This window comes from Rhizobium sp. BK661, assembly GCF_024808825.1.
In the GTDB taxonomy this organism is placed as follows: Bacteria; Pseudomonadota; Alphaproteobacteria; order Rhizobiales; family Rhizobiaceae; genus Rhizobium.
On sequence record NZ_JANTYT010000005.1, the window covers coordinates 1 to 225,962 of the forward strand.

Annotated in this window: 212 protein-coding genes, 1 tRNA gene and 1 pseudogene (1 of these 214 running past the window's edge); 114 read left to right on the plus strand and 100 right to left on the minus strand. The window is 60.7% G+C overall.

Going from position 1 to position 225,962, the window contains the following annotated elements; translation table 11 throughout:
* Positions 1 to 452 precede the first annotated feature (452 nt).
* The 5 genes from FHX16_RS12515 to FHX16_RS12535 all read right to left on the minus strand — a co-directional run bounded on the left by FHX16_RS12515 (position 453) and on the right by FHX16_RS12535 (position 6,686).
* Positions 453 to 1,604, minus strand: coding sequence for an ABC transporter permease (locus tag FHX16_RS12515; protein ID WP_183862527.1), 1,152 nt, complete (start codon positions 1,602 to 1,604; stop codon positions 453 to 455).
* Positions 1,601 to 2,818, minus strand: a complete 1,218-nt coding sequence (locus FHX16_RS12520; protein WP_183862525.1) for an ABC transporter permease — start codon at positions 2,816 to 2,818, stop codon at positions 1,601 to 1,603. The genes FHX16_RS12515 and FHX16_RS12520 overlap by 4 nt, the downstream gene beginning before the upstream one ends.
* 1 nt (position 2,819) lies before the next feature.
* The gene (locus tag FHX16_RS12525) at positions 2,820 to 3,800 is read right to left on the minus strand and encodes an HlyD family secretion protein (protein WP_183862523.1); all 981 of its coding nucleotides are present in this window, start codon (positions 3,798 to 3,800) and stop codon (positions 2,820 to 2,822) included.
* Positions 3,801 to 4,068: 268 nt separating this feature from the next.
* The gene (locus FHX16_RS12530) at positions 4,069 to 6,012 is read right to left on the minus strand and encodes an adenylate/guanylate cyclase domain-containing protein (RefSeq protein ID WP_183862522.1); all 1,944 of its coding nucleotides are present in this window, start codon (positions 6,010 to 6,012) and stop codon (positions 4,069 to 4,071) included.
* A gap of 2 nt (positions 6,013 to 6,014) precedes the next feature.
* Complete coding sequence (locus FHX16_RS12535; protein WP_183755955.1) at positions 6,015 to 6,686, minus strand: VIT1/CCC1 transporter family protein; 672 nt, start codon at positions 6,684 to 6,686, stop codon at positions 6,015 to 6,017.
* 105 nt (positions 6,687 to 6,791) lie between these two features.
* Here FHX16_RS12535 and FHX16_RS12540 point away from each other — a divergent pair, with 105 nt between their 5' ends.
* Complete coding sequence (locus tag FHX16_RS12540) at positions 6,792 to 7,049, plus strand: hypothetical protein (protein ID WP_183755954.1); 258 nt, start codon at positions 6,792 to 6,794, stop codon at positions 7,047 to 7,049.
* A gap of 140 nt (positions 7,050 to 7,189) precedes the next feature.
* Here the strand turns inward: FHX16_RS12540 and FHX16_RS12545 are convergent, their stop codons facing one another.
* Entirely contained in the window at positions 7,190 to 7,654 is a 465-nt protein-coding gene (locus FHX16_RS12545; protein ID WP_028758707.1) for a hypothetical protein, read from the minus strand.
* A gap of 192 nt (positions 7,655 to 7,846) precedes the next feature.
* Here FHX16_RS12545 and FHX16_RS12550 point away from each other — a divergent pair, with 192 nt between their 5' ends.
* The 11 genes from FHX16_RS12550 (at position 7,847) to FHX16_RS12600 (ending at position 18,022) form a co-directional block, all read left to right on the plus strand.
* On the plus strand, positions 7,847 to 8,857 hold the full coding sequence (locus FHX16_RS12550; protein WP_183862520.1) for a LacI family DNA-binding transcriptional regulator: 1,011 nt from the start codon (positions 7,847 to 7,849) through the stop codon (positions 8,855 to 8,857).
* 38 nt (positions 8,858 to 8,895) lie between these two features.
* Complete coding sequence (locus FHX16_RS12555; RefSeq protein WP_183862518.1) at positions 8,896 to 10,188, plus strand: sugar ABC transporter substrate-binding protein; 1,293 nt, start codon at positions 8,896 to 8,898, stop codon at positions 10,186 to 10,188.
* 71 nt (positions 10,189 to 10,259) lie between these two features.
* Positions 10,260 to 11,192: a carbohydrate ABC transporter permease gene (locus FHX16_RS12560; RefSeq protein WP_016556916.1), complete on the plus strand. Its 933-nt coding sequence runs from the start codon at positions 10,260 to 10,262 to the stop codon at positions 11,190 to 11,192.
* The gene (locus FHX16_RS12565) at positions 11,185 to 12,078 is read left to right on the plus strand and encodes a carbohydrate ABC transporter permease (RefSeq protein ID WP_183862514.1); all 894 of its coding nucleotides are present in this window, start codon (positions 11,185 to 11,187) and stop codon (positions 12,076 to 12,078) included. The genes FHX16_RS12560 and FHX16_RS12565 overlap by 8 nt, the downstream gene beginning before the upstream one ends.
* A gap of 3 nt (positions 12,079 to 12,081) precedes the next feature.
* Positions 12,082 to 13,794, plus strand: a complete 1,713-nt coding sequence (locus FHX16_RS12570) for a glycoside hydrolase family 32 protein (protein ID WP_259128583.1) — start codon at positions 12,082 to 12,084, stop codon at positions 13,792 to 13,794.
* Between the two features lie 18 nt (positions 13,795 to 13,812).
* Positions 13,813 to 14,859, plus strand: coding sequence for an ABC transporter ATP-binding protein (locus FHX16_RS12575; protein WP_183862510.1), 1,047 nt, complete (start codon positions 13,813 to 13,815; stop codon positions 14,857 to 14,859).
* Positions 14,860 to 14,966: 107 nt separating this feature from the next.
* Positions 14,967 to 15,164 carry a hypothetical protein gene (locus FHX16_RS12580; protein ID WP_016556920.1) on the plus strand — a complete coding sequence of 66 codons (198 nt, stop codon included), beginning with the start codon at positions 14,967 to 14,969 and terminating at the stop codon, positions 15,162 to 15,164.
* 60 nt (positions 15,165 to 15,224) lie between these two features.
* Positions 15,225 to 15,869: an alpha/beta family hydrolase gene (locus tag FHX16_RS12585; RefSeq protein ID WP_183862508.1), complete on the plus strand. Its 645-nt coding sequence runs from the start codon at positions 15,225 to 15,227 to the stop codon at positions 15,867 to 15,869.
* A 109-nt stretch (positions 15,870 to 15,978) separates the two neighbouring features.
* Positions 15,979 to 16,941 (plus strand): glycine betaine ABC transporter substrate-binding protein, encoded by a 963-nt coding sequence (locus FHX16_RS12590; protein WP_183862506.1) that lies wholly within the window; start codon positions 15,979 to 15,981, stop codon positions 16,939 to 16,941.
* Positions 16,938 to 17,636: a L,D-transpeptidase gene (locus FHX16_RS12595; protein ID WP_183862504.1), complete on the plus strand. Its 699-nt coding sequence runs from the start codon at positions 16,938 to 16,940 to the stop codon at positions 17,634 to 17,636. Before FHX16_RS12590 ends, FHX16_RS12595 begins: the two co-directional genes overlap by 4 nt.
* A 95-nt stretch (positions 17,637 to 17,731) precedes the next feature.
* Complete coding sequence (locus FHX16_RS12600) at positions 17,732 to 18,022, plus strand: hypothetical protein (protein WP_405049284.1); 291 nt, start codon at positions 17,732 to 17,734, stop codon at positions 18,020 to 18,022.
* A 38-nt stretch (positions 18,023 to 18,060) separates the two neighbouring features.
* Here the strand turns inward: FHX16_RS12600 and FHX16_RS12605 are convergent, their stop codons facing one another.
* The 4 genes from FHX16_RS12605 to FHX16_RS12620 all read right to left on the minus strand — a co-directional run bounded on the left by FHX16_RS12605 (position 18,061) and on the right by FHX16_RS12620 (position 23,561).
* Positions 18,061 to 20,304, minus strand: coding sequence for a glycoside hydrolase family 2 protein (locus FHX16_RS12605; protein WP_183862502.1), 2,244 nt, complete (start codon positions 20,302 to 20,304; stop codon positions 18,061 to 18,063).
* Positions 20,305 to 20,452: 148 nt separating this feature from the next.
* Positions 20,453 to 21,364: an SMP-30/gluconolactonase/LRE family protein gene (locus FHX16_RS12610; RefSeq protein ID WP_183862500.1), complete on the minus strand. Its 912-nt coding sequence runs from the start codon at positions 21,362 to 21,364 to the stop codon at positions 20,453 to 20,455.
* Between the two features lie 102 nt (positions 21,365 to 21,466).
* Positions 21,467 to 22,288 (minus strand): SDR family oxidoreductase, encoded by an 822-nt coding sequence (locus FHX16_RS12615; protein ID WP_183755941.1) that lies wholly within the window; start codon positions 22,286 to 22,288, stop codon positions 21,467 to 21,469.
* Between the two features lie 85 nt (positions 22,289 to 22,373).
* Complete coding sequence (locus tag FHX16_RS12620; protein ID WP_183862498.1) at positions 22,374 to 23,561, minus strand: phytanoyl-CoA dioxygenase family protein; 1,188 nt, start codon at positions 23,559 to 23,561, stop codon at positions 22,374 to 22,376.
* Between the two features lie 92 nt (positions 23,562 to 23,653).
* Between FHX16_RS12620 and FHX16_RS12625 the strand changes: the two genes are divergently transcribed.
* The 6 genes from FHX16_RS12625 (at position 23,654) to FHX16_RS12650 (ending at position 31,807) form a co-directional block, all read left to right on the plus strand.
* Positions 23,654 to 24,676, plus strand: a complete 1,023-nt coding sequence (locus FHX16_RS12625; protein WP_183862496.1) for a LacI family DNA-binding transcriptional regulator — start codon at positions 23,654 to 23,656, stop codon at positions 24,674 to 24,676.
* Between the two features lie 62 nt (positions 24,677 to 24,738).
* Positions 24,739 to 25,956, plus strand: a complete 1,218-nt coding sequence (locus tag FHX16_RS12630) for an adenylate/guanylate cyclase domain-containing protein (RefSeq protein ID WP_259128590.1) — start codon at positions 24,739 to 24,741, stop codon at positions 25,954 to 25,956.
* 152 nt (positions 25,957 to 26,108) lie between these two features.
* Positions 26,109 to 26,540, plus strand: a complete 432-nt coding sequence (locus tag FHX16_RS12635; RefSeq protein ID WP_114714333.1) for an OsmC family protein — start codon at positions 26,109 to 26,111, stop codon at positions 26,538 to 26,540.
* A gap of 287 nt (positions 26,541 to 26,827) precedes the next feature.
* The gene (locus FHX16_RS12640) at positions 26,828 to 27,445 is read left to right on the plus strand and encodes a TetR family transcriptional regulator (RefSeq protein ID WP_016556932.1); all 618 of its coding nucleotides are present in this window, start codon (positions 26,828 to 26,830) and stop codon (positions 27,443 to 27,445) included.
* A 52-nt stretch (positions 27,446 to 27,497) separates the two neighbouring features.
* Complete coding sequence (locus tag FHX16_RS12645) at positions 27,498 to 28,634, plus strand: efflux RND transporter periplasmic adaptor subunit (RefSeq protein ID WP_183862486.1); 1,137 nt, start codon at positions 27,498 to 27,500, stop codon at positions 28,632 to 28,634.
* 26 nt (positions 28,635 to 28,660) lie between these two features.
* Entirely contained in the window at positions 28,661 to 31,807 is a 3,147-nt protein-coding gene (locus FHX16_RS12650) for an efflux RND transporter permease subunit (RefSeq protein WP_259129102.1), read from the plus strand.
* 43 nt (positions 31,808 to 31,850) lie between these two features.
* Here FHX16_RS12650 and FHX16_RS12655 read toward each other — a convergent pair whose 3' ends face one another.
* The 3 genes from FHX16_RS12655 to FHX16_RS12665 form a co-directional block, all read right to left on the minus strand.
* On the minus strand, positions 31,851 to 32,774 hold the full coding sequence (locus FHX16_RS12655; protein ID WP_183862484.1) for an ROK family protein: 924 nt from the start codon (positions 32,772 to 32,774) through the stop codon (positions 31,851 to 31,853).
* A gap of 72 nt (positions 32,775 to 32,846) precedes the next feature.
* The gene (locus FHX16_RS12660; protein ID WP_183862482.1) at positions 32,847 to 34,181 is read right to left on the minus strand and encodes an ATP-binding protein; all 1,335 of its coding nucleotides are present in this window, start codon (positions 34,179 to 34,181) and stop codon (positions 32,847 to 32,849) included.
* Positions 34,182 to 34,183: 2 nt separating this feature from the next.
* A complete protein-coding gene (locus FHX16_RS12665; protein WP_016556937.1) occupies positions 34,184 to 34,837 on the minus strand; it encodes a response regulator in 654 nt (217 codons plus the stop codon).
* Between the two features lie 223 nt (positions 34,838 to 35,060).
* On the opposite strand from FHX16_RS12665, the gene FHX16_RS12670 reads away from it, so the two are divergent.
* The 8 genes from FHX16_RS12670 (at position 35,061) to FHX16_RS12705 (ending at position 44,272) form a co-directional block, all read left to right on the plus strand.
* Positions 35,061 to 36,014: a sugar-binding transcriptional regulator gene (locus FHX16_RS12670; protein WP_183862480.1), complete on the plus strand. Its 954-nt coding sequence runs from the start codon at positions 35,061 to 35,063 to the stop codon at positions 36,012 to 36,014.
* Between the two features lie 145 nt (positions 36,015 to 36,159).
* Entirely contained in the window at positions 36,160 to 37,470 is a 1,311-nt protein-coding gene (locus tag FHX16_RS12675) for a sugar ABC transporter substrate-binding protein (protein WP_016556939.1), read from the plus strand.
* 137 nt (positions 37,471 to 37,607) lie between these two features.
* Complete coding sequence (locus FHX16_RS12680; protein WP_016556940.1) at positions 37,608 to 38,480, plus strand: carbohydrate ABC transporter permease; 873 nt, start codon at positions 37,608 to 37,610, stop codon at positions 38,478 to 38,480.
* 1 nt (position 38,481) lies between these two features.
* Entirely contained in the window at positions 38,482 to 39,312 is an 831-nt protein-coding gene (locus FHX16_RS12685) for a carbohydrate ABC transporter permease (RefSeq protein WP_016556941.1), read from the plus strand.
* A gap of 18 nt (positions 39,313 to 39,330) precedes the next feature.
* Positions 39,331 to 40,329 (plus strand): ABC transporter ATP-binding protein, encoded by a 999-nt coding sequence (locus FHX16_RS12690; RefSeq protein WP_183862478.1) that lies wholly within the window; start codon positions 39,331 to 39,333, stop codon positions 40,327 to 40,329.
* A 105-nt stretch (positions 40,330 to 40,434) separates the two neighbouring features.
* The gene (locus tag FHX16_RS12695; RefSeq protein WP_183862476.1) at positions 40,435 to 41,916 is read left to right on the plus strand and encodes a mannitol dehydrogenase family protein; all 1,482 of its coding nucleotides are present in this window, start codon (positions 40,435 to 40,437) and stop codon (positions 41,914 to 41,916) included.
* 83 nt (positions 41,917 to 41,999) lie between these two features.
* Entirely contained in the window at positions 42,000 to 42,689 is a 690-nt protein-coding gene (locus FHX16_RS12700; RefSeq protein ID WP_183862474.1) for an HAD family phosphatase, read from the plus strand.
* Positions 42,689 to 44,272, plus strand: a complete 1,584-nt coding sequence (locus tag FHX16_RS12705) for an FGGY-family carbohydrate kinase (RefSeq protein WP_183862472.1) — start codon at positions 42,689 to 42,691, stop codon at positions 44,270 to 44,272. The genes FHX16_RS12700 and FHX16_RS12705 overlap by 1 nt, the downstream gene beginning before the upstream one ends.
* Before the next feature lie 50 nt (positions 44,273 to 44,322).
* Here FHX16_RS12705 and FHX16_RS12710 read toward each other — a convergent pair whose 3' ends face one another.
* Positions 44,323 to 45,177, minus strand: a complete 855-nt coding sequence (locus tag FHX16_RS12710; protein WP_183862470.1) for a MurR/RpiR family transcriptional regulator — start codon at positions 45,175 to 45,177, stop codon at positions 44,323 to 44,325.
* A gap of 227 nt (positions 45,178 to 45,404) precedes the next feature.
* On the opposite strand from FHX16_RS12710, the gene FHX16_RS12715 reads away from it, so the two are divergent.
* Complete coding sequence (locus tag FHX16_RS12715) at positions 45,405 to 46,118, plus strand: sulfate transporter family protein (protein WP_183755926.1); 714 nt, start codon at positions 45,405 to 45,407, stop codon at positions 46,116 to 46,118.
* Between the two features lies 1 nt (position 46,119).
* Here the strand turns inward: FHX16_RS12715 and FHX16_RS12720 are convergent, their stop codons facing one another.
* Positions 46,120 to 46,545: a VOC family protein gene (locus tag FHX16_RS12720; RefSeq protein WP_183862468.1), complete on the minus strand. Its 426-nt coding sequence runs from the start codon at positions 46,543 to 46,545 to the stop codon at positions 46,120 to 46,122.
* An 83-nt stretch (positions 46,546 to 46,628) separates the two neighbouring features.
* Between FHX16_RS12720 and FHX16_RS12725 the strand changes: the two genes are divergently transcribed.
* Complete coding sequence (locus FHX16_RS12725; RefSeq protein WP_183862466.1) at positions 46,629 to 47,207, plus strand: TetR/AcrR family transcriptional regulator; 579 nt, start codon at positions 46,629 to 46,631, stop codon at positions 47,205 to 47,207.
* Here the strand turns inward: FHX16_RS12725 and nth are convergent.
* Positions 47,172 to 47,954, minus strand: a complete 783-nt coding sequence (gene nth, locus FHX16_RS12730) for an endonuclease III (protein WP_183862465.1) — start codon at positions 47,952 to 47,954, stop codon at positions 47,172 to 47,174. The genes FHX16_RS12725 and nth overlap by 36 nt on opposite strands.
* A 22-nt stretch (positions 47,955 to 47,976) precedes the next feature.
* On the opposite strand from nth, the gene FHX16_RS12735 reads away from it, so the two are divergent.
* The 3 genes from FHX16_RS12735 (at position 47,977) to FHX16_RS12745 (ending at position 50,009) form a co-directional block, all read left to right on the plus strand.
* On the plus strand, positions 47,977 to 48,474 hold the full coding sequence (locus FHX16_RS12735) for a DUF2244 domain-containing protein (RefSeq protein WP_016556951.1): 498 nt from the start codon (positions 47,977 to 47,979) through the stop codon (positions 48,472 to 48,474).
* A 69-nt stretch (positions 48,475 to 48,543) separates the two neighbouring features.
* Positions 48,544 to 49,416, plus strand: coding sequence for a bifunctional helix-turn-helix domain-containing protein/methylated-DNA--[protein]-cysteine S-methyltransferase (locus FHX16_RS12740; protein WP_183862463.1), 873 nt, complete (start codon positions 48,544 to 48,546; stop codon positions 49,414 to 49,416).
* Between the two features lie 113 nt (positions 49,417 to 49,529).
* The gene (locus FHX16_RS12745; protein WP_183862461.1) at positions 49,530 to 50,009 is read left to right on the plus strand and encodes a hypothetical protein; all 480 of its coding nucleotides are present in this window, start codon (positions 49,530 to 49,532) and stop codon (positions 50,007 to 50,009) included.
* A gap of 19 nt (positions 50,010 to 50,028) precedes the next feature.
* Here the strand turns inward: FHX16_RS12745 and FHX16_RS12750 are convergent, their stop codons facing one another.
* A complete protein-coding gene (locus FHX16_RS12750; protein ID WP_183862460.1) occupies positions 50,029 to 51,012 on the minus strand; it encodes a sugar-binding transcriptional regulator in 984 nt (327 codons plus the stop codon).
* A gap of 325 nt (positions 51,013 to 51,337) precedes the next feature.
* On the opposite strand from FHX16_RS12750, the gene tal reads away from it, so the two are divergent.
* Positions 51,338 to 52,303 (plus strand): transaldolase, encoded by a 966-nt coding sequence (gene tal, locus FHX16_RS12755; protein ID WP_259128606.1) that lies wholly within the window; start codon positions 51,338 to 51,340, stop codon positions 52,301 to 52,303.
* Positions 52,304 to 52,359: 56 nt separating this feature from the next.
* On the opposite strand, the gene FHX16_RS12760 is transcribed toward tal, so the two are convergent.
* On the minus strand, positions 52,360 to 53,196 hold the full coding sequence (locus FHX16_RS12760) for an amidohydrolase (protein WP_183862458.1): 837 nt from the start codon (positions 53,194 to 53,196) through the stop codon (positions 52,360 to 52,362).
* A gap of 210 nt (positions 53,197 to 53,406) precedes the next feature.
* Here FHX16_RS12760 and FHX16_RS12765 point away from each other — a divergent pair, with 210 nt between their 5' ends.
* The 3 genes from FHX16_RS12765 (at position 53,407) to FHX16_RS12775 (ending at position 56,155) form a co-directional block, all read left to right on the plus strand.
* Positions 53,407 to 54,138, plus strand: a complete 732-nt coding sequence (locus FHX16_RS12765; protein WP_183862456.1) for an SDR family oxidoreductase — start codon at positions 53,407 to 53,409, stop codon at positions 54,136 to 54,138.
* Positions 54,139 to 54,236: 98 nt separating this feature from the next.
* Positions 54,237 to 54,875, plus strand: coding sequence for a DUF1345 domain-containing protein (locus FHX16_RS12770; protein ID WP_246712609.1), 639 nt, complete (start codon positions 54,237 to 54,239; stop codon positions 54,873 to 54,875).
* Positions 54,876 to 54,946: 71 nt separating this feature from the next.
* On the plus strand, positions 54,947 to 56,155 hold the full coding sequence (locus FHX16_RS12775) for an adenylate/guanylate cyclase domain-containing protein (RefSeq protein WP_183862454.1): 1,209 nt from the start codon (positions 54,947 to 54,949) through the stop codon (positions 56,153 to 56,155).
* Positions 56,156 to 56,157: 2 nt separating this feature from the next.
* Here FHX16_RS12775 and FHX16_RS12780 read toward each other — a convergent pair whose 3' ends face one another.
* The 8 genes from FHX16_RS12780 to FHX16_RS12815 form a co-directional block, all read right to left on the minus strand.
* Positions 56,158 to 56,331, minus strand: a complete 174-nt coding sequence (locus tag FHX16_RS12780; protein ID WP_183862452.1) for a DUF1328 domain-containing protein — start codon at positions 56,329 to 56,331, stop codon at positions 56,158 to 56,160.
* A 152-nt stretch (positions 56,332 to 56,483) separates the two neighbouring features.
* Complete coding sequence (locus FHX16_RS12785; RefSeq protein ID WP_183862450.1) at positions 56,484 to 56,978, minus strand: ester cyclase; 495 nt, start codon at positions 56,976 to 56,978, stop codon at positions 56,484 to 56,486.
* A 67-nt stretch (positions 56,979 to 57,045) separates the two neighbouring features.
* Complete coding sequence (locus tag FHX16_RS12790; protein ID WP_183862448.1) at positions 57,046 to 58,473, minus strand: gamma-aminobutyraldehyde dehydrogenase; 1,428 nt, start codon at positions 58,471 to 58,473, stop codon at positions 57,046 to 57,048.
* 52 nt (positions 58,474 to 58,525) lie between these two features.
* Entirely contained in the window at positions 58,526 to 59,341 is an 816-nt protein-coding gene (locus FHX16_RS12795; RefSeq protein ID WP_183862446.1) for an ABC transporter permease, read from the minus strand.
* Positions 59,331 to 60,305, minus strand: coding sequence for an ABC transporter permease (locus FHX16_RS12800; RefSeq protein ID WP_183862444.1), 975 nt, complete (start codon positions 60,303 to 60,305; stop codon positions 59,331 to 59,333). Before FHX16_RS12800 ends, FHX16_RS12795 begins: the two co-directional genes overlap by 11 nt.
* Complete coding sequence (locus tag FHX16_RS12805) at positions 60,302 to 61,288, minus strand: ABC transporter ATP-binding protein (RefSeq protein ID WP_183862443.1); 987 nt, start codon at positions 61,286 to 61,288, stop codon at positions 60,302 to 60,304. The genes FHX16_RS12800 and FHX16_RS12805 overlap by 4 nt, the downstream gene beginning before the upstream one ends.
* Before the next feature lie 201 nt (positions 61,289 to 61,489).
* Positions 61,490 to 62,650, minus strand: a complete 1,161-nt coding sequence (locus tag FHX16_RS12810) for an ABC transporter substrate-binding protein (RefSeq protein WP_183862441.1) — start codon at positions 62,648 to 62,650, stop codon at positions 61,490 to 61,492.
* A gap of 131 nt (positions 62,651 to 62,781) precedes the next feature.
* Positions 62,782 to 63,690 (minus strand): LysR family transcriptional regulator, encoded by a 909-nt coding sequence (locus FHX16_RS12815; protein ID WP_114714357.1) that lies wholly within the window; start codon positions 63,688 to 63,690, stop codon positions 62,782 to 62,784.
* A gap of 181 nt (positions 63,691 to 63,871) precedes the next feature.
* On the opposite strand from FHX16_RS12815, the pseudogene FHX16_RS12820 reads away from it, so the two are divergent.
* Positions 63,872 to 64,596: pseudogene (locus FHX16_RS12820) on the plus strand (hypothetical protein).
* A gap of 64 nt (positions 64,597 to 64,660) precedes the next feature.
* Here the strand turns inward: FHX16_RS12820 and lysS are convergent.
* From lysS to FHX16_RS12840, 4 genes are all read right to left on the minus strand, one after another.
* Positions 64,661 to 66,157, minus strand: coding sequence for a lysine--tRNA ligase (lysS, locus tag FHX16_RS12825; RefSeq protein WP_259128608.1), 1,497 nt, complete (start codon positions 66,155 to 66,157; stop codon positions 64,661 to 64,663).
* 16 nt (positions 66,158 to 66,173) lie between these two features.
* Positions 66,174 to 67,631 (minus strand): glutamate--tRNA ligase, encoded by a 1,458-nt coding sequence (gene gltX, locus FHX16_RS12830; protein ID WP_183862435.1) that lies wholly within the window; start codon positions 67,629 to 67,631, stop codon positions 66,174 to 66,176.
* A 192-nt stretch (positions 67,632 to 67,823) separates the two neighbouring features.
* On the minus strand, positions 67,824 to 69,593 hold the full coding sequence (locus FHX16_RS12835) for an SLC13 family permease (protein ID WP_183862433.1): 1,770 nt from the start codon (positions 69,591 to 69,593) through the stop codon (positions 67,824 to 67,826).
* 139 nt (positions 69,594 to 69,732) lie between these two features.
* On the minus strand, positions 69,733 to 70,284 hold the full coding sequence (locus FHX16_RS12840; RefSeq protein ID WP_183862431.1) for a TetR/AcrR family transcriptional regulator: 552 nt from the start codon (positions 70,282 to 70,284) through the stop codon (positions 69,733 to 69,735).
* A gap of 114 nt (positions 70,285 to 70,398) precedes the next feature.
* Between FHX16_RS12840 and FHX16_RS12845 the strand changes: the two genes are divergently transcribed.
* Complete coding sequence (locus FHX16_RS12845) at positions 70,399 to 71,433, plus strand: aldo/keto reductase (RefSeq protein ID WP_183862429.1); 1,035 nt, start codon at positions 70,399 to 70,401, stop codon at positions 71,431 to 71,433.
* A 52-nt stretch (positions 71,434 to 71,485) separates the two neighbouring features.
* Here FHX16_RS12845 and FHX16_RS12850 read toward each other — a convergent pair whose 3' ends face one another.
* Positions 71,486 to 72,247 carry a hypothetical protein gene (locus tag FHX16_RS12850; protein WP_183755904.1) on the minus strand — a complete coding sequence of 254 codons (762 nt, stop codon included), beginning with the start codon at positions 72,245 to 72,247 and terminating at the stop codon, positions 71,486 to 71,488.
* Between the two features lie 135 nt (positions 72,248 to 72,382).
* Between FHX16_RS12850 and FHX16_RS12855 the strand changes: the two genes are divergently transcribed.
* Positions 72,383 to 72,931 (plus strand): glutathione peroxidase, encoded by a 549-nt coding sequence (locus tag FHX16_RS12855; RefSeq protein ID WP_183755903.1) that lies wholly within the window; start codon positions 72,383 to 72,385, stop codon positions 72,929 to 72,931.
* A gap of 27 nt (positions 72,932 to 72,958) precedes the next feature.
* On the opposite strand, the gene FHX16_RS12860 is transcribed toward FHX16_RS12855, so the two are convergent.
* Positions 72,959 to 73,615 (minus strand): TetR/AcrR family transcriptional regulator, encoded by a 657-nt coding sequence (locus tag FHX16_RS12860; RefSeq protein WP_183862425.1) that lies wholly within the window; start codon positions 73,613 to 73,615, stop codon positions 72,959 to 72,961.
* Between the two features lie 122 nt (positions 73,616 to 73,737).
* On the opposite strand from FHX16_RS12860, the gene FHX16_RS12865 reads away from it, so the two are divergent.
* Positions 73,738 to 74,937, plus strand: a complete 1,200-nt coding sequence (locus FHX16_RS12865) for an HlyD family secretion protein (RefSeq protein ID WP_183862423.1) — start codon at positions 73,738 to 73,740, stop codon at positions 74,935 to 74,937.
* A 24-nt stretch (positions 74,938 to 74,961) separates the two neighbouring features.
* The gene (locus FHX16_RS12870) at positions 74,962 to 76,530 is read left to right on the plus strand and encodes a DHA2 family efflux MFS transporter permease subunit (protein WP_183862421.1); all 1,569 of its coding nucleotides are present in this window, start codon (positions 74,962 to 74,964) and stop codon (positions 76,528 to 76,530) included.
* 50 nt (positions 76,531 to 76,580) lie between these two features.
* Here FHX16_RS12870 and FHX16_RS12875 read toward each other — a convergent pair whose 3' ends face one another.
* The gene (locus FHX16_RS12875; protein ID WP_183862419.1) at positions 76,581 to 77,408 is read right to left on the minus strand and encodes an AraC family transcriptional regulator; all 828 of its coding nucleotides are present in this window, start codon (positions 77,406 to 77,408) and stop codon (positions 76,581 to 76,583) included.
* A 95-nt stretch (positions 77,409 to 77,503) separates the two neighbouring features.
* Here FHX16_RS12875 and FHX16_RS12880 point away from each other — a divergent pair, with 95 nt between their 5' ends.
* On the plus strand, positions 77,504 to 78,436 hold the full coding sequence (locus FHX16_RS12880) for a phytanoyl-CoA dioxygenase family protein (RefSeq protein WP_183862417.1): 933 nt from the start codon (positions 77,504 to 77,506) through the stop codon (positions 78,434 to 78,436).
* 31 nt (positions 78,437 to 78,467) lie between these two features.
* Here the strand turns inward: FHX16_RS12880 and FHX16_RS12885 are convergent, their stop codons facing one another.
* The 3 genes from FHX16_RS12885 to FHX16_RS12895 all read right to left on the minus strand — a co-directional run bounded on the left by FHX16_RS12885 (position 78,468) and on the right by FHX16_RS12895 (position 80,937).
* The gene (locus FHX16_RS12885) at positions 78,468 to 79,217 is read right to left on the minus strand and encodes a TerC family protein (protein ID WP_183755897.1); all 750 of its coding nucleotides are present in this window, start codon (positions 79,215 to 79,217) and stop codon (positions 78,468 to 78,470) included.
* A gap of 101 nt (positions 79,218 to 79,318) precedes the next feature.
* Positions 79,319 to 80,158 (minus strand): AraC family transcriptional regulator, encoded by an 840-nt coding sequence (locus FHX16_RS12890; protein WP_183862415.1) that lies wholly within the window; start codon positions 80,156 to 80,158, stop codon positions 79,319 to 79,321.
* A gap of 101 nt (positions 80,159 to 80,259) precedes the next feature.
* A complete protein-coding gene (locus tag FHX16_RS12895; protein ID WP_183755895.1) occupies positions 80,260 to 80,937 on the minus strand; it encodes a TetR/AcrR family transcriptional regulator in 678 nt (225 codons plus the stop codon).
* 155 nt (positions 80,938 to 81,092) lie between these two features.
* Here FHX16_RS12895 and FHX16_RS12900 point away from each other — a divergent pair, with 155 nt between their 5' ends.
* The 7 genes from FHX16_RS12900 (at position 81,093) to FHX16_RS12930 (ending at position 89,306) form a co-directional block, all read left to right on the plus strand.
* A complete protein-coding gene (locus FHX16_RS12900) occupies positions 81,093 to 82,289 on the plus strand; it encodes an HlyD family secretion protein (protein ID WP_183755894.1) in 1,197 nt (398 codons plus the stop codon).
* 20 nt (positions 82,290 to 82,309) lie between these two features.
* Complete coding sequence (locus tag FHX16_RS12905; protein ID WP_183862413.1) at positions 82,310 to 83,902, plus strand: DHA2 family efflux MFS transporter permease subunit; 1,593 nt, start codon at positions 82,310 to 82,312, stop codon at positions 83,900 to 83,902.
* 147 nt (positions 83,903 to 84,049) lie between these two features.
* On the plus strand, positions 84,050 to 85,075 hold the full coding sequence (locus FHX16_RS12910; protein WP_183862411.1) for a LacI family DNA-binding transcriptional regulator: 1,026 nt from the start codon (positions 84,050 to 84,052) through the stop codon (positions 85,073 to 85,075).
* Between the two features lie 18 nt (positions 85,076 to 85,093).
* Complete coding sequence (gene xylB / locus FHX16_RS12915) at positions 85,094 to 86,548, plus strand: xylulokinase (protein ID WP_259128616.1); 1,455 nt, start codon at positions 85,094 to 85,096, stop codon at positions 86,546 to 86,548.
* A 37-nt stretch (positions 86,549 to 86,585) separates the two neighbouring features.
* Positions 86,586 to 87,896, plus strand: coding sequence for a xylose isomerase (gene xylA / locus FHX16_RS12920; RefSeq protein ID WP_259128620.1), 1,311 nt, complete (start codon positions 86,586 to 86,588; stop codon positions 87,894 to 87,896).
* Positions 87,897 to 88,034: 138 nt separating this feature from the next.
* Entirely contained in the window at positions 88,035 to 88,808 is a 774-nt protein-coding gene (locus tag FHX16_RS12925) for a phosphodiester glycosidase family protein (protein WP_259128622.1), read from the plus strand.
* 108 nt (positions 88,809 to 88,916) lie between these two features.
* Positions 88,917 to 89,306 carry an ester cyclase gene (locus FHX16_RS12930; RefSeq protein WP_183862406.1) on the plus strand — a complete coding sequence of 130 codons (390 nt, stop codon included), beginning with the start codon at positions 88,917 to 88,919 and terminating at the stop codon, positions 89,304 to 89,306.
* A gap of 8 nt (positions 89,307 to 89,314) precedes the next feature.
* Here FHX16_RS12930 and FHX16_RS12935 read toward each other — a convergent pair whose 3' ends face one another.
* The 6 genes from FHX16_RS12935 to FHX16_RS12960 all read right to left on the minus strand — a co-directional run bounded on the left by FHX16_RS12935 (position 89,315) and on the right by FHX16_RS12960 (position 93,273).
* Complete coding sequence (locus FHX16_RS12935) at positions 89,315 to 90,250, minus strand: NAD(P)H-binding protein (RefSeq protein ID WP_259128624.1); 936 nt, start codon at positions 90,248 to 90,250, stop codon at positions 89,315 to 89,317.
* 41 nt (positions 90,251 to 90,291) lie between these two features.
* A complete protein-coding gene (locus FHX16_RS12940; RefSeq protein ID WP_183862402.1) occupies positions 90,292 to 91,287 on the minus strand; it encodes a nitrilase-related carbon-nitrogen hydrolase in 996 nt (331 codons plus the stop codon).
* A 94-nt stretch (positions 91,288 to 91,381) separates the two neighbouring features.
* Positions 91,382 to 91,828 (minus strand): MarR family winged helix-turn-helix transcriptional regulator, encoded by a 447-nt coding sequence (locus tag FHX16_RS12945; RefSeq protein WP_183862400.1) that lies wholly within the window; start codon positions 91,826 to 91,828, stop codon positions 91,382 to 91,384.
* A gap of 146 nt (positions 91,829 to 91,974) precedes the next feature.
* A complete protein-coding gene (locus FHX16_RS12950) occupies positions 91,975 to 92,136 on the minus strand; it encodes a putative quinol monooxygenase (protein ID WP_259128626.1) in 162 nt (53 codons plus the stop codon).
* 153 nt (positions 92,137 to 92,289) lie between these two features.
* Entirely contained in the window at positions 92,290 to 92,814 is a 525-nt protein-coding gene (locus FHX16_RS12955) for a hypothetical protein (RefSeq protein WP_183862398.1), read from the minus strand.
* 15 nt (positions 92,815 to 92,829) lie between these two features.
* Complete coding sequence (locus FHX16_RS12960) at positions 92,830 to 93,273, minus strand: Ohr family peroxiredoxin (RefSeq protein ID WP_405049279.1); 444 nt, start codon at positions 93,271 to 93,273, stop codon at positions 92,830 to 92,832.
* Between the two features lie 107 nt (positions 93,274 to 93,380).
* On the opposite strand from FHX16_RS12960, the gene FHX16_RS12965 reads away from it, so the two are divergent.
* The gene (locus FHX16_RS12965) at positions 93,381 to 93,878 is read left to right on the plus strand and encodes a helix-turn-helix domain-containing protein (RefSeq protein WP_183862394.1); all 498 of its coding nucleotides are present in this window, start codon (positions 93,381 to 93,383) and stop codon (positions 93,876 to 93,878) included.
* A 130-nt stretch (positions 93,879 to 94,008) separates the two neighbouring features.
* Complete coding sequence (locus FHX16_RS12970; RefSeq protein ID WP_183755883.1) at positions 94,009 to 94,227, plus strand: hypothetical protein; 219 nt, start codon at positions 94,009 to 94,011, stop codon at positions 94,225 to 94,227.
* A 21-nt stretch (positions 94,228 to 94,248) separates the two neighbouring features.
* Here the strand turns inward: FHX16_RS12970 and FHX16_RS12975 are convergent, their stop codons facing one another.
* Positions 94,249 to 95,280 (minus strand): LacI family DNA-binding transcriptional regulator, encoded by a 1,032-nt coding sequence (locus tag FHX16_RS12975; RefSeq protein WP_016556993.1) that lies wholly within the window; start codon positions 95,278 to 95,280, stop codon positions 94,249 to 94,251.
* Between the two features lie 169 nt (positions 95,281 to 95,449).
* On the opposite strand from FHX16_RS12975, the gene FHX16_RS12980 reads away from it, so the two are divergent.
* From FHX16_RS12980 to FHX16_RS12990, 3 genes are all read left to right on the plus strand, one after another.
* On the plus strand, positions 95,450 to 96,973 hold the full coding sequence (locus FHX16_RS12980) for a sugar ABC transporter ATP-binding protein (RefSeq protein WP_183862393.1): 1,524 nt from the start codon (positions 95,450 to 95,452) through the stop codon (positions 96,971 to 96,973).
* Between the two features lie 80 nt (positions 96,974 to 97,053).
* Complete coding sequence (locus FHX16_RS12985) at positions 97,054 to 98,058, plus strand: ABC transporter permease (RefSeq protein WP_016556995.1); 1,005 nt, start codon at positions 97,054 to 97,056, stop codon at positions 98,056 to 98,058.
* 88 nt (positions 98,059 to 98,146) lie between these two features.
* Positions 98,147 to 99,094 carry a substrate-binding domain-containing protein gene (locus tag FHX16_RS12990; RefSeq protein WP_016556996.1) on the plus strand — a complete coding sequence of 316 codons (948 nt, stop codon included), beginning with the start codon at positions 98,147 to 98,149 and terminating at the stop codon, positions 99,092 to 99,094.
* Between the two features lie 63 nt (positions 99,095 to 99,157).
* Here FHX16_RS12990 and FHX16_RS12995 read toward each other — a convergent pair whose 3' ends face one another.
* The gene (locus tag FHX16_RS12995) at positions 99,158 to 100,933 is read right to left on the minus strand and encodes a tetratricopeptide repeat protein (RefSeq protein WP_183862391.1); all 1,776 of its coding nucleotides are present in this window, start codon (positions 100,931 to 100,933) and stop codon (positions 99,158 to 99,160) included.
* A gap of 280 nt (positions 100,934 to 101,213) precedes the next feature.
* Between FHX16_RS12995 and FHX16_RS13000 the strand changes: the two genes are divergently transcribed.
* The 3 genes from FHX16_RS13000 to FHX16_RS13010 all read left to right on the plus strand — a co-directional run bounded on the left by FHX16_RS13000 (position 101,214) and on the right by FHX16_RS13010 (position 104,157).
* Complete coding sequence (locus tag FHX16_RS13000; protein WP_183862389.1) at positions 101,214 to 102,266, plus strand: sugar phosphate isomerase/epimerase; 1,053 nt, start codon at positions 101,214 to 101,216, stop codon at positions 102,264 to 102,266.
* Positions 102,267 to 102,461: 195 nt separating this feature from the next.
* A complete protein-coding gene (locus FHX16_RS13005) occupies positions 102,462 to 103,649 on the plus strand; it encodes a Gfo/Idh/MocA family protein (RefSeq protein ID WP_183862387.1) in 1,188 nt (395 codons plus the stop codon).
* A gap of 124 nt (positions 103,650 to 103,773) precedes the next feature.
* On the plus strand, positions 103,774 to 104,157 hold the full coding sequence (locus tag FHX16_RS13010; RefSeq protein ID WP_183755876.1) for a hypothetical protein: 384 nt from the start codon (positions 103,774 to 103,776) through the stop codon (positions 104,155 to 104,157).
* Positions 104,158 to 104,215: 58 nt separating this feature from the next.
* Here FHX16_RS13010 and FHX16_RS13015 read toward each other — a convergent pair whose 3' ends face one another.
* Entirely contained in the window at positions 104,216 to 104,617 is a 402-nt protein-coding gene (locus FHX16_RS13015; protein ID WP_183755875.1) for a DoxX family protein, read from the minus strand.
* 353 nt (positions 104,618 to 104,970) lie between these two features.
* Here FHX16_RS13015 and FHX16_RS13020 point away from each other — a divergent pair, with 353 nt between their 5' ends.
* The gene (locus FHX16_RS13020; RefSeq protein ID WP_259128647.1) at positions 104,971 to 106,572 is read left to right on the plus strand and encodes an ABC-F family ATP-binding cassette domain-containing protein; all 1,602 of its coding nucleotides are present in this window, start codon (positions 104,971 to 104,973) and stop codon (positions 106,570 to 106,572) included.
* Positions 106,573 to 106,588: 16 nt separating this feature from the next.
* Here FHX16_RS13020 and FHX16_RS13025 read toward each other — a convergent pair whose 3' ends face one another.
* Together FHX16_RS13025 and FHX16_RS13030 are read right to left on the minus strand one after the other, a co-directional pair.
* On the minus strand, positions 106,589 to 107,317 hold the full coding sequence (locus FHX16_RS13025) for an esterase family protein (RefSeq protein ID WP_183862382.1): 729 nt from the start codon (positions 107,315 to 107,317) through the stop codon (positions 106,589 to 106,591).
* Positions 107,314 to 108,279, minus strand: coding sequence for an acetylxylan esterase (locus tag FHX16_RS13030; RefSeq protein WP_183862380.1), 966 nt, complete (start codon positions 108,277 to 108,279; stop codon positions 107,314 to 107,316). The genes FHX16_RS13025 and FHX16_RS13030 overlap by 4 nt, the downstream gene beginning before the upstream one ends.
* Before the next feature lie 169 nt (positions 108,280 to 108,448).
* Between FHX16_RS13030 and FHX16_RS13035 the strand changes: the two genes are divergently transcribed.
* The 3 genes from FHX16_RS13035 (at position 108,449) to FHX16_RS13045 (ending at position 112,772) form a co-directional block, all read left to right on the plus strand.
* Positions 108,449 to 109,822, plus strand: coding sequence for a GH1 family beta-glucosidase (locus FHX16_RS13035; RefSeq protein ID WP_259128656.1), 1,374 nt, complete (start codon positions 108,449 to 108,451; stop codon positions 109,820 to 109,822).
* A gap of 43 nt (positions 109,823 to 109,865) precedes the next feature.
* Positions 109,866 to 110,414, plus strand: a complete 549-nt coding sequence (locus FHX16_RS13040) for an NADPH-dependent FMN reductase (RefSeq protein WP_183862376.1) — start codon at positions 109,866 to 109,868, stop codon at positions 110,412 to 110,414.
* 147 nt (positions 110,415 to 110,561) lie between these two features.
* Complete coding sequence (locus tag FHX16_RS13045; protein ID WP_183862374.1) at positions 110,562 to 112,772, plus strand: EAL domain-containing protein; 2,211 nt, start codon at positions 110,562 to 110,564, stop codon at positions 112,770 to 112,772.
* Between the two features lie 9 nt (positions 112,773 to 112,781).
* Here FHX16_RS13045 and FHX16_RS13050 read toward each other — a convergent pair whose 3' ends face one another.
* Genes FHX16_RS13050 through FHX16_RS13060 form a run of 3 tightly spaced genes read right to left on the minus strand, consistent with a single transcriptional unit; the run spans position 112,782 to position 115,144 of the window.
* Positions 112,782 to 113,723, minus strand: coding sequence for a rhodanese-related sulfurtransferase (locus FHX16_RS13050; RefSeq protein WP_183862372.1), 942 nt, complete (start codon positions 113,721 to 113,723; stop codon positions 112,782 to 112,784).
* A 46-nt stretch (positions 113,724 to 113,769) separates the two neighbouring features.
* On the minus strand, positions 113,770 to 114,678 hold the full coding sequence (locus FHX16_RS13055) for a CHAD domain-containing protein (RefSeq protein ID WP_183862369.1): 909 nt from the start codon (positions 114,676 to 114,678) through the stop codon (positions 113,770 to 113,772).
* Positions 114,656 to 115,144 carry a CYTH domain-containing protein gene (locus tag FHX16_RS13060; protein ID WP_183862367.1) on the minus strand — a complete coding sequence of 163 codons (489 nt, stop codon included), beginning with the start codon at positions 115,142 to 115,144 and terminating at the stop codon, positions 114,656 to 114,658. The genes FHX16_RS13055 and FHX16_RS13060 overlap by 23 nt, the downstream gene beginning before the upstream one ends.
* Before the next feature lie 155 nt (positions 115,145 to 115,299).
* Here FHX16_RS13060 and FHX16_RS13065 point away from each other — a divergent pair, with 155 nt between their 5' ends.
* The 4 genes from FHX16_RS13065 (at position 115,300) to FHX16_RS13080 (ending at position 117,731) form a co-directional block, all read left to right on the plus strand.
* A complete protein-coding gene (locus tag FHX16_RS13065; protein ID WP_183862365.1) occupies positions 115,300 to 115,938 on the plus strand; it encodes a 2-dehydro-3-deoxy-phosphogluconate aldolase in 639 nt (212 codons plus the stop codon).
* Between the two features lie 107 nt (positions 115,939 to 116,045).
* Positions 116,046 to 116,756, plus strand: coding sequence for a tellurite resistance TerB family protein (locus FHX16_RS13070; protein ID WP_183755866.1), 711 nt, complete (start codon positions 116,046 to 116,048; stop codon positions 116,754 to 116,756).
* 70 nt (positions 116,757 to 116,826) lie between these two features.
* A complete protein-coding gene (locus tag FHX16_RS13075; protein ID WP_183755865.1) occupies positions 116,827 to 117,519 on the plus strand; it encodes a GNAT family N-acetyltransferase in 693 nt (230 codons plus the stop codon).
* The gene (locus tag FHX16_RS13080; protein ID WP_183862363.1) at positions 117,516 to 117,731 is read left to right on the plus strand and encodes a hypothetical protein; all 216 of its coding nucleotides are present in this window, start codon (positions 117,516 to 117,518) and stop codon (positions 117,729 to 117,731) included. Before FHX16_RS13075 ends, FHX16_RS13080 begins: the two co-directional genes overlap by 4 nt.
* Positions 117,732 to 117,747: 16 nt before the next feature.
* Here the strand turns inward: FHX16_RS13080 and FHX16_RS13085 are convergent, their stop codons facing one another.
* From FHX16_RS13085 to FHX16_RS13095, 3 genes are all read right to left on the minus strand, one after another.
* Positions 117,748 to 118,767, minus strand: a complete 1,020-nt coding sequence (locus FHX16_RS13085) for a nickel/cobalt transporter (RefSeq protein WP_246712616.1) — start codon at positions 118,765 to 118,767, stop codon at positions 117,748 to 117,750.
* A gap of 53 nt (positions 118,768 to 118,820) precedes the next feature.
* Positions 118,821 to 119,462 carry a DUF1007 family protein gene (locus FHX16_RS13090; protein ID WP_183862359.1) on the minus strand — a complete coding sequence of 214 codons (642 nt, stop codon included), beginning with the start codon at positions 119,460 to 119,462 and terminating at the stop codon, positions 118,821 to 118,823.
* An 87-nt stretch (positions 119,463 to 119,549) separates the two neighbouring features.
* A complete protein-coding gene (locus FHX16_RS13095) occupies positions 119,550 to 120,443 on the minus strand; it encodes a LysR family transcriptional regulator (protein WP_183755861.1) in 894 nt (297 codons plus the stop codon).
* 568 nt (positions 120,444 to 121,011) lie between these two features.
* Here FHX16_RS13095 and odc2 point away from each other — a divergent pair.
* Together odc2 and FHX16_RS13105 are read left to right on the plus strand one after the other, a co-directional pair.
* Entirely contained in the window at positions 121,012 to 122,145 is a 1,134-nt protein-coding gene (gene odc2, locus FHX16_RS13100) for an ornithine/lysine decarboxylase (protein ID WP_065694722.1), read from the plus strand.
* Between the two features lie 139 nt (positions 122,146 to 122,284).
* Positions 122,285 to 122,875: a GNAT family N-acetyltransferase gene (locus tag FHX16_RS13105; protein WP_183862357.1), complete on the plus strand. Its 591-nt coding sequence runs from the start codon at positions 122,285 to 122,287 to the stop codon at positions 122,873 to 122,875.
* 135 nt (positions 122,876 to 123,010) lie between these two features.
* On the opposite strand, the gene FHX16_RS13110 is transcribed toward FHX16_RS13105, so the two are convergent.
* On the minus strand, positions 123,011 to 123,145 hold the full coding sequence (locus tag FHX16_RS13110; RefSeq protein WP_259128685.1) for a hypothetical protein: 135 nt from the start codon (positions 123,143 to 123,145) through the stop codon (positions 123,011 to 123,013).
* 638 nt (positions 123,146 to 123,783) lie between these two features.
* On the opposite strand from FHX16_RS13110, the gene FHX16_RS31425 reads away from it, so the two are divergent.
* Both FHX16_RS31425 and FHX16_RS13115 read left to right on the plus strand, forming a co-directional pair.
* Complete coding sequence (locus FHX16_RS31425; RefSeq protein ID WP_259185777.1) at positions 123,784 to 123,990, plus strand: DUF6719 family protein; 207 nt, start codon at positions 123,784 to 123,786, stop codon at positions 123,988 to 123,990.
* Between the two features lie 87 nt (positions 123,991 to 124,077).
* A complete protein-coding gene (locus FHX16_RS13115; RefSeq protein WP_183862355.1) occupies positions 124,078 to 125,088 on the plus strand; it encodes a serine hydrolase in 1,011 nt (336 codons plus the stop codon).
* Between the two features lie 21 nt (positions 125,089 to 125,109).
* Here FHX16_RS13115 and FHX16_RS13120 read toward each other — a convergent pair whose 3' ends face one another.
* The 4 genes from FHX16_RS13120 to FHX16_RS13135 form a co-directional block, all read right to left on the minus strand.
* Positions 125,110 to 125,607 (minus strand): GNAT family N-acetyltransferase, encoded by a 498-nt coding sequence (locus FHX16_RS13120; RefSeq protein WP_183862353.1) that lies wholly within the window; start codon positions 125,605 to 125,607, stop codon positions 125,110 to 125,112.
* Between the two features lie 5 nt (positions 125,608 to 125,612).
* Positions 125,613 to 126,602 carry a WD40 repeat domain-containing protein gene (locus FHX16_RS13125; protein WP_259128689.1) on the minus strand — a complete coding sequence of 330 codons (990 nt, stop codon included), beginning with the start codon at positions 126,600 to 126,602 and terminating at the stop codon, positions 125,613 to 125,615.
* On the minus strand, positions 126,602 to 127,723 hold the full coding sequence (locus tag FHX16_RS13130; RefSeq protein WP_183862349.1) for a GTP-binding protein: 1,122 nt from the start codon (positions 127,721 to 127,723) through the stop codon (positions 126,602 to 126,604). The genes FHX16_RS13125 and FHX16_RS13130 overlap by 1 nt, the downstream gene beginning before the upstream one ends.
* A gap of 125 nt (positions 127,724 to 127,848) precedes the next feature.
* Entirely contained in the window at positions 127,849 to 128,640 is a 792-nt protein-coding gene (locus FHX16_RS13135) for a creatininase family protein (protein ID WP_183862347.1), read from the minus strand.
* 172 nt (positions 128,641 to 128,812) lie between these two features.
* Between FHX16_RS13135 and FHX16_RS13140 the strand changes: the two genes are divergently transcribed.
* The 3 genes from FHX16_RS13140 (at position 128,813) to FHX16_RS13150 (ending at position 131,437) form a co-directional block, all read left to right on the plus strand.
* Complete coding sequence (locus FHX16_RS13140; RefSeq protein ID WP_405049280.1) at positions 128,813 to 129,325, plus strand: MarR family winged helix-turn-helix transcriptional regulator; 513 nt, start codon at positions 128,813 to 128,815, stop codon at positions 129,323 to 129,325.
* 121 nt (positions 129,326 to 129,446) lie between these two features.
* Entirely contained in the window at positions 129,447 to 130,469 is a 1,023-nt protein-coding gene (locus FHX16_RS13145) for a LacI family DNA-binding transcriptional regulator (protein ID WP_016557029.1), read from the plus strand.
* 20 nt (positions 130,470 to 130,489) lie between these two features.
* A complete protein-coding gene (locus FHX16_RS13150; protein WP_259128693.1) occupies positions 130,490 to 131,437 on the plus strand; it encodes a 2-hydroxyacid dehydrogenase in 948 nt (315 codons plus the stop codon).
* A gap of 47 nt (positions 131,438 to 131,484) precedes the next feature.
* Here the strand turns inward: FHX16_RS13150 and FHX16_RS13155 are convergent, their stop codons facing one another.
* Positions 131,485 to 131,856 carry a hypothetical protein gene (locus FHX16_RS13155; RefSeq protein WP_016557031.1) on the minus strand — a complete coding sequence of 124 codons (372 nt, stop codon included), beginning with the start codon at positions 131,854 to 131,856 and terminating at the stop codon, positions 131,485 to 131,487.
* Positions 131,857 to 132,099: 243 nt separating this feature from the next.
* On the opposite strand from FHX16_RS13155, the gene FHX16_RS13160 reads away from it, so the two are divergent.
* On the plus strand, positions 132,100 to 132,999 hold the full coding sequence (locus FHX16_RS13160; RefSeq protein WP_259128695.1) for an adenylate/guanylate cyclase domain-containing protein: 900 nt from the start codon (positions 132,100 to 132,102) through the stop codon (positions 132,997 to 132,999).
* 20 nt (positions 133,000 to 133,019) lie between these two features.
* On the opposite strand, the gene FHX16_RS13165 is transcribed toward FHX16_RS13160, so the two are convergent.
* Entirely contained in the window at positions 133,020 to 133,796 is a 777-nt protein-coding gene (locus FHX16_RS13165; protein WP_183755851.1) for a gamma-glutamyl-gamma-aminobutyrate hydrolase family protein, read from the minus strand.
* Positions 133,797 to 134,090: 294 nt separating this feature from the next.
* Here FHX16_RS13165 and FHX16_RS13170 point away from each other — a divergent pair, with 294 nt between their 5' ends.
* Entirely contained in the window at positions 134,091 to 135,200 is a 1,110-nt protein-coding gene (locus FHX16_RS13170) for a TRAP transporter substrate-binding protein (protein WP_183755850.1), read from the plus strand.
* A 58-nt stretch (positions 135,201 to 135,258) separates the two neighbouring features.
* Here FHX16_RS13170 and FHX16_RS13175 read toward each other — a convergent pair whose 3' ends face one another.
* Positions 135,259 to 136,797 carry a TRAP transporter large permease subunit gene (locus tag FHX16_RS13175; protein WP_183755849.1) on the minus strand — a complete coding sequence of 513 codons (1,539 nt, stop codon included), beginning with the start codon at positions 136,795 to 136,797 and terminating at the stop codon, positions 135,259 to 135,261.
* A 21-nt stretch (positions 136,798 to 136,818) separates the two neighbouring features.
* On the minus strand, positions 136,819 to 137,358 hold the full coding sequence (locus FHX16_RS13180) for a TRAP transporter small permease subunit (protein ID WP_016557036.1): 540 nt from the start codon (positions 137,356 to 137,358) through the stop codon (positions 136,819 to 136,821).
* Positions 137,359 to 137,688: 330 nt separating this feature from the next.
* Here FHX16_RS13180 and FHX16_RS13185 point away from each other — a divergent pair, with 330 nt between their 5' ends.
* From FHX16_RS13185 to FHX16_RS13215, 7 genes are all read left to right on the plus strand, one after another.
* Positions 137,689 to 139,992 (plus strand): bifunctional diguanylate cyclase/phosphodiesterase, encoded by a 2,304-nt coding sequence (locus FHX16_RS13185; protein ID WP_183755848.1) that lies wholly within the window; start codon positions 137,689 to 137,691, stop codon positions 139,990 to 139,992.
* A gap of 150 nt (positions 139,993 to 140,142) precedes the next feature.
* Positions 140,143 to 140,895 carry an N-acyl amino acid synthase FeeM domain-containing protein gene (locus FHX16_RS13190; protein ID WP_183862335.1) on the plus strand — a complete coding sequence of 251 codons (753 nt, stop codon included), beginning with the start codon at positions 140,143 to 140,145 and terminating at the stop codon, positions 140,893 to 140,895.
* 183 nt (positions 140,896 to 141,078) lie between these two features.
* Positions 141,079 to 141,303, plus strand: a complete 225-nt coding sequence (locus FHX16_RS13195; RefSeq protein WP_114714416.1) for an aa3-type cytochrome c oxidase subunit IV — start codon at positions 141,079 to 141,081, stop codon at positions 141,301 to 141,303.
* A gap of 101 nt (positions 141,304 to 141,404) precedes the next feature.
* On the plus strand, positions 141,405 to 142,553 hold the full coding sequence (locus tag FHX16_RS13200) for a Re/Si-specific NAD(P)(+) transhydrogenase subunit alpha (protein WP_183862333.1): 1,149 nt from the start codon (positions 141,405 to 141,407) through the stop codon (positions 142,551 to 142,553).
* Positions 142,553 to 142,951, plus strand: coding sequence for a proton-translocating transhydrogenase family protein (locus FHX16_RS13205; RefSeq protein WP_016557041.1), 399 nt, complete (start codon positions 142,553 to 142,555; stop codon positions 142,949 to 142,951). Before FHX16_RS13200 ends, FHX16_RS13205 begins: the two co-directional genes overlap by 1 nt.
* Before the next feature lie 7 nt (positions 142,952 to 142,958).
* Positions 142,959 to 144,353 (plus strand): NAD(P)(+) transhydrogenase (Re/Si-specific) subunit beta, encoded by a 1,395-nt coding sequence (locus tag FHX16_RS13210; RefSeq protein ID WP_259128727.1) that lies wholly within the window; start codon positions 142,959 to 142,961, stop codon positions 144,351 to 144,353.
* A gap of 81 nt (positions 144,354 to 144,434) precedes the next feature.
* A complete protein-coding gene (locus FHX16_RS13215; protein ID WP_183862329.1) occupies positions 144,435 to 145,058 on the plus strand; it encodes a LysE family translocator in 624 nt (207 codons plus the stop codon).
* Positions 145,059 to 145,109: 51 nt separating this feature from the next.
* On the opposite strand, the gene FHX16_RS13220 is transcribed toward FHX16_RS13215, so the two are convergent.
* From FHX16_RS13220 to rpsU (FHX16_RS13240), 5 genes are all read right to left on the minus strand, one after another.
* Positions 145,110 to 145,592, minus strand: coding sequence for a DUF992 domain-containing protein (locus FHX16_RS13220; protein WP_183755842.1), 483 nt, complete (start codon positions 145,590 to 145,592; stop codon positions 145,110 to 145,112).
* Positions 145,593 to 145,649: 57 nt separating this feature from the next.
* Positions 145,650 to 147,308: a sensor histidine kinase gene (locus FHX16_RS13225; RefSeq protein WP_259128730.1), complete on the minus strand. Its 1,659-nt coding sequence runs from the start codon at positions 147,306 to 147,308 to the stop codon at positions 145,650 to 145,652.
* Between the two features lie 222 nt (positions 147,309 to 147,530).
* The gene (locus FHX16_RS13230; RefSeq protein ID WP_259128738.1) at positions 147,531 to 148,595 is read right to left on the minus strand and encodes an FAD-binding oxidoreductase; all 1,065 of its coding nucleotides are present in this window, start codon (positions 148,593 to 148,595) and stop codon (positions 147,531 to 147,533) included.
* 24 nt (positions 148,596 to 148,619) lie between these two features.
* On the minus strand, positions 148,620 to 149,483 hold the full coding sequence (locus FHX16_RS13235) for a tetratricopeptide repeat protein (RefSeq protein WP_016557047.1): 864 nt from the start codon (positions 149,481 to 149,483) through the stop codon (positions 148,620 to 148,622).
* 136 nt (positions 149,484 to 149,619) lie between these two features.
* Positions 149,620 to 149,832: a 30S ribosomal protein S21 gene (rpsU, locus tag FHX16_RS13240; protein WP_003585885.1), complete on the minus strand. Its 213-nt coding sequence runs from the start codon at positions 149,830 to 149,832 to the stop codon at positions 149,620 to 149,622.
* A 447-nt stretch (positions 149,833 to 150,279) separates the two neighbouring features.
* Between rpsU (FHX16_RS13240) and FHX16_RS13245 the strand changes: the two genes are divergently transcribed.
* The 3 genes from FHX16_RS13245 to FHX16_RS13255 all read left to right on the plus strand — a co-directional run bounded on the left by FHX16_RS13245 (position 150,280) and on the right by FHX16_RS13255 (position 151,439).
* Complete coding sequence (locus tag FHX16_RS13245; RefSeq protein WP_016557048.1) at positions 150,280 to 150,489, plus strand: cold-shock protein; 210 nt, start codon at positions 150,280 to 150,282, stop codon at positions 150,487 to 150,489.
* A gap of 457 nt (positions 150,490 to 150,946) precedes the next feature.
* Positions 150,947 to 151,186 (plus strand): 30S ribosomal protein S21, encoded by a 240-nt coding sequence (rpsU, locus tag FHX16_RS13250; RefSeq protein ID WP_007527643.1) that lies wholly within the window; start codon positions 150,947 to 150,949, stop codon positions 151,184 to 151,186.
* 34 nt (positions 151,187 to 151,220) lie between these two features.
* A complete protein-coding gene (locus tag FHX16_RS13255; RefSeq protein ID WP_183862323.1) occupies positions 151,221 to 151,439 on the plus strand; it encodes a hypothetical protein in 219 nt (72 codons plus the stop codon).
* Between the two features lie 92 nt (positions 151,440 to 151,531).
* Here the strand turns inward: FHX16_RS13255 and FHX16_RS13260 are convergent, their stop codons facing one another.
* Entirely contained in the window at positions 151,532 to 152,968 is a 1,437-nt protein-coding gene (locus tag FHX16_RS13260; protein WP_183862321.1) for a DUF1254 domain-containing protein, read from the minus strand.
* Positions 152,969 to 153,390: 422 nt separating this feature from the next.
* Between FHX16_RS13260 and FHX16_RS13265 the strand changes: the two genes are divergently transcribed.
* The 5 genes from FHX16_RS13265 to FHX16_RS13285 all read left to right on the plus strand — a co-directional run bounded on the left by FHX16_RS13265 (position 153,391) and on the right by FHX16_RS13285 (position 159,076).
* Positions 153,391 to 154,644, plus strand: coding sequence for a sarcosine oxidase subunit beta family protein (locus FHX16_RS13265; protein WP_183862319.1), 1,254 nt, complete (start codon positions 153,391 to 153,393; stop codon positions 154,642 to 154,644).
* A gap of 12 nt (positions 154,645 to 154,656) precedes the next feature.
* Positions 154,657 to 154,998, plus strand: coding sequence for a sarcosine oxidase subunit delta (locus FHX16_RS13270; RefSeq protein ID WP_183862317.1), 342 nt, complete (start codon positions 154,657 to 154,659; stop codon positions 154,996 to 154,998).
* Complete coding sequence (locus FHX16_RS13275) at positions 154,995 to 157,988, plus strand: sarcosine oxidase subunit alpha (protein ID WP_183862315.1); 2,994 nt, start codon at positions 154,995 to 154,997, stop codon at positions 157,986 to 157,988. Before FHX16_RS13270 ends, FHX16_RS13275 begins: the two co-directional genes overlap by 4 nt.
* Positions 157,981 to 158,529, plus strand: coding sequence for a sarcosine oxidase subunit gamma (locus FHX16_RS13280; protein WP_183862314.1), 549 nt, complete (start codon positions 157,981 to 157,983; stop codon positions 158,527 to 158,529). Before FHX16_RS13275 ends, FHX16_RS13280 begins: the two co-directional genes overlap by 8 nt.
* 151 nt (positions 158,530 to 158,680) lie before the next feature.
* The gene (locus FHX16_RS13285; RefSeq protein ID WP_183862312.1) at positions 158,681 to 159,076 is read left to right on the plus strand and encodes a VOC family protein; all 396 of its coding nucleotides are present in this window, start codon (positions 158,681 to 158,683) and stop codon (positions 159,074 to 159,076) included.
* A gap of 36 nt (positions 159,077 to 159,112) precedes the next feature.
* Here the strand turns inward: FHX16_RS13285 and FHX16_RS13290 are convergent, their stop codons facing one another.
* The 14 genes from FHX16_RS13290 to FHX16_RS13355 form a co-directional block, all read right to left on the minus strand.
* Positions 159,113 to 159,598, minus strand: coding sequence for a MaoC family dehydratase (locus tag FHX16_RS13290; RefSeq protein WP_016557057.1), 486 nt, complete (start codon positions 159,596 to 159,598; stop codon positions 159,113 to 159,115).
* An 87-nt stretch (positions 159,599 to 159,685) separates the two neighbouring features.
* A complete protein-coding gene (gene glgX, locus FHX16_RS13295) occupies positions 159,686 to 161,653 on the minus strand; it encodes a glycogen debranching protein GlgX (protein WP_183862310.1) in 1,968 nt (655 codons plus the stop codon).
* Positions 161,654 to 161,660: 7 nt separating this feature from the next.
* A complete protein-coding gene (locus tag FHX16_RS13300) occupies positions 161,661 to 163,292 on the minus strand; it encodes an alpha-D-glucose phosphate-specific phosphoglucomutase (protein WP_183862308.1) in 1,632 nt (543 codons plus the stop codon).
* Positions 163,293 to 163,298: 6 nt separating this feature from the next.
* Complete coding sequence (gene glgA, locus FHX16_RS13305) at positions 163,299 to 164,741, minus strand: glycogen synthase GlgA (protein WP_183862306.1); 1,443 nt, start codon at positions 164,739 to 164,741, stop codon at positions 163,299 to 163,301.
* A gap of 3 nt (positions 164,742 to 164,744) precedes the next feature.
* Positions 164,745 to 166,007, minus strand: coding sequence for a glucose-1-phosphate adenylyltransferase (glgC, locus tag FHX16_RS13310; RefSeq protein WP_016557061.1), 1,263 nt, complete (start codon positions 166,005 to 166,007; stop codon positions 164,745 to 164,747).
* 20 nt (positions 166,008 to 166,027) lie between these two features.
* Entirely contained in the window at positions 166,028 to 168,235 is a 2,208-nt protein-coding gene (glgB, locus tag FHX16_RS13315) for a 1,4-alpha-glucan branching protein GlgB (RefSeq protein ID WP_183862304.1), read from the minus strand.
* Positions 168,232 to 170,694: a glycogen/starch/alpha-glucan phosphorylase gene (locus FHX16_RS13320; protein WP_183862302.1), complete on the minus strand. Its 2,463-nt coding sequence runs from the start codon at positions 170,692 to 170,694 to the stop codon at positions 168,232 to 168,234. Before FHX16_RS13320 ends, glgB begins: the two co-directional genes overlap by 4 nt.
* A 276-nt stretch (positions 170,695 to 170,970) precedes the next feature.
* On the minus strand, positions 170,971 to 172,158 hold the full coding sequence (locus tag FHX16_RS13325; RefSeq protein ID WP_405049281.1) for a vWA domain-containing protein: 1,188 nt from the start codon (positions 172,156 to 172,158) through the stop codon (positions 170,971 to 170,973).
* A gap of 174 nt (positions 172,159 to 172,332) precedes the next feature.
* Complete coding sequence (locus FHX16_RS13330) at positions 172,333 to 173,220, minus strand: transglutaminase family protein (protein ID WP_259128779.1); 888 nt, start codon at positions 173,218 to 173,220, stop codon at positions 172,333 to 172,335.
* Complete coding sequence (locus FHX16_RS13335; protein WP_183862297.1) at positions 173,217 to 175,634, minus strand: circularly permuted type 2 ATP-grasp protein; 2,418 nt, start codon at positions 175,632 to 175,634, stop codon at positions 173,217 to 173,219. The genes FHX16_RS13330 and FHX16_RS13335 overlap by 4 nt, the downstream gene beginning before the upstream one ends.
* A gap of 13 nt (positions 175,635 to 175,647) precedes the next feature.
* Positions 175,648 to 178,971, minus strand: a complete 3,324-nt coding sequence (locus FHX16_RS13340; protein WP_183862295.1) for a DUF2126 domain-containing protein — start codon at positions 178,969 to 178,971, stop codon at positions 175,648 to 175,650.
* Between the two features lie 109 nt (positions 178,972 to 179,080).
* On the minus strand, positions 179,081 to 180,463 hold the full coding sequence (locus FHX16_RS13345) for a sensor histidine kinase (protein ID WP_183862293.1): 1,383 nt from the start codon (positions 180,461 to 180,463) through the stop codon (positions 179,081 to 179,083).
* Entirely contained in the window at positions 180,460 to 181,137 is a 678-nt protein-coding gene (locus FHX16_RS13350) for a response regulator transcription factor (RefSeq protein ID WP_183862290.1), read from the minus strand. The genes FHX16_RS13345 and FHX16_RS13350 overlap by 4 nt, the downstream gene beginning before the upstream one ends.
* Positions 181,138 to 181,208: 71 nt before the next feature.
* Complete coding sequence (locus tag FHX16_RS13355) at positions 181,209 to 183,062, minus strand: TPR end-of-group domain-containing protein (RefSeq protein ID WP_183862288.1); 1,854 nt, start codon at positions 183,060 to 183,062, stop codon at positions 181,209 to 181,211.
* Between the two features lie 120 nt (positions 183,063 to 183,182).
* On the opposite strand from FHX16_RS13355, the gene FHX16_RS13360 reads away from it, so the two are divergent.
* On the plus strand, positions 183,183 to 184,250 hold the full coding sequence (locus tag FHX16_RS13360; RefSeq protein ID WP_183862286.1) for an ABC transporter substrate-binding protein: 1,068 nt from the start codon (positions 183,183 to 183,185) through the stop codon (positions 184,248 to 184,250).
* A 15-nt stretch (positions 184,251 to 184,265) separates the two neighbouring features.
* On the opposite strand, the gene FHX16_RS13365 is transcribed toward FHX16_RS13360, so the two are convergent.
* Entirely contained in the window at positions 184,266 to 184,454 is a 189-nt protein-coding gene (locus FHX16_RS13365; RefSeq protein ID WP_246712607.1) for a hypothetical protein, read from the minus strand.
* A 314-nt stretch (positions 184,455 to 184,768) separates the two neighbouring features.
* Here FHX16_RS13365 and FHX16_RS13370 point away from each other — a divergent pair, with 314 nt between their 5' ends.
* The 3 genes from FHX16_RS13370 to FHX16_RS13380 are packed head-to-tail and all read left to right on the plus strand — an operon-like array spanning position 184,769 to position 187,730.
* Positions 184,769 to 185,713 (plus strand): tripartite tricarboxylate transporter substrate binding protein, encoded by a 945-nt coding sequence (locus FHX16_RS13370; protein ID WP_183862284.1) that lies wholly within the window; start codon positions 184,769 to 184,771, stop codon positions 185,711 to 185,713.
* Entirely contained in the window at positions 185,710 to 186,201 is a 492-nt protein-coding gene (locus tag FHX16_RS13375; RefSeq protein ID WP_183862282.1) for a tripartite tricarboxylate transporter TctB family protein, read from the plus strand. The genes FHX16_RS13370 and FHX16_RS13375 overlap by 4 nt, the downstream gene beginning before the upstream one ends.
* Positions 186,202 to 186,212: 11 nt before the next feature.
* Positions 186,213 to 187,730 (plus strand): tripartite tricarboxylate transporter permease, encoded by a 1,518-nt coding sequence (locus tag FHX16_RS13380; RefSeq protein WP_183755818.1) that lies wholly within the window; start codon positions 186,213 to 186,215, stop codon positions 187,728 to 187,730.
* A 109-nt stretch (positions 187,731 to 187,839) separates the two neighbouring features.
* On the opposite strand, the gene FHX16_RS13385 is transcribed toward FHX16_RS13380, so the two are convergent.
* The 4 genes from FHX16_RS13385 to FHX16_RS13400 all read right to left on the minus strand — a co-directional run bounded on the left by FHX16_RS13385 (position 187,840) and on the right by FHX16_RS13400 (position 191,632).
* On the minus strand, positions 187,840 to 188,976 hold the full coding sequence (locus FHX16_RS13385) for a DoxX family membrane protein (RefSeq protein ID WP_183862280.1): 1,137 nt from the start codon (positions 188,974 to 188,976) through the stop codon (positions 187,840 to 187,842).
* A gap of 286 nt (positions 188,977 to 189,262) precedes the next feature.
* A complete protein-coding gene (locus tag FHX16_RS13390) occupies positions 189,263 to 189,622 on the minus strand; it encodes an NIPSNAP family protein (protein ID WP_183862278.1) in 360 nt (119 codons plus the stop codon).
* Positions 189,623 to 189,801: 179 nt separating this feature from the next.
* Positions 189,802 to 190,383 carry a dienelactone hydrolase family protein gene (locus FHX16_RS13395; RefSeq protein ID WP_183862276.1) on the minus strand — a complete coding sequence of 194 codons (582 nt, stop codon included), beginning with the start codon at positions 190,381 to 190,383 and terminating at the stop codon, positions 189,802 to 189,804.
* Positions 190,384 to 190,519: 136 nt separating this feature from the next.
* Positions 190,520 to 191,632 (minus strand): 2OG-Fe(II) oxygenase, encoded by a 1,113-nt coding sequence (locus FHX16_RS13400; protein WP_183862274.1) that lies wholly within the window; start codon positions 191,630 to 191,632, stop codon positions 190,520 to 190,522.
* A 197-nt stretch (positions 191,633 to 191,829) separates the two neighbouring features.
* On the opposite strand from FHX16_RS13400, the gene FHX16_RS13405 reads away from it, so the two are divergent.
* A complete protein-coding gene (locus FHX16_RS13405; RefSeq protein ID WP_183755812.1) occupies positions 191,830 to 191,997 on the plus strand; it encodes a hypothetical protein in 168 nt (55 codons plus the stop codon).
* Positions 191,998 to 192,124: 127 nt separating this feature from the next.
* Here FHX16_RS13405 and FHX16_RS13410 read toward each other — a convergent pair whose 3' ends face one another.
* Complete coding sequence (locus FHX16_RS13410) at positions 192,125 to 193,216, minus strand: DUF475 domain-containing protein (protein WP_183862272.1); 1,092 nt, start codon at positions 193,214 to 193,216, stop codon at positions 192,125 to 192,127.
* Between the two features lie 360 nt (positions 193,217 to 193,576).
* Here FHX16_RS13410 and FHX16_RS13415 point away from each other — a divergent pair, with 360 nt between their 5' ends.
* Positions 193,577 to 193,822, plus strand: coding sequence for a hypothetical protein (locus tag FHX16_RS13415; protein WP_183755810.1), 246 nt, complete (start codon positions 193,577 to 193,579; stop codon positions 193,820 to 193,822).
* A 381-nt stretch (positions 193,823 to 194,203) separates the two neighbouring features.
* Positions 194,204 to 194,905, plus strand: coding sequence for a hypothetical protein (locus tag FHX16_RS13420; protein WP_183862268.1), 702 nt, complete (start codon positions 194,204 to 194,206; stop codon positions 194,903 to 194,905).
* A 27-nt stretch (positions 194,906 to 194,932) separates the two neighbouring features.
* Here FHX16_RS13420 and FHX16_RS13425 read toward each other — a convergent pair whose 3' ends face one another.
* Positions 194,933 to 195,412 carry a hypothetical protein gene (locus FHX16_RS13425; protein WP_183755807.1) on the minus strand — a complete coding sequence of 160 codons (480 nt, stop codon included), beginning with the start codon at positions 195,410 to 195,412 and terminating at the stop codon, positions 194,933 to 194,935.
* Positions 195,413 to 195,623: 211 nt separating this feature from the next.
* On the opposite strand from FHX16_RS13425, the gene FHX16_RS13430 reads away from it, so the two are divergent.
* The 8 genes from FHX16_RS13430 (at position 195,624) to FHX16_RS13465 (ending at position 201,634) form a co-directional block, all read left to right on the plus strand.
* Complete coding sequence (locus FHX16_RS13430) at positions 195,624 to 195,845, plus strand: hypothetical protein (protein ID WP_114714454.1); 222 nt, start codon at positions 195,624 to 195,626, stop codon at positions 195,843 to 195,845.
* A gap of 188 nt (positions 195,846 to 196,033) precedes the next feature.
* Positions 196,034 to 196,351 (plus strand): hypothetical protein, encoded by a 318-nt coding sequence (locus FHX16_RS13435; protein WP_183862266.1) that lies wholly within the window; start codon positions 196,034 to 196,036, stop codon positions 196,349 to 196,351.
* A gap of 181 nt (positions 196,352 to 196,532) precedes the next feature.
* Positions 196,533 to 197,210 carry a c-type cytochrome gene (locus FHX16_RS13440; protein WP_244919843.1) on the plus strand — a complete coding sequence of 226 codons (678 nt, stop codon included), beginning with the start codon at positions 196,533 to 196,535 and terminating at the stop codon, positions 197,208 to 197,210.
* The gene (locus FHX16_RS13445) at positions 197,207 to 198,478 is read left to right on the plus strand and encodes a cytochrome c (RefSeq protein ID WP_183862262.1); all 1,272 of its coding nucleotides are present in this window, start codon (positions 197,207 to 197,209) and stop codon (positions 198,476 to 198,478) included. Before FHX16_RS13440 ends, FHX16_RS13445 begins: the two co-directional genes overlap by 4 nt.
* 7 nt (positions 198,479 to 198,485) lie before the next feature.
* A complete protein-coding gene (locus tag FHX16_RS13450; RefSeq protein WP_016557089.1) occupies positions 198,486 to 198,653 on the plus strand; it encodes a hypothetical protein in 168 nt (55 codons plus the stop codon).
* Positions 198,653 to 199,210: a cytochrome C oxidase subunit II gene (locus tag FHX16_RS13455; RefSeq protein ID WP_183755802.1), complete on the plus strand. Its 558-nt coding sequence runs from the start codon at positions 198,653 to 198,655 to the stop codon at positions 199,208 to 199,210. The genes FHX16_RS13450 and FHX16_RS13455 overlap by 1 nt, the downstream gene beginning before the upstream one ends.
* Positions 199,200 to 200,822, plus strand: coding sequence for a b(o/a)3-type cytochrome-c oxidase subunit 1 (locus FHX16_RS13460; RefSeq protein WP_183862260.1), 1,623 nt, complete (start codon positions 199,200 to 199,202; stop codon positions 200,820 to 200,822). Before FHX16_RS13455 ends, FHX16_RS13460 begins: the two co-directional genes overlap by 11 nt.
* Positions 200,822 to 201,634, plus strand: a complete 813-nt coding sequence (locus FHX16_RS13465) for a cytochrome c (protein WP_183862258.1) — start codon at positions 200,822 to 200,824, stop codon at positions 201,632 to 201,634. The genes FHX16_RS13460 and FHX16_RS13465 overlap by 1 nt, the downstream gene beginning before the upstream one ends.
* Positions 201,635 to 201,785: 151 nt before the next feature.
* Here FHX16_RS13465 and FHX16_RS13470 read toward each other — a convergent pair whose 3' ends face one another.
* Complete coding sequence (locus FHX16_RS13470) at positions 201,786 to 201,938, minus strand: hypothetical protein (protein WP_183862256.1); 153 nt, start codon at positions 201,936 to 201,938, stop codon at positions 201,786 to 201,788.
* Positions 201,939 to 202,183: 245 nt separating this feature from the next.
* On the opposite strand from FHX16_RS13470, the gene FHX16_RS13475 reads away from it, so the two are divergent.
* A complete protein-coding gene (locus FHX16_RS13475; protein ID WP_259128811.1) occupies positions 202,184 to 202,483 on the plus strand; it encodes a hypothetical protein in 300 nt (99 codons plus the stop codon).
* A 300-nt stretch (positions 202,484 to 202,783) separates the two neighbouring features.
* Here the strand turns inward: FHX16_RS13475 and FHX16_RS13480 are convergent.
* Positions 202,784 to 202,858: transfer RNA gene (locus FHX16_RS13480), tRNA-Val, on the minus strand.
* An 83-nt stretch (positions 202,859 to 202,941) separates the two neighbouring features.
* Positions 202,942 to 203,304, minus strand: a complete 363-nt coding sequence (gene cpdR1, locus FHX16_RS13485; protein ID WP_007527565.1) for a response regulator CpdR1 — start codon at positions 203,302 to 203,304, stop codon at positions 202,942 to 202,944.
* 187 nt (positions 203,305 to 203,491) lie between these two features.
* Here cpdR1 and FHX16_RS13490 point away from each other — a divergent pair, with 187 nt between their 5' ends.
* Positions 203,492 to 204,373, plus strand: coding sequence for an N-formylglutamate amidohydrolase (locus FHX16_RS13490; RefSeq protein WP_183862252.1), 882 nt, complete (start codon positions 203,492 to 203,494; stop codon positions 204,371 to 204,373).
* Between the two features lie 244 nt (positions 204,374 to 204,617).
* Complete coding sequence (gene hisN, locus FHX16_RS13495) at positions 204,618 to 205,391, plus strand: histidinol-phosphatase (protein WP_183862251.1); 774 nt, start codon at positions 204,618 to 204,620, stop codon at positions 205,389 to 205,391.
* 42 nt (positions 205,392 to 205,433) lie between these two features.
* On the opposite strand, the gene FHX16_RS13500 is transcribed toward hisN, so the two are convergent.
* On the minus strand, positions 205,434 to 206,408 hold the full coding sequence (locus tag FHX16_RS13500) for an alpha/beta fold hydrolase (RefSeq protein WP_183862249.1): 975 nt from the start codon (positions 206,406 to 206,408) through the stop codon (positions 205,434 to 205,436).
* Positions 206,409 to 206,665: 257 nt separating this feature from the next.
* Here FHX16_RS13500 and FHX16_RS13505 point away from each other — a divergent pair, with 257 nt between their 5' ends.
* Entirely contained in the window at positions 206,666 to 207,538 is an 873-nt protein-coding gene (locus FHX16_RS13505; protein ID WP_183862247.1) for a Hint domain-containing protein, read from the plus strand.
* Positions 207,539 to 207,907: 369 nt separating this feature from the next.
* Complete coding sequence (locus FHX16_RS13510; protein WP_183755794.1) at positions 207,908 to 208,375, plus strand: Hsp20 family protein; 468 nt, start codon at positions 207,908 to 207,910, stop codon at positions 208,373 to 208,375.
* A gap of 66 nt (positions 208,376 to 208,441) precedes the next feature.
* Here FHX16_RS13510 and FHX16_RS13515 read toward each other — a convergent pair whose 3' ends face one another.
* Complete coding sequence (locus FHX16_RS13515) at positions 208,442 to 209,446, minus strand: bile acid:sodium symporter family protein (RefSeq protein WP_016557099.1); 1,005 nt, start codon at positions 209,444 to 209,446, stop codon at positions 208,442 to 208,444.
* Positions 209,447 to 209,539: 93 nt separating this feature from the next.
* Between FHX16_RS13515 and FHX16_RS13520 the strand changes: the two genes are divergently transcribed.
* Positions 209,540 to 210,397: a LysR substrate-binding domain-containing protein gene (locus FHX16_RS13520; RefSeq protein ID WP_183862245.1), complete on the plus strand. Its 858-nt coding sequence runs from the start codon at positions 209,540 to 209,542 to the stop codon at positions 210,395 to 210,397.
* A 77-nt stretch (positions 210,398 to 210,474) separates the two neighbouring features.
* Here the strand turns inward: FHX16_RS13520 and FHX16_RS13525 are convergent, their stop codons facing one another.
* Positions 210,475 to 210,972 (minus strand): GNAT family N-acetyltransferase, encoded by a 498-nt coding sequence (locus FHX16_RS13525; RefSeq protein ID WP_183862243.1) that lies wholly within the window; start codon positions 210,970 to 210,972, stop codon positions 210,475 to 210,477.
* 260 nt (positions 210,973 to 211,232) lie between these two features.
* Between FHX16_RS13525 and FHX16_RS13530 the strand changes: the two genes are divergently transcribed.
* Complete coding sequence (locus tag FHX16_RS13530; RefSeq protein WP_259128832.1) at positions 211,233 to 211,361, plus strand: hypothetical protein; 129 nt, start codon at positions 211,233 to 211,235, stop codon at positions 211,359 to 211,361.
* 10 nt (positions 211,362 to 211,371) lie between these two features.
* On the opposite strand, the gene FHX16_RS13535 is transcribed toward FHX16_RS13530, so the two are convergent.
* On the minus strand, positions 211,372 to 212,421 hold the full coding sequence (locus tag FHX16_RS13535; protein WP_183862241.1) for a low specificity L-threonine aldolase: 1,050 nt from the start codon (positions 212,419 to 212,421) through the stop codon (positions 211,372 to 211,374).
* A gap of 544 nt (positions 212,422 to 212,965) precedes the next feature.
* On the opposite strand from FHX16_RS13535, the gene gltB reads away from it, so the two are divergent.
* On the plus strand, positions 212,966 to 217,687 hold the full coding sequence (gene gltB, locus FHX16_RS13540; protein WP_183862239.1) for a glutamate synthase large subunit: 4,722 nt from the start codon (positions 212,966 to 212,968) through the stop codon (positions 217,685 to 217,687).
* Between the two features lie 256 nt (positions 217,688 to 217,943).
* Positions 217,944 to 219,398 (plus strand): glutamate synthase subunit beta, encoded by a 1,455-nt coding sequence (locus FHX16_RS13545; RefSeq protein WP_183755789.1) that lies wholly within the window; start codon positions 217,944 to 217,946, stop codon positions 219,396 to 219,398.
* Positions 219,399 to 219,511: 113 nt separating this feature from the next.
* Here FHX16_RS13545 and FHX16_RS13550 read toward each other — a convergent pair whose 3' ends face one another.
* Complete coding sequence (locus FHX16_RS13550) at positions 219,512 to 220,720, minus strand: DUF459 domain-containing protein (protein WP_183862237.1); 1,209 nt, start codon at positions 220,718 to 220,720, stop codon at positions 219,512 to 219,514.
* Between the two features lie 87 nt (positions 220,721 to 220,807).
* The gene (locus FHX16_RS13555) at positions 220,808 to 222,031 is read right to left on the minus strand and encodes a lytic murein transglycosylase (RefSeq protein ID WP_183755787.1); all 1,224 of its coding nucleotides are present in this window, start codon (positions 222,029 to 222,031) and stop codon (positions 220,808 to 220,810) included.
* Positions 222,032 to 222,231: 200 nt separating this feature from the next.
* On the opposite strand from FHX16_RS13555, the gene galU reads away from it, so the two are divergent.
* Positions 222,232 to 223,119 (plus strand): UTP--glucose-1-phosphate uridylyltransferase GalU, encoded by an 888-nt coding sequence (gene galU / locus FHX16_RS13560; RefSeq protein ID WP_016557108.1) that lies wholly within the window; start codon positions 222,232 to 222,234, stop codon positions 223,117 to 223,119.
* Between the two features lie 65 nt (positions 223,120 to 223,184).
* On the opposite strand, the gene FHX16_RS13565 is transcribed toward galU, so the two are convergent.
* Positions 223,185 to 224,708 carry an outer membrane beta-barrel protein gene (locus FHX16_RS13565; protein ID WP_183862235.1) on the minus strand — a complete coding sequence of 508 codons (1,524 nt, stop codon included), beginning with the start codon at positions 224,706 to 224,708 and terminating at the stop codon, positions 223,185 to 223,187.
* A 125-nt stretch (positions 224,709 to 224,833) separates the two neighbouring features.
* Here FHX16_RS13565 and FHX16_RS13570 point away from each other — a divergent pair, with 125 nt between their 5' ends.
* Positions 224,834 to 225,829 (plus strand): SIS domain-containing protein, encoded by a 996-nt coding sequence (locus tag FHX16_RS13570; protein ID WP_183862233.1) that lies wholly within the window; start codon positions 224,834 to 224,836, stop codon positions 225,827 to 225,829.
* On the opposite strand, the gene FHX16_RS13575 is transcribed toward FHX16_RS13570, so the two are convergent.
* A protein-coding gene (locus tag FHX16_RS13575) for an NfeD family protein (RefSeq protein WP_183755784.1) crosses the window boundary here: on the minus strand, positions 225,830 to 225,962 show its 3' portion. The gene runs 323 nt beyond the window's last position; only the last 133 of its 456 coding nucleotides appear in the window; its start codon lies beyond the right edge, outside the window — the gene reads right to left on this strand; it ends in the stop codon at positions 225,830 to 225,832. It abuts the gene before it with no gap.

Consider the following 225,962-nt stretch of genomic DNA (forward strand, 5'->3'; position numbering starts at 1 on the left):
GCGGGGTGGAGCAGCCCGGTAGCTCGTCAGGCTCATAACCTGAAGGCCGCAGGTTCAAATCCTGCCCCCGCAACCAAACAAACTTGAATATTTGCTCATTCAAGGCGCCTGATACAAAGCTCCTCCGCTCAAGCGTCGAGGAGCTTTTTGCGTTTCTGCCAAGTGTCGAGCTCGACGGCACGAAGCCGCGCTGAAAGACGCTCTTGGGTAATTTCGACTTCCGTTCGCGGGGCACGCGGTGTCGCCGATGGGATGGATGGGGTGCGAGCCCGCTTCGGGCCATGGCTTGACCGAGGGCATCCGAAAGATCAATACCGACCGGCCCGCTCTTTCCTGTTCCTACAAGCTGGGAGCAATGGAGCGCATTGATGTTTTGTCATGTTGTCTCGGGCCGGTTGCAAGACAGTAGTATGCACACGCCGATCTGTTGCCTTGCTGCGGGAGAGGGTTCCTCATGACATGAACACAGTTCGCCTGCTCCTGCTTTCGAGCAGGATGGCAATGGCGATATAGACGGCCGCCAGTACCCAAAGCGTCAGGAAGGGCTCGCGAACATCCGGAATGGAAGCGCCCATCTGCGATACGGCAACCATACCGTTTATTGCAGAGGTGCTGGGCAGCAGCGTCGCCACGGCGTGCAGGAAGGGCGGTATTGCTTCTGTCGGCCAGGAAAAGCCGGCGAGAAACAGGAACGGTATCCCCAAGGCGGCCGACACCAGTTGCACGGTCAGCGGATCGCGAAACAGGCCGGCCAGAACCATTCCCAAGGCGCTGACCGCAAGCACGAAGGGCAGGGCGAAGGTGAATATCGAGAGCGGCGTTCCCAGGCGGGGGATACTGTAGAGATAGGGAAGCGCAATCAAGTAGAACGACATGATGACGGTTTCGAGGATCAAGTAAGCTAGCAGCTTCCCGCAGACAGCTGCGGCGGGACCTGCCGATGCGGCCAGTTCGCCGCTGAGTGCATCGTTTTTGTAAGTGCCGAGCAAGCCGACGCCAATCAGAAGCGTCTGCTGCAGGATCAGAACGAAGGCGGCGGGAAGGATGTAGGTCGCGTAGCCGCCCTGGGGGTTGAATAGCGTGACTGCCGTCAGCGGCATCGGGTCGGCGGCGGCGGCGGCAAGCGCAGGATCGACGTGGGCGGCAGTCAGCCTTGCCGTTTCTACCTCAGCTCCCATCGTTCGCGCGACAGAGGCAACGCCGCCGGACAAGCGCTGATAAACCAAAAAATAGCTGGAATCCGCATATAGCGCGATTGGCGACTGGCGATGGTGCAGCAATTCCCGTTCGAAATACTGAGGGATCACAAGCACTCCAAAGAGATTGCGCGCGTAGATGTCTCGCTGGGCGCTGGCTTGATCGGGAAAGACCCCGCCGACCGCGACATCGGCGGAGGCATCGACGCGCCTTGCCAACGCGCGGCTGCTATCGGTCCCGTCTAGGTCGACGACAGCAATCGGCACATCCCGCAACACTTCCGTGCGATAGGGCTGCGGGTAGAACGCGGCGTAGACGACGGATGCAAGAATGAGGACGGCGAAGGCCGGTTTCAGCGAGAAGATACGCACCAACTCGATCCGGCAGACTGTCAGGATGGCCTTCATTCCGGGGCTCCTTCGACAGTTGTTTGCGGGAGCGGCAGCGGCCGGCCGCGGGCGCGGATGATCTCGAGCCGCAGTGCGGTCAGGCTTGCTAAGAGCAGCACCATGAAAAGCAGGACGGTGATGGGCTTCCAGGAGAGGTTGACCGGCGTCCCCCTTATGGTCTGGTCGATGCGCGCCATCAGGTACCAGGTACCCGGGATCATCTGCCCCCAGTGATAGGCAAACGCGTTCATGCCGATCCGCGGGAAGCCGATGCCCATGAAACCAAAGGCAGGCGCCATCAGCAGGGTGCCGATGCTGATCGCGCTTGCCATCGGCCGCAGCAGCAGTGCAAGAAGTACTCCGATGAACTGGTCGGCAAGGATGAACAGAATGCCGGCAAGGATCAGCATATAGCGGTTGCCGCGCAAAGGCATGTCGAGCACACCGAACAGCACCCAATCGGAAATGCCAAGCACGACAAGAAAGAGCAGGGTGTAGGGCAGAATCTTCCCGGCCATCGCCGGCCACAATCCGCCGCCCAGGCGTCTCAGGACGCGAAGACGATGGGGCGTTTCGACATCAAGCCCGACGGCATAGGCCATTGTCGTGACAATGATGACTTGAAGGACGCTCGGAAGCAAAGCTGCGAGGAGAAAATGCGCATAGTTCAGCGTGGGGTTGAAGAGCGGATTGACCTGGACCGGGATCGGCGCCAGCGAGGCTTGCGCCGCTTCGAGCGGTTGTCCTTCCGCCGTTCGCAGCGACAGCCGAATGCCGGCCGCAACAGCAGGCACGGCGGCATTGATGCCACGCAGCGCGAGATTGCCCGATGTCATCGTCTGTGTGTTGTAGAAGAAGACGACTTCCGGCCGGCGTCCCCCATAGACGTCGCGTTCGAGATTGAGCGGCAACATCAGAAGACCGCGGACCTGACCCGACAGGATCAGCTGCCTGCCTTCCGCGAGATCACTGACGCGGCGCGCGACAGCTGTATCCGGTGTCGCATCCACGGTGCGAATGATCGTCCTTGACAGGTCGGTGCCGTCGAGATCGAGCACCGCAATCGGAAGCCGGGTCGCCAGGCCCGCGCTGAACACGATTGCCAGAGATCCCATCAGCAGCAGCGGCAGAACGGTCGTTAAAAACAGCAGAAGGCGTCGCCGAGAGAAGCGATCGAATTCCCTTCTGAAGACGACAAGGAGGCCGGGGCGGAGCCGCCCCTTCGCCATCATGTCAATGCCCCGCCAGCGGCCATGACGCGATGGCGCTCATGCCAGGGCGCAAGCCTTGGATCTGTTCGACGGGGTTTGCCCGTACCTCGAATGTCCGAAGATCGAAGTCGCCGGTCGCGCGCGTGGCTCGCCACGTCGCATATTGCCCCTGCGCGTTGATCGTCGTGACCTTCACCGGAATTCTGGCATTGTTCATCGCCGGTACGGTGACATCGAGGCTGTCTCCGATTTTCAGCCCTCTCAACAGATCCTCGCGCACGTTAAACGTGAACCATGGATTTTGCAGATCGATGAGCGAAAACAAGGGAGCGCCGGCGGAGAAATTCTCGCCGAGTTCAGCCACGCGTGTCGTCACCTGCCCAGAGATCGGGGAGTGAATAACCAATTCCGCAACGTCAGCCTGTTGCTGGTTCAGCGCCGACTTCGAGCGCTCGACTTGGGTCGCCGCGAGCGCCTTTTCTTCCTTGCTGGCGCCGGCGACCGCCAGTGCAAGATTGGCTTCGGCTGACTCGCGCTTGCGGATGGCCGCCTCCAGGTTGCGCGTTGTTTCGTCAACACGGGACTGCGTCGAGGCGCCCGTCGTGATCAGTTTTGCCTGGCGGGTGGAGTCCTCCTGATAAAGCGTAACGTCGGCGTCAGCGGCTGCCAATTCGGCCTTGCGCGCGGCGATTGTCTCGGGTCGGGTGCTGTTGACCCGAACGAGATCCGCTTCGGCGACAGCAAGTGCTGCTTCGGCCTGATGCAGCCCCGCGACAAGCTGCGGACTTTCCAACTCAGCGATCACCGCACCGGCTTCAACCGTATCGCCGACGTCGGCATTAAGCTTGGCAATTCTGCCCGAAACGCGCGGGCTGATGTCGACCCGGTTGGCTGAAACTTCGCCTTGAACGATAAGCGGTGGCGGTCTTGTCGCAAACCATAGAAGTGTCCCAAGACCGATAAGAACCGCGAAGCCAACCAGAACACGAACCAATCGCCACATTCAATTCGTTCTCCAAATAACAAGGCCAGTTTGGACACGCTTGCTGATGACAGAAAGGCCGCCACCCGTCTTGGATAATCGTGACATCACTATACGCAACAGACCAAAATCACAAAAGCACCATGGCGAAAATCACAGCGCGCCGCCCGTCACCGATGAGCGCTTTGTACGCCTGGCCAGGGGCTGAATAGGTTGCTTGGCGTATTGATAGGCGTAAATCCGCCGGTCAAGATGATATCGACACCCGATTTTCATAGTCCATGCCGCGTCACCCGCGAAGCTCGTAAAGCTCAGTTTGACCTCTACGGCCCCTGACGCTGACCGTGCCGATAAACGCGAAGCTGAAGCTTACTTCGACCGCGTCGCGGATCGCGTTGCTTACCAGGATTGAGGTTCCGTAGTCCCGGTTCAGGCCCTCCAGGCGCGAGGCGATGTTAACAGTATCGCCGATGGCGGTATATTGCCGGCGGCTCTCGGCACCGACGCTGCCAACGACGGCCGGGCCGGTGTGCAGGCCGAAGCGGGTGACTAGTTCGGGGCGACCATCGGCACGGTTGGACGCATTCATCGTGTCGATCGCCGCTTTCATCGCCAGGGCGCAGCGGCAGGCGTTTTCGACGTGCCGGCCGTCGCGGATGGGCGCATTCCACATCGCGAAAATGGAGTCGCCGATATATTGCACGATCGTGCCGCCGTGGTGCTCGACGATCACATTGAGTGCTTCGAAATAGCTGGAAAGCAAGGCAACGACGTCTTCAGGCGAATGTCGCTCGGAGATCGTCGTGAACTCGCGGATGTCGGTGAAGAGGACGGTGATCTCCTGCCTGGAGGCCGAGCCTATGGCTGATTGGCCGGCAATAACGATCCTGCGAACGAGCTCGCGCGGAACATAGAGCGCAAACGTCCGAATGGCATCACGTGCGGAGCCCAGCGCCGTTGCCAGGGCGTTGACCTCTGAGATCCAGGAGCGTGCGACGCGACTCTTTCTAAATTCCAGATTGCCCAATTGCCTTGCCTCGTCGGCCAATGCATAGAGTGATCGGCTGATCAATCGGGAGATGATGATCGCGGCGATCGCGCCAGCCGCCAGGAAGGCGGCCGCGGCAGCCAGGTTTCGTCTCAGCGTACGCTCGACCGGCCCGACGAGATCGTCGAGTGGCGCGGCGATGACGACCGTATAGTCTTTCAGCAAGCCGGCTACTTCGGCATGAAAACTCTGGGCGAGATATTCACGACCGTTCACGCCCAAGCGCACGACTTCGCCGTCCGCCACGCCACTGCCGTGCGCCATGTTCGTGACCGCTGGAATAGCGGGATCCATCGTTGCCACGTCCGTAGCCGTCAGCGTCCGGCCGCGTCGAAGCTGATCGCGCAGCTTTGTCATGACCGCACTGTCGGAATGCACGATCAGACGGCCCGTATCATCGAATACATAGGCGTGCGCCTGTTCCGAGACCGCACCGACATCGACGACTTCCCCGAGCGTCAGAAGCATTACATCGGCGCCGATCACGATGCGATCCCTGCCCGCCACAGGTTTGGCCAAGGTCAGGGTCAAATAATTGGTCGCGGCCGAAATGTAGGGGCCGACCGAGGTTGTTCGCCCCTCGGAAAGCGGGACGGTGTACCAGGGCCGAAAGCGTGGGTCGAAGACGTCGTCACGATCGGCGCGCCGAGTGATAAGGCGGGAGTCTTTGTCGAAAAAGGTCCATGTTGTCACCGGGATGCCGAGGACCTTGGTGATGGTGCGAATGGTGAATGCGGCGCCGGCCGGCGCATTCAACGTGTCGCGCCAGGCCGGATTTGCACCAATATCGATGGCCTGTATGTAGGTCCCGTCCGGATATCCGATGTGGACCGCGTCTATCCGGAAGGACGACTTCAGCAGTTGCAGCAGGAGGTTGCGCTTCGCTGGCAGGTCCCGGGGAGGCGGCGTAAGCATTTGCGGGACTGCCGAGGCCGTCTCGATGGCGGCATATCCGCTGCTGAAAACATTGCGATAATCCTCGATGGTACGAAGGCCGAGCTGACGCATTTGCGCTTCACCCGCGGACAGGGCGGTCACCTTGCCTTGCGTATAGGCCATCCAAACGAGCGGCAGTGCCGTACAGGCCAGCAGCCCGACAATGATGACGCTGAGATGCAAGCGCAGGGGAAATGCCCAGCCCAATGGCGTCCTCGCTTCCATCTCGGGCCTGTCGCGGTGTTCCATTCCTAACCCCCAAGAGCGATCGCGATGCCGACCAGCCCGAGGCCGAGGCACGTCATCGTTATGCCTGCGTTGAGCGGTCTCGCGTCCGAAAAATGCGCCCAGGCGTAGCCCGTCAGGAAGAGCAGGGCAATCAGCAGAAAATTGCTGGTTCTCAGGGCAAGGTCGGCGCTGCCGATCATGAAGAAAGGAATAACTGCGGGCAGTGAGGTCGCCGACACCAAGAGGAAGACAATCAAAGCAGCGAGAAGGTCGTCCCTCGACAGACGAAGCTTGGCGGGGCTTCCGCGTCGTGTGAGGTCGAGCATGGCTTTGTAGAGCGCCTCTTCATCCGCAGCCACAGAAACAAGCGGTTCGTCGTGGAGCGGAAATTCCTTCCTGAGCGCGGAGATCGCATCCTGCTCGCTTCTGGCGGACCTGATCTGTCGAAGGACGCGCCCGCGCCTGCTCTTGTAGAACACCGTGCCCAAGACAAACAGCACGGCGTCGATGATGCCCCATGCCACGTTGCAGCCGATTGTCCCGACGATCAGCTCCCGAACATCAAGGCCCTCCTGGCTGAAAATGAGCCGTGAGCCCACGGTAAAAGTAAGGGCCATAATCAGTCCGAAGAGGACTTCGCCGAGAGCATCGCCCGGGTCAATTACCTCCGTGATGTGGGGTCTGCCGAATTCCACCACTTGCCAGATCCTCCCGGTTGCTGGTTCCTCAAATGGAACGATCCGACCCCTCAATGATTACGTATGCAGACTCTAGAATGCGATAGGGACCGGAGGCAATCGATGAGCCGTGAGCGCGGGCGCAAGAAACTGATGCTGAGGATCCCCGAGATCCGCCATTTCCTCGCCTCCCCGGCAAGCGAGACACTGAGCGATCTCTTCGAATCGTACGATCTGGCAGCCGATTGCCTTGAACGCTTCCGTGCGGCAAGCCCGACGGATGAACGGCGGGTCCTCGAGTATGAGGGACTCTGTCGTGAGATCGAGGCGGAAGTGGTGGTGTACTGCGGCGAACGATACGGGAAGCAGATGCGTTCGTGACGTGCCACGATGACCCTCGTTGCCCGAACGGGGCTTACAATACAACATGTCCGACCGAAACGCCCGTCCCGAGGGCCAGGACTTTCGAGAAATCTGTCGATGCGCTATCCATCCCGTATCCCAGGACCCCACCCGCGCCGTTACTCGACAGGCGGCTCCCATGTCAGAAAGAAGCCGACGTCGCCGGGCATGCCTCCCGGGAAATTGATGATCGCCGCTTTCAGGCCGTAACCCTGTGGCTTTGCGACCTGTTCGAACAGATCGTAGAGTTCCTTGGCTTTGCCCTGCAGGGTATTCTGCCAGCCCGGAAGGTTGTTGTTGATGCCGCGACCGCTGTCCGAGCAGAGGCTGGACGGGAAGCTGTAAATCATTGCTTCGTATTTTCCGTCCGCGGCGGCCTTGGTCACCAGGCGCTTGATGATCGCACGCTCATTTTCGCCAACGTGCTTCTGGAAGAAGTCCTCGAGGAACTCTGAGTGTTTCTTCGCTTCGCGCGCCTTGATCTTTTCGTCGCGTTCCATCTCCGCGAGCTGAAGCTCAAGAGCACGCTTGCGCAGATCTTCAGCGCTGGTCATTGGTTGAGGGGTGGTCTCGCTTGCAGTCATCGCCATGTCCTCCAAGTTTTCCAAAGGATAAAATGAGTATGGGCGCTTAGGCAGTAAGATACGCGTCGCGTGCGGTAGTATACGGTATATTACGCGGCGGGCCACAGGTTCGCGATCACAGCGATCGATTCCAATGCCACCTTCATACTTGACAAAGCGGTGGGGTAGTCCTATTGGGTAAACGATAACCCAATGGAGGATGGGGTGACGGTATCGCTTTCAGACATAGCGGAACGGGCGGGAGTCTCGATCAAGACTGTCTCCGGCGCCCTGCATGGCGGTTCCGCCCGCATGTCGGAAGAGACGCGCTCGAGGATCAAGATGATCGCCGACGAACTCGGCTATGTCACCAATCTCGCTGCCAGAGGCATGCGGCAGGGTTGGCTGCCGTTGATCGGCGTCGTTGCCGACGAGCTCATTACGTCACCCTTTGCCACCGAGATCATCCGCGGCCTAGATGGTGCTGCTCGGACGGCGGAAATGGCCGTCTTTGCAATGAATCTCAACGGTACCCGCGACGTTGGTTCGGTTCTGGAGGAAGTTCGTCGCTTTCGCCCTCGAGCCATCGCCTATGCGGCGATGTACCACAAGACGGTGGCGCTGCCGGAAGAACTGGTCGGAAATGTCGGCATCATGATCAACTGCAGCGAAGCCAACGGCCGCGTGACCTCGCTGGTGCCTGACGAAGAGGGGGCTGCTGTGGAGATCACGCGTCACCTCGTCGCCGCCGGGCGTCGCCGCATTGCGTTTATCAATCTTCCGGGCCTTCTCGCCGGCGAATTGCGCGAGCGCGGCTTTCGCAGGGCACTCGATGAGGCAGGCCTTGCCCCGATCAGCGTGCTGCCGGCGGTTCGTCGCCCTGTCTATAGTGATCGCGCGCCCAGCCTGGTCGCAACACACGTTGCTGCACTCATGAGCGCGGGCGTGCGCCCGGACGCCATTCTCTGTGGTAACGATCGTGTCGCCATGGAGGTGTATTCCGCTCTGCGGCGCGCGGGTGCTCGCATTCCCGACGACGTCGCGGTGGGGAGTTTCGACAACCAGGTCGAGATCGCCACGCGGCTCGATCCGCCGCTGACGACGATGGCCCTTCCGCATCGCGCGATGGGTCGGCTAGCGGCGGAGATACTGCTCAGTGATGAGCCGGCGCCGCCGGACACCCGACGCCTGCCGTTCCAACTCATCAGCCGATCTTCCATTTGAAATTCAAGACAGCGTCCCACTCAAGGAGGAGAACTAAAATGGGTAAACGTTTACTTTCAGTGCTTCTGGCATCGGCTTCTCTTGCCGTCACAGCTGGTCTGGCGGAAGCCAAGACTGTCATTCACATGATGCACCAGGGCGATCCGGGTTGGGTAAAGACCTACGGCGATGTTGCGAAGCGGTTCGAGGAAGCGAATCCGGATGTCGACGTCGAGCTCATCTATGCCCCGCATGATGCCTACAATGAGAAGTTCAGCGCGGCTGTGATGGCCAAGCAGTTGCCAGACATCATGGAACTCGATGCGCCGTTTCTTGCCAACTATGTGTGGTCGGGATACCTGCAGCCGATCAAACCGTTGATCGAGAAGGATATTCTTGACGACATGACGCCGTCGAACGTCGCGCAGGGTACCTATCCGATCGACAAGGACCTCTATGCAGTCGGTCTGACCGACTCCTCGGTGGTGCTCTATGGCAACAAGAAGTACCTCGAGGCGATTGGCGCACGTATTCCGAAGTCCGTCGACGACGCCTGGACGAAGGCCGAATTCGAAGGGTACCTGGAAAAGCTCTCGAAGCTCGACGGTGTCAAATGGCCGATCGACACGTTCCGCGGCTATGGCATCAAGACGGAGTGGATCACCTATGCCTATGGGCCGCTTCTCGACTCGGCAGGTTGCGATCTGATCGACCGGACATCCTGGAAGGCGACGGGTACCCTCGACAGTGAGGCCTGTGTCAATGCGCTGACGATGATGCAGACGTGGGTCAAGAACGGATGGGTCGTTCCGGGTTCTTCAGGCACAAACCAGTTCTACGCCGATGGCAAACCGGCCGCATTGGCGCTCGGCGGTCACTGGTTCTACGCGGAGGCGGCCGCAGCGATGAAGGACGATATCGTCGTCATGCCGCTGCCCAAGCTCGGCGACAAAGGGGTCAGCCCGAACGGCACCTGGATCTGGGGCGTCACGAAGTCATCAGAGCATCCCGACGTTGCCGGCAAGTTCCTGAGCTTCCTTCTGAAGGACAAAGCCTACCGCGAGTTTGCCAAGGAGAATTCGGGCTTCCCTGGGCTGAAGAGCTTTGCCGCCGACTCGCCGGTCTATGCTCCGGGTGGACCAATGGCGGTTGCCTTCGAACAGGCATCGAAGACTGCTGTCGCTCGTCCTCCACATCCCGCTTATCCGACGATCACATCTGCCTTCATGCAGGCCGTCGACAAGATCTTCAATGGCGGTGACGCCAAGGAAGCGTTGTCGGAAGCCGCGCAGAAGATCGACGAGGACATCGAGGACAACGCCGGCTACCCGCCCTTCGACACACAGCAGTAAGCCCCTTGCCGCCAGGTCGTCCCTGTAGGCGGCCTGGCGGCAACGCCCTTAGTTTTCAGGAGGAGGAGATCATGACTTTGCAACAATCGCCCGTCGCCGGGCGGCTCCGCCCCGGCGGGCGGCGGGATCCGCGTCGGCTGGCACAGGAAGCGCTGATGATCGCACCTGCTGTCCTGCTTCTCGCCTTCTTCCTGATTGCGCCGTTCCTGTTGTCGTTCTGGACGTCCATGACGAACCAGCCGCTGGTGCCGCGGCCAACGCCGGTTCGGTTCGTCGGATTGCTGAACTTCCAGCGTATCTTCAAAGATCCGTTGTTTTGGACCTCGTTGTGGAATGTGTCGCGATTTACGTTCTGGGTCCTGCCGGTCCAGTGTGGCCTTGCTTTCGCAACAGCCCTGCTGCTGCACCAGAAGATACCTGGCCGCAATCTGTTGCGTGGCATGTTCTTCCTGCCAGCAATCACCTCAATGGTCGTCGTCTGCGTCATCTGGGGTACGCTGTTCCAGTATCCAAGTGGACCGTTCAACCAGATCATAGGCTTCCTGTCCGGAGGCCGGATCCAGCCGATCGACTGGTTGGGTGACCCAAATTGGGCGATGTTCTCGATCGTGCTGCTTTCCGCCTGGCAGGCCTACGGCTTCCAGATGATCGTCTATCTCGCAGGCCTCCAGGGAATACCGGACGAACTCTATGACGCCGCCAAGATCGACGGCGCGAACGCGCTGGGACGGTTCTGGCATGTGACGATGCCGGGCCTGCGGCCGACCCATGTCTTCGTGCTGGTCATTACCACCATTCAGGCGTTCAAACTCTATACTCAGGTCGCCATCCTCACCCAGGGCGGACCAAAGGGGAGCACCGAAACCGTCGTGCACTACATGGTACGAGCCGGATTCGAGGAGCAGAAGCTCGGCTATGCTTCGGCCGTCTCCGTCATCCTGTTCGTCATCGTACTCGTAATCGCGCTCATCCAGCGCAAACTCTTGAGGCGCTTCGATGTCTGATCTCGTCATGAGCCAAGCGACGCCGGTCGTGAAGCCTTGGGCTTCCAGCAAGGCGTCATTCCACCTCGTCCAGGCTATCTGCATCTTTATCATCGCGCTGGTGGTGATCTCGCCGTTGTTTATGCTGTTGATTGCCAGCCTGAAGGACGATCGCTTCCAGATTTTGGCGGATATGGGCAGCTTCCGCGCCTTTTGGGTCTCCGATCCGACTCTCGCCAACTTCAAGGAAGTCGCACACTTTTCGGGCGAACTGGCCTTCGGCCGCTACCTCCTGAATTCGCTGCTGATCCTTGCAGTCACCGTCGGCGGCGGCCTCGTCGTCAATTCCATGGCCGGCTTCGTGCTGGCCTGGGGCTCGCTGCGCGGCAAAGCCGTGTTGCTCGCCTTAGTCGTTGCTCTCTACGTCATTCCGCAGGAGAGCATCATCATGCCGCTGGTCGTGATGGTTTCGCGCGCCGGCATGACAGATACGTTCGCCGTGCAGATTCTTCCCTGGGTCGCGAGCCCTCTTTACATCTTCCTTTTCTACCAGTTTTTCGCTCAGCTTCCCAAGGAACTCTACGAGGCGGCAGAGATCGATGGCGCTTCGGTTTTCCGTATCTATCGCTCGATCTATATGCCGCTCAGCCTGCCGGCGCTGGCCACCGTCTCGATCCTCATGGGGATCGAGAGTTGGAATCAATATCTTTGGCCGACCCTTGTGACGCAAACCGACTATGCACGACCGATATCGGTGGCCATCGCCACCTTCTTTGGCCAGGACAGCATTTATTGGGACCGTGCCATGGCTGCCTCCGTTCTTATGATGATCCCGATCCTTGCTCTCTACCTCGCTTTCCAGCGCTGGTTCGTGAGTTCGTTCGTCGGCTCTGCCGTGAAAGGTTGATTGATGACAATCCAAACAGGAACTCTCTCGCTGTCTCGGGAGAATGTGAGTGCCGACCTATGCGCAGGCGACGTGATCCATGTCTGGTTGAGGGCGCTCATTGCGGATACTGCGGCTTCTGTCTCGGTCACCGTTGAGGGCGTCGAGCTCGCCGCAGTGGCTTCCACGAGGACAGAAGAGTTTGAGTTCCAGCCCATCGTTCTGCCAGCAGGCGGCAGAGTTGTACTGAGCTATGAGCCGTCGATCACGGCTGTCTCAGTGATCTACAGCTTCGATCCAGCGAGTGTGCTGGAAGAGGGCATTCGCGTGCTACACTTCGCAGCGGCGAATGCGCCGCCTCAACTCCCCGCCGGGTATCATTTCCGTCCACCCTTCGGCTGGATGAACGACCCCAATGGTTTAGGCCGCTTCGGCGGAAAGGCACACCTTTTCTACCAGCACTACCCGCATCGCTCGCGGTGGAATACCATGCATTGGGGGCATGCGGTCTCGCAGGACTACCTGCACTGGACGCACCTTCCGGTCTTCCTATTCCCGGCAGCCGAACTTTCGATGCGTGATGATGGCCGCGGAGGCGCGTTCTCCGGGTCGGCCATCCCGATCGCGACAGACGGCGGAGAGCAGATCCGCGTCTTTTTCACCGAACAGGTGCGAGATCGGAAGCCGGAAGAGCAGATACAGCTTTCGGCCACCAGTGCGGATCAGGTTTCTGCGGGTAATCCCTCGATTGCCCTGCCGGAGCGCCCCGAAGGACTGGGGCTGACTTTGGATTTTCGCGATCCCTATGTGTTCAAGGGACCCGACGGTCTCTGGAAGATGTTGGTCGGCAGCCGTGACAGGTCCGGCGGCGTGATCCTCCTCTATGAAACATCTAATGAAGACGCCGCTGGCGGATGGACCTTTGTCGGCGTCCTGCATCGCGAGGATCGCTTTGGCATGACAGCCGCCGAATGCCCGTGCATGCTCCCGCTGGGCAATGTCGCAAGCGATGAGACACGTTGGGCTCTGATTTTCGGCCTGCTGACCAGTCGCGATCCGGCGACCGGACGCCGCAACATGTCGTCCGTCACCGTCGGTCGGTTCGATGGTCGCGAATTCCAACCGGAATTTGAGCAGGAACTCGACTTCGGATCGGACGCCTACGCCTTCCAGGCCTTCGTCGACCATGATGGACCTGTCGGCCTGGCCTGGCTGGCGAATTGGACGGACGTCTCCAAGATCGTCGATTTTCCGACCGCCATGACGTTGCCGCGTCGCGTTCTCCTTGATGGACGCGCGGTCCTGACACCGCCCCTGGAGGCCGTCGATGGCCTGCGGCACCAGCTTCTTGATGATGCCAGGTTGCTGGCCGGCGCGACCGTGGAGTTTGTGGACGGAGCCGCCGAAATTCTGCTCGATCTGACGCAAGCCGGGGCACCCTTCGAGCTCAGTTTCGACCACCCCGAGATCGGCCTTGGCGTGCGCCTCGACGACGAAGGGCTAGCGATCCTCTTCGATACAGGAACGGGCAAGCCGTCTCCGCGCTATCTGGCTGCCGGCGCGAGGCCGGCGCAGGTGCGGATCTTCATCGATACCGGCTCAATCGAAGTCTTCGCGGATAAAGGCCGATGGGTCGGAACGAAGCGTATTCCGAGCTTTGCGGGAGTACGATCCGCAACGATGAAGGCCGCCACCGACAGCGTCGCGGCTGCTCGCGTCTGGCAAATCAAGCTCTGAACGTAGGGAGGAAGTAGCATGGCATCCGTCGCGATCGAACAGGTTCGCAAGCAATATGGCGCCATCCCCGTGATCCATGGCGTGTCCGTGGATATAGAGGATGGTGAGTTCGTCACGCTGGTCGGACCATCCGGCTGCGGCAAGTCGACCTTGTTGCGCATGCTTGCCGGACTGGAGGACATTAGCGGCGGAGAGATCCGCATCGGCGGGCGTGTCGTCAATGATGTGGCGCCGAAGGAACGCGATATCGCGATGGTCTTCCAGAGCTACGCTCTGTACCCGCACATGACGGTGGCGGAGAACATGGGCTTTGCGCTCAAGCTACAGGGGCAGGACAAGGCGGCGATCGGCCGGCGCGTACAGGAGGCTGCGGACATTCTGGCACTTGAGCCGCTGCTCGACCGCCTGCCGAAGCAATTGTCCGGCGGCCAGCGGCAACGCGTGGCGATGGGACGTGCGATCGTACGCCACCCGAAAGTCTTCCTGTTTGACGAACCTCTGTCGAACCTCGACGCCAAATTGCGGGTGACGATGCGCGCCGAGATCAAGGAACTGCACCAGCGGCTGAAAACGACAACTGTCTACGTCACCCACGATCAGATCGAGGCAATGACGATGGCTGACAAGATCGTCGTCATGCGCGCCGGGCAGATCGAGCAGGTCGGCAGACCACTCGAACTCTACGATCGGCCAATCAACACCTTCGTTGCGACATTCATCGGCTCGCCGGCGATGAACCTGTTTGAAGGCAGCGTCGTGAATCAGGAATTTTGTCTGGACCAGGGTGTTAGGCTTCCCATGCCGCGTTGCGAGATGCCGGCTGACGTTCACACCTACGGCATCCGACCGGAACACCTCACCATTGCCGCGGAGGGCGTCTTGGCGACCGTTGTGGTGGTGGAGCCGACGGGAGCAGAAACACATGTAATCATGGAGATCGGAACGCAGACGGCAGCGATGGTGCTGCATGACCGGGTCGCGTTGCAGCCGGGCGAACGGATAAAGGTGGCGCCCGACTTGTCCAAGGCGCATCTCTTTTCGGTCGAGGGAAACCGGCTCAACTGAGCACGATTTCGACCGGACCGCATCGTGCTGCGCCGAGGGACGTTGATGGGTGACGTTGGAACATTTAGCGCTGTCGCAGGTTGCTTCTGGAAATTAGGAGCGAAGCGATGCTGATCCTTGAAGAAATTCTCCTCGTTTCTGCCGATCGGGTGGCCTGCTGCCGTGGTCAGCTCGAGTTGGATCTCGACCAGATGATCCTGCAACTCGAGCGGTCGGGATTCTCCCGCAAGGAAATTCTGGTCGCGATGAGCGAAATGATCAGCGAAGAATTCTCGGCACTTCCCGACATGCCGAAATTCCACTGACAGCGTCTGTTTCTTTCCACCAAGATGGTGGTGCCTCGCTCATTGCGCTATGACATCGCAATGAGCGAAAACTTCCTGATCACTGGCCCGGACAATCCTGCAGCGACGATCCTGCTTGCACATGGCGCCGGTGCGCCTATGGACTCCAAATCCATGGCCGCCGCCGCCGAAGCTCTTGCCGCAGTCGGGTTCCGGATTGCGCGCTTCGAATTCGCCTACATGGCCGCTCGCCGGACGTTCGATGCTCGAAGGCCACCGCCGAAAGCGGAAACCTTGATTCCGGAATACAGGGACGCGGTAAGGGCGCTTGCGAGCTCCGGGCCGCTTATTATTGGCGGCAAGTCCATGGGTGGGCGAGTGGCGAGCATGGTAGCCGACGACCTGCACGCGGAGGGCGCGATCTGTGGATTGTTGTGCCTCGGCTATCCTTTTCATCCGCCCGGCAAGCCGCAGCAACTGCGCACGGCGCACCTCAAAAATCTGCGCACGCCAACGCTCATTTGCCAAGGGACGCGCGACGAATTCGGGACTCGTGAAGAGGTTTCGACCTATCCGCTTTCCCCGGCAATATCAGTCCTTTGGCTTGAAGACGGCGATCACGATCTTGCGCCGAGGAAGAAAATTTCCGGCTTCTCCGTCGCCGATCACCTCACGACCATGGCCGTCCGCACCAGCGCTTGGGCACGCGAAAACTGCCTTCGGTAGGGCCAAACGTGAACGTCAACTCGACTTGACGGATGTAAGCGCTTTATGCATGTTCGCCTGCAAGATGTGACGTGCATTTCTACCTTTCTCGCATATTTGGGGGGCAGGCATGACGAAGTGCGTAGCATGTTCAGGGCTCTTTTCATCCGTTTTTGCCGCAGCGCTCGCAGTGAGCAGTGCGGCCTTTGGCGCCGATCTGGTGATCGCGATGCCGAACTGGCCCTCGGGGCAGGCGACGGCAAATATCCTCAAGGTCAGTATTGCTAAGGAGTTCGGGCTTAATGCCGATGTGCAGGAGCTTGGGACGCTGCTCGCCTTCAACGGCATGGAGAAAGGCACTGTCGACATCCAGCCGGAGGTCTGGCAGCCCAATCTTGAAAACGTCATCAAGACCTTCGTCACCGAGAAGGGCGTCGTGGTTCTCGCCAAGCATGGCGTGCCGGCATGGCAGGGCATCTGCGCGACGCCCGCTGCCGCCGAAAAGGGCCTGAAGTCGATCACCGACCTCAGCGATCCGGAAAAGACGAAGATTCTCGATACTGACGGTGATGGCAAGGGCGAGATGTGGCTTGGCGCACCGGCATGGGCCTCGACGGGGATCGAACGTGTCAGAGCGAACACCTACGGCTATGCCAAGGACCTGACGTTGGTCGAATCGGAAGAGGAAGTCGCGCTGGCGGGACTGGACATCGCCATCGCCACGAACCAGCCGCTGGTCTTTGCCTGCTACGCACCCCACTTCATCTTTGACCTGCATAAGATCGTGCGCCTCGCGGAGCCGCCGCACGATGCCAGCAAGTGGCAGCTGGTCGGTGCCAACGATCCGCTTTGGATCACCAAGTCGACGGCATCGACAGCTTGGGACACCGCCAATTTCCGCATTGGCTACGCGGCTGCTTTTGCAAAGAAACACCCGGACATCGCCTCGTTCCTGGAAAAGATCGATTTCACGCCGGAAGAGGCGACGGCGATGAGCTATGCGCTCGAAGTCGAGCGCGTCCCGCCGCTCGACTACGCGACAAAATGGGTCGCCGACAACGCAAAGCGTGTGGATGGGTGGGCTAGCAAATGATGGCACGCGACGAACTTCCGGCGAAGGCGAAAAAGACTCGGCGCACACGCAAGTTGACGGCGGCTCTGATTGCAGCGGGCGTGTGTATTGGCCCGCTCGCCGCTTGGGCGCAGACACAAATCTATGATTCCAAAACGCATACCTGGGTGAACTACGACAAGAAGAAGGCGCGCCAGTACTATGCACGCAACAACCAGGCGCCAGAAGCATTCCGAATGCAGACGGTGACGTTCCGAACGGCGGAGCCGCCGGGAACGATCATCATCGATGGCAACCAGCATTTTCTTTACCTTGTCCAGCCGGGCGGGCAGGCAATCCGGTATGGTATCGGTGTGGGGCGCGAAGGCTTCGGCTGGGCTGGGATCGTGCGCGTTGGTCGGATGGCGGAGTGGCCTACCTGGACGCCGCCGGCCGAAATGGTGGCGCGCGACCCAAATGCGGCCAAATGGGCGGCCGGAATGCCTGGCGGACCGGAAAATCCACTGGGTGCCAGGGCCCTCTATCTCTACGAAGGCGATCAGGACACGATCTACCGCATCCATGGTACCGCTGAGCCCTGGACGATCGGCCTTGATGTGTCGTCAGGCTGCATCCGCATGAATAACAATGACATCACTGATCTTGCATCGCGGATCAAGATCGGCGCCAAGGTCATCGTGTTGATGCAGGGGGCGGCGCTCTACAAGGGCGTCTGAGAATGGGGACGGCGTCGCGCCGGAAACAGACAATCTAGTCGGGGGACAGGATTTTGCTGCAGAACACTGCGAAGGGAATTTCGATCGGTCGGCTGATGGCCGCAATGACGAGTGCGGCGCTGCTTGGCGCTTGCACACCGACGCCACCGGCGCCTGAAAGCATGGCCCGCACCACGCTGCAGACGGCTCCGGCGGATCTGCAGCTGCTCTGCGCCAATTCTGCTGCCGGGGTTGACGGTCCGAACGCCAAGGTATTGCCCACCGCATCTCGGCAATTACCCGACGGCACCTTCGCCGTCGATCTCGACGCCGGCGGCAAGAAGTTCTCATGCGTCGTCGATAACAACGGGACCGTCCGGTCGGTGCAGCCGGCGCAGTCCGGCTGATGGCACGCCCCGCCATATCGGGCGTGCCGACTATCTGCTCAAACGGCCGCCAGTTCGATCTTGACCGCGGGGAAACGGCTGCAATTTGCCTGTAGGCTGATCGTACCGGTCAATCCGGTCGCCTCCAACCAGAAGCCGACAGTGCCGCCCTGTAGCGGTACCGATGCCGGCCCAACGATTTTTGCCGGCCCATCGACCTGCACCGTGACATTGTCATTCATGAAAGGCAGGCGCTGTCCCATCTGATCAAGCGCTCGGATGATAACGCGGGTCGTGTCGCGTTCGCGCGCCTTCAGCGTCGTGCTGTCGGCGGCGACCTGCAGCGTTGTTGGCAGCGGATCGGCTGCAAGGGTCAAACTGGCGACGGGTTCGCCGGCGATGTAGCCGGTGAATTCGCCATCGATCCATTCAAGCCCCCACGTGCCAAGCTCATCAGGCGTGAAGTGACGATGGTCAAGAACGACAGGCGGGTGTGGCAGATGCGGGTAGTTCTCGCGGTCCGGCCCAATCCGCTTCGTCAGCGAGCCGTATCGCAATTCGATCTCGTCGCAGTTGGTCAGAATGATCAACGGCAGAACGCCTCCGATATTGCGCTCACCGCGCGCCCAGAAAGTGACGGGCTTCATGACGATCTCGTCAGACGGATCGCATTGGCTGGCATAGACATAGGCGGCAAACTTCGGTTCGCGGAACATGTCCATGACGCCGTGGTAGCAGATCCGGTCGCCGGAGCCGAAGTCCTTGTGGGTGTTGTAGTCGAACATGCACCAGCCGATCGCGCCCGCGATATCAGGATCGCCATAGGCTGCATTCAGCACTTCGAGATGCCGGCGAACATGTTCGGCTTGCCTGGCTTCTTGGTCGTAGATCTTGGTGGGATACATGTGGCCACCGAACTCGGTGATCATGTAGGGCACCTTATACGACAGGCCGGTGGATTCCTGCTGCGGGCGGAGCGCTGTGCGCGGGCGGTTATTGCCGGGCAGCTCCTCGTTGCCGAGGATGAAGTCGTTCATCGTGTAGACGTCTTCGAGCAGTTCGCTGTCCGTTATGTAGCGGACGCCGCCGGTCTGTCGCGTATGGTCGAGCGCCCGGGCAAGCCGGTTCGTCTCGACATAGAAGTCGTGACTGTCCTGTGACTCGTTGATGCGAACGCCCCAGATGATGATCGAGGGATGGTTCCAGTCGCGTTCGATCATGCGACGGACGTTGCGGATCGATTCCCGTTGCCACTCCTCGTCGCCGATATGCTGCCAGCCCGGAATTTCCTCGAAGACCAGAAGGCCAATGCGATCGCACCGATCGAGGAACCATTTCGATTGCGGATAGTGCGAGGTGCGGACGATGTTGCACTTCAGCACCGATTTCATGATGTCGGCGTCGCGCTCCTGGGCTGATCTGCCCGCGGCATAGCCGACATAGGGGAAAGCCTGGTGACGATTGAGACCGCGAAGCTTCATCGGCCGGCCGTTGAGAAGAAAACCTCCGGTCGTGAACTCGGCGGTGCGGAAGCCGAAGTTCGAGGAGACCCGGTCGGAACCGTGGCTTGTCTTCAATTCGACGGTAATTTCGTAGAGTGCCGGGTCGTCGATATCCCAGAGCGACATGCCGGTCAGGCTATCGAAAACGAGCGTAGGATTTTCGCCGGTCGTTTCTGCGGACACGGTGGCGAGCACGCGCCCATCTTCATCCTTCAGCGACGCCGATACTGAGCCCAGGAAGGTGAGCTGTTGCGGATTGGCAAGATCGATACGCACGCTGGCCGACTTTTCCTCAGCCAGCACGTTGTGGGTTTCGATCTTCAGGTTGGCAACCGAGATAGGGTCCGTGACCTTCAGCCAGACGTCCCGATAGATGCCCGCATAGGTGAGGTAGTCGATACGACCGCCGAAGGGCGGAATCGCGGGGTTTTCGCTCCCGTCGATCTTTACAGTGACCAGATTGTCGCCGATGACCAGCCTGCCGGTGAGGCGGGCCTCGAACGGCGTGTAGCCATCATTGTGGGCGATGATTTCTTCGCCGTTGAGATAAACGACGGCATCGGCCATGGCGGCGTCGAAGACCAGCGAGACCTCACGACCCTCGAACTCGGGCATCCAGCGCAGGATCTTTTGATAGGTGAATGCCCGCTGGTAGCTCTTCTCGTCGAAGTAGTTGAAAGGCAATTCAACGGCCGTATGCGGCAAGCTAACGGTCGCCGCGCCGTCGAAGCCCTCGAGCAGACGCTGGCCGAAGCCCTCACGGAAACTCCAACTCTCGTTGAAAGAAACAACGGAACGCATCTCAGGCTCCCATGGAAAAAGCGGTGCGAACGGATTGGCGCCGTTGAAGGGCGCAGGAAAATTCAAGCATCGGTGGGTCTTTCCGGGTGGAGATGCCTAGCTTGCTAGGCAGCGCTGACGTTCTGGTTCGATGGCGCGTGGTGCTATCCTATGGATACTGGGCGCCGTTGGTGGTGGTGTAAATCGAATAGAGCGATTGGGTGGCGGTGATGAAGAGGCGGTTCTTTTTCACGCCGCCGAAGGCGATGTTTGAGACCGTCTGCGGCACCTTGATCTTGCCGAGCAGTGTGCCGTCGGGCGCGAAGCAATGAACGCCGTCGGCAGCGCTGGTCCAGAGGTTACCGCTGACGTCGAAGCGGAAGCCATCCGGCACGCCGCTGTCAATCGAGCAGAAATACCGGCTGTTCGCGAGCTTTTTGCCGTCGACGATGTCGAAAACGCGGATGTGGCGGGGGACCTCATGGTTACGCGAGCCGGAATCGGCAATGTAGAGCTGCTTTTCATCAGGCGAAAAGGCAAGGCCATTGGGCTGGATGAAATCGGTGGCGACAGCTTCGATCTCTCCCGTCGGAGCGTCGATGCGGTAGACGTTGCGGGTTTCCTGTTCAGGCTCGGCCTTGTGGCCTTCATAGTCGGACATGATGCCGTAGCTCGGATCGGTGAACCAGATCGAACCGTCCGACTTGACGACGACGTCGTTCGGAGAGTTCAGTCGCTTGCCTTTGTAGCTGTCGGCCAGCACCGTGATGCGGCCGTCGAATTCAGTACGGGTGACGCGCCGGCCGCCATGCTCGCAGGAGATCAGCCGGCCCTGGCGGTCGCGGGTGTTGCCGTTGACGTAATTGGACGGTGAGCGGAAAACCGAGACACTGCCGTCGGGCACCCAACGCATCATCCGCTCATTGGGGATGTCGCTCCAAATCAGGCAATTCAGGTCCGAGAACCAGACGGGGCCTTCTGCCCAGCGGCAACCGCTATAGAGCTCCTCCAGCCGGGCGCTGCCTGCAATCAAGCCAGTGAAGCGATCGTCACGGATGTCATAGAGCGCATCTTCCAACACAGGCCAGCTCCTCCCAAGCGATGTGATGACGCTCTTCGTAAACGTAAACGGTGATGTGTTCCAGAGCCGGGCGCCGGCAAAGGCGTCCGGCTTCGCATTTTTTCAGAGGGCTGTGTCCGGATGCGGCGAACCGTCATAGGCGCCCCAGATCGATTGGTCGAAGCAGATCATCGATCCGGTCATGAGGCCGGATTCCGCCGAGGAAAGATAGGCGCAGGCGCGTGCCACTTCCTCCGGATCGACGAGGCGGCCGAACGGCTGGCTGGCCGCCGCTTTTTCGAGCCAGTCGGCCGGTGCTCCGTGGAATTCCCGCTGAATGCGATCCTCACCCTCGGATGCCATCCAGCCGATGTTGAGGCCGTTGACACGGATGCGGTTGCGAAGCAGCGCGTAGGCGGTGTTCTTCGTGAGGGTTTCCAAGGCACCCTTGGAGGCGCAATAGGCGGCGATGAACGGCTGCCCTGCCTTGGCCGACATGGAGCCGATATTGACGATGGTGCCCTCGATCTTCTCGCGCCGCATTACCTTCACCGTTTCCTGCATCAGAAAGAACGGCGCGCGGACGTTGATGGCGAACATGGCGTCGAAGAGTTCCGGGCTGGTATCGAGGATGGTGCCGCGGTCGGTGATGGCCGCCGCGTTCACCAGCGCATCGACGCGGCCAAACGTCTGGTCGCAGACATGAACGACGTTTTTCGCATCCTCGACCTGACCGAGATCGGCCTTCACGTAAACGACCTTGACTCCGGTGGCGGCGGCGATCTCGTCGGCTTTCGCCTTGCCCTTCTGCTCGTTGCGCCCGCAAATGACGAGGCCTTTGGCCCCGCGCTCGGCGAAGAGGCGGGCGATTGTCGCGCCAAGCCCTTGCGTACCGCCCGTTACGATCGCGATTTTGCCGTCGAGGCGGCTGTGGTCTGTTGTCATGCACTCCTCCTTTGAATGATGGTCAATATGCCGAAAGCTCCCGACACGGTGGGCGCCGGGAGCTAATTTTGTTGACGCGGATGCGTCAGCTCAGTCGTCGCTCGCTCTGTTGCGCCAGTGCCGACGTGAACCGCGCATCGTCCCAATCTTCCTGCAGGGCCTCGTGCATCAGTTGCGCCTGCGTCTTCGGGGCAAGGCCCCCGATTGGCGGGTCGCGGTCGAGGTTGGTCGGGAAGGAGTAGCCCTCGGCGCAGGCGGCAACCGCGTTGCCGATTTCGGTTTCGGACAGTTTTCCTCTCAGAGACTTCAATGCCGGGAACAGTTTTGCGCTCATGCGCTCGCGGTTCACGGATTCCATGGCGCGACCGAATGCGGAGGAAACCTGCAGCAGATTGGCGACGCGCTTGATGTCGGTCGAGCGGTTTGTGCCGGCTGCGTGGAACAGGGCCGGATTGAAGAACACCACGTCGCCCTTTTTGAGCGGCAGCTGGACATGATGCGTTTCGAAGTAATCCTTGAATTCCTGGCGCTTGAGCGCGAGGTAGCCCGGCTCATAGGTCTGACTGTGCGGCAGAAAGAGGGTGGGTCCGCTTTCGAGCGGCATGTCGCAATGAGCGACGGCGCCCTGCAGCGTCAGCACCGGCGAGAGCCTATGCACATGCGCCGGGAACTGCTCGATCACCTTGGAAGACTGGAAACCGAGATGGTAGTCGCGGTGCGCGGACTGCGCCGCGCCGCCCGGATTGACCCGGTTGACCTGCGCCGTCATCTGGTAGCTCGGGCCGAGCCAGGCCTCGCTTGCGATCGCGACGATCGGATTTGCATAGTATTCTGCGAAATTCTCCGGATCGGCAAGGCAGTGTTTTTCCAGCGAGTTCCAGATGCGGTCATTGGCGCCTGGCTTGGCAAAGTGATCGCCGCCGCCGGTTGCGGTCCGATGTTGCTCCTCGATGATCTCGTCGAATATTGCGCTGGCACGGTCGATGATACCGGTATCCCTGTAGGCGCGCTTGAAGACGATGACGCCCGGGCCCTCGCCGAAGGCCTCGCAGATCTCGGCGAGCACCGCTTTGCGGCCTTCGGGGCTGGCGATCGCTGCAATGACCTTGGCGCTGTCATAGATCAGAATGTTCTTTTCCACGGCGTCAGCCGTCGGATAGTCGGCCAGAGCCGTTGTCTTCTCGGCAAGCTTGCGGAAGTCGGCGAGATCGCAGGAATCCTCGGTCAGCCAGACGCGATCGGCCCGCAGTTTCTGTAGGTTGTCGGTTTTCATGGTGCTCCTCCCGTTCCGATGAGGGCACTATACGCCGCCGACGGGTCTGTTATAGATCAGGAATCCATCAAAAAACCATCAGGATAGACTGCATGGCACATCGGTTTCTCGTCAAGGATATCGCCTTTCAGGCCGGGCTGAGCACTGCGACGGTGGATCGCGTTCTCAATGGCAGGAGCGGTGTCAGGCATCAGACGATGATGCGGGTGCGAGCTGCGATCGCGGAGCTGGAGAAACAGCAGATTGGTGGCGAAGTCAGCGGGCGCAAGCTCGCGATCGATGTCGTCATGGAAACACCGGAACGCTTCAGCACTGCCGTTCGCGACGCTTTCGAAGCGGAGGTCGCGACGTTCTTGCCAACGGTATTTCGGTGCCGCTTCCATTTTGCCGAGGTGATGAAGCAAGCTGAACTGGTGCAACTGCTCGACCGGATCCGGCTGCGCGGCACCAACGGCATCGTCTTGAAGGCCCCGGATGTTCCTGAGGTCGCCGCTGCCGTTTCCAGGGCGACTGATGCGGGAATTCCGGTGGTCACGCTGGTGACGGACCTGCCAAATTCGTCGCGCAGCGCTTACGCCGGGGCCGACAACCGCGCAGCCGGAGAGACGGCTGCTTATCTCATCGGCGAGCATTTTGGCAAAGCGCCGGGGCGCGTCCTCGTCACGCTATCCAGCGGGCGGTTTCGCGGCGAGGAAGAGCGGGAGATCGGTTTTCGTCGTGTTCTGCGTGAACGCTATCCGCTCATCTCGGTAACCGAAATCAGCGAAGGGCATGGCACGGACGCGGCGACGGGCACGCTGGCGGCTCGGGCAATTGCGGCGGATGCGGCGATCAACGCTGTCTATTCCATCGGCGGCGGAAACCGAGCCGTGCTTGCAGCCTTCGAGGCGGCGCAGCGTTCGATTCGCGTCTTCGTTGCGCATGATCTAGACGCCGACAATCGCGCACTGCTCACAGGTCGCAAGATCAGCTTCGTGCTACACCATGATCTGCGCACGGATGCCCGCTCGGCCTTTCGCGCCGTGATGAGCCGCTCGGCGAGCGGTGGAATCGCGGCTCCGGCATTGTCGTCGGTGGAAATTGTCACACCTTACAACATGCCTGCTGCGGGCTGAGGTTTGCCTTTCCCTTGTCGGCGAAATCGCGATACAGCTTTCGCATGAGCGAGGGAAACGGCATGGAATACAGTGATGTAGGGACCGTTGCGGCCTGGTTGACCGAGCAGGGGCTGAAGGGCGCCTCGGAAGCCGAACTCCTGATCGGGTTTTGTGAAGCCTGTCGTGAGCGCGGCCTTCCACTTGATCGCGGCATGGCCCTGATGGACACGCTTCATCCCGTGCACGAAGGCAGGGCGTTTCGCTGGGATAGCCGCGAGGAGATCGAAGCCGAATTCGAATATGGCCCCTCCAGCGATGGCGCGGCGCTGGAGAGTTGGCAGCGATCCGCCTTCTACTATCTTTGGGCCGGCAAAGAAAACGAGGTCAGACGGCGCATCGGCTTTGGCGATCCGACCGACTTCGTCATGCTCGAATCGATGCTCCAGCAGGGCCTCACCGACTTCGTCGCGATGGTCCATCGGTTCGAGAAGGCGGGCACGATCGGCGAGATGGACTGCTTCTTTTCTCACTTCGCCACGCGCAGTCCCGAGGGGTTCTCAGACCACGACCTCATCATCCTGCGAAAGCTGGTGCCGGTCCTGGCGCTTGCGATCAAATGCATTGCGCTTGCGCGGATCGCACGGACGATTGCCGAGGTATATCTCGGCGACGATGCCGCGCGGCAAGTGCTGGAAGGCAAGATCACGCGCGGTAAGTCGGAGCGAATCTCCGCGGCCCTGTGGTTCTCGGATCTTCTGAACTACACCAAGATATCTGACAGCGCGCCGCCTGAAGAGATTCTGCCGATGCTGAATGCCTACAGCGATGTGGTCATTTCCGCGATACACGAGGCAGGCGGCGATGTGTTGAAGCTGATCGGCGATGGGGTGCTGGCGATCTTCAAGGCCGACCAGGCCGACGAGGCCTGCGCCGCGTCGCTGCAAGCAGAGCGATTGCTGCGGCAGAAGCTGAAGGCGTTGAACGAGGAGCGGGCGGAGGAAGGGCGCCCGACGACGGAGGTCTATATCGGCCTGCACATCGGCGATGTTTTCTACGGAAACATCGGCAGTCGCGAGCGGCTCGACTTCACCGTCATCGGACCCGCTGTGAACGAAGTCAGCCGGATTGCCTCGATGTGCCGATCGGTCGATCTCAACGTGCTGATGTCGTCGGAGTTTGCAGCAACGATCCCTGAGAAAGAACGGGGCGCGCTTGCCTGCATCGGTCGCTATGCGCTCCGCGGTGTCAAACGCGCGCAGGAGCTTTATACGCTCGACACAGCGCGGATCGAGATCTGACAGCTTCCTGCCTGCTTGTCGCTCGAAGAAATTTCACGGCGTTGTCGCCTTCCGCCGATAGAGGATTATATCGCGTCGAAGAGGCAGGTTGCCTCTTTCGGCTGGCGAAGCGGCGATAGCCCGCTTCCTCTGAATCCAAACAGGAGGACGGCATGCAGATCAATCGTACAGGTTCAGCGCAGTGGTCCGGTGGACTGAAGGACGGCAAGGGACAAATTTCCACACAGAGCGGCGCGCTGAAGCACTATCCCTATGGCTTCTCAAGCCGATTTGAAGGCATTCCGGGTACCAATCCGGAAGAACTGATCGGCGCGGCCCATGCCGGATGCTTCACGATGGCTCTCTCGCTCATCCTCGAGGAAGCCGGTCTCAAGGCGACCGACATGGAGACGACAGCGAAGGTGACGCTCGAAAGCGTCGAAGGCGGCTTCGCCATCACGGCGATCCACCTTACGCTGACGGGAACGGTTCCGAACACCGACGAGCGGACGTTCATCGAACTCGCCAACAAAGCCAAGGCCGGATGCCCGGTATCGAAGGCACTCTCGGCGGTCCCGATCTCTCTTGAAGTCAAGCTCGCCTGAGCTATGACCTAAGGCCGAGTGCCGCGCATCAGCGTCGGCACTTTGTCAGCCGCATGGTTCTTTCGGCCCCATGCATCTGAAGGCAATTGCGCCGTGACTTAGCCAGCGGGCGATACCGCTTGCCTACGGCATCCTGCATACATCGCCCACTCGAACACAGTGACTTCCCTAGCTTGGACGTTGACGGCATCGGATTGGTTGTCCCGTTCCCAAGAAAACGTTGACATATTACGATTGTTATTTTACGACTGACGAAATTCAAAAATCGTCAGTCGTAAATGAGGTGCATGAAGTTGGTTGCCGATGCAGCGGAAAACACCATCGAATTGGCTCGCCAGGAGAATGTGACGCGCATTCTTGACGCTGGCGAGCGCCTTTTCCGTCACTATGGGTACTCCAAAACCACCGTTGCCGACATTGCGCGCGATCTCGGCATGTCGCCGGCGAATGTCTACCGCTTCTTTGCCTCGAAGGTGGAAATCCATCAGGCGATCTGCGGCCGCATGCTCGCTGCCAGCTACCAGATGGCCTACGATGCCTGCCACCTGCAGATCAGCGCCTCCGATCGGCTGCGCAGGTTCGTGCAGGGCCAATACCAGATGACGGTCGACACCATGCTCGACCAGGAAAAGGTGCACGAGATGGTCGTCGTCGCCATCGAGCGTGACTGGCACGTCATCGAAAAGCATGTCGACAGTATTCATGAATTGCTCGCTGACGTGATCCGCGAAGGGATCGCTGCCGGCGAATTTGCCGAGCAGGATGCGGATGTCGCCTCACGCTGCTTCGGGGCGGCCACCGTCACCCTCTGCCATCCGCAGATGGTGGCGCAATGTCTTGCCAAGACCAACCGCGCCACTGTTGACGAACTGGTCGAGTTCTCGATCCGGGCGCTGAAAAAATAACGAGCGGTAAAAGCCGCAGATCAACCGATAAACGATTTCAGGAGTGCGAAAGATGATTTCGCTGAAGACAGTGCAGTTGCCGTCGTTTGCCACTTTCGCGCTCCTCGGCGCCGTTACGCTTGCCATATCTGGCTGCAGCGAGGAGAAGAAGGCCGAAACGAAAGAGATCATCCGCCCGGTCAAGGTGGTGGAAATTGCCGAGGCTCGCGGTACGCGTGCGCTGGACTATTCCGGTGCCGTGAAGGCCCGCGTCGAGATGAATCTCGGCTTCCGCGTCGCCGGCAAGATCACCGACCGTCGTGTCAACATTGGCGATCGCGTCAAGCCTGGTGATCTGCTCGCCGAAATCGATCCGACCGACTACGAGCTGGCGGTCAGAACCGCCGAAGCAAACCTTGCCGCCGCCGAAAAGGGTGTGGCGACCGCCGACCTTGCCAACAAGCGCGCTCAGCAGCTGTTCGATAAGAGCGTCACGGCAAAATCGCAGATGGAACAGGCGGCTCTCAGCTACGATCAGGCAGTCTCAACGCGCGATGCTGCTGCTTCGTCGCTCGACCAGGCAAAAAACCAGGTTGTCTATACCGAGCTGAAGGCTGACCGGAATGGTATCGTGACATCGATCAGTGCCGACACCGGCGCCGTTGTTGCTGCCGGGACGCCTGTAGCCGTGGTCGCGCTGGACGGCGAGAAGGAAGTGCAGATCGCCGTTCCCGAGAACGACATTGCACAGTTCAAGCCAGGCAAGACTGTGAAAGCCACCTTCTGGTCCGACAGCAAACTGGTGCTCGACGGCAAGGTACGCGAGGTTTCCGGCAGCGCCGATCCCCAGTCGCGCACCTTTTCCGTTCGTGTCAGCCTCCCGACAGATGATCGGGTGCTGCTTGGCATGACGGCGACGATCGAAGCCGCTGTTGGCAATGCTGAGACCGACGTCGCTATTCCGCTAAGCGCGCTCGCCGAACGTGAAGGCAAGAAGATCGTCTGGGTCGTCGATCGCAACGCCTCGACGGTTCACGCCCGCGAAATCAAGGTGGCGGACTTCACCGGTGGCGGCGTCCATGTCGCCGACGGGTTGAAAAGCGGCGATCTCGTCGTCGCGGCTGGCACGCAGTTCATGGCCGAGAACCTCAAGGTCAAGCTGCCGGAGCAGCAGTCGGCGCAAGCCGAAACCGGCGACGTCATTCGCTGAGACCTGGTCAGGAGAGGATTATGACCATGGACAACTCCAACGCCGAAAAACGCCCATTTAACCTATCACGCTGGGCAATCGGCCATCCGAGCATCGCACGCTTCCTGTTCGGCCTGATCCTGATCACCGGCGTCCTTGGCCTGATGCGCATGGGCCAGAAGGAAGATCCCGACTTTACGTTCCGCGTCATGGTCGTGCAGGCCATCTGGCCGGGTGCCTCCATCCAGGAAATGGAAGACCAGGTCGTCAACAAGATCGAGCGAAAGCTGCAGGAAACCCCGCATATCGATTGGGTCAAGTCCTATACGCGGGCCGGCAGCGCCATCATCACGCTGCAGGTCAAGGGCGACACCAATAGCGAACAGGTGGCTGACGCCTTCTACCAGGTGCGCAAGAAGGTCGGCGATATCTCCAATGAGCTGCCGGAAGGGTTGCTCGGCCCCTATTTCAACGACGAATTTGGCGATACCTACATCACGCTGCATTCGATCAGCGGAGATGGCTACAGTTATCCCGAGCTGAAGAAGTTCGCGATCCAGGCGCGTGACATGCTGCTGACGACGCCGGGCGTCGAAAAGGCGGTCATCATCGGCGACCAACCGGAGAAGATCTACGTCGACGTCTCCTCGAAGGCGCTGGCCGAGCGGGGGCTGACCGTGCTCGACCTGCAGAACGCTATCAAGGGCCAGAACAACGTCGATCCCGCCGGGTCCGTCGATACCGGCACGCGTTCGGTGCGTATTTCCGTCGAAGGCGACGTGACGAAAGCCGAGGACATCCGCGAACTGCGGCTGAAGGCCGGCAATCAGGTCACGCGTCTTGGCGATATAGCCACCGTCTATTCCGGCCTCGAAGATCCGTATCAGCGCAAATATCGCTTCAACGGTCACGAGAGCGTCCAGGTCGGCGTCGTCATGGCAAAGGGCTTCAAGGTGACCGATGTCGGCAAGGATGTCGAAGCCACTTACGAGCGCTTCGAGGGATCACTACCTTACGGCGTTGCCGTCGACCAGATCTCCAATCAGCCCGACGTCGTCACCGACGCGATTAGCGAGTTCATGCATGCGCTCGGCGAGGCGTTGATCATCGTGTTGATCGTCTCCTTCCTGTCGATCGGCTGGCGTTCCGGTCTCGTCATCGCGATCGCCATCCCGCTGGTGCTCGCCGCGACTTTCGCCATCATGTACGAACTCGGGATCGACCTGCAGCGCATCTCGCTCGGGGCGCTGATCATTGCGCTCGGCCTGCTCGTCGACGACGCAATGATCGTCGTCGAGTTGATGGAGCGAAAGCTAGAGGAAGGCCTTGTGAAGATCGAAGCGGCAAGCTTCGCCTATTCCTCGACCGCCTTCCCGATGCTGACCGGTACGCTGATCACCACCGCCGGCTTCATTCCGGTTGGCTTTGCGGCGTCAACCGCCGGCGAGTATGTGCGCACGCTGTTCTATGTGGTCGGCATTGCACTCGTCGTCTCATGGTTCGTGGCTGTCTATTTCACGCCGTGGCTCGGCTACATGATCCTGAAGCAGCGCCATCACGCGGGCGAACACCACGATGCCTTCGATACCAGCTTCTATCGACGCCTTCGGGCGACGGTTGGCTGGGCCGTGCGTCATCGCATCATCGTGGTGGCGATGACACTGGTGACCTTTGCGACCAGTCTTTGGGCGTTCCAGTTCATCCCGCAGAATTTCTTCCCGCAGTCCTCGCGCCCGGAAATCCTGGTCGATCTGTGGCTGCCTGAAGGCACCAGCATCAAGGAAGTCGAGACGCAGGCAAAGGCGCTCGAAGCCAAAATCATGGGCGACAAGGACAAGAAATTCGTTGCCACCTATATCGGCGAGGGTGCCCCGCGCTTCTTCCTCCCGCTCGACCAGCAGCTTCGCAATCCGAACTTCGCGCAGCTTCTCGTCATGGCAAACGACGAGCCGGCGCGTGAACGCCTAATCGTGAAGCTACGGATGATTCTTGCCGAAGACTTCCCCGATATCCGCGGCAAGGTGGATCGTCTGTTCCTTGGCCCGCCGACGGGCTGGCCTGTGCAGATGCGCATCATGGGGCCGGACCGTCAGGAAGTCCGCAAGATAGCCGATGAGGTGAAGGCGAAGTTCCAGGCTAATCCGCAACTCGGTGCGATCCATGACGACTGGTTGGAGCCAGTGCCGGCGATGAAGCTGGTGATCGATCAGGACCGTGCCCGTGCGCTCGGTGTCACCTCACAGCGAGTACGCCAGATGCTGCAGACAGCAGTCTCCGGTGCGCCGCTCGATGACTTCCGCGACGGCGAGGAGACGGTGTCGATCGTTGCCCGCGAACCGGAAGCCAATCGTTCGCTGCTGTCGGCCGTCAATTCGGTCTACGTGCCGACGGATTTCGGCGGCTTCGTCCCGGTCTCCCAGGTTGCCAAGGTGGTGCCGGTTCTGGAGCAGGGGATCGAATGGCGGCGCGACCGTCTGCCGACCATCACCGTCCGGGCGACATTGCCTGACGACGTTCAGTCCAACGATGTCGTCATGAAGATGTATGCCGACATGCAGCCGCTGCGCGACAGCCTGCCGGCCGGCTACAAGATCGAGATCCAGGGTGGCGCGGAAGATTCCGCCGAAAGCCAGGCTTCGATTGCCGCGAAGGCGCCGATCATGCTCGTCGTCATCGTTCTCCTGCTGATGGCGCAGCTGCAGCACTTCGGCAAGGCGATGCTCGTGCTTGCGACCGGACCGCTCGGGATCATCGGTGCGGCTGCGGCCCTCCTGATATCGGGTGCGCCGTTCGGCTTCGTTGCCATCCTCGGCGTCATCGCACTGCTCGGGATCATCATCCGCAACTCGATCATTCTCGTCGATCAGATCGACCAGGACATCAAGGCGGGAATGCATCGACAGGAAGCGATCGTTGGTGCTGCGGTACGACGGTTCCGCCCGATCATGCTGACGGCGCTGACGGCGGTTCTGGCGCTAATCCCGATCTCACGTGGCGTTTTCTGGGGGCCGCTGGCATACGCCATGATGGGCGGCATTCTGGTTGCCACGGTATTGACGATCCTAGTGCTGCCTGCGGCCTATGCGCTGTTCTTCGGCAAGGAGCCGAAGACGGCGGCGGCGCAGGGTGCAGCGAACGGCAATGCAGCGGAAGAGGCGGAGGCGATGCACCCGCCGGCCCTCGCGGCGGAATGACGGGAACGATGGCGCGGTGAGAACCGCGCCATTTTCTTTTGGCTCAAGCTGCGAGGTGGGCGGCTTCCGCTTTCAGGCCGAGCAGCGCGGCGCCGATCAGGCCGGGCTCGACGCGGCATTCACTGCGGACCACGAGCGGTCGATCGAATTTGCGCAGGATGCGCTGCCGAACTGCCTTGTCCAGCTCCGCAAGCAGCTCTTCGACATTGGAAAGCCCGCCGCCGACTGGAACGATGGTCGCGCCGGTGATGTTGATTGTTAGCGCGAGCGGCGAGGCGACAAGATCGATGAAGACATCGATGGTGCGCGCCGCTTGGGACTCGCCCTTCAACCAATCATCGATGATCTCCTGACTGGAGAGATCGATGTCATGCAGCGTCTTATGCAAGCGCTCGAGACCACGAGCGCCGCCGACGGTATCGACGCACCCCTTCTGGCCACAGCCGCAGGGGTAGGCTGGAATCGCGACGGGCGGATTGCCGGCATGAGACGCCAGGGCCGGACCATGTCCCCATTCACCGGCAAAGCCGCCCGCGGCATTGATCAGTCGTCCATCCGCAACCACACCGCCGCCGACGCCGGTTCCGAGAATGGCGCCCAGAACGATGCGGTGGCCGCGCCCGGCGCCGAGATCGGCCTCCGCCATGGCGAAGCAGTCGGCATCATTCGCAATTACGACCGGCAGGCCGAGTTCAGCTTCGAGGTCGGCGGCGAGATCGCGGCCGTGAATACAGGGAATGTTGGCGCAGGTCAGCCTTTGCGTGTCCGGGTCGACGACGCCTGCGATGGAGAAGGCAAGGCGTGTCGGCTTCTCGCCGGTTTCGGCGATGATGGCACGCAGCGTCTCGACGAAGGCGGCAAAATCGTCCTTGGGGGTCGGGCGCCGGCCAAGTGGCGTGATGTCGGCTTCGGAGTGCGCCACTCCGCCCTTGATGGCGGAGCCGCCGATGTCAAAAGAAATGATCATTTGGGTTCTGCTGTTTGGATGGCCTCTGCGTCTGCTCGCACCCTTCGGCAGGTTTTGCAAGCCGAAACCGGGCTAGGCCGGTAGGGTCATTTTTGCTTCAAAGCCGGCTTTCGCTCCCGTCGCCGGTGATAGCAGTTCCAGTGTCCCGCCCATCTGGCAGACGATACGGTCGGCGATAGCGAGCCCGAGGCCGGAGCCGGACGCACTCGTCTTGCCGCGGCTGAAGCGCTTTTTCAGTCCAGCCATCTCAGCCTCTCGGATCAATGGCCCGCCGTTCACAACGCGCACGATGCCGCCGCTTTCGAGACTGACATTGACGGGGAGGTCCGGATCGCCGTGGAGCAGGGCATTCTCGATCAGGTTTCGCGTGACAATGCCGAAGGCATCCATGTCGGCAGTGCGGACGAGCTTTGCGTCCGGCGCCGCGGAGTATTGAAGCCTTCCATTCGTGCGGCTGTCGCGCTGGAAATCGGTGACCACCATGTCGAGGACCGGGCGCAGGTCGACTGCACTTGCGCTTCCGCCGATGCCGGCTTCCGCGCGGGAAAGCTGCAGCAGTTTCTCTGCCAGACGGCCGAGATTGACCAGCGAAGCCTCAACCTGCCGGACGCGGTCCTGCGTTGCGCCGGACGGCAGTTCCTCGATAAGCCGCTGCGTCTGTGCAAGCGCTCCGGCGATCGGCGTTCTCAACTCGTGAGCACTGTTGGCGGTGAATTCGCGCTCTGCTTCGAGGGCGGCACGCAGGCGTCCGAGGAGAAGGTTGACCGATCTTGCGATCGGCCTCAGTTCGACCGGCAGACCCCGATCGTCGACCTCAGCCATGTTGCCACTGTCTTTCGTCCCGATATCTCGCCGAAGTTCCTCGATCGGCCGAAGCGCCCGCCCGACGATGAACCAGATCGCAAAGATGCTGGCGGGAATAAGGGCGACCAATGGGATGAGCAAGGTGACGGAACTTTCGCGAACGGCTTCGCGGCGGTTCTTGAACCGGTCGGCCACCTGCAGAAAAAGGGAGCCGTCAGCCGTCATCTCGGTGTAGATTCGTGCTGTCGTCGTGTCATAGAAGCCCGTGCGAAGCGGTGCATCGAAAGGCTCTGCCGGAGCATCATTCGAACGCAGTGCTACCTTGCCGCTGGCGTCGCGGACCTGATAAGTCAGATATTCTCGACTGGCGGCAGTGTTGAGCATGGCGACGCTGCGCGGATCGACGTCCGCACGCTGGTTCAAATCGTCAAGGATCAAAGCCAGGAGACGCTCGGTGGTCTCCTGCTGCGCGCTATCGAAAATCTCATCGAACTCGTGCTGCATCACGCGGACGCTGAGGCCGATCGCGGCAAGCCAGAAGACGACCATGACGGTCGTCAGGGCGAGAATGAGCGGGCCAGTGATGCTGCGTTCGCGCTTCATCTTCATCCGAGTGTGTAGCCGATGCCGCGGGCAGTGCGGATCCTGTCCTTGCCGATCTTCTTGCGCAGACGGCTCACATAGACCTCGACGGTGTTGCTTTCGATTTCCGAACCGAATGCGTAGAGCGCTTCCTCGATCCGATCTTTGGGGACGATCGCGCCTGGGCGAGCCGTCAACAGATCGAGTACCGCCCATTCACGGCTCGTCAGGATGATCGTTTCGCCGGCGACCGAGATCTGATGCAGGGGCCGGTTGATTTCAATGTCCGAGATGCGGACGACCGGATGCGGGTTGGCATCATAGCGGCGAGCGACCGCCATGATACGCGCTTCCAACTCGTCAAGGTTGAACGGCTTCACCAGGTAGTCGTCGGCTCCCGCATTCAGTCCGTCGATGCGGTCCGAGATCTGATCTCGTGCAGTCAGAATGATGACGGGTGTCTTCAGCCCGCGTTCTCGAAGGCCGCGTAGAAACGCGACGCCACTGCCATCCGGGAGTTGGAGATCGAGAAGAATGAGCCCGTAATCGACAGGTCCCGCGGCTGCGTCGGCGTCACCCAGATTTTGCACCCAGTCGACGGCATGATTGGCCGCAGCGACGTGATCCCTCACCGCGCCACCAATCATTCTGTCATCCTCAACCAGCAGAATTCGCACAGCTTTTTTCCTCGATGCCAGTTAGCTTGCAGTTCAATCCTCGGTCAAGCAAGGTTGATCGACAAAGATGACAAGCCGATGGCATGCGGCCCTCGCCAGGCATGTCAAAATAGGCTGTGCAATTTCTCAATGCACTCGACATTTGCCCGAATTCTGGTTTGATCTGCCGCAATATGCATATCCGCGTCGGCTGTGGCCGATCTTTTCAGCATGGTAGAGACTGATGGTAAGAAAATCCGAGACTTCGGGGCGGCTAGACGACGCGGCGCGCGCGGGATGGCTCTACTATGTGGCAGGGCGGACGCAGGATGAGATTGCTTCTTCCATGGGGATTTCACGGCAATCGGCACAGCGCCTTGTCTCGCTCGCGGTTGCCGAACGGCTGATAAAAGTGCGGCTCGACCATCCAATCGCCGCCTGTCTCGAACTCGCCAATGCCGTGCGCAAGAAGTTCAACCTGAAGCATGTCGAGGTCGTGCCAAGCGACCCGGGCTCCAGTTCGACGACGGTCGGCATCGCGGAGGCCGCCGCAGCGGAAATCGAGCGCTGGCTCAAGCGCCCTGACCCTATCGTGCTCGCAGTTGGAACAGGACGAACCTTGAAGGCGGCCGTCGACCAACTTCCCGCCATCGAATGTCCCAGTCACCGCATCGTATCGCTGACCGGCAATATTGCGCCCGATGGCTCCGCTGCTTACTACAACGTCATCTTCAGCATGGCTGACGCGGTGAAGGCTCGACACTTTCCGATGCCGCTGCCGGTTCTGGTCACCTCGGCGGATGAGAGGGAAACCCTGCACGGCCAGCAGCTCGTTCGCTCGACGCTAGAGATCAGCGCACAGGCAGACGTGACGTTTGTCGGCATCGGAGAGCTCGGCATCGACGGGCCGCTTTGTATCGACGGTTTTCTCGAGAAGGACGAGATGATGGAGCTGATGCGCAACGGTGCCGTCGGCGAGATCTGTGGCTGGGTGTTTGATAGCGAGGGGAAGCTCCTCGACAATCCGATCAACGAGCGGGTGGCCTCCGCGTCGATCCCCTCACGTGAGTCGTCGACCGTTATCGGAATCGCCAAGGGCAAGCGCAAATTCAAGGCGATCAGGGCTGCCGTAACAGGCCATCAGATCAACGCGCTGATCACGGATGAGGACACGGCCGAATATTTGCTCAAGACATGAGCAAATATTTAATTCTTTAAATTCAACAAGATAACATCGTTCTTCGCTCATGCAGCAACGAATGGTGATTGACATTTCTTTCCCTTGAGCGAGTAATTGCCCATGAGCAAAGCGAATGCTCGCACTCATCTTCTGGGAGGAAGATATGACATTGAGAACTCTCCTGCTGGGCGCCTGCTCAGCACTGGCGTTTGCCGGCATGGCTTCGGCCGAGACGCTGACAATCGCGACCGTCAACAACGGCGATATGATCCGGATGCAAAAGCTGACGGACGACTTCAAGAAAAAGAACCCCGATATTGATCTCGAGTGGGTAACCCTCGAAGAGAACGTCCTGCGCCAGAAGGTTACGACCGACATCGCGACCAAGGGCGGTCAGTACGACGTTCTGACGATCGGCACTTACGAAGTTCCGATCTGGGCAAAACAGGGCTGGCTGCTGCCGCTCGACAATCTCGGCAAGGACTACGATGCCGACGACCTGCTGCCGGCTATCCGCAGTGGTCTGACCGCCGACGGCAAGCTCTATGCCGCACCGTTCTACGGCGAAAGCTCGATGGTCATGTACCGCAAGGACCTGTTCGATGCCGCTGGCCTGAAGATGCCCGACGCGCCGACCTGGGATTTCATTGCGGATGCCGCGAAGAAGATCACCAACAAGGACAAGGAAATCTACGGCATCTGCCTGCGCGGCAAGGCCGGCTGGGGCGAAAACATGGCCTTCCTGACGGCCATGTCGAACTCCTTCGGCGCACGCTGGTTCGATGAGCAGTGGAAGCCGCAGTTCGATCAGGCCGAGTGGAAGGACACGCTGAACTTCTACGTCAACTTGATGAAGGAAGCTGGCCCTCCAGGCGCGTCCTCGAACGGCTTCAACGAGAACCTTGCGCTCTTCCAGACCGGCAAGTGCGGCATGTGGATCGACGCGACCGTTGCTGCCTCCTTCGTCAGCAACCCGAAGGAATCCACCGTCGCCGACAAGGTCGGCTTCGCTCTGGCTCCGGACAAGGGCCTCGGCAAGCGCGGCAACTGGCTCTGGGCCTGGAACCTCGCCATCCCTGCAGGCTCGCAGAAGGTCGAAGCAGCTGAAAAGTTCGTCGCCTGGGCAACCAGCAAGGACTACACCAACTTGGTCGCCGAGAAGGAAGGCTGGTTGAATGCACCTCCGGGGACGCGCTCTTCGCTCTATGCCAACGCCGACTATCAGAAAGCAGCACCGTTCGCGAAGATGACGCTCGACAGCATCAATGCAGCTGACCCGACAAAGCCGACCGTCAAGCCGGTGCCCTATGTCGGTGTCCAGTTCGTCGCTATCCCTGAATTCCAGGGGATCGGCACCGCCGTCGGCCAGCAGTTCTCGGCAGCTCTTGCCGGCCAGGTCTCGGTCGATCAGGCACTGCAGAGCGCCCAGCAGTTGACGACCCGCGAAATGACCAAGGCTGGTTACATCAAATAACTAACCTCCTGAGAAGGCGGGGAAGTTGACATCCCCGCCCGTCTGGGTCGCCGAATTGCCCAAACTGCGTCGGCGACCCCCTTTTTTCTCAGCTGCCCTGCAGCCGGCTACCCATTTGAACAGGATCGGTCATCGCCATGGCAACGTTACATACCCGCTCCGCAGCGCGAATGATGATCGCACCGTCTGTTGTGCTCCTCTTCCTGTGGATGATCGTCCCCCTTGTGATGACGATCTATTTCTCGACGCTGAACTACAATCTGCTCAGCCCGGGGATGGAAACCTTCGTCGGCTTCCTCAATTACAAATACTTCCTGACCGATCCGGCCTTTTTCTCCGCGCTCATCAATACCCTGCTGCTAGTGCTCGGCGTGCTCCTGATCACCGTCGTGGGCGGCATCGCGTTCGCGCTGCTTCTAAATCAGGATATCTACGGGCAGGGCATCGTTCGCATCCTGGTGATTGCTCCCTTCTTCGTCATGCCGACAGTTGCCGCGCTGGTGTGGAAGAACATGTTCATGAACCCGGTCAACGGGCTCTTCGCGCATCTCGCCAAGGCGCTTGGAATGCAGCCCTATGACTGGCTTGCCAATGCACCACTCTTTTCGATCATTCTAATCGTCGCCTGGCAATGGCTGCCGTTTGCCACGCTTATCATGCTGACCGCCCTGCAATCGCTGGACGAAGAGCAGCAGGAAGCCGCCGAGATGGATGGCGCCGGCGTCGTTTCGAAGTTCATCTACATCATCCTGCCGCACATGGCCCGCGCGATCACGGTCGTCATCCTAATCCAGACGATCTTCCTGCTCTCGGTGTTCGCCGAAATCCTGGTCACCACCAATGGCGGGCCGGGCACGCAGAGCACGAACCTCACCTATCTGGTCTATGTGCAGGCGCTCCTGCAATTCGATATCGGCGGCGCTTCGGCGGGCGGTATCGTGGCGGTCATCCTCGCCAATATCGTTGCGATCTTCCTCGTACGCCTCGTCGGCAAGAATCTGGAGGCTTGAGATGGCTAGAAAAGTCACAACCCAGCGCAAGGTCGTCATGACCGCCATCGCCTGGACGCTCGGCATCCTGATATTCTTCCCGATCCTCTGGACGTTCCTGACGAGCTTCAAGACGGAAGCTGATGCTATCGCCTCGCCACCGCAGTTCCTGTTCTTCCACTGGACGACGGAGAGCTATTCGGAAGTACAGAGCCGCTCCAACTATCTCAGCCACTTCATGAATTCGGTGATCATCTCCTTTGGCTCGACGCTGATCGGCCTGATCATCGCCATTCCGGCTGCCTGGGCGATGGCGTTCTCGCCGACGAAGCGGACCAAGGACGTCCTGATGTGGATGTTGTCGACGAAGATGATGCCGCCGGTCGGCGCCCTCATCCCGATCTATCTGATGTTCCGCAATTCCGGACTCCTCGATAGCCGCACCGGCCTTGTCATCATCCTCACACTGATCAATCTGCCGATCATCGTCTGGATGCTTTACACCTACTTCAAGGAAATTCCCGGCGAGATCCTCGAAGCTGCCCGCATGGACGGCGCCTCGCTTGCCAAGGAGATCATCTACGTGCTGACGCCGATGGCAGTGCCCGGCATCGCCTCGACACTGCTCCTGAACATCATCCTGGCCTGGAACGAAGCCTTCTGGACATTGAACCTCAGTGCCTCGAAAGCGGCGCCGTTGACGGCGTTCATCGCTTCCTACTCCAGCCCCGAAGGCTTGTTCTATGCCAAGCTTTCGGCAGCTTCGACCATGGCGATCGCCCCGATCCTGATCCTCGGCTGGTTCTCGCAAAAACAACTCGTCCGCGGCCTGACCTTCGGCGCGGTGAAATAAGATATCAGGGAGAGAAACATGGGCAGCATTACCCTTCAGAAAGTCTCGAAGGTCTTCGGCGAAGCCAAGGTCATCCCGTCGATCGACCTCGACATCAAGGACGGTGAGTTCGTCGTCTTCGTCGGTCCCTCGGGCTGCGGCAAGTCCACGCTTCTCCGCCTCATTGCAGGTCTTGAAGACGTGTCTGACGGCAAGATCGTCATCGACGGCAAGGATGCAACCGAGAAAGCTCCGTCGGAGCGTGGGCTGGCAATGGTGTTCCAATCCTATGCGCTTTATCCGCATATGAGCGTGCGCAACAACATCGCGTTTCCGCTGAAGATGGCCAACGTCGACAAGGCGGAAATTGACCGAAAGGTCGCTGATGCCGCACGGGTCTTGAATCTGACGGACTATCTCGAACGCAAGCCGCGCCAGCTCTCGGGCGGTCAGCGCCAGCGCGTAGCAATCGGTCGTGCGATCGTGCGCCAGCCGTCGGCCTTCCTCTTTGACGAGCCGCTGTCGAACCTCGATGCGGCGTTGCGCGTCAACATGCGCCTTGAGATCAGCGAACTGCATCAGCAGCTCAAGACGACGATGATCTACGTCACTCACGACCAGGTCGAGGCCATGACCATGGCCGACAAGATCGTGGTGCTGAACCGCGGCAACATCGAACAGGTCGGTTCGCCACTGGAGCTCTATCACAAGCCGCGAAACCTCTTCGTCGCGGGCTTCATCGGCTCGCCGAAGATGAACATCGTCAAAGGCCAGTATGCCGCGCAGCTTGGCGCGAACACGATCGGCGTGCGGCCCGAGCACGTGCTGCTGTCGATGGAGACTGGCGACTGGAAGGGCAAGGTCATGGTTGCCGAGCATCTCGGCGCCGACACCTTCCTGCATGTCGATGTCGAGGGTATCGGCCACGTCACAGCGCGCGGCGGTGGCGATTTCCCGGCCAAGGCTGGGGACATCGTTTATCTGACGCCCGACAAGACGCGGATCCACAAATTCAACGAAGGTGGCCTCACCATCTGAGAGTATTGGTGCCGGGTTGGGGAAAAGAGCGCGCGCCGGACAAATGCCCGGCATGCCGATATCGGGATCGCAGCCGATCCCGAAGACCTTCAAGAGGACTGAAACATGACGTGCAAACTATCGCTGGCAACGCTTTCCGAGGCGGCAAAGACGGCCGCCGTACCGACCTATGAGCGGGCGTCGCTGAAAGCGGGCATCGTGCACTTCGGCGTGGGCAACTTCCACCGCGCTCACCAGGCGATCTACCTCGACGACCTCTTCAATCAGGGCCAGGATCACGATTGGGCGATCATCGGCGCGGGTATTCTTCCTTCCGACGCGGCAATGCGCGAAAAGCTCGCCGCCCAGGACTTCCTGACGACCGTCGTCGAGCAGGACAACAACAAGACGGCCGCGCGCGTTACCGCTCCAATGATCGACATTCTGCCTGTTGGCGATGCCAAGACGATCATCGCCAAGCTCGCCGATCCAACGATCCGTATCGTTTCGATGACGATCACCGAAGGCGGCTATTTCATCGACGCGTCCGGCAAGTTCAATCCGGGTCATCCGGCAATCGCTGCGGACGGCCAGAACCCTTCCGAGCCGAAGACCGTCTTCGGTCTTGTTGTCGCGGGCCTCAAGGCGCGCAAGGAAAAGGGCATCGTGCCTTTCACCGTCATGTCCTGCGACAACATTCCGCATAACGGCGTCGTCACGTCGAATGCCGTCGTTGGTACAGCACGCCTGTCAGATCCTGCCTTTGCCGACTGGATCAAGGCGAACGTCGCATTCCCGAATGCCATGGTGGACCGCATCACGCCGGCGACAGGCCAGCGTGAAATCGATTTGTTGAAGGATGTCTTCAGCATCGAGGATAACTGGCCGGTCTATTGCGAAGAGTTCAAGCAGTGGGTGCTGGAAGACAAGTTCACCGCCGGACGACCGGCGCTGGAGAAGGTCGGTGTGACCTTTGTTCCCGATGTGACGCCCTATGAACATATGAAGATCCGCATCCTCAATGGCGGCCACGCAGCGATTGCCTATCCGGCAGCGCTGATGGACATCCACTTCGTCCACGACTCGATGGAGGATTCGCTGATTCGGGCATTCCTGGCCAAGCTCGAGAAGGACGAGATTATCCCGATCGTTCCGCCGGTCCCGAATACCTCGCTGACCGACTATTTTGCGCTGATCGAGCATCGCCTTCTCAATCCGAAGATCGCCGACACCATCCCGCGCCTGGCGCAGGATGGATCAAACCGGCAGCCAAAGTTCATTTTGCCGTCCACGCTCGACAACCTCAACCAGGGCCGGGATGTCGTCGGGCTGGCGCTCGTGTCGGCGCTGTGGTGCCGCTATTTCGCGGGCAAGACCGACAGCGGCAAGGACATCGTCTTCAACGACGCCAGCGCCGATCGCCTGCATGCGGCCGCACTGAAAGCCAAGAGCGATCCAATGGCCTTCCTCGCCTTCGACGACATCTTCGGCGAGGTGTCGAAATCAGAACTGTTCCGCAAGCGTTTTGCCCACGCGCTGAAAACGCTGTGGGAAAAAGGCACGCGCGAAACCCTGCAGCTTTATCTCGACAACAAGCTTGCTGTGTAAGGTCTAGTGGCGGCATTCTTGCCGCCGCGTCCGCCAAGTCCGGCGGCTGGAACTTTCCTGCACCAATTGCGAATGGGTCTGCCATGGCAGAGGCTGAAACACGGCTGGTCATCTTCGATTGCGACGGCGTTCTCGTCGATAGCGAACCGATATCGGTCAGCGTTCTTGTCAAGGCGATGAACGATCTCAACATCCCGATCACCGAGGAAGAGGTCTACGGCCGCTTCCTCGGACGCAGTCTGGCGACGGTGATCGAGACGATGAAGACCGAATACAACGTCCACCCGGGCCAGGAATTCCTCGAGCAGATTCGCACAGATCTCTACGCCCGCTTTCGCAAGGAGCTGAAACCGATGGACGGGATCGCCGAGACGATCGACACTCTCGGTATTCCGTGCTGCGTCGCCTCTTCCAGCCAGGTCGAGCGCATCCGTCTGTCGCTGACGGTCACCGGTTTGATCGATCGGTTGCCGAATATCTTCAGTGCAACGATGGTCAAGAACGGCAAACCGGCCCCGGACCTGTTCCTGCATGCGGCGCGTGAAATGAATGTCGATCCGGCAGGTTGCGTCGTGGTCGAAGACAGCCCCGCCGGGATAGAGGCGGCCAAGGCCGCAGGCATGAGGGTGTTTGCCTTCACCGGTGGTTCACACGCCAATTTTTCCGGCTATCGCGCTGAACTTGACCGGCTTTCGCCCGAAGCCGTGTTTGACGCGATGCCGGAATTGATACACCTTGTCCGCAAACATAAGCAGGACGGGATGCACCTTTAATGCCTCAGCATGTGGTTGCGGTCGATATCGGCACGGGCAGTGCGCGCGCCGGCGTCTTCGACGCTCGCGGCGCGCTACTGGGCAAGGCCGAACACCCGATCATCATGAACCGACCGCGTGAAAACCACGCCGAGCACGATTCCGAAGACATCTGGTCGGCAGTCTGCATTGCTGTGCGCAAGGCAATGGAGCAATCGGGGGCTGCGCCGGCATCGGTCGGCGCTATTGGCTTCGACGCCACCTGCTCGCTCGTCGTGCGCGATGTCGACGGCAATCAGATCAGTGTTTCGACCGGCGGCGAACGGCGTTTCGACACCATCGTCTGGCTCGACCACCGGGCACTGAGGGAGGCCGATTTCTGCACGGCGACGCAGCATCCGGTGCTGGAGCACTCAGGCCATTTCATGTCCCCGGAAATGGAAATGCCGAAGCTGATGTGGCTGAAGAAGAAGTTGCCCGGCACTTGGATGAACACCGGCTATCTCTTCGATCTGGCGGATTTCATGACCTGGAAGGCGACAGGTGCTTTGGCCCGCTCGCGTTGCACGTTGACAGCCAAATGGAACTACCTGGCGCATCTCAACAAAGGTTGGCAGAAGGACTTTCTCGAGCAGATCGGGCTCGACGACCTGCTGGAACGCGGACGGCTGCCGGAGGAAACGGTGGCGGTTGGCAAGAGTGTCGGGACCCTGACGCAGGAGGCCGCCTCGGCGCTGGGATTGACGACGGCGTGCCACGTTTCCTCGGGCATGATCGATGCCTATGCCGGAGCACTCGGCACACTCGGCGGCGAGGCGCGCGATGCCCGCGGGCTAGAGCGCCAGCTGGCCCTGATCGCTGGCACGTCGAGTTGCATCGTCTCGTTCTCGCGCGAGCGCAAGCCAAGCCACGGCATGTGGGGCCCGTACTACGAAGCAGTCTTTCCAGAAACCTGGCTGGTCGAAGCAGGGCAATCGGCGACGGGCGCGCTGCTCGACCATATCGTACGGATGCACGCGGCCGGCGGCGAGCCGAGCGCGGCATTGCACCAGAAGATCGTCCTTAGGATCGCGCAGCTCCGCGCCGACGAGGGGGACGAATTCGGTGCGCGGATCTTCGTCCTGCCGGATTTTCACGGCAACCGCTCGCCGCTCGCTGACCCGCATGCCGTCGGCGCGGTAAGCGGCCTGACCTTGGACACCTCCTTCGACGGGCTCTGCGCGCTGTATTGGCGTACCGCAGTGGGGATAGCGCTCGGGATACGCCACATCCTGGAGCGGATGAAAGAGTACGGCTATGTGCCGGACACCCTGCATGTCGCCGGCGGCCATGTGAAAAATTCGGTGCTGATGGAGCTCTATTCGGATGCCACCGGTTGCAAGGTCGTGGTGCCTAAGATGAACGAGGCGGTGCTCCTTGGCACGGCGATGGCGGCTTCCGTGGCGTGTGGCCTCTATGCTGATCTCGCAGAAGCGGGAGCGGCGATGTATCCCGGCGGCGAAGAGCGGCTGCCGGATGCAGCAAAGCAGGCGCTTTACGACCGCGATTATCGCAGGTTACTTGCCATGTATCGTCACCGCGCCGAGCTGGAGGCGATGGAGTAGGGCCAATCGGTCGCCTCGGTCTGACCGGACAACCCTATCGGAGGCCCGATCTAGCGGTTTCCGCTTTCGCCCAGCATGCTGCCAAATTCCACCATGCGGCGGGTGCGGGCGCTCGCTTCGTCGCCTGCGGCAGCAATGACGGTTTCCGACAAGCAGTCGAGCAAGGCCATCAATGGCGGCAGGTTGTCGGCGTCCTCGGAGCGGGCGGGCGGAAGGGCCAGCACGAGATTGGCCTGATCTGGTATCCAGTTGGCTCCTTGTGCGGTAACCAGAATGACCTTGTATCCGTAGCGCCGTGCCGTGCGGGCGAGCAGGCGGGCCTTGCCGAAACGGCGGCTATCAATCACCACGAGCAGGGCATCATTGCCATCGAGCCGTGCGAAGAGCTCGGCGAAGCGGCTGCCCGTACCATCAAGCGCATGCACGCCATCGCGTGCATATGTCAATCGCTGGGCGAAGTGTGATGCGAAACCGGACAGGCGCGCATGCGAAGCGATAAAGACCTCATGAGCGGCTGAGATCATCGAAACAGCTTCGGTCCACTGCGGCTGGCCGGTCAGGTGGTAGATGTGGTGCAATGCCTGAATCTGTTCGGAGACGAGTACGGCGAGCGGCTTGCCGGCGGTAGCATCGGTTTGCAGCTCAGTGAGAGATGCCTGCATCTGCGTCGGCGAGATGGCCGTTGTCTCACGGATGTGGACCTTGACGCTGTCGAGTCCCTGATAGCCGAGCGCGCGCAGAAAGCGGCCCACTGTCATTGGGCTGAGATCCAGGCGATCGGCAACCGAAGCGGCTGTTTCGAACGGCAGATCGTTCAGGTGTTCGGAGAAGTACTTCGCGATTCGTCGCTCGGCCGGGGTGCCGGACTTGGCATATTGGCGGAGCTTTTGAACAAAATCTTCCACGTCAGCCGTCCAGATCTTCCGAAGCAATTCCCGGATAAGCAGGGCAACCCCCGTCGCTTGCAACTATTCCGAAAGCTGCGTCTCAGGATAAAGCAATCTTAGATGATAAATTACTATATATTAACATAGGTTTCCCGACAAGTTTTGGGGCGATCGGCCGGATTTATTTCAGCCTTGCCGTTCAAACTTCAGATTCCTACATGGTTATTGCAACCGGAGACCCCAGGATGATCTTAGAGGCCGCTCGACTATCCCTTGTCAATCTTTTTGCAGCGGAGACACGTTCAGTCTTTTGGAAGGTCCTGGGTTTGACTCTTTTGGTGCTCGTAGGGCTTTGGCTAGCATTGCGAAGTGCTTTTATGTCATTCGTTTTCCCGTGGGTTGCGAGCTTCTTTCCGGCCATGCCAGATTGGGCCGGGTGGCTGGGCTTCGTGTTTGCGATCGCAGCCGGGATTGGACTGGCGCTCGGGTTGGCCCTGTTGCTATCCCCGGTAACGGCGCTGATTGCCGGGCTGTTTCTCGACGACGTAGCCGAGGTTATCGAAAAGCGGGACTATCCCTCGGACCCGGCCGGCACCGCGATGCCGCTCGGTCCGGCTCTCGCAAGTTCCATCAAGTTTCTCGGCATTGTCATCGTCGGCAATGTCGTCGCGCTTTTTCTGCTGTTTGTGCCGGGCGTCAACCTGATTGCCTTCTTTCTCGTCAATGGTTACCTGCTCGGCCGCGAATTCTTCGAGTTTGCGGCGATGCGGTTCCGCTCACCGCAGGAGGCGCGGTCGTTCCGGGCGAAGCATGCGGCGACGGTGTTTCTCGCGGGGCTCGTCATTGCGGCGTTCCTTGCCATCCCGATCGTCAATCTGCTGACGCCGCTGTTCGCTGCCGGACTAATGGTGCACCTGCATAAGCTGATCTCCCGCGAGGATGCGGGCTTTCGCGGCTAGGTCAGGTTGGCAGGGCTGAGGCGTCGTACATTGCAGCGTATTCGGCACTCGGCGGTATCGGCTTGATGATGTCGATCAGAACCCCGTTCGGGTCGGCCGTGATAAAGTGTCTCTGTCCGAAATCCTCGTCGCAGATCGGCTTCAGGATCGGCAACTTCGCCTCTCCGCAGGCCGCATAGATAGCGTCGATATCGTCTACTTCGAAATTGAGAAGCAGTCCGGAGACCTTGCCGCGTGCGATCTCCGGGATCGTCTCATGGCTGCCGTCGAGGATTGCGAGGATGACGTGCTCGTCGTCCATCGACTGCAGGTGAATGTACCAATCGCTTTCGAAAAGCGCCTTGAAGCGGAAATGGCCGATGTAGAAGCGAGCTGTCTCGTGGACCCGGTCAGTCATGATTACGGGATAGTAGCTGGTCGATTTCATCTCTTTTCCCTCTGCTCGTTTTTTCATACAATCTGCATGTTTTGTAATTAACATACGTGCAGATTGTATGTAAAGAGATTCCTATGAGCAGAAGCAATCGCGAGCGCACTGAACAGACGAAACAGGCTTTGCTCGACGCCGCGCGCCGCTTGTTCGTGGAGAAAGGTTATGGCGATACGGCGACGCCAGATATCGTCGCCGCCGCGGGGGTGACGCGCGGCGCGCTCTATCATCACTTCGAGGACAAGAAGGCACTGTTTCGAGCGGTGGTCGAACGGGAAGCCGCAGCGGTTGCTGAGGCGATCGAAGCGCGCACCTCCGGTGATCTGACGCCCCGTCAGGCATTGCTCGAGGGCGGCTCTGCATATTTCGATGCATTGGCGGACGAAGGGCGAACGAAACTGCTCCTGCTGGAGGCACCCGCCGTCCTTGGCCTTCGCGATGCAGGCGTCATCGACGAGGAGAACGCTGAAGCCACGCTCCAACGGGGCCTCGAAGCATATCTTCCAGGCGGAGGCCCCGTGCTGCAGCCGATCGCGCGGCTTCTTTCGGCCGCCTTCGACCGCGCCGCGATCGCAATCGCAGCCGGTGAGGAACGCAGCGAGTATGAGCAGGCGATTGCCGCCTTACTCGACGGCCTCTCCTATAACCTGTCGCGGTAACTCGACCAACGCCGCCGGCACATCGCACGTCTTCTCGGGCGACTTGCAGATGTCGGCAATCACGCAACGTTCACATTCCGGCTTGCGCGCCTTGCAGGTATAGCGGCCGTGCAAGATCAGCCAGTGGTGGGCATGATAGAGGTAGTGCTTCGGCACCACCTTCATCAGGCGTTCCTCTACCTCGTCAGGCGTCTTGCCCGGTGCCAGCTTGATGCGGTTGGCGATCCGAAAGATGTGGGTGTCCACCGCCATCGTTGCCTGGCCGAAGGCCATGGAGAGCACGACATTGGCGGTCTTGCGACCGACGCCAGGTAGTGTCATCAGTTCGTCGCGCGTTTGCGGCACGACGCCGCCGAATTTGTCGACCAGCAGTTGCGATAGAGCGATGACGTTCTTCGCCTTGTTGCGGTAGAGCCCGATCGTCTTGATGTAATCGCGTACTCTTTCCTCCCCGAGCGCCAGCATTTTTTCAGGCGTGTCAGCGATCTTGAACAGGGCGCGCGTCGCCTTGTTGACGCCCGCATCTGTCGCCTGGGCGGAGAGGGCCACGGCAACGACCAGCGTGAAGGGATTGGTGTGCTCCAGTTCGCCCTTCGGCTCCGGCCGCTGGATGGAGAAGCGGCGGAAGATCTCCTCGCGCTCAGCCTCGGAATAGGCCGAACGGACCGTGGCCGGCTTCTTGCGGCGAATGATCACTTTTGAGTTCTGCGGCGATGTGGCTGATGATTTGAGTTTCGGAGTTGGCATGTAAAATCTATACTTGCCAGCCATGATGGAAAGCAACGCCGATAGGGCCAACGAACAACCTGTTTTTGCTGCCGAGCTTTTTCCGTACCGGTCGCTCGGTCGCAAAGGCTTCAAAGTGTTGCTGCTTTTGACCGGCGCCGTGTGCTTGATGTACGGCATGTTCTTCGTCGCGACTGGCGCTTGGCCGATCGGCTTCTTTTTTGGGCTGGATTTCCTGCTGCTCTACGGCGCCTTCTGGCTGAACTACCGTGCCGGCCGTGCGCGGGAGGAAGTGACGGTGTCGCGGAGCGATATCTCGGTGCGCAAGTTCGCGCCCTCCGGGCGGATGGTCGAACATCATTTCAATCCCTTCTGGACGCGCTTCTTCGTTCGCCGGCATCAGGAAATCGGCATCCTTTCCATGCATATAACAGGCGAGGGAAAGGGCACGGATATCGGTTCTTTCCTGAACCCTGACGACCGCGAGAGCTTTGCCAAGGCCTTCAAAGGCGCGCTTGCCACCGTCAAGCAACGGATTTGATCGACGCGCAAGAAACGGGTGGTTTGCGGGCGGCCACTTGACTATCTCCTTGGTGTAAGGAGAAAGATCATGAACATGGTAGCCAAGCTGAACACCGATATCACCCCTGACGGTTCCGACTACGAGACGGTACGCCGGGTGATCGAACTCATCACCGAGGACTACCGCGATCAGCCGTCCCTCGAAACGATGGCGGCGCGGCTCAACCAATCGCCGACGCAGCTGCAAAAGACGTTTACCCGCTGGGCCGGTCTGTCTCCAAAGGCTTTCCTGCAGGCGGTCACGCTCGACCATGCGAAGCGGCTGCTCCGCGAGGAAGCAATGCCTCTGCTGGAGACCTCTATCGAAGTCGGGCTTTCCGGCCCAAGCCGCCTGCATGATCTCTTCGTCACGCATGAGGCGATGTCGCCCGGAGAGTGGAAGGCGAAAGGCGGCGGGTTGACGATCCGCTATGGCTTCCATGCGTCGCCATTCGGCGTTGCGCTTGTGATGGCAACCGACCGGGGTCTCGCGGGACTTGCCTTCAGCGATCTCGGAGACGAGGCGGCCTGCCTTGACGACATGACGTGCCGTTGGCCGAACGCTAGTTATGTCGAGGATACAGAGGCAACGGCGCCTTATGCAGAGCGAATATTCGAGCCGGGCCGCTGGACCTGCGATCAGCCGTTGCGAGTCGTCCTGATCGGCACCGATTTCCAGGTGCAGGTTTGGGAAAGCTTGCTGAAGATCCCCTTCGGCAGAGCCGTGACCTACAGTGATATCGCCAATGACATCGGCCGGCCGAAGGCAATGCGCGCCGTCGGCGCAGCGGTTGGCGCAAACCCGATTTCCTTCGTGGTTCCCTGCCACCGCGCACTCGGCAAGAGCGGGGCTTTGACGGGGTATCACTGGGGCCTCACGCGCAAGCGGGCGATGCTGGGCTGGGAGGCGGCGCACGCGTGACCGCAGTCACGCATCCATCCAAGCTGTGGATACGTTACCTCCCCTGAGAGTCCCGCCATCAAAAACTCAGGAATTACCGGTTTGATTCCGAGCTGGGGCTCGAGGAGGCGGAAATGAACTCTGGAGAAAAGCCATGCAAGATCGCGGGCATTGCCGTTGGCCTGCTCGCGCTATCGCTCGTTCCAGCCTGGGCGGGCTGCAAGTCGGCGATGAGTAGTCCGCAATGGCCGGAGGTCGCGCGAGCGATATCGACCGCGCAGCTATGCGAGCAGCTTCCCGTGGGGCCCAATCGAACCAGCGGCTTCAAGGTTGTGTCCGCAGATGTCTGTTCGACGGGAGCCAATCTCGCATCCGTGAAGGCAACGGCGCTTTTGACCTGCGAGACCGGTAACAATGCGCTCTTTCAGATGGCACCGGTGGAGGGCAAGGTCGTCGCCACGGTCTCGCTCGATGTGGGAGCGTGCAAGATCACGGACACCCACATAGAGATCGATGGCGAGATCGGAAGCCTCCTGTCGGAGCTACCGGACACCCAGGATTTTGCGCGGAACTGGGCGCAATCGCAATTGTCGCGTCTCTGCCAGTTGCAATAACGGCCTGCTCTGGAAGCCGCTAAGATGCTTCCGCCAGGGCCAACAGCGCCTTGGCGGCGCTCTCGTCCGTGATGAGGGTATTGCAGCCGATGCGTTTGATCGTCGCCCGGATAGCCACGGCGCGATGCGCACCGCCCGATGACAGCACGATGTGCTTGGCCTTCTTCAAAGTATCGAGGTCCACAGACATGACGCGGCTGTTGATCGAGTGATCGATCGTGTTGCCGCCCTGGTCGAGGAAGTTGAACATCGTATCGCAGACGCAGCCGGCGTCGATGAGTTGTTGCAGCTCCGCTTTGGAGATCCAGCCTTCCGATAGAGAGGTGGAATGCGGGCCGATATCGCCGCAGCTGACGATCGCGAGATCAAGCGTTTCGGCCAGACGATAGATCGTATCGAGCCCGCATTTCTCGATGAGGTTCCGCTTGGTCTCCGTCGAATCCACCAGCAGCGGGGCGAGGAACATGTAGCACTCCGCCCCGAGCTGGCTTGCCAGCCGCCAGGTGTAGTCGATCGGGTTCGTCTGGTGGACAGCGACGACTCCGCCGAGCAGCGAGACGACCTTGCAATTGTCGCGGCGGGGCGGCCGGAAGCTGGAGAGCGAGGCTGTCATCGTGCGCCCCCAGCCGACGCCAATCGTGTAATTGTCAGGAATGGCTTCGGAGAGGAACTGGCCGAGCGCCAAGCCGACGCTCTTTGCCATTGAATTGGCGTCAGGGCTTGCCGGCGCCGGCACAACAATCGCCTCATCGAGACCATAGGTACGTTCGAGCTTGACGGACAATTCGACGCAGTCGCCGATCGAGTCGTTGATCCAGATCTGAACTTCGCTGCGCTTCATCGCCTCGTCGAGCAGGCGGATCACCGTCGTGCGGCTGATGCCGAGTTGTTCGGCGACATCCTTCTGGGTCAGGCCCTGGTTGTAATAGAGCCAGGCCGCACGCAGCCTGAGAGAGGAGGCCTCGGAATAGGCAGTGTGCGTGCCGCGTTTGAGCTTGACCACATCTCCTCCGGAGCGAAATGCGCCCTAGATCTACCATTAAGCCAGGACAGGTTCGGTGTTGCGCCTGATAATGACGGGTGTGACACTTATGTCAATTGAAATGCACAAATGTCCTTGACATATCTAGGTGGTAGTAGCGATAGTCGCCGCGAAGAAGTCGCCCTTATGCGTCCGAGGAGGTAAGGTGCAACTGTCCCTCACGTTGCAGTTCGTTTGAGCAAGACGAGCGCAGCCCGATGTGCAGCATACTGACCGCTTGTTCGTAGATTATTTTGCCGGTCGAATAGGCGCCGGCTCGCAGCTCAAGTCAAAAGGACCAGTAACCATGACATCCAAGCTTGACCAACTCCGCGAAATGACCACCGTCGTTGCCGATTCCGGTGACATCGAAGCTGTTGCCCGTCTGAAGCCGGTTGATTGCACGACGAACCCAAGCATCGTCCTCAAAGCACTGGGCACGCCGATGTTTGCAGACACGGTCAAGGAAGCCGTTGCCTGGGGCAAGAAGCAGGGCGGCAATCCAGAGGCCGTTTCCGCAGCCGTTGCCGATCGTCTCGCGATCTCCGTCGGTGCTGCGCTCGTCAAACTCGTTCCGGGTCGCGTCTCGACTGAAGTCGATGCGGACCTTTCCTTCGATACCGAAGCATCGCTTGCCAAGGCACGTTCGATCATCGCTGCCTACAAGGAACGCGGTATCGAGCGTGACCGCATCCTCATCAAGTTGGCTTCGACTTGGGAAGGCATTCGTGCGGCCGAGATCCTGCAGAAAGAAGGCATCGACTGCAACTTGACGCTTCTCTTCTCGAAGGCCCAGGCGATCGCCTGCGCCGACGCCAAGGTGTTCCTGATCTCGCCGTTCGTCGGCCGTATCCTCGACTGGTACAAGAAGTCGACCGGCAAGGAGTTCACGCCCGAGGAAGATCCGGGCGTCATTTCCGTTCGCGACATCTACAACTACTACAAGGACAACGACATCAAGACGATCGTCATGGGCGCGTCGTTCCGCAGCGCCGGCGAAATCGAAGCCTTGGCCGGTTGCGATCGCTTGACGATTGCGCCGAACCTCCTCGACGAACTCTCCAAGGACCAGGGTAAGCTCGAGCGTAAGCTCTCGCCTGACGTGACGAAGCCTGCTCCCAAGATCACCGTCGACGAAAAGACCTTCCGCTGGATGATGAACGAAGACGCGATGGCGACCGAAAAGCTTGCTGAAGGCATCCGTGCCTTCGCCAAAGACCTCGGTACGCTGCGTGGTAATGTTCAGAAGGAACTGCAGCTCGCAGCCGCTTAAGGTTGTCGGGCGAACTAAACTGAAAGGGCGGCGCCGATGGCGCCGCCCTTTTTGTTTCATATCGACCAGATGCGCTTGGCATTGGCCTGATAGAACTTATCGCGCTCCTCCGGGCTGCAGCCTGCAGTCAGAGCATGGGTGGCCGCGACCCAGGGTGTCAGCCCGCCACCCAGCGTGCAGACCGGCCAGTCGCTTCCCCAGACGACACGATCCCAGCCAAAGCTTCCGATCGTATGCTCGACATAGGGGCGCAGGCTGTCGACCGACCATTTTTCAAGATCACCATACGCGACGACGCCGGAGACCTTTGCGGTTACGTTCGGGCGCCGGGAAAAATCCGTGACACCCTTGCGCCAGACTTCGTTCATGCCCTCCTTGATCGGCGGATTGGCACAATGGTCGAGAATGAAGCGAACGTCCGGGCAATGATCGACAAGTGCGAGGATGGTTTCGAATTGATGCGGGAAGACGCAGAGGTCGAACGTCATGCGGGTGCCGGAGAGGCGCCGGACGTTCTCGCGAAACAGCGGTCGGGCGGCCGTATCGTCGGGTGCTACATGCAGGACGCGGCGGAACCCCTTGATGAAGGGATCGGCGAGCGATCGCTCGAGATACGCCTCGAACCCGTCTTCCTCCGGTCGGCATGCGGCGATGACGCCGCGCACGAGGCTACCTGGACGACGGCTGACCTCATTGACGTAGCTCGTCTCATCATCGATGCGGGTGGGTGCGACATCCACCTCCATGTGCAGGACGTTGGAGATCCCACATCGCATCGCATCGCGTGCATAGTCTTCGTAGAGACTATCTCGATTGAGATCTCCGGCGCTCGAAAGCCAGGGATAGTCAAGCGCCTGCCGATCGACGATGTGCAGGTGTGTGTCGAAAAGCATGCTGTTCCTCCCACTGCATGATAACTGCCGCAGACATAAGCATATCGGTCGGGCGGCGTTCCGCGACCAGATTTGTCATGCCCGGCGACATGAGATTGATTAGGCTTCCTCCGGCGTGCAACTCTGCTCCACCCAGGTTGACGCCAATCTGAATATATTGTTTGCATATGAATGAACGCGTCGCAAGCGCTGGATTCTTTGGGAGGACGTATGAGCCACGGTCTGGAAGGCAAGAAGGTCGTCATCACGGCGGCAGGGCAGGGCATTGGTCGAGCGAGCGCAGAGCGTTTCCTGTCGCTCGGCGCGCATGTCTATGCGACTGATATCAACGAGAAGACGCTGTCCACGCTTGAGGGCGCCGAGAAGCACATTCTTAACGTACTCGATGGCGACGCTGTCCGAGCCTTCGCGACCGAGATTGGCCCGGTTGACGTTCTCTTCAATTGCGCCGGCTTCGTTCATGCCGGCACAATCCTGGATTGCGAGGAAAAGGACTGGGATTTCTCCTTCAACCTCAATGCCAAGGCGATGTATACGACCTGCCGTACTTTTCTTCCGGGCATGCTGGAGAAAGGCAAAGGGTCGATCGTCAACATGGCTTCGGTTGCTTCCAGCGTGAAGGGTGTTCCCAATCGCTTCGCCTACAGTGCATCGAAGGCTGCCGTCATCGGGCTCACGAAGTCGATCGCTTCGGATTTTGTGGCGAAGGGCATTCGCGCCAACGCCATCTGCCCCGGCACGGTGGATAGCCCGTCGCTGCACGATCGCTTGCGTGCCACGGGCGATTACGACAAGGCACTGAAGGATTTCATCGCTCGCCAGCCGATGGGACGCATTGCGACACCGGAAGAGATCGCTGCCCTTGTGACCTATCTTTCTGGCGACGAGGCAGGCTTTACGACCGGTCAGATCCATGTCGTCGATGGGGGCTGGACTGGCTGAGGCCATATTGCTCGCGCTGCCATCAAGCTGATATCAAAGGCAATCTTGCAGTACGCGCGCTCGCCTAAGAAGACGTGTGCGACCGGGGAAGTCACGGAATGGGGCAGGTTCGCAAACACATGGTCTTTGTCGTCGCCGTGGCCGCCGGGCTGGTGACGTTTCTGCTTTTGACCAGCCGGGAGGTCAATCCGCAAAACCTGATCGTCGCCTGGAACGTCAGTGCCATCGTTTTTACCGCGCTGACCTGGCGGCGAATGTTGCGCGCGAGTGTCGCGAGCATCCGCAAACGCGCTGAGGACCTCGATATTTCGGACGTCGTCCTGCTGGCGTTGTCAATTTTGGCTGCCGTCGCCAGTATCGCCGGCATCGCGCTCGAGTTGCACTTCGCCAAGGAAGCGGGACCGAGCGAAGCGTTGGCCCGGGCGCTGGTGGCGATCGTCACCATCCTGAATTCCTGGTTCTTCCTGCACACGCTCTTCACCGTTCACTACGCGCACCGCTACTATGGCGGTTCCCACAAAGGCGATGGACTGAAGTTTCCGGAGAGCACGAAAGAGCCGATCTATTGGGATTTTCTCTATTATTCCTTCACGATCGGCGTTGCCTCGCAGACGGCGGATGTCGCGACGACATCGGTGACGATGCGGAAGCTGACGCTGCTGCATTCCATACTGTCGTTTCTGTTCAACACGACGATCCTGGCGCTAGCCATCAATGTTGGGGCGAGTCTGCTCTAACCCCTTTGGCTGCGTGGAGGGGCGCACGGATTTGGGGTAGAAAGCAATCTCCTTCCCCAAAGGTTGCCGTCATGGAAGCGTTGCCGCGTCAGAGATTGTTGGTGCTTGCCGGCTGCGACGACGCTCGGCTTGACGATCTCGAGCAACGGCAGATCATCGGTCCCGGCGTGCATGGATACTCACTCAGCGATGTCAGTAGGCTCCGCCTGATCCTTGCTCTGCAGGACGCGGGCATCGGCCCTGACATTCTGGCGGAAGGGCTAAGAAGAAAAATCTTCTCGTTCGAATTCGCCAGTCAAGTGATGTTCGAACCGGTAAGCATGACGAGCGCATCGGTAGCAGACGAAGTGGCGGCTGGAACCGTCGACCTCGATACGTTGAACGGTCTCAGGGCCAGCGCAAGCTTGCCGCCGTTGTCGGCGGAGCGCTCACTTCGCGAGGACGATTTGGAGTTCGTCCGGCTTATCGCCGAATGCATGCAGCTTGGCGCCTCGGCTGCGGGAATGGAGCGTGTCTTGCGCGTCTTTGGGCATTCGGTCCGGCGCTGCGTCGAGACGATGCGCGACCTCTTCCGGGCCGAAGTCGAAGAGCCAATGCTGAATGCCGGCCTGAGTTACCATCACCTTCTGGAGATCTCCGCGGCCAAGCGTCTTGCTCTTCAGCGGATCGGCTTTCGGGTGCTCTTCCTGTTGCAACGACGAATGCTTGAAGAGGCTGTCTTCGACAATATCGTTGGCAGGCTCCAGGATGCATTGCGCGAACATGGTCTGGAGCCGGAGGACGAAGACAGCTTGCCAGCAGTCGCTTTTGCCGATCTGTCGGGGTTCACCGGATTGACGCATGAGATCGGTGATGCACCCGCCGCCGAGAAGGCCGCTCGTTTCGAGGCGATCGCGCAACGGCTTTCTTGCTCATTCGATGGACGGATCGTCAAGCCTTTGGGCGATGGAGTCATGATGCTCTTCCCCGACGCGGCTTCGGCAGTCGAGGCATCGCTATCCTTGGTGGAGCAAAGCCGTGAATGCGATCTTCCGCCTGTGCGGGTCGGTGTCGCGACGGGCCAGGTGGTACCGCGCGATGGCGATATTTTCGGGAGGACGGTCAATCTCGCGGCACGCGTTTCCGCAGTTGCCGGGCCGTCTCAAACTCTTGTCTGCCTGAATACGCGTACTGCCGCCGAAGCGGCAGTACGCGGTCTCGCCTTCCAGGGTCTGGGAGCTGTGTCCCTGAAAGGCTTCAAGGACTCTGTGCCTCTGTTTGCTGCCCAACGCAGAACGTGAGGCTAAAGCACAGCATTGCCGGCCATCAGCGCCAGAACCAGGAAGATCAGGAAGATCACCAGCGCGATGCCGAAAAGAACGCGCGCAATTGTCGCCGTCGCGGCCGATATGCCGGAGAAGCCGAAGAAACCGGCAATCAGCGAAATAACGAAGAATATAAGAGCCCATTTAAGCATGGATTTTTTCCTCTTTGTTCATCGCTTAGATGACGCAGCGCGAGGAAATTTGTTCCATACGCTCTTTTCCGCAATCCGCGGGTGCAGGTTGCGGATGCAGCGGAGGGCTTGTGGCGACGCCCTCGAGGAGCGTCGCCATTCCGTATGGGTCGTTACATCAGGCCCAATTGCTTGTAGAAACCAAGGGCATCGTAATAATCCGACTGCTGCTTGATCGCGTTGTTCTCGATGACGAAGACGGAGGCGCCGTCGAAGGAGAAGGACTTGTCAGTCGCCTTGGTCCCATCCGCCCAGGCGCCGCTGTTCTTTCCTGAAAAGGTCCACTCGAAGGAGACCTTGTTTCCGCTGACGATCGGGTCGCCACGCATCACCCATTTCAAGTCTGGTACCGCCGCCATGAAGCTGTCGATCACGGCAGCCTTGGCTTCTGCTTTGCCGACTGTCGGTTTGCCGACGGATGCGTCGTAGTAGCTGACCTTCTCATCGAAGTAGGAAGCGGCCTTGGTGGCATCATGCGCGTTCCATGCGGCGAGATACTGTTGGACGACCTCAAGCGGCGTCTGCTCGGCGGCATAGACCGGTGCGCCGCCAAACGTCGAGGCGAGGCATATGCCGCCAAAGGCGGCAAGAATGGTACGGCGTTTCATGTGGACTCCCCTTTGTACATTGTTCTGTTTTTGAATTGCGGCCGGACCGTCTGCCCAGCCGCGCGGATCAACCGTGGTTGATCATGACGTGGCGGACGGCCGTGTAGTCTTCCAACGCGTAGACCGACATGTCCTTGCCATAGCCGGACTGCTTTAAGCCGCCATGCGGCATCTCGTTGGTGAGCATGAAGTGAGTGTTGATCCAGGTGCAGCCATATTGCAGGCGGGCTGCCATCTTCATGCCGCGGCTGATGTCCTTGGTCCAGACCGACGAAGCGAGGCCGTAGTCGCTGTCGTTGGCCCAGGTGACGGCATCCTCGACTTCGGTGAAGCGGGTAACCGAGACGACGGGGCCGAAGACCTCGCGGCGAACAATTTCATCGTCCTGCGTGGCGCCGGCGATAACGGTCGGCGTGTAGAAGAAACCCTTGTCGCCGGAGGTCTTGCCGCCGGTGGTGATTTCCATGTGCTTGTGCTCGGATGCACGGGCAACGAAACTTTCGACGCGGTCACGCTGGCGTTTGGAGATCAGCGGGCCGATCTCGTTTTCAGTGTCATCAGCCTGGTTGAACTTGATCGAGGAGACGGCCGAGGAGAGGTCGGCGACGAACTTGTCGTAGACCTTCGCGTCGGCATAGATGCGGCAGGCGGCGGTGCAATCCTGGCCGGCATTGTAGTAGCCGAAGGTGCGGATGCCTGCGACCACGGCATCGATATCGGCGTCGGCGAAGACGATGACTGGGGCCTTGCCGCCGAGTTCCAGGTGGGTGCGCTTCACGGTTTTGGCGGCTGCCTGAAGCACCTTCTTACCGGTTGCGACGTCGCCCGTGATCGAGACCATCGAGATCTTCGGGTGGTTGATCAGCGCGTTGCCGACGCTTTCGCCGCGGCCGAGGATGACGTTGACGACGCCCTCCGGCAGGATTTCGGAGAGCAGCTTCGCCATCTTCAGCGCCGTCAGCGGCGTCTGCTCCGAAGGCTTGAAGACGACGGTGTTGCCACCGGCGATCGCCGGCGCCAGCTTCCAGGCCATCATCATCAGCGGGTAGTTCCAGGGCGCGATCGACCCGACGATGCCGACGGCATCGCGGCGGATCATCGAGGTGTGGCCGGGCAGGTACTCGCCGGCGACCGGGCCGTGCAGGTTGCGCACCGCGCCGGCGAAGAAGCGATAACAATCGACGATCGCGGGGATTTCGTCATTGAGCACGGCATTGATCGGCTTGCCACAGTTCAGTGCTTCGAGGGCTGCGAAGCCTGCGGCGTCCTTCTCGATCGCATCGGCGATCTTTAGGAGGTAGTTGGAGCGTTCGCCCGGCGTCGTCTGCGACCATTGCTTGAACGCGGCTTCCGCCGCGTCCACGGCGGCGTCGATCTGGCCAAGCGAGGCTTCCGGCAGGTCAAGCACTGTTTCACCCGTCTTCGGGTTCAGGATGTGCTCTTCCGTTTCCGTACCCGCTTCGAAGCGGGACCCAATCAGCATCGCGGTGTCCATTTTGTTCTCCCTTGTCTTTGAGGGGCGGGATGGGGGTTATCCCGCTTCCTGTTTATTTGCCGGCTCCGGCGACCTGGTCGCCGTCGCGAGTGAGGTAGTAGGCTGCCAGGATCGGCAGGAAGGTGACGAGCACGACGACCATCGCGACCACGTTGGTAACAGGGCGCTGGCGCGGGCGGATGAGTTCCTCGAGCATCCAGATCGGCAGCGTCGATTGCTGGCCGCCGGTGAAGGTGGTGACGATGACCTCGTCGAAGGACAGCGCGAAGGCGAGCATACCGCCGGCCAGAAGCGCCGTGCCAATGTTCGGAAGGATGACGTGCCGGAAGGTCTGGAAGCCATCGGCACCAAGATCCATCGACGCTTCGATCAGGGATCCCGAGGTGCGGCGGAAGCGGGCGACGGCGTTGTTGTAGACGACGACGACGCAGAAGGTCGCGTGGCCAAGCACGATCGTCCAGACCGAGAACGGGATGTCGAACAGGCTGAAGGCGGAGCGCAGCGCAATGCCGGTGATGATACCGGGGAGCGCGATCGGCAGGATGACCAGCAGCGAGATCGCTTCACGGCCAAAGAACTTCGTCTGGCTGACAGCGGCGGCGCAAAGCGTGCCGAGCACCAGCGCGATCGATGTGGCGATCACCGCGACCTGCACCGACAGTCCGAGCGCTGCCCAGACATCCGGGCGGTTCCAGGCGATCCCGAACCACTGCGTCGTCAGGCCCGGTGGCGGCCATTGATAGCTCTTCTCTTCTGTCGTGAAGGCGTAGACGAAGATCAGGAGGATCGGCAGGTGCAGGAAGAGCAGGCCGCCGCCGGCGGCGATCTTCAGGAGCAGCGGCGAACGCTGTGAGCGGTCAGAGCGCATCGAAGGCCCCCTGTTTCTTGGCTAGCCAGAGATAGATGGCCATGATGACGATTGGGACGACGGAGAAGGCGGCGGCGAGCGGGACGTTGCCAGCCGTGCCTTGTTGCGCATAGACCGCCTGGCCGATGAAGAGACGCGACGAGCCGATGATCTGCGGAATGATGTAGTCGCCTAGTGTCAGCGAGAAGGTGAAGATCGAGCCGGCGACGATGCCGGGCAACGCCAGCGGGAACAGCACCGTGCGGAAGGTCTGGCTCGGGGTGGCGCCGAGATCGGACGAGGCCTCGATGAGGTTGCCGGGCACGCGTTCGAGTGCAGCCTGTGTCGGCAGGATCATGTAGGGCAGCCAGACATAGACGAAGACGAGAAATGTGCCGAGATAGCTGACCGACAGCGAATTGCCGCCGACCACAGGAAGGTTGAGGACGCCGTCGAGCAGCCAGGACAGATACAGCTTGTCGAAGATCCAGGTCAGGATGCCTTCCTTCGCGAGGATGAGTTTCCAGGCGTAGATCTTCACGAGATAGCTGGACCAGAGCGGCAGCATCACACCGAGATAGAACAGCGCCTTCCATTTGCCCTGCGCATAGCGGGCTGCATAATAGGCGATCGGAAAGGCGACGACGGCTGAGGCCAGCGTCACCAGCGCCGCCATGATGATCGTGCGGATGATGATGTCGAAATTCGTCGGGCTGAGGAGCTGCGCGTAAGTCGCCAGCGTGAACTCATAGTTCACCAGGCCGGAGAAATCGTCGATCGAGAAGAAGCTCTGCAGGAGCAGCGCAATCAGCGAGCCGATATAGATGATGCCGAGCCACAGCAGGGGCGGCGTGAGCATCAAGAAAAGCAGCAGCTTCGGGTGCCGCCAGAAGGCGTCGGACAGCCCGCCGAAGAAACCGCCGCGACCGGGTAGGATCGAGGTTTCGCGCAGTTCGGCCGGCTTCGTCAGTGCAATGGCGGTCATGCTGCGTTATCCATGTAGTGCACGTCGACCCGCTGCCAGGCGAGGCGGACGTTCGCGCCGACATCAGGCACGTTGGCGCCGGCGGGCAGCATCACGTGCAGGCGCGTGCCTTTGGCGGCGACCGTCAGACGGGTTGCGGCCCCCAGGAAGCTTGCATTTTCGACGCGCGCCTCGACACCTTCGTCCGCGACATGGATCGCTTCGGGACGGAGGCTCGCCCAGCGTTTTTCGCCGCCGAGCGCGGTCATCAGGTCGGGCGCAATGACATTGGAGGAGCCGACAAAATCGGCGACGAAACGAGTTTTCGGGCGGCGATAGATATCGTGCGGCGTGCCCTCCTGGACGATGCCTCCATTGTTAAAGACGGCGACGCGGTCGGCCATCGACAGCGCCTCACCCTGATCGTGGGTGACGAAGATGAAGGTGATGCCGAGCGCACGCTGCAGGCTCTTCAGCTCCTCCTGCATCTGCTCGCGCAGCTTCAGGTCGAGCGCGCCTAGCGGTTCGTCGAGGAGGAGCACCTTCGGCTTGTTGACAAGAGCGCGGGCGAGCGCAACGCGTTGCCGCTGGCCACCGGACAGTTGACCGGGCTTGCGTGCGCCATAGCCGGGAAGCTTCACCAGCTCCAGCGCCTGTTCGGCGGCTTTGGTGCGTTCGGCCTTACCGACGCCCTTGACCATCAGGCCGTAGGCGACATTGTCGAGGATATTGAGGTGCGGGAACAGCGCGTAGTCCTGGAAGACGGTGTTGACGTTGCGGCGATAGGGCGGAATGCCCTCGGCCGTTTCGCCAAAGATTTCGATGTGGCCGCCCGTCGGCTGTTCGAAGCCGGCGATCAGGCGCAGGCAAGTGGTTTTGCCGGAACCGGATGGGCCAAGCATGGCGAAGAATTCGCCCGGCGCAATTTCGAGATCGACGCCATCGACGGCGCGGACCTGGCCAAAATGGCGCGAGACCTTTTGGAAACGGACGGCGGGGGTCATGGTAAGCTCCGGAATGTCGTGTTTGTTTTGACTTCTTCGCAGTGGGAAGAAGGTGGCCCAAAAGGCTCTAACGAGGGGGCAACCCGGCGTTCCGTCATCGCGCCCCCGCGCTGACGTCCGCTCTTTTGTTCGGTTGTCCCCTCGTCTGCCCTCGCAGGGCGTCTCTCCCCGAGTGAGGAGAAGACGAGGTTGCGGATGAAGTTATCGTCCGCCGATTACGCCGATGTAGTCAGAGACCCAACGGTGATAGGGTACGCACTCATTCTGCGTCGTGCACTTCGCAGTCGGCGTTCTCCAGAACTTGATCTTGTCGAAGTGGTCGTAGCCGTTGGTTGCGCAACCTTCGTCGGTCAGCAGTTCGTTGCCCTTGCAGGCGGCGGGAACCGACGGCACGGCGCCGAACCAGGCAGCGGCGTCGCCCTGGACCTTGGCCTGCAGCGAATGCTCCATCCACATGTAGGCGCAGTTCGGATGCTCGCTGTCGACGTGCAGCATGGTCGTGTCAGCCCAGCCGGTCGCCCCTTCTTCCGGGAAAGTCGAGGCGATCTTCTGCTTGTCGGCCTGCATCAGGTTGACCTGGAACGGCCAGGAGCCGGAGGCGACGACGCCTTCGTTCTTGAAGTCGTCGATCTGGATCATCGCGTCGTGCCAGTAGCGCGAAACGAGCTTGCGCTGGCCGCGCAACAGCTCGATCGCAGCCTTGTACTGATCTTCGTTCAGCTCGTAGGGATCTTTGATGCCGAGTTCAGGCTTGTGGGCCATCAGGTAAAGGGCGGCATCGGCGATATAGATCGGGCCGTCATAGGCCTGGATGCGCCCCTTGTTGGATTTGCCGTCCGGAAGCGTTTCTTCCTCGAACACGACCTTCCAGCTGGTCGGTGCCTTACCCTTGAAGGCGTCGGTGTTGTACATCAGCACGTTCGGTCCCCAGAGATAGGGAACGCCGTAGTGGACGTCCTTGACGGTGTACCAAGGGCCCTTCTGCAGGCGGGGGTCGACGTTCTTGAAGCTCGGGATCAGATCGGTGTTGATCGGCTGGACCCGCTTGCCGGCGATCAGCCGAAGCGATGCATCGCCGGAGGCGGTGACGAGGTCGAACCCGCCTTCGTTCATCAGCGAGACCATTTCGTCCGAGGTCGCGGCCGTCTTGACGGAGACCTTGCAGCCGGTTTCCTTCTCGAAGCTGGTGACCCAGTCGTAGCTCTTGTCGCTTTCGCCGCGTTCTATGTAGCCCGCCCAAGCGACGATGCTGACCGCACCTTCGCCCTTGCCCAGTGCCTTCAGCGGTTCGGCGGCCGCGACCTGCGTCACGAAGCTCAGGCTCGCGACGGCAGCCGTGCACGATTTCAGAAGATATTTCATCTGATGTCTCCCGGTTTTGCCACTTTTCGTGGCGTTATGTTCCCGGTTAGAAAAGTGCGCCGAATTCTCCGGTTTCGCAAATTCATTTATCAGAAAGCCGATATCGGAATTTCCGATATCGCGACCAATCGTCAACGCGGCCGACCGGACCGCAGCGCTTCGGCTATGCCGACGAAATCGCGCGCCGCTTGCGGCAGGCTCGACCCCTTGCGCCAGACCATGCCGACCTGCACGACTGGCAGCGAGCCGGACACGTCGCGGCTCTCGATTCGATCGCCTTCGAGCGACCAGGGGCGATAGACGAGATCAGGCAACAGTGCCACCCCGGCGCCCGTCGCGACCAGGCTGCGAACTGCTTCCACCGAGCGCGTGCGGAAGGCAACATGCGGACGGGCACCGAGCGCCGACAGCAGTTTGCCGGTGTTTTCCTCGATTTCGTCGACGGTCAGCATAATCAGCGGTTCGCGGGCAATGTCGGCGACGGAAATGATGTCCGCGGAAACGAGAGGATGGCCCATGGGCAGCCACAACCGATAAGGCGACGTTTCCAGGATTTCGGCCTGCAGGGCCATGCGGTCACGCAGGTTGGAAATGACCATGACAGCCACATCGAGCTCGCCGCCGACCAGCAGATGTTCGAGATAGCCGCCATTGTCCTCGATGGCGCTGACTTCGACGCCCGGGCAGGCGCGGCGATAGCGGGCCAACAGGTCTGAGAGCACGTAGCCGGCAACGAGCGAAGTGACGCCGATGTTGAGCGTGCCTGAAAGCTCGTTCTGCTTGCCAGAGAAGCTGGTGCGCGCATCAGAGACGCTTGCGAGGATCTTGGTCGCATGCCGCAGGAACTGATGGCCGTTGTGAGTGATCGTCAGGCCGCGCGGATGGCGCTCGAAGAGCTCGACCCCAAGGTCGGTTTCCAGTTCCTTCAACGCCTCCGTAACCGAGGATTGCGAGATCGAAAGGTTCTGCGCGGCACGCGTTACGGAGCCTTGTTCGGCGACGGCGACGAAATACTGGATCTGGCGAAGCGTGAAGGCCATGCGCCGTTAGAGCATGGCCGCGAGGACGTTGGCAAGCATCGGGAAAGCTTGGACCTTTTTTGGTACTAATCCCATACTGACGCAAACTTGGAGGTCGCGTTTAAGTATTCGGAAACGTCATTTCTCTAGCGTCGAAGCCACTCGTATTGCGTTGGAGCTTGTTAATGGCGGAGCAGTTGGCGTGAGGGCCTTACTGCGCATCTTCCGGCCTTCCCGGAAATTGGTGTTTATCATCGCTGGCGTCGCTCTCCTTGGGGGCGTCTCCGGCGGTGCCGCTGTTTATATCGGCAAGGACAATATCCTCGGTCCCTCCGTCGAAGCAAGCATGGGCTGACCTGCACCGACGTCAATCTCGTTACCATCAAGAAGCAGAACCGCGTCTGGATCCGCAAGTATATCAAGACCGAACCGACCGACGGCATGATGCGGGTCAAGACTGCGCTTCGCGTGGCAAAAGCGATTTACGATGCGCAGAAACCCGATCTCGTGCAGGTCGTGGTTCTCGATACTAACGGACCGACGTTGCGCTCGGACATTCGCGGTCGGGCGATCGGCGCCGACGTCGTCTATATCCCGCATCCCGATTCCGTGCTCGAAAGCGCGGACGCCAAGACCTATACCGCGCGCTACTACGATGGAAAGGCTGCCGCGAATGGACTCTTCTTCGGCGAGCGCGTCGATCTGCCGGAGGACGAGATCACCGCGATGAATGCGTCCTTCAGGGACTATACGGACTGTATCGATCCGATCGCCGTTGCTGCCACGAAGGGCGGGGAAGGCGAGGGCAAGAAGGGCGGAAAAAACGGCGAGGCGAAGGAAGAGAAACCGGCGGAAGGCGGTGAGCATGGTTCCGCGCCGGCCGAAGAACCCGCCGCGGCGGAAGCCGCGCCTGCTGCCGGCCACTAACAGACTTCAACAAAAAGGCGGCAAGCCCGGGGCTGCCGCCTTTGTCTATTCCGCATAAACCGGCTCAGTCAGCCTTGCTGCGGCGAGCCGGGAAGAGGATGACGTCGCGAATCGACGGGGCGTTGGTGAGCAGCATGATCAGGCGGTCAACGCCGATGCCGAGGCCACCTGCGGGCGGCATGCCCTGGTCGATCGCATCGAGGAATTCGTCGTCCAGCTGCTTTTCCTTTTCGCCGCGGGCATGCGCCTGCTCCAGCTGCTCGACCATGCGGCGGCGCTGTTCTTCCGGATCGTTGAGCTCCGAGAAGGCGTTGCCGAGTTCCCAGGCGTTGCAATAGGTCTCGAAGCGCTCGACGAGGCGCGGCTCGCCCGGTACTTCCTTGGCGAAGGGCGAGATGTCCTTCGGGAAATGGGTGACGTGGCTCGGCTGGATGAGCGTCGCTTCGACCTTCTCTTCGAAGATGAAGGCAAGGCATTCGCCCCAGGTCCAGTCCTTCTCGACCGCGAAGCCGGCAGCCTTGGCGGCTGAACGGGCTTCCTCATCCGTCTTCATGGCGAGGAAGTCGAGACCGGTCACTTCCTTGACGGCATCGGGCATCGGCACGCGCTTGAACGGACCCTTGAAGGAGATCGTCTTGTCGCCGAAGGGGAAGTCCGTCGTGCCGTGGATCGACAGCGCGATGCTTTCGAACATCCGCTCCACGAGGTCCATGATGTCCTCGTAGTCGGCATAGGCCCAATAGCACTCCATCATCGTGAATTCAGGATTGTGCCGTGTCGAGACGCCTTCGTTGCGGAAGTTGCGGTTGATCTCGAACACCTTGTCGGTGAGGCCGGAGACCAGCGTGCGCTTCAGGAACAATTCCGGAGCGATGCGCAGATACATATCCTGCTTCAGCGTGTTGTGGTGCGTCTTGAATGGGTCTGCCGTGGCGCCGCCGTAGACCGAATGCAGCATTGGCGTTTCGACTTCCATGAAGCCGTCGTTTTCCATGAAGCGGCGGATGCCGGAAACGATCTTCGAACGCTGCTGGAAGCGGAGCTTCGATTCCTCGTTGGTCATGATGTCGAGGTGACGCTTGCGATAGCGGATCTCGATGTCGGAAACGCCATGCCACTTCTCCGGCATGGGGAGCAGCGACTTGGTCAGCATGGTGATTTCGCGGGCGTTGATCGACAGCTCGCCGCGCTTGGTGCGACGCACGGTGCCTGTTACACCAATGATGTCGCCGATATCGATCATGCCGAGCATGTTGCGGGCTTCTTCCGGCGTCACGTCCTTGTGGCTGAAGATCTGGATCTTGCCGCCGGCGTCATGGATATCCATGAACATGCCTGAATTGCGCGAGGAATAGACGCGACCGGCAACGGTCACGACATCCTGCGTTTCAACGTCAGCTTCGAGATCCTTGTACTTCTCCGCCAGTTCGGCATTCGTGATCGTCCGGTGGAAATGCGCCGGATAGACGTCGCCGATCTGTTCGCGCAGCAGCTTCAGCTTCTGGGCGCGGACTTCTGTTGCGTCGGAGGACAGGGTCGCTGTTTCAGTCTTTTCGGTCATGATGCAAACGTCCGGTTCAGTTCTTCGGGCCGACGAGGGAGGCGACTGCCTGAGAGGCCAGTTTCAGCCTCTGGCGCACGACGGAGCGACCGAGGATCGCCATGGAGTCGAACAGCGGCAGCGAGCGCGACGAGCCTGATACGGCAACGAAGAGCGGGGCCACGATGACCTTCAGCTTCTTGCCCATGCGATCGGCAATCGCGCGCAGTTCGGCTTCGATTGTTTCGACGTTCCATTCCAGGATCTTTTCGAGATCCGGCTGCACGGTGTTGAGGATCTCGAGGATCTCTTCCGGCGGCGACTTGATCTTGGCGAAAGCCGAGGGGTCGACACCGAGATCGGACTTCAGCAGGAAGCCCGCGAGATCAGGCAGTTCGCCAAGCTTGGAGATACGCGACTGCGACAGGCGCAGGCCGGCCTTCAGACGATCGTTCTCCATCGCCCAGTCGAGCACGCGGGCCTGGAATTCTTCTTCCGACAGTTTCTCGCGGATCCAACGACCGTTCAGCCAGTCGAGCTTCTGGATGTCGAAGATCGCGCCGGCCTTGGAAAGGTTCTCAGGATCGAACTTCTCGGAGAGCTCGTCCATATCAAGCAGTTCTTCGCCTTCGGCGATCTGCACGAAGAACAGGCCGAGGAAGTTCATCAGCGCTTCCGGAATGTAGCCGAGAGCGGAGTAATAGGAGATCGACGTCGGGTTCTTGCGCTTCGAGAGCTTCGACTTGTCGGCATTGCGCATCAGAGAAAGATGCATGAACACCGGCTGTTCCCAACCGAAATAGCGGTAAAGCAGGATGTGCTTCGGTACCGAAGCCAACCACTCTTCGCCGCGGGCGACATGGGTGATCTTCATCAGATGGTCGTCGATGACATTCGCCATGTGATAGGTCGGCATGCCGTCGCCCTTGATCAGGACCTGCATGTCGACCGAATCCCACGGAATGCTGACATCGCCATAGACGCCGTCGGTGAAGTCGCAGGAGCCCTCGGTCGGGATCTTCATGCGGATGACCGAGCCCTCGCCAGCGGCCATCTTGGCGCTGACCTCTTCGGCGGAGTATTTCAGGCAAAGACCGTCATACTTCGGCGCCTTGCCGGCGGCGCGCTGCTCTTCGCGCATCTTTTCAAGACGCTCGGGCGTGCAGAAACAGCGGAAGGCATGGCCCTTGTCGAGCAGTTCCTGGCCGTAGGGCGTGTAGATGTCCTTGCGGTCGGACTGACGGTAGGGGCCGTAGGGGCCGCCGATGTCGGGACCTTCCTTCCATTCAAGGCCGCACCATTTCAGCGCGTCCAACACTTTCGTCTCGAATTCCGGTGTCGAGCGCGTAGCATCGGTGTCTTCGATGCGCAGGATGAACTCGCCGCCGTTCTTCTTGGCGAAAAGATAGTTGAAGAGTGCGATGTAAGCAGTGCCAACATGCGGCTCGCCGGTCGGCGAGGGAGCAATGCGGACGCGGACGCCGGAAGCTGTCATTTTTATGTGCCCGTCAAATGAATGCCGGACGGCTTTTCCTGAGAAAGCGACGTTCGGCCGGAAAGAATGCAGATAACTGGATCAGGAAACCGGCCGGAAAAGGGCACTGCCCCCGTTCATCCGCCGATTGCCCATTTGGCTGGCCTTAAGGCCATATTCGACCGCGCGCGTCAAGGAAAATGGGCAGTTGGGTCAACGAACCGGCCAGACGTACAGAAGAACCGGTACGCTGACGAGGACGATGATGAAGGACAGCGGCAGGCCGAGGCGGGGGTAGTCGCTGAAACGATAGCCGCCGGGACCGAAGACCAGCGTGTTGCATTGGTGGCCGATCGGCGTCAGGAAATCGCAGCCGGCCCCGATGGCGACCCCCATCAGGAAGGCTTCCGGTCTATAGCCGAGGGTGTGGGCAAAGCTCGCCGCTATCGGCGCCATGACCAGGACAGTTGCGGCGTTGTTGAGGAACGGGGTCACCGCCATGGCGGTAATGACGATCAGCGCCAATGCGCCGAAGGGCGGCATCTGGGCCGCAAAATGGCCAAGCCACCCGGCAATCAGATCACTGCCGCCGGTCGTTCGCAATGTGTCGGAGACGGGGATCAGGGCGGCAAGCATGATGAGGATCGGGCCGTCCACCGCCTTGTAGACCTCGGCGAGAGGGACTGCCCGGAAAACCACCATCGCCAGCGCCGCGCAGAAGAAGGCGACCGAAACCGGAACCATTCCGGCCGCCGTCACTGCCATGGCAATCCCGAGGATCAGCAGCGGCACGTAGGCCCTGCGTGGCGTCCCAAGCATGATCTCGCGCTGCGCCAACGGAAGACAGGAGAATTCCTGCAGGAAGGCCGGCAGGTTTCGACGGCTGCCCTGCAACACAAGAACGTCGCCGGCGCGCAGCGTGACTTCGCTCAGCCGTTCCGTCAGCCGGTGGCCGTGTCGGCTGACCGCAAGCAGGTTGATGCGCCGGCGGTTCCAGAGCGAGAGCTGGCGCGCGGACCAGCCGATCAGCATGGACTCGGAGGAGACCACTGCTTCGATCGAAGTCACGTCACCTTCCGTCTTTGCCTCGGGGATCGGCTTGCCTGAAAGCTTGAGCTTGGCGTTGGAAACGACGCGGTCCAAGGCTTCAGGACGCCCCTCCAGCAGGATCGTGTCGCCTGGCTTCAGGAGAATATCGGGGAATGGCGAGAGGCGCGAATGCCCGCGAAGGATCGCGGTTGCGACCACTTCGCCATCTCCGAGCTGCAGGATTTCGTTAAGCTTCTTGCCTTCGAAGCCGGAGCCTTCGACCACCGTTGCTTCGGAGAAATAGTTCTTCAAATCCAACGCTTCCTCAAGCGATGGGTTCTCGTTCTGTCGCTCGGGAACGAGCCAGTGGCAAAAGATCAAGAAGACGATACCGACCAGAGCAAGCGTCGCGCCGACGGGTGTGAAGTCAAACATCGTGAAGGGTGTTCCGGTGATTTCGCCGCGAAGTCGCGAGACCACGATGTTCGGTGAGGTGCCGATCTGCGTCATCAACCCGCCGAGAAGCGCGGCAAAGCTCATCGGCATCAGGTAGAGCGACGGCGACCTCCCGCTCTTTCGGGCAAACTGGAAGGCGACCGGGATCATGATCGCCAGCGCGCCGATATTCTTGATGAAGGCCGATAGAACCGCAACGACGATGAGCAGCAAGGCGAGCTGCGCGTGTGGCTTGGTCAGGTTGGGGAACAAGCGCTTGATCGTGCTGTCGACGATGCCCGAACGCGCCACACCGGCACTGACCACGAGCGCACTGCCGACGATGATGACAATATCGTCGCTGAAGCCGGAAAATGCCTTGTCGAAAGGCACAATGCCGACACAGATGGCCAGCACCAAAGCGCAACATGCAACCAGATCATAGCGAAACCGGTCCCAGATGAAGACCGCCATCATCAGGCCGATGACGCCGAAGGCGAGTATCTGTTGGGTCGTCATGCTCTTCCGAAAACTGAAACTCGGCAGCAGAGAACCTCCTGCCGTGAAGTCATAACTGTACCGCGCCGTCGGCTATTCAATCCCCGGCGGTGCGCAAAAGCTCGGACAGACGTCAGCGATCGGGATGGGGATAACGATCTCAGCCGTTACCGACGATGCGGATGGTTTCCGCGAGAATTTCGTTAGAGAGAGCCTCGTCATCGACCGCGCGCGCCATGACAAGGGCGCCTACGAGACTTGCAAGATCGGCAATCGCTTTGCCGCGATCGGCTTGGTCGCCGGTCTTTTCCTGCAATGTCTCCATCTGATCTATGCGCTTCCTAACATAACTGGCGATCACGCCACGCTTTCCGCTTGGCAGACGCGCAAGTTCCGGGCCGAGGGAGGCCACTGTGCAGCCATTTTCGGCTTCGTCTCGATGCGCTTTGGAGAGGTAGGTCTCGGCCAACGCCGCGACCGAGGGAAAATCCTCCTCCGATCTCAGGCTTTCATCCATGGCGTAGCTCAAAGCTTCGGCCGCGAGGTCGCCCTTCGATTTGAAATGACCATAAAAGCCGCCATGCGTAAGTCCGGCGCTTTTCATAACCTCATCGACGCCGACCGCATGGATTCCCTTTTCGCGAAACAGCCTTCCGGCCGCGTCGATGATCCGCTTGCGGTTTTGGTCTGCCTGTTCCTTGGTTGGGCGCATTTTTTGGCCTCTCCTGATTTGCTCTTGACAAATTATATGACGTTCGTCATTTCATTGCAAATGAATGACGACCGTAATTTAAAAAGTGATGACCAACGAAAGAGGACGATGACAATGCGATACAGGATCTTCGGCCGGACCGGCCTTCGCGTCTCCAGCCTGGCACTCGGCACGGGCAACTTCGGAACCGGCTGGGGCTACGGCTCGAGCCGTGAGGAGGCTAAAGTCGTGTTTGATGGCTACCGCAATGCGGGTGGCAACTTTGTCGATACGGCAGATCAGTATCAATTCGGCCAGTCTGAGACGATGCTAGGCGAATTCATCGCCAGCGACCGGGATGACATCGTCGTCGCGACGAAGTTCTCGCTCGGGGATCGTCATGGCGCCGGCCTGCAGGCTACCGGGAACAGCCGCAAGGCGATGGTGCAATCAGTCGAAGCGAGCCTGAAGCGGCTCGGCACCGATCGCATCGATCTCCTCTGGGCCCATATGCCTGATGCGGTGACGCCGATCGACGAAATCATGCGCGGCTTCGACGATCTCGTCCGCTCGGGCAAGATCCTCTACGCTGGCCTCTCCGACTTTCCGGCCTGGCGCGTGGCGACGGGTGCGACGCTTGCGGAGCTGCGCGGTTGGGCGCCGTTGTCGGCCTTGCAACTGGAATACAGCCTTGTCGAGCGTACGTCCGAGCGCGAGCTTCTGCCGATGGCGGCCGCCTTTGGTCTGGGTACTGTCGGCTGGTCGCCGCTCGGCGGCGGGCTGCTGACCGGCAAGTACCGCAAGGGCGAAACCGGCCGGAAGCAGGGACTTGGCGTCGTTATTCATGCCGAAAGCGATGCCCGCAAGACCGCAGCAGTCGACGCGGTGCTTGCCATTGCCGAGGAGACCGGCGTCTCCGCCGGCCAGGTTGCCATCGCCTGGGTGTTGCACAAAGGCACGCTGCCAATCATCGGACCGCGTACGGCGGCGCAGCTGTCGGACAACCTCGCAGCGCTTGATGTAAAGCTAACCGATGAACAGGTCCGGCGCCTCGACGAAGCGAGCGCCATACCGCTCGGTTTCCCGCATGACGTGGTCTCCCGCAGCCGCGATACGCTTGCCGGGGCCAAGGCCGATTTCATTGACTGGCCAACGGTTGCCGTTCGCTGACGCCGAAGGCGAGTCGTGCCGTCTCGTGGCGGCGGCACGGGATTCGGAGCCGCTATTGTTGCAGCTCGGCCAGCGCCCTGCGCAGAGGCGTGTCGGAGATCTGAATCCAGCCTGAGAATGGGATATCCATATCGAGCACGACGAAGATCGACAGCGATATCAGCAGCGCCGAGATCGAGAACATCAGCACGACGATGATGTTTCTCGGCGCTCGATAGCCAAAGCTCGCAAAGATCAACGTCAGCCATGCTGTCAGCATGCTAATGAGGGGCCTCGGAATGACGCCTTCCGACTGTTCGACGATGACCCATCGCTGCTCCACGATCCTCTGGTACTGCTGGCGGGCGTCGTTCCACAGCGCAACGTGTCCGGGGTCGGACGGCCTGATCAGCGAAAGACCGTCGCCGACGGCATTGAGGGCAAATTCGGTCGTCCGGTCACTCTTGACCAATGGATCCGGCGCCGTACGTGCAGGATTGGTGAGGGCTTTCTCGACGTAATTCTGCAGCCGCTTGCGGGTTTCGGTGGCTTCGAGGCCGTAGGTGCGCAAGGTCCTGTCGAGAAGAATGATCTGCGTCGCGAAGGCGTGAACGTTCTTGTCGATCTCGCCGAAGGTATTCTTTGACGAGTTGATCATCAGGCCAAAGACGAGCGATGTCATCACGACGAAGATGTTGGCGACGAGCCGGACGACCGTATTGGTCTCGTCCTGGCGGTGATGAACCGGCAACTTCGAGTAGGTCAGCATCGTTCCGATCGAGGCTGTCATGAGCAAAGCGAAAACAGCGGCCGCCACCAGCAATTCCAGCCCCATCTTTCGTCGCGCCCTCCTCTGCTCTTGGGGCAAACTAGCTGTTTTGTTTGATTTTGCCAGTGGACGCTATCGGACGGCTGGACAAATGCACCGGTGGGTATAGCTTCCGCCGCGGAATTCATGCTGGAGATAGCAATGACGGATCTTTTGAACATACCGGTGAAGCTGGCTGACGGTCGCGAGACGACCCTGAACGATCACCGCGGCAAGGTGATCCTGGTCGTCAATGTCGCTTCCAAATGTGGCCTGACGGTCCAGTACGAAGGACTTGAGAAGCTCTATGAGGACAAGCGCGAGCGCGGCTTCGTGATCGCCGCCTTTCCAGCGAACAATTTCAAGGGGCAGGAACCGGGCACGGATGCCGAGATCGTTGAGTTCTGCACCCTCACATATGACGTTAAGTTTCCGATCTTCTCAAAGATCTCGGTCAAGGGCGATGACAAGCACCCGCTCTATCAATTGCTGACAACTTCCGCCGGCACCGCGGTCGGGGACGGCCCGATGCGGGAGCGCTTGCGTACTCACGGGATCGAGACCGGCGACAAGAGCGATATCCTCTGGAACTTTGAAAAGTTTCTAATTGGTCGCAATGGCAAGGTCGTGGCGCGGTTTGCGCCTGATATCACGGCGGAAGATCAGCGACTGGTCTTGGCGATCGACAAGGAACTGGCAGCGTCGGCCTGACGCTGTAGCGAACAGCAAGCGCGGCCGTCATGCATGGACGACGGCCGCCCCGTTCAGAAACAGATCAGCGCACATCTTTGCCCGGTTGGCGATCTCTTCGATCCCAGGCGCGGGCCGCTGGCGCAGCATTGTCGCGCGCTGCGGCTCCATGGTCATCATCCCGCGCAACATGCCGCATGCGGCATGCGGATCCTCGAGGGCGATCGCACCGCGCTCGATCTGCCTGCGCAGCCATCCCTCCATCAGCGTATTGGTTCGGACTACGGCTCGTTCGTAGAACGAATTCGCGATCTCCGGGAAGCGATCGGACTCGCCGATCACAAGCCGTATCATGGTGATCGTATCTTCCGAGAGCGTCAGCATGCCGTAGGCCATCAGCATCCGCTCCAACCCTTGGCGTAGATCAGCTGCCGCAAGCGTAGTCGGGTCGAGCGCCAGCAGAAAACGGCCAATGCGATCGGAAATAAGGTCCGAGAAAAGATCGGCCTTCGTTGGAAAGAGGCGGTAGAGCGTCTTCGTCGATACGCCCGCTTCCTGGGCAATCGCCGCGATGCTGGCGGTTGCGAATCCATTTTCATGAAACTGCCGGCTTGCAGCCTCGATGATGACGCTCCGGGTGTCCTCGTCGCAGCGCATTTGCGGTCTGCCACGCGGCTTTCTCTCGATTTCGTGATTTTGGACCATCACTATTTTCCAAATTCGTGTTGACATCGACTTTATAGTGAATATTTTGGAAAACGTCAATTTTCCTTTTATGCATCACGGCCGCAGCTTCCTCTCACGGCGACCCTGATCCGGAGAAAACAATGACCATCCAGAAGCTGCATGCTCTGAACAACAACGCCCCAGCCACCGAAACGGTGGCAGAGATAGCGCCGGAAACCCTCGAAGCCGGCAAGCCGCTGCCAGTGGCGGCGCCGGTTGCCGCCTCTGAGGGCAAGCAAGCCCGCAAGCGCCGACCGGGCCGGTCGTTGCTGCTCGGTGCGGCTGCGCTCGCAATCGTCGCCGCCGGTGCTTACTACGGACACGATTACTGGACGGTCGGCCGTTTCCATGTGTCGACAGACGACGCCTATGTGAAGGCGGACACCAGCGCGATTGCCCCCAAGGTCTCCGGCTATCTCGCCGAGGTGCTTGTGCGGGACAACGAACCGGTCAGGGTTGGTCAGCCGCTTGCACGCATCGACGACCGCGATTTCCGCACAGCGCTCGATCAGGCAAAGGCGGACGTTGCCGCCGCGACGGCCACATTGAGCGCGAAGCGGGCCGCCCTCGAGATCCAGCAATCGACGATCGCCGCCGCCCGCGCCACCGTCGAGGTTGACAAGGCGAACGAGACTTTCGCCGAGCAGAACAACAAGCGCTATTCGAGCCTCGCCACAAGCGGCTATGCCCCGGTCCAGACCGCCCAGCAGGCCGCGTCGCAGATCGCCGCCACTCAGGCGACGATCGTGCGCGATACGGCCGCCCTCGACGCCGCGGTCAAGCAGGTCGATCTTCTGAACGCCGAGCTTGCGCAGGCAAAGGCCACTCTGGCCCGAAGCCAGGCGATCGAGCATCGGGCCGAACTCAACCTCTCTTACGCGACGATCGTCGCGCCGGTCGATGGCACCGTCGGGAACCGCACCCTGCGCGTCGGCCAATACGTTCAGGCAGGCACACAGCTGATGTCGGTCGTTCCCGTCAGCGCGGCCTACATTATTGCGAACTATAAGGAAACACAGCTGACCGACGTGCATGCCGGCCAGCCGGTCGAAATCGAAGTCGATACGTTCCCGGGCCGAACATATCGCGGTCATGTCGACAGTATCGCGCCGGCAAGTGGCCAGGAATTCGCTCTGCTGCCACCTGACAACGCTACGGGCAACTTCACCAAGGTCGTGCAGCGTATCCCAGTCAAGATCGTGCTCGATGGCAAAGACACTGCCAATGGCGATCTTCGCCCTGGCATGTCGGTGCAGCCAAGCATCGACACCAAGGCCGCCGATACAGCTCATGGAGCGTAACAGGCGCGGGATGAGGATCTTGTCATGTCTACTTCAATTGCAGTCTCCCAGCCCCGAGCCAGCACCAAGGATTGGATAGCCGTTTGCGCCGGCATGATCGGCGCGTTCATGGCAATTCTCAACATTCAGATCACCAATGCTTCGCTGCTCAACATCGAGGGCGGTATCGGAACGGGCGTCGACAACGGCGCCTGGATCTCCACCTCCTATCTGATCGGCGAGATCGTCGTCATACCGCTGACGGCCTATTTCAGCAGCGTCTTCTCGTTTCGCCGCTACATTCTCGTCAATTCCATCCTCTTTCCGCTGTTTTCAATGGCCTGTGCGTTCGCACACGACCTTGGCACGATGATCCTGTTTCGCGGCCTCCAGGGGTTCGCCGGCGGCGTCCTGATCCCTATGGCTTTCACCATGGTTCTGACCAAGCTGCCCAAGAGCCAGCAGCCGCTCGGCCTGGCGCTCTTTGCGCTGTCCGTGACCTTCGCGCCTGCCATCGGGCCGACGATCGGCGGATACCTTACAGAGAACTACGGCTGGCAGACGATCTTCTTCATCAATACCCTTCCGAGCGCCATCATGGCGGTGGCCCTTGCTCTGACGCTGCAGAAGCAACCGATGCAGTTGCATTTGCTGAAGGAAGGCGACTGGGCGGGCATCGCCACCATGGCAATCGGCCTTTCCGCCTTGCAGACGGTGCTCGAGGAAGGGAACAAGGACGACTGGTTCTCCTCGCCCTTCATCATCAAGCTGAGCATTGTTGCCTTTGTCTTCCTTGCAGCCTTCATCTGGATCGAGCTCAAGGTCGAAAAGCCGCTGGTGAAGTTGCGCCTGCTGAAGCAGCGCAATTTCGGCATCGGTGTTTTCGTCAACGTGCTGGTCGGCGTGGCCCTGTTCGGTTCCGTCTACATTGTCCCGCAATATCTCGGCCAAGTGCAGCGTTACAACGCCGAGCAGATCGGCAACGTTCTCGCATGGACCGGTTTGCCGCAGTTGATGTTGATCCCTCTGATCCCCTGGATGATGAAGCGCGTGGACGTCCGTGTGCTCGCCGTCGTCGGCGTGAGCGTCTTTTCCATCAGTTGCTTCATGAACATCTGGCTGTCGCCCGACAATGCAGGCGACCAGTTCTGGATCCCGAACATCGTGCGCGCCATGGGTCAGGCACTCGTCATCACGCCGGTCACCGCCATCACCACGGGCGGCATCGCTGCAGCGGACGCTGCGGCTGCCTCGGGCCTGACGAATATGCTGCGCAACCTCGGCGGCGCCGTCGGCACTGCCTCGCTGGGTACGATCCTGACGAAGCGCGAGCAGTTCCATTCGAACATCATCGGTCAGTCGGTGACGCTTGCCCGTGACGAGGTTCGCGACCGGCTCACCCAGACGACGAACTATTTTCTGGCGCACGGTGTTTCGGACCCGGCACTCGCCACCCAAAAGGCCATCGTCGCCTTGGGTCAGATCGTCAAGCGCCAGGCGCTGATCCTCGGCTTCAGCGACACGTTCGCCGTCATCGGCGCAGTGCTTGCGATCGCCGCGTTCGCCTTGCTCTTCACGCGGAAGACGCAGGCCGGCGGCGCCGGCGCGCACTGACCGCCATTCGTCAAATCGCGAGCGAGGGCCGGCGTCAGCCGGCCCTCGTTTTATAATCGGCGGTGCTGGCGACGAAACTCGCTCGGTGAACAATGTTCGCGATCCTGAAACAGCCGCGAAAAATAGAACGCGTCGTCAATGCCGATGGCGTGCGAGACCGCCTCGATCGAAAGATCGGATGTTGCCAATAACTGCTTCGCCCGGTCGATGCGGAGGCGCAGCTGGAACGCTTTCGGCGACAGGCCGAGAGCGGTGTGGAACCGACGTCGCAGTGTTGCCGGAGACACGCCGAATTCCTGTGCTAGGGAATGCATATCGATCGGCTCGAATGCACGACGTTGCAGGGTTTCGATCACCAATTCCAGCTTTAGTTCCCCGCCATCGTCCCTGCGCGTGTTTGCCTGGCGCGCGCCCTGGATGGCAATGCGGTGAAGCGTTGCCGCTGCCGATGCGAGGCCGAGCGGATCGCCTGCGGCGAAGTCCGAGTGCAGCGCGCCGAAGAGATGCTGCATCTCTCGAACATTGTGCAGGCGCACGAGCGGCGCTGTTATCGAAATTAGGCGCTGGCCGATCAGGTCCGCCATCAATGTCCCCTCGAAGAGCGCCCATCGCTCCTCCCAGCTTTCATTCTGGGCGGGACCATAGGAATGCAATGTGCCGGCGGGCAGCCAGAAGAGCGACGGGCCATTGATCTCTTGTATGCCGGCCTTCACCGTCTGCAGCGTGCCGCGTCCGGCTTCCACCAACACGACCGCATGCATGAGCAGGCGGCGGTTGATGATACGCGTTCCGATACGCTGGCGTCCGAATCCCGCGACCGCGATTGCCGTCCGGTCGGAAGAGGGGGAACGGTAGAGAGCAATCGGACCGTCCATCATGAGCGAAAAGTCCAGTAACGCCTTTCGTCCATGGCGAACCTCTTTTGTTACCTTCAGATTTCCAGCGTTTCTATCTCACTTTGGGAGTGATCGGAATGTCAAGTCTCGCCTTAGATCGCGGGTCAACTCAAGCGCCGGCAATCGACCTAGTCGCCAACGGAAAGATCCTTTCGACCGTTCCGAACCGGCTGGGGGCGCTGGAGCCGACGGATCCGTCGATCGGCGTGGAGGCGATCCGCAGGCTGTATCATGAACACGGTTATGTCTGGTTGAAGCGGTTTCTCGATCCCGCTGCCGTCAACGCCTTTCGCGGCTGGGTTTTCGCGCATCTGGCGCGTGGCGGGCTGATCGCGCCCGGCTCCGATCCGATGATGGGGCTGTCCGCCAATGCGGTGCCGGACAAAAGCCAAGTGGATCGCATCCTCATGTCGCTCGTGCGTTCGGTTGCTTTCGAGGGCTTTTGTGCCCAGAGGCGGCTTGGGCAGTTTATGGACGAGTTCCTCTCGGGGATTTCCTATTTGCATAAGCGGAAGATTATGCGTTTCACCCAGCCCGGCACGACGACCGCCACGCCTGCTCACTACGATCTCGTCTATCTGCGCGGCGGTACGAGCCGGCTGGTGACGGCCTGGATTCCGATCGGCGATACACCGGTCGATATGGGCGGCCTCGTCTACCTCGAGGGGTCGCATGCCATCGGCGCGCGCATGGAGGAGGCGTTCGCCAGGAAGAGCCAGGATCTCTCCGCCGAGGAGAGGATCAGCGCCTTCAATCGCAACATGACCGAGGGCGGCTGGGTTTCAAAGGACCTTCCCGAGATGGCGGAGCGCTTCGACACGCGCTGGCTGATCGCTGACTACGAGGCCGGAGACGTGGTGTTGCACAGCCCGTACATGATCCATGCCTCGACCACCAACCAGAGTGCTTCGAACCGGATCAGACTGTCGACAGATATACGCTACCAGAACGTCGATGACGAGATCGACGCGCGTTGGAGCAACCACTGGAGTTTGGGGGACATGCTGTAGGGCGCGGCCCCAGAACCGCGCCCTCAGCATTTTAGTGACTGCCTTGCTTTTTCCGCTGGCGAGCATTGCGGGCGAAGATGTTGAGCACTTCCACCAAGGCGGAGAAGGCCATCGCGGCATAGACGTAACCCTTCGGAACATGGAAGCCCATGCCTTCGGCGATCAGGGTCGTGCCGATCATCATCAGGAAGGCGAGGGCCAGCATCACGATGGTCGGGTTTCTCTCGATGAAGTTCGCGAGCGGCGTTGCGGCAACCAGCATGACGGTCACGGCGGCAATCACGGCGACGACCATAATCGGCAGGTGCGGCGTCATGCCGACGGCGGTGATGATGCTGTCGACCGAGAAGACGAGGTCGAGTAGCAGGATCTGGCCGATTGCGGCTGTAAAGCCGGCCGTCGCGGCAGTGCCAATGAAATCTTCGTTGTGATCGGCCGGATCGACGTTGTGATGGATTTCCTTCGTCGCCTTCCATAGCAGGAAAAGACCACCAGCGATGAGGATGATGTCCTTCCAGGAGAAGCCGTGGCCAAACAGTTCGAAGATCGGCGTCGTCAGCTTGACGATCCAGGCAATGGTGCCGAGGAGAGCAAGACGCATGATGAGGGCAAGGCCGATGCCGACCTTGCGCGCTTTTTCGCGATGTTCGGGCGGAAGCTTGTTGGTGAGAATCGAGATGAAGATGAGGTTATCGATCCCGAGGACCACTTCCATCACCACGAGGGTAACGAGAGCCACCCATGCGGCCGGGTCCTGAACGAGCATCATGATATCTTGCATCAGCGTTTATCCCCTTGCGCCACAGAATCTGACGCTCGCAATGTACGGACGCGTCCTGCCTTGGCAAGCGCGCAAGGGGATATACGAAAGCCGAGTGACTTTTATTCCTTGATGGGGATCCAGATTTCCGTCAGACCCATGCCGGTATAGGGATCGAAACGCTCGTCGTAGCGCTCGAACATGTCGGGCAGACTGCTAAATTCCATACCGGAGTTCGGCACCCACTCCCCGAAGATCCGGTGCATCGTCGCCGGAATGCCCGAGACATGGCCGCGATGGGCAAAGACCGCATAGCGCTGGCCAGGGATTTTCAAGGTGACAAAGCCGTCGGGCAGGTCGCTGCCGTCGTTGACTTCCACGGCTGCCATGTAGCGGAATTTTTCCGCCTCTCCTTCAATATGTGTGCAGACGCCATAGGCGACATTGCCAATCTGGCCGGGAATGCTGCCGAAATGCACATTGAATGTCTGCCACAGCGAGGGGATCGCGGCATTGCCGCCATAGGGGTAGGTCTCCTGCAAGCCGGCAAAGAGCATCGGCGGCAAGGTTTCGAAGCGCGGCGGTTCGAGTTCGGGAAGGCGAGCGGGGTCCATGCGGATAGGTTCCAGAAGTGCGAGGTTGTGTATGTGCCCTTGCTTGCGCACGGCGTCCGGCGTGACGCCGAATTGGTCGCGAAAGGCACGGGTGAACGCCTCGTGCGAGCCATAACCCGCGTCGAGGGCAACCTCGAGAATGTTGGCCGGCTGGTTGACCAGCATCCGTGCCGCACCGCTCAGGCGGCGGGCGCGGATATAGCTGCTGATCGAACGACCGGTGACGAGTCCGAAGACGCGCGAAAGATGGTAGCGCGAAAGCCCGGCAACGTCCGAAATCTCTTCCAGAGTAATGTCGTTGCCGAAATGACTTTCGATAAACCAGATCGCTCGTGCGACGGCGCTCATTCTTTCTCCCTTGGCTGCATTTCCTTCATAGCGAAGGGCAGCAGACCGCGTTTGATCCCAGTTGCGGGATTCTGGCGCGGATGGGGAAGGAAATCAAAAGCTCAGGCGGGATCGCTCCGCTTGGCGCCATAGGCGGCCATGAAAACGCGGATGGCGCCACAGATGACACGCTCTATCTCGGGTCCCGACGGCGGTTGTTCCATGCTGCCGAAGAGCCGAAACTTGAAGAAGCTGCCACTGGAGAGATCCAGGAATTGCCCCGCAGCCAAGTCGATGTCTTCGATCTGCAATTGCCCGGTCTGAACGTAGCGCTCGAGATAATCGTGCAGGATAGTCCGGAGGTTCTCCGGCCCTTTGAAGAAACGTTGACAGAGAGCCGGCATGCGCTCACGAACTCCGAGCACCGTGCGCATGGCGCTGATGACCTTTTCATCGGTCATGTGCGCGATGAAGCTTACACCAAAGTCGTGAAGGCCTTCCTCGACATCGTCATGCTCTTCAAGCGTCGTGCGCATCGATGCGATGAAGGCGGCCCGTTCACTTTCGATTATCGCCGTGAACAGCTCTTCCTTGTTGGCGAAGTAGACATAGAGCGTTCCCTTTGAAACTCCGGCTTCGCGCGTCACATCGTTCATGCTCGCGGCATCGAAGCCAAGCTTCATGAAAACGCGGCGGGCGCCGTCGAGAATCTGTTTGCGCTTGGCGGGATCTTCGCCAGCGGCCCAACGGCCACCTATCGAGGGGGTATCGTCCACGCGCGTATCGGAAAGCTCTGTCATCGCTCCTTAACCATGTTCGCATCAGCGAATTTTTCATTAATAAAACCGAACCAATCGGTTCGATATATCTTGATATGAATGGAAAAAGGTTCTATGTCAACTGAACCGAACCGTTCAGTTCGATTAAATTCACTCAATTTGCCCGGTAGTCGCTCATGTCGTCCAGTCCAAAAGCCAATGTTGCCCGCATCGTCAGCGAAACCGATGAAGCCGAAGGCAAGGCTCGGGAAGTAGCAATCCCTGCTGCGGAAGCACCGCGCACGCCGCAGAGTCCTGGCGATACGCAGGCTGTTCCCGCCGAAAAGAAGAAAAAGCGCAGTCTCGCGCTGCCGATCATCGGCCTTGTCCTTCTCGCCGGTGCCGCCTGGTACGGATACGACTGGTGGACGACGGGCCGTTTCATGGTGTCGACCGACGATGCCTATATCGAAGGCGACATCGCAACCATCTCGCCGAAGGTCACCGGCTATGTCGCCAAGGTGAACGTCGTTGCCAACCAGAAGGTCAAGGCAGGCGATGTGCTCGCGACGCTTGATGACGGCGATTACAAGCTTGCTCTCGATCAGGCCGTCGCTTCCCTCGAGACGGAAAAGCTCTCGCTGCAGCGCATCGATGCACAGATCGCCGGCGGGCAGGCAAGTCTTGATCAGGCCGAGGCTCAGAAGACGGCCCTCGAAGCCACCGTTCGCGGCGCGCAGATCACCCAGACCCGCGCTGCCGAGTTGCAATCCAAGTCCGTTGGCACGACCGCCAACCTCGATGCGGCTAACATCGCGCTTGATCAGGCCAAGGCAAACCTCGTTGGTGGTGATGCGGCGATTGCATCCGCGCACGCCAACGTCACACTCCTGCAGGCGCAGCGCCGCGAAGCCGAGGGTACGATCCGCCAGCTGGAGCTTTCGCGCGATAAGGCGGCCCGTGACCTCTCCTTCACGATCCTGAAGGCGCCCTATGAGGGCGTCGTCGGCAACCGGTCGGTGCAGGAAGGCGATCTGGTATCGCCTGGTCAGCGGCTGATGGCGCTTGTCCCGGTCCGTCAGCTCTATATCGACGCAAACTTCAAGGAAACGCAGATCCAGCATCTGGTTCCCGGCTCGAAGGTCAACGTCCATGTCGATGCTTATGGCGATCATCCGATCGTTGGCACGGTCGAGTCGATCTCGCCGGCCTCCGGCTCGGTCTTCTCGCTGCTGCCGCCGGAAAACGCCACCGGTAACTTCACCAAGATTATCCAGCGCGTCCCGGTGCGCATCGCCCTGCCGCAAGATGCTCTCGACAGCGGCCGCCTGCGGGCCGGCCTTAGTGTCGTCGTCGATGTCGATACGCGCACCGCGCCGGATGCCGGCAAGTAAGATCCTGACGAGGTAGGCCCATGGCCGGCAGCGCAACAGTTGGAACCATCCCGGCCGCTCCGGCGGCCGCGGAGCACATGGACCCACGCAAGCTCATCGCCTTCTTCGCGATGGTGCTTGGCATGTTCATGTCGATCCTCGACATTCAGATCGTCTCGGCATCGCTTGCCGAAATCCAGGCGGGCCTCAGCGCCGGTTCGGACGAGATCGGCTGGGTACAGACATCTTACCTGATCGCCGAAGTCATCATGATTCCGCTATCAGGCACCCTCGCGCGCATCGTTTCGACGCGATACCTGTTCGCGGCCTCGGCTGCAGGGTTCACCATGGCGAGCGCGCTCTGCGCAACGGCGACGAACATCGACCAGATGATCGTGTACCGCGCCATCCAGGGCTTCATCGGCGGCGGCATGATCCCGTCGGTCTTCGCGGCCGCCTTCACCATCTTCCCGCCGTCCAAGCGCAGCATCGTGTCGCCGATCATCGGTCTGATCGCAACGCTTGCGCCGACGATCGGCCCGACCGTCGGCGGTTATCTCAGCCACGCGTTCTCCTGGCACTGGCTGTTCCTGGTCAACATCGTGCCGGGCATCATCGTCACGATCGTTACCTGGAATTTCATCGATTTCGACAGGCCGGAATTCGCGCTGATCAAGAAGTTTGACTGGTGGGGGCTGCTGTCGATGGGTGTCTTCCTCGGTGCGCTGGAATACGTGCTCGAGGAAGGCAACTCCAACGACTGGTTCAACGACAGTTATATTTTCATGGGCGCGATCGCCTCTGCGATTGCTGCCGTTGTCTTCTTCTATCGGGCCTTCACCGTCGAATTTCCGGTGGTCGACCTGAGAGCCTTCACCAACCGGAACTTCGCTTTCGGTTCGGTGTTCTCCTTCGTCATGGGCATCGGCCTTTACGGACTGACTTACATCTACCCGGTCTATCTCGGGCGCATTCGCGGCTACGACTCGCTGATGATCGGCGAGACCATGTTCGTGTCTGGCCTCGCGATGTTCTTCACGGCGCCGATCGCTGGAAAGCTGTCGACGAAGATGGATCTCAGGCTGATGATGGTCATCGGTTTCGTCAGCTTCGCATGCGGCACCTACATCATGACGCACCTGACCCAGGATTGGGACTTCTACGAACTCTTTATTCCGCAGATCTTCCGCGGCTTCGGGCTGATGATGTGCATGGTGCCGATCAACAACATCGCGCTCGGTACGATGCCGCCCGCCCGTATGCGCGGCGCGTCCGGCCTCTTCAATCTGACTCGCAACCTTGGCGGCGCGGTGGGGCTGGCTGTGATCAACACGGTGCTGACGAACCGACAGGACGTGCACTACGAGCGACTGCGCGAAAATATCGATTGGGGCAATCCGGCGGCGATTGACCAGATGAACAACATGGCGGCGAACTTCAACACCTACGGCATGGACGGCGCTGCTGTTGCCATCAAGCAGATGGTTGGACTTGTTACGAAACAGGCAATCGTTCTGTCTTTCAGTGACGTCTTCCTGATGCTGACCGTGTTATTCCTTGCGATGATCTTCGGTGTCTTGATGCTGGACAAGCCTGCGCCACAAGGCGGAAGCGGTGGTGGCGGAGGTCACTAAGAAGGCATATCAAACCAGCTTGCGAGGCCGGTCCGGACAACGGGCCGGCCTTTGCTTTTGCACAAAGATTTGACGTGAACGGAAACGTTTGCAGTTTTTGATTTACGTACATCAAATTTGGAGTTAAAGGTCTCGTCAGGAGGAAAGATGAGGCCAACAGTTCACGATATCGCTGCTGCGGCAGGCGTCAGCCTGGCGACCGTCGACCGGGTTTTGAACCAGCGGCCGGGCGTACGCCACGTGACCCGCGAGAAGGTCGAGAACGCGATTCGCGAGATCGGCTATGTCAGGGACGTTGCTGCCGCCAACCTTGCCAAGGGCCGGACCTACCCACTCGTCTTCATCCTCCCGGCCAGCGACAACTCCTTCATGCACGGTCTGAACGACGAGGTACGCGCCGCCGTCGCCCGCTCGCCCGCCGAGCGGACGGATATTCGCACGATCGAGGTGCCGGCCTTTGATCCGACCGCGCTCGTCACGGTCCTGGATGAGCTTTGCGAGGAGCGGCCTTCGGGGATCGCCCTTGTCGCCACGGATGCGCCTGATGTGCGCGACGCCGTCGACCGACTGGTGAATGACGGCATTCCCGTCGTGACCCTTGTCTCCGATCTTACCGGCTCGCAGCGCCATCACTATGCCGGTGTCGACAACATCGCTGCCGGCCGTACAGCCGCGCGGCTGCTGGGCCGTTTCCTCAGTAGCGCAAAGGGCGAGATCGCCGTGCTCGCCGGTTCGATGCTGGTGCGCGACCATCGCGAACGCCTCGAAGGCTTTGCCGCCGTTATCGCGGCGGAGTTTCCATCGCTCTCCATCCTGCCTGTCATCGAAGGCCGCGACGATCCCGAGATGGCGTATATGCTGGTTGCGGACGCGCTGTCGAAGAAAAGCGGCATCATCGGGGTCTACAGCCTCGGCGCTGGTAATCGTGGCCTGATCAGGGCGTTGAAGGAAAAGGCGGTCGATCGGTCGCTGACGGTCATCGCCCATGAACTGACCGCCCATACCCGCGCTGCGCTGCTCGACGGCACCATTGACGCAATTCTCAACCAGAATGCGGGCCATGAAGTGCGCAGCGCCATCCGCGTCCTCAAGGCGAAGGCGGACGGGCTTGCCGTCATCGAGGCGCAGGAACGCATCCGGCTCGACATTTTTCTAAAAGACAATCTGCCGTAACGGCAAAGGGAGAAACACATGTATCTGGGTCTCGATCTCGGAACCTCCGGCGTCAAAGCCATGCTGATCGACGGCGATCAGAAGATCATCGGTTCGGCCAATGGTTCGCTCGACGTTTCGCGCCCGCATTCCGGCTGGTCGGAGCAGGAGCCGTCGCACTGGATCCGCGCGACGGAGGAGGCGGTTGCCGGGCTGAAGGCAAAGCACCCGAAGGAGCTCGCCGCCGTGAAGGGCATCGGCCTGTCCGGCCAGATGCACGGCGCGACGCTGCTCGATGCCGACGACAAGGTACTGCGTCCTTGCATTCTCTGGAACGACACGCGCTCCTATGTCGAAGCGGCTGCACTGGATTCCGATCCGCGCTTCCGCAAGCTGACCGGCAACATCGTTTTCCCCGGCTTCACGGCGCCGAAGCTTGCCTGGGTTGCCAAGCATGAGCCCGAGATCTTCGCCAAGGTCGCCAAGGTGCTGCTGCCAAAGGACTACCTGCGTCTCTGGCTGACCGGCGAGCACATCTCCGAAATGTCGGATTCCGCCGGCACCTCCTGGCTCGATACGGGCAAGCGCAAATGGTCCTCGGAGCTGCTTGCCGCGACCGGTCTTGATGAAAAGCAGATGCCTCGCCTGATCGAAGGCACGGAGCAGGGCGGCAAGCTGCGCGGCGAGCTGGCAGGCCAATGGGGCATCAGAGGTAGCGTCGTCGTTGCCGGCGGCGCTGGCGACAACGCCGCTTCGGCTTGCGGCATGGGTACCGTCAGCCACGGAGCGGCTTTCGTGTCGCTCGGCACCTCGGGCGTTCTCTTTGCGGCCAATGCCGCCTATCTGCCGAAGCCGGAGAGTGCCGTGCACGCCTTCTGCCACGCGCTGCCCAACACCTGGCATCAGATGGGCGTCATTCTTTCCGCGACCGACGCGCTGAACTGGCATTCCAGCGTGACCGGCAAGTCGGCGGCGGATCTGACCACCGAACTCGGCGAAACATTGAAGGCACCATCAGGCGTCACCTTCCTTCCCTATCTCTCCGGCGAGCGCACGCCGCACAACGACGCCGTCATTCGCGGCGCGTTCATCGGCCTCGAGCATGAGAGCAGCCGCGTCGTGCTGACCCAGGCGGTTCTCGAAGGCGTGTCCTTCGCCATCCGCGACAATCTCGAAGCGCTGCGCTCGGCAGGTACGGATATTTCCCGCGTCACGGCGATCGGCGGCGGTTCGCGCTCGCGCTACTGGCTGGCCTCGATCGCGACGGCGCTCGGTGTTCCCGTCGACCTGCCCGCCGATGGCGACTTCGGCGCGGCATTCGGCGCGGCGCGTCTCGGCCTGATTGCGGCCACCGGCGTAGATCCGGTTGCCGTCTGCACGCCGCCGAAGACGGCGGGCACGATCGAGCCGGTCGCAGCGCTCTCCGGCGCCTACGAAGATGCCTACAAGCGCTATCGCGCTCTCTACCCGGCGATCAAATCGCTGCAGCACTGAACCCAGAACAACAATTCGAAACCTGAGGAGACACGAGATGAGCACCGGATTTTTCGGCGACATCCAGAAGATCAAGTACGAAGGCCCCGAGAGCACCAATCCGCTCGCCTTCCGCCACTATAACAAGGACGAAGTCGTTCTCGGCAAGCGTCTGGAAGACCATCTGCGCTTCGCCGTCGCCTACTGGCACACGTTTGCCTGGGAGGGCGGCGATCCCTTCGGCGGACGGACCTTCCTGCGCCCCTGGTTCGAAGACTCGATGAAGGCTGCGAAGCTGAAGGCCGACGTCGCGTTCGAACTCTTCCAGATCCTCGACGCACCGTTCTACTGCTTCCACGACGCCGATGTGCGCCCTGAAGGCAAGAACTTCGCAGAGAACACCAAGAACCTGAACGAGATCGTCGATTACTTCGCCGAAAAGCAGGCCGCGACCGGAACCAAGCTGCTCTGGGGCACGGCGAACCTCTTCTCCAACCGTCGCTTCATGTCGGGTGCTGCCACCAACCCGGATCCGGATGTTTTCGCCTACTCGGCCGCGACGGTTAAGACCTGCATGGACGCCACGATGAAGCTCGGCGGCGCCAACTATGTTCTCTGGGGCGGCCGCGAAGGCTATGAAACCCTGCTCAACACCGACCTCAAGAAGGAACTCGACCATCTCGGCCGCTTCCTCAACCTCGTCGTCGAGTACAAGCACAAGATCGGCTTCAAGGGCACGATCCTCATCGAGCCGAAGCCGCAAGAGCCGACCAAGCACCAGTACGACTACGACGTCGCGACGGTCTACGGCTTCCTGAAGCAGCATGGCCTCGAAAACGAAGTGAAGCTCAACATCGAGCAGGGCCATGCGATCCTCGCTGGCCACTCCTTCGAGCACGAACTGGCGCTCGCCAATGCGCTCGGCGTGTTCGGCTCGATCGACATGAACCGCAACGACTACCAGTCCGGCTGGGATACCGACCAGTTCCCGAACAACGTTCCGGAAATGGCGCTCGCCTACTACCAGGTTCTGCAGGGTGGCGGCTTCACGACGGGTGGCACCAACTTCGACGCCAAGCTGCGCCGCCAGTCGCTCGACGCGGAAGATCTGCTGATCGGCCACATCGGCGGCATGGATGCCTGCGCCCGCGGTCTCAAGGCTGCTGCCAAGATGATCGAGGACAAGGCTCTGTCCGGTCCGCTCGACGCCCGCTATGCCGGCTGGGATTCGGTCGAAGGCCAGAAGCTCGCCCGCGGGGAATACTCGCTCGAGCAGATCGCCGAGTGGGTCGAAGCCAAGGACATCAACCCGCAGCCGAAGTCCGGCAAGCAGGAACTGCTCGAAAACATCGTCAACCGTTACGTTTGATCGGCGGTTGATTGTGGAGGAGAGGGCCGGGGAGCGAAGGCTTCCCGGCCCTTCTTGTTGATCGAGGCGATGCCGTTTCCATGTTTGGTGGAAGCGCGATCGCTGGTTGGGCTCGGCGATCTCAAGGAAAGGGCTGCGATGGACTTCAGACAGGGTATGCTTGTCGCAGCCATGACTTTGGCCGCAGCGACGTTTGCCGGTGCTGCCGCCGCAGAGCCTTGCGTCCAGGATGCATTCGAAGACGAGGCCTATGTCGTCTGCACGGTCGAAAAAGGAAGCGATCACCTCCGCTTGTTCTGGAAGAACGCTGACGGAGAACCCTATCGTGACTTCTCCGGCGTCGCCGAGGCTGTTCAAAAGAACGGGCAAAGCTTGGTGTTTGCGGTCAATGCCGGCATGTATCTGCCCGATTTCTCGCCGATCGGGCTCTATGTCGAAGACGGCAGGGAATTGCGACCCGCCAGCACCGCACGAAGCGATGGGCCGGCTGACGGGCCGGTACCGAACTTCTACAAGAAGCCGAATGGCGTATTCTTCATCGACGGGACATCCGCGGGAATACTTCCGACGCAGGAATTCCTGAAGCGCCGCCTTGATGTCCGGCTTGCCACGCAGTCCGGCCCGATGCTCGTCATCGACAACAAGCTGAACCCGATCTTCATCGTCGGTTCGACAGACAAGACCCGTCGCGGCGGCGTCGGTATCTGTGGCGATGGCGTGGTGCACTTCGCGGTCAGCGAAGACAGGGTGAACTTCCACGATTTCGCGCGCCTGTTCCGCGATCATCTGGCCTGCCCGAATGCGCTGTTTCTCGATGGTGGCCGGGGTGTCGGGCTCTACAGTCCCGCCTTGGGACGTGACGACAAGTCTTGGCATGGCGGGTTCGGCCCGATGTTCGGCCTCGTCGAATAGCGCACCGGATGAGCCGCATTCAGGGCATCCGGATCGTGCCCATGTCTGGTTGCCAAATCTCCGCGTCATCCTAATTGGCCCCGGTACCATAAGAACCGGAGGAGAGTCGTGTCCAAAGCCGACCTTGCGGCCATCTATCGGGAATACATCGTCTGCCTGAACAGCCAGAATTGGTCGGCGCTCGGACAGTTCGTTCATCCGGATGTTCGCTACAACGGAGAGCCGATCGGATTGTCTGGATATCGCCAGATGCTCGAGGGTGACTTTCAAACGATTCCGGACCTCTTCTTCGATATCGATTTTCTGGTTTCCGAGCCGCCGCGCGTCGGAAGCCGCCTGCGGTTTGACTGCACGCCGATAGGGCTGCTGTTTGGGCTACCGGTGAATGGCAAGAGAATCTCATTCACCGAGAACGTGTTTTATGAATTTCGGGATGGGGAGATCGAGGCGGTCTGGTCTGTCATCGACAAGGCCGCCATCGCATCCCAGCTCCTGTAAATATAGCCTCAGCCCGCGGCACCGCCGCGCGTGAACGCGGTGGCATTGTGTTTTACGAATTCCTGCATACTGACAGGTGCCTTGCCGATGAGCTGGAAGAGATCATCGGTCATGCGGTCGTAGCTGCCCTGCTTGTGGAGGTCCGCCATCACGGTAAGGTGGCTGGCAAGATGCGGCGGTACGCCGGCATTCTTCAACGCATCAATCCATGCGGGCAGCGGAATGTCACGGTAGCGGATAGGCCGTCCGAGGGCTTCGGAAAAGCTACGCGCATGGTGGTCAAGATCGGCCGACTCGTAGCCGGTCAAGTTATAGATCTTTCCGATGTGCGGTGCCGGATCGTCGAGGACCACGGCGACAGCCCTTGCAACATCCGCGGCGGCGACGGGCGACGTCTTGCTGCTGCCGAGCGGCAATGCGAGTTCGTCTCGTTCCCGGACGCTGTCGGCGGCGAGCCGCAGAAAGAAGCCTTCCAGAAAGGCCGTGGGGCGGACGGTAACCACCGGCAGACCGGACCAGGCCAGGGCTTGCTCGGCAAGCCAGTGCAGCCGGTGTTGCGGGCTGTCGGTTGTCTCGGTGATGCTCATTTGCGAAACGGTCATCTGCGACATGTTCACGAACGCCTCGACACCATGATGGCGCGCAACGGCCGCGGTATTGATCGTCGCTTCCAGATAGGCAGCCGAGATCGACATGCCGAAATAGATACGCTTTGTGCCTTGGATCGCCCGATGCATCGAGGCGAGGTCGGTCAGGTCACCCTGGACCACCTCGGCTCCGAGGCGCCTCAGGGCTTCGGCACGTTCATCCTCCCGGCGGACCAGGGCGCGCACCCTGTGGCCCTTCGCGAGCAGCATCTCTGTAAGGTTGCGGCCAACGGCGCCGACGTCGCCGGCCGCACCGGTTACGAGGATCGGGCTATCCTGAGACGATTGAGTAGTCATGGTCCTTGCCTTCTTTCCGTTCGTTCAAATTCAGCGCGCGTTCAGAGAACCTCGACGGCCTTTTCCTCAACAGATCTTGCGTGGAAGGCTTCGGCCTTCGGCTGTGCGCTCAGATCATGGACATGGAGGGCCGGCCTGCGGTCGATCCGCAGGCTGAGGAACTCCGGACGGCTGTAGTGGCCGGCGGCGTCCATGAGCCTCTTGCGCGCGTCGATCAGAGCAAAATCGAGATCGGCGACCACTTCGCCTTCGCCTGCGGTCAGCGGCTCGCCGATGATCTGCCCCTCGGGATTGACGATGGTCGTGAAGCAACCGCCGGAAATCGGTCCTCCGGCGGACCCCGTGTCCTTCAGGATCTGAGCCTGCTGATCGGCGTCGAGCCAGGCCGTGGCATTGACCACGAAACAGGCGGATTCCAACGCATGCTGGCGAATGCTGACTTCTATCTTGTCAGCAAAAAGCTGGCCGTACATCGATCCCGGATACATCGCCGAGTGGATCTGCTCGCCGTCGGCGATGAGGGCGTAGCGGGCCAGCGGCAGGAAATGCTCCCAGCAGGCAAGCTGGCCAATGCGCCCGACGCAACTGTCGACCGCCTGCAGTCCCGAGGCGTCACCCTGGCCCCAGATCATGCGCTCGTAATAGGTTGGCGTGAGCTTGCGGCGGCGCTGGATCAGCGTACCGTCGGCATCGAAGAGGAGCTGCGTATTGTAGATCGATCCGCCGTCACGCTCGTTGACGCCGATCGAGACGACCATCTTTGCCTCGCGGGCCGCCTCGCCGATGGCACGCGTTTCGGCGGAAGGCACTGTCACCGACTCTTCGAGCAGGCGCTGGTGCTCCTTGCCCATCTGGAATGCGGGTTGCAGGAAGGAGAAGTAGGGGTAGTAGGGAACGAGGGTTTCCGGGAAGGTCGCGAACTGAACGCCCTGCTTGCCCAGTTCTCGGATCTTCCTGACAACCTTGTCGACGGTGCCTGCCCGGCTGTAGAGCACGGGACTGATCTGCACGGCGGCGGCTTTGACGATGGTGCTCATGATAACGGTCCTTTCAGTTGAGCGTATTCGGCAACTTAATTGCATATGCAACATTGAAGTTATTGATATTGTATATGCAACATTTGTGATTCCTTTACTCGACTTGGCCGAGTGGCAGGCTGTCGGCCACATCGAGCACGGCAGCAACGCCTTCCGCGCCAAGCAAGGCCCGCGCCTTCGTCTGCGCTAGTCGCCAGGCCGGAGCTGCCGAAGTCAGCAGATCCTTGCCGGCTTGTGAGAGGATGATCGGACGCCTCCGTCCGCCCTTTTCGGAAACCTTCTCTTCGATCCAGCCTTCATTCAGGAGGAGGGCGAGATTGCGTGTCAGCGTTGAGCGATCTTGGTAGTTGGCGCGCCCGATTTCGGCGCGGCTTGCACTACCGAGCTTAGCGATCAGCACAAGCAACGAGAACTGTGGGGCGTTGACCCCGTAGTGCCGCAGTTCATGGTCATAGAGATTGGTTGCGAAGCGCGATATACGACGCGTACGCGTCATCAGACAGTTCTGCGTGATCTCGCCGACGATATTCGTCACGCCCATTTTGCTTTCCGTCCTCGTTCCCATGGACAATTATATGATGTATATGCAACATAATGTCAACATGGAAATTTTCAGACGTTTCCAGCGGTCGCCCGTATGGCTGGAGCGGCGGCGAAAGGCGGCGCCGCCGTTTCTTCCAGTTGGCCCTATTGCGCCAGCGTGGACTTCGCCACAACGATGCCGGCTACCATCCCCGCGGTTTCTTCGCGAAACTGCCTGATGGAGGAGCTGTTCAGATGCGCCTCGAATGCGGCGGCATCAGCGTAGACTTCATAGATATGCAACTTCGCCTCGTCGTCGTTCGACACCATGACCTCGAAGGTCAGGGTACCGCTCTCATCATGGAGACGGCGGGGCGCCCTGTGGTTCAGCAGCACGATCGACGAAGAGGAGCGCTGTCGTCTGCTTGCTGTCGTTCGGCTGTGACATGTCTGTCTCCAGAGTTTGACGTTCCGAGATGCCTAATTGCGAAGCGCGGCGCGCTCAATGCTCGCAGCGAAAAGGGGTGTTTCTCCCTTGTTGTGCGCAATCGACATCGGCTGCCGTTGTGCGCGGAACACGTCGAAGGGGATGCCCTGCCTGTCGAGAAAGGCCTTGAACTCTTCTGTTGCCTTGGAACGAACGTGGTTCGTGAATTCGCAGGTCTGATCGTCGATGCGCCTGACGCTGAGTTCCCAAAGCACATGGATCGTCGTGCGGCCCGTCGGTGTGACTATATCCGAAACCGACTCAAGGATCAGGTGATCCTTTTCACCCAACGTCTCGACGTAGTGCTGAACCATCAGGCTGCCGCCGATCGTCTCGACGTTGATGGACATGCGCTTGCCGTCCGGTGCGGTGGTGAAGCCCGCGGCGATGTGAGCCGGCGAGCATCGCTGATATTCATCCTCCGGCAGCGTGAAGCACCATTTCGGAATATCTATCTTCTCGATCGGTGCGTTGATGATGGCGGTAAAGCTTGAATCGACGATTTCATGATCGCTCATGGCTGGTTCCTTTCATTACGGGGTAAGTTTGATTTCGACATCCACGTTGCCTCGCAACGCTTTCGAGAAGGGGCAGGTGAGATGGGCCTGCTCGACGATTGCCTCCGCTGCCTTCGCATCGACACCGTCCAGCCGGACGTTCAAGCGCGCCCGCAGAAAGAGGCCATCATCGGCAAGGTTGAGGTCAATTTCGGCATCGATCTCCGGACCGGAGGGGAGGGAGATCTTTTTGCTGCGTGCGACGCGGGCAATGGCACCCTCTAAGCATGCCGCCGACCATCCCGCTGCCAAAAGCTGTTCAGGGTTGCTGCCGGTTCGTTCGGAGCCGGGAATTGCGAGCTTGATGTCGAGATTGCCGTCGGAACTGCGAGCAGTTCCCCTTTCCCGACCGCCGACTGTGTGGGTCTTGGCGGTATAGAGGTTTGCCTCGCCGCCATGAGTGGCTTGGGTCATTGTCATTCCTCTCGGCGTAGGTCCGTCTGGACCTATTGCACTTGCTTCCACGGTTTCTTATGTTGGCTATGAAAATCATAGTTGCAAGTACCTATGAAAAAGAAAGTAGCGAAATGGACAAGGAATCGGTTTTGGATACGCTATGCCCGGTGGCCCGCTCAGAGGCGGTGGTCGGGGACCGATGGACGGTACTGATCCTGCGCGAGCTCTTCATGCGCAGTTATCGGTTCGAGGAGATCCAGGCGCAGACCGGGGGGACGCCGCAGATGATTGCATCGCGTTTGAAGTCGCTGGAGGCGGAAGGCATTGTGGAACGCCGGCGCTACAGCGAGCGGCCTCCGCGCTACGAGTACCATCTGACCGAAAAGGGCGAGGCTTTTTATCCGGTGATCCTGGCGCTACGCGCTTGGGGTGAAACCTGGATGAAGTCGCCGGATGAAGGTCGGGCGGTCCAATATACGCACCTGACCTGCGGCAAGCCGGCGGGGCTTGGCCCGGTATGCGAAAGCTGCGGCAAGCCGATCAGCAGGGAAGATTTGAGCGCGGCGCTTAATTCTGCTTACCAGCGCGAACGGGACGAGCGGTGGGAGGCGTTCAAGCGCAGTCGGTAGCGGTAGCGACGCCGCATCGATTCCGTGTGCGAGCCACGGCCGTGCAGCCAAAAGCCAATTTTTTCGTTCCGCTTGCGCAGCGAACGCCGATAAGCTTAGACCGTCGTTTTTCAAATCAGGGGGCTAGGCTATGGCCGGCAGAGAAAGGGACTTGACGGCCATCGCGCAAGCGGTTGCCGACAGCCCGAAGCGCGACAACAGCGTCTATCACAAGGCAATGTCAGAAGCCCGCCAAGCCTTTGAGGCAGCCGAGGCCGCAATCGGCGGACCGGTTGAGGTCATGACCAAGACAAAACTGAAGCGAAACGGGCAGTATGTTGTGAAGTGGATTTTCAGGCCGGCCGAATAACGCCCTGCGATCGGCTCCCGCTCAGCGTTTCGTCCATCGGCGCGACGGCGCGCCAACTGAATTGCGCACGACAAGATCTGGACGCAGCAGGATCTCGGTTTCCGCCGGCTGGCCGTCAGAGAGGAACTCCAATAGCAGCGCCATGGCCTGCTTGCCGATCAAAGTCCGTGGTTGGCGGATCGTTGTCAGCGGCGGCGACATGAAGACGGCCTGTGGCACGTCGTCAAAGCCGGTTACCGAGAAGTCGGTCGGGATGTCGTAGCCGCGGGCGCCAAGGCCGATCATAACGCCGATCGCCGTCTGGTCGTTGACGCACATGAAAGCGGTCGGCAGGGTGTCGCGCATGAACAGTTGCTCGACGGCGTGACGGCCGCTTTCCAGCGTTCCGTCGCCTTCGAGAACGATACGCACGTCCGGTGCAACGCCCGCTGCATCTAGCCCCGCATCGTAGCCCTGGCGCCGGCGGCTGTAAGCAAGGCGCGTCCGCGAATCGCCGATGAAGGCGATCTTGCGATGGCCCTCGGCCAGCAGCAGGTCGACCGCCTTTCTGGCGCCCTCGACGTCATCGACGCCGACATAAGGGATGCCGCCGTTGAAAACCGGCTCGAACACCCCGACGCTCGGCGGCAGGCGCGCGGTCATCGTCTGATGGCCGAAGGGCAAAATGCCGGTGAAGAGGATCAGCCCGGCGGCCTGGTTGGAATTCAGAAACTTCAGATATTCGAGGCCACGCTGTGCATCGTTCTGCGTATGGCCGATCAGGATGCCGTAGCCATGGGCACGCGCTTCGTTCTCAAGACCGACGAGAATGTTGGAGAAGTTCGGGTCGCCGATATCAGGGGCAACCACTAGTATCATGTTCGATCGGCCGAGGCGCAGGCTGCGGGCCATGGCGTTCGTCGTATAGCCGGTGATGGCGATCGCCTGATTGACCTTCAGTCGCGTCGAGTTGGCGACCTTTTCCGGCGTGTGGATCGCCCGCGATACCGTCGCGATCGAAACCTCGGCGATCCGAGCGACGTCTTCTATGGTTGCGGGCGTGGAATTCGACACTGCGTCCTGCCTTGGATGCCTTCGCCGCGACACTACACAGACTTGCCGGGAGGTCAAATGCCAGGACCTGCAGATCTGTGTGTAACAGTGATGTAAACCTTTACATGCGTCGTGTAAAGGTTTACATATGGCTTCAAGCGGATGGGAGCCGCAGGGAGGAAGTCAGTCAATGAGTGTGGATTCTGCCGACGCCGCGCCCGTGGTGTTGTCCGCGCGGCGCATCTGCAAGTCGTTCAGCGGCGTGCAAGTCCTCTTCAGCGTCAATTTCGATCTCCGTGCCGGTGAGATCCACGCCCTCATGGGTGAAAATGGCGCGGGCAAGTCGACCTTGGTCAAGGTCATGTCCGGTTTTGAGCAGCCGAGTTCGGGCGAGATCCTGCTGGATGGCAAGCCGGTCGTGTTGCCGGCCAACGGCGCGGCCGAAGCGCTCGGCATCGTTCTCATCCATCAGGAATTCAATCTCGCCGAACATCTGACGGTCACGGAGAGCCTTTTCCTCGGTCGCGAAGTCACGCGGTTCGGCGTGCTCGATCGCAGGTACATGCGCGCCGAGACCCGCAAGGCGCTTGATCTCCTCGGCTCCCACGTCGACGAGAATGCCATCATCAGCACATTGTCGATCGCCGACAAGCAGATGGTGGAAATCGCCAAGGCAATCAGCCGCGATGCCCGCGTCGTCATCATGGACGAGCCAACCGCTGTGCTGTCGCGCGAGGAGACGAATTTCCTGTTCCGGCAGGTGCGCAAGCTACGCGACAAGGGAACAAGCTTTATCTTCGTGTCGCATAAGCTCGACGAGGTGATGGAGATCACCGACCGGGTGACCGTGCTGCGCGATGGCCAGTGGGTCAAGACGGCGCCGACGGCGATGCTCGACGGCGAATCCATTGCGCAGCTGATGGTCGGGCGTGAACTGTCGAGCCTTTATCCCACCAAAGTGGAACCCAATGTCGACGAGGACGTCGTCCTCCGGGTCGAAGGTGTTTCAACCGGCTATGTGCAGGATGCGAGCTTCGAGGTTCGCAAGGGCGAGATCATCGGCTTCTCCGGCATGATCGGTTCTGGTCGCACGGAGCTGATGGAAGCAATCGCCGGGTTGCGGGCGCGTGCGTCCGGCGAGGTCGTCATTCGCGGTGAATCCGTGTTTTCGGGCGATGTGCATGCAGCCAACCGCGCCGGGCTTGCCTACATGACGAAGGATCGCAAGTCGAAGGGTTTGCTCCTGCGTTCCGGCATGATGACCAATCTGACTCTGCAGTCGCTCGGCCAGCATTCGCGGCACGGCTATCTCAGCCCGAGCAGCGAGGCGAAGGCGCTTGCCAAGGCGCGGCGGCGCTTCGATATCCGCGTTCGCGACACCAACATCGTTGCCGGCCGCATGTCAGGCGGCAATCAGCAGAAGCTGTTGCTGGCCAAGGTCATGGAGACCGAGCCCGAGATCATCATCATCGACGAGCCGACACGCGGCATCGATGTCGGCACCAAGCAGCAGATCTATCATTTCATCTCGGCATTGGCGCGCGACGGTCGATCCATCATTGTCGTTTCCTCGGAAATGCCTGAAGTGATCGGCCTCTGCACGCGCGTCGCCGTGATGCGCGAGGGACGGATCGTTGGCGTGCTCGAGGGTGACGAGATCTCGGAGCAGGAGATCATGCGTTACGCCGCCGGATTGAAGAGAAAAGCCGCCTGACATTGGCGGGAGGCGGCTGCGTCAAGCGCGCTGCGAAAATATGATGCCCATCGAATTTGGGGCGGGAGGTTGGTTTGGAAATGAGCGTGAACGAGGAGACCAGGGAAATCCGGCGTCGCCCCTGGCGGGATATCGATCTCAGGGCCGTTGCACCTTTTGCAGCCCTGATATTGCTCTTGATCGTCGGGGCGCTGGTCAATCCGAACTTCATCGGCATCACCAACCTTGCCAATGTCGCGACCCGCTGCGCCTTCATCGCGATCATCGCCGTCGGCGCCACATTCGTGATCTCCGCAGGCGATCTTGATCTGTCCGTCGGGTCGATGGTGGCCTTTGTTGCCAGCCTGATGATCCTTTTGATGAATTCCGGCGTGATTGCCGATCCGACGCTGATGCTGGCGGCTGCGGTCGTCTTCACGCTCGTCGCCGGTGCGCTCTGTGGACTGGCCAACGGCCTGATCACTACGGTCGGCAGGATTGAGCCGTTCATCGCCACGCTCGGCACGATGGGCATCTATCGTGGCCTAACAACATGGCTCAGCCAGGGCGGCGCGATCACGCTGCGCTCGGCCGATATCCAGACGCTTTACCGTCCGGCCTATTTCGGCAGCATTCTCGGCGTGCCGGTGCCGATCGTTGTCATCCTTGCGGTCACTGCGGTGGCAGCCTTCATTCTCTACCGCACACGCTATGGACGCCATGTCGTCGCGGTCGGTTCCAACAGTGACGTGGCGCGCTATTCCGGCATCGCCGTCAATCGTGTGCGCACCATCGCCTTCGTCATCCAGGGGCTCTGCGTCGCCATCGCCGTGCTGCTTTATGTGCCGCGCCTCGGCTCGACCTCGGCAACGACGGGTATCCTCTGGGAGCTGCAGGCGATTACCGCCGTCGTCGTCGGTGGGACGGCACTCAAGGGTGGCGCCGGTCGCGTCTGGGGCACCATCTGCGGCGCTTTCATTCTCGAGCTCGTCGGCAACATCATGCTGCTGTCGAACTTCATCAGCGAATATCTCATCGGTGCAATCCAGGGTGCGATCATCATCATCGCCATGCTGGTGCAGCGCTCGCTGGTCCGCAAATCGTAAGCGGACTGGCTCCAGGAATTGGCCGGGATCACAGGGCGTCCGGTTGACGGGTAGGAAAAGTCCCTGACGTTTATTGGGAGGAAATAGAATGCGCAAACTCATGTTGGGTCTTGCGGTTGCGGCCGTCACGCTGGCGGGTACCGCATACGCACAGGACAAGAAGTTCACCATCGGCGTCTCGATTCCGGCAGCCGACCATGGTTGGACCTCGGGCGTCGTGTTCCACGCCGAACGCATCGCCAAGAAATTGATGGAACAGCATCCGGGCCTGAACGTCATCGTCAAGACTTCGCCGGATGCCGCCAGCCAGGCGAACGCTGTGCAGGACCTTGATACACAGGGCATCGACGCCCTCGTCATCCTGCCGTCGGATCCGGATCCGCTCGTCAACGCCATCAAGGAAGTCAAGGGCAAGGGCAAGTACGTCGCGCTCGTCGACCGTGCGCCCTCGACCAACGATGACACCGTCCGTGACCTTTATGTCGCTGGCAACAACCCGGCGCTCGGTGAAGTCGCTGGCAAGTACATCGCTGCGCAGACGCCGGACGCCGAAGTCGTCGTCATTCGCGGCCTGCCGATCCCGATCGATCAGCAGCGCCAGGACGGCTTCGACAAGGGCATTGCCGGCTCCAAGGTCAAGGTTCTCGACCGCCAGTACGGTAACTGGAACCGCGACGATGCCTTCAAGGTCATGCAGGACTATCTGACGAAGTACCCGAAGATCGACGTGGTCTGGTGCCAGGATGACGACATGGCTGTCGGCGTGCTGCAGGCGATCGAGCAGGCCAAGCGTACCGACATCAAGTATGTTGTCGCCGGCGCCGGCTCCAAGGACATGGTCAAGAAGGTCATGGACGGCGACAAGCTGATCCCGGTCGACGTTCTTTATCCGCCGGCAATGGTTGGCACGGCCATGGAGCTGACGGCTGCTGGTCTCTACGGCCAGGTTCCGGTTCGCGGCACCTTCGTCCTCGACGCGACGCTTGTCACGAAGGACAATGCGAAGGACTTCTACTTCCCGGATTCTCCGTTCTGATCTGAAAATCCAATGCGGCGCCCGTTCGAAAGGACGGGCGTCTTTTTTTGACAACGTCGCTTTTTAGTCCGGCAGTCCGGCCTTGGCGAGGTCCGTGATGCAGCGGTCGATGAAAGCTTCGGTCATGACTGGATTGTCGCCGAAATAGAATTCTCGGCGGGCGTAACGGCACGTCATACCCGGCCGGAAGCGATGAAGCCTGGAGATTGCCTCTCGCGCTTCGTTCATTTCGCCTTGCCTTCCGAGGGCAGCGGCCAGAAAAATCGCCGGCCAGAAGGTTGCGTTCGGGGAGCGGAGTGATGCACGCGCTGCCTTGGCCGCTTCCGCCATGTTGCCCAATTGATAGTTCGCGAGCGCGAGAACGTTATGGAAAGTCCACAGATGCGGATCGCGAGGACTGAGCCGGAATGCTTCCTTGATCTCCTCTATGCCTTCGGTGGGCCGTTCGACGTAGCAGAGGACCTGTCCAAGCGCGAAGTGGGCCTGCGCAAAACTTTGGTCCAACTGCAACGCGTTGCGCAGATGCGCAAGTCCGGCCTCCGTCGCACCATCAAGTGCCAGGGCCCTGCCCAAGGCGAGGTGCGCGGCAGGCTCTCTCTGATCGGATATGATGGCGCGTTCGGCAAGGTCGATCGCATCACAAATCCGCTCGGCGCGTTCATCAAGTGGGCCATACCAGCCGAGTTGAATGTGAACATAAGCCAGTCGCGCCTGCGCCTGCGCGAAGGTCGGATCAATATCGATTGCCTGCTCGAACAGCGCCTTGGCAGTCTTCAATTCGTCGAGCGTGAACCGATAGAGATGCCAGAGGCCCTTCAGGTAGATTTCCCAGGCATCCATGTCCAACACGGTGCGGCCCCGAAGGGCGGCGAATTCGATGGAACCGAGTTCCGGCTCAATCGTTCCGGTGATTTCCGATGCCAGCTGGTCCTGAACCTCGAAGATGTCGGCCAACGTCCGGTCGTAGCGTTCCGCCCAGAGCAGGCTGCCATCCGTGCCGTTCAGCAATTGCGCGGTAATGCGAACGCGATCTGCCGCGCGGCGCACGCTCCCCTCCAGCACGTACTTGACGCCAAGGTCCTCCGCCACCTGTTGCGCATTGGGCTTGCGGCCCTTGTAGCTGAACGAGGAGTTGCGGGCTGCCACCAGCAGCCAGCGACAGCGCGCCAGCGTGGCGATCAACTCGTCGGTGAAGCCGTCCGAGAAATGTTCCTGTTCCTCGATGCTCGACATGTTGCTGAACGGCAGAACCGCAATCGAGGGCCGATTGCGCAGAGGCCTCGTTCCCTTGTGCTTCGATGCGGCAGCCGATGGAAGCTGCTCGCTGTCCGCCGTCCATCGCCAGACCCGGATTGGTCGATCGACGTTCTTAAGTTTGCGATTGCCGAAATCGATTGCCCGGAAGTCAAGCTTCGACCGGATCTGGTCGTTGACCTGCTGGGACACGCAGATACCGCCCGGCGGCGCCAGCGCCTGCAGGCTTGCGGCGACGTTCACGCCATCACCGAAGATGTCCTCTTCCTCAACCAGTACATCGTCAACGTGGATGCCGATCCGCCACAGCATGCGCCGATCCGGTTCGAGTGCCTCGTTGCGTTGAAGCAGTGCTTTCTGGATCTCCATGGCGCAGCCGACGGCATCGACCACGCTTGCGAATTCGGCGAGCGCTTCATCGCCAACAAATTTGACAACGCGTCCGTGATGCCTGCCGATGCCGGGGACGATGATTTCGCTATTGTGCGCTTTCAGCGTCGCGAACGTACCGCTTTCGTCAAGGCCCATCAGCCGGGAGAAGCCGACAACATCCGCATCCAAGATTGCTGCCAGACGCCGGGTCATGCGCCAACCTCCTGGTCTGAAGACAGTAGCACGAGACGACGCGATGTCTACCGCCGCGGTCGCGGGGGCAGAGACGAGATGCGCCAGTGGTCACCCGTCGAACGGGAAATGCGGTACGTACATCTTGCAGCCCGGGGCAGGCCGTGGTTAAGTCGGCCGCTTTCGATTTCCGCCCCGCGGGGCAAATTTGCAGTTTCGCCTAAATCGGCTTGCAGACTTCAAATCGCGTGGTAGAACACTGCCAGAAACGTTTACGGTCATCTTTTAGGGAGGAATTGACATGAAAACGATCAAGGGCCCAGGCCTGTTCCTTGGACAATTCGCGGGCGATGCCGCGCCTTTCAACTCTTGGGATTCGATCACCAAATGGGCAGCCGATATCGGCTACAAGGGTGTGCAGGTTCCGACCTGGGCCAGCCAGCTCATCGACCTCAAGAAGGCGGCTTCCTCGAAGGATTATTGCGACGAGTTCGCTGGCGTTGCCCGCCAGAACGGCGTCGAAGTGACGGAACTCTCCACCCATCTTCAGGGCCAGCTCGTCGCCGTGCATCCGGCCTATGACGAAGCCTTCGACGGCTTTGCGGCACCTGAAGTGCGCGGCAATCCGAAGGCCCGCCAGGAATGGGCAGTCGAGCAGGTGAAGATGGCGCTGACGGCGTCGAAGCACCTCGGCATCAAGGCGCATGCGACCTTCTCCGGCGCGCTTGCCTGGCCGTTCATCTATCCGTGGCCGCAGCGCCCGGCCGGCCTCGTCGAAACCGCCTTCGACGAGCTTGCAAAGCGCTGGACGCCGATCCTCAATCACGCCGACGAAAACGGCGTCGACGTCTGCTACGAAATCCATCCCGGCGAAGACCTGCATGACGGTATCACGTTCGAGATGTTCCTCGAGCGCGTGAAGAACCATCCGCGCGCCAACATGCTCTACGATCCGTCGCACTACATCCTGCAGTGCCTCGACTACCTCGACAACATCGACATCTACAAAGACCGGATCAAGATGTTCCACGTCAAGGATGCCGAGTTCAACCCGACGGGTCGCCAGGGCGTTTACGGCGGTTACCAGGGCTGGGTCGAGCGTGCCGGCCGCTTCCGTTCGCTCGGCGACGGTCAGGTCGATTTCGGTGCTGTCTTCTCGAAGATGACGGCCAACAACTTCGACGGCTGGGCCGTGGTCGAATGGGAATGCGCGCTGAAGCATCCGGAGGATGGCGCACGCGAAGGTGCCGAGTTCGTCAAGGCGCACATCATTCGCGTCACTGAAAAAGCGTTCGACGATTTCGCAGCCGGCGGTACGGACCAGGCTGCCAACCGCCGCATGCTCGGGCTCTGAGACGCGAGCGCCTGCAACGCCGAAACATTGCGCGCATCCCGTCACCCTAACCCTCTCCCCGCCGGCGGGGAGAGGGGATCTGCCCAAGCAAGCGACTGGGAGGTGCGGCGTATTCCTTCTCCCGCTGGTGGGGAGAAGGTGGCGGCTTGAGGAGCGCGATCGTGGCACAAGACAGAAGATTTCCAGGAGGAACCAATGGCAATTGAAGCATCTACAGAACAGGCGCGCGAACCGCGCATCCGTCTCGGCATGGTCGGTGGCGGCGCCGGCGCGTTCATCGGCGCAGTGCACCGCATCGCTGCCCGCATCGACGACCAGTACGACCTGATCGCCGGCGCGCTGTCGTCGACGCCGGAAAAGGCGATGGCATCGGGCCGCGACCTCGGCCTTGACCCATCGCGCACCTATTCCAGCTACCGCGAGATGGCGATCCGCGAAGCGAAGCTGAAGAACGGCATCGAAGCGGTTTCGATCGTCACGCCGAACCATGTGCACTATGACGCCGCCAAGGAATTCCTGCGTCGCGGCATCCATGTCATCTGCGACAAGCCGCTGACGTCGAACCTTGCCGACGCCAAGAAGCTGAAGAAGGTCGCCGACGAGAGCGGCGCCCTGTTCATCCTGACGCATAACTACACCGGCTATCCGATGGTCCGTCAGGCCCGTGAGATGATCGCAAACGGCGAACTCGGCGATATCCGCCTGGTGCAGGCCGAGTATCCGCAGGACTGGCTGACGGAAGCCGTCGAGCAGACCGGTGCGAAGCAGGCCGTCTGGCGTACCGACCCGGCCCAGTCGGGTGCAGGCGGTTCGACCGGCGATATCGGCACGCACGCCTATAACCTTGCCTCCTTCGTATCGGGCCTCGAACTCGACAGCCTTGCGGCCGATCTCGACAGCTTCGTCGAAGGCCGCCGTCTGGACGACAACGCCCACGTCATGCTGCGCTTCAAGGCCAAGGGCTCTGAGAAGCCAGCCAAGGGCATGCTCTGGTGCAGCCAGGTCGCGCCCGGCCATGAGAATGGTCTGAAGGTCCGCGTTTACGGCACCAAGGGCGGTCTGGAATGGGTTCAGGCCGATCCGAACTACCTTTGGTTCACGCCGTTCGGCGAACCGAAGCGCCTGATCACCCGCAACGGCGCCGGCTCCGGCCCGGCGGCGGCCCGCGTTTCGCGCATCCCGTCCGGTCATCCGGAAGGCTACCTCGAAGCCTTCGCGACGATCTACACCGAGGCCGCGCATGCCATCAACGCCCACAAGAAGGGCAAGGCGGTTGATAAGGCCGTGGTCTATCCGACGGTCGATGACGGTGTGAAGGGCGTTGCCTTCGTGGAGGCCTGCGTGGCCTCCTCGAAGAAGAACGGTGCCTGGGTCAAGGTCTGATCCTCGCTCCACTACATCACGGATAAAACCAATGGGCGCGCTTCCTAGAATATTAGGGACCGCGCTCATTGTCGTTTAACAATGCTGTGGCAGAAATGAGCGCAATCAGATGGAGAAACGGTCGATGAAAGCCTCTGCCCGAATTCTGACATGCATCTTCGCGCTCGCTGCGTCTCCGGCATTGTCGCAGGAAGTCCCCAACCGCACACCGAACTTCTATGCCGGCCAGCGTGTTCCTGGCACGGTGAACGTGCAGACGACGGTATCCCTGTCCGTGCCTGTCGAGGCCGGGGAGGAAGCCGGGGAACAGATCAAGGCCGCGCAAAAGGGCTTCTACATGATGGCTGGGGGGCAATGCGATCTCATCCTGCAGACGCTGGCCGAGAGCTGCCAGATCATCAACCTCACCAGCAGCGCCGATCTCAATCGCGGTTCGCGAAACGACATTGTTGTGCGTGGCACGGTGACGATGGCGGTCAAGCTCAGGGACGCCAAGCAGAACCCCTAGCGTTCTCCGGCATAGTGGGCCGAAGCGGCAGAGCGCGCCGCTTCGGCTCGGGTATTGATCAGGCCGCTGCCTGCTTGCGCTTGATGAGCGCATCGATGCTGAAGGGGCCACCGCCGGCCGCAACCAGATAGAGAAAGACAAAGCAGAACAGGATTGCGGCGACGCCACCGTTCTGCGCTGGGTAGAACCCTTTTGGGGCATGCCCGATGAAATAGGCAAAAGCCATCAGACCCGAGAGGACGAAAGCCGCGGCGCGTGTCTTGAAGCCTGTTAATACGAGGAAGCCGAGCGTCAGTTCGAGCAGGCCGGCGATCCAGGACATCGAGCCTACGTCTGGCACTCGTTCCGCGGCCGGAAAATGCAGGATCTTCTGCGTGCCGTAGCTGAAGAGCACGAGCGAGGAGACGACGCGCAACAGGCTGAGGAGATATGGCTGCGCCAGGTGGATCGAGGAGAGCATCGGGTTCCTTTCGTGGTGATGTCCTCCTTGCTCTCTAGCGTGGCTTCCAGGGATCGCAAATTCACGACTTCTGACATCAGCGTTATCAGCGTTTTCAATATGATAGCATTTGATTGCGCGCTGACATGCTGGCACGGCTCTCGGCGGCCGGATGCGCGTATACAGGTCGATCGTTCCTTGCGTGAAAGCACGCTGCGATCTCCCGTGATCTGACTCCGTCATCCGCTGCCTTGATTTTGGCGTGGTGCCCGCCTAGATTGCGGTCATCGCCAATACCAACAGGATGTGTGCAGCAATGGATTTCACCCCGATCGCAACGCCAGTTCGCCTTGCCATTCGGGAGTCCTTTATCCATGCCTGCATCCATTACCCTGTCCAATCTTTCGTGGTCCACGCCTGACGGGCGCACCCTTCTTTCCCAACTCGATCTGAGCTTCGGCGCTGAACGAACCGGCCTCGTCGGTCGCAACGGTGTCGGCAAGACGACGCTGCTGAAGCTCGTTTCCGGCGAACTGCAGCCGCAGTCGGGCAGCATTGCCTTTGGCGGACGCCTCGGCATCCTCCGCCAGTCGGTTCAGGTGGAGGAGGGCGCAACCGTCGCCGATCTCTTCGGCGCCAGTGATGCGCTCGCTATCCTTCATCGCGCCGAAGCCCGCGAGGCCACCACTGACGAACTCGCCAATGCCGATTGGACGATCGAGGCGCGGATTGCCGCGGCGATCGAACGCGTCGGGTTGGACGCGAAACCGGAAACGCTGCTGACCTCGCTTTCGGGCGGGCAGCGGACGCGCGTGGGTCTTGCGGCTCTCGTCTTCTCGGATCCCGATCTCCTTGTGCTCGACGAGCCGACCAACAATCTCGATCGCGATGGGCGGGAAGCCGTGATCGCCTTGCTCGCCGGCTGGCGCGCCGGCGCCATCGTTGTCAGCCATGATCGCGAACTGCTTGAAACCATGGATGCGATCGTCGAGATCACCACGCTTGGCGCCCGGCGATATGGTGGAAACTGGAGTGCCTTTCAGGAGCGCAAGTCGCTCGAGCTCGCTGCCGCCGAACACGATCTCGCGGACGCCGAGCGGCGCGTTGCCGATGTGGCCCGCAGCGCCCAGGTCGCCGCCGAACGGCAGGCCCGCAGTGACCGTAACGGCCGCAAGAAGGCGGCACGTGGGGATATGCCGCGCATCGTCGCCGGCGGCCTAAAGCGGGCGGCGGAAAACACCAGCGGCAACAAGGTTCGCCTTGGCGAGAAACGTCGCGAGGAGGCGATGGAAGAGGCCTCGGCGGCGAGGAAGCGGATCGAGATCCTGCAGCCTTTCTCGGCTCAGCTCGCCTCAACGGGACTGCCGCCCGGCAGGGATGTTCTCAGACTGGAAGGCGTCACCGCCGGCTATCGGTCGGAGGCGCCAATCATCCGAAACCTCTCCCTTACAATCACCGGCCCCGATCGTGTCGCTATCGCCGGACCGAACGGCTCCGGCAAGACGACCCTGCTGGCCCTGATAACAGGCGCGTTGCAGCCGTGGTCCGGAACGGTCGCCGTCATGACGGGCTTTTCGCTGTTCGATCAGAGCGTCAGTCTCCTCGATCGATCGCTATCGATCCGCGAGAATTTCCGCAATCTCAATCCCGGCGCCAACGAAAATGCCTGCCGCGCGGCGCTGGCGCGTTTCATGTTCCGGGCAGATGCCGCCCTGCAGCAGGTGTCGACGCTGTCTGGAGGGCAGTTGCTGCGCGCTGGGCTTGCCTGCGTCCTCGGCGGTGCGAAGCCGCCGCCGCTGCTGATTTTGGACGAGCCGACCAACCATCTGGATATCGATTCCATAGCGGCCGTCGAGGCTGGCCTTCAGGCCTATGACGGTGCGCTGCTGGTCGTCAGTCACGATGAGGTGTTTCTGGAGAATATCGGCATATCGCGACTGATACAGCTTCCGCTGGGAGAAGAGGTTCTTGTCTAGGCAGATGGCTGCCGGATCAGATGTAGAGGCCGGCCATCTTGCGCCAGGCGCCTGCGCGATGCGCGCGGCCGTTCCAGACATGCAGCTGGTGGCCGACCTGCTTTTCCGCCAGCAGGCGGCTGAGGTGGTAGTTGTTGTCGAGGAACGGGTCGGCGTCGCCGATGGTCAGGACGATCTCGACCTCGCGCAGTTTTTCCAGCTGCCAGCCGCTATGCAGTCCCGGCAGGAAGTGCGTCGGCGTATGGAAATAGACGGCGTCGTCGTAATAGCCGTCGAACAGATCGCCGAAGGATTCGACCCTGATCGTCAGGTCATAGCGGCCGGAGAAGGCAACCAGCTTGCGGAACAGGTGCGGATGCCGGAAGACCAGGCTGGCGGCCTGGAAGGCGCCGAGGCTACAGCCATGTACGATGGTGCACTCATGTCCGTTCTTCGATGCCATCAGCGGCAGGACTTCGTTCAGGATATAATCTTCGAAGGCCGTGTGGCGGCGGATGCGGTCGGCCGGATGACGGTCGAAGCCGTAGAAGGTCTCGGCGGCGAGCCCCTCGATGCAGTAGAGCTGCAGTTGGCCGGCGTGCAGCTTTTCGGCAAGGCTCTCTATAACGCCGAGCCTTTCGTACTCCCAGAAACGCCCCTCGCGGGTCGGAAACATCAACACCTTGGCGCCGGCATGGCCGAACACCAGCAACTCCATCTCGCGATGCAGGCGCGGACTATGCCAGCGCAGATACTCCCGGTTCATAACACCTTGAAGAAATCTCGCACTTTCTCGCGCAGGATCGCGCTCTGCTCAATGCTTCCGGGATAATCGAAGTGTCCCGCATCCAATATGAAGGTTTCATTATATTTTGATGTCGGCAGGGCGTTGGCCACCGCGAACTGGCAGGGCGGTGCCACGGCTGGGTCGAAGAGGGCGACGGCTGCGAGCATCGGCACCTTGATCCGGCTTGCAGCACTGGCGGCGTCGAACATGCGGAGGGTGTCGAGCACGCTTCCGTGTGCCTTCTGGTACGTCTGCACGGAATCGGCGCTGCCGACGGTCGGCAGTGTCAACCATTGTTCCCGGTCGCCGAAGGTCGGGACGACGAGGTGGCCGCGATCGATGCGCGGATCGAACGGGATCGCCAGCGCGCCGATGCCGCCGCCGAAGCTGACGCCGCTATAGCCGATGTGGCCGGAGAGCCATGGATAAAGTGCCAGAAGCGTTGAGACGGCAAGCCAGAGATCGTCGATGCAGCCACCGATAATGTAGGTGTCCGGACGCGCGATGCCCTGCAGGACGTGGCCCGACGCATCAGCCGGAATCGGTGGCCGAGCGCTGAGCGACAGGCCGCGGGCGCAGGGGAAAAGGATTGCAGCTTCCTCGACCGGCAGGTCGAAGTCGGGCGCGTCGCGACCGCCATAGCCGTGGCCGACGACAAGCCCGCGGCGCACCGGCCGCCGCCGCGGCAGGAGCAGCCAACCGCCGATCCCGAATCCACCGGTCGAAGTGTAGGTGATGTCGAGGACCTGCCAGTCGGGATGGGTCAGCTTGCTTTTCCGAAGCACCGGCTGTGGGTCGGTGGCGATCGCCTTTTCGTATCGGTCCCGCCAGAAGGCGTCGAAGCCCGGCGGCGCCTCTGGCGGTACGATCGCTCGGAGGTCGGCAAGGGTCATGCCGTAGGTGGGGTCGAAAGCGAAGGGGTGTGTGGTGGGAATGCTCATGTGAGGGTTGTTTCGCGAAAAGGCGGGCAATGCAAGGCACGAACGCCTGATGCGTAAGGCGCCCTCGGGATGGCTAACCTGAAACGTTACAGTGTTGTTACTTCCACCCTGTACAACACCGGTCCGCTTGGCTAAACCGCCTCTCGAAACCATGAAGAACGGGATTTCCATGATCGATCCGAAGACCCTTGCTGCCCGCTTCCCGGGCGATTTCACCTTTGGCGTTGCGACGGCAGCGTTTCAGATTGAAGGCGCTTCCAAGGCAGACGGCCGCAAGCCCTCCATCTGGGATGCCTTCTGCAACATGCCGGGTCGCGTCTTCAACCGCGACAATGGCGATGTCGCCTGCGATCACTATAACAGGCTCGATCAGGACCTCGATCTCATCAAGTCCATGGGCGTCGAAGCCTACCGCTTCTCGATCGCCTGGCCGCGCATCATCCCTGACGGCACCGGCCCGGTGAACGAGGCAGGTCTCGATTTCTACGATCGCCTCGTCGATGGCTGCAAGGCGCGGGGCATCAAGACCTTCGCAACGCTCTACCACTGGGATCTGCCGCTGCTTCTTGCCGGTGACGGCGGCTGGACGGCGCGGTCGACGGCATATGCGTTCCAGCGCTATGCCAAGACCGTGATGGCCCGCCTCGGCGACCGCCTCGACAGCGTCGCGACCTTCAACGAACCGTGGTGCATTGTTTGGCTCAGCCATCTCTATGGCATTCATGCGCCGGGCGAGCGCTACATGCAGGCGGCGCTGCACGCCATGCACCACATGAACCTCGCGCACGGTCTCGGCGTCGAGGCGATCCGCGCGGAAGCGCCCAATGTGCCTGTCGGCCTCGTGCTCAACGCCATGTCCGTCATGCCGGGCTCCGACAGCGCGGCCGATCAGGCGGCTGGGGAACGTGCTCACCAGTTCCACAACGGTGCCTTCTTCGATCCGGTCTTCAAGGGCGAGTATCCGAAGGAGTTCCTGGAAGCGCTCGGCGACCGCATGCCTGTTGTGGAAGAGGGTGACCTGAAGATCATCAACCAGAAGCTCGACTGGTGGGGCCTCAACTATTACACGCCGCTGCGTGTCGCCGATGATCCTGCGAAGCACGGCGATTTCCCTTGGACCGTCGAGGCGCCACGCGTCAGCGACGTGAAGACCGATATCGGCTGGGAAGTCTATGCGCCTGGCCTGAAGAACGTCGTTGAGGATCTCTATCGTCGCTACGAGCTGCCGGAGTGCTACATCACCGAGAACGGTGCCTGTGACAATACCGGCATCGAACAGGGAGAAGTCAACGATACGATGCGCCTGGATTATTACAGCGAGCACCTCGATACGGTCGCCGACCTGATCAAGGACGGCTATCCGATGCGCGGCTACTTCGCCTGGAGCCTGATGGACAATTTCGAGTGGGCCGAGGGCTACCGCATGCGGTTCGGCCTCGTGCATGTCGACTACGACACGCAGGTTCGCACGGTGAAAAAGAGTGGCAAGTGGTACAGCGAGCTTGCCGCGCAGTTCCCGAAGGGCAACCACAAGAGCAGCTAAGGGCACATGGCGCGAATCGGCGCCGTGGCTTAAACCCAAGCGCATGGAAAAGCCGCTCGTCCTCTATGCGATCTGCGGCAGCCAGCGAAAGGCTTCGACCAACCGCCGGCTGCTCGAAGCCCTCCGCGACAACGCACCTGCAGGTGTCGCGATCGAGATCTCGGATCTGATCGGCGAACTGCCGATCTTCAGCCCCGACCGCGAGGGCGAAAGCACGCCAGCGATCGTTGAAACGTTCGCAGCCAAGATCCGGGCGGCCGACGGCATCATCGTCGCCTGTCCGGAATATGCCCATGGCCTGCCGGGCGGATTGAAGAACGCGCTCGATTGGCTCGTGTCCCGTGACGAAGTGCCATTCAAGCCTGTGATGATCGCGCATGCCTCGCATCGCGGCGATTTCGCGCTAGAACAGTTGACCGAAGTGCTGAGGACGATGTCGTTCGCCCTCGTCGACGGCGCCTTTTTGCGGCTTCCGTTGCTCGGAAAATCGGACGACGCGCTGGCAGCCGCCTTGGCCGAAAGCACCATAAGCGGTCCCCTCGTATCAGCACTTGTAAAATTCTGTGCTGCAATCAATATCCCAAAGATCTGATCGCGTCAGACAAGTATTTGAAATATTTAAAAATATTCTGCGTTTCTGTGGTCATCACGCTGGAAGGCGGATGATTAATCGTTACATCGATCTTTAACCGTTTCTTGAGCCCTTGGCTGGCAGACTTCCTCAATCGGGGAGCAGTGAATGCGGGTAATTTTCGGGGGAAACAAAAGAGGTTTAAGCTTCGGTCGCCATGCGACCGTCGCTGGCGTGCTCTTTTCCTTCGCCATAGTCGTCGCGATCGTCACCCTTCTCGTGCTGAGCGCGCTTCAACGCGTCGCGGACCGTTCGAATGTGCTGGACGACGAGCGCTCACGGGAAACGATGTCCGGCGCTCTGAAGACCTTCGAGATGCAGCTGGGCGCGACGCTCAACGACTACGCAGCCTGGGATGACGCTGCCGTTAACGTCTATGCCGCCGATGGCATGGCTTGGACGATCAGCAATTATGGTGAGATGTCGGTCAACAGTTCGCTGTTCGACATGGCGATCGTGATCGATGACGAGAAGAAGCCGATCATGGCCTATCAGGAAGGCAAGCCGATGGACGGCGCGCTGAATGATTTCTTCTCCTCTTCGCTCTGGACGCTGTTCGACAAGGTGAAGGTTGCGGCCCCGCAGGACAATCCCGAGGCTACAGGCTTTGTCAGCACGAAAGCTGGGATCGCCGTCGTTGGCGTGGCGCTGGTGCGCGAGAAATCGGGCTCGCTCGATATTCCGGCGGGAAAGCATCGCTACCTCATCTTCGCCAGGCATCTCAACGCCGACAAGGTTACGGAGCTTGGTGCGACCTACGTTATTGGCGGGTTGAAGCTGGTCGCTCCGGAATTCGAAACTCCTTATTCCGTGACGATCACCGACGCGCAATCGGTTGCTCTCGGCAAGCTGGTCTGGGTGTCGCGAGCGCCCGGCGATATCGGCTATGGCGAGGTTCGTCCGATGGTCGTGAAGGCGGTCGGGCTCGTCGGCCTGTTCTTCATCGTCCTCCTCATCATCGGCTGGCTGGCGCTGCGACGCCTCAAGGCGGAGGAAATCAATGCCCGCGAGGAAGCCAATCGTGACAGGTTGAGCGGTTTGATGAACCGCGACGGGCTTGGAACGGCGATCGACGCCTTCGTCGCAGAAGCAGCCGATACACGCCGCAATGTGCTCATCCTTTACCTCGATCTCGACGGCTTCAAGGAAGTCAACGACGCGTATGGTCACGGGACTGGCGACCAGCTGATCCGCGCGGTTGCCGCCGGTCTCAACGTGCTCATCCCGGAGGGCGCTGTTCTGGCCCGCATCGGTGGCGACGAGTTCGCCATCGCTTTTGTCTCCGAAAGTGAGCATGCGGTTGCTCTGCAGCTTTCCGAGCAGATCCTGGACTTCCTGGCCGAGCCCCTGGAGATCGGCCGGCGTGTCGTTGTCATCGGCGCGAGCATCGGCATCGCCATGTCGGAAGGCGGCGCGATCGACCGCGAGGAACTGGTTCGTCGTGCCGACCTTGCCATGTACAAGGCCAAGGAAGCCGGCCGCGCGCGCATGACGCTTTACGATCCGGCAATGGATGCGGACCGCGCGGAGCGCAACGCTCTGGAACTCGATTTGCGGATGGCGATCGAAGGCGGCGACTTGCAGATCGCCTATCAGCCGCTGATCGACGCCGCGACGCATGAAATGACTGGCGTCGAGGCGTTGGTGCGGTGGAATCGTCCGGGCCACGGACCCGTCTCGCCTGAAGTTTTCATCCCCATTGCGGAAACCAGCGGGCTGATTGAGGCGTTGGGTCTTTTTGTTTTGCGCAAGGCTTGTGAAACCGCCAAGCAATGGCCGGAACTGCGTATCTCGGTCAATGTCTCGCCAGGGCAGTTCCGAAACCCGGCTTTTGCCGACTATGTCCGATACGTGTTGAAGCAGACGGAGATCGAGGCCAAACGCGTGACGCTCGAAGTCACCGAAGGCTACATGATCCAGAACCCGCAGCGCACCCGTCAGGCGATCGAGCGGCTGAAGACGCTGGGGGTCAAGGTTGCGCTCGACGATTTCGGCTCGGGTTTCTCATCCATCGGTTATCTCAGGCAGTTCGGCTTCGATCGCATCAAGATCGATCGCTCACTGGTCATGAACATCCTCGAAAGCGAGAGCCAGCGCGAAATGCTGCAGGCGACCGTGGCGCTTGCCCGCTCGCTCGACATTCCAGTCACGGCTGAAGGTATCGAGACCGAGGAGCAGGGCATCGCGGTGCGGCTCTTCGGCTGCGATACGCTGCAGGGCTATTTCTTCGGTCGACCGATGCCCGCCGAGCAGATCACGGAACGGCTGATGCATATCCGCGCGGCGAAGGTTACGACCCGCCGCACCAACGCCGCCTGACGCAGGCTTTCAGCTGCCGATGTGCTTCTGGCCACGCTTCTTGGCGAGCGCAATCTGATGCTGCCGCTGGCGATAGCGCAGACGGTCGTCCTCGCTGCGCGTGTGGTAGCAGTTGCTGCAGGACACACCTTCCTCGTATTGCGGTGATGTAATCTGCTCGGCCGTGATCGGATTGCGGCAGGCGTGGCAGAGCTTGTGCTCGCCTTCCTTCAGGCCGTGCTCGACCGACACGCGCTCGTCGAAGACGAAGCAGGCGCCGTCCCAGAGGCTCTCTTCCTGCGGGACCTCCTCGAGGTATTTCAGGATGCCACCCTTGAGGTGGTAAACCTCCTCGAAGCCCTGCTCCTTCATGAAAGCGGTTGCCTTCTCGCAACGGATGCCGCCGGTGCAGTACATGGCGATCTTCGGCTTGTTGTGCAGGCCGCTGTTGTTGCGCACCCAGTCCGGGAACTCGCGGAAGGTCTTCGTGTTCGGATCGACGGCTCCGCGGAAGATCCCGATTGCCGTTTCGTAGTCATTGCGGGTGTCAATGACGATCGTATCAGGATCGGAGATCAGCGCATTCCAGTCCTGCGGCGTGACGTAGGTGCCGACCACCTTGTTGGGGTCGATGTTCTCGACGCCCATGGTGACGATCTCTTTCTTGAGCTTCACCTTCATGCGCAGGAAGGGCATCTTCGATGCACGGCTTTCCTTGTGCTCGAGCGCGGCGAATTCCGGCTGGGCACGCAGAAACGCCAGCACCGTCTTGATGCCCGCATCCGGGCCGGCGATCGTGCCGTTGATCCCCTCGTGCGCCAGAAGCAGCGTGCCCTTCACGCCGTTTTCCTCGCAAAGCGTCTGCAGCGGCTCGCGCAGGCTTTCGAAGCGCGGGGCCGAAACGAAATGGTAGAGAGCCGCAACGAGGAAGGGGCTCGTCGCAGACGTCGGTTGTGTCAGCGTGTCTGTCATGCGGCTGCAAATACAGCTTTCCGGGTTTTTGCGCAATTGGGGCGATTCAGCTCACCTGCGCGCGCCAGAGCAGTTCGATCCTGTCCGCTTCCTCCTGCGGATCATCGCCGAAGACGTCTTCTGCCCGCTCGAGTGCCGCACGTCGATCTTCCTGCTGGCGGAAGATGATCGCATCGAGCAGACGTGCGAGGTCGTCTGCATTCGGAAAGTGCTGTGGTTCCGCCTCCACCAGTGCGCATAGCACGTCGAGGTCATGGATATGGCCGAGCAGATCGATCAGGCTGCTCGTCACCTCGTATTTCGCCTTCATTGCAGCAGGCCAGAGTGGCCGGAGCAGCCGTTGGTAGGCCCGGTAGTCCTGTGCCCGCTTGCGCAATGTGTGAAAGGTTTCCGCCGAAGCTTCGGCCTGGCAATGCTCGATGGCCTTCCTCGCCTTCGATGTTGTGTCGCGCCAGCCCTTGGCGACAAGCCGTGCATTCCTGCGCGGACCGCCGTTGAAGTGGACCTCTTCAACAGCTGCGATGGCGTCCCTCAGCACGCCCGGTGCCTCGGCGAGTTTTTGATCAATGTCGGCTTCGGCTTCGGCCATATGGTCGCGCCGGTTTTCGAGGGCTGCGACGATGCGGCCAAGCGCCTTCGCCTCTGCTGTGTTGCGGGCGTTTGTCTTCAGGTACCTGACAGTCTCGATCAGCGCGGTCGCGTCCCGGATAGCGGAAAGCGACATTGCGAGATCGCGAAGCCGGGCGTTCTCCCGCTCGCGAAACTCCGGCACCTCGCTGGACACCAAGCGATAAAGGGAACGCACGCGCTTCAGGTTTTTGCGAAAGGCATGGATCGCCTCGTGCTTACCCTCCGGTCTTTCTTCAAGTGTACGGATCGCGTGAGACATCTGGCCTGCAGCGGCCTTCCGGAACTCCGCCGTGAAACTGTGGTCAGGCCGTATGCGAAAGGGCATGCCGATCGTGCTCGTATTCGGTGGCAAGCGCTTGGTTTGAGTAACGGAAATCGCCAGTGACCTCGCGGCCGACCCATGAAGGCAGCGAAGGATTGTCGCTCTCCGAGCGCATCTCCACTTCGGCGATCACCAAGCCACGGTACTGCCCGGCGAACACGTCAACCTCCCAAACGAAACCGCCATGAGGGACGCGATACCGGGTTTTCTCGATGATGATCCCGATTGCTTCGTCGAGCAGTTGCGCGGCGTCGGCGACGGGGATGTCGTATTCGAATTCCTCGCGGGTCAGCGTGCTCCGGCCGATCTTTACGGTCAGTCTCGCCTTCACATTGTCGAGTACGCGCACGCGTACCGAGCGGTCGTCCATCGAGGCAATATAGCCTTGCTTGAAAACGGATTTTGTTTCAGCTCCAGCGCGCCAGGCATCGCCGTGCACCAGAAACTTCCGCTCGATTTCTTTCGCCATTTCCGGTGAACCTTGTGTGACGATTTTGTTACGCTAGCCTAATTTTACCGCCATGGGTACCCATAGTATTCCAAAGATGTGTTTCGGCTCGACAAAGCTTACCCTTGGGGTTATTCCGATCCCGAATTCAATCGTTTCAAAAGGATCACGCGGCCATGGGCGAAAAGACAGAAAAGCTCCTTTCCATCCTGAAACTCCAGCCTGTTGTTCCGGTCCTGATCGTCGATGACGTCAAGTCCGCCGTTTCGCTCGCGCGCGCTCTTGTCGCAGGCGGTCTGAAGGCAATCGAGATCACGATGCGCACTTCGGCTGCGCTCGATGCTGTTCGTGCCGTTGCCGACGAGGTCGAAGGCGCCGAGGTCGGGGCTGGCACCATCCTCAATGCCGCCCACTGGGATGCTGCGGTTGCCGCTGGCTCCAAGTTCGTCGTCAGCCCGGGTGCAACACAGGAATTGCTCGACGCTGCGCGCAAGTCGTCGGTTCCGCTGCTGCCGGGTGCTGCGACCGCAAGCGAAGTCATGGCGCTGCGCGAGGAAGGCTATCAGGTTCTGAAGTTCTTCCCGGCAGAACAGGCTGGCGGCGCTGCTTATCTCAAGGCGCTGTCCTCGCCGCTAGCAGGCACCGTCTTCTGCCCGACCGGCGGTATCTCGTTGAAGAATGCAAGGGATTACCTGTCTCTGCCGAACGTCATCTGCGTCGGTGGCTCCTGGGTTGCGCCGAAGGAACTGGTAGCCGCTGGCGATTGGGTCGGCATCACCAAGCTTGCGTCTGAAGCAGCTGCCCTGAAGGCCTGATTTGGCGGGAAACCGCGCGTCATGCAGGCGGAGGTTCCGCCTGCATTTGTATTTCCAACGTCAATACCTATCTCCCCTCTGGCCTCTAGACAGGGAGATGATGAGGAATGTTCGACGCGAAAAAGCTTCTTGAGCAGTTCTTGGGTTCGCAGGTGCCAGGGGTCGGCGGTTCCGTCAAGGACCGGGCCGGCGACGCGATCCAGATGGCCAAGGATAATCCGTGGAAGGCAGGCGCGCTTGCGACCGTGCTCCTCGGAACCAAGACTGGTCGCAGTATCGCTGGCAATGCACTGACGATCGGTGGTTTGGCCGCCATCGCCGGCCTCGGCTATCAGGCCTACAGAAATTACCAGGCAGGGCAGGCGCCCGCAACGCCATCCGATGCGCCGCCGCCGAAGACGGCCGTGCTGCCGCCGCCTGCTGACTCCGGGTTCGGGGCGGCTTCACCGGCTCAAAGCAACGAGTTCGTCCTCGTTCTCATCCGCGCGATGATCGCCGCGGCAAAGGCCGACGGTCATATCGACGATGGTGAACGGGCGCTCATTCTCGACAAGATCAAGGCTGCCGATGTCAGTGGCGAAGCCGCGGCCTTCATCGAACGGGAGCTGTCGCAGCCGACCGACATCGATGCGCTGGTTGCCGCCGCGGCGACCGAGGAGCAGCGGGTGGAACTGTATACCGCATCGCGCTTGACCATTGAACCGGATTCGCGCGCCGAGCGTGGCTATCTCGACCTGCTGGCCGGCCGTCTCGGCCTTCCCGATGCGCTTGTCGATCACATCGAGGCAACGGTGTCATCCGCCAAGATCAGTTTGTAAGGGTACCAATCGGCCAGTTGCCTTTCCCGGGCGGCTGGCCTAAGCCATGTGTCCTTATCTGGAGGAGCGCATGCGCGATCTATCGAATTTCAAGGGTTGCCCGGCACCGCAGCCGGTAACCCTCAAGGGCCGTTTCGTCACGGTTGAGCCCTATGTTCGCGAACAACATCTGCAAGCGTTGTGGGATGGGCTCGGCGGCATGGCTATCAATCCCCTGCTGCGCTATTTCGCGCAGCCCGATTTTACCGGTATGGAAGATTTCTCCAACTGGCTGCAGTCGGTCGCCAAATCGGGTTGGCTGACGCATATCTTCCGCGACAATGCCTCCGGCAAGATCGTCGGCATGGCAAACTACATGCGGGCCGATCCAGCCAACGGCGTGATCGAAGTGGGCGGTGTTGCGCACGGCGCTGATATGAAGCGCTCGCCGCTCTCCACGGAAGTCCACTATCTGATGGCCAAGCATATCTTCGAGGAGCTTGGCTACCGGCGCTACGAGTGGAAATGCGATAATCTGAACGAGGCGAGCAAGACAACGGCAGCCCGCTATGGCTTCACCTTCGAAGGCGTGTTCCGCCAGCACATGATTTCCAAGGGCCGCAACCGCGACACGGCGTGGTTTTCGATGATTGATTCCGAATGGCCCGCCCTGAACGCGGCGTTCGAGGCATGGCTGTCTCCCAACAATTTTGACGCGGATGGCAAGCAGAGGAGCCGGCTGGAGGACATTCGTGCTGAGATCAGCAAGGAAACAGCCGTATGACGGCTCCGAAATCGGAAGGCCGTTCGCAGGCAATTGCGGCGGCCCTTATTCTCGTGGCCGCCGGCATCGTCCTCTATTTCATGCCGACCATCGTGCTCGCACTCGGCAGCTACTCGCCGTATCTTGCTGCCGGTGTCGGCGCCTGCCTGATCCTGGCCTTCTTCGTCGTGTTCTGGCTGAGAGCACGCTATCAGCGCCGGCGCGGCAAGTAGCGCTGCAGCCGTTCGACTAGCCTTGTAGCGAGGCGCCGAGCAGCAGCGCGCCCATGGCAATCACCAGCAGGGCGCCCAGAATTTCGATCGAATTCCCAATCCATACCGAAGCCGCCGAGCCGCGGCCGGCAAGCCGCATCGCCGTGCCCTTGGCGATGACGGCAAGCGTTGCCAGGATCGCGACCGTTATCGCAGTGCCGAGCGACATGGCGATCACTGACAGTACGCCGCCGAGATAGAGCCCATTCAGAAGCGAGAAGGTCATCACCAGAAGCGCGCCCGAGCAGGGGCGCAGGCCTACGGCAATGATGGCTGACCAGGCTTCACGGATATTGAACTTCTCTGCCCCGAGCAGCGATGGATCGGGCATGTGCGATTGCCCGCAGGTCTCGCAGGCCATTCCCGCGATGAATTTGTGGCCGGCCCTAAGAGCGTCGGCTTCACCGAAGGCGTAGCTCGAGCCTTGCGTCTGCGCTTCATTATCCTTCCAGTCCAGCATCATGCTGACGGGACCGGAAGAGGTTGCCATGGCCTCGCGGTTCGGCATGCCGGCGGTAAGCACCCGCAGTTTGCGAAACAGCAGCCAGCAGCCGAAGAGGATGACCATGAGGAAGCTGGCGATTTCCATCGCCTGCGTTGCTGCGGTCAGGGTTATTCCAGTGCCACGAAGCACCAACCATGCGCCGCCGACCAGGGCGATGGCGACCAGTCCCTGCAGGAAGGCGGAGACGAAGGAGATCGACACGCCGCGTTTCAGCTCGATTTCGTTGGCGATCATGTAGGAGGAAATGACCGCCTTGCCGTGTCCCGGGCCAGCGGCATGGAAGACGCCATAAGCAAACGAGAGGCCGATCAGTGTCCAGAGATGCCAGGAATCCTCACGCATGGCGCGCAGCGCGCCCGTGAGTGCACGATAGAAGGCCTGCTGCTGCGCATTAATGTAGAGGAGGAGGGGAGCGAGCGGGCCGCCTGTCGGCTGGAAGCTCGGTTCCGACGTGCCGATGCCGAGCGGCGACTGTGCATGGGCAACGGCCATGCCCGCGACGAGCACCAATGCGGCGCAGAGCGCAACCGGGCGAAGCCCGTGCCTCAGCATGTCAGATCCAGCCGCGTCGCGAAGAGCTTCGACATGTTCGTTCCCGTCGGGTCGTTGAAGAAGGCGTCGGTCAAGGATTGCTTGTTTTCGGCGATCACCTGGTCAGCATCAGGGCGGACGACCTGGTGCTTGCAGCTTTTGAAGCCATCGCCGACGAGGACCAGTTCGTTGTCGCTCGGAAAGTCGATCGAGGTGTAGAGCGTCGGATCATAGACGCCGAAGGTCAGCTGTCCCTTGAGCGGCATCTTCTCCGCCGGCTTGACGGCGAAGAACATCAGGAGCTGGCCCTGTTTGTAGTCCACATGGATCAAGTCGGGCTTCTCGACCTTGATGTTCTTACCGTCCATCGTGAGGTTCATGTAGTAGTCGTAGTCGACTAAGGAGCCCCGCACCGTCTTGCCGACCTCGGCCAGCTCGTTCGGATCGAGTTTCAGGTCGGTATTCTTGTCGAAATCCATGACGACGGAGGACGAGAAGACCTCGTCGAAACGCCAGACGTTGCGCAGCTCCGCGACATTGCCATCGTCGTCAGCGACTATTTCGAGCCTTGCCTCAACGAACACATGCGGGTGCGCAAAGGCGGCGGCTGGCAGAAGCGACAGGAGCGACGCCATCAGGAGTGTCGATTTCTTCATGCGTGCTCTTAATTGCGGGATCGCGTTGCGCCCTGAATCCTCGCCAGAAAATGGGACGGAATTGGGACCGGCCCCGGACAGCAAAGCTCAGGGGTGCTTCTTGAACCAATTGTGAAGATAGTCGACGAAGATGCGCACCTTGGCCGGCAGATACCGCCGGTGCGGATAGACAGCATAAATGCCGCGATCGGTCGGAATGTAATCATTGAAGAGCGTGACCAGTTCGCCATTCTCGATCGGTTTGCGGGCGATGAAATCGGGAATCAACGCAACGCCGATACCCGCCAGCGCCGCGCGTAGCGTCGCATGCGGGCTGTTGACTTCCATCGGGCCGGTGACGGCAACAGCAAAGGAGGTGTTGTCGGGATTGTAGAAGCGAATGCTACCCTGGCTGCGCGAGTTCGTGTCGATGATGAAGGGGACGTTCGAGAGGTCCGAGGGGTGGGCGAGTTCGGGATGACGTTCCACGAAATCGGTTGTCGCGCAGAGATGGACCCGGAAATCCGAGATCTTGCGGGCGATCATGCCGGAATCCTCGAGCTTGGTCACGCGGATGGCGACGTCGAAGCCTTCCTCAATGAGATCGACGAATCGGTCGTCGGCGGCAATCTCCAGCGCGAGATCGGGATTTTCCCTGGCGAAATCGATCAGCGATTGGCCGACATCGGCGTCGACGAAGGTGCGAGGCACGGAGACCTTCAGCCGGCCCTTCAGCTGCGCGTTGTTCTCGCGCACGAGATCGGCGAGGTTGTCGATCTCCTTCAGGATGTCGGAAGCGGTGCGATAGTAAGTGTGGCCGGCTTCCGTCATGGAGAACTGGCGGGTCGTGCGATTGAGCAGCAGGGCGCCGAGTTCGTCTTCAAGTTCGCGAACGTATTTGGAGAGCAGCGCCTTGGAACGGCCAGTGCGCCGCGCCGCGGCCGAAAAGCCTTCCGCTTCAACGACATCGATGAAGGCGCGGATGCGAGTGAGCGTGTCCATGGTGGTCTCCCAAAAAAAGCGCCGAACCGCCATTCAAATCAGCCAGTTGCGGGCCGTTTCGCCACGTTGAACAAATTGCGGTGTATTGTTCAAATATTTTCTGCCGGGAGATCCGAAAAAACCGCTTGATTATGACTGCGAATATTCCTATTTCGGGGTCAGCCCAAAGTCGCACGTGCCCATGGGTGTCCGCCGAACCCTCGAATTGGTGAGGAAATCGGTAAGGTACCTGGAATTAACCCCTCCAGTCGCTATTCCGGCCAACCGGAAAATGCGAGGACGCCTGAAGCAACGACGGTGCGGGCCTTTTTGTTCTCTCCCTGCTTTCCATCAGCGGGGGTTACTGAAGAGGCACACCTTCATTGCCGGAAGTGCGGTAGGGAACCCCCTCCAATCCATGGCAGACAAAGCCGGATCCATGTCGCTTTCGCGGCGTTGATTCATCATCTGCGCAGTCCAAGCGCTTGCTAAGGTTCCGGGGTCTCCACCGGCTGGTTCCTAGGCGAGTGATTGGTTGCCCTTTGTCCTCCGGTTTTTCCGGAGCTCTGGAATTGGAAAAGGGATTGATATGACCACTCAGCGCATCCGCGACTTTCTCGCAACCCGACGTCCCGACGGTCCCTGCCTCGTGGTCGACCTCGACGTCGTGCGCGACAATTTCTCCGCTTTCCGTCATGCGATGCCGGACAGCGCCATCTACTACGCCGTCAAGGCAAACCCGGCTCCGGAAGTCCTGAAGCTGCTCGCCGACATGGGCTCCAACTTCGATTGCGCGTCTGTCGCCGAAATCGAAATGGCGCTGAACGCCGGTGCGACCGCTGCCCGCATCTCCTACGGCAACACCATCAAGAAGGAACGCGACGTTGCCCGCGCGCATGCGCTCGGCGTCAGCCTTTTTGCGGTCGACAGCCACGAGGAAGTCGAGAAGATCTCGCGTGCCGCTCCCGGCGCCCGCGTGTTCTGCCGCGTCCTGACGGATGGCGAAGGCGCCGAATGGCCGTTGTCGCGCAAGTTCGGCTGCGTGCCGCAGATGGCCGTCGACGTGCTCGTCTACGCTCATCAGCTCGGCCTCGAGTCCTACGGTGTGTCGTTCCATGTCGGTTCGCAGATGACCAAGGTCGATGCCTGGGATTCGGCTCTTGCCGATGCCAAGCGCGTCTTCGTTCAGCTGGCCAAGCAGGGCATTCACCTGCAGATGGTCAACATGGGCGGCGGCTTCCCGACCAAGTACCTGCGCGACGTTCCGTCGGCGGAAGCTTACGGTCGTGCGATCTACCAGAGCCTTCGTGACCACTTCGGCAACAACCTGCCGAAGACGATCATCGAACCGGGCCGCGGCATGGTCGGCAACGCCGGCGTCATCAAGACGGAAGTCGTGCTGATCTCGAAGAAGTCCGACAACGACGCCGCTCGCTGGGTGTTCCTCGACATCGGCAAGTTCGGCGGTCTGGCCGAAACGATGGACGAAGCCATTCGTTACCCGATCCGCACTGAGCGCGACGGCGACGAGATGGAGCCCTGCGTCATCGCCGGCCCGACCTGCGACTCTGCCGACGTGCTTTATGAGAAGAATCTCTACCCGCTGCCGCTCACCCTTTCGATCGGCGACGAGATCCTGATCGAAGGCACCGGCGCCTACACGACCACCTATTCGGCGGTCGCGTTCAACGGCTTCGAGCCGCTGAAGGCCTACATTATCTAGCACATGACCCTCGGATCGCAGATCCGAGAAAGGCTTATGTGCCAGTAAAGACCACGCTCGCCCCGTAGCCAGCCGGGGCGGCACCCTCACAATGATCTGACGATACCGTTTGAAACGGTTTTGAGTTCGGGAGGCCACGATGGCCGCTGTTCTTGATTCTGTCCGCGCATATTTTGCGCCTTCTGTCTTCACCATCGACGCCGAAAACCCCGGCGATGTCGTCGCGCGCGAAAACCTGCTCGATCGCGCCATGGGCCCGAACCGCCGCAAGAAGTCGTCGGAGAAGATTCGCCGCGGCCGCCTGCCGGCCGAAGGCCTGGCACTTGTCGCGCGTGATCGCGACAACCATGTCATCGGCACTGTCCGTCTATGGAACATCGAGGCCGGCGTTAATGCCGATGCGACGCCGATCAATGCGCTGTTGCTTGGGCCGCTGGCCGTCGATTCCACCTTCGAGGGCAAGGGCGTCGGTTCGGCACTGATGCGCGCCGCCATTCTGGAAGCGAAGAACCGTGGGCACGGCGCCATCCTGCTCGTCGGCGATGCCCCTTACTACGAGCGTTTCGGCTTCTTTGCCGAGAAGGCTCAACACCTCGTCATGCCGGGCCCTTTCGAACGTTCGCGCTTCCTGGCGCTGCAACTCATCGAAGGCTGGCTTGACGGCGCGGCCGGCATGATCGTCCCCTCGGGACGGATGCTGACAAGCGCCCCGGTCCGCAGGGCGGCGTGATCGGCAGAGCCTCTCCCCCTGATGGGGAGGGGCTTTTTCGTTTCCTGCTTTTTGGAAATCGAGTTTAGAGACGCCGGAAGAGCCGGCGAACGCGTAGCCTAAACTTTTACGACTGCTTGCCCCCTCAGGCTTCAATCATTTCACGACGCTTGCGTCGATGATTTGAGTTCCGGCAGTCTGAACGACATTTTCAGGTATAGCGGCGATGAAGAACATCGTGAAAGCATAAACCGCGAATACAGTCGCTGCGGCAGTGGCCCTTAGAATCATTCATGCACTCCTATTCTCAGGAGTTCAATGTGGGCTCAAAAGGCGGCTTTCCCAAGAGTTTTCTGAACGCCAGATGAACAAAAAACTGTGAGAGCAAAAATTAATGATATTTTAGCAACACCTGAGTTTCACCCCGAAGGGGATGGAATTCCCGGTTTGTTCTCATTAATGTGCAATAAATTCAAGCATGTAGATGAAAGTTTGGGCAGAAGTTTTCCTCGCTGACGCCGGGTCGCTCTATGATCTCCTCGTCATCGGGCAGGGAGCCGGGTTCATGAACCGGTCCGCTTTCCGTTCATATTTCGGCGCCCGATGACGGTTGCCAAGGCTGGGTCTGAAGCCGTCAGGGTGGAAGATCCATCGGGGGAATTGGGGTCGGGAGACGCTCCTGCCGATCTCGAGGCGCCGAAAGCCTGACGCGATCGGGCAGGCGATACAGCCTGACATTTGCACTCCCCGCCCATCTCCGATCCGGCAAAGCCGTCGCGAAGCACTGCTCCGCGCGGCGTCTTGGGCCGCCTACGCGAATGCCGGCTTACGCCTTTCGGCTTCGTTGTGCCGGCCTTCTTTCGGTAAGATAGTAAATTAGCAATGTTGAACTTGAGGGTGTGCAAATGGGACGTTCAATCTTGGTTCTGATGTTCACTTCTTTGCTCCTCGCCGCGGCCAGCTCCGCGCCGGCAAGCGCCGCGATCCGGACGGTCACATCGAAGCCAACCTTGGAGTCGCTGGAGCCGGGCCAAGCGGTGCTTTATGACGACAAGAAATGTCCGAGCGGCATGATCGCCAAGTACAGAAAGGCGCCGAAACGGTCGTCGATCAGCCGCACTTGCGTGCATCAGTGAACGCCCACCGATCATAAACCTTCACGTCCGCGTGAGGCGCATCGCGCTGGCGATGATTTTGGAGTGTGGCTACGCTAGCTCAGCGGAATGATTAAACGCCTCGCTCTTCTCATCGTTGTCCTGCTGTCGCCGTTTGCTGCCTTCGCGCAGCAGGAAAACGGCCGGACGGCAGCTCTCCTGGAGAATTTGTCGTCCCGCACGGATCTCAAGCCACTGAAAGCCGTGATCGTCGCCAGAGACGGTCGGATCGTGGCAGAGCAAGGATATCGCGGGCACACAACGACCGAGTCCGTCAACATCAAGTCCGCGTCGAAATCGATCATTTCGAGCCTCGTCGGCATTGCGATCGAGAAGAAGCTCCTTGAGGCCCCCGATCAGCGGATCGCTCCCATCTTGAAGGGCGACCTGCCTGCCGATCCCGATCCGCGTCTCAACCAGATCACGATTGGCAACCTGCTTTCCATGCAGGCGGGGCTTGGGCGGCTCTCCGGTCCCAACTACGGCCGCTGGGTTGCCTCGCAGAATTGGGTGCGGTTCGCGCTTGCGCAGCCTTTCGACGACGAGCCCGGCGGTCAGATGCTTTACTCGACAGCCTCCACGCACCTTCTCTCGGCTATCCTCACGAAGGTCAGCGGGAAGTCGACGCTGGCGCTCGCCCGCGAATGGCTTGCACCCGTCGACGGTTTTCGCATAGGTGCCTGGGAGCGGGACCCGCAAGGCATCTATCTCGGCGGCAACCAGATGGCGATGACAGCGCGCTCGCTGCTGGCCTTCGGGGAACTCTACCGCAATGGCGGCAGGACGGCGAACGGGACGCAGGTCGTTCCGGCGGACTGGATCGCCCAGTCCTGGCAGCATCGTACCAATTCGCGCTTCTCTGGTGACGACTACGGCTATGGCTGGTTCTCACGCCGGATCGGCGGGGAAGAGGTCCATTTCGCTTGGGGCTATGGCGGCCAGATGCTTTATATCGTCCCCTCGATCGGGATGACCGTTGTTATGACATCGGAGGAAACCGGCCCATCCGCGCGCACCGGCTATCGCGATGCCCTGCATGGTGTATTGGCCGAGATTATCATTGCCAGCCGCCAAAGCTGATCAGCGAAAGCCGGATGCGGGCTAAGTGTCCGAAGACTTCAGTTGGTCACTCAATGACGGCGGGCGGCGCCAGTGATACAGAACATCAGGCTCCCGCTCCTCGTTGCCAGCGCCGTCCGTCTCTTTTACGGCGACAAAACCGTTGCGCTCGTAGAACCGTCGCGCATTGGTGTTCTTCTGGAACGTCCAGAGCTCTATTTCGTCCATCTCTTCCTGAGCGCGGTGAAGCAACATGCTGCCTATACCCCTGGCCTGGAACTCGGGGAGGACATAGAGCTGCTCGATTTCATTTTCGCCATACGCGATAACTCCGACGAGCCGTTGATCCGAGATGGCGCCGAGTATCGTGCGGTTGGGGAAAAGCTGCGTGCGCCAGTAAACCTCGTCTTCTTCCGGGGTATGAACATCCGACAACCAGGGGAGCCGCTCCGAAAGCGCGAGACGACGCAGCATTGCGGCGTCTCGCATATGTTTGGCCTCAAGCCGGACAACGTCGGGCTGCTGCATCCCGCGGCGCATGGCGGCTAGGCCGCGATGTCGACGACGCCGCAATCGCCGGCTTCGGAGGCGAAGGCCAGCAGCTTGCCGTTCTTGCTCCAGCTCATCGAGGTGATGGCGCCCTTGCCGGGGCGCCGCAGCAGCGCTTCCTTGCTGTCGTTGAGACGCACTGCGAGGATCATGCCGTCGATGAAGCCGATTGCGAGGATGTCCTCCACGGGATGGAACTTGACCGACGTCGCCATGATGTTGGCGCGGGTGCCGAGCTCGAGCGGTGCCTTGCCCATCGGGCCGTCCTTGCCCTGGAAGGGCCAGACGATGGCGGCCGGTGCACCCGAGGAGGCAAGCCACTTGCCCTTCGCCGACCAGGAGAGCGACTTCACCTTGGAGGGGTAGCCGGTCATGCGCATGTGGCGGGCCTCGGCGCCGGCCTTGCTGTCGAGCTTCCAGCCGTGCAGCGCGTTTTCCTGCATCGTGGTGACGAGGAAGTTGCCGTCAGGCGAGAAGGTGACGCCGGTATGAGCACCCTTCCATTCGAGGTCGACGGGCTTGGCAGCGGTGCCGACCCAATGCAGCGATACGCCGTTATAGCGCGCCGTGGCAATGCGCATGCCCTTCGGCGCAAAGGCGAGGCCTTCGACGGTGCGTTCTTCGGTAAATTCCTTGGTCGTACCATCGGCGAGGCGGACGAAGGCGCTCTTGCCGTAGGAGTAGGCGACGGAGCCCTGCGGGCCGGCGGCAAGCTGGGAAATCCACTTGCGCGGCGCATTGGCGAGTTCTGTGACGTTGGCGTCGGCCGTGATGCGCAGCACCTTGCCGTCTTCGCCGCCGGAAATCAGGCTTTCGCTATAGGGATCGCGGATGCAGCTCAGCATGCCCTGATGGGCTTCGGTCACCTTCTCGCCGCCGTCGAGGCGGTGAAAGGTGCCAGCAGCATTGGCGAAGAAGGGAGTGTCACCTAAAAATTCGACGGCCAGGATATGGCCGTCGAGATCAAACGGGGCAACTGTCGGCATCAGGCTGCCGCCTCACACGCCTTGAAGGAAGCCTCGAGCTTTTCGCGGTCGAGTTCGCGGCCGATGAAGACGAGGCGGGTTTCGTGCTTCTCGCCATCCTTCCACGGACGCTGATGATCGCCTTCAACGATCATGTGGACGCCCTGAATGACATAGCGCTCCGGGTCGTCCTTGAAGGCGATGATGCCCTTGAGGCGCAGGATGTTCGGGCCCTGCGTCTGGGTGATCTTCTGAACCCAGGGGAAGAAGCGTTCGGGGTTCATTTCGCCGCCGCGCAGCGACACCGACTGCACCGTTACATCGTGGATCGGCGACACGGCGCCATGGTGATGGTGGTCATGATCATGGTCGTGATCGTCGTGATGATGGTCATGATCGTGATCGTGATCATGCGCATGGTGATGATGGTGGTGGTCGTGATCGCAATCCGGGCCGCAGACGTGATCGTCGTGGTCATGATCGAGGAAGTGCGGATCGTTTTCCAGCGCGCGCTCCAGGTTGAAGGCGCCCTGATCGAGAACGCGCGCGAGATCGACGCCCGAGCGGCTGGTCTTGTAAACACGGGCCGATGGGTTGATGGCGTGGACGACATCCTCGATCTGCGCGAGTTCTTCCGGCGTCACGAGGTCGGTCTTGTTGATCAGCACGACGTCGGCGAAGGCGATCTGGTCTTCGGCTTCACGGCTGTCCTTCAGGCGTAGCGGCAGGTGCTTGGCGTCGACAAGGGCGACGACGGCATCAAGTTCCGTCTTGGCGCGAACGTCGTCATCCATGAAGAAGGTCTGCGCGACCGGCACCGGATCGGCAAGGCCCGTGGTTTCAACGATGATGCCGTCGAAACGGCCGGGGCGGCGCATCAGGCCTTCGACGACGCGGATCAGGTCGCCGCGCACGGTGCAACAGACACAGCCGTTGTTCATTTCGTAGATTTCTTCGTCGGATTCGACGATGAGGTCGTTGTCGATGCCGATCTCGCCGAACTCGTTGACGATGACCGCATATTTCTTGCCGTGGTTCTCCGACAGGATGCGGTTGAGCAAGGTCGTCTTGCCGGCGCCGAGGTAGCCGGTGAGAACGGTAACGGGGATTGGCTTCTGCTGGGTGGGGATCGCGTCGGTCATAAGAACCTCGAGAGATGGCACGCCCGGGGGCGGGGCTGAAAATTCGTCGGTCACATATAAGGAGTTGCGCGCGGCAGTTCAAAGGGATTCGTATGTTATAAGATCACGTCGCAGCGGCGGCGGCCTCAATGAAGCTCTGCCGGGTCGAATGCGTCGACATCCTGCAGCAGTTCGACCAGCCCTTTTACCGAATGCGCAATCAGCGCCTCGCCCTTTTCCGCCGTCGCCCGCGATGCGTTGCCCGCCACACCCGATGCGCTGAGATCCGACATCTTCCACCCGAAGGCGTGCGGGCCGTAGGCGCGCAGATGCTTGAAGCGGGCGGCAAAATCGGACTGGCGGGAGGGGAAATCCGCAGCCTTCTCCATGTCCACCTTTTCGGGGTGAAGCGCCAGCATCACAGAGGTCTCGATGTCGCCGCCGTGGATGTCGATCGTCTTCTCCTCGGGCGAGATGACACCGGCGGGAACGCCGAAGCGCGTCCAGCTGGTGGCGACGGCCAGCATGTTGAACCGGACTCGGGCTTCGGTCGCGACGATCGTCATCAGCGGTGAGTTTCCGCCATGGGCGTTCAGCATCACCAGCTTGCGGATGCCCGTCCCCGCGAGCCTTTGGGCAATGCCCAGCCAGCGCTCGACGGCCTCGCCATATGTCAGCGTTTGTGTGCCCTTCACGTCCATATGCTCGACCGAGTAGCCGACCTCTTCCGTGGGCAGAAACGTCGCCGGCAAGGCGGCGGGAAGTGCGGCTTTGAGCCGGGCAACGATGCCCCTCGCGATCAGGGTGTCGGTATCGAAAGGCAGATGCGGACCATGCTGTTCATGCGCGCCAAGCGGCAGAACGGCGATCCATTGACGGCGGTCCGCGGGCGTCAGGTTCGTATCGTTATCCGCGAAGTCGCGAGAAGGCTCCGTCATCCGGCTAAGACCTCTTGTTTATGACGAAATGATGCGCAATGTCATTGTGCAGCGTTCTCAATGCTTAGCGCATAACCCCTTAAATCGAAATCGATTTGGGGGAGGTGATCATGAATGTTCCTGCTCCCCACACGTAAGGGGTGCGCAACGCAGCAAAGTCAAAGGGATGGCGATGGGGAAGAAGCACAAGGACGGAAAGAAGCAGAAGTCCAAGAAGAAGGACCAGACCGAATATACCGTCGTTGATCTTTCGCCGGCTTTGACACAGGCGGCGCGGTCGATGCGAACTGTCCTATCGCGCAATCTCCTCGAAAGCGGCCTTTATGCCGGCCAGGACGGCGTGATCCTTTCCCTGGCTGAGAGCGACGGGATGACGGCCGGCGGACTGGCCCACAAACTCGGCGTCAAGGCGCCGACCATGACGCGCACGATCGGACGCATGGAGGCGCAAGGCTTCCTCGAGCGCAAGCCGGACGCGGAAGATGCCCGCCTGACGAAGGTCTACCTCACCCAGCTTGGTCGCGGCAGCGTGCAGGCAATCGAAACGGCAGCGTCGGCCTGCGACCACATGGCGACCCAGGAGTTTTCAGAGAAGGAAATCCGCAATCTGGTCCGTCTCTTGAAGGCCATCGATGCCAATCTGCAGTCGGCCGCGATCCCGTTCGACGAGCCTGAGGAAATCTGACAAATTTGTGAAATTACGAATTGCCTCGCTGCGTTTAATCTTTTAATTAAACATTTTAATAAGGCTCGGCCGCTCCATCGGCTGAGCGCATAGAAATCCGCGCGTTGCCTGGGGAGGACACGTGGCACAAAAGATCAAGCTTTCGACGATCGCCGAAACGCTCGGCATTTCAACAGCAACCGTATCTCTTGCCTTACGTGACAGCCCGCTGGTGGCTGGCGCCACCCGAGACAAAATCAAGGAACAGGCGCGGGCGCTCGGCTATATATACAACCGCCGCGCCGCCAGCCTGCGCACGTCTCGCTCAGGCATCATCGGTGTCGTTGTGCACGACATCATGAATCCGTTCTACGGTGAAATCCTGAAGGCGATCGAAAGCGAGCTCGATCGCAGCCGCCATACTTTCATCCTGTCCAATCATTACGACTCGGTCGAAAAGCAGCGCACCTTCATCGAGACATTGCTGCAGCTCGGTGGCGATGGCGTCATCATGTCGCCGGCGATCGGCACGCCGCAGGAGGACATGCAGCTTGCCGAAGACAATGGCATGCCGGCGATCCTGGTTGCCCGTTCGCTGGACGGCTTGGACCTTCCGACGTACCGCGGCGACGACAGCTACGGCATTTCGCTCGCCACCAATCATCTGATCGGCCTTGGCCACAGCTCGATCGCGATGATCGGCGGCACCGACCAGACCTCGACGGGGCGTGATCGTTACCAGGGTTACGTCAACGCGCTGCGCAAGGCCGGCATAGATGTCGACCCTGGCTTGCGCATCCCCGGCCCGCGCTCGATGCAGGGCGGCTTCGAAGCGGCGGTGCACTTCCTGTCGCTGCCGCAGAAGCCGACGGCCGCCGTCTGCTGGAATGACCTCGTCGCGATCGGACTGATGAACGGCATTGCCCGCGCCGGTCTCGTCCCGGGCAAGGATATCTCGGTCACCGGCTACGATGACCTCGAGGAAGCGTCGATCTCGATGCCGGCGCTGACGACGGTATGGAATGGCCAGGCAGAAGTTGGACGCCTTGCGGCTCGCGCGCTCCTTGATCGTCTGGCCGGCAGCCACGAGCCTGACGGGCTCCATCTCATCAAGCCGGAGATGCGCATCCGCCAGTCGACCAGTCCTCATCGCCCGCGCCCTTAGGTAAGCCAAAAGGAAATGCCATGTCCCGCATCGCTGTTCTCGTTCCAGGGAAGATACACGGGGGCGTCCTGACCCGCCTGAAGGAGAGCTTCGATGTTATCGAGGGCAATCCCTCGACGCTTGGCGCGGAGACGGCCGGAAAGATTCGCGGTGTTGCCGTCTCCGGCACGTTCGATGCGGCTGCAATCGACAGTCTTCCGAATGTGGAACTGATCTCCAGCTTCGGCGTCGGTTATGATGGCGTCGACGCCAAATATGCTGCGACCAAGGGCATCATCGTCACCAATACGCCCGACGTGCTGAACGACGAGGTGGCCGATACGGCGATCGGGCTCTTACTCAACACGATCCGCGAGTTTCCGCGTGCGGAAAACTGGTTGCGTGCCGGCAACTGGCTGCCAGGGCAGAACTATCCGCTGTCGCGTTTCTCCCTCAAGGGGCGGCATGTCGGAATCTACGGCCTTGGGCGGATCGGCCAGGAAATCGCCAAGCGCCTGGAGCCGTTCAAGGTCAAGATCAGCTATCACACGCGCACGCGTCACCCCGATGCGCCGTACGGCTATTATCCGTCGCTGAAGGATCTCGCCGAGGCCGTCGATACGCTGATCTCCATCGTCCCGAAGACACCACAGACCCATAAGACCATAAATGCGGAAATCCTGTCCGCACTTGGACCTGACGGCGTCTTCATCAACGTAGGGCGCGGCTGGACAGTCGACGAGGATGCACTTGCTCAGGCGCTGAAGTCCGGAACCATCGGTGCCGCCGGGCTCGATGTTTTCTACGACGAGCCGAACGTCCCTACTCACCTGCTCGATCTGCCGAACGCGGTGCTTCTGCCGCACCTCGCGTCGGGCTCGGTGCCGACACGGAATGCCATGGCGGATCTGGTTGTCGACAACCTCGTCGAGTGGTTCGGGAAGGGCAAGCCGCTCACACCCGTACCAGAGACTCCGGTGAAGGCGTAGCTCGCCAGCGGGCGCGCGAAGGCGCGCCCGTCGGATAGGCGACTCAGCTATTTGGCAACATGCCAGACGCCACCCATGCCATCGCCCTTCATGTCGCCTTCCATCTTGTCGTCGACAAACATGTAGAGCGGCTTGCCTTCATAGGCCCACATTTCCTTGCCGTCCGCTGCCTTGACCAACGTCCAGTCGCCTTCCGCCTTGGCCTTGGCCGCGGCATGGAAGGCTGGCCATTTCTTCAGGCAGGCCTTGTCGCAGTTTGACTTGTCCTTGGCATCCTTGTCGAAGGTATAGAGGGTCATGCCCTTTTCGGTTGCCAGGATCTTGCCCATCTTCGTATCGACCATCTTGGCCGGTTCGGCGGCAAATGCCGAGAGGGCACTCGTGGCCAGCACGGCCATTGAGAGCAACAGCGTTTTCATGATTTTCCTCCCACTCGGGACCGCCGGCGGAATGCCGGTAGTACCCAATCTAACTGATAGAAACGCTCCATCGGGACAGCTGTTCCGCGATCATGGGTCTGCGGCAGAATGTCGCGGTCAGCGGGGCGTGCACGAGAGGTTTTTCGGCAACGTTCGGTCGCGTCAATTTACATCAATCACAATCGCGCATATTCATTTCGCTTCTCGGACGGCCTTGCGTTGATTGGGTAAAGGCGAGACATCATGAACGAAATGCGGCGCAAGCTGACGACCATCTTCTCTGCGGATGTCCAGGATTACACGCGACTGATGGGTGCCGACGAAGAGGGCACGCTTGCCATGCTGAAGTGGTCGCGCGATGCGATGTCGCGACTGATCGGCGCGCATGGCGGCCGGGTGATCAATACCTGGGGCGACGGGCTGATTGCCGAATTCCCGAGCGTCGTGGAGGCCGTACGCGCCGCAATCGACGTCCAAAACGAACTCGTCGGCATGAACGCAGCTCGGCCGGCGGACGGGCGGATGCTCTACAGGATCGGCATTAATCTCGGCGATGTCCTCGCCGAGGGCGACGATATCTACGGCGACGGCGTCAATATCGCCGCCAGGCTTCAGGCTTCCGCACCGGCCGGCGGCATCGTGATTTCCAATACCGTCTATGATCAGGTTCGAAACAAGGTCGCCGTCGGCTTCGATTTTCTAGGAGCGCTGACGGTAAAGAACGTCAGCGAGGCGGTGCCAAGCTATTCCGTTCGGATCGGAGTAGAACCATCTGCCGGACCAGCTCCGGCGGCCGGTCCGTCGCCAGCAGTCGCGTCCGAGCCGATCCGCTTGTCTGACCCCAGGGTGCGGAAGATGGGCGGCGTGTTCGCGGTGGTCGCCATCGCTCTGTTGGTAATCAACCTGCTGTCATGGCAGGGCGTGTTCTGGGCGGCGTGGCCGCTCCTTGCCCTTGCCTTTGTGGTCGCCATGGGGTGGGTCCGCAGCCAGAACCGTTTTGACCGGCGCATAGCCGGATTCGCGATTGTCGGCATCGGCATTGTCATGATCAATCTGTTGTCATGGCACGGCGTATTCTGGGCCATATGGCCGCTTCTGGGCCTGGCCGTGACTGTAGGATTGCGATGGGCGATGCGGCGCTAGAGCGACCGATTGGCTGGCGGTCAGGCGGGCAGGTGTCTTTCCCTCAGTAGCTTGCTTGCCGCGTAGTCCCTGACGGCGTCGCCGAAGGCCGTGAAGATCTGGTTCGATGGCTTGTCAGTCTCGGCCCAGTATTCCGGATGCCATTGAACACCGACCGCAAAAGCCGGCGCATCGATCACGGAGACCGCTTCGATCGTCCCGTCTTCGGCCACTGCCTCCGCCTGCAGGCGCGGGGCCGTCTTAGCGATGGCCTGGCGATGCAACGAATTCACCCTGATTTCGCCCGGACCGACGATGCCCGCGATGCAGGACCCTTCCTTGACGAAGACGCTCTGGCGGATCGCGTACTTGCCGTCACGGTCAACCTCGGCCGGCGTGCGGTGATCCCATATGCCCGGCTGGTCCTGGATTTCGCTGGCAAGCGTGCCGCCCAAGGCGACGTTGAGTTCCTGAATGCCGCGGCAGATTGCGAGCAGCGGAATGGCGCGGTCGATGGCACGGCGGATCAGGGGCAGGGTGGTGGCATCGCGCGCGATATCGAAGGGGCCGTCGGCATCGGTCGCGGTTGCGCCGTAGTAAGACGGGTGAACGTTGCTGGCCGAACCGGAGACAAGGAGGCCGTCGACCCGGTCCAGAATCGCGTCCGTTCCGTAGCCTTCCTCGAAGGCCGGAATGATGAAGGCCATGACGCCGGCGGCATTGAGCGCCGCGCGCACATATTGATGCTGGACGGCGTGCCATGTGGCGCCGTCGAAGGTGCGGATATCGGCAGGAACGGCGACGATCGGCTTCGTCATTTTGACCCCGGTCAGAAGATGCGGTTGCTATTGTGAGAGCCGAGAACGGCTTAGAAGTCAACGTCTCGGCGCAATCGCAGGCAGAATTACGGCATTGTCGGCAGCTGGCTTCGGCGAAGCCCGCCTAACTCGCTGATTTTGATGGAAATGCTTCTCGCCGCTATATTGCCGTCGTGATGCCAAAGACTAATGGGAGAGTGCTTGAAACACGGTCGCCACCGTGCTTAGTTCCCCTATCGCTGCGGGCAAAGATGAGGGTTCACCTCGCAGTACCATCTATACGGGAGGTTTTTGATGGATCGTCGTTCATTCATGAAGAAGGCAGGAACCGCCGGCGTCGGTGCGGTTGCTGCTGCAGGCACGCTGGCAGCGCCTGCGATTGCACAAGAGAACCCCAAGATTTCGTGGCGCATGACGTCGTCGTTCCCGAAGAGCCTGGATACGATCTATGGCGCGGCCGACGATATCTCCAAGCACCTAGCCGCGGCGACCGACGGCAATTTCACCATTCAGCCGTTCGCGGCTGGTGAAATCATTCCGGGCCTGCAGGCCGCTGACGCCGTCAGCGCAGGCACCGTCGAGGCAGCCCACACCTGCTCGTATTACTTCGTCGGCAAGGATCCAACCTATGCGATCGGAACGGCGATCCCGTTCGGTCTCAACGGTCGCCTGACCAATGCCTGGTTCTACGAAGGCAACGGCAACAAGCTGATGAACGAGTTCTTCGCCACGCAGGGCATCTACGGCCTGCCGGCGGGCAACACGGGCGCCCAGATGGGCGGCTGGTTCCGCAAGGAAATCAATACGCTCGACGACCTAAAGGGCGTCAAGATGCGTATCGCCGGTCTGGCCGGCCAGGTCATCAGCAAGGTCGGCGTCATTCCGCAGCAGATCGCCGGCGGCGACATCTATCCGGCGCTCGAAAAGGGCACGATCGATGCCTCCGAATTCGTCGGTCCCTATGACGACCTGAAGCTCGGCCTGCACAAGGTTGCGAAGTACTATTACTATCCGGGCTGGTGGGAAGGTGGACCGACCGTCCATGCCTTCTTCAATCTGGAGAAGTGGAACAGCCTGCCGAAGCACTACCAGGCGGCGCTCACCGATGCCTGCGCCTTTGCCAACACCAACATGATGGCAAAGTACGACATGAAGAACCCGCCGGCGCTGAAGCAGCTGGTATCGGAAGGCGCCACGCTGCGTCCCTTCAGTCAGGAAATCATGGAAGCCTGCTTCCAGGCGGCCCTCGGCATCTATGCGGAGATTTCGGCGTCGAACCCGTATTTCAAGAAGATCTACGAGGACCAGACCGCGTTCAAGCGCGATGCCTATCTCTGGGCGCAGCTGTCGGAGTACACCTTCGACACGTTCATGATGATCCAGCAGCGCGCCGGCAAGATCTGACCGGCAGCTGAGTTCGGACAAGGAAAAGCCCCGGATTTCGATCCGGGGCTTTTTGTTGTCAGTTGATCTTCGGCGGCTGGCTGAGGTCCGTTGCCGGCGGCGGTGCGGGTGCCGCTGCTGGCGGTTGGCCGGGCAAGCCGTTCATCGGCGGCAAGGTCAGGCCAGGCAGTTGTGGCGAGCCGCCCGGTGCTCCAAGCGGCGGCAGCCCCAGGCCGTTGCCGCCGAAGCCCGGCACCTCGATCTTGATCGAGTTCGGATCGACCTTCGGCCCCTTGTCCAGCCAGTAGGTAACCGACTGCGGCCAGAAGATCACGATTGCGACGAGGATTAGCTGCATGCAGACCCAGGGTAGGGCGCCCATGTAGATGTCTGAGGTCTTGACGTTCCGATCGGCAATGGACCGCAGGTAGAACAGCGCGAAGCCGAAGGGCGGGTGCATGAAGCTCGTCTGCATGTTGACGCAGATCAGCACACCGAACCAGATCAGGTCGATGCCGAGAGCCGAGGCCACCGGCGCCAGCATCGGGATGACGATGAAGGCGATCTCGAAGAAATCGAGGAAGAAGGCCAGCACAAAGATGAAGATGTTGACGAAGATCAGGAAGCCGACCGGGCCGCCTGGGATGCCCGACAGCATGTGCTCGATCCAGCGCGAGCCATCCATGCCCTGGAAAACGAGGCTGAAGACGGTTGATCCGATCAGGATCATCACCACCATCGAAGTGATGTGCATTGTCGACCGCATAGCTTCCTGCATCAGCGGCCAGGTGAGGCGGCGATGCATCGCGGCAAGCACCATGGCGCCGACGACGCCGAGCGCGCCCGCTTCCGTCGGCGTCGCGAGGCCCATGAAGATCGTGCCGAGAACGAGGAAGATCAGAACGATCGACGGCACCATGCCCGAGAGTACCCTCAGGAGCAGGGACCAGTTGAAGTCGCCGCGCACTTCCTTCGGCAGCGGCGGCATGGAGGCCGGCTTCAGGATCGACAGGACCAGAATATAGCCCATGAAGATCGCGACCTGCAGGATCGATGGACCGATGGCGCCGAGATACATGTCGCCGACCGACTTGCCGAGCTGGTCGGCAAGGACGACCAGCACGAGCGACGGCGGGATGACTTGAGTGATGGTGCCGGAGGCGGCGATGACGCCGGTCGCGAGCCTTGGGCTGTAGCCGTAGCGCAGCATGATCGGCAGCGAGATGACGCCCATGGTGATGACGGAGGCGGCCACCGTGCCGGTGATGGCGCCAAGCACGGCGCCGACCAGGATTACCGCGTAGGCCAAGCCGCCCGGAATGCGGCCGAACAGTTTGCCAGTTCCCTCGAGCAGGTCCTCGGCGAGGCCACAGCGTTCCAGGATGGCGCCCATGAAGGTGAAGAAGGGGATGGCGAGTAGCAGATCGTTGGAGACGATGCCGAAAAAGCGCAGCGGCAGCGCCTGCAGGAAGGCTTCGCTGAAATGTCCAGTGGCGATGCCGATAATGCCGAAAAACAGGCCGACGGCAGCCAGCGAAAAGGCGACCGGAAAGCCGTAGAGCATGAAAAGGACCATGCCCACGAACATGGCCGGCGGAATGATGCCGAAATCAAACAATGGTGTTCCTCCCGGTCCGGCTTACTGCAGCGGCTTTTCGTATGTTGTGTCGATCTGCATGTAGCCGGTGAGGGCCGCGATCCGCTTGATCAACTCCGAGATGCCCTGAAGGGTCAGCAGCCCGAAGCCGAGGAACAGAACGAGCTTGACCGGCCAGCGGATCAGGCCGCCGGCATTGGCAGAGATCTCATGCTGCAGGTAAGAGGCCAGGAAGAAGGGCCAGCAGAGCCAGGTCAGGAAGATGCAGGCGGGGATCAGGAAGACAATGAGCCCGATGATATCGATCCAGATCTTGGCCTTGTCGGAGACGGAGCCGTAGATAAGGTCCACGCGCACGTGTTCGTTCATGCGCAGCGTATGGGCTGCGCCTAACACGACGATGAAGGCGAAGAGATACCATTGGATCTCGAGCCAGCCGTTGGAGCTGTAGTTGAAAGAGTAGCGGATCAGCGCGTTGGCTGCGCTGATCAGACAGCAAAGCAGCACCATGTATTCGGACAGTTTTCCCATGAATTGGCTGACCGCATCGATCAGCCGGCTGACGGTCAGCAAAGCCGGCATGCCATTCCCCCTGTTATGTCGCGCGGTTTTATGCGCCTTTTATCTTTCCACCGGTGTAGACCACGGTTTTTTAAATTGAAAGGTCAAAGGGGGTATGTTGGAATATAGTCGTATAAGCCTTTCGCAACCCGCTAGGCGTTAGTGCTGAAGCATCTAAACAACCTGAAGCTAGGCGGGAAACGGCGAAAACTTCCCCGCATGGCTGCATAAGTCCTTGCAATCGCTAAAAATCACGCCAGGGTTTTGGAAAATTCGACAAAATGTATGGATTACACGAAATCAATTTTTAAAGGGTTGGGGATAAGGTTTCGCCGCACAGGGAAAGTATGGATGAAGCCACATAACCCGAACAGGGTCCCTACCGACGTTTATCTGTCGTTTGTCAGTTCCCTCTTCGGGAATCGCATGACACTCGTCGCGGGTGTCGTCGTGCATGTGGTTGCCTTCCTCGCTGTTGCCCTGAAAACCAGCTCTCCATTCTACGTCGTTCTTTCGCTCGGTTTTCTTGCGGTTTTCGCCGGCCGCATGGTCACCTTCCGCATGTTCGACAAGGTCGATAAGCTGACGCTGTCGCGTGACCAGATCGAACATTGGGAAACGGTCTACGTCATCGGCGCTGCCTCGACCGCTGCGATCCTCGGCATCGGCAGCGGTTACGCGATCTTCTTCCTGCAGGATCCGTTTGCCGAACTGGCCTGCATTGCGGTCACCATGGCGTCGATGGTCTCCGTCGTCGGCCGAAACTACGGATCGCAAAAGGCGATCGACCTGCAGACGCTGGCCTGCTGTCTGCCGATGATCATCTGCAGCCTGATGGCGCTCGACTTCTATCGTGCGATCCTGTCGGCCTTCCTCATTCCGTTCGGCCTGACGACGCGGGCAATGGCAAATGGTGTGCGCGAGTTCCTCTATGAGAACGTCATTGCGCGCCGCCAGATCTCGATGATCGCCGATCGCTTCGACACGGCGCTCAACAACATGCCGCACGGCCTGGTGATGGTCGATCCGGAAAACCGCATTCAGGTCATCAACCGCAAGGCCTGCGACCTCCTGAAGATCGGCGATCCGGATCGCTTGAAGGAGCGCGACCTCGGTGCGGTGCTGCGCTACGGCGCCCGCTACAGCTTTATGGATTCCACGCAGCCGGAGCTTATCCTGCGGCAGATGACGCACGTCGCCGAAGGCAAGCTGTCGCGCACGCTGATCCACTTTCCCGAGGATCTGTCGCTGGAGTTTTCCGCCAGCCGCCGTGCCGACGGCGGCGCCGTGTTGATTTTCGAAGACGTATCGAGCCGCGTGAAGGCCGAGCAGAAGATCCTGCACATGGTTCGCTTCGATGCGCTGACCGGCCTGCCGAACCGCGAGTACTTCAGCCATCTCGTGCAAGACTACCTAGGCAAGCATCCGAAGAAGCGCGGCCCCGTCGGCTTCATGGTTCTGGATATCGACGAGTTCAAGCATGTCAACGACATGCGCGGCCACATCACGGGCGACCGCCTGCTCTGTGCCATCGCAGCCCGCATCGCCAAGCAGGCGGGCAAGGCGATCGTCGGCCGCCTGATGGGTGACCAGTTCATCCTGTTCTTCCCGCATGCGAAGGACATGGCTGCGCTCGACGCCGAGATTCATCGGTTCCATGAGAGCATCCAGGGCAACTACGAGGCCGATGACGTCACGTTCCTCGTTTCGCTGAGCGCCGGCTTTGCGATTCTCGAGAGCGATGCCTTCGCGATGGAGGAGTGGAGCATCAAGGCGGATCTCGCGCTCTTCGAGAGCAAGTCAAAACAGCGCGGCGGCATTGCCGGCTTCGAACGCGAGATGGATGGCCGCTATATCGAGCAGCAGAAGCTCAAGGCGGATCTGCGCGAGGCGATCGGCAAGCACGGCCTCAGCATTGCCTACCAGCCAATGTTCAGGGCTGACGGAACACGCATCGAATGCGCCGAGGCGCTGGCGCGCTGGGTCCACCCGGAGAAGGGTGCGATCCCTCCGGATGTCTTCATTCGTCTTGCAGAGGAGATGGGCATCATCTCCGAGATTACGCGCTTCATCCTCATGAAGGCGTGCGCCGACTGCATGAGCTGGCCGGATCATATCGCCGTTTCGGTCAACCTGTCGGCGCGCGACCTGCGCGACGCGGATATTCTTGCCGTCGTTTCCGAAGCGCTCGAGGCGTCGGGTCTCGAGCCCGCGCGATTGCATCTCGAAATTACCGAAAGCTGCCTGATCGACGAGCCGGCCGCGGTGCGCGCGATTCTCGCGGAACTCAGGGCGCGCGGGATCACGATTGCGATCGACGACTTCGGCACCGGCTTCTCCAGCCTCAGCTACCTCGACACGCTGCCGCTCGACATCGTCAAGATCGACCGCTCGTTCCTGCGCAACATCGTCGAGGACGGGCGCCGCCTCAAGTTGCTGCGCGGCACCGTCAACCTGGCGCGCGAGCTCGGCCTCAAGATCGTCACCGAGGGTGTCGAGACCACCGAGCAACTGGCCTTGCTCAACAAATATCGTGCCACCGATCTGGTGCAGGGTTACGTTTTTTCGCCGGCTGTTCCGGCGCAGAACATCGCCATCCTCTCCCAAAGCCTCAGTCGCCGCACGGCCCCACGTCGTCGCCCGAAAGTTGCATGATCTGAGCGGCCGCTTCGGCCGACCGCGCTCTGGTTCAAGAGCGGGCCGTTAACCTTAACAATTCAAATATAACGCAAATCCTCGAAGCATTCTTGCCCTTCGCCCGGTTCCATATGATTAATGCTTCGTTAACAGGCGGACCGGGTAACTATGGCAGACAGCCCTTTAAAGACGAGTGATTTCAGCAGTAAACTTCTTGAGATAATGGACCACGTCGAATACCGTCGCGTCGAAAGCGGCGAGGACATGGAAGCGGTGGAGCGCCTGCGCTACAAGGCCTACAAGGCCCGTGAAGTGCTTCCGGTCGCCGCCAAAGGCATGATCGACGAAGCCGATTTCGATAGCCAGGCGTATGTTTTCGGACTGTACTATTATGAACAGCTCGTCAGCACGATTCGCATCCATCACGTGACGCCGGACCACCGTGTCTCACAATCGGGCGGTATCTTTCCGGCGGAAATGGATGCGTTTCTGGACGCGGGGCTGAGCCTGATCGATCCGGCGCGCTTTGCTGCCGACCCCGAACTCAGCACCGAAATGCCGTGGATCCCTTATCTGACGCTGCGTCCGAACATCGTCGCTGCCGCGCATTTTCGCGCGGACCGTGTAATGCAGCATGTGCGCCCGGCGCACGCGGCCTTCTACAAGCGCGTCTTCTACGCCGACACCGTCGTCGCAAGCCGGATGACCGAGACCTATGGTTTCGACCTGACGCTGATGGCGACCAACGTCATCGAGGTCGGCCGTAAGCTGCTGACGCGCTATCCGTTCTTCATTTCGAGCGCCAGCGAACAGCGGATGATGTTCTCGCGTACGCCCAATCACACGCTGCCGCCGCTGACCATCATACCGACGGCGCGTTTCATGGCTGAGGGCGATCTTGGGACTGATCTTCCCCTGTGATCCCATCCGCTTGAATTTGGCTGAGAATGTCGCCCGCCTGCGGCATTCTCATGCATTGCGCTTTATCGACGCTTTGTGTAATCCCTCTGCAGGGACATTTCCTCGTGGGATCGAGGGAATCATGGCAGTCAAACGGTCGTGCTGCTTGCGTGCCGACCGGGAAGTTTGAGGGAGACGATATTCATGGCCGAGCATCACACGGGACCTGCCGAAGTCGGCGCGCCGATGGACTACAAGGAGCATGAGCAGACTTACAACATGTTCCTTGCCGCGACGAAGTACGGCACGCTGTTTCTTGTTGCTCTTCTGCTTGGCATGACGGCTGGCTTCTTCACCGGTGCTGGCTTCCTCGGCGGCCTCGTTGTCCTGCTGATCGTCTTCATCGCTGGCCTCGTTCTGCTGCGCTAGGCGCGGCGCGGGGAGGGGCGCTTTTTCCAAAGCTTTGACTGAATGCTCGGGCTGGGCAGGCGAAGCCTGCGGCAGACTGGCTGACCCGGAGGAGGGGGCGGTTGGGCAATATTGTTTTTGTGGCGAAGGAAACCACGGGGGACGAGACGCGCGTTGCTGCGTCCGTCGAAACCGTAAAGAAGATGATTGGTCTTGGCCTTGACGTCGTGGTCGAGGCGGGAGCCGGGGCCAAGTCGAAAATACCGGATGCGGAGTTCGAGGCCGTCGGCGCACGGATGGGTTCGGTCGGTGCGACAGCAACCGCCGATGTGGTGCTGAAGGTTCGTCGTCCGACCGACGACGAGATCGGCGGCTACAAGAGCGGCGCGATTGTGATCGCGGTCATGGACCCCTATGGCAATGACGAGGCGATCGCAGCCATGGCCAAGGCCGGGCTCTCCAGCTTCGCCATGGAGCTGATGCCGCGCATTACCCGCGCGCAATCGATGGACGTTCTTTCCTCACAGGCAAACCTCGCAGGTTATCAGGCGGTCATCGAAGCGGCGGCGGTCTACGACCGCGCCATGCCGATGATGATGACGGCGGCCGGCACCGTTCCGGCGGCCAAGGTCTTCGTCATGGGCGCCGGCGTTGCCGGCCTGCAGGCGATTGCCACGGCGCGTCGTCTAGGTGCTGCGGTATCGGCGACCGACGTTCGTCCGGCGGCGAAGGAGCAGGTTGCCTCGCTCGGTGCGAAGTTCATCGCCGTCGAGGACGAGGAGTTCAAGGCGGCCGAAACCGCGGGCGGCTACGCCAAGGAAATGTCCAAGGAATACCAGGCGAAGCAGGCGGCCCTTGTCGCCGATCATATCGCCAAGCAGGACATCGTCATCACCACTGCCCTGATCCCGGGGCGTCCGGCACCGAAGCTGGTCTCGCGTGACATGCTGAAATCGATGAAGCCGGGCGCGGTTGCCGTCGATCTCGCCGTCGAACGCGGCGGCAACATCGAAGGCGTTAAGCCGGGCAAGGTCGCCGACGTCGATGGCGTGCGCGTCATCGGTTACGCAAACCTGGCCGGTCGGATCGCGGCCAGCGCTTCGGCTCTCTACGCCAAGAACCTCGTCACCTTCCTCGAGACCATGGTCAACAAGGAAACGAAGGCGGTCGCCCTCAATCTCGAGGACGAACTGATCAAGGCGACGATGCTGACGCATGCCGGCAGTGTCGTGCACCCGGCATTCGGCGGCGCGAAAAAGGGGGATAACTGATGGCCAGTGAGGCAATGGACAAGGCGCTGGAGCAATTGAACCAGGCCGTGAATGCCGTGACGTCGGCTGCTGCCCACGCACCGGAGGCCGCAAGTGCCGCCACAGGCGGCGCGATCGACCCCTTCGTGTTCCAGTTCGCGATCTTCGTGCTGGCGATCTTCGTCGGCTATTACGTCGTCTGGTCGGTGACGCCGGCGCTGCACACGCCGCTGATGGCGGTCACCAACGCGATCTCCTCGGTCATCGTTGTCGGTGCGCTCCTGGCGGTCGGCATTTCGACGAGCGGGCTTGCAACCGGCTTCGGCTTCGTCGCGCTCGTTCTCGTTTCGGTGAACATCTTCGGCGGCTTCCTTGTCACCCAGCGCATGCTGGCGATGTACAAGAAGAAGGACAAGTGAGGACCGCATGAGCAGTATCGCAGCCTTCCTTTATCTTGTTTCCGGCGTTCTCTTCATCCTGGCATTGCGCGGGCTTTCCCATCCGGCCAGCAGCCGCAAGGGCAATCTCTACGGCATGGCCGGCATGGCGATCGCCATCCTCACCACGTTGACGCTGGCGACACCATCCTTCGGCGGTTTCGTGCTGATCGTCCTTGGTCTCGCCATCGGCGGCGGTGCCGGCGCCTATATCGCCCGGGTCATTCCGATGACCTCGATGCCGCAGCTGGTTGCCGGGTTCCACTCGCTGGTCGGTCTTGCCGCCGTGCTTGTCGCGGCCTCGGCGCTCTATACGCCATCATCCTTCGGCATCGGCAACATCGGCGAAATCCACACCGAGGCGCGGATCGAGATGGCGCTTGGCGTCGCTATCGGTGCGCTGACGTTCACCGGCTCGATCATCGCCTTCCTGAAGCTCGATGGGCGCATGTCCGGCAAGCCGATCATGCTGCCCTTCCGGCACGTCATCAACATCGCGCTGTTGGCACTGATCGTGCTCTTCATCGTCGGTCTCGCCGCAACGGAAAGCCATTTCGATTTCTGGGCGGTCGTCGTTCTGTCGCTGGCGCTCGGCGTTCTGCTGATCGTACCGATCGGCGGCGCCGACATGCCGGTCGTCGTGTCGATGCTGAACTCCTATTCCGGTTGGGCAGCAGCCGGCATCGGTTTCACGCTCGGCAACCTGGCACTGATCATAACCGGCGCGCTGGTCGGCTCGTCGGGTGCGATCCTGTCCTACATCATGTGCAAGGGCATGAACCGCTCGTTCATTTCGGTCATTCTCGGCGGCTTCGGCGGCGAAACCGTCTCGGGTGGCACGGATAATTCCGACAAGACCGTCAAGCTCGGTTCGGCGGAGGACGCCGCCTATCTGATGGCGAACGCCTCCAAGGTCATCATCGTGCCGGGCTACGGCATGGCGGTGGCGCAGGCGCAGCATGCGCTTCGTGAAATGGCCGACAATCTGAAGAAGAACGGCGTCGAGGTGAAGTACGCGATCCACCCGGTCGCCGGCCGCATGCCCGGCCACATGAACGTGCTGCTGGCCGAAGCCAACGTGCCTTATGACGAGGTCTTCGAGCTGGAAGACATCAACTCGGAATTCGCGCAGGCGGACGTCGCCTATGTCATCGGCGCCAATGACGTGACCAATCCGGCGGCGCGCGACGACAAGACCTCGCCGATCTACGGCATGCCGATCCTCGATGTCGACAAGGCCAAGACCTGCCTATTCGTCAAGCGCTCGCTCGGCTCCGGTTACGCCGGTATCGACAACACGCTGTTTTACAAAGATGGCACGATGATGCTGCTCGGCGATGCCAAGAAGGTGACCGAGGAAGTCAACAAGGCGATCGGCCACTGAGCCGTCGCCAGCCGGCTTGATCTCGGTTAAAATATAAGGGCGCAGGCTTGGCCTGCGCCCTTTGTTTTGCACGGTGATGCCATGTCCCTCGAAACGCTGCTTCTCTACGTTCCCGCCTGTTTTGCGCTGAATATGGCGTTTGGTCCAAACAACCTCCTCTCGGTGACGATCGGCGCACGGGCGGGAATGGGCATGGCGATTGCGGCCTCCGCCGGCCGCATCGTCGCCTTCGCCATCATGATTGCGATCACAGCCTTCGGTCTCGGCGCCCTCTTGATGGCATCAGGAGTGGCCTTCTCGATCGTGAAGTGGCTGGGTGTCGCTTATCTGCTCTGGATTGGTTTCAAGCTGTTCCGCGCGAAGGTGGATGTGTCGGAACTGGCGGCTGCCCAACACCCTTCAACGTTCAGGGCCTATCTGCGGCAGGAATTTCTCGTCGCGTCGAGCAATCCCAAAGCGATCCTGATTTTTACGGCGTTTCTGCCGCAGTTCGTCGAACCCAGTGCCTACTGGCAGAGTTTCTTCATGCTTGGGGCAATCTTCCTGGTTCTGGAGGTCGTGGCGATCGCCATCTACGCATTTGTCGGTTCGCGACTGCGCGGTGTCATGCGCAATGCCTGGGCCGTTCGCTTGGTCAATCGGATCAGCGGTTCCATGATGATGCTGTTCGGCGGCGCTCTGGCGCTGACGCACCGCTCCGCCTGACACGCAAAGAGAGAGGTCGGTCGACCTCTCTCCTTTCGGCGCCACCTGAAATCAGGTGGCAGCCGGCGCCAGCGTCAGTTTCTCCACGCCGAGCGCGAGGTTCAGACCCTCCTGGGCCTGCACGTTCAACGGCTGCAGCATGAAGGATTGGTTGGTGCCGCCGGCAATGACCTTGGCACCAGCACCGGCGCCGAAACTCGCATCGGCGCCTACGCCGTAATACTCACCGGCCAGCGCGAAATCGGGAATATTGGTTCCGGTCTTGGCGAGCACCTGCCAGATCATGACGGTTTTGCCCGTCTGGCCGACATCCAGCCCGAATTTCTGGATCGTACCGGCATAGACGACCTTCGGTCCGCCCTCTGCCGGTGTGTAGGTGCAGAGGAGGTTTTTCTGAGACGTGACGATCATTCCCTGGCCACCCTGCGATCCGCAGACGAGCTGGCCAAGCGTCATATAGTTAGCAGCACTTGCCGGGTTGGCGATGGCGGCTACTGCGGCCGCCGCCGCGGCAATCATCGTTTCCCTGAACATGGTCTTCTCCTTTCGAGTAGCCTGTCGGAAACGAGCGTTTGCGAGGTTTGTTCCGCGCTAGGCGCGCTCGAAGGAGCGGCGCGGTGCCGTCAACGTCCAGTAGAAGCCCTCGGGCCGGAACTCGATCTCGACGGTACCGGAAAAGGCTGCAGCGGCGTGGTTCTTGATGATCGTCGTACCGAAACCCGAGCCCTCAGGCGTGCGGGTGTGCGGGCCGTCTCGTTCTTCCCACGTAAAGATAATGAGGGGCTCCTTGCGCGTTTCATCCTGGGCATCCCGCCAGCTCAGCCGAACACGGCCATGGGGGACAGAGAGAGCCCCGTACTTTACCGAATTGGTCGCCAGTTCATGCAACACGAGGCCGAGGTTCTGCACGACGTCCGGCTTCAGGGTGAAGTCCTTGCCCGAAATCTCGGCCTGCTCGCTCGCCTGCGGAAAGCTCTTGAAGTGAATGTCGATCACCCGGCGCAGCGATGCGCCCGCCCATTGCTCGCTGGTCAGAAGATCGATCGAGCGGGACAGGCCTTCGAGGCGATCAGCAACAGCCGCCTGGTATGCCTCGACGCTGTCGGCGCGCTTGGCGACCTGCCGCATCATCGCCTGAACCAGGGTCAGGAGGTTCTTGGTGCGGTGCACGAGTTCGTTCATCACGAAGTGCAGCCGATCCTCGGTCTGACTCCGGTCAAAAGAGGCATTGGAGAGCGCGATCGCGACCTGGTTGGCCTCGATGACGCTGGTTTCGATCGGCGCCACGATGTGGCCTTCGCCCATGCGATTGGCCATGTCGGCGATCGATCGTATCGTCGTGCGGACCTGGCGCGCCACCACATAGGCGGCCAGAATGGCGACCAACATCAGCGCCAGGCCGCCGATAACCAGAAAGCGCCACGTTGTCAGTATCGACGCCTGCGCCGTGGCGACTGGTCCCCATATCACCGCCTTCCAGGACCAGCCCGGGATCTGCGCGTAGCCGAGCATTGCCCTCGGCAGGACCTGCTTGTTCTCGTAGACGCCGCTGGAATTGATCAGTGACGGAAGGATGCTTGGATTGAAGGGTTGGCCGAAGCCGATACTGGTGGCGCCGGCGGAGGCAACAACGTGGCCGCTCTGGTCGATCACAGCGGCAGACCAATCGTTCGGTAGGCCCTCGGTGGTCACAAGTTTTGCCAGGTCCCTGGCATTCTGCGTGATGATCAACGCCCGGACCCTGCCAGCCTGCATCGGCATCGTGACGTTGTAGACGAATTCGCCGCTCGTTCGCCCCATGAACACGTCGGACGCTTCGATTCGCCCCGATTTGATAGCTGCTTCGATGGAGGGGAGATTGCCAGCCTTGCCGAGCGCCTCGCCATAGTCTCTGCGCGTGTTCAAGAGCTGCTGCCCGTTCTCGTCGACGGCGAGGACGTAGAGGTTATCAGCCCGCAGAGACGTTTCGGTTCGCGCATGGAACGACGCAAAGTCATTGCTCTCCAATTCCGGAGAGTTGGAAAGCAATCTTAAAGTTGTAGCCATGTCCTGAAGCTGGCGATCAATGGAGCGGGCAAGCGCGGTGGCATCCTGGGCTGTCTCACGCTTCAAAATCGACCGTTGGTTGTCTTCCAACTGTGCCAGCAGAAGAGCAACGAGGGCGAAAATTGGCAACGCCGTCGCAACGGCCATCGCGATCAGGTAGGTCCCGATCGATGCTTTGGGAAAGAAGCGGAAGCGGCCCTTCATGAGCCTACGCTTCGCTGAAGCACGCGGCCGGAAACATCGGTGTGCGCACCGCTTACAGGCATGAAAGCAAAAAACTGGACCACCGCAATTGCCTTCAACGCGCCCCCGGGTCTTCCTGATAGCCTGCTATCGAAGTCGCTGCATGTTAGGGACAGGTGCTGCTGCTTGCAACATACTAAAACATGTCGTCCGGCAATTCGCAAATCTTTGTTCGACTGCCTCTCAGCCAAATCTTTTGAGACGGAACGACCCGAGGGATGGATCCGCTTGGCCAGAAAGAATCTCGTTAGACGCGAGTACGCCGACGAGCGGCGCCAGTGTCACGCCCGAGTGCATTACGGCAAGATAGAGGCCGTCCGGCCCGCAATTGCCGATAATGGGGAAGCCGTCCTTGGGTGTTGGACGGTAGCCGACGGTGAAGAAGTCCATGCTCAGCCGTTCGCTCCCTTTCAGGCGTTCCTTGAGCCTCGCAAAGACCGTAGCGGCAGTCGCGTACTGGTCGGCGCCGGGATCGGTGCCGCCAAAATCGGAGCCGGCGATGATACGGCCGTCGGCAGTCTGACGCATGTGCAGGTCGGGCGCCATGACCAAGCCGATCAACCGTGTTTCGAATGGACGTGAGTGAACGATCAGCCCGGGTGGCGCTTCCAAGGGCAGTGTAACGCCGACGGAGGCGGCAAGCGGTACGCTGCCGGCACCCGCCGCCAGCACGACGTGGTCGGCGTCGATCATGCCTGCTGAGGAGACCACGCCCACAATCCGCTCACCGCTGCGCACAAGACCGTCGACCGCGGCGCTGACAAACCTGGCGCCCCTGGCCTCCGCATCGGCGATGAGCAACCGAGCGGCCGCAACGGGCTCGACCGCGCCTTCTTCCGCGACCGAAAGCGCGAGATCGGGAACCTGTGTCAGGTAGGGCTCGCGTGCTGCAACTGCCGCGCCGTCCAACCGCTCGATGCCGTAACCCCACGATGAGTGTTCGACGGCAAAGGCCTCGAGTTGATCGCCCGGCAGATCCCAGCTGATGCCGCCGCACCAGGATAACGGCAGTCCAGGCAGGTCACGGGCCAAGCGCTTCCACTCGGCCATCGCGCGGCGGCGAAAATGAAAATAGAACTCCGGGTTTCCCCAGCTTGCATTGATCCAGGCAAAGGAATTGGGTGTGGCGACACCGCCAATGTCTTCCGCCACCATGGTAACGGCCGCGCCGCTACGCGTCAGGTGCCAGGCAATGGAGGCCCCGACAATGCCGGATCCGACGACGACCACATGCTGTTTCGCTGCCATCGTCGTCTCCGTGCTTTTTATGTCTTAACCGGTCGTCGCAGCGCCCACGCGGGCAAGACCGTCCTTGGCCGGCTGGTACTTCGGATCGAGGCCGATCGCGTGGCGGTAGGAGCGAGCCGCCTTGTCCTTCTCGCCGCGGCGCTCGTAGACCAGCGCCTGGTTGGCCCAGGATTCGGCAATGTTGCCGTTGAGTTCGATCGCATGGTTGAAGTCGGCAAACGCGTTGTCGTCGTCGTTCAGGGCGATGTAGGAAATGCCGCGACCGTTATAGGGCTCCGGCGCGTTCGGCGAGAGCGAGATCGCCTTCGAGAAGTCGTCGATCGCCTTGTCCTGCTGATTGCGCTTCTGATAGATCAGGCCACGATTGTGATAGGCGCGGCCGTCGGTCGTGCCGTTCTGAATCGCCTTGTTGAAATCGTTGAAGGCGGCATCGTCCTGACCGGCGGAGCGGTAGACATTGCCGCGGCCGATTAGGGCGACGTCGTAGTTCGGGTTGATCTGCAGCGCGGAATTGTAATCCTGGATCGCCTGCTGCTGCTGGCCCATGTTGCGGTAGACCAAGGCGCGGTTGGCGTAGGCCTGGTAGAAGCGCGGGTTCAGCTGCAGCGCCGTATTGAAGTCGTTCAGTGCGGCGCGGAAATCGCCGCCACGGCCGTAGGCCGAACCGCGGACGTTGTAGCCTTCCGGATCTTTAGGATTGGCGTTGATGACAGAGGTCAGCGAGGCGATGTTTTCCTGCGAACCCTGTGCCTTGTCGATGCGGATCACGGCATCGGTGGTGTTGCTTGTCGTGCAGCCAGCAAGGCCTAGCGCGGTGACGATTGCGAAAACCGGCAGAACAGCGATTTTCGGCGAACGCAGAGAGCGGGTCTTGGTGATGTCAGCCATGCGGGCTCGTTTTCCCCCAGTGCAGCCGGTCCGTTTCAAGGGACGGGCAAGCTTCAGCAGCAAATAAAAAAGCGGTGGCGAACAGATCGCCCCCGCCAACATGCATCTGAAAACGTCGAAATAACGACAGCTACGCTTAGCGTGCGACGAGACCTTCGCGCTGTGCCCGCTTGCGAGCCAGCTTGCGAACACGACGAACGGCTTCGGCCTTTTCGCGAGCGCGCTTCTGCGACGGCTTTTCGTAGTAGTCGCGCATCTTCATTTCGCGGAAAATACCTTCGCGCTGCATCTTTTTCTTGAGAGCGCGGAGAGCCTGGTCGACATTGTTATCGCGGACAAGTACCTGCACGAGAATCACGTTCCTTTGGTTTGGTTGATGCCGGCGACGGCAAGACGCCAGAGGCAAAAAAATATACGGTTCGCGCGGCCGGAGCCTTGCGATTGAGGATGCGGATAGCAGAATGGCGGGGGGAAGTCCATATGGTCTCACAAGTCTTGCCGCAAAAAACCGCCCGCGGCGCCGCAAAACCAGTTTTTTTTGAGTGTGGAAGACGGCGACATCAGCATAGCTGGGGCGTCGCCAATGGGGGCTGCACCGCGGCCTTGTGCACGTGTCGGGATCAAAAGCCCGGTTCCTTGCCTTGTTTATTCCGTAGTTTGCCTTATATGTAAGCCATCGACTGTTGGTTGTGACCTTTGTCAAAGAGCGCGAAGCTCCGTCAGATTTCCTCTCAAAATCGATCTTAGCCTTGTGAATAAACGCATGGGCAGTAACGACTATTGAAAGGAGATCGTTATGAATTCAGGTACCGTTAAGTGGTTCAACAGCACCAAGGGTTTCGGCTTCATTCAGCCGGACGATGGGAGCACGGACGTTTTCGTTCATATCTCCGCGGTTGAACGTGCTGGTCTAGGAAACCTGTCCGACGGCCAAAAGATCACCTATGATCTCGTTCGCGACAAGAAGTCCGGCAAGAATTCTGCCGACAACCTGCGCTCAGCTTAATTCTCATTCGGCCTGGCTGACCACGGATGTACTGGCAGCCGAGAGCCTGATGGCGAAGGTCGGGATCAAACCCGGCCTTTTATGCTTTTGATGATCAAGACAGTTCGGTGAAAACCAAATGGCACCTATGCCAAGATATGCTATCGGCGACAGCATCGTTCTAAAGGGCGGTTTCGTCCGTACCGAACAGGCGAGCAGGACCTGCAGGATCGCGGCGATTCTTCCGTCTGACGGCAGTCGCGCACAATATCGTGTTCGCTTTGAAGGCGAAAACTTTGATCGGCGGATCCTTGAGAGCGATATCGACATGAGTCAGTCGGCATCCCCTACGCCGAGAGACGACGCCATTGCGGATATCCAGGGCGGATCCTGGCTGAAAACGTCAAGCCTCAGGGTGAGGAAGTAGTCTCCACTCTGACCAATCGGCAAATGAGTTTGCCGCACGAAAGGAAAGAATTTGCAGGTTCTCGTTCGAGACAACAATGTCGACCAGGCGCTCCGTGTCCTGAAGAAGAAAATGCAGCGCGAAGGTCTCTTCCGCGAGTTCAAGGCGCGCAGCGCTTACGAAAAGCCCTCCGAGAAGCGTGTTCGTGAGAAGGCCGAAGCCGTTCGCCGTCAGCGCAAGCTGGCGCGCAAGAAGCTTCAGCGTGAAGGTCTTCTTCCGGCTCCGAAGAAGGCAGTGCGCCCGGCCCGCTGACCTGCCGTCTGGCAGGTCTAGACAGAGGAAGCAGATGACTTCAAAAGACGAACTCTTCAATCCGGCCAAGCTCTCTCCGCGCGACAAGGCAGCTGCCACCGATACGACCGCGAAAGCGATCATCACGGCCGAAGCTGCGGCGCGCGAAAAGAAAACGGAGCGACTGAAGGCCTTGCGCCTGCAGCAGGAGGCCGAAGCGCCGCCGGCGGCCGCCCCGGCCAAGAAGCGTCGAACTGTGTCAAAGTCGGCTTAATCCCCAGACAGCCTCGCGCCTTTGGGCGCGAGGGCTCTCATTGGTCGAGCCGAGCTGGGCTCGGAGCGCGAGATGCCGTAGGTGCGGATGCACTACTGTGCGGTAACCTGTTGGAGCGCAGGCACCATTTCTATCGGGGGCGGATTCCATTTCCCGGTGAGCGCTTCGCTTGCCGGTCCGTAAAGGCGCATGGTCAGGTTGAATGACCCGGCGGGTGCTGGTAGCCAGTTCGCTTCCTTGTCCTCGCCTGGGCTCTTGTTCTGGAAATAGAGATCAAGCGACCCGTCGGCGTTGTAGACGAACGGCATCCAGCTGCTGACGGCAAACCGGTTCAGATCGTTGGCGACCTGAAAACCCTCCGGATCATAAAGTGTGACGGACCAGAACGCCTTGACCGGCGGCAGGTTCGACTTGTCGAAGTGAAGCTTGTAGCTGTTCGTTCCGTTTAGCGGGTTTCCCTTCTCGTCGCCGAGGTTGAGGGGATAGATCGCGTCCTCCGGCAGGTTGGCGCCGAGACCAAGCTGCGCGACAATCGCCCGCTTCAGATAATAATTGCCGTAGACGCCCATCGTGTCGGTGTTCATCGACCAGTTGTTGGCCACGCGCGCAAGCGACGGGACTTTCCATTCCATCAGCTTTTGTGCTGCGGCCGGTACATCCTTCAAAGCGGCGGCGATGTCGGGTGCGATCTTGGTTTTATCGAAGCTCTTTCCCGGTTCGATCCCGATTCGCTTCATCTGGCTGATGATCGGCTGATCGGTGATGTGCGGCGGATTGACCTTCAGCACCTCCGCTGCATAGGCGAAGAAATCCACTGCCGTCATCCCGTCCACTGTCTTCTTTGGCGGGGTTTTCATGTCGATGTCAGGATTGATCGTGACCTTCACCGGCTCAACCGTCTTGCCCCACTGCGACAGCGGCGTGACTGTGTAGCCAGCCTGGATCTTGTGAACGGCGTCGTAATCGGGTGGCCCATCCGTTTTCGTGCGTCCGATGACCCAGACATACGGCGTCGGCGCATCGATCCGTTGTGTTCCGGCGGGCAGCTCTTTGCCTGTCCAGCCAGGCGGGACAACGGCGAAATCGGCCTTCGCCGTTCCTGTTGTGCGCCAACCCGGCGAGGCAAATACATCAGACCACATATCCAGCATGGGCAGCAGATAGAAGCGGCCGTTCGTATCAGGAGCCGAGACGATCATCGGCTCCTTTGTCATATCGAGCCAGGCAATCGAGTAGAGAGTATCGAAATTGGGTCGAACGACGTCCCTGAAGTCGGCAGTCGGAAATTGCGGGACGTTGGTGAACATGTTGGCCGGGCCTCGGCCCATTGTCTTGCCGGCCTCGACGTTGGTTGCCTGCGCGCGGGTGATATCCATGGTGACCAGCGGGTAGAGGTAGAGATAGGCGTCGACGCCGATCGACGCCGCTTCCTCCTTCGTCAGGGCGTCCTCGGCGGCGACGACAGGGCCGCTCAGGCAAGCCCCTGATAAAAGCAGGCTAACGGTAAGGGTGATGAAATGCGATTGCATGGCTAATCCTCCCTGAGACCAGACAGCGGGCATCGTGCCGTGTCGGCCGGTTACATTTATGCCAGATTGGACAGCAACCCATACGACGCCGGCGTCTGGCCTATGAATGTTGTCATTGCTGCCGACTCGAAACCCTCAACGCGCAAAAGGAGCGCTTGGCAGCGGGTGAACTATGCGCCCAAAAATTGTAAGTGCAAACAGTCTAAAATAACAGGAGTGGCGGGCGAGAGGCCACTGCCGGCACTTGCAGCATTCCTGTTCGGCTTGCTTCGACGCGCTGAGATCGCGCGACCTCATTCATTCTTCGCGTCGTGTCAAAACAAAAGCCGGTCCGCGTCGCAAAAGAAACGTTGTGCCGCTTTTGGATTTGCGATTTGTATGCCGACGAGAAGGGACCATTTTCCCGAAGGAGATGAAGGCGGATGCGCAGATACTCGGTTTTTGCCGTGGCAAGGGAGGCCCTCAGAGGCCACAAGGGCTGGGAGAAGCAGTGGACCTCGCCGGAGCCGCGCGCTGAATACGACGTCATCATCATCGGTGGCGGCGGGCATGGTCTGGGTGCGGCCTACTATCTCGCCAAGGAGCACGGCATCACCAATGTCGCGGTGCTCGAAAAGGGCTGGCTCGGCGGCGGCAATACCGGCCGCAACACGACCATTATCCGCTCGAACTATCTCTATGAAGAGAGCATGCACATCTACGAGCATTCGATGAAGCTCTGGGAGAACCTCTCGCAGGATCTCAACTACAATGTCATGTACTCGCCGCGCGGCGTGATGATGCTGTCGCACAATGTGCACGACCAGCAGTCCTTCAAGCGCCATATCCATGCCAACCGCCTCTACGGCATCGACAATGAATGGCTGACGCCGGAACAGGCCAAGGCCTATTGTCCGCCGCTCGATATCTCCGCCAGCGCCCGCTATCCGATCAACGGTGCAGCACTCCAGCGTCGCGGCGGCACGGCGCGTCACGACGCGGTGGCCTGGGGCTATGCGCGTGCTGCGTCCGATCGCGGCGTCCACATCATCCAGAACTGCGAAGTGACCGGTATCCGCCGCGGCCCCGATGGGCGGGTTACCGGTGTCGAGACCAATCGCGGCTTCATCGGCGCCAAGAAGGTTGGTGTCTCGGCCGCCGGCCACACGACGACGGTCATGAAGATGGCCGATGTGCGCGTGCCGCTGCAATCGAGCCCGCTGCAGGCGCTGGTCTCCGAACCGCTGAAGCCGATCTTCCCCTGCGTGGTCATGTCCAACACGGTGCATGCCTATATCTCGCAGTCCGACAAGGGCGAGCTCGTCATCGGCGCCGGCACCGACCAGTACAATTCCTACAGCCAGACCGGCGGCCTGCAGATCATCACGCATACGCTCGATGCCATCTGCGAGCTCTTCCCGATGTTCCGCCGCGTCAAGATGATGCGCCAGTGGGGCGGTATCGTCGACAACACGCCGGATCGTTCGGCCATCCAGTCGAAGACGCCGGTTCCGGGGCTCTACGTCAACTGCGGCTGGGGCACCGGCGGCTTCAAGGCGACGCCGGGCTCGGCCAATCTCTTCGCGCACCTCATTGCCCGCGACGAGGCGCACAAGTTCAATGCCGGCCTGACGCTGGACCGCTTCCGCACCGGCCGTCTGATCGACGAAGCCGCCGCCGCCGCCGTCGCGCACTGACACGAGGACACCATGCTTCTTATCTATTGCCCATACTGTCAGGAAGAGCGCTCCGAGCTCGAATTCCGCGGCGCCGGCGATGCGCATATCGCCCGCCCCACCAATATCGCGGACATCTCCGACGAGGCGTTCGAGGAATATTTCTTCCTGCGCGACAACCCGAAGGGGCTGATCTTCGAACGCTGGCGCCACCTCAACGGTTGCGGCCGCTTCTTCAACGCGGCGCGCGACACGATCAGCGACAAGTTCATCATGACCTACAAGGCAGGCGAGCCGAAGCCCACGATCGGCGAGGCCGCCGTTCCGCATGCTCCCGTCGAGACCTACGAACAACTCGAAGGAGAGGCACAATGAGCGGCACGAACCGTATCGCAGGCAAGGGTCGCCTGACGCCGGCCAGAACCGCGCGCTTCACCTTCGACGGCAAGAGCTACACGGCGCTCGAGGGCGATACCGTCGCCTCGGCGCTGATCGCCAACAACATCCATCTCGTCGGCCGCTCGTTCAAGTATCACCGCCCGCGCGGCATTCTCTCGGCCGGTGCGGAAGAGCCGAACGCGCTGATCGACGTGGCGCGCGACAGCGCCCGCAAGCAGCCGAACGTGCGCGCCACGGTGCAGGAAGTGTTCGACGGCATGATCGTCGAATCGCAAAACCGTTTCCCGTCGCTTTCCTTCGATATCGGCGGCATCAACAACCTGATGTCCCCCTTCTTCGCGGCCGGCTTCTACTACAAGACCTTCATGTGGCCGAAGGCGGCATGGAAGCATGTCTACGAGCCGATGATCCGCCGTGCGGCCGGTCTCGGCGTCGCGCCCAAGGAAGCCGATCCGGACCACTATGCCAGCCGCTATGCGCATTGTGACGTGCTTGTCGTCGGTGCCGGCGTTGCCGGTCTTTCGGCAGCGCTCGCGGCAGCGCAATCGGGGGCCAGGGTCATCCTCTGCGACGAGCAGGCCGATGTCGGCGGCGCGCTGCGTTTTGACAGCGGCGTCAAGATCGACGGCCTCGATGGTTATGAATGGGCACAGAAGACGGTTGCCAGCCTGAAGGCGATGAGCAACGTGCAGGTTTTGACCCGCACCACCGCTTTCGGCTATTACAATCATAACTTCATCGGTCTCGCCGAGCGCGTGACCGACCATGTCGCAAACCCGAGCCGCCATCTGCCGCGCGAGCGCCTGTGGCAGCTGCGCGCCAAGCGCGTCATCCTCGCCAATGGCGCCATCGAGCGCCACATGGTTTTCCCGAACAACGACCGTCCGGGCATCATGCTGGCATCGGCCGCGCGCATGTACCTCAACCAGTACGGCGTTGCCGTCGGCCAGAAGGTCGGCGTCTATACGGCGCACGACTCGGCCTACGAGGCGGCCTTCGACCTGAAGCGATCAGGTGTCGAGATCGCGGCGATCGTCGATTGCAGGCAGACGCCGGGCGCGGCGGTCCTGGCGGAGGCACGTTCGCTCGGCATCGATGTTCTCGCTGGCCAGTCGGTCGTCAACACCTCAGGCAAGCTGCGCATCTCGTCGATGACCGTTGCCCGCAACGGCGGCGGCTCGCCACGCAAGATCGCGGTCGATGCCTTGCTGGTTTCCGCCGGCTGGACGCCTTCCGTCCACCTGTTCTCGCAGTCGCGCGGCAAGGTCGCTTTCGAGCCGGAAACGCAGCGCTTCCTGCCCGGCACCTATGCGCAGGATTGCCTCTCCGTCGGCGCCTGCAACGGCACCGACGACCTGCAGCAGACGATCGAGGAATCGCTGGCCGCGGGCGAACTGATGGCACAGGCGGCGGGCAAGAAGGCGGGCGGCAAGATCAGCATCTCGTCCGAGCAGGCGCATCAGTGGACGGGTGGCATGATCGGTGCGGCGGAAGGGGCAGGTCCCGAGACCAGCGCCAAGGCCTTCATCGATTTCCAGCACGACGTCTGCGCCAAGGATATCCGCCTTGCCGTGCGCGAAGGCATGCACTCGATCGAGCACATCAAGCGCTTCACCACGAACGGCATGGCGTCCGACCAGGGCAAGCTCTCCAACATGCACGGCCTGGCGATCGCAGCCGAGATGCTGGGCAAGGAGATCCCGCAGGTCGGTCTTACCACCTTCCGCGCGCCGTATACGCCTGTGACCTACGGTACGCTGATCGCGCATTCGCGGGGCGATCTGTTCGACCCGACGCGCAAGACGCCGCTGCACCAGTGGGAAGAAGCCCAGGGCGCCGTGTTCGAGGATGTCGGCAACTGGAAGCGCGCGTGGTTTTATCCGCGTGCCGGCGAAACCATGCACCAGGCGGTCGCGCGCGAATGCAAGACGGCGCGCGATGTGGCTGGCGTGTTCGATGCCTCAACGCTCGGCAAGATCGAGGTCGTCGGGCCTGACGCCGCCGAGTTCATGAACCTGATGTACACCAACGCCTGGGACACGCTGAAGCCCGGCAAGTGCCGCTACGGCATCATGACTCGCGATGATGGCTTCGTTTACGACGACGGCGTCGTCGGGCGTCTGGCGGACGATCGCTTCCACGTGACGACGACGACGGGCGGCGCGCCGCGTGTGCTCAATCACATGGAAGACTATCTGCAGACCGAATTCCCGCATCTGAAGGTGTGGCTGACCTCGGTGACCGAGCAGTGGGCCGTTATCGCCGTGCAGGGTCCGAAGGCGCGCGAGATCATCGCGCCGCTGGTCGAGGGCGTCGATATCTCCAACGAGGCCTTCCCGCATATGAGCGTTGCCGAGTGCACGGTCATGGGCGTTCCGGCACGTCTCTTCCGCGTGTCGTTTACCGGCGAAACCGGCTTCGAAATCAACGTTCCAGCCGATTACGGCCAGTCGGTGCTCGAAGCCGTCTGGGCCAATGCCGAGCCGCTCGGCGCCTGCGTCTACGGCACCGAGACCATGCACGTGCTGCGCGCCGAGAAGGGCTATATCATCGTCGGCCAGGACACGGATGGTACCGTGACGCCTGATGATGCCGGCCTCAACTGGGCGGTATCGAAGAAGAAGACCGACTTCGTCGGCATTCGTGGCCTGAAGCGCCCGGATCTGGTCAAGGAAGGCCGCAAGCAGCTGGTCGGCCTCATCACCAAGGATCCGAAGATCGTGCTCGAGGAGGGCGCGCAGATCGTTGCCAACCCGAACGAGCCGAAGCCGATGACGATGCTGGGGCACGTCACATCGTCCTACTGGTCGGAAAACCTCGGAAAGTCGATCGCGTTTGCGCTGGTCGCCGGTGGTCGCAAGCGGATGGGCGAGACGCTCTACGTGCCGATGCCCGACAAGACGATTGCCGTCGAGGTGACGGATATGGTGTTCTTTGACAAGGAAGGAGGCCGCATCAATGGCTGATACGGCAGTTCGCAAGTCGGTGCTTTCCGGCCGTCACGGTGGTTCGGCCACGGTACGGTTGACGGCAGCGCCAGCGGCAACCCGCGTGGCGCTTCGCGCACCAGCGGAGTCGCTCAAGGCTCTTTCCTCCGCGCTCGGTGTCACGGTCCCGCCGTCCCCGAAAACGTCAGGCCGCAAGGGTGGCCGTGCGGCCCTCTGGCTCGGGCCGGACGAATGGCTTGTCATCGACGAGGCCGGTGCAGACCTGATGGCGCCGCTCGCCAAGTCGGCCGTGCTGCATTCGGCAACCGACGTTTCGCACCGCAACGTCGCGATCATCGTCTCCGGTCCCGGGGCGGAAGCGACAATTTCGGCGGGCTGCCCGCAGGATCTGTCGCTCGAGGCCTTCCCCGTGGGCGCCTGCTCGCGCACGCTGTTCGGAAAGGCCGAGATCGTGCTTTTCCGCACCGAGGACGATACTTTCCGCGTCGAGTGCTGGCGTTCGTTCGCGGATTTCGTTTTTGGCCTGCTGGCTGAGGGCGCTGAAGACGCCGGGCACTGAAGTGCAACCAGGATGCAATTGCTGATCGGGGGAATGCCCTTGTGCCGCCCCCCGATCAGCTTCACGTTGCAGGATTGCCGACATTTGTGCCATCATCCGCTGGGCGCGGTCCCGATCGGAGCGCCATCGCAACGAATGCGGGGTGTCTTCGATGATGCTGCATCACGTTTCCATTGTCGTCACGGACATCGACCGTTCGGTCGCCTTCTATCGCGATGTGTTCGGCCTCGAACAAATTGAGCGGCCAGCGTTCAGTACCGTTGGAGCGTGGTTCGCCTGCGGCGCGCTGCAGGTTCACCTCATCGTCCATCCGACTGGCACCTTCCGGCGCGCAGCCACGATAGACACGGCCGACGGACATTTCGCGTTCCGCACCGATGATTTCGACGGCTGCATCCGCGGACTGATCGCCAAGGGTTTTCGCGAGGATGCGCCCGAGGGCGATCCCTGGCGGCTGCGTCTGAGACGTGACGGGCCGGCAGGTTTTCCGCAAGCCTATCTGCTCGATCCCGATTGCAACATCGTTGAGATCAACGGTGCGCCATAGCCGCGAACCGCGCATGGTCGCTCGTTAAGGTCGGCGCTAGGCGTCCTCAGGCCGGTCCTTTGGGTCGAACTGGATGATGGTGATCCAGCGTGCGGTCAACGCCGGCTTCTTCTCGTTCTCGATCTCGATCGAGACCTCGTAGGTCGTCATCAACATGCCGGCGCCGCGGAAGCGGGCTTCGGCAAGGACGAAGTGGCCGCGGATGCGCGCGCCTGATTTCACGGGCGACAGGAAGCGGACGTTCTCGAAGCCGTAGTTGATGCCCATCGTCTGTTCGCGGACCTTGGGCAACCCGTTGTAGTTCATGGCCGAGAGCAGGGAGAGCGTGAGGAAGCCATGGGCGATTGTGCCGCCGAACGGGCTCGCGGCGGCGCGCTCCGGATCGACGTGGATATACTGATGGTCGTTGGTCGCATGCGCGAACGCATCGATCATCGTCTGATCGACGACGATCCAGTCCGAGAGGCCGGTTTCAGTGCCCACCAGCCCACGGACGTCCGCGAGCGAAATTTCCTTGACCATTGATTCCTCATGAGAAAGCGGCTGCGCAAGCCTTACAATGGGATTGTGACGATTGCGACAAGGAATTGCAGGGTTGAACTCGGCTGATCAACTTTCGAGATAGAAAGCCACCGAACGGCGCGGCACGATGGCCGATGCCACCGACTTCTTGGCGGCATCGGGGGCCAGATGCCGCCAAGAGCCGGAGCCAGAGAGCGTAAAGACTTCCTCGCCGCCCGAGCGATTGAAGAGCACCGCCAAGCGCGTGGCCTTGCCGCCTTGCTCGTCTCGGGTTGCAAGTAGCATGCCGAGCGTCGAAAAATTCGGGGTTTCCCACTCTTGGACGGTCATCGGCTGGCCTGAAGGCGATATCCATTCGACATCGCCGTTGCCGTTGAGGAAGGCTGCTTGAGAGAAGGCGGAGAAGCGCTTGCGCAGGCCGGAGATGAAGGCGGTGTGGGCAACGAGTTCGTCGTCGAGCGCTGCCCAATCCATCCAGGTGATTTCATTGTCCTGGCAGTAGGCATTGTTGTTGCCGCGCTGAGTGCGGCCGGCTTCGTCGCCCGCCGTCAGCATGATGCTGCCGCGGCTGGTAAAGAGCGTCGACAGCAGCGCCTTCAGGTCGTCGCGTCGCCGGCGGATGATATCGGGATAGCGAGTTTCGCCCTCGATGCCGTTATTCCAGGAGTGGTTTTCATTATGGCCGTCGCGGTTTTCCTCGCCGTTCGCCTCGTTGTGCTTGCCGCTGTAGGAGACGAGATCGTTGAGCGTGAAGCCGTCATGGGCCGCGAGGAAATTGACACTGCGCGTCGCCTGTCCGCCGTTGCGGCCGAAGATGTCAGAGGATCCTGCAAGCGCAGTCGCCAATGGGCCGGTCTTCCAGTCGTCGCCGCGCCAGTAACACCTGATATCGTCGCGGACACGGTCGTTCCACTCGAGGAATGGCACCGGGAAATTGCCGAGCTGATAGCCACCGGGGCCGATGTCCCAAGGCTCGGCGATCATCACGCGATCTTTTAGAACCTCGTCGGCGAGCATCGCCGTCAGCGTTTCCCCAGTGCCCTCAAAGCCGCTTGCGGTGCGGCCTAGGACGGGGGCAAGGTCGAAGCGGAAACCATCTATCCCGGCGCCGAGCACGAAATTCCGCAGGCTGTCGATGATCAACTGCCTGATATAGGGGTGATCGCAGGCGACGGTGTTGCCGGTGCCGGTATCGTTGACCAGATCGCCGGGGCGCTGTGGCAAATGGCGATAGAAGGAGAGATTGTCGAGGCCACGCAGCGACAGCGTCGTGCCGAAGCGATCGCTCTCGCCGGTATGATTGAAGACGAGGTCAAGAATGACGGCAATGCCTTCTCCGTGGAGTTTCGCAACGGTGTCGCGAAGTTCCGCCATGCCGCCCGGCACGAGCCGCGGATCGAGCGCCATGAAGGCGACGGGGTTGTAGCCCCAGCTGTTTCTCAGGCCGAGCGGCGGTAAATGGCGCTCATCGATCCAGGCGGTGATCGGCATGAGCTCGACGGCATCGACGCCGATCCGCTTCAGGTGGGCGATCACCGAGGGATGCGCCAAGGCGGCGACCGTGCCGCGCTGGGCTTCGGGTACATCCGGATGCAGCTTGGTAAAGGAGCGAACAGCGACCTCGTAGACGAAGCCACCCGGCTCGAAGAGCGGCTTTGTTTGCTTCACCGGCACATCGCGGGTGACAATAGCCTTCGGCACCAGATGCTGCGTGTCGGCGCCGAAGCTACCGAGCAGCGGATCGTGGCTAAACGGGCGATCGAGTTCCTTGGCATAGGGATCGACGAGAAGCTTCGATGGATCGAACCAGAGGCCGCTATCGGGGGCGTAGACACCGTCGGCACGATAGCCGTAGCGCGCGCCTTCCTTCAATCCGTCGACGAAGAGGCGATGCACGTGGTCATCGCCTCGCTCCATCGGCAAGCGGGCCAGTTCCTTGTCGTCGTCGCCGAACAGGCACAGTTCGATCTGTCCTGAATTATGCGACCACACGGCGAAATCGACGCCGGTCTCGAAGAGGGTTGCTCCGCCTTGCCGGGTCTTGTTCGCCGCCATGTTCCGGTCAGGTAATCACGGAGGGAGCGTCGCGGCCAGTGCGGCTGCGGATATCCGCGATGGTCTCCGCGGCAGCGATAATGTCGGCTAGCGCATGCTGCGTCTCGATGTTGTGACGGGTGGAATCCGCCTCGTATCGCTCGAGATAAACGCGCAGAGTGGCGCCAGATGTTCCGGTTCCGGAAAGGCGGAAGACGACACGCGAGCCGCCCTCGAACAGGATGCGAATGCCCTGATGCTCGCTGACCGACTTGTCGACCGGGTCGTGATAGGCAAAGTCGTCCGCCTTCTCGACCTTCAGCGGACCGAAGCTCTGGCCGGGCAGCGAAGCGAGCTGGCTGCGCAGATTTGCCACCAGGCCATTTGCTGCCTCGGTGTCCACGCCCTCGTAATCGTGACGCGAATAGTAGTTTCGGCCGTAGGTCTGCCAGTGCTGCGTGACGATCTCTTGCACGCTTTCACCACGCACCGCGAGAATATTCAGCCACAGCAGAACCGCCCAAAGGCCGTCCTTCTCGCGCACGTGGTTGGAGCCGGTGCCGGCGCTTTCCTCGCCGCAGATCGTCGCCATGCCGGCGTCGAGCAGGTTGCCGAAGAACTTCCAGCCGGTCGGGGTCTCGTACATGCCGATGCCGCGGCGCTCGGCCACGCGGTCGGCAGCGCCTGATGTCGGCATGGAGCGGGCGATGCCGGCGAGGCCGCCCGAATAACCGGGCGCGAGATTGGCGTTGGCGGCGAGAATCGCAAGGCTATCGGAGGGCGTGACGAAGATGCCGCGGCCGATGATGAGATTGCGGTCTCCGTCACCATCGGACGCCGCGCCGAAATCGGGCGCGTCGTCGCCCATCATCTCGTCGTAGAGTTCCTTGGCATGAACCGGATTCGGATCCGGATGGTGGCCGCCGAAATCGGGCAGCGGCATGAAATTGCGGACCGAGCCGGACGGCGCGCCGAGGCGATTTTCGAAGATCTCCTTGGCGTAGGGGCCGGTGACGGCGCTCATCGCGTCGAAGGCGATGCGGAAACCAAGGCTGATGAGGTTGCGGATCGCGGGGAAGTCAAACAGCTCTTCCATGAGTGCCGTGTAATCTTCCACCGAATCGAGCACGGAGAGAATCATGCCGCCCGGCAGTTCGTCCTTGCCGATGCGGTCGAGATTGACGTCTGCGAAATCGGCGATCTTGTAGGTGTCGATCACCTTCGTTCGCGCATAGATCGCGTCGGTGATCTTCTCCGGTGCCGGGCCGCCATTGCTGATGTTGTATTTGATGCCAAAGTCTTCGGTCGGGCCGCCGGGGTTATGGCTGGCCGACAGGATGATGCCGCCAAAAGCCTTGTATTTGCGGATGATGTGCGAGGCTGCCGGGGTGGACAGGATACCGCCCTTGCCGACGATCACCTTGCCGAAGCCATTGGCGGCGGCCATCTTGATCGCCTTCTGGATGACTTCGCGATTGTAGTAGCGTCCGTCGCCACCGATGACGAGGCACTTGCCCTGAAACCCTTCCAGCGAATCGAAGATCGACTGGATGAAGTTCTCGGCATAGTTCGGCTGTTGGAATACCGGAACCTTCTTTCGGAGGCCGGACGTGCCCGGCTTTTGATCCTGGTAGGGCGTAGTGGATACGGATTTTATCATTTTCTCTCACTTGCCTTTGGGGGCGAGGCTTGAATAGAGGGCAGCGTAGCGCTCGGCGCTCTTTTCCCACGAGACATCCGATTTCATGCCCTGCTTTTGCAATTGGGTCCAGACTTTTTGATCGGCGTAGAGATGTAACGCACGGCGAATGGCCTGCAACAGGCCCGATGCCGTCACAGGCGAGAATTGTATCCCGGTTGCCACTTTCGCTGCAAGAGCAGCATGATTGGCGTCGATGACGGTGTCGTTCAAGCCACCGGTGCGAGCGACGATCGGCACGCAGCCGTAGCGCAGGCCGTAAAGCTGTGTCAGGCCGCAGGGTTCGAAACGCGAAGGGATGATGATGGCGTCGCAGCCGGCCTGCATGAGGTGCGACATCGGCTCGTTGTAACCGATGGAGACGCCGATTCGACCCGGATGGCGGGCCGCGGCGGCAAGCAGCGAACCTTCGATTGCTGCATCTCCGGAACCAAGTATCGCAAGCTTTCCGCCCATGTCGACAATCTCATCCGCGGTAGCGGCGATGACGTCCATGCCCTTCTGCCAGGTGAGGCGGCTGATGATGCAGAAAATCGGTGCGTTGTCGTTGTGAAGCCCGAAGAACTCGGCAATCGAGGTACGGTTTTCGACGCGGCTCTTCAGCGTCGTGCCATTGTAGTGGGTGTGGACAACGGGATCGGTCGACGGGTTCCAGACGTCGGTATCGATGCCGTTGACGATGCCATGCAAGGAATCAATTCGGCTTGCGATGACGCCCTGGAGGCCCATGCCGAACTCCGGGGTCAGGATCTCGCCGGCGTAGGAGGGACTAACGGTCGTGATGGCGTGGGCGGTTTGCAGGCCGCCCTTCAGGAAGCCGAGATTGCCGTAATATTCGATGCTTTCGGTTGCGAAGGCGTGCGGCGGCAGGCGTAGACCCGGAAAGATATCCGCGCCGAACTGTCCCTGGAACGCGATATTGTGGATCGTCAGAACACTCGGCAACTCCGGCGTCGGGTTGTAGCGCATGTAAACCGAGGTCATCGCCGACTGCCAATCGTGCGTGTGCACGAGATCGGGTCGCCAGCCCGGCATCAAACCCGCGGCAATCTCGGCACCGGCCAGCGACAACGCTGCGAAACGACGCCAGTTGTCGGGATAGTCCCGACCGGTCGCATCGAGATAGGGGCCTCCCGTGCGGTCGTAATAAGCGGGCGCATTGAGCACGAGGATATCGATCCCCTCATGCTCCGCTTCGAGGACTGTCGCGGGCTCGCCGAGCAGATCATCGAACTGAAGCCGGACAACCGGATTGCGGATCGCCTTCATCACAGCCGGATAGCCGGGCATGAGGGTCTTGGTTTCGACGCCGAAACGCTTGAGCGCGATCGGCAGGGCGCCCGCCACGTCGGCGAGGCCCCCTGTCTTGATGAGCGGGAAGACTTCGGACGAAACCGAAAGAACTTTCATGTCTCACATACCCAGCTTGTCGATCATCGGCTGCGTAATGAGGCAAATGCCACCCTCGCTGCGGCGGAAGCGCTTGGCGTCGAGGACCGGATCCTCACCGACGATCAGACCTTCCGGTATGATGACGCCGTGATCGATCACGACGTTGCTGAGTTGCGCGTGCCGTCCGATTTTGACGCTCGGCAGCACGACCGCGCCGTCCAGCTTGGAATAGGAGTTGGCGCGCACACCGGTGAAAAGCAGACTTCTGTGAAGGGTCGCGCCGGAGATAATGCAGTCGCCGGCGACGACCGATGACGTCGCCGAGCCACGGCGGCTTTCGTCGTCGTGGACAAACTTGGCCGGCGGTGAGATCTCGGCGTAGGTCCAGATCGGCCAAGACTTGTCGTAAATATCCAGTTCCGGAACCACTGCGGTCAGGTCGATGTTGGCCTGCCAGTAGGCGTCGATCGTGCCGACGTCGCGCCAGTAGGGCTCGTGCTCAAAATCGGAGCGCACGCAGGACTGCGCGAAGCGATGGGCGACGGCCTTACCGTTCTTGACGATGTGGGGGATGATGTCCTTGCCGAAGTCCTTGCTGGAGTTCGGGTCGGCTGCGTCGCGGCGCAGTGCATCGATCAGGAACTTGGTGTGAAAGACGTAGATGCCCATCGAGGCAAGGGCAAAATCCGGATTGCCGGGGATGCCGGGCGGATCCGCGGGCTTTTCGACGAAGTCGATGATCCGGTCGGTCGTGTCGACATGCATGACGCCGAAGCCGACGGCTTCCATGCGCGGCACCTCCAAGCAGCCGATAGTCACATCGGCACCGGAATCCACATGCTGTTGCAGCATGTATTCATAGTCCATCTTGTAGACATGGTCGCCGGCGAGAATGACCATGTATTCGACGCCGTAGTCCTCGATGATGTCGATGTTCTGGTAGACGGCATCGGCTGTACCTTCATACCATTGCGTCTCGGAGACGCGCTGGGAGGCCGGCAGAATGTCGAAGCTTTCGTTTCTCTCGGGGCGGAAGAAGTTCCAGCCGCGCTGCATGTGTCGGATCAGTGAGTGCGCCTTGTACTGGGTGGCGACGCCGATTCGTCGGATACCCGAGTTCAAGGCGTTCGACAGCGCGAAGTCGATAATGCGGGTCTTGCCGCCGAAATAGACCGCCGGCTTGGCGCGGCGATCGGTGAGTTCCTTCAGGCGGCTCCCCCTGCCGCCAGCGAGAACATAGGCCATTGCGTCGCGGGCAAGTGGCTGAACGCGTTTTTCTACCATTTTTATCCTCCCACCAGTCGTCAGTTCTCAGGTTCAAGCATGATCGTCGCCAAGGGCGGCAAGGTGATCGACGCGGCAATGCTGCCGCCGGCGTTGACGGCCTGAACGCGACCGCCATTGCCCTTGCCGCTGCCGCCGTAAATGTCGGCATCGGTATTCAGGATTTCGCGCCACCGCCCCTCGATCGGCAGGCGCACCGTATAGTTTTCGCGATAAACCGGCGTCAGGTTGCAGATGACGGCAACCGGCTTCTCCCCCGGTGCCTTGCGCAGCCAGGCGAAGACCGAATTCTCGTGGTCATCGGCGATCAGCCACTCGAAACCGTCACCCTCGCAATCGCGGGCGTGCAGTGCCGGCTTGCTGCGGTAGGTGAAGTTCAGGTCGCGCACCAGCCGCCGCATGCCTTCGTGCATGCGGTATTGCAGCAGGTTCCAATCGAGTGACGTCGCTTCGTTCCATTCGCTCCACTGCGCGAATTCCTGACCCATGAACAGCAGCTTCTTGCCCGGATAGCCCCACATGAAGGCGTAGTAGGCCCGCAGATTGGCGAACTTCTGCCAGTCGTCGCCGGGCATCTTGGCGATCAGCGAGCCTTTTCCGTGCACCACCTCGTCGTGCGAGAGCGGCAGCACGAAGTTTTCGGAGTAGGCATAAAGCAGGCCGAAGGTCAGCTCGTTGTGGTGATGCTTGCGATGGATCGGCTCGCGGCTCATGTAGCTCAGCGTGTCGTGCATGAAGCCCATGTTCCACTTGAAGCCGAAGCCGAGGCCGCCTTCGTGTACCGGCTGCGAGACCTTCGGCCAGGAGGTCGATTCCTCGGCGATGGTCATGACACCAGGATGTTCAGCGTAGATGCGGGTATTCATGTTCTGCAGGAAGCGCACCGCCTCCAGATTTTCATTGCCGCCGTACTCGTTCGGTATCCATTCACCATGCTTGCGGGAATAATCGAGGTAGAGCATCGAGGCCACGGCATCGACGCGCAGCCCGTCGAGATGGAACTTCTCCGCCCAGTAGAGCGCATTGTTGACGAGATAGGAGACGACCTCGGTGCGGCCGAAATTGTAGATCGCCGTGTTCCAGTCGGGATGAAAGCCCTTGCGCGGGTCCTCGTGTTCGTAGAGCGCCGTGCCGTCGAACCAGCCGAGGCCGTGTTCGTCGGTCGGGAAGTGGGCCGGTACCCAATCGAGGATGATGCCGATACCGACCTTGTGGCAGCCGTTGACGAAGCGGGCGAAACCCTCGGGCTCGCCGAAGCGGGCGGTCGGCGCATAGAGCCCCGTCGTCTGGTATCCCCAGGATGGATCGTAGGGATGTTCGGTGATTGGCAGGAACTCGATGTGGGTGAACCCCATGTCGACGCAGTAGGGAATCAGGCGAGAGGCAAGTTCGTCCCAGGAGAGGAACGAACCGTCGTCGCGCCGCTGCCAGGAGCCCGCATGCACCTCGTAGATCGAGATCGGCTGACGGCGCTTGTCGGTCGTCCCCCAGTGCTTCAGGTGCGCCTCGTCGTCCCATTCCTGCAGCAGTTCAGGGGCCGCGACCGAGGCGGTCTTCGGGCGCAACTCGCTGCGTCGTGCGAACGGATCGGCCTTTAGCGGCAGAAGGACGCCGTCCTGGCCGCGGATTTCGAACTTGTAGGCAACACCGGTGGGGACATCGGGCGCAAAGATTTCCCAGATGCCGGCGCCGGAACGGAACCGCATGACGTGACGGCGGCCATCCCAGCCGTTGAAATCTCCGACCACTGAGACGCGTTGGGCGTTCGGCGCCCAGACGGCGAAATGGATACCCTGTGCGCCTTCGTGGTTGATCCAGTGCGCGCCCATCTTGTCGAAGAGGCGCAGGTCCGAGCCCTCGCGCGCATAATAGTCATCCATCGGTCCGAGGACCGGCCCGAAGCTGTATGGATCGGTGACCGCCCATTCGGCATCGCCGCGCCGTGCCCGATAGCGCACCGGTCGCTGCTTCGTCACCGAGACCGCACCGGCAAAAAAGCCGTCAGGATGTTGTAGCTTCAGTTCGCCAATGACGCTGCCGTCGAGCGTCATCGCCGTCACCTCTTCGGCACCCGGAATGAAGCAGCGGGCCACATAGGCGTCGCCTGATTTGTGGACGCCCAGAACCGCGAATGGATTGGAATGCGACCCTGCGAGGATTGCCGCTATCTCGTCTGCCGAAATCTCCCAGGGAAGTCTGACTTCAGGGGTGGCTTTCGGCGTTTTCATCCGGCTCTCCAGATTTCCTTGGCGTATTGACGGATCGTGCGGTCGGACGAGAACCAGCCCATACGGGCCGTGTTGCAGATCGCCTTCGAACTCCACGTGGACGGATCGGTCCAGAGTTGGTCGACTTCGCGCTGGGCTTGGGCGTATGCATCGAAATCGGCGGCCACCATGAACCAGTCATGGGCATAGATGCCTTCGATCAACGCGGAGTACCGGTTTCGATCGTCATGCGAGAACACGCCGGAGCTGATGGCTTGGAGCGCCTGCGATAGCTCGCGCGACGCCTCGATGATGGCGCGGGGATTGTGGCCATCGGCACGGGCGGCGGCGACCTCGTCGGCACGCAGGCCGAAGATGATGATGTTGTCCTCGCCGACATGATCGCGCATTTCGACGTTGGCGCCATCGAGCGTGCCGATCGTCAGAGCGCCGTTGAGGCCAAACTTCATGTTGCCGGTACCGGAGGCTTCCATGCCAGCGGTCGAGATCTGCTCGGAAAGGTCGGCGGCGGGCACCATCACCTCGGCGAGCGAGACGTTGTAGTTCGGGACGAAGACCACTTTCAGCAGGCCGCGGACGGCCGGGTCATTGTTGATCGTGCGGGCCACGTCATTGATCAGTTTGATGATCAGCTTGGCGTTGTGGTAGCTCGGCGCCGCCTTGCCGGCGAAAAGCTTGACGCGCGGAACCCAGTCCAGCTCGGGGTGCGAGCGGATCTGGTCGTAAAGCGCGACGGCCTCGATGATGTTCAGGAGCTGGCGCTTGTATTCGTGGATGCGCTTGATCTGGATATCGAACATCGCCGACGGATCGAGCTTGATGCCCATGCGGCTGGCGACGAGGTTCGACAAGGCCACCTTGTTGGCGCGCTTCACGGCCGCAAACTTCTCCTGGAAGCTTGCATCCTTCGCGAACTTGTCCAGTGGCTTCAGCTTCTCGGCGTCGTCGAGGAAGTCGTCGCCGATCGTTTCACGAATCAGGGAGGTCAGGCCGGGATTGCACTGCTGCAGCCAGCGGCGCGGCGTGATGCCGTTCGTCTTGTTGTTGATGCGGTCGGGATAGAGCTTGTGCAGATCGGCAAACACCGTGACCTTCATCAGATCGGTGTGGAGAGCCGAAACGCCATTGATCGAATGGGCGCCGACGAAGGCGAGATTGCCCATGCGGACGCGGCGCTCGCCACTTTCCTCGATTAGGGAAATCGAGCGGATTTCCGTCTCCGAAAATGTCTTGGTCTTGCGCGCTTCGACGAGGACCTTCGCGTTGATCGCGTAGATGATCTGCATGTGGCGTGGCAGCAGGCGCTCGAAGAGCGGGATCGGCCAGCTTTCCAAGGCTTCTGGTAGGAGCGTGTGGTTGGTGTATCCAATCGTGCCCCGAGTGATATCCCAGGCCTGGTCGAAGTCGAGGCCGTGAACATCGCACAGCAGGCGCATCAGTTCGGCAACCGAGACGGCGGGATGCGTATCGTTCAGGTGGATCGCCACCTTGTCCGGCAGCGAGGTGAAATCATCGTACTGCTGCAGGTGACGGCGCAAAATGTCCTGCAGCGATGCGGAGGAGAAGAAGAACTCCTGGCGCAGACGCAGCTCCTGGCCGGCGGGTGTCGCATCAGCCGGGTAGAGAACGCGCGTCAGGCTTTCGGCCTTGTTGCTTTCGCGCAGCGCGCCGATGTGGTCACCGGCGTTGAAGGCATCCAGCAAGATCGGGTCGATCGGCTGGGCCGACCAGAGGCGCAGCGTGTTGACCCGCTTGCCGCGCCAGCCAACGACGGGGGTGTCAAAGGCGGCGGCGATGACGCGCTCGGCCGGTTTCCAGACATACCGCGGCTCGCCCTCGGGGTTGTTGACGACATCGACCGTCCCGCCGAAGCCGATTTCGTAGGCGCTTTCCCGGCGCTCGAATTCCCAGGGGTTGCCGTGCGCCAACCAGCTTTCCGGCAACTCTACCTGCCAGCCGTCGGCAAGCTGCTGGCGGAAGAGGCCGTGCACGTAACGGATGCCGTAGCCATAGGCCGGCACATCGACGGTCGCCATGCTTTCCATGAAACAGGCGGCGAGACGGCCAAGGCCGCCGTTGCCGAGCGCAGCGTCGGGCTCGAGGCCGGCAATGACGGAAACATCGACACCGAGCGAGGTCAGTGCATCGCGAACCTGCTCCATCAGGCCGAGGTTCGAGACCGCATCGCGCATCAAGCGGCCGATCAGGAATTCGAGGGATAGATAGTAAACGCGCTTGTCGCCGGTCGAATAGACCTTGCGGGTCGATTCCATCCACTTGTCGATGATGCGGTCGCGGATGACGAGAATGGTGGCGGTCAGCCAGTCATGCGGCTTGGCGACCTTCGCGTCCTTGCCGATGCGGTAGGTCAGGCGTTCAATGATTTCTTCGGCGAGAATTTCCGGTTTGGAACTGCGGGGCGCGGGGGAGGGGATCGTCGGCTTCGAAACGGTATTCATCGTTAGTCCTCGCCAATTTCGGTTCGGTTTCAGTACGTTATGCCAATTTCAATCGGTTTACCGCGCACTAAAGACGCAGTTTATGCATCGTTACTACGCAGTTGCAACAAAGGAATTACCCAAACGAAAAAATTGGCCAAGCGCGCCGCCTGGCAGCGGAAAGAACTTGATTTCAATCGGTTTTCCGATTTTCATACGCGCGATTTCGCAGGCAAACGAAAAGCCGCTCCGGTTTGTTCCGGAGCGGCTTTTCGTTTGAGGGTGATAGCTTGCCGTCTATTGGGTGACCAGCACCTTGTCCGAGGCAGCTTCCGAGCCAATCGCCGTAAACGCTCCCAGCAGGTCGGTCATGCTTTCCGCCTGGAAGTAGTAGCCGGCACCGCTCGCGCAACTGAGGAGGAGGTTCTTTCCGGCGGTGGGCGCCATGAAAGCCACCGAGTAGATTTTGATGCCCTTTTGCTTCGCGTCGGTGCAGTATTCCAGGGTTTTTGTATCGGACGACGAAGCGTTGTTTTCACCGTCAGTCATTAATACAATATATTTTGTAAGCTTTTCGTTTCCGGCTTGCTGTTGAATCTGCGTTTCTGACGTGGAGCCGGTGGTTGTCAGCCCGTCAAGCGCCGCTTTCATAGGTGCAGCCGATTCCGTGCCGCCACCCGCCGACAAGACGTTAATGACGCTGTTTCTCGTTTGAGAGGTGCCCCAGGCAAACTTGCTTGATACTTGAATTTTGCTGCTCCAGCCAATTGCGTTCGTGCGCGCATACTTGGAGGTTGGATCGGCTTTATCCAACTGATCCAGAAGCAAATTCGCAGCCGTCTTCAAGGCATCAATCTTCTTGACGTAGCACGGACTGGAACTGCCGATCTTGGTGCCGCTGGTGTTGTAGTGGTCGCACTTGTTGTTGTTCAGCTTGGTCGTCGTGTCAGCCAGCATCGAACCTGACTCGTCGAGAGCAAGGGTCATAGACAAAGCGCTCTTTACTTCGCTCGTGCCGCTGCTCGTTGAGCTGGAGGTCGCGATGTTGACCGTTTTCTTGCCGAGCACATTCATCAACGGAGTCAAACTCATCGCATAAGCAGCGTCGACCTTGACCTTATAGCTCTTGCTGGTGGCCGTGGTGGTCGTCGTGACAGAAGCCGTTGTTGAGTTTTTCAGGGAGGCCGCATCGGTACTACTCATATAGTTCGCCATCTGACCGACGACGAAATCTTTCGCCAAAGCTTCGGCCGCGGTGCCATCAGCGACCGTACCTTTTGCAAGCGCCGTGGCCGCTGCAAGCGCGGCCGCATCGGAAGCCTCCTGAAGCTGGCGCTGCTGCAGGACCATGTTGGAAAAGTCGATTGCGACGCCGGCGGTCCCGATCAGAACCGGGACGACGATGGCGGTCACCATTCCGAAGTTGCCACTGCGATCTTTCTGTAGCCGAGACAGGCTCGACTTCAGTCCTTGAAAGGTGCTCATCATGTTCACCTGAGTTAGTGCCCCAATAATGCCTCATTCATGCCTGGCAATTCTTGAGTTCACCTTTATCAAGTCGTTAAGATTTTAACGGAATGTCGCTTTCTTGCGCGCCGCTTGGGTGAAATGCGCTTTCTGAGCGATCTTTCGAGTTAATGTGTGCGCTTATGGCGTGTGTCAACTCAGCGGAACGACATCCACCGCCTGCACAGCGCGCTGCCCACCGTAGCTCTTCAGCACGCCAATGACCGGGGCCACGTCTGAATAGTCGCGGCCATAGGCAACGACGATGTGGTCGGTGCCGGCCGGGATGTTGTTGGTCGGGTCGAGTTCGACCCAGCCGATCGTTTCGCCGCACCAGACCCTGACCCAGGCATGCATGGCGTCGGCGCCCTCCAGCCGTTCCTTGCCGGGCGGGGGGATGGTGCGCAGGAAGCCGGAGACATAGCCTGCCGGAATGCCGAGGCTGCGCAGCGCAAGGATCATGACATGCACGAAGTCCTGGCAGACGCCGCTTTTCAACTGGAAGGCTTCGAGCGGAGTGCTGTCTACCGTCGTCGCCTCGGCATCGTAGGTGAAGTCGCGATAGATCTGCGTGCAGAGCGCGGTGGCGATCTGCAGCACGGTCAATGACGACTCGGCACGGGCCTTCGCATAGTCCGAGATGGCGCGGGTTTCCAACAGGCGCGGGCTGTTGCCGAGGAAGTGGTGCGGGGCGTCGGGTTTCAACGACCAGACCCCTGCGATCTCATCCGGAAGCTCCGCAAGCAGGGGAGAAAAATCAGCCGTGATCGAGTGGCTCTCCACCTGCACACGGGCGTGCATGCGAATGTCGAGCTTTTCGTGTGGTGCCCTCACTAGGAAGGAGGTTGCCGGATGCTCGAAAAAATCGGTGAAATGCGCTTGCTCGTCGGGTGTCGGCGAGACCTTTATCGAGCCGGCGATCAGCCGCTGGCGGTTTGGCAGCGACAGCGGCATCAGCCGCGTGATGTGGCGCGCGCCAGAAGCCGGCGTATCGTAGATGTAACCCATGTGCAGCGAGAGATCGTAGAGCACCAGGGTCACCCGAGATATGTGTGGGCAAGAAGGTCGGACAGCTGTTCCAGCTCGCGCTCCAAGCGACGATAGACATCGACGCTCATCGTCTCCGGCGTCATCACGGCAAGGCCGGAGTGCAGCCGCATCGCCTCGCGATAGAAGGGTGACATCTGGCCGTTGACGAAGGCGTTCGGCAGTTGCTCCACCTCGCGGTGGATCTCGTTCATCTGGAAGAGGATTGAGCGCGGATTGAGCGGATCGAGCGCCAAGAGATCGGTGACCGTCAGGCGCGCGGTGTTAACGTTGTATCGGCGGCGATGGGTCATGACGCTGTCACCGATCTCGAGCAGCATGTCGAGCGCGCCGTCGGGGGCGTCCGGGCCCGACATGTGGCCGAGCAGGCGCGTCATGTGCAGGCCACGTTCGATATGGCGACCAAGCGAGAGAAAGCGCCAGCCGGTGAAGCGATACATGTTTTCGTGCACAAGGCCCGCGAAACCGGCGAGCTTACGCAAGAGCACGGTCATGGCATGGCTGGCGTCGTCGCCGGGCAGGATGGTCTCGTGGAAGCGCCGCGCGGTCTTGGCCAGATCGGTCAGCGCCAGCCAGCCGTCCGGTGAGAAGCGGTCGCGGATGTTGCTGGCGGAATAGACGGCGCTGTCGATGTTGCGCAGGAGATTTTCCGGGACGGCATCTGCCGTGTCGATGTCGACGGCCGCCAGATAGGCTGACACGTCGGCTAGGAGTGGCTGGTTCGGATCGGCAGCCTCGGCGAAGCGGGCGTGCCAGGCGCGCAGGATGCGCAGCGCCCCTTCGGCGCGTTCGATATAGCGGCCGAGCCAGAAGAGGTTGTCGGCGGCGCGGCTTGGCAGGCTGCCCGGCATGTTGCGGGTGAAGCTGCCTTCGGCCGGCAGCAGCGTATGGCGCTCGACCGGCTTGTCGCTGACGATCCAGACGTCGGCGGCCGCGCCACCCGATTGCATGGCGATCGCTGATACATCGTCGCTGCCGCCAATGCGGGCAAAACCGCCGGGCATGATCTGCCAGCCATTGGCGGTGCGGGCGGCAAAGACGCGCAGCGACATCGGCCGCGGCGTCAGCTTGCCGCCGATCCAGGCCGGCGTCGTCGACAGCGTCACGACCTCCTGGCCGACGAGCTTTGCGCCGTCGGAGTTCAGCCAGTCGCCGATCGAATCCTTGGCGGCGGCGCGCAGGCTCGAGCCAAGCACGGATTCGCCGCTGTCGTCGAAGAAGGGCGCGCGCGAATAGGCCGGGCCTATGACCATCTTCTCGATGTTCTCGGCCACATGCTCACGCTCGCCCTTCTGGCCGCACCACCAGGTCGCGATCGACGGAAGCTTCAGTTCCTCGCCGAAAAGCTGGCGACAGATCGTCGGCATGAAGGCAAGCAGCGCGCGCGTCTCGATGATGCCGCTGCCGAGCGCGTTGACGATCGTCACGCTTTCGGCACGAAGCGCCTCGACGAGGCCGGGCGTGCCGATATGCGAGTTCTGGTTCAGTTCGAGCGGATCGGCATAGGCCGAATCCAGGCGGCGCCACAGCACGGTAATCGGCTTCAGGCCGGAGACGGTGCGCACCATCACCTTGCCGTTGACAACGGTCAGATCCTCGCCTTCGAGCAGCATGAAGCCGAGATAACGGGCGATATAGGCGTGTTCGTAATAGGTTTCGTTGGCGGGGCCGGGGGTCAGCACGGCGATCCGGTCATCGCCGCTGTGCTTCATGCTCTGTAGGGAATCGCGGAAGGCGCCGAAGAAGGAGGCCAGCCGATGGACCGGCGTCTCGGCATAGATGTCGGAGAAGGCACGGGTCGTTGCAACGCGGTTCTCGAGCGCAAAGCCGGCACCCGATGGCGCCTGGGTGCGATCGGCGAGCACCCACCAGTTGCCGTCAGGACCGCGGCCGATCTCGAAAGCGCAGAAATGCAGGTAGTGTCCGCCGGCCGGCGTGACGCCAACGAGCGGACGCTGGTATTCGGGATTGGCGGCGATCAGCGCCGGCGGCAGGACGCCATCCGCGACCAGACGGTTCTCACCATAGATGTCGGCAACGATCGCCTCGAGCAGATCGGCGCGCTGCACGAGACCGGCCGACACCGCTTCCCATTCGCGGGCGTCGATCAGCACAGGCACATGCGACAGCGGCCAGGAGCGCTCGGCGCTGCCGGTGCTGCCGTAGGCGCGGTAGAACACGCCGGCATCGCGGAGATAGCGATCGGCGCGGGCGAAGCGCTCGGTCAGATCCTTCTCGGGCATTCCGCTCAAATGCGCGAAGAAGCGTTGCCAGACGGGCCGGATGGCGCCGTCGGTATCGACCATTTCGTCGGCGACGCCGGGCAGCGGGGCATAGTCTGATACCGCATCGTTTCCGGTACGGATCGCTGGCTCTTCCCTCAGTTCTGCCGTCGGTTTCTTGCCCATGTCGCCCTAAAGTCTAGATGCCCGCTGGCCGCCTCAGATCCAGCGTCAGCGGGAATTCCGGCGAGGCGTTCTCGACCGGCGGAATATAGCCGCCCGCCGTATGCCCCCACGGCTCGAATCGCGCCAGACGCCTTGCTTCAGCTTCGTTACCATTGACCGGGAAGGTGTCATAGTTACGCCCGCCCGGATGGGCAACATGATAGATGCAGCCGCCAATCGAACGCTTCGACCATGTATCATAAATGTCGAAGGTGAGCGGCGTGTTGACCGGCAGAAGCGGGTGCAATCCCGACGCCGGCTGCCAAGCCTTGAAGCGGACGCCGGCGACCGAGACGCCTGAGGTGCCCGTCGGCGTCAGCGGCACGGTGCGGCCGTTGCAGGTGACGGTGTAGCGGGCGGCGTTGCCGGTCTCGAGCCGCACCTGCAGGCGCTCGACGGAGCTGTCGACATAGCGCACGGTGCCGCCGATCGCGCCTTCCTCGCCCATGACGTTCCAAGGTTCCAGCGCCTGGCGCAGCTCCAGCTTTGCGCCCTCGTATTCGACCTCGCCGCAGAAGGGGAAGCGGAATTCGAGCTGCGCCTTGAACCATTCCGGGCTGAGATCGAAGCCATTCTGCTTGAGGTCGGCCAGCACGTCCTGGAAATCTTGCCAGACGAAGTGCGGCAGCATGAAGCGGTCGTGCAGCGTGGTGCCCCAGCGCACGAAGCGGCCATCCGCGGGGTTCTGCCAGAAGCGGGCGATGAGGGCGCGGACCAGAAGCTGCTGGGCCAGCGACATGCGTGCGTTCGGCGGCATCTCGAAGCCGCGGAACTCGACGAGGCCGAGGCGGCCCGTCGGGCCATCGGGCGAAAACAGCTTGTCGATGCAGATCTCGGCGCGGTGAGTGTTGCCGGTCACGTCGATCAGGAGATTGCGGAACAGGCGGTCGGTGATCCAGGGCAGGGGTGTCGGTCCACGGCCCGGCGCGGGGATCTGGGCGAGCGCGGTTTCCAGTTCGTAGAGGCTGTCGTGGCGGGCCTCGTCGATGCGTGGCGCCTGGCTGGTCGGGCCGATGAACATACCTGAAAACATGTAGGAGAGCGAGGGATGGCGCTGCCAGTGCAGCACCAGGCTCTTCAACAGGTCCGGTCGGCGCAGGAAGGGGCTGTCGCCGGGATTGGCGCCGCCGACTACCACATGGTTGCCGCCGCCGGTGCCGGTGTGGCGGCCGTCGATCATGAACTTGTCGGTGCCGAGCCTCGTCTGGCGGGCTTCCTCGTAGACGGCGGTGGTTATGTCGACGCAGTCCTGCCAGTTCGACGCCGGGTGGATGTTGACCTCGATGACGCCGGGATCGGGGGCGACGCGGATGACGTTGATGCGCTCGTCCTGCGGCGGCGAATAGCCCTCGATATGGACGGGCAGGCCGAGCTCGGCGGCGGCGTTTTCGGCGGCCGCGATCAGTTCGAGATAATCCTCGATGCGCTCGACCGGGGGCATGAAGACGCAGAGCCTGCCGTCGCGCGGCTCAACCGAGATCGCGGTGCGCACGGCGCCGCCGATGTCACTGATGGTCTGCTCGACGCGGCTCTGCGCCGATGTGTCGTCGCTGTGGCGCGAGGCCTCCGGCATGGCGCGGCCAGCGGGGACGAAGACCTCGGGCAAAGGCTTGCGCGGGATCGAGGGATCGGCCGGGTGGATATAGGGGAAGCGGGCGGGCGGCACGTAGGGCAGGGTGCCGAGCGGCAGGCGGTAGCCGACGGGGCTGTCGCCGGGGACGAGGAAGATCTTGCCGCGGCGGGTCTTCCAGCGCTCGCTCATCCAGCGCTGGCCCGACGCCTTGGCGTTCCAGGCCTGGACGGGGAGGATGTAGCCTGTCGGCGTCGTCAGGCCGCGCTCGAAGACGCGAGCGATGCGGCTGCGCTCCTCCGGGTCCTTGAGCTTGGAATTGGAGGGATCGACATTATCAGGGAGGCTGCCTTCCTTGATGATCCATTCGGCCGGATCTTCGTAGGCCGGTAGCACCATGTCGGTGTCGATAGCCAGTTCGCGGGCGATGGCGCTCAGAAGGTTGCCGGCATCGTCGGCGACGACGCCGGTGTCCTTGCCTTCGCCGGCGATGAGATCAGGATTGCGCCAGATCGGCTTGCCGTCCTTGCGCCAGTAGAGCGAGAAGGTCCAGCGCGGCAGGCTTTCGCCGGGATACCACTTGCCTTGGCCGTAATGCAGGAAGCCGCCAGGGGCGAAGCGCTCGCGCAGCTTGCGGATCAGGATATCGGCCTTCTCGCGCTTGGTCGGGCCGACGGCGGCGGTGTTCCATTCCTCGGATTCGAAATCGTCGATCGAGACGAAGGTCGGCTCGCCGCCCATGGTGAGGCGGACGTCTTCGGCCTTGAGGATGTCGTCGACCTTGCGGCCCAGCGCGTTAAGCTCGTCCCAGCTGTCGTCGGAAAAGGGCTTGGTGATGCGCGGATGCTCGGCGACGCGCGAGACCTTCATGTCGAAGGCGAATTCGGTGTTGGCGTGGCCGTAGAGGGCGCCCGAGATCGGGGCGGCGTTGCGATAGTGGGGCGTGGAGGCGAGCGGGATGTGGCTTTCGCCGGTCAAGAGGCCCGAGGTCGGGTCGAGGCCGATCCAGCCGGCGCCGGGAATATAGACTTCCGCCCAGGCATGCAGGTCGGTGAAATCGACCTCGGTGCCGGAGGGGCCGTCGAGCGCCTTCAGATCCGGCGTCAGCTGGATGAGATAGCCGGACACGAAGCGGGCGGCGAAGCCGAGATTGCGCAGGATCTCGACCAGCAGCCAGCTGGTGTCGCGACAGGAGCCGAGCGCAAGCTTCAGCGTCTCCTCCGGCGACTGCACGCCGGGCTCCATGCGGATGACATATTCGATGTCGCCCTTGAGCTTGGCATTGAGGCCGACGATGAAATCGGTGGTGCGCATCGGCGTGCGGTCGATGCCGGCGAGGTAGGCCGCCAGCGCCGGCTCCAGCGGCTGCGGCTGCATGTAGATCTTCAGGTCGTCCCTGATCTCCTCGGGATAGGAGAAGGGCCACATTTCGGCGCTCTCCTCGACGAAGAAATCGAAGGGATTGTAGACCGTCATGTCGGCGACGAGATCGACTTCGATCTTGAACTCGGTGACCGGGTCGGGGAAGACGTAACGGGCCAGATAATTGCCGTAGGGATCCTGCTGCAGGTTTACGAAATGGTTCGCTGGCGAGACCTTCAGCGAATGGCTCATCACCCGCGTCTTGGAATGCGACGCGGGCTTGAGGCGGATGATCTGGGGTCCGAGGCGGACCGGCTTGTCGTATTTGTAATGCGTCAGGTGATAGATGCTGGCCTTGATCGACATATTTCGCCTTATCCGGCGCCGCGACGTTGCGCGGCATTGCTGTTCCCGAAAGCAGTGTGTGCAATGCAGCGAAAGAATGCAAGGCGGAAAGGCCAAGCCGGCTAAGCCTTTACGTCGCCTTTGCAAAGGTTACGGAGGCCTTGAGGCCTCTGCCGTTGCAGCCGGCCTCGAGCGCGAGGGCGGCATTGAAGAGGCCGGCGATCTCCTCGACGATCGGCAGGCCGAGGCCTGCGCCCGGTGCTCCGGAGTTGCTGCCCCGCGAGAAACGCTGCCGGACGGCGGCGAGCTTCTCTGCGGGAATGCCGGGGCCGTTGTCCTCGACTTCGAGGCGCACGGCGTCGTCGGTCTCGGATATCCGGACGGTCACCTCGGCGCCCGTGCCGGCATAGGCGATGGCGTTTCCGGCAAGGTTGCGCAGCAGTTCGCCGATCAGCAGCGGCTCGGCGCGGATAAGGGCAGGGCGGTCGCCTTCGAAGCCGAGATCGATGCCGGCCTCGGCGGCCGTGGGGATCAATTCGCCGGTTATCTCCTGGGCAATTGCCGTCAGGTCGATCGAAGAGGCGGTCAGCGCTTCCTTTGCCACGGCCGCATCGATCTTCGCCATCAGCAGCAGCTGTGCGAGGATTCGTTCGGCGCGAGCGACGGCCTGGTCGCCCTTCAAGGCCGAGCCCTGGGCTTCGGCCAAGGTGCCTGATCGGGCCGAGAGGGCAAGCTGGGTGCGGATGATCGCAAGCGGCGTGCGCAGCTGGTGGCTGGCATTGCCGGTGAAATTGCGGAGCGCGTCGAGCGCCGATTGCAGGCGCACCATGAAGCCGTTGACCGTATCGACGAGCGGCTGCACCTCGCTCGGGACGGACTGTTCGATCGGATGCAGGTCATCGGGGCTGCGCTCGCCGATCGCGTCACGCAGCTTGTAGAGCGGGCGGAGCGCAACGGTGACCGAAATCCAGACGATGACGGCGGCGCCTGCGATCATCAGGGAGAGGCGCAGTGCCGAGCGGAACAGGATGGCGCGGGCGAGCTGGCGGCGGGCAATCGTCGTCTCCGCGACGGTCACGGCGAAGGGCACGGAGCGGATGCCTGTCGAGGCCGACCGCTTCAGTGTCGCCACCCGGATTGGCTCGCCGCGGAAGGTGTCATCGGCAAACGCGGCGGTGTCGCCCACGGTCTCGGAAAGCACGGGTAGCGCTTGGTAGCCGGTGATGAATTTTCCGGGAGGCCCGTCGACGCGGTAGAAGACCCGGTCCTGCGCCGCCGAGGTCAGCATCTCCAGCGCTACATAGGGGATATCGACCTCGAGCGTGCCGTCTTCGGCAACGACGACGCGTTCGGCGATGGCGAGCGCCGAGCCTGCCAGCACGCGGTCCGAGACGATGTTGGAGGTCTGCACGGCCTCGCGATAAGTGTCCGCGAGCGCGACCATGCCGATGATGGCGGTCGAGATCAGCAGCCAGAACAGCAGCCTTCGTCGGAGCGAATAGGCCGTCGTCATGAGGCCTCGGGCAGCTTGTCGAGATAGTAGCCGATACCGCGCGCGGTCTTCACCGTCAGGCCGTGTGGCAACAGGCGTTTTCTGAGACGACTGACGTACTGCTCGATGGCATTGGCCGAAATGTCGTCGTCGAAGGCAGTCAGCGACTGGATGATCGCTTCCTTGGCGACGACCTTGCCGGCGCGCATGAAGAGGATTTCGAGCAGGCCGAGTTCGCGGGCGGGGATATCTAGCGGCGTCGAGCCGGCAGAAAAGGCGCGCGAGTTAAGATCGAGCGACAGGCCACCGAAACTGACGGTTGCCGAATGCAGCCCGGCCTGGCGGCGCAGGAGGACGCGGACGCGCGCCTCGAATTCGGCGATATCGAAGGGCTTGATGAGATAATCGTCGGCGCCGAGATCGAGGCCCTTGACGCGCTCCTCCGGCGTGCCGCGCGCCGTCAGGATCAGCACCGCCGACTGGTTCTGCCGGGCCCGCATGGCGCGCAGCACCTCGAGGCCATCCATTTCCGGCAGGTTCAGGTCGAGCACGACGAGATCGAAATTCTCGGCTGCCGTCACGGCATTGGCGGAAGCGCCGTCATGTACGACATCGACGGCATGGCCGGTGCCGCGCAAGATCGCCGAAAGCCCGTCAGCCAGCGCGATATTGTCCTCCACCAGTAGAATGCGCACGGATGTTCCCTTTATTTTTGAAAAGGATACAGGGTGGCGCGGCCGATGTCACGACGGGCTGAGCGCAGGATCTACCGCTGTGCCGCGATGTCCGCGAGCAGCTTCTGAAACCGCGGGTCGGACCTGATGTTGTCGAGGTCGGAGTCGTTGGCGAACCATTCGAGCTGGTAGAAGGAGCTGTTCGGGCGCAGCTGCTCCAGGAGATTGATGGCGCGTTCGGTGTCTCCGAGGATGGCGTAGACGCAGGCGGCATTGTAGCGCGTGATCGCGTCGCTCGGATCGAGTGCGAGCGCGCGTTCCGTCCATGACAGGGCCTGCTGGCGATCGCCGAGATGGGCGTAGGCGAGACCAGCGCGGTGCACCGGTGATGAGCTATCCGGGCTCTGCTCCGCCGCTCGGTTGCAGCGCCGGATGGTTTCTTGCGCCCATTGGCGCTCCGCGTCCGGCTGGCCGAGAGAGCGGTAGGATGCCGTTAGCAGAATGGGGGAAACGTAGTCGTTTTCGTAAAGTGCGGCCGCACGCACGAAGTAGAAGGTGGCTTGCTCGAAGGCGCCCCGCCGGAAGTGGCTGTGGGCGAAGTAGAAGTTTGCTTCGAAGAGGTCGGGATCGAGGGCGAGGGCGCTTTCGAAGTAGACGAGCGCTTCGGCGTCCTTCCCGTCATGATGGAGCGCCATCGCGCGGGCGGCATGCGCCTCTGCGAGGTTGGGATCTAGGGCCAGCGCCTTGGCGCTCATCGCCAGGATGTCGTTGATCGGTAGCTGCGCGGCATACCAGATGTGCAGGGCGGAATCGCAATCGGCAATGCCGGCATAGGCACGCGCGTAAGAAGGGTCCAGTTCCACGGCTTTCGCGAACATGCGTCTTGCCAGGTTGAGATATGGCATGGTCATCGTCCGCGCGAATTTGCGACCTCGCAGATAGTAGGTATAGGCCTCGGCGCTCGTCGTCGGATCGCTTTCGATCGCCAGCCTTTCCTCAGGGCGGAGCTTGATTTTCAGCTGGTGGACGATTGCGTGAGCGATCTCATCCTGGATCGCAAAAATGTCGGTGAGGTCCCGATCATAGCGATCGGCCCATAGATGGTTCTCGTTTCCGGCATCAATCATCTGGGCGCTGATCCTGACGCGTGCACCCGCCTTGCGGACACTGCCCTGCAGCACATAGCGCACCGACAATTCCCGTGCGATCTGCCCGAGCTTCACCTGCTGGCCCTTGTAGGTGAAGGTCGTGTTGCGTGGCGTGACGGCGAGGTCGGAGATTTTCGAGAGGTCGGTGATGATGTCTTCGGTCAGGCCGTCCGAGAAATACTCCTGGTCGGGATCGTCGCTCATGTTGGTGAACGGCAAGACAAGGATCGATTGTTCGTTCGATCGGCCGATGCTGGTCGCCGGCGCCGGTCGCTCCGCTGGCCGGTCTAACAGTACGGTATAGACGCGCACCGACTGGCGGATGTTCTTCAGCGTCTGATGGCCCATGTCCTCGAAGCGCAGGTCGAGCTTCGAGCCGATCTGGTCGTTCACCGAGGCGGACACGGCGATTCCGCCCGGCGCGGCTATGCCTTCGAGCCGTGCGGCTATATTGACACCGTCGCCGAAAATGTCGCCATCCTCGACGATGACGTCGCCGAGATTGATGCCGATCCGAAGCTGGATCCGCTGCTCCTGCTCCACCCCGATATTGCGCTGCTGCATTCCGCGCTGAATGTCGACGGCGCATGCCACGGCGTTGACGACGCTGGAGAATTCCGCCAGCAGACCGTCGCCGATCAATTTGACCAGCCGTCCTCCATGCCCGGCGAGAGCAGGTTCGATCAGTTCCTTTCGGTGACGGTTGACCGCGGCAAGCGTCCCGGTCTCGTCGATGCCCATCAGCCTGCTGTAGCCAACCACATCGGCGGCAAGAATGGCGGTCAAACGTCGTTCCAAGGTGCTCTCCGGTCGAACCCACAGAACTCTAGCGTGTTTTGCGCCGCCGGACGAGGAGCGATCGGCTACGCAATTGGCGGGTGCCTTGTGTCGCCCTTCGCGGTCATGCATCTTAGGGGGATGAGGAGACTGTTCTTACTTGCGTGCCTGTTGCTTTGTCCGGGTTTGGCCCTGGCCGATGAGGTGTTCTATCCCGCGCCGTCAGGCAATGCTGCGGCTCCGACACTGGTCGTCTATTCCTCGCTTGACGAGCCGCTTGCGCAGCCGATGATCCGCGGATTTCAAGAGGCCAATCCGGATGTCGCGGTCAAGTATGAGGACATGCTGACCGGCGAAATCTACGACCGCATCGTGCGCGAGACGGATGCCGGCAAACGCACCGCCGATTTCGCCTTCTCCTCGGCGATGGACCTGCAGGTGAAGCTCTCCAACGACGGCTATGCGCAGGTGAGCAACCTGCCGATGAGCGCGCGCTGGCCGAAATGGGCAAACTGGCGCAATACCGCCTATGCGCTGACCTTCGAGCCGGCCGTGTTCGTCTATCACAAGCCAAGCTTCGTGAACGAGCCGCCGCCGAGTTCGCGCGCCGAGTTCGTTGATTACCTCAAGCGGAAGGGCGATGCGATCCATGGGCGGATCGGCACCTATGACATCGAGCGTTCCGGTGTCGGCTTTCTGTTCATGGCCCGCGACCAGGAGCAGTTCGGAGATATCTGGTCGGTCATCGGCGCCATGGGAGCCGCGGGCGTCAAGCTGTATTCGACGAGTTCGGCCATTCTGGAGCGCGTGTCGGATGGCCGCTTCGTTCTCGGCTACAATATTCTTGGTTCCTACGCCGCCGATTGGGCCAAGCGTCACCCGGATGTCGGGATCGTGCTGCCGAAGGACTATACCGTCGTGATGTCGCGCATCGGCCTCGTGCCGCAGGCGGCGGGCGAGCCGGAACTCGGACGGCGCTACCTCTCCTTCTTCATGTCGAAAGAGGGCCAGACGATCATGGCGCGCGAGCTGCAGATTCCGGCCGTCAGCCCGGAAGTCGCCGGCGAGAATACGGCCAATACCATGCAGGAACTTCTTGGTGCGCAACTCCGTCCTGTGCCCGTCAGCCCTGGGCTGATGGTGTATCTGGATCAGGTCAAGCGTGCGCGACTGATCGCGCACTGGAATGAAGTGCTGCGTACCCAATAGGAACTGCGGATTGAGTTATCGGAAAGAGCAGGGCCGCTGAGCGTTGGCCAGCAATTCCTGCTTCGTCGCGAAGGATCCGAAGAGCGCGAGGAGACGTTTTTCCTCCTCCTTGTCCAGCCGGTGTCGGCGTGCGAAATCGCGCACACTCCACACCTGGCGCAAGCCCTCATTTTCGATTTGATTGGTATCGACGTGAGAACTCATGGCGCAATCCTCCTTAGCGCTCTTAACGCTGGAATGGCACTCGGGTTCCATCGGCTCTGAAGTTTTATCTTTTTTGCGTCTGGCCAAGATTGCGGCAAAAAAGTGTCTGTACGGGGTGGATACCTAAGCTATGTCAGCTAAATGACAGCTTGTTGTGGTCCGCTTTGCAGAACTTCAGCTCCGTGGAGGCGGAGAGATGAAGTTTCGGGAGGAACTGCCAGCGTATCGGACCTCGGAGTCCGTCTGCGGTGTCCTTCCCGATTCCATCGAGAACAATGCGCGGTTTCTCAGCCGTGCCCACGGAGGACACACTCGTGAAGTATACTCTTCTTGCAACTATTTTCGCGGCCGCGGTCGCGCTGCCGGCTTATGCGGCCGACTACACCATCATGGCGCCCGCCGCTCCCGGCGGCGGTTGGGACCAGACGGCCCGCTCGCTGCAAACGGTCATGCAGAAGGAAGGCATTTCTGGCAATGTTCAGGTTCAGAACGTTCCGGGCGCCGGCGGCACCATTGGTCTGGCGCAGTTCACCGGCCAGAATAACGGCAATGCAAACGCGCTGATCGTCGGCGGCTACGTGATGGTCGGAGCGATCCTGACCAATCAGTCGCCGGTGACGCTCAAGGACGTTACGCCGATCGCCCGTCTGACGGGTGAGTATGAAGCGATCGTCGTTCCGGCCGCGTCCGACATCAAGACCATGGCCGATCTCGTTGCCAAGCTGAAGCAGGATCCGGGCTCGGTTTCCTGGGGCGGCGGTTCGGCGGGCGGTACCGACCATATCGCGGTCGGCCTGATCGCCAAGGCTGCCGGCGTTGATCCGACGAAGATCAACTATGTCGCCTTCTCCGGCGGCGGCGAAGCGCTCGCCGCGATTCTCGGCGGTCAGGTCACGGCTGGCATTTCCGGCTACGGCGAATTCGAATCGCAGGTAAAGGCCGGACAGTTGCGGCTTCTGGCCGTATCCGGCGAGCAGCGTATCGACGGCGTCGACGCTCCGACCCTGAAGGAATCCGGCCTCGACGTGTCGGTGCAGAACTGGCGCATGGTTGCCGCTGCTCCCGGCCTTTCGGCTGAGCAGACGGCGGCGATTACGGCCGATTTCGACAAGCTTTCGAAGTCCGCCAGCTGGCAGGAAATCCTGAAGACCAAGGGCTGGGCTGACACCTACCTTGCCGGCGACGCCTTCAAGGCGCAGCTCGACAAGGATGTTTCGGCAACCGAAGGCATTCTCAAAGAGATCGGACTTGTTCAATGAGCAGGGTCAATGAACCCTTGGCAACGAAGCGCCGCCCTGATTGGGCGGCGCTGGTCATTGCCATCTGTCTTTTCGCCGTCGCTGCCGTCATGCTCTGGGATGCCTTCCATATGAAGGCGATCGCGCAATATGCCCGGATCGGCCCGGCAACGGCGCCTAAGGTGGTCGCCTTCGGGCTGATCGGTCTCGGCATCTGGACGATCTTCGAGGCCTGGCGCGGCGAGTTTCCGGAGCGCGAGCACCAGGAAGTCGCCCCTGTCGTATGGGTGGTCGCCGGTCTCGCCGCGCAGATGCTGCTCCTGAAAACCGCAGGTTTTTCGATCGCGACCGGCATTCTGTTTGCGTTCACCGCCGCTGGCTTCGGACGTCGCAAGCTCTGGCTTTCGATCCCCGCCGGCATCGCCTTCAGCTTCGTGGTCTGGGTGATCTTCGCGAAGCTCCTGCAGCTGACCCTGCCTGCCGGGCCGTTCGAACACATCTTCTTCTAGGATTGGATGCGATGAGCACCTTCGAATTCCTCTTCCAGGGCATCCTGGTCGCCATGCAGCCGATGAACCTGCTCTATGCGCTCGTCGGCGTGACGCTCGGCACCGCGGTCGGCGTGCTGCCGGGCATCGGCCCAGCGCTGACCGTCGCCCTTCTTCTTCCCGTTACCTACAAGCTCGATCCTGCCGGCTCGCTGATCATGTTCGCGGGCATTTACTACGGCGGCATGTATGGCGGCTCGACGACGTCGATCCTTCTCAATACGCCCGGCGAAAGCGCCTCGATCGTGACGGCCTTGGAGGGCAACAAGATGGCCCGGGCCGGCCGCGGCGGACCGGCGCTCGCGACAGCGGCGATCGGTTCGTTCGTCGCCGGCCTGATCGCAACACTCGGCCTGGCTTTCATCGCCCCCTATATCGTCAAGCTCGCACTGGTCTTCGGGCCACGGGAATACTTCGCGCTGATGGTTCTCGCCTTCGTGACGGTCTCCTCGGCCTTCGGGGATTCGGCCCTGCGCGGTTTGACCTCGCTCTTCATCGGCTTTGCCCTTGCGATGGTCGGCATCGACCAGCAGACCGGGCAAGCGCGCCTTTCGTTCGGCGTTCCCGATCTGCTCGATGGCGTCGAGGTGACGACGCTTGCGGTCGCGATGTTTGCGATCGGTGAAACCCTCTATATCGCCGCTCAAGGCAATCGTGGCGAGGAGAAGGTCGAGGCGGTCAAAGGCTCGCTGTGGATGACAGCGGCCGACTGGGGTCGTTCGTGGAAGGCATGGCTGCGCGGCACGCTGATCGGTTTCCCGATCGGCGCGATGCCGGCGGGCGGCGCCGAGATCGGAACGTTCCTGTCCTATGCCACGGAAAAGCGTTTGGCGAAGAACCCCGAGGAGTTCGGCCACGGTGCGATCGAAGGCGTTGCCGGTCCGGAGGCTGCGAACAATGCGTCGGCCGCTGGTACGCTGGTGCCGCTGTTGACGCTCGGCCTGCCGACGACGGCGACGGCGGCGATCATGCTCGCCGGCTTCCAGCAATACGGGCTGCAGCCCGGCCCGCTGCTGTTTGCGAACAACCCGCAGATCGTCTGGGGCCTGATCGCCAGCCTGCTGATCGCCAATGCGATGCTGTTGGTGCTCAACCTGCCGCTGATCGGTCTCTGGGTGCGGCTGCTGACGATCCCGAAGCCGTGGCTCTATGCCGGCATCCTGTTGTTTGCAACGCTCGGCACGATTGGCGCCAACCCGTCGGTGTTCGAACTCGGCATGCTGCTCGGCTTCGGCGTCCTCGGCTACATCATGCGGCTCTTCGGCTATCCAATCGCGCCCGCGGTCGTTGGCCTGATCCTTGGCCCGCTGGCTGAACAGCAATTGCGTCGCGCGCTCGCGATCAGCCAGGGAGATGTGACGACGCTGGTGATGTCCCCGATCGCGGCCGGACTGCTGATCGTCGCAGCTGCCGCCTTCATCATCCCACTGATCCTGCGCCTGCGTGGACGCGGCGAGGTTCTGTCGCAGCTTGCGGCAAACGAGGATTAAAAGAAAAAGACTGCCCGAACCTCTCTTACTGTGGCCGGCGATGGGAAACCTTCGCCGGCCTTTTCATCTGGTAAGGGGGATGCCGGAGCGTGTCGACCCGCTTTTGGCCTTAGTGACCATAGAGCGCCATGTGCAGGCTCCAATAGGTGGGCGCCAAGATCGCCAGAGCCGCGACAAAACCGGCGGGAACACCGACAATCGCCCTTTTGAATGCGGGTGCGACCTGTGTATCGCGTGTCGGGTCAACGGTCGCAATCACCAACATCATGATGATCAGGCTGTGGCCCACCAAGTCCAGCCTTCCGAACGGCACCACCGCCGCGCTGAAGATGACAATCAACGCAATGGCTGAAGATCGGCGGATAAGTGGTGTCCAGAGCAATCCAAGGCCAAGGGTGAATTCGACGACACCGGCCATCGGCAGAAATACATCGATCGGCATCCCGAAGGTCAGGAACGGCTTTTGCTGCGCCAGCGGCTGGAACCATTCAGGATAGGCGAATTTTTCAAAGCTGGAGCGCATCAGCGTGACGGCGATCGCCCAGCGTAGAACGTTGAAGCGCTGTTTGTGCCACCGGGACTCGCTGACCGAAAACAACACCAGATAGCCGGCAACGCCGACCCCAAGCACAACATAGTCGAGAAGATGAAAAATCTGATACTGATGAAGAGCGGCAATCCAAAGCCCGAGTACACCGATGGCAGAAAGCCACATTGTTCGGCGGGAGAAGAGACCGGCTGCAATTGCCAGTTGGCTCCATGAAACCCACTCCGAAGGGGTCGGAAGATCAGGGGTGAGGTAGACGCCACCAATGACGAAGATGGCGACAAAAAAGGCTGCCGTTATGGCGCGAACAAAGTCGTCGGCCCGATTCCACAGCGGTTCCGACACGCTGTCCATCAGCATCAGAATTCTGGTGCCGATGACGGTCCGTTCAACGACGGCGGTCATTGCGAAAAGTGGGACCGCGATGGCGACGGCAAGCCAGAACCAGGGGCTTGCCAGCGTTTCCGAAAAAGGTCTCGCGGGCGTAGCGATGTCAAATGATGTGAACCATTTGACATGGGCTTCGGCGGGTGTTGACCACACCATCAACGTCGCTATCGCGAGAATGCAGAGGGTTGCCTCGAGGAGAAGCGGGGTGAAATAGGCCCTTATGCTCGCCACTTGAGGGGATGGCGGACCTTCGTCGGTCCGTGCTGTGCTGAATATCGTGTCCTGAACGTTGAACTTGAACGTAGCCATTTCTGCTCTCCGGATTTGGACGCAGCAAACCGCTCGGAAGGCGGTGGCCCTCCGCTCAGCAACGAGGTTTTTTGAAACGCTGCCCGTATTTCAGCATCGCTCGCGCGATCCTTGTAGAGAACAAGGTCCCGCGGTCTTTGCGACTAAGGAGTGAGCGGTCTGGCACCTTGGTCGCGGCAAACCTGAGACCAAGGTCGACCCCCAGGGGGAAGGCAGCTACGTCGACAGGGCCAAACTCTTGTCTCGCGAGGCTTCGCCAAATGAGCGCATTTGCAAAAAATGTCACTTATTCAAGTGGTTGAAAGAAAACACGCTCATAGCTGCTGAACGGCGGATTTTTCCCATACCGTGCGTTTGCCTCGATACCGTCAGGGTCGATGGCGACTGCATCACGATACCGAAGATAGGTTGCGTCGTCTGGAAAAGTGAACAGCGCGATAGCGATGTCGTTACCACCGTCCTTTCCTAGGCCCCGGAAGCTCACCCCGGCCCCGTTCGGCGGCTCACGTGAAATGAAGTATCCGTGGTGTGTCCCGCCGTGACGTTCGATAAGCCTGATCCAGGTTTGCGCATAGGCTTTGAATTCGCTGAGCGCGCTCGCATCGATGCGATAACGAACCTCGCATGTTATCGGATCTTCGGACATAGCGCCTCCTCGCCTCCATTACGCACCGGTGGCATGGCTGATCAGGAAAGTCCATCGAGACGAACGATCAGATGACATGCACGCTGATGCCTCGCGTTAGCAATCGGTGTCCAATCGATCCTTGCGCTCTATGTTGGGGAATATGGATGCGATCTATGCCGATGCGCCGTCCACGCGCGTTACAGGCGCTCCAGGAACGAAAGCACCCGCTGGGTCAGCACTGCGGTGGCCTCGGCATCGTAGGATGGTAGCGAGCAGTCGGCAAAATAGTGCTGGTCGCCGTGGTATAGAAAGAGCGAGGCATCCTTGACTGTTGCGACGATTTCGCGGGCCGCATCGATATCGCCTTCGCCGACGAAGATCGGATCGGCGTCCATCCCATGGATCTGAACAGGGACGCCCTCCGGCCATGGTCCGAACGACCACTCGCCGCTGATCGGCAGGCAGGAATAGAAGAGCAACGCTCCCCGCGCCCCGGATCGCGTCTGTGCGAGCTTCTGTGCCGGCAGCACGCCAAAGGAAAAGCCGGCGTAGACGAGCCGCGAGGGCAGTTCCTCCGCCAGGCGGACGCCGCGCTCGCGCATTTCCTCGAACCCGATCTCGTTGATGTAGGAAAGCCCTTCGTCGATGCTTCGGAAGGTCTGCCCATCGAACAAGTCCGGCGCATGAACAATATGCCCGGCGTTCCGCAACTGCTTAGCGAAGGCGTGCAGGCCAGCGGTCAATCCCTGTGCGTGATGAAACAGCAAGACCTCAGCCATCAGGCGCCTCCTGACGCATAAGCTATGGCAGGCATTGGATAAATCCACCAGCGCAGGTACCGAATGACTTGCCGCCTCGTCAAGACGAACGGCTTTGCACTCCCCTTTGTTGTCGTTCGGCGGACTTCGCCGCGGGTCACGCCGTAGCGTTGGCGCCATCTTCGATGTTTGCGCTGTTTTCCTCTCTCACTTTGGCGGCAGCCTCATCATAGAGGAAGGGCAGGAACGCATAGCGGCGGCCACGGGTGACCTTTGATACGGCATGCAGGAGCGAGCAGGAAAATACCACCGCGCCGCCCGGAGGGGCCTTGTAGGTTCGGTTGCCATACTCAGGAAAACTGACCTCGCCGCCGTCGAAATCATTGTTGAGATTGACCGAAACCGCGAAGCGCCGATGCGCGGTGCCTTTCGTGGTGTTGTCACGATGCGGCTTGAAGTGAGCCTCTTCATCGGCATCGTAGCAGGAGACGATGTATCGCTCCATTCGCGTGGCTTCGAATTGGTGGACCTTCTTGATTTCGGGAATGATGCGCCGGATGAACCGCCCACGCAATTCGGCCATCAGCGCATCGTCCTCGATCGTGTGATCTCTGCGGCGCTTGTGATTGTGGTCCGAGACGAGCACGGTTTTTCCGTTGATCTCGCGCATGAATCCGGACTCCTGGCCGCCATGTCGTTCGTAAAGGTTGATCAGTTCGTGGCAGAGATCGGTCTCAAAGACATCGGGAAGCACGATGACCGGGGCATGCATTTCCAGGCCGCTGGACCGCTCCACCGGTGGTAGCGTTTCTAGATAGGCGATCAATTCGTCTATGCCGCTTCCTTCCTTGCCGGGCACGAAGGTCGCCCGCACTCGCATCGTCGGATCCAGAACCACGCATACCTGACGGTAGGTCACGCCGACGCCGCCTTGCTGCGCATCGGCGCTGACTGCGCCGTAGAGCTTGCTGACGCTCAAATCGAAGTCGAGAAAGAACTTGATGCCGGGCTTCTGATCGGCAATGCCCTGATGGGTTTCGTCTTTCGGATCGACTGTTACGCCGAAGAAGGCAACCTTGCTTCCGTTGAAGACTGCCGGTCTCGACCGGATCTTTTCCAGCGCTTGGGTGACGTTGGGACTTGCCGTGGAGCCAAAGAAGTAAAGGACCATGTATCGCCCGGCAGCGACGTCGAAAACATAACGCGGGTTGGAAAGTGTACGCTGAATAAAGCGCGGCGCCGGGTCTCCGGCCGCTAAGTGCAACTTCATAGACTAACTCCCCTTATTGTAGGGATGCTAAAGTAATAAATTCCATCTGGCTAGATTCGTATCCGCTAAGCGCGCTTGTCGCGTGCCTACTCTGATCGCCTATTCTTGCATGGCAGGGGTGAATTCCCGCCGCTTGTCGGCCAGCCGGTGCCTCGCCATATGTGAGCAGTCAATCATAAAGAAAAGCGAGAAAGAAAATGTCCTTCCGTAAGTCCATTCGCGATGGTTTCCTTGGCCGCGCCTTTGCGATGATCGGTGCTGCAAATGCTGTAAGCGCCTCCGTCGAATCTGGCCGCCGTCCGAAAGCACGCGATCTGCGCGAGCTCGGCATCGATCCGAGCATGTTCGGCAGAATCAATCACTAACTTATCCGCGCGCCTCGGCGCGGTTTGGCGATCTGGGATCGCCAGATACGAAACAGCCCGCAACCGGATGGTCGCGGGCTTTATTTTTTGGTGATGAAGGCGCATCGGCCGATGCGGCTTGCAAGGATTAGGCGTGCAGTTCCTTGTGCGTCTCGGCGCGTTCTTCCGCCTGCTCCTTCTTGTTGTAGCGGATCGACGACCAGAGCGAGATGCCGATCAGGGCCGCGCCACCAAGGCCGGTGATCACCTCGGGGATATGGAACATCGTCTGCACGTACATGATCACCGAGAGGATCAGGATCGCATAGAACGCGCCGTGCTCGAGATAACGATATTCGGCAAGTGTTCCCTTTTCGACGAGCATGATCGTCATCGAACGCACGTACATGGCGCCGATGCCGAGGCCGATCGCGATGACGAAGAGGTTTTGCGTCAATGCGAAGGCGCCGATGACGCCGTCGAAGGAGAAGCTGGCATCCAGCACTTCGAGATAGATGAAGGCACCAAGACCACCCTTGGCGGCAGCGCTCATCGTCTGTTGCGAGGCATCGAGCAGACCGCCGATCACCTCGACCGCCAGGAAGGTCAGAAGTCCATAGATGGCGCAATGCACGAAGGTCGTGGCTTCTTCCTCGCCAAGGAAGGACGAGAACACCAGGACCAGCGCCAGAACGAAGGCAATCTCGATACCCTTGATCGTGGCCGAGCGGGCCATCAGCTTTTCAAGTCCAGCGATCCAGTGGACATCCTTCTCATGGTTGAAGAAGTAGTTGAGGCCGACCATCATCAGGAAGGTGCCCCCGAAGGCTGCGATCGGCAGGTGCGCATCGTTCATGATGCGGGCGTATTCCGCGGGCTCCCGGGCTGCGAGCACCAGGGCTTCCCATGGACCGATCTGTGCTGCGATCGCGACGATCGCCAACGGGAAGACGATACGCATGCCGAAGACGGCAATGACGATGCCCCAGGTGAGGAAGCGATGCTGCCAGACCGGCGTCATCTCCTTGAGCTTGTTGGCATTGACGATGGCATTGTCGAAGGAGAGCGAAATCTCCAGCACGGCGAGCACCGTGCAGATGAAGAAGACGGTCGCCATGCCGCCGATGGTGCCTGTCGTCTGCCAGCCAAGGGCCGCTCCGAGGACAAGGCCGAGGCCGGTGACAATGAAGGCCCAGGTGAAATAGCTGAGCGCCGATTTTTGCGGGATACCGTTGGTCATGGCCGCACCTCGCAACCAAGAACGATGTCGAACAGAGAATGTGTACGTGAAAAACGCGACATACCACAAAGGGCATGCGCGTAAGGCATGGTGAGCTTTTTCATCGATGAAAAATCCGCCGGCTTAAGCTGCAGGCGGTACCGACATCACGAGAGCGCCGTAAAAACTCTCGCCAGAGGGGCCCGGCACCAGGTTGACCCATCGGCCGATGTCCGAGGCCGCGGGATAAGGCGAAGGTAGTGATCTTGCCACGCCAGTCAAGATCGACGCCATGGGCTTTGTTCTTTTCTTTGGAACCATCCGACGGCGCGGTCGTTAGTCCTAGGTTCCCCAGTGTCACGCGCAATAACAAGGAGGCCGATGATGCATCCCTCGACCCATACCCCCGACAAGCGCACGGAAAAGTCCGACCGAATGAAGCGGGCGCGCCCGAACCGCATGCAGAAGGCGCAGGTATTGCCGCCGCATCACGTCGACCTGACACTGCCACATGGCGTTTTCGATGACGTCCACGTTCCCGCCCACGTCACCGGTGGCGACCTTTCGAAGGGCGGCCCAAAGCCGGTCACGGATGGCGATTCCACGATCGCTAAGCCGACCCGTTGAGGTCTCGGTGTTCCCAACTTCGACGCTTCCATTCGCGACAACCGGTGAGAAAAGATGAAAACGACTTTGGTGCCGCACGACATTTACATGAAGCATGAAATCGAATGCAGGCGCTTCGCGCAGCCGCAGATATTCAGATCGATCTGGAAAGAATCGAGATCACTAATTCGCTGGGTTCGCGTTGGGAACCGGCAATACGTTTGAAGGCGGACACGGCATCTGCGGTGGTGCGGCTTTAAAGCCGTGGCGACCGTGCAGCCGTGTCGTCGCAGCACTCTGCAGCATCGGGATCGTCACATCAGTGCTGGAAATGAAGCGGCTGCCAACCTTTCGGAAAGGATTGCCCGGCGATAATCCCGTGCGTTCACGGGAATCGGACAGATGGCAAAGACTGCGACACGCCGCCGCAAATCATCGGCACGATCAAAGGGAAGGGGAGGCGGCGGCAGCGCGCTCCCCTGGGTCGTCATCGGGGCGATCGCCGTGGGCGGCATTGCAACCTATGACAATTGGAAGAGCGTGAAGCCGATGCTGGCTGCGCATGCGCCGGCCTCGATTGTCTCCCGCCCGGTCTCGAACGCGCGAAGCGAGCCTGCGAGCGATCCCAGCCCACGGCAGACGGCTTCGATCACCACGGCGACGCGAATGGTGCCGCCTGCTGCGGTCCCCATTCCCGCGAAGGCACCCGTCGTGCCTGAAAAGGCAATCCCGGTCTCCATCTCGCCGGCACAGGCACAGACCGGCCGCGCGGCCTTCGGCTATTGTGGGCAGGGCGAGCACATCAACTGCGTCGCCGATGGAAGCACGTTCTGGTACAAGGGCGAGAAGGTCGCGATCGCCGACGTCGTCAGCCCCGCCATCGAGACAGCCCGTTGCGACAACGAGAAGCGGTTGGGGTTCGCCGCCAAACTGCGGCTCCTCAACATTCTGAACTCCGGATCCTTCTCGATGAATCCCGCCGGGCAGCCCGGCAAAGCAGGCGCGCCGCATGTCGTGTCGCGCGAGGGTCGGTCGATCGGCGTGCAGATGATCAACGAGGGATTGGCCCGCAAACCCGGAGCGAGCAACAGCTGGTGCGCCTGAGCGCAGCCAGCAATTGCGAACGTTGGCCTATTTTTGCTTCGGCGCTTTACCGTTGGTGCGGAAGCTGCCGGTAAAGGCGGTATCCTTGCTTTCGGCGGTGCATTCGATCGCGACCGGCTTGCCGCCGTACGGGTTGCCCATCGTGCAGGTTCCGGCGACCTTTACCTGACCTGTCATCTTCTGGCCGACGCCCGTCACCACGAGGTTGAGCGGCATGCGGGCGTTGCCGTTGGAGGCTGGCTTGATGGCAGTACCATCGCCCTGGAAGCCGAGCATCTTGCCGCCTGAAGTGAAGATGAAGGTGACCTGGCCGTTTACCAGCGTAACACTTGCGAGTTCGCCTTCGCAGCCCTTCGTCGCATCGAGCTTGCCGACGACGAGCTTGGCGCACTTGCCGGCAAGCGTCAGCGCCCCCGGGGCGCCAGGGAAATTCTGCGGCGCCGCGCCCGCCGTCGTGGTCAGTGTTGCGGCGAGCAGCGAAGCAGCGGCCAAAGTTGCCAGTCTCATGTGTTTACCTCGTAATGCATGTCTCAGCAGTGCTGTTGTATCGGCAGCGACTTGCCACTCTTCTGTGTTCGAAATTGGTCGACAGGCACGACTCTAGATCTCGGTAGCCTGGGCATGCGGTGAAATGACGCTTGGTCAAAGCCAGCATGCGCGATAGCTACCGGTTGGACCGGCAGCAAGACCGCCGGTCTAGCTAAGATGGAGGAATGCGATGATCAGGAAGATTGCTCTGAGTGTTGCCATCCTTGCCTTTGGCGTCGCTCCGGCGCTGGCCGCAAGTAGCCACTACTATGTGGAGCACGCTGCAAACAGCAACAAATGTAGCGTCGTGTCGAAACGTCCTGACGGCAAGAACGCGATGGCGGTCGGAAGTGCGTACAAGACGAAGGCGCTTGCCGAGGCGGCCATGAAGACCGCATCCGCCTGCATGTAGTGCGGCTCGCATTGCGTATGAAATCGAACGAAGCGCCCGCGCATTGGCGGGCGTTCTGCTTTCTGCGATCGCCCGGCATCGCCGGCGAGCCTCGAGCCTTGTCGCGACTTCGGGGATCCTTCAGCCGATTTATCGGCTCGCCAAAAACGAGTATAGTCTTCCCGCCATGCTCATTCTCGGAGGGTGAAATGGGCGCCGCATCCCGCACTATCAATGCCGCGATACTAACCACTGTGTTATTGATGCCGTCGACAGCCTTTTCGGCCGCGGCGCTGAACGTCGATGCGCGCTCGTACACCTGTAGCCAGATCTCGCAGATCATCCGCCAGAACAAGAAGGTGTTCGTCCGGTCCGGTTTCGGCGGCAGCAGCTTCCGCTATCCGCCCGCGAAATGCGGCTTGGGCTATGCGCGCACCACCGCCAGCTTCCGGGATGCGACCGGTAAACAGTGCGTCCTAGATTACGCCTGCACCTACGACAGCGGGTCGTTTTACAACAACCCGTAGCGCGCCGACGAGGCGTGCCACCACTTTGGCGTTTGGGCTACTTCGTGCCGGCGATTGCCTCTTGCAGCTTTACCGGAAGGGAATATTGTTACGGCTCAAGCCTGAAAATTTCATGTGATACTGCTACGGAGGGTATGCGGTGTTCGTGAAGACGTTGCTTCTAACGTGCTGTCTCAGCTTCCTGGGTCTTGACGTAGGACTTGCCCAGGAAGGCAAGAGCTATCCTGCCGACATGGCGGATCGGGTGCAGGCCTGCACCCCGTGCCACGGGCAGGAAGGCAGGGGGACGAACGACCCGTACTTTCCACGTCTGGCCGGGAAGCCCGCCGGATACCTCTACAACCAGCTGGAAGCGTTCAAGAGCGGCAGGCGGAAATACCCGCCGATGAACTACCTGTTGGCCTTTCTGACTGACGACTATCTCCGACAATTCGCCGACTACTTCGCCGATCAACACCCCGCGCTGCCCGGCCCCCCCGCCACCGACGCGAGCAAAAGCGTCCTCGAACATGGGCAAGCGCTAGTCACCCAAGGGGATCTGGACAGGGCCATTCCAGCCTGCGTCAGCTGTCACGGTGGGCCACTAACAGGTCAGTCTCCGGGAATTCCCGGTCTTCTCGGCCTGCGCGCGAGCTATATCAGCGCCCAATTGGGTGGCTGGCGTTATGGGACCAGAACGGCGAACGCGCCCGACTGTATGCAACTCGTGGCCGGGAGGCTTACCGAGGACGATGTCAGGGCTGTTGCCGCCTATCTCGCCGGGCAGCCTCTTCCGACGGACCCGGTGCCAGCACCTGCCGGTTCGTTCGCCTTGCCCTTTGCTTGTGGCAGCCAGCCAGATGGGGGACACAAGCCATGAGCAGGCAAAATCGACGTTGCCAACTGTTGCTCACCACGATTTCAGCGATTGTTGTCGGAACGCTAGTTCCCGCCGGCGCACAGAACTCGGAAGCACAGCAACCGCCTGAGGCCATCGTCAAGAAAGGTGAGTATCTCGCGCGTGCAGGGGATTGCATCGCCTGTCATACCGCACCAGAGGGCAAACTGTTTGCCGGCGGCCGTGGCATGCCAACCCCGTTCGGGACGCTGTACACCTCCAACATTACTCCGGATCCGGAAACCGGAATCGGCAAATGGACGGCAGACGACTTCTACAAGACCATGCACGACGGTCGCTTCCCGGATGGAGGACTGCTCTACCCGGCGATGCCGTTCGGGTCCTACACGAAAGTGACGCGCGAAGACAGCGACGCCATCTTTGCCTACTTGAAGACCGTCCCCGCCGTGCGGCAGCCGGACCACCCCCACGAGTTGCAGTTCCCTTACAACAACCGATCGCTGATCCTTGGCTGGAGGACGCTGTTCTTCACGGAAGGGGAGTTCCAGCCCGACCCGAAGCAGTCGGATGAATGGAACCGTGGCGCCTATCTGGTCGAAGGGCTAGGACACTGCGGAATGTGTCACACACCGATCAACGCCTTGGGCGGTAGCTCGGAATCCAAAGCCTTTCAGGGTGGACTGATACCCATGCAGGACTGGTACGCCCCCTCTCTGACCTCCAACAAGGAGGCGGGTTTGGGCGATTGGTCCATCGAGGAAATCTCCGACCTGCTGCAGAAGGGCATTTCCGCGCGCGGTGCGGTTTACGGCCCTATGGCCGAGGTGGTCTACAACAGCCTTCAATACATGACCGACGAAGATACACGCGCGATGGCCGTCTATCTTAAGAGCATAGCGCAAGACGAACCGAAGCCGGCGCGCGCCTCCGTCGGATCGCAGGAAGCTAGTCTGCTTCGAAGCCTGGGGAAGACCGTCTACGACAAACAGTGCGCCAGCTGCCACGGCGCGGAAGGCGAGGGCAGGCCGCCGCATTATCCGCCGCTCGCCGGGAACCAGTCGATCCAGATGGAATCCTCCGTAAACGCTGTGCGGATGGTGTTGAACGGTGGGTACCCACCCGCGACCTACAAGAATCCGATGCCGCATGGAATGCCGCCGTTTGCGGTCAGTCTGTCGGACGACGAAGTCGCCGCGGTCGTTTCCTACATCCGGACCGCCTGGGGCAACCGGGGCACGCCCGTCAATGCGGCAGAGGCAAACAAGCTTCGATCGGCTCCACTTCAGTGAGGACGCGATGATCAATTCGGAAGAACCAAACGCTGGTCCAGATGATGCCACGGTCGAGCGCATCGTGTCAGAGGGACCGAGCGGAGCCATTGCACTTGCGGGTATCGCGACCGCTATCGTGGTGCTGATCTGGGTGCTCTTCTATCTGCTTGTTTTCATACCGAGGAGCGGCTGATGGCCAACGGTCACAATCCCTCCGCCGGCGTCGCCGAACGGGTCGAGCGCAGATGGGCATCGGTCTCGGTCCTCATCATCGTCTTTTTGGCCGGGATGGCCGCGTTTGCGGGCATCCATCAGGCGACGATGCCGCAGGCAACCGTTGAAACGATCGACCCGACCAGCATTCACTTGGCCGGAGAATTTATCGAATCCAACCTCGGGAGCGCCGTCGAGGGCGATGGCACGGTGACGGTGCGAGCGATCGGGCAGCAGTATTCTTTCTCGCCGCCCTGCATTCTCGTTCCCGCGGAAACGCCGATTACCTTCCGCGCGACAAGCGCCGATGTCGTCCATGGCTTCCTCGTCCAAGGCACCAACATCAACACGATGCTGGTCCCGGGCTACGTGTCCGTTCAGAAGGCGACGTTTGACGCGCCCGGCGAGCATCTGATGCCTTGCCAGGAATTCTGCAGCGTTGGCCATGAGGGCATGTGGGGCAAGGTCCAGGTTGTCACGAAAGAGCAGTTCCTTTCACAGATGGGGGACAAGAGGAGGCTTTCCTGTGCTCCATAACCGGAAATTGATCCTCGCACATTTCTGGCTGGCATTCGCGGTATTCGCGCTCGCGCTGGTGCTCGGCGCATGGCAGATGTATATCCGCAGCCCACTTTCCCCGTGGATCAGCAATCCGGAATGGTACTACCGGTCGTTGACTGCGCATGGCACCGTCATGGGTTATGTCTTTCCGACGCTCGTTGCCATGGGCTTCGGATATGCGATCAGTGAAGCCGCGCTCCAGCAGCAACTCGTCGGAGGGCGGTGGGCTTGGGCAGGTTTTTGGCTGATCGCCGTCGGTGCTGTCGTTGCGATGATCCCGGTGGCACTCGGTCAGGCTTCGGTCCTCTATACCTTCTATCCTCCGCTAATCGGCAACCCGTTTTATTATATCGGCGTGGTGATGGTCGTGGTGGGTTCCTGGTTCTGGGTTGCCCTGATGTCCGTCAACCTCAGGATATGGAAGCGGGCGAATCCGGCAAAGCCGGTGCCGCTGGCCATGTTTGCGAACGTCGCGGGATCGTATCTCTGGGCCTGGACCGCCGTCGGCGCGGCGCTTGAACTTCTGCTGCAGATCATTCCTGTCGCGCTTGGCCTCAGATCCACGATAGACGCAGGGCTCGCACGTGTCTTCTTCTCCTGGACGCTGCATGCGATCGTCTATTTCTGGCTGATGCCCACCTACATCGCCTACTACACGATCGTGCCGCGCTCCATTGGCGGACGCATCTACAGCGATACGATGGCGAGGGTCTCCTTCATTCTGTTTCTTATCGTGGCGATGCCGATCGGCATCCATCATGCGTTCGAGGATCCGCAGGTCGGCGCCGGCTTCAAGTTCATCCATTCGGCGTTCACGGCGCTTGTCGCGCTTCCGACGCTTCTCACGGTCTTTACGATTTGCGCATCGATCGAGATCGCCGCAAGGCTGCGAGGAGGGAAGGGGGCGTTCGGCTGGATCAAGGCGCTGCCGTGGCGAAATCCTATCATGCTCGCGATGGCCTTTTCGTTCATCATGCTCGGGTTCGGCGGAGCAGGTGGTCTCATCAACATGAGCTACCAGCTCAACACCTCGATACACAACACGCAGTGGATCACCGGGCATTTTCACCTCATCTTCGGCGGCGCGATCGTGATCATGTATTTTGCGATCGCTTATGATTTCTGGCCCCACCTCACGGGCCGGCCTCTCGCGAGCCTGCACCTTGTCCGCCTGCAGCTTTGGCTTTGGTTCATCGGAATGATCATCACGACCTTTCCTTGGCATTGGGTCGGAATCCTCGGCATGCCCCGCAGAATGTCGTATTTCGATTACTCCGATCCAGCGCTCGCTATCGACGCCATTTCTGTCGTGCTGTCGGCACTCGGTGGCTTCATCCTCGTGGCGTCGGGTATCCTGTTCATCGTCGTCCTGGTGAGGTCGCATCTGGGGGCACCTGACAAAATCGAGGAATACCGCTTCGCCGTAGCCGTCCATCCGCCGGTCCGTGTGCTAGCGGCCCTGAACAGCCATGGGATCTGGATTGCATTAATGGTCGGACTGACCGTTACGAATTACGGCTATCCGATCCTCCAACTGGCCGTTCGCAACGACACATCGGTTCCGGCAGTCTACGTTGGAGAACGCTGATGGGAGATAGCCGCAAGGTCACGACGTCGCGGGACCGCTGGACAACCACCAGTGTTGCCATCACGGCCGCAATCTTCCTAGTGTCCGCAGTCCTTGGCTTTGTGTTGCTGCCCCGATGGGAGGCCGGGGCCCAGGTCGCCGGTATTTGGGACTCGATTTGCCGGGCTGCAGGCCTGCCGCGGCAACAGGATCCGGGCGACGTTGTAACCGCAGACTATAAGACATCATTGGTAAAGCTTGCGACTGCGGTGTCTCACAAGCGCGACGAGGAGGCGATCGGTCGAGGCGCAACCTTGGCGCAACAATGTGCCATTTGTCATGGACCGACGGGTGTCAGCCGCGCCGACTCGCCCAATCTCGCCGGGCAGTACGCAAGTGTGGTCTATAAACAGCTCCGCGATTTCAAGGATGGCGTGCGCGTCAACGCCGTAATGACTCCTTTCGCCCTGAAATTGTCGGAACAGGACATGCAGGATCTGGCCGCCTACTACGCCTACCTGCCGAGACTACCGGGGTTCCATCCACCGGAAAGCATGGAGGTGCCGAGAATTGTCGAAAGCGGCGCTCCGCTGCGTGGCATTGCTCCGTGCGGATCATGCCACGGCAATATCGAGAACAAACTTGGCAGCCCATGGCTGGAGGGGCAGTCCGATCTGTATCTCAAAACGCAGCTTGAGGCGTTCGTGTCCGGATCCAGGCAGAACGACATCAGCAAGCAGATGCGCAACGTCGCTCGCGCAATGAGCGCGGAAGAGATCGAGCAGGCGGCCAAATACTACGCCAACAAGCCACCGCCCTTTCTGACCCAATAGGCCCGCCAAGCATCTCCAACGGTTTACCGCATTCCATCGGATGGAATGGTCGGTCATCAGTCCCCAAGATTGAACAGAACGGATGGATCCGGTGTGACGGGTGACACGAAGAACGTCAGGCGCACCGCTTCCATGACGAGAAGGGCGCGTCTCATTCAGCAGCAAGCGCCGTTACCCGGCCCTGCAGGTCAGCATTGCCATCGGCAAGATTGGTGGTTTCGGATTTATCCTTGGAAAGATCAAACAACTCGACGCTTGGAGGCAGCGATGCCTTCCGCACCAGTTTCCAATCGCCGTCACGCACTGCACCCACCATCGGTCGGCCCTCGCTGGTTGTCGGCCATAGGTGTCGAGTGGTTGCGTATGGTCGAGCTTGGCCCCGGCGAGAGCAGCAAGAGTAGGGTACATGGCGACGACGTGGACTATGCCTTCGACTGGGAATGCTGGATCGGGCAAGCAATCGAAAGTCGTTGGGTTGTGCAAAGTTTGGGTTGACCGCTTTCGACGGCGAGGAGACACTTCGACAACGGCAAGGCGGGAGGAAAAACGATGGACGAGCCAGACCGGTGGCGCCACATGGCAAGCGCGCCGAAAGACGGCAGTCGGATCCTCGTCACGGTCCGCCCATCCGAACAGGGGCCGGCGGAGGTTGACCTCGTCTACTGGTCGCGTGGCGATCAGTTCGGTGCTGACGGCTGGCGTGCCTCCGATTCCTCCCCCGGTCGCGTCGTTGAATATGCCGAGCCGGAGTTGAAGTGCTGGATGCCGATGCCATCGGTGAGCCGAGCCTCCACGCCTACTCCATGGGAAGGCGACGACGACCAGGAACTCGACGGGTCGGGGATATAACGACCCCGGTCCGCCGTTTGACGTACACTCTCACCTCGCAAGCCAACTCATCGAAACTGTGATTGGTAGCAGCCGGGTCCTTTGACGAGGCAAACGTCGTCGACGGCACTGCTACGGATTCTTCGCGGAATGGGGAGTTGTCAAACAAGATCGTGGGGAAGACATGCTTGGGATAAAGCATGGGATGCTTAGATCGCGCTCCAAGGTGGGCTGATCAGTTCGCGCCTCTTCCCCGTGCTTTGCTTGCTAGCTGCTCACTAAAAAGGCCTAGCGATTTCTCGCTAAGCCTTTGAATTCGAATGGTGGGCGTGACAGGGATTGAACCTGTGACCCCTACGATGTCAACGTAGTGCTCTCCCGCTGAGCTACACGCCCATCCGATGGCGGCGCATAGACCACAAACCGTTTTTGTCGTCAATAGACTTTTTTCGGTTTTGTGACACGCGCTGCCGGAAGCCTTAGGCGGCAAGCATTTTGTTCACTTCCTCGACGAGGTCGCGGAGGTGGAAAGGCTTGGAAAGGACCTTCGCATCCTTCGGTGCCTTCGAATCAGGGTTCAATGCCACGGCCGCGAATCCAGTGATGAACATCACCTTCAGGTCGGGATCGAGTTCGGTCGCGCGGCGCGCCAGCTCGATTCCGTCCATCTCAGGCATGACGATATCGGTCAGGAGCAGCGAGAAGGGTTCTTCGCGAAGCCTGTCATAGGCGCTGGCGCCGTTGTCGTATGAGAGGACCTTGTAGCCTGCCTTTTCAAGCGCCTTCACAAGGAAGCGGCGCATGTCGTTGTCGTCTTCTGCAAGAAGTATCTTTTGAGTCATTATCCAGACCGCTAATCAGTAATTTATGCGTGGGGCTCCAGCCAATTACACTAGAATTCGGCCAGTAAACAACCAGTGAAGAGGCTGTCCGGGCCGTCATCCCCATGAGATAGTATGGACTTGCCGTGCGGCAACTGGCAACATAAGCAGAGCAGCGATCGGCAGGCATGGTAAAGAGGGAAAAAGGGTGCACGAAATCCCCGAATACGCACTTTTCGAGGTCCGGGAGCCTTTGTCGCACACCATTCCATTCGTCTACAACTCGCCGCATAGCGGCCGCATCTATCCTCCGGAATTCATCGCTCAGTCGCGGCTCGAGGGCGTTTCCATACGCCGCTCCGAGGATCATTACGTCGACGAGTTGTTCGCGGATGCGAGCGCCCTCGGTGCGCCGCTTCTGCTTGCCAATTTTCCGCGCGCCTATCTCGACGTGAACCGCGAGCCCTACGAGCTCGATCCGCGCATGTTCGACGGGCTGTTGCCGCCCTATGCGAACATCAATTCGCTGCGGGTTGCGGGCGGGCTCGGCACCATTCCGCGTATCGTTGCCGAGAACATGGAAATCTATACTCGCCGGCTGTCTGTGCAGGAGGGGCTAGACCGCATCGAGGCCGTTTACAAGCCTTATCATGCGGCGCTGCGACGACTGATCGCCCGTACGCATGTTCAGTTCGGGTTCGGCGTGCTGATTGATTGCCACTCGATGCCGGGCAATGTCCGTGTTGCCGGCAGCAATGCGCGGCCGGATTTCATCATCGGCGATCGCTACGGCACCAGCGCTTCCGCGGACCTGTCGCGTGCCGCTGTCGCGATATTCGAAGAAATGGGCTTCACCGCGATCCGCAACAAGCCTTATGCCGGCGGCTTCATCACCGAACATTACGGTCGCCCGTCGCGTGGGCTGCATGCGCTGCAGATCGAAGTGAACCGGTCGATCTATGTCGACGAAATCACGCTGGAGAAGCGTTCCGATTTTGCCCTGGTTGCGGGCGCAATCACCGCCTTCATGCGGCAGATGGCAGTCTACGTGGCACAGTTCGCGACCGACTCCGCGCTCGCTGCCGAGTAAGCCTCCCGGATTGCCAAAAAAAGACCGCCTCGCGGCGGTCCAAGTCTAGGGAGGAAACACCCAAGGAGGGCATTTACAGTCAGAAGACTGTGAGCAAACGCTACTATTGCGTTGCACAATTGTCAATCAAAATTTTGCAGTGCAAAATTATTGTGCAGCCGGCTAAAGGCTGCCGCTCTCGTTTGCAACTCGCTGCAATTCCGCTATGAAAAGCGCCATTCGCGCGCCACAGATGGATTTCGCCATGTTGCCTGACCGTTCGTTCTTCAATCGTCTGGCCGAAGCCGCCAAGGCAGAAACGCTGCCGCGTTTCCGTTCTGGCCTCGACGTCACCAACAAGCTGTCGAGCGGCTTCGATCCGGTCACCGAGGGCGACAGGGCGGCGGAAGTCGCCATTCGCGCGCTGATCGAGGAGCACTTTCCCGATCACGGCATTCTCGGCGAGGAGCACGGCAATGTCGGTCTCGACCGTGAGTATGTCTGGGTTATCGATCCGATCGATGGCACGCGCGCCTTTATATCAGGCGTGCCCGTCTGGGGCACGCTGATCGGATTGCAGAGAAACGGTCGTGCGGTCATGGGCATGATCGAGCAGCCGTTTACCGGCGAGCGCTACTTCGCCGATGCGAACGGTTCTATCTACAACGGTCCTGAGGGAGAGCGCCGACTGCAGGTTCGTGATTGCGGCACTTTGGGGAACGCCATTCTTTTCACCACCTCGCCGCATCTCTTCGCAGGCGCAGAGATGGAGAAATATCGGGAGATCGAGAGCCAGGTGAGGCTCTTCCGATATGGTACAGATTGCTATGCCTATGCGCTGCTTGCCGCGGGTCACGTCGATCTGGTGATTGAAAACAGCCTGAAGCCTTACGATGTCGGCGGCATCATTCCGGTCATCGAAAACGCCGGCGGGATCATCACTACCTGGGATGGCGGGCGTCCGGAAAATGGCGGCTCGATTATCGCCGCCGGCAGCCGCGCCGTCTACGACGAGGCCAGGGCAATCCTCGGACGGTAGGTCGATCGGCATTTGTAGGCAGTCTCGCGGATTGAGACCGGGCTACGTACCGAACCCTTCGACTTCCTCGACGGCTTCCGCGTCGCTGCCGGGAATGAAAGCGTGGAAAGCCGCAAGAGCGGCCTGGCGGTAGACATCGCGCTCCTGCAGCACCTCATGCCGCGCACCGTTGATCGGCACGAACTGCGCAGCGCGAAAATAGCGTGAGATGCGCTCCTGCGCGATGTAGGGAACGATGGCATCGCGCGTCGGCGCGATGACCACCGTCGGAATGGTGATCGAGAACAGATGGCTCGGAGACGTGACGCGGTCAATCGTCCGGAAGGAGTCGTGCAGCCAGCGCGCAGTCGGCGGCCCCAGCATCAATTCCGGATGAGCTGTAGCCACGGCAACGTTGCGCTCGAAGCGAGCTTCATCCGAGGTGAGGGGATTGTCGCGGAACGGCAGTTCCCTGAGCTTGCGTGCAAGCGGAAAGTTGCCGAGCCCGAGCGAACAGGCAAACCCGGAAAGCGCGCGGATGGTACCTTCCGATGCTGCTTGGCCGGAGAGGCCGATGAAGGGTGCAGTCAGCACCATCCGTTCGATGCGCGTCGAGAGGTAGGGCGCGGCGGATAGCGCAATCAGCGCTCCGGTCGAATGCGCCAGGATGAAGAACGGCAGACGAGTATCCGGCAGGACGATCTTCTCGAGGAACGTATCGAGGTCGTGTTCGTAGTCGATGAAGCGGCGGACATGGCCGTACGGACCCTTCTTCAGCACCCGGTCGGAGCCGCCCTGACCGCGCAGATCGAAGGTTGCAACCCAAAGGCCCTGGGCTGTCAGGTCGCGGATGGTCTCGAAATACTTCTCGATAAATTCGTTTCGGCCCTGGAGAAGGACGACGGTGCCTTTCGCCACTGCTGCATTGGAGCGAAAAACGGCATAGCGCAGCCGAAGGCCGTCATGGGTTTCGAAGTAGCCTTCGGTGCGGTTTTCGGGTGCCGGGTTTTCGGGGGTCGAAAAAAGGACCTGTTCCATGGTCGACCAATCGTGTCCTTCGCGGATTTGCCTGTCGAGTAAAGCGGATAGGCGATTGCCCTGTCAAATCAAAGAAAAATGCACCTATACCTCGGGCCTTTTCCAGGCTGAACGATTCAGTTTTTGCAACGTCCTTCGCTGCCATTATGCCTTGCCTACTCCCTTTTCGGTAGGGCCTAGCTCTATTCTGCGAAGTTCAATGCAATGCAACTTATTGTAACATAGGCGGGTATTACTCTTTTCAAAAGGACGCCAGCATGTCATCCACGGAAGATCCGAAGCTGCCACGCAATACCGCGCGCAGACATTTTCTAGGTGTTGCCGCTGCCGCCGGTGCGCGGCTCGCTGGTGTTGCGGCCTTGGCGACGGCAGCTTCCAAGTCTCCCGCGAGTGCAATGGGGCGGCGCTGGGGGCGTGGTCACTCTGGTGGAGGCGGGAATGGCTCCGGCGGACAGGGAGGCTCCGGTGGAGGCGGCGGTGGCGGCGGAGCACAGTGCTTCCTGCGTGGGACGGCGATCCTCACCGATTGCGGCGAAAAGCCTGTCGAGGATCTGCGCGTCGGCGATAACGTTGCCCTTCCGGACGGGAGCGCCCGTCCAGTCAAATGGGTGGGCCGGCAGGTTTTCAAGAAGAGCGGTGCGCGCTGGCATGAAGGTGTCGTGCCGATCCGCGTTTCCCGCCACGCGCTGGATAGCCGCACACCACATTCCGATCTCTACCTGTCGCCAGGCCATGCGCTGTTTCTGAACGGAGTACTGATCCGCGTGAGGGATCTCGTCAACGGCACGACAATCGCGCCGGTCGTTCCTGCCGATGATACCTCGATCGAGTATTATGCTGTCCTGCTCAGTACCCACGAGGTCATTCTTGCCGAAGGTGCTGCGGCCGAGACCTTCCATCCGTCGGAGAGCAATTACGAGAACTTCTCCAATTTTGCGGAGTACAAGCGCCTCTATGCCGAGGAGCGCACCGTGATGACATCCTACGCGCCGGTGGTGGGCGAGGAAGGTGGTTGGAAGCACCTGAAGGCGCTTCTTCAGCTTGGCGCTTCGCCTCTAGTGCCGATGTGCGATCCGTTCGGGGACGCCTGCGAGGCGATCAATACGCGAGCCAAAGAGCTGTCGGTCTGACAGGCTGCAAGCTTCCTCGTCTTCGAGTTACACCATAAAAAAGACCGGCATGCGAAACTTGAGGGTTCCGCGATGCCGGCCGGAGATCGGGCTGAAGACGAAGGGACGATACACTCCAGCCATCGGGCCAGTGTCACCCGATGGCACTATTGCTATGCCTCCTGTCATGAACGGCTTCCGAACTGCATGTTCATATGCCGTTCACGCAAGGTAAGTTCCCTCTTCAGGCGAGGGGCTTGAACTCCACAAAAACCATCCCCACATCATTTCTGCAGGCGCCAAACGGGCCTGCTAAACCGTCCCGGAGCTGCCGAACAAGGGGTTTCAGGGGCAATTATCGCAAACACGTCGCTTCCTCAGGAGGACATCATGCGTCACGTAGACTTCTCTCCCCTTTATCGTTCCACCGTCGGTTTCGACCGCCTCTTCACCATGCTCGACAGCCTCGGTCAGCCTGACCAGGGCCAGACCTATCCGCCCTACAACATCGAGCGTACCGGCGAAAACACCTACCGCATCACCATGGCCGTTGCCGGTTTCGACGAGACCGAAATTTCCATCGAGTCGCAGGCCCACGCTCTGACAGTCAAGGGCGAGAAGAGCGAAGAAAAGGCTGAAGGTAGCGAGTTCCTTTATCGTGGCATCGCCAAGCGCGCCTTCGAGCGCCGCTTCCAGCTTGCCGACCACGTCGAGGTCACTGCCGCTTCGCTGAAGAACGGTCTGCTCCACATCGACCTGCTTCGCAGCATTCCGGAAGCCATGAAGCCGCGCAAGATCGCGATTGCGGCTGAGCCAGTGAGCGCGCCGAAGGCCATCGAGGCACAGGTCGCCAAATAATCGGTCCTCCCAAGACCAATCCTGCAGGCGGCGCTCATCCGAGCGCCGCTTTCTTATTGGCCAACGTCAGGCGGGGCTTGCTGCTTCTTCGGCTTCTTCTTCGGTGATCCGGTGCGCGGCCTTTGCCGCATATTTCTGCGCGATCACGGCGCAGACCATCAGCTGTATCTGGTGGAACAGCATCAGCGGCAGCACGATCGCGCCGATCGATTGACCGGCGAAGATCACGCTCGCCATCGGCGCGCCGCTGGCGAGGCTCTTTTTCGAGCCGCAGAAGGTGATGGTGATCTCGTCGGCCTTGTTGAAGCCCAGCAAACGGCTCCCGTACATGGTGAAACAGAGCACGAAGGCGAGCAGAGCGGTGTCGGCGACGATGACCGCCGCGATATCGCCGATCGAGAAGGTGTGCCACAATCCCTCGACGACGGCCGTGCTGAAGGCGAGATAGACGACCATCAAGATCGAGCCCCGGTCGACAGGCATCAACAGCTTCTTCTTTGCGCGGATCCAGCCGCCGATCCAAGGCTCCAGCACCTGGCCGACGACGAAGGGCAGCAACAGCTGCAAGAGGATCTGCTGCAGCGCATCCCAGGAGAAGCCGCCATGGCCGCCGACGGAAAACAGCAGGCCGACCAGCAGCGGCGTCAGGAACATGCCAAAGATGTTCGATGCCGAGGCCGAGCAAATAGCGGCCGGGACATTGCCGCCAGCCATAGAGGTGAAGGCGATCGAGGATTGCACCGTCGATGGCAGGACGCTGAGGTACAGGAGCCCGAGGTAGAGCGGCTTCGGCAAGATCCAATCAGGCACGAAACCGAGACCGAGGCCAAGGATCGGGAAGAGGCCGAACGTCGTCAGCAGGATAACGAGGTGGAGCCGCCAGTGCAGAAGACCGGCGATCACCACATCGCGGGAGAGGCGGGCACCATGCAGGAAGAAGAGCAGGGCGATGGCTAGGTTCGTCGCGATCCCGAAGTAGCCGGCGAAGGCCCCTCTCGCCGGTAACAGCGAGGCAAGGACGACCGTGCAAACCAATAGGGTTGTGAAGCTATCGGGCAGAAAACGGCGCATGACGAATACTCTTCGTGAGCAGTGGATCATCTGTCTTTCTTCCATTATGATACAGGATGCAACGAATAACAGTTATTGTGTTTCTGGATTAACATGCTGGATCTTACGCAACTGCGCAGTTTTGTTGCCGTCGAACAGATGGGAAGCTTCACGCTTGCCGCGGAGCGGCTTGGCCTCGGACAGTCGACGGTCAGCCAGCATATCCAGCGGCTCGAAAGCGCAGTGGGCCGGCGTCTGCTGGCGCGTGACACCCATAAGGTGCTGTTGACCACCGACGGCGAGGCGCTGCTTAGCCATGCCCGGGCGATGCTGGCGATCGAGGCACAGGTCCACTCACAATTCAGAGGGCAGAAGCTGCGCGGGAATCTTCGGCTCGGTGTGTCGGAAGATTTCGTGACCAGCCAGCTTCCGGCCGTACTCGAGGATTTCGTGCGTTCGCACCCCTCAGTCGATCTGGAGTTGACGGTGGCGCTCTCCGGTACGCTCTACGAGATGCAGGACAATGGCGAGATCGACCTGGTGTTGGCGAAGCGCCGGCTGGGGGACGCCCGCGGGCGTCTGGTCTACCGCGAGCCGCTCGTCTGGCTGGCGCGTGATCCGGAGCACGTGTTGGGCGCCGGGCCGCTGCCATTGATCGCCTTCCCTCCGCCGAGCGTGACGCGCAGCATTGCGCTCGAGGCGCTGGGCCGCACCCGAACCGCCTGGCGCATCGTCTGCACCTGCGGCAGCCTGAGCGGCCTGACTGCGGCGGCGCGGGCGGGCATGGGGGTGCTGGTACAGCCGCGAAGCATGGCGCCGTCCGGGTTGAAGGAAATCGGCAAAGGCAGGCTGCCCGTGCTTGAGGATGTAGAGTTCGTGCTGGTGCCGCGCAAGGGAGCGGACCAGGCACTGGTGTCAGCGCTATCGGACGATATTCTCGGCAAGGTGCGTAGTCTTCGCACCAACGCATGACAGAAAGAAGCCGGTTGGCTGCCGAACAAACGTTGGAAGCCGGTTTCACGACCTGTCTAGCGAGATCAGCGTCCCCGTCACGTGGCGTTGAAACCGTCGTGGTAGCTGACTTTACCTGCGGGCGTGGGGCCGTCGAACACTAAGCGCATGAAATATTCGGGCGGAGCCGCCTCAAAGATCAGGTTGGCGTCATTCTGAAAGCCGAAGCGGGTGTAGTAGCCGGGATCGCCGAGAACGACGCAACCCTTGGCGCCGATATCTGTGAGCCGCGCCAGGCCGTCGCGAATGAGCTTTCCGCCAATGCCCTCGCCCTGGCGGTCGGGCATCACCGAAACCGGCCCAAGTCCATACCAGTCCATGTCTTCATCGTCGATCGTAACGGGCGAGAAGGCGACATGTCCGATGACGGCAGCGTCTTCGACAGCGACGAGCGAGATTGTCAAAGCGTTCGCTTTGCGGAGTGCGTCAACGATCTCGGCTTCGGTTTGACTGCTGTACTCCATCTGCGCGAAGGCCGCTTTGGTCAGCTGGCGGATCGCCACAATGTCGCTAGGCTGTTCAGGACGGATCTTCATCAGTATTTCTCGCTTTTCGGTATCAGGGCGCAGTCCGAGATAGCGCGGTTTTGGCGTGGCAGCCAGTGGGCCGATATTCAGTACCGCACACGTCAGGGCGATCTGAAGGGCGCAAGTTTCGATCGTACTCCCGCGTAAAAGTTAATGGGCTGCTTACCATTTTAAGGCGCTCTCAACCCTGTAGCTTAGTCATCTGGTCAGGTTCGGCGCCTAGTCTCCCATCTCCCATGGTCGATCTTCGGGGCAAGGAGAACGGACCGATGACGTATGGCGTACTCTTCGTATCCGGGCTGGTTGCCTGTGTGATGCTGATTGTCGTGGCGGGACACGACGCGAAAACGACGGATAGCGGCAAGCCGCAATCCGCCGTGACGGGCCATCAGAATTGAGTCCGGGAATTCAGCCTGCAAGGCAGGCAAGGAAGCCGTCGACGTCCGCCTCTTCAGTCGCGAAGCTGGTGACGAGCCGGATCAGGGTTTGATCCGGGCCGACTAGCTGGGGTGTCGCCGGCGGGACCGGCCATGCATAGAACTTGGCGCCTTTTTCCTCTGCCTGTTTCGCAGCGCTTTTCGGAATGATGGCGAAGACTTCGTTGGCGGAGGTCGGCCAGGCAAGCCGTGACCCGTTGCTTGCCGTGATGCCGGCGCGCAGGCGATCGGACATGCCGTTTGCATGGCGAGCGAGATCGAGCCAGAGATCGTTCTCGAAATAGGCGTCGAACTGGGCCGCGATGAAGCGGGACTTCGAGAACAGCTGGGCGGCGCGCTTGCGGATGAACGGCATTTCCCTCGCTTTCTCCGGATTGAAGAACACGATCGCTTCCGCGCACCAGCATCCATTCTTCGTGGCGCCGAAGGACAGCATGTCGATGCCGCGCTTCCAGGTCATCTCGGCCGCGCTGACGCCGAGGGAGACGAGGGCATTGGCAAAGCGTGCGCCGTCCATATGGAGAGGCAGTTTGTCTTTCTGGGCGATCTCGGCGATCTCATCGATTTCGGCGAGGGAATAGACGGTACCGGCCTCGGTTGCCTGTGTGATCGTGACCGCCGTTGCCCGGCCGTGCTGCACGGCGGTCTGCGGGAAGGCTGCGATCTTCTCCTTGAGCTTTTCCGGGTCGATCTTTCCCTCGGCGCCTGGAACGCCAAGCAGACGGGCGCCGCTGAAGAAGTCGGGGGCGCCGCATTCGTCGGCAATCACATGCGCCTCGGAATGACAGAAGGTGATGCCGCCTGGCCGTTGAACGCTCGCGAGCGAAAGCGAGTTCGCTGCCGTGCCGGTGCCAACGAAAAGCACTGCAACGTCGCGTTCGAAGACTTCCGCAAAGCGGCGCTCGACACGGCGGTCGAGATCACTTGCGCCATAGGCTGCGGCAAAGCCGTCGGACTCCCTGAGCAGACGTTCGGCGATGGATCGATGGGCGCCTGCCCAGTTGTCGGATGCAAAATACATGGATGGGGACCGCTTGGGATGTGGTGGGAGATCAGGTTCGGGGGGCGACATTACGCCAACATTTCGGCTGGTCAAAGGGCCGGCGCGGAATCCATCACAAAAATTGACTTCAGCAATCAATAAACAAAATGATGCGGAGCTGCGTAATTTTCTGTCGCCAGAAACGATTCTATTGGCAATATTCGGTCGCGAGGCGCCGATTTTTTGATTTTACCGTCTTGCATGGACCATATGTTTCTGGCATAGATCGAGTGAATTAGGACAGGGTTGCTGTCCTATTTGGCCGCGATGGCCGAGGAGATGCCAAAAAACCTTACACTTGTAGGGTTTCACGCTATAGTTCTCCAAAATACGGGCGAATGCCCGTGTGCGGAGGCGGAATGGCAGGCGCAGGAGCGCAACGGCTGCTTTCCCTGGAGAGCCTGCCGCCGGCGACCGGATCTTCGATTAATGCAACAGCGCTGTCACGCGCCGAACCTAGGATCAGGGACGGTGCGGGGCAAAGAGCCGCCGCAGTCCCCGCGGGCTCTGACAGGAGGGAAAGATGACGAAGACGCCATCCACGGGTTTTGACCAGTTCGCAGCAGCAACGACGCGCGCGACGGCCAATGCGCGTAAATTCGCCTCCGGTTTGCCGCGAAAACAGGGCCTCTACGATCCGCGCAACGAGCATGATGCCTGCGGCGTCGGCTTTGTCGCCCACATGAAGGGTCAGAAGTCGCACCAGATCGTCAAGGACGGTCTCTTCATTCTCGAGAACCTGACGCACCGTGGTGCCGTCGGCGCCGATCCGCTGATGGGCGATGGCGCCGGTATTCTCGTCCAGATCCCAGACCGCTTCTTCCGCGAGGAAATGGCCAAGCAGGGCATTACCCTTCCAAAGGCGGGTGAGTATGGCGTCGGTCATATCTTCATGCCGCGCGACGAAAAGCAGATCGCGCATTTCAAGAAGGTGATGCAGGACGTCATCTCCGAAGAGGGCCAGGTTCTCATCGGCTTCCGCGACGTGCCCGTCGACAACACGTCGCTGTCGAAGGCGCCCGATATCGCCGCTACCGAACCGCATCACTGTCAGATATTCATCGGCGCCGGCGACGATGCCGCGACCACCGATGAATTCGAACGCCGCCTGTTTACGCTGCGCAAGGTGATTTCCAACCGCATCTACGACGAATTCGACGGTGAGGAGAGCCACTTCTACCCCGTGTCGCTCTCGTCGGCGACGATCGTCTACAAGGGCATGTTCCTGGCCTACCAGGTGGGCGCTTATTATAAGGATCTGTCGGACCCGCGGTTCGAAAGCGCTGTCGCCCTCGTGCATCAGCGCTTCTCGACCAACACCTTCCCGTCTTGGAAGTTGGCGCATCCTTATCGCATGGTCGCCCACAACGGCGAAATCAACACGCTGCGCTCCAACGTCAACTGGATGGCGGCGCGCCAGGCATCGGTTTCCTCGCCGCTCTTCGGCGACGACATCTCCAAGCTTTGGCCGATCTCCTATGAAGGCCAGTCGGACACGGCCTGCTTCGACAACGCGCTCGAGTTCCTTGTGCGCGGCGGCTATTCCATGGCCCATGCCGTGATGATGCTGATCCCGGAGGCCTGGGCCGGCAACCAGTCGATGTCGAAGGAGCGCAAGGCGTTCTACGAATATCACGCTGCCCTGATGGAGCCGTGGGACGGCCCGGCGGCTGTCGCATTCACCGACGGCAAGCAGATCGGCGCGACGCTCGACCGCAACGGCCTGCGTCCGGCCCGCTATCTCGTCACATCTGATGATCGCGTCATCCTCGCGTCGGAAGCCGGCACGCTGCCGGTGGCCGAAGAGGACATCGTCAAGAAGTGGCGCCTGCAGCCGGGCAAGATGCTGCTGATCGACATGGAAAAGGGCAAGATCATCTCCGACGAGGAGTTGAAGACCGAGCTTGCGACCAAGCATCCGTATGGACAGTGGCTCGATCGCACGCAGTTAATTCTGGAAGAGCTGAAGCCGGTGGAGCCACGCGCGCTGCGCCGCGACGTGTCGCTGCTTAACCGCCAGCAGGCTTTCGGCTACACCACCGAAGACACCAAGATCCTGATGTCGCCGATGGCGACGACGGGTCAGGAAGCTGTCGGCTCGATGGGTACAGACACGCCGATCTCGGCGATGTCTGAAAAGTCGAAGCTGCTCTACACCTACTTCAAGCAGAACTTCGCGCAGGTCACCAACCCGCCGATCGACCCGATCCGCGAAGAGCTCGTGATGAGCCTCGTTTCGTTCATCGGGCCGCGTCCGAACATTCTCGACCACACCGGCATGGCGAACGCCAAGCGCCTGGAAGTGCGTCAGCCGATCCTGACCAACGGCGATCTCGAGAAGATCCGCTCGATCGGTCACACGGAAGACCGCTTCGACACCAAGACGCTCGACTTCACCTACGACGTCGAGCGTGGCGCCGAAGGCATGCCGGAGATGCTCGACCGTCTTTGTGAGCGCGCGGAAGCGGCGGTCAAGGGCGGCTACAACATCATCGTGCTGTCAGACCGCCAGATCGGACCGGACCGTATCGCGATCCCGGCGCTGCTCGCGACCGCAGCCGTCCACCATCACCTGATCCGCAAGGGCCTGCGCACCTCGGTCGGCCTCGTCGTCGAGACCGGCGAGCCGCGCGAAGTGCATCACTTCTGCCTGCTCGCGGGCTATGGCGCCGAAGCGATCAACCCTTACCTTGCCTTCGACACGCTGCTCGACATGCATGCCAAGGGCGAGTTCCCGAAGGAAGTGGACGCGTCTGAAGTCGTCTACCGCTACATCAAGGCGGTCGGTAAGGGCATCCTCAAGGTCATGTCGAAGATGGGCATCTCGACCTATCAATCCTATTGCGGCGGTCAGATCTTCGATGCGATCGGCCTGCAGCAGGAACTGGTCGACAAGTATTTCTTCGGCACTGCGACGATGATCGAAGGCGTCGATCTCACTGATATCGCCGAAGAGACCGTTGCCCGTCACAACTCCGCCTTCGGCAAGGACCCGCTGCTGGCGACCACGCTCGATATCGGTGGTGAGTATGCCTACCGCATGCGCGGCGAAAGCCATGCCTGGACGCCGGATGCGGTGGCCACGCTGCAGCACGCCGTTCGCGGCAATGCTGAGGACCGCTACCGCGAGTTCGCCGAGATGGTGAACACCTCGGCGCTGCGCATGAACACGATCCGTGGCCTCTTCAACATCAAGAGCGCCGATCAGCTGGGCCGCAAGCCGGTTTCGGTCGACGACGTGGAGCCTGCCGCCGAGATCGTCAAGCGCTTCTCGACCGGCGCCATGTCCTTCGGCTCGATCAGCCGCGAGGCGCATACGACGCTGGCGATCGCGATGAACAAGATCGGCGGCAAGTCCAACACCGGCGAGGGCGGCGAAGAGTCCGACCGCTACATGCCGCTGCCGGACGGTTCGTCCAACCCGGAACGCTCGGCGATCAAGCAGATCGCATCGGGACGCTTCGGTGTCACGACCGAGTATCTCGTCAACGCCGACATGCTGCAGATCAAGGTCGCGCAGGGCGCCAAGCCCGGCGAAGGCGGCCAGCTGCCCGGCCACAAGGTCGACGCGACCGTTGCCAAGACCCGTCACTCGACGCCGGGTGTCGGCCTGATCTCGCCGCCGCCGCACCACGACATCTACTCGATCGAAGATCTGGCGCAGCTGATCTACGACCTGAAGAACGTCAACCCGACGTCCGACGTGTCGGTCAAGCTCGTCTCGGAAGTCGGCGTCGGTACGGTTGCCGCCGGCGTTGCCAAGGCGCGCGCCGACCACATCACGGTCTCCGGCTTCGACGGCGGCACCGGCGCATCGCCGCTGACCTCGCTGAAGCACGCGGGTTCTCCGTGGGAAATCGGCCTTGCCGAGACGCAGCAGACGCTGGTGCTTAATGGCCTGCGTTCGCGCATCGCGCTACAGGTCGATGGTGGCCTGAAGACCGGCCGCGACGTCATCATCGGTGCGCTTCTCGGTGCCGACGAGTTCGGCTTCGCGACCGCGCCACTGATCGCCGCCGGCTGCATCATGATGCGCAAGTGCCACCTGAACACCTGTCCTGTCGGCGTTGCCACGCAGGATCCGGTTCTGCGCAAGCGCTTCAAGGGCACGCCGGAGCACGTCGTCAACTACTTCTTCTTCGTCGCCAACGAAGTGCGCGAGATCCTCGCCTCGCTCGGCTTCACCAGGCTCGATGACATCATCGGTGCTTCGGAGCTGCTCGAGAAGGACGAGATGCTGGCGCACTGGAAGTCCAAGGGTCTTGACTTCAGCCGCATCTTCCACAAGGTCGAAGCGCCGAAGGAAGCCACCTACTGGACGACGCGCCAGAAGCACCCGATCGACGACATTCTCGATCGCAAGCTGATCGCGGAAGCCGAGCCGGCACTTGCTTCGAAGACGCCTGTATCCTTCGAGGCCGATATCAAGAACGTCGACCGTTCGGCGGGCGCGATGCTGTCGGGTGAAGTTGCCAAGCGCTATAACCACCGTGGCCTCAAGGACGATACGATCAACGTGACGCTCAAAGGCACGGCCGGCCAGTCGTTCGGCGCCTTCCTGGCACGCGGCATCACCTTCAACCTGATCGGTGATGGCAACGACTATGTCGGCAAGGGCCTTTCGGGCGGCAAGATCATCGTCCGGCCGCCGGAGAATTCGAAGATCGTCGCGGAAGAGTCGATCATCGTCGGCAACACCGTTCTCTACGGTGCGACCGAGGGTGAGTGCTACTTCCGCGGTGTCGCGGGCGAGCGCTTCGCGGTCCGCAACTCGGGTGCGATCGCCATCGTCGAAGGCGTGGGCGACCACGGCTGCGAATACATGACGGGCGGTGTCGTTGTCGTTCTCGGCCAAACGGGTCGTAATTTCGCGGCCGGCATGTCCGGTGGCGTTGCCTACGTGCTCGATGAGGCCGGCGATTTCGCCAAGCGCTGCAACATGGCGATGGTCGAGCTCGAGCCGGTGCCGGAGGAAGACGACATGCTCGAGAAGCTGCATCATCACGGCGGCGACCTCATGCACAAGGGACGCGTCGACGTCTCCGGTGACATGACGCGCCACGACGAGGAGCGTCTCTACCAGCTGATCTCCAACCATCTGCACTACACGGGCTCCACCCGCGCCATGCAGATCCTGGACAACTGGGCCGACTACCGTCCGAAGTTCCGCAAGGTCATGCCGGTCGAATACCGCCGTGCCCTGGAAGAGATGGAACGCGCCCGTATGGGAATTGCGGCGGAGTAATGCTCTTGAATCGCTAGGTCTACAGCTGCTCAGACGAGGGGCACAGAGATACCGGAAAGGACGCTGATGAAAAATCGATGGTCACTATTCCACCTCTTTATATCTCTGTGCCTCGCCGTCGCAGTTTTCGCCGGGACTTCATATCTCAGCGGTGACCTGAAAACGGAATTTATAGCCCTGGGTGCGGTCATGGGACTCGCCTACTGGTACTGGGGACCTCTGGGTCTTGGGCTTTGAGATGATGAGGGACGAAAATATGGGTAAGGTCACAGGGTTTCTGGAAATCGACCGGCAGGTGGCGAAGTATCAGCCTGCATCGGATCGCATTCGGCATTTCCGCGAATTCACGATCCCGATGTCAGACCAGGAAGTACAGAAACAGGCCGCCCGCTGCATGGACTGTGGCATCCCGTATTGCCACGGTCCGACCGGTTGTCCTGTTCATAACCAGATTCCTGATTGGAACGACCTCGTCTACAACAACAACTGGGAAGCGGCGATCCAGAACCTGCATTCCACGAACAACTTCCCGGAGTTCACCGGCCGCGTCTGCCCGGCGCCTTGTGAGGAAGCCTGCACGCTGAACCTCGAAGACACGCCGGTTGCGATCAAGACCGTCGAACAGGCGATCGCTGACAAGGCCTACGAGCTCGGCTTCATCCGGCCGCAGCCGGCCACGATTCACACCGGCAAGAAGGTTGCGATCATTGGTTCCGGCCCGGCCGGCATGGCGGCTGCCCAGCAGCTCGGTCGTGCAGGTCACGAGGTTCACCTCTACGAGCGCGAATCGAAGCCCGGCGGCCTGCTGCGCTACGGTATCCCCGACTTCAAGATGGAGAAGAACTTCATCGATCGCCGTGTCGAGCAGATGAAGGGCGAGGGCGTCACCTTCCACTGTGGCGTCAATGTCGGCGTCGACGTGAAGGTCGAGCAGCTGCTCGCCGACTACGACGCGGTGCTCTATTGCGGTGGTTCGGAAACGCCGCGCGAAGCGGGCATTCCCGGCATCGAGTTTTCCGGTGTCCACGATGCGATGCCGTACCTCGTACAGCAGAACAAGCGCGTCGGCCGCGAAAACATCGACAGCGTCGGCTGGGCGTCCGATCCGATCCTGGCAGGCGCCAAGCATGTCGTCGTCGTCGGCGGCGGCGATACCGCGTCGGACTGCGTCGGCACGGCGTTCCGTCAGGGCGCAGTGAAGGTCACGCAGCTCGACATCCGCCCGCAGCCGCCGGAGAAGGAAGACAAGCTCGCTGTCTGGCCGTTCTGGGCGACCAAGATGCGCACCTCGTCCTCGCAGGCCGAAGGTGCGATCCGGGAGTTCCAGGTCGCGACGCTCGAATTCGTCGGCGAAGACGGCGTCCTGACCGGCGTCAAGTGCTGCGAAGTTGATGAGCGCCGCAAGCCGATTGCCGGCACGGAGTTCATCATCAAGGCCGATCTCGCCTTCATCGCGATCGGTTTCAGCGGCCCATTCAAGGACAGCGTGCTGAAGGAGCTCGACGGCAAGCTCACGCTCAACACCGACCGCCGCGGCTCGACCAACGTCGTTGCCAACGATAAGGACTACAAGACCTCGGTTGACAAGTTCTGGACGGCGGGCGACGTGCGCCGCGGCCAGTCGCTGGTGGTCTGGGCGATCCGCGAGGGCCGCCAGGCCGCGCGCTCCATCGACGAAGCGCTGATGGGTTCGACGGTTCTGCCGCGGTAAGCTACATAGTTGATGGTTGGATTTAGGGCCGCTTTGAGCGGCCCTTTTTCGTCGCATCCGGACCGGATTCAGCCGGCGCTTCCGCTGCACTTGAGCTGCATCAAGCGGCCGGACTATTTAATGGTGACCTGAGCCGTGGGCTTCATTGGTGCCATGCGGTAGTCATCAACGCGACCCGCGGGGGGAGCCGCCATCTCGCCGTCCTGAACCAGTAGATCGCGTGGTGACTTGGTGGCGCTGACCGGGAAGGCTCTGCCGCCAAGAAGTTCCGCGCCGCCGTCCAGGTTGGGGTCGGAGAGGCTGATCGGTTCGGTGCGGCCGGGCATTGCCACGGCGTCGATCGCCGGTGCGTTGCCTGTGTCGAGGCGAACGAGGTCCGGGCTTGCCTGCACCCCGAGAATGCGGCGCACAGGCTTCTCGACATAGAAGGCAAGCTTGCGCCGGCCGGCCTCGGTGAGGTTGATACCGTCCGAAGTGCGCAGTCGCACCTGCTGGCCATTGATGTCGGACCCGGTGACGATAAACTCGCCGCCTTCGCTGACGAAACCGTCCCAGATATCGACAAACTCGCCGCCGACCCCCTCCATCTGCTTGCGGAACAGTTGGTTCAGCTGCACGGCATCGGCGGTCATCGCCGGCGAATCGAAGGCCGGCAGGCCGACCCAGAGCAACGGGATCTTGCGGCTGGTGACCTGCTGGCCGAAGGCTACGACGCGCCGCTGATATTCGGCATACCAACCATCGGTCCTGAACTTCTCCTTGCCGATATCCGTCACCATCTGCTGACGGTCATTCGCGCCGAGCATGACGATGACCATGGCGGGCTTTGTCTCGTCCATGAGCTTTGTCAGTTGCTGTGGCCAGTCATAGTAGTCGTCTCGGACCAGACCGGAGGCGACGTTGCTGTGCGTCTCGACGACGACGCCGGGAGAATCCCTGAACGCGGCGTCCATGCCGACGCCGAGACCGCCAGCGAGAAAATCGCCGACGACGAGAATCTTCTGGGCATTGGCAAGCTTCTCGACGACCTTTTCCTCAACGACGGCGGGAGCGGTAGGACGGGGAGATGCAGCCGCTTTCGGCGCTGCGGCCTTCTTCCTCGGCGCAGGCTGTCGCTGTGGCGCGTTCTGAGACGGCGCCTGCTGCGGCGGATACTCCTGGATGTAGCGGCGACCGAGGAAGAAATCGAGAATCGAGCGGCGATAGTAATAGCGCTCCTGGGCGTCGGCGACCTGCACCGGGAGAGCGCTGAAGAAAACCACCAGCGTCGCGGTGCCGATCGCACCCCAGCGGAGCGTTACCCGGTTTACTCGTTTACGCATAATCAGCAGCCTCGCATCTGCCGGTATTCTGGCATGGAGCGGGAACTCGCGTCCACACCCCAAAATGCATGTTGCTGATTATTCCGTCTACTTGCGAAGCGCGTTGAGCAGCGGCAGCGATGGCTCGCCATCCTGCTGCATTCCCATGCGTGCCTGGACCGCCGCGATTGCGGCCTTGGATCCGCTGCCGAAGTTCCCGTCGACCTCGCCGTCGTAATAGCCGAGCGTCTTCAGGCGCGTCTGCAATTCGAACTTTTGCTTCATATCAAGCGTACCGTCCGGTCGCGGCCAGGGCTGTTTCATGCCACCGTAGCCGGCTATCTCATCAGCCAGCAGTCCAACCGCGATGGCGTAGCTGTCCGAGGCGTTATAGTTCTTGATGGTGAAGAAGTTGGCTGTCATCAGGAAGCCTGGGCCGTTTGGTCCGGCAGGCATTTTTAGCACGGCGTTGCTGCCGCCGTCACGGAAGCTCTTGCCGTTCGGGCGGGTCAGGCCAAGGGAGGCCCACTGTGCCAGCGTATGGGTCTTCCCAGCCTGCTTGCGTGCAGCGGGGGGTACTACGACCTCATATCCCCAGGTCTTGCCCGCGTCCCAGCCGTTCTTCCTCAGCAGGTTGGCAGATGTCGCCAGGGCATCCGGCACGGAGTTCCAGATATCGCGGTGACCGTTACCGTCGGCATCGACCGCGTATAGCAGGTAGCTCGTCGGAATGAACTGGGTGTGGCCCATCGCGCCCGCCCAGGAACCGGTCATGCCATCCGGCGAGATATCGCCATTCTGCAGAATCTTCAGCGCTGCAATCAGCTGCTTCTTGGCGAATTTCGCCCGCCGTTCGTCGGCGTAGGCGAGCGTCGCGAGCGCCCGCGGCACGTAGTGCAGGCGGTCATCCTTGTCGAGAACCGCACCATAGTTGGACTCCATCGACCAAATTGCGAGGAGAATCGTCTTGTCGACGCCGAACTGGCGCTGAACTGAATTCAGTGTCGAGGCGTATTTGACCGCCATCTGACGACCGATCTGAACCGTGTACGGATTTACACGGGAATCAACATAGTCCCAGATTTTCGTCGTGAATTCAGGCTGATAGGCCGCCTTTTCAAGGACCGTCGGGTCCGGATCGCTGACGCCTGCGAAGGCTTTGCGATAGGTTGCCTTGCTGATGCCATTTTGAGCGGCTGTTTGATAGAAGTCCGCGATCCACTTCTGGAACCGCTGATCGGCTTTCGCGTTGAGCGGAGCCAGACCGGCGGACGCGGTCACGATGAGTGCTAGAGCAAGACCACGAAGGGAGTTTCTGTGATTTTGAGTCATCGGCGGTCATCCGTCCTTTCGTTTCAGGCACAGCAGAGCGCGAGGTTCCGCTCAGGCCTGAGACTACCTGAACGAAGTCAACAAATTCTTTACCATGACCTAGGAACGCAGTCACCATTTGCAAAACCGTAGCAAATCTCATCTAGTCCAATCAAAATTGCCTTTTATTTCAAGCGATGAAATCATCGCAGGAGGATTGTGTGGCAGAGCATAAAAAAGTTCGCAAAGCTGTATTTCCGGTTGCGGGTCTCGGGACTCGCTTTCTCCCGGCCACGAAAGCCGTGCCGAAGGAAATGCTGACTGTCGTCGACAAACCGATCATTCAGTATGTGGTCGACGAAGCACTGGAAGCGGGCATCGAGCATTTCGTTTTCGTCACCGGCCGTAACAAGCACATCATCGAAGATTACTTCGATATCCACTTCGAGCTCGAGCAGACCCTGCGCGAGCGCAGCAAGCAGGCGGAAATGACGCTGCTTGCCGGCCAGCTTCCCAAGGCTGGTACGGTCAGCTTCACCCGCCAGCAGGAGCCGCTTGGTCTCGGCCACGCCGTCTGGTGCGCCCGCGAGATCGTCGGCAACGAGCCGTTCGCGCTGCTATTGCCCGACATGATCATGAAGAGCGAAGGCAAGGGCTGCATGAAGGGCATGATCGATCTTTATGCCCAGAGCGGCGGCAACATCATCGCCGTCGAGGAGTGCGCCCCCGATCAGGCTCACAAGTACGGTATCGTCGGTGTCGGCGACGCGGTCGGCGAGGGCTTCCGCATCACCAGCATGGTCGAGAAGCCGGCCAAGGGCACCGCTCCGTCGAACTACTTCATCAACGGTCGCTACATCCTGCAGCCTGAGGTGTTCAAGATCCTGGAAACCCAGGAACGCGGCGCCGGCAACGAAATCCAGCTGACCGACGGCATGCTGAAGTTGCTCAAGGATCAGACCTTCGCGGGCTATCACTTCCGCGGCACGACTTACGACTGCGGCGCCAAGGACGGCTTCATCCTCGCCAACGTGGCCTTCGCGCTGGAACGCGCGGATATTCGCCCGACGGTCGAAAGCGGCTTCAAGGAACTGCTGAAGGGCCTCTGAAGCAGGCCGCCGACTGAACGAACTGGATCCGCCTCCAAGCCTCCCACTTGGAGGCGGATCTCGTTTCAGCGCTTGAGTTTGAGGCCGACGCCGGCCCGCCACTGCTCGGAGTCGCTGCTCGTCTTGCGTGACGTCAGCTCGTAGCCGATGGTGCTGGTCAGATCGAGATATCGGTTGATGTTCCAGGTCAGACCGGCACTCGTGGTGTAGACCGTTTCATCACTTGTCGGGCTGTCCGAAGGATAGTCGCGATAGGTAATGCCGCCAAGCACGGTGCCCGTCAGATTGTCTCGCAACTGATGCGTGACGCCCGTCGTCAAGGCATGGGATACGTAGCCGGATTCTCCGGCGGTCGTCGACGGGTTGATGCTGGTCAGCAGGCCGATGTTAACGTCGGTACCCCTCAGCGGCGACCACAGCAGTTGTGCGTCCACGACGGCTGTATCGATGTCCGAGAGGCGGTCGTCGTCGAAGGTCGCAGTCTCATAGCCGATTCCAACCTCGCCGCGAAGTTTTTCGCCCATGTCGAGTTCGACACCGACCTTGGCGCCATAGCTGTCCCCCGAACGGCGGAAGCCGGCGGAGTCAACACTCTGGTCATAGACCGTCTTGCCGACATTGGCCTCGACAAACGGGATCAAGGCCGGGGACAGCTCATAGCCGATACGGCCGCGGATCGTGCCGTTGGTCTCGTTGCGATCGCTCAGGGAAACCGTGGTGCCGTCCGCCAAGGTGGCGTCGGAGTAAATCGTGCGGACCAGATCGATGCCGGTGCTGCCACGCAGGATGCCGAAGTCGCGCTCGATCGAGGCGCCGGTGCTGAATTCCTGGACATCGGATTGCTTGTCGGCGTTCTGCAGGGCATTCGGATCATCTGTGTCTTCGCGGTAGAAATGGTAGCCACCGATTATGTGGGCTGTCGTGTCCTGCGGAAGGTCGAGGCGCAGATCACCGTTGATCCTGAAATCCGGCTGCTCCTCGCCTTCGCCGCTGACGTTCTTTTGCCAAGCGCCGTCGGTGGTCACCAAAAGCTGATGCAACGCCCAGTCCGAAGTCAGCGTCGCGTGCATGTCTGTTTCGAGAAACGCACGCGTCTGCTTGGTGCCGGCGTCTTTCTGGGTCTCGGTGTTGATGCTCTGGGTAACGGTCGGACGCAGCACGAAGGTGCCGATGTGGATGCCGGGCGTTTCCTCGGTTGCCGGGTTGGGTTCCGGTTTGCGGCTTGGCAGCCGCTCGTCGAGCGGCGCCTCGCGCGTGTTCAGGCGTATCATGTCCTCGTCGAGAATTGCGCCGGTGGTTTCATCGCTCGGCTTCTGATCGCCAGCTGCAATGGGGGCGGCGTTTGCTCCTGACGTCGGACTTTCGGTTATCGTCGGGATGGCGGTCGGTCCTTCAGGGATATCGCTTTCATCTTCCGCCGCCGCGGTAACCGGTGCATTGGACGAGCGTATCGCGCTGTTGGAGACCGGCATCGACTGAGCAACTGCGGGTTGAGACGCGAAGACGGCGCCAACAGTCAGAGCTATGGATACGGCAAAGCCCGCCGCGCGGAGCGGCGTGAGACTGCTCGTATCCTTCCAATGGCCCATGTCTATCCTGGCATGCTTCGAAGCGTTACCCGAACGTAAAGGCTTGTGGTTAACCATTCGTTGCGCCGGTATGCCCTGCGGATCAGCCAATGGACTCAGCCGGTGAAAACCGCTAACGCAGTGCCATGACCAAAAGAGCGATAAATGTCATCGAAAACGGTGTCCTGGAGTCCGCCAGACGGACGATCGATACCGAGAGGCGGGCGCTTGAAGCATTGGAGCGCGCATTTGACGATGCCCTTGCGGTCTCCTTCATGCGCGCAGTCGAGACGATCACCGGGATCTCCGGTCGCGTCATCGTTACCGGCGTCGGCAAAAGCGGCCATATCGGTGTGAAGATCGCTGCGACGCTGGCGTCAACAGGCACGCCCGCGTTCTTCGTCCACGCTGCAGAGGCCAATCACGGCGATCTCGGCATGATCGGCACGACTGATGTCGTGCTTGCCCTCTCCAAGGGCGGAGAGAGCGCTGAGCTTCGCAGCATCATCGCCTATACGCGCCGGTTTTCGATTCCGCTGATTGCCGTCACTTGCTCTGAGAAATCGTCGCTCGCCGCCGCCTCGGACATCATTCTTTTGATGCCGAACGAAGAGGAAGCCTGCCCGCATGGACTTGCGCCGACGACGTCGACGCTGATGCAGCTTGCCATGGGTGATGCGCTTGCCATTGCATTGCTCGAGGCACGGGGCTTCACGGCGCGCGATTTCCATGTGTTCCATCCGGGCGGAAAGCTCGGCGCGAGCCTCAGCCATGTCGCTGATATCATGCATACGGGCGATCGTGTCCCGCTGGTGGCGAGGGGAACGCCGGTGCCGGTGGCGATCTCGACGTTGTCTCGCAAGCATTTCGGCTGCGTCGGCATTCTCGACGAAAACGAGCGCCTTTGCGGGATCATCACGGAAGGCGATCTGGCGCGTAATCTAACGCGCAACCTCTCCGAACTGGTGGTCGACGACATCATGACGCGGACGCCGAAGACAGTGAAGGCGACCGTGCTGGCGACGGCTGCTCTTGCAATGCTGAACCAGCACAGCATCGGTGCGCTGATCGTCGTCGATGATGACAATCGCCCGATCGGGCTCGTGCACTTCCACGATCTGCTGCGGATCGGCGTGGCCTGATCAGGCCGGCTCCACGGTCAGATCGCGGCCGCTGCTTGCCACGACCTTTACCCTGGTGCCCACTGGCAGATCGGGGCCGCTGACGCGCCAGACCGTATCGTCAAGGCGAATGCGTCCGCGCCCCTCGCGAATT

Excerpts from the sequence above, each read along its gene's own strand:
- FHX16_RS12515 (WP_183862527.1), bottom strand. The coding sequence starts at position 1,604 with ATGAAGGCCATCCTGACAGTCTGCCGGATCGAGTTGGTGCGTATCTTC.
- FHX16_RS12520 (WP_183862525.1), bottom strand. The coding sequence starts at position 2,818 with ATGATGGCGAAGGGGCGGCTCCGCCCCGGCCTCCTTGTCGTCTTCAGA.
- FHX16_RS12525 (WP_183862523.1), bottom strand. The coding sequence starts at position 3,800 with ATGTGGCGATTGGTTCGTGTTCTGGTTGGCTTCGCGGTTCTTATCGGT.
- FHX16_RS12530 (WP_183862522.1), bottom strand. The coding sequence starts at position 6,012 with ATGGAACACCGCGACAGGCCCGAGATGGAAGCGAGGACGCCATTGGGC.
- FHX16_RS12540 (WP_183755954.1), top strand. The coding sequence starts at position 6,792 with ATGAGCCGTGAGCGCGGGCGCAAGAAACTGATGCTGAGGATCCCCGAG.
- FHX16_RS12545 (WP_028758707.1), bottom strand. The coding sequence starts at position 7,654 with ATGACTGCAAGCGAGACCACCCCTCAACCAATGACCAGCGCTGAAGAT.
- FHX16_RS12550 (WP_183862520.1), top strand. The coding sequence starts at position 7,847 with ATGGAGGATGGGGTGACGGTATCGCTTTCAGACATAGCGGAACGGGCG.
- FHX16_RS12555 (WP_183862518.1), top strand. The coding sequence starts at position 8,896 with ATGGGTAAACGTTTACTTTCAGTGCTTCTGGCATCGGCTTCTCTTGCC.
- FHX16_RS12560 (WP_016556916.1), top strand. The coding sequence starts at position 10,260 with ATGACTTTGCAACAATCGCCCGTCGCCGGGCGGCTCCGCCCCGGCGGG.
- FHX16_RS12565 (WP_183862514.1), top strand. The coding sequence starts at position 11,185 with ATGTCTGATCTCGTCATGAGCCAAGCGACGCCGGTCGTGAAGCCTTGG.
- FHX16_RS12570 (WP_259128583.1), top strand. The coding sequence starts at position 12,082 with ATGACAATCCAAACAGGAACTCTCTCGCTGTCTCGGGAGAATGTGAGT.
- FHX16_RS12575 (WP_183862510.1), top strand. The coding sequence starts at position 13,813 with ATGGCATCCGTCGCGATCGAACAGGTTCGCAAGCAATATGGCGCCATC.
- FHX16_RS12580 (WP_016556920.1), top strand. The coding sequence starts at position 14,967 with ATGCTGATCCTTGAAGAAATTCTCCTCGTTTCTGCCGATCGGGTGGCC.
- FHX16_RS12585 (WP_183862508.1), top strand. The coding sequence starts at position 15,225 with ATGAGCGAAAACTTCCTGATCACTGGCCCGGACAATCCTGCAGCGACG.
- FHX16_RS12590 (WP_183862506.1), top strand. The coding sequence starts at position 15,979 with ATGACGAAGTGCGTAGCATGTTCAGGGCTCTTTTCATCCGTTTTTGCC.
- FHX16_RS12595 (WP_183862504.1), top strand. The coding sequence starts at position 16,938 with ATGATGGCACGCGACGAACTTCCGGCGAAGGCGAAAAAGACTCGGCGC.
- FHX16_RS12600 (WP_405049284.1), top strand. The coding sequence starts at position 17,732 with ATGGCCGCAATGACGAGTGCGGCGCTGCTTGGCGCTTGCACACCGACG.
- FHX16_RS12605 (WP_183862502.1), bottom strand. The coding sequence starts at position 20,304 with ATGCGTTCCGTTGTTTCTTTCAACGAGAGTTGGAGTTTCCGTGAGGGC.
- FHX16_RS12615 (WP_183755941.1), bottom strand. The coding sequence starts at position 22,288 with ATGACAACAGACCACAGCCGCCTCGACGGCAAAATCGCGATCGTAACG.
- FHX16_RS12620 (WP_183862498.1), bottom strand. The coding sequence starts at position 23,561 with ATGAAAACCGACAACCTACAGAAACTGCGGGCCGATCGCGTCTGGCTG.
- FHX16_RS12625 (WP_183862496.1), top strand. The coding sequence starts at position 23,654 with ATGGCACATCGGTTTCTCGTCAAGGATATCGCCTTTCAGGCCGGGCTG.
- FHX16_RS12630 (WP_259128590.1), top strand. The coding sequence starts at position 24,739 with ATGGAATACAGTGATGTAGGGACCGTTGCGGCCTGGTTGACCGAGCAG.
- FHX16_RS12635 (WP_114714333.1), top strand. The coding sequence starts at position 26,109 with ATGCAGATCAATCGTACAGGTTCAGCGCAGTGGTCCGGTGGACTGAAG.
- FHX16_RS12640 (WP_016556932.1), top strand. The coding sequence starts at position 26,828 with ATGAAGTTGGTTGCCGATGCAGCGGAAAACACCATCGAATTGGCTCGC.
- FHX16_RS12645 (WP_183862486.1), top strand. The coding sequence starts at position 27,498 with ATGATTTCGCTGAAGACAGTGCAGTTGCCGTCGTTTGCCACTTTCGCG.
- FHX16_RS12650 (WP_259129102.1), top strand. The coding sequence starts at position 28,661 with ATGGACAACTCCAACGCCGAAAAACGCCCATTTAACCTATCACGCTGG.
- FHX16_RS12655 (WP_183862484.1), bottom strand. The coding sequence starts at position 32,774 with ATGATCATTTCTTTTGACATCGGCGGCTCCGCCATCAAGGGCGGAGTG.
- FHX16_RS12660 (WP_183862482.1), bottom strand. The coding sequence starts at position 34,181 with ATGAAGCGCGAACGCAGCATCACTGGCCCGCTCATTCTCGCCCTGACG.
- FHX16_RS12670 (WP_183862480.1), top strand. The coding sequence starts at position 35,061 with ATGGTAAGAAAATCCGAGACTTCGGGGCGGCTAGACGACGCGGCGCGC.
- FHX16_RS12675 (WP_016556939.1), top strand. The coding sequence starts at position 36,160 with ATGACATTGAGAACTCTCCTGCTGGGCGCCTGCTCAGCACTGGCGTTT.
- FHX16_RS12680 (WP_016556940.1), top strand. The coding sequence starts at position 37,608 with ATGGCAACGTTACATACCCGCTCCGCAGCGCGAATGATGATCGCACCG.
- FHX16_RS12685 (WP_016556941.1), top strand. The coding sequence starts at position 38,482 with ATGGCTAGAAAAGTCACAACCCAGCGCAAGGTCGTCATGACCGCCATC.
- FHX16_RS12690 (WP_183862478.1), top strand. The coding sequence starts at position 39,331 with ATGGGCAGCATTACCCTTCAGAAAGTCTCGAAGGTCTTCGGCGAAGCC.
- FHX16_RS12695 (WP_183862476.1), top strand. The coding sequence starts at position 40,435 with ATGACGTGCAAACTATCGCTGGCAACGCTTTCCGAGGCGGCAAAGACG.
- FHX16_RS12700 (WP_183862474.1), top strand. The coding sequence starts at position 42,000 with ATGGCAGAGGCTGAAACACGGCTGGTCATCTTCGATTGCGACGGCGTT.
- FHX16_RS12705 (WP_183862472.1), top strand. The coding sequence starts at position 42,689 with ATGCCTCAGCATGTGGTTGCGGTCGATATCGGCACGGGCAGTGCGCGC.
- FHX16_RS12715 (WP_183755926.1), top strand. The coding sequence starts at position 45,405 with ATGATCTTAGAGGCCGCTCGACTATCCCTTGTCAATCTTTTTGCAGCG.
- FHX16_RS12720 (WP_183862468.1), bottom strand. The coding sequence starts at position 46,545 with ATGAAATCGACCAGCTACTATCCCGTAATCATGACTGACCGGGTCCAC.
- FHX16_RS12725 (WP_183862466.1), top strand. The coding sequence starts at position 46,629 with ATGAGCAGAAGCAATCGCGAGCGCACTGAACAGACGAAACAGGCTTTG.
- nth (WP_183862465.1), bottom strand. The coding sequence starts at position 47,954 with ATGCCAACTCCGAAACTCAAATCATCAGCCACATCGCCGCAGAACTCA.
- FHX16_RS12735 (WP_016556951.1), top strand. The coding sequence starts at position 47,977 with ATGATGGAAAGCAACGCCGATAGGGCCAACGAACAACCTGTTTTTGCT.
- FHX16_RS12740 (WP_183862463.1), top strand. The coding sequence starts at position 48,544 with ATGAACATGGTAGCCAAGCTGAACACCGATATCACCCCTGACGGTTCC.
- FHX16_RS12745 (WP_183862461.1), top strand. The coding sequence starts at position 49,530 with ATGAACTCTGGAGAAAAGCCATGCAAGATCGCGGGCATTGCCGTTGGC.
- tal (WP_259128606.1), top strand. The coding sequence starts at position 51,338 with ATGACATCCAAGCTTGACCAACTCCGCGAAATGACCACCGTCGTTGCC.
- FHX16_RS12760 (WP_183862458.1), bottom strand. The coding sequence starts at position 53,196 with ATGCTTTTCGACACACACCTGCACATCGTCGATCGGCAGGCGCTTGAC.
- FHX16_RS12765 (WP_183862456.1), top strand. The coding sequence starts at position 53,407 with ATGAGCCACGGTCTGGAAGGCAAGAAGGTCGTCATCACGGCGGCAGGG.
- FHX16_RS12770 (WP_246712609.1), top strand. The coding sequence starts at position 54,237 with ATGGGGCAGGTTCGCAAACACATGGTCTTTGTCGTCGCCGTGGCCGCC.
- FHX16_RS12775 (WP_183862454.1), top strand. The coding sequence starts at position 54,947 with ATGGAAGCGTTGCCGCGTCAGAGATTGTTGGTGCTTGCCGGCTGCGAC.
- FHX16_RS12780 (WP_183862452.1), bottom strand. The coding sequence starts at position 56,331 with ATGCTTAAATGGGCTCTTATATTCTTCGTTATTTCGCTGATTGCCGGT.
- FHX16_RS12785 (WP_183862450.1), bottom strand. The coding sequence starts at position 56,978 with ATGAAACGCCGTACCATTCTTGCCGCCTTTGGCGGCATATGCCTCGCC.
- FHX16_RS12790 (WP_183862448.1), bottom strand. The coding sequence starts at position 58,473 with ATGGACACCGCGATGCTGATTGGGTCCCGCTTCGAAGCGGGTACGGAA.
- FHX16_RS12795 (WP_183862446.1), bottom strand. The coding sequence starts at position 59,341 with ATGCGCTCTGACCGCTCACAGCGTTCGCCGCTGCTCCTGAAGATCGCC.
- FHX16_RS12800 (WP_183862444.1), bottom strand. The coding sequence starts at position 60,305 with ATGACCGCCATTGCACTGACGAAGCCGGCCGAACTGCGCGAAACCTCG.
- FHX16_RS12805 (WP_183862443.1), bottom strand. The coding sequence starts at position 61,288 with ATGACCCCCGCCGTCCGTTTCCAAAAGGTCTCGCGCCATTTTGGCCAG.
- FHX16_RS12810 (WP_183862441.1), bottom strand. The coding sequence starts at position 62,650 with ATGAAATATCTTCTGAAATCGTGCACGGCTGCCGTCGCGAGCCTGAGC.
- FHX16_RS12815 (WP_114714357.1), bottom strand. The coding sequence starts at position 63,690 with ATGGCCTTCACGCTTCGCCAGATCCAGTATTTCGTCGCCGTCGCCGAA.
- lysS (WP_259128608.1), bottom strand. The coding sequence starts at position 66,157 with ATGACCGAAAAGACTGAAACAGCGACCCTGTCCTCCGACGCAACAGAA.
- gltX (WP_183862435.1), bottom strand. The coding sequence starts at position 67,631 with ATGACAGCTTCCGGCGTCCGCGTCCGCATTGCTCCCTCGCCGACCGGC.
- FHX16_RS12835 (WP_183862433.1), bottom strand. The coding sequence starts at position 69,593 with ATGACGACCCAACAGATACTCGCCTTCGGCGTCATCGGCCTGATGATG.
- FHX16_RS12840 (WP_183862431.1), bottom strand. The coding sequence starts at position 70,284 with ATGCGCCCAACCAAGGAACAGGCAGACCAAAACCGCAAGCGGATCATC.
- FHX16_RS12845 (WP_183862429.1), top strand. The coding sequence starts at position 70,399 with ATGCGATACAGGATCTTCGGCCGGACCGGCCTTCGCGTCTCCAGCCTG.
- FHX16_RS12850 (WP_183755904.1), bottom strand. The coding sequence starts at position 72,247 with ATGGGGCTGGAATTGCTGGTGGCGGCCGCTGTTTTCGCTTTGCTCATG.
- FHX16_RS12855 (WP_183755903.1), top strand. The coding sequence starts at position 72,383 with ATGACGGATCTTTTGAACATACCGGTGAAGCTGGCTGACGGTCGCGAG.
- FHX16_RS12860 (WP_183862425.1), bottom strand. The coding sequence starts at position 73,615 with ATGGTCCAAAATCACGAAATCGAGAGAAAGCCGCGTGGCAGACCGCAA.
- FHX16_RS12865 (WP_183862423.1), top strand. The coding sequence starts at position 73,738 with ATGACCATCCAGAAGCTGCATGCTCTGAACAACAACGCCCCAGCCACC.
- FHX16_RS12870 (WP_183862421.1), top strand. The coding sequence starts at position 74,962 with ATGTCTACTTCAATTGCAGTCTCCCAGCCCCGAGCCAGCACCAAGGAT.
- FHX16_RS12875 (WP_183862419.1), bottom strand. The coding sequence starts at position 77,408 with ATGATGGACGGTCCGATTGCTCTCTACCGTTCCCCCTCTTCCGACCGG.
- FHX16_RS12880 (WP_183862417.1), top strand. The coding sequence starts at position 77,504 with ATGTCAAGTCTCGCCTTAGATCGCGGGTCAACTCAAGCGCCGGCAATC.
- FHX16_RS12885 (WP_183755897.1), bottom strand. The coding sequence starts at position 79,217 with ATGCAAGATATCATGATGCTCGTTCAGGACCCGGCCGCATGGGTGGCT.
- FHX16_RS12890 (WP_183862415.1), bottom strand. The coding sequence starts at position 80,158 with ATGAGCGCCGTCGCACGAGCGATCTGGTTTATCGAAAGTCATTTCGGC.
- FHX16_RS12895 (WP_183755895.1), bottom strand. The coding sequence starts at position 80,937 with ATGACAGAGCTTTCCGATACGCGCGTGGACGATACCCCCTCGATAGGT.
- FHX16_RS12900 (WP_183755894.1), top strand. The coding sequence starts at position 81,093 with ATGTCGTCCAGTCCAAAAGCCAATGTTGCCCGCATCGTCAGCGAAACC.
- FHX16_RS12905 (WP_183862413.1), top strand. The coding sequence starts at position 82,310 with ATGGCCGGCAGCGCAACAGTTGGAACCATCCCGGCCGCTCCGGCGGCC.
- FHX16_RS12910 (WP_183862411.1), top strand. The coding sequence starts at position 84,050 with ATGAGGCCAACAGTTCACGATATCGCTGCTGCGGCAGGCGTCAGCCTG.
- xylB (WP_259128616.1), top strand. The coding sequence starts at position 85,094 with ATGTATCTGGGTCTCGATCTCGGAACCTCCGGCGTCAAAGCCATGCTG.
- xylA (WP_259128620.1), top strand. The coding sequence starts at position 86,586 with ATGAGCACCGGATTTTTCGGCGACATCCAGAAGATCAAGTACGAAGGC.
- FHX16_RS12925 (WP_259128622.1), top strand. The coding sequence starts at position 88,035 with ATGGACTTCAGACAGGGTATGCTTGTCGCAGCCATGACTTTGGCCGCA.
- FHX16_RS12935 (WP_259128624.1), bottom strand. The coding sequence starts at position 90,250 with ATGACTACTCAATCGTCTCAGGATAGCCCGATCCTCGTAACCGGTGCG.
- FHX16_RS12940 (WP_183862402.1), bottom strand. The coding sequence starts at position 91,287 with ATGAGCACCATCGTCAAAGCCGCCGCCGTGCAGATCAGTCCCGTGCTC.
- FHX16_RS12945 (WP_183862400.1), bottom strand. The coding sequence starts at position 91,828 with ATGGGCGTGACGAATATCGTCGGCGAGATCACGCAGAACTGTCTGATG.
- FHX16_RS12955 (WP_183862398.1), bottom strand. The coding sequence starts at position 92,814 with ATGAGCGATCATGAAATCGTCGATTCAAGCTTTACCGCCATCATCAAC.
- FHX16_RS12960 (WP_405049279.1), bottom strand. The coding sequence starts at position 93,273 with ATGACAATGACCCAAGCCACTCATGGCGGCGAGGCAAACCTCTATACC.
- FHX16_RS12965 (WP_183862394.1), top strand. The coding sequence starts at position 93,381 with ATGGACAAGGAATCGGTTTTGGATACGCTATGCCCGGTGGCCCGCTCA.
- FHX16_RS12970 (WP_183755883.1), top strand. The coding sequence starts at position 94,009 with ATGGCCGGCAGAGAAAGGGACTTGACGGCCATCGCGCAAGCGGTTGCC.
- FHX16_RS12980 (WP_183862393.1), top strand. The coding sequence starts at position 95,450 with ATGAGTGTGGATTCTGCCGACGCCGCGCCCGTGGTGTTGTCCGCGCGG.
- FHX16_RS12985 (WP_016556995.1), top strand. The coding sequence starts at position 97,054 with ATGAGCGTGAACGAGGAGACCAGGGAAATCCGGCGTCGCCCCTGGCGG.
- FHX16_RS12990 (WP_016556996.1), top strand. The coding sequence starts at position 98,147 with ATGCGCAAACTCATGTTGGGTCTTGCGGTTGCGGCCGTCACGCTGGCG.
- FHX16_RS12995 (WP_183862391.1), bottom strand. The coding sequence starts at position 100,933 with ATGACCCGGCGTCTGGCAGCAATCTTGGATGCGGATGTTGTCGGCTTC.
- FHX16_RS13000 (WP_183862389.1), top strand. The coding sequence starts at position 101,214 with ATGAAAACGATCAAGGGCCCAGGCCTGTTCCTTGGACAATTCGCGGGC.
- FHX16_RS13005 (WP_183862387.1), top strand. The coding sequence starts at position 102,462 with ATGGCAATTGAAGCATCTACAGAACAGGCGCGCGAACCGCGCATCCGT.
- FHX16_RS13010 (WP_183755876.1), top strand. The coding sequence starts at position 103,774 with ATGAAAGCCTCTGCCCGAATTCTGACATGCATCTTCGCGCTCGCTGCG.
- FHX16_RS13015 (WP_183755875.1), bottom strand. The coding sequence starts at position 104,617 with ATGCTCTCCTCGATCCACCTGGCGCAGCCATATCTCCTCAGCCTGTTG.
- FHX16_RS13020 (WP_259128647.1), top strand. The coding sequence starts at position 104,971 with ATGCCTGCATCCATTACCCTGTCCAATCTTTCGTGGTCCACGCCTGAC.
- FHX16_RS13025 (WP_183862382.1), bottom strand. The coding sequence starts at position 107,317 with ATGAACCGGGAGTATCTGCGCTGGCATAGTCCGCGCCTGCATCGCGAG.
- FHX16_RS13030 (WP_183862380.1), bottom strand. The coding sequence starts at position 108,279 with ATGAGCATTCCCACCACACACCCCTTCGCTTTCGACCCCACCTACGGC.
- FHX16_RS13035 (WP_259128656.1), top strand. The coding sequence starts at position 108,449 with ATGATCGATCCGAAGACCCTTGCTGCCCGCTTCCCGGGCGATTTCACC.
- FHX16_RS13040 (WP_183862376.1), top strand. The coding sequence starts at position 109,866 with ATGGAAAAGCCGCTCGTCCTCTATGCGATCTGCGGCAGCCAGCGAAAG.
- FHX16_RS13045 (WP_183862374.1), top strand. The coding sequence starts at position 110,562 with ATGCGGGTAATTTTCGGGGGAAACAAAAGAGGTTTAAGCTTCGGTCGC.
- FHX16_RS13050 (WP_183862372.1), bottom strand. The coding sequence starts at position 113,723 with ATGACAGACACGCTGACACAACCGACGTCTGCGACGAGCCCCTTCCTC.
- FHX16_RS13055 (WP_183862369.1), bottom strand. The coding sequence starts at position 114,678 with ATGCCCTTTCGCATACGGCCTGACCACAGTTTCACGGCGGAGTTCCGG.
- FHX16_RS13060 (WP_183862367.1), bottom strand. The coding sequence starts at position 115,144 with ATGGCGAAAGAAATCGAGCGGAAGTTTCTGGTGCACGGCGATGCCTGG.
- FHX16_RS13065 (WP_183862365.1), top strand. The coding sequence starts at position 115,300 with ATGGGCGAAAAGACAGAAAAGCTCCTTTCCATCCTGAAACTCCAGCCT.
- FHX16_RS13070 (WP_183755866.1), top strand. The coding sequence starts at position 116,046 with ATGTTCGACGCGAAAAAGCTTCTTGAGCAGTTCTTGGGTTCGCAGGTG.
- FHX16_RS13075 (WP_183755865.1), top strand. The coding sequence starts at position 116,827 with ATGCGCGATCTATCGAATTTCAAGGGTTGCCCGGCACCGCAGCCGGTA.
- FHX16_RS13080 (WP_183862363.1), top strand. The coding sequence starts at position 117,516 with ATGACGGCTCCGAAATCGGAAGGCCGTTCGCAGGCAATTGCGGCGGCC.
- FHX16_RS13085 (WP_246712616.1), bottom strand. The coding sequence starts at position 118,767 with ATGGCCGTTGCCCATGCACAGTCGCCGCTCGGCATCGGCACGTCGGAA.
- FHX16_RS13090 (WP_183862359.1), bottom strand. The coding sequence starts at position 119,462 with ATGAAGAAATCGACACTCCTGATGGCGTCGCTCCTGTCGCTTCTGCCA.
- FHX16_RS13095 (WP_183755861.1), bottom strand. The coding sequence starts at position 120,443 with ATGGACACGCTCACTCGCATCCGCGCCTTCATCGATGTCGTTGAAGCG.
- odc2 (WP_065694722.1), top strand. The coding sequence starts at position 121,012 with ATGACCACTCAGCGCATCCGCGACTTTCTCGCAACCCGACGTCCCGAC.
- FHX16_RS13105 (WP_183862357.1), top strand. The coding sequence starts at position 122,285 with ATGGCCGCTGTTCTTGATTCTGTCCGCGCATATTTTGCGCCTTCTGTC.
- FHX16_RS13110 (WP_259128685.1), bottom strand. The coding sequence starts at position 123,145 with ATGATTCTAAGGGCCACTGCCGCAGCGACTGTATTCGCGGTTTATGCT.
- FHX16_RS31425 (WP_259185777.1), top strand. The coding sequence starts at position 123,784 with ATGTTCACTTCTTTGCTCCTCGCCGCGGCCAGCTCCGCGCCGGCAAGC.
- FHX16_RS13115 (WP_183862355.1), top strand. The coding sequence starts at position 124,078 with ATGATTAAACGCCTCGCTCTTCTCATCGTTGTCCTGCTGTCGCCGTTT.
- FHX16_RS13120 (WP_183862353.1), bottom strand. The coding sequence starts at position 125,607 with ATGCGCCGCGGGATGCAGCAGCCCGACGTTGTCCGGCTTGAGGCCAAA.
- FHX16_RS13125 (WP_259128689.1), bottom strand. The coding sequence starts at position 126,602 with ATGCCGACAGTTGCCCCGTTTGATCTCGACGGCCATATCCTGGCCGTC.
- FHX16_RS13130 (WP_183862349.1), bottom strand. The coding sequence starts at position 127,723 with ATGACCGACGCGATCCCCACCCAGCAGAAGCCAATCCCCGTTACCGTT.
- FHX16_RS13135 (WP_183862347.1), bottom strand. The coding sequence starts at position 128,640 with ATGACGGAGCCTTCTCGCGACTTCGCGGATAACGATACGAACCTGACG.
- FHX16_RS13140 (WP_405049280.1), top strand. The coding sequence starts at position 128,813 with ATGGGGAAGAAGCACAAGGACGGAAAGAAGCAGAAGTCCAAGAAGAAG.
- FHX16_RS13150 (WP_259128693.1), top strand. The coding sequence starts at position 130,490 with ATGTCCCGCATCGCTGTTCTCGTTCCAGGGAAGATACACGGGGGCGTC.
- FHX16_RS13155 (WP_016557031.1), bottom strand. The coding sequence starts at position 131,856 with ATGAAAACGCTGTTGCTCTCAATGGCCGTGCTGGCCACGAGTGCCCTC.
- FHX16_RS13160 (WP_259128695.1), top strand. The coding sequence starts at position 132,100 with ATGAACGAAATGCGGCGCAAGCTGACGACCATCTTCTCTGCGGATGTC.
- FHX16_RS13165 (WP_183755851.1), bottom strand. The coding sequence starts at position 133,796 with ATGACGAAGCCGATCGTCGCCGTTCCTGCCGATATCCGCACCTTCGAC.
- FHX16_RS13170 (WP_183755850.1), top strand. The coding sequence starts at position 134,091 with ATGGATCGTCGTTCATTCATGAAGAAGGCAGGAACCGCCGGCGTCGGT.
- FHX16_RS13180 (WP_016557036.1), bottom strand. The coding sequence starts at position 137,358 with ATGCCGGCTTTGCTGACCGTCAGCCGGCTGATCGATGCGGTCAGCCAA.
- FHX16_RS13185 (WP_183755848.1), top strand. The coding sequence starts at position 137,689 with ATGAAGCCACATAACCCGAACAGGGTCCCTACCGACGTTTATCTGTCG.
- FHX16_RS13190 (WP_183862335.1), top strand. The coding sequence starts at position 140,143 with ATGGCAGACAGCCCTTTAAAGACGAGTGATTTCAGCAGTAAACTTCTT.
- FHX16_RS13195 (WP_114714416.1), top strand. The coding sequence starts at position 141,079 with ATGGCCGAGCATCACACGGGACCTGCCGAAGTCGGCGCGCCGATGGAC.
- FHX16_RS13205 (WP_016557041.1), top strand. The coding sequence starts at position 142,553 with ATGGCCAGTGAGGCAATGGACAAGGCGCTGGAGCAATTGAACCAGGCC.
- FHX16_RS13210 (WP_259128727.1), top strand. The coding sequence starts at position 142,959 with ATGAGCAGTATCGCAGCCTTCCTTTATCTTGTTTCCGGCGTTCTCTTC.
- FHX16_RS13215 (WP_183862329.1), top strand. The coding sequence starts at position 144,435 with ATGTCCCTCGAAACGCTGCTTCTCTACGTTCCCGCCTGTTTTGCGCTG.
- FHX16_RS13220 (WP_183755842.1), bottom strand. The coding sequence starts at position 145,592 with ATGTTCAGGGAAACGATGATTGCCGCGGCGGCGGCCGCAGTAGCCGCC.
- FHX16_RS13225 (WP_259128730.1), bottom strand. The coding sequence starts at position 147,308 with ATGAAGGGCCGCTTCCGCTTCTTTCCCAAAGCATCGATCGGGACCTAC.
- FHX16_RS13230 (WP_259128738.1), bottom strand. The coding sequence starts at position 148,595 with ATGGCAGCGAAACAGCATGTGGTCGTCGTCGGATCCGGCATTGTCGGG.
- FHX16_RS13235 (WP_016557047.1), bottom strand. The coding sequence starts at position 149,483 with ATGGCTGACATCACCAAGACCCGCTCTCTGCGTTCGCCGAAAATCGCT.
- FHX16_RS13245 (WP_016557048.1), top strand. The coding sequence starts at position 150,280 with ATGAATTCAGGTACCGTTAAGTGGTTCAACAGCACCAAGGGTTTCGGC.
- FHX16_RS13255 (WP_183862323.1), top strand. The coding sequence starts at position 151,221 with ATGACTTCAAAAGACGAACTCTTCAATCCGGCCAAGCTCTCTCCGCGC.
- FHX16_RS13260 (WP_183862321.1), bottom strand. The coding sequence starts at position 152,968 with ATGCAATCGCATTTCATCACCCTTACCGTTAGCCTGCTTTTATCAGGG.
- FHX16_RS13265 (WP_183862319.1), top strand. The coding sequence starts at position 153,391 with ATGCGCAGATACTCGGTTTTTGCCGTGGCAAGGGAGGCCCTCAGAGGC.
- FHX16_RS13270 (WP_183862317.1), top strand. The coding sequence starts at position 154,657 with ATGCTTCTTATCTATTGCCCATACTGTCAGGAAGAGCGCTCCGAGCTC.
- FHX16_RS13275 (WP_183862315.1), top strand. The coding sequence starts at position 154,995 with ATGAGCGGCACGAACCGTATCGCAGGCAAGGGTCGCCTGACGCCGGCC.
- FHX16_RS13280 (WP_183862314.1), top strand. The coding sequence starts at position 157,981 with ATGGCTGATACGGCAGTTCGCAAGTCGGTGCTTTCCGGCCGTCACGGT.
- FHX16_RS13285 (WP_183862312.1), top strand. The coding sequence starts at position 158,681 with ATGATGCTGCATCACGTTTCCATTGTCGTCACGGACATCGACCGTTCG.
- FHX16_RS13290 (WP_016557057.1), bottom strand. The coding sequence starts at position 159,598 with ATGGTCAAGGAAATTTCGCTCGCGGACGTCCGTGGGCTGGTGGGCACT.
- glgX (WP_183862310.1), bottom strand. The coding sequence starts at position 161,653 with ATGGCGGCGAACAAGACCCGGCAAGGCGGAGCAACCCTCTTCGAGACC.
- FHX16_RS13300 (WP_183862308.1), bottom strand. The coding sequence starts at position 163,292 with ATGATAAAATCCGTATCCACTACGCCCTACCAGGATCAAAAGCCGGGC.
- glgA (WP_183862306.1), bottom strand. The coding sequence starts at position 164,741 with ATGAAAGTTCTTTCGGTTTCGTCCGAAGTCTTCCCGCTCATCAAGACA.
- glgC (WP_016557061.1), bottom strand. The coding sequence starts at position 166,007 with ATGGTAGAAAAACGCGTTCAGCCACTTGCCCGCGACGCAATGGCCTAT.
- glgB (WP_183862304.1), bottom strand. The coding sequence starts at position 168,235 with ATGAAAACGCCGAAAGCCACCCCTGAAGTCAGACTTCCCTGGGAGATT.
- FHX16_RS13320 (WP_183862302.1), bottom strand. The coding sequence starts at position 170,694 with ATGAATACCGTTTCGAAGCCGACGATCCCCTCCCCCGCGCCCCGCAGT.
- FHX16_RS13325 (WP_405049281.1), bottom strand. The coding sequence starts at position 172,158 with ATGAGCACCTTTCAAGGACTGAAGTCGAGCCTGTCTCGGCTACAGAAA.
- FHX16_RS13335 (WP_183862297.1), bottom strand. The coding sequence starts at position 175,634 with ATGGGCAAGAAACCGACGGCAGAACTGAGGGAAGAGCCAGCGATCCGT.
- FHX16_RS13340 (WP_183862295.1), bottom strand. The coding sequence starts at position 178,971 with ATGTCGATCAAGGCCAGCATCTATCACCTGACGCATTACAAATACGAC.
- FHX16_RS13345 (WP_183862293.1), bottom strand. The coding sequence starts at position 180,463 with ATGACGACGGCCTATTCGCTCCGACGAAGGCTGCTGTTCTGGCTGCTG.
- FHX16_RS13360 (WP_183862286.1), top strand. The coding sequence starts at position 183,183 with ATGAGGAGACTGTTCTTACTTGCGTGCCTGTTGCTTTGTCCGGGTTTG.
- FHX16_RS13365 (WP_246712607.1), bottom strand. The coding sequence starts at position 184,454 with ATGAGTTCTCACGTCGATACCAATCAAATCGAAAATGAGGGCTTGCGC.
- FHX16_RS13375 (WP_183862282.1), top strand. The coding sequence starts at position 185,710 with ATGAGCAGGGTCAATGAACCCTTGGCAACGAAGCGCCGCCCTGATTGG.
- FHX16_RS13380 (WP_183755818.1), top strand. The coding sequence starts at position 186,213 with ATGAGCACCTTCGAATTCCTCTTCCAGGGCATCCTGGTCGCCATGCAG.
- FHX16_RS13385 (WP_183862280.1), bottom strand. The coding sequence starts at position 188,976 with ATGGCTACGTTCAAGTTCAACGTTCAGGACACGATATTCAGCACAGCA.
- FHX16_RS13390 (WP_183862278.1), bottom strand. The coding sequence starts at position 189,622 with ATGTCCGAAGATCCGATAACATGCGAGGTTCGTTATCGCATCGATGCG.
- FHX16_RS13395 (WP_183862276.1), bottom strand. The coding sequence starts at position 190,383 with ATGGCTGAGGTCTTGCTGTTTCATCACGCACAGGGATTGACCGCTGGC.
- FHX16_RS13400 (WP_183862274.1), bottom strand. The coding sequence starts at position 191,632 with ATGAAGTTGCACTTAGCGGCCGGAGACCCGGCGCCGCGCTTTATTCAG.
- FHX16_RS13405 (WP_183755812.1), top strand. The coding sequence starts at position 191,830 with ATGTCCTTCCGTAAGTCCATTCGCGATGGTTTCCTTGGCCGCGCCTTT.
- FHX16_RS13410 (WP_183862272.1), bottom strand. The coding sequence starts at position 193,216 with ATGACCAACGGTATCCCGCAAAAATCGGCGCTCAGCTATTTCACCTGG.
- FHX16_RS13415 (WP_183755810.1), top strand. The coding sequence starts at position 193,577 with ATGATGCATCCCTCGACCCATACCCCCGACAAGCGCACGGAAAAGTCC.
- FHX16_RS13420 (WP_183862268.1), top strand. The coding sequence starts at position 194,204 with ATGGCAAAGACTGCGACACGCCGCCGCAAATCATCGGCACGATCAAAG.
- FHX16_RS13425 (WP_183755807.1), bottom strand. The coding sequence starts at position 195,412 with ATGAGACTGGCAACTTTGGCCGCTGCTTCGCTGCTCGCCGCAACACTG.
- FHX16_RS13430 (WP_114714454.1), top strand. The coding sequence starts at position 195,624 with ATGATCAGGAAGATTGCTCTGAGTGTTGCCATCCTTGCCTTTGGCGTC.
- FHX16_RS13435 (WP_183862266.1), top strand. The coding sequence starts at position 196,034 with ATGGGCGCCGCATCCCGCACTATCAATGCCGCGATACTAACCACTGTG.
- FHX16_RS13445 (WP_183862262.1), top strand. The coding sequence starts at position 197,207 with ATGAGCAGGCAAAATCGACGTTGCCAACTGTTGCTCACCACGATTTCA.
- FHX16_RS13450 (WP_016557089.1), top strand. The coding sequence starts at position 198,486 with ATGATCAATTCGGAAGAACCAAACGCTGGTCCAGATGATGCCACGGTC.
- FHX16_RS13455 (WP_183755802.1), top strand. The coding sequence starts at position 198,653 with ATGGCCAACGGTCACAATCCCTCCGCCGGCGTCGCCGAACGGGTCGAG.
- FHX16_RS13465 (WP_183862258.1), top strand. The coding sequence starts at position 200,822 with ATGGGAGATAGCCGCAAGGTCACGACGTCGCGGGACCGCTGGACAACC.
- FHX16_RS13475 (WP_259128811.1), top strand. The coding sequence starts at position 202,184 with ATGGACGAGCCAGACCGGTGGCGCCACATGGCAAGCGCGCCGAAAGAC.
- cpdR1 (WP_007527565.1), bottom strand. The coding sequence starts at position 203,304 with ATGACTCAAAAGATACTTCTTGCAGAAGACGACAACGACATGCGCCGC.
- hisN (WP_183862251.1), top strand. The coding sequence starts at position 204,618 with ATGTTGCCTGACCGTTCGTTCTTCAATCGTCTGGCCGAAGCCGCCAAG.
- FHX16_RS13500 (WP_183862249.1), bottom strand. The coding sequence starts at position 206,408 with ATGGAACAGGTCCTTTTTTCGACCCCCGAAAACCCGGCACCCGAAAAC.
- FHX16_RS13505 (WP_183862247.1), top strand. The coding sequence starts at position 206,666 with ATGTCATCCACGGAAGATCCGAAGCTGCCACGCAATACCGCGCGCAGA.
- FHX16_RS13510 (WP_183755794.1), top strand. The coding sequence starts at position 207,908 with ATGCGTCACGTAGACTTCTCTCCCCTTTATCGTTCCACCGTCGGTTTC.
- FHX16_RS13515 (WP_016557099.1), bottom strand. The coding sequence starts at position 209,446 with ATGCGCCGTTTTCTGCCCGATAGCTTCACAACCCTATTGGTTTGCACG.
- FHX16_RS13520 (WP_183862245.1), top strand. The coding sequence starts at position 209,540 with ATGCTGGATCTTACGCAACTGCGCAGTTTTGTTGCCGTCGAACAGATG.
- FHX16_RS13525 (WP_183862243.1), bottom strand. The coding sequence starts at position 210,972 with ATGAAGATCCGTCCTGAACAGCCTAGCGACATTGTGGCGATCCGCCAG.
- FHX16_RS13530 (WP_259128832.1), top strand. The coding sequence starts at position 211,233 with ATGACGTATGGCGTACTCTTCGTATCCGGGCTGGTTGCCTGTGTGATG.
- FHX16_RS13535 (WP_183862241.1), bottom strand. The coding sequence starts at position 212,421 with ATGTATTTTGCATCCGACAACTGGGCAGGCGCCCATCGATCCATCGCC.
- gltB (WP_183862239.1), top strand. The coding sequence starts at position 212,966 with ATGACGAAGACGCCATCCACGGGTTTTGACCAGTTCGCAGCAGCAACG.
- FHX16_RS13545 (WP_183755789.1), top strand. The coding sequence starts at position 217,944 with ATGGGTAAGGTCACAGGGTTTCTGGAAATCGACCGGCAGGTGGCGAAG.
- FHX16_RS13550 (WP_183862237.1), bottom strand. The coding sequence starts at position 220,720 with ATGCGTAAACGAGTAAACCGGGTAACGCTCCGCTGGGGTGCGATCGGC.
- FHX16_RS13555 (WP_183755787.1), bottom strand. The coding sequence starts at position 222,031 with ATGACTCAAAATCACAGAAACTCCCTTCGTGGTCTTGCTCTAGCACTC.
- FHX16_RS13565 (WP_183862235.1), bottom strand. The coding sequence starts at position 224,708 with ATGGGCCATTGGAAGGATACGAGCAGTCTCACGCCGCTCCGCGCGGCG.
- FHX16_RS13570 (WP_183862233.1), top strand. The coding sequence starts at position 224,834 with ATGACCAAAAGAGCGATAAATGTCATCGAAAACGGTGTCCTGGAGTCC.